Annotated in this window: 198 protein-coding genes, 3 tRNA genes, 2 pseudogenes and 1 riboswitch (2 of these 204 running past the window's edge); of the genes and pseudogenes, 85 read left to right on the top strand and 118 right to left on the bottom strand. The window is 63.7% G+C overall.

Going from position 1 to position 230686, the window contains the following annotated elements; translation table 11 throughout:
• The 3 genes in view from BLW71_RS02045 to BLW71_RS02035 are tightly spaced (at most 59 nt apart) and all read right to left on the bottom strand, a layout consistent with a single transcriptional unit that may run on beyond the window.
• On the bottom strand, positions 1-144 hold the beginning of the coding sequence (locus BLW71_RS02045) for a DUF1028 domain-containing protein (protein WP_091792820.1). It extends 534 nt beyond the left edge of the window; only the first 144 of its 678 coding nucleotides appear in the window; its start codon is at positions 142-144; its stop codon lies beyond the left edge, outside the window.
• A 10-nt stretch (positions 145-154) separates the two neighbouring features.
• Entirely contained in the window at positions 155-592 is a 438-nt protein-coding gene (locus tag BLW71_RS02040; protein WP_091792819.1) for a RidA family protein, read from the bottom strand.
• Positions 593-651: 59 nt separating this feature from the next.
• Positions 652-1995, bottom strand: a complete 1344-nt coding sequence (locus BLW71_RS02035; RefSeq protein WP_091792818.1) for a flavin-containing monooxygenase — start codon at positions 1993-1995, stop codon at positions 652-654.
• Between the two features lie 262 nt (positions 1996-2257).
• On the opposite strand from BLW71_RS02035, the gene BLW71_RS02030 reads away from it, so the two are divergent.
• From BLW71_RS02030 to BLW71_RS02005, 6 genes are all read left to right on the top strand, one after another.
• Positions 2258-3184 (top strand): LysR family transcriptional regulator, encoded by a 927-nt coding sequence (locus tag BLW71_RS02030; RefSeq protein ID WP_091792817.1) that lies wholly within the window; start codon positions 2258-2260, stop codon positions 3182-3184.
• Between the two features lie 182 nt (positions 3185-3366).
• Entirely contained in the window at positions 3367-4530 is a 1164-nt protein-coding gene (locus BLW71_RS02025; RefSeq protein WP_091792816.1) for an SRPBCC family protein, read from the top strand.
• Positions 4531-4559: 29 nt separating this feature from the next.
• Positions 4560-5741 (top strand): ABC transporter ATP-binding protein, encoded by a 1182-nt coding sequence (locus BLW71_RS02020; RefSeq protein WP_091792815.1) that lies wholly within the window; start codon positions 4560-4562, stop codon positions 5739-5741.
• 1 nt (position 5742) lies between these two features.
• Positions 5743-6789 carry an ABC transporter substrate-binding protein gene (locus BLW71_RS02015; RefSeq protein WP_091792814.1) on the top strand — a complete coding sequence of 349 codons (1047 nt, stop codon included), beginning with the start codon at positions 5743-5745 and terminating at the stop codon, positions 6787-6789.
• Between the two features lie 37 nt (positions 6790-6826).
• Complete coding sequence (locus BLW71_RS02010) at positions 6827-8080, top strand: ABC transporter permease (RefSeq protein WP_091792813.1); 1254 nt, start codon at positions 6827-6829, stop codon at positions 8078-8080.
• A gap of 36 nt (positions 8081-8116) precedes the next feature.
• Positions 8117-8944 (top strand): ABC transporter permease, encoded by an 828-nt coding sequence (locus BLW71_RS02005; protein WP_091792812.1) that lies wholly within the window; start codon positions 8117-8119, stop codon positions 8942-8944.
• A gap of 7 nt (positions 8945-8951) precedes the next feature.
• On the opposite strand, the gene BLW71_RS02000 is transcribed toward BLW71_RS02005, so the two are convergent.
• The 6 genes from BLW71_RS02000 to BLW71_RS01975 form a co-directional block, all read right to left on the bottom strand.
• Positions 8952-9527: a TMEM175 family protein gene (locus BLW71_RS02000; protein WP_091792811.1), complete on the bottom strand. Its 576-nt coding sequence runs from the start codon at positions 9525-9527 to the stop codon at positions 8952-8954.
• Positions 9528-9668: 141 nt separating this feature from the next.
• Positions 9669-10025 carry a cupin domain-containing protein gene (locus BLW71_RS01995; protein WP_091792810.1) on the bottom strand — a complete coding sequence of 119 codons (357 nt, stop codon included), beginning with the start codon at positions 10023-10025 and terminating at the stop codon, positions 9669-9671.
• Between the two features lie 27 nt (positions 10026-10052).
• Positions 10053-11453, bottom strand: coding sequence for an FAD-containing oxidoreductase (locus BLW71_RS01990; protein WP_091792809.1), 1401 nt, complete (start codon positions 11451-11453; stop codon positions 10053-10055).
• A 167-nt stretch (positions 11454-11620) separates the two neighbouring features.
• Positions 11621-11809 carry a hypothetical protein gene (locus BLW71_RS01985; protein ID WP_091792808.1) on the bottom strand — a complete coding sequence of 63 codons (189 nt, stop codon included), beginning with the start codon at positions 11807-11809 and terminating at the stop codon, positions 11621-11623.
• A gap of 221 nt (positions 11810-12030) precedes the next feature.
• Complete coding sequence (locus tag BLW71_RS01980; RefSeq protein WP_091792807.1) at positions 12031-14340, bottom strand: putative bifunctional diguanylate cyclase/phosphodiesterase; 2310 nt, start codon at positions 14338-14340, stop codon at positions 12031-12033.
• A gap of 291 nt (positions 14341-14631) precedes the next feature.
• Positions 14632-15453: an SH3 domain-containing protein gene (locus tag BLW71_RS01975; protein WP_091792806.1), complete on the bottom strand. Its 822-nt coding sequence runs from the start codon at positions 15451-15453 to the stop codon at positions 14632-14634.
• Positions 15454-15752: 299 nt separating this feature from the next.
• Here BLW71_RS01975 and BLW71_RS01970 point away from each other — a divergent pair, with 299 nt between their 5' ends.
• A complete protein-coding gene (locus BLW71_RS01970; protein WP_091792805.1) occupies positions 15753-16331 on the top strand; it encodes a lysozyme inhibitor LprI family protein in 579 nt (192 codons plus the stop codon).
• A 209-nt stretch (positions 16332-16540) separates the two neighbouring features.
• Here the strand turns inward: BLW71_RS01970 and BLW71_RS01965 are convergent, their stop codons facing one another.
• The 4 genes from BLW71_RS01965 to BLW71_RS01950 form a co-directional block, all read right to left on the bottom strand.
• Complete coding sequence (locus BLW71_RS01965; RefSeq protein ID WP_177204951.1) at positions 16541-17083, bottom strand: nucleoside deaminase; 543 nt, start codon at positions 17081-17083, stop codon at positions 16541-16543.
• 43 nt (positions 17084-17126) lie between these two features.
• Positions 17127-18257 (bottom strand): BMP family ABC transporter substrate-binding protein, encoded by a 1131-nt coding sequence (locus tag BLW71_RS01960; protein ID WP_091792804.1) that lies wholly within the window; start codon positions 18255-18257, stop codon positions 17127-17129.
• Between the two features lie 162 nt (positions 18258-18419).
• Positions 18420-18728, bottom strand: a complete 309-nt coding sequence (locus tag BLW71_RS01955; RefSeq protein ID WP_091792803.1) for a helix-turn-helix domain-containing protein — start codon at positions 18726-18728, stop codon at positions 18420-18422.
• 17 nt (positions 18729-18745) lie between these two features.
• Positions 18746-20188 carry an aminotransferase-like domain-containing protein gene (locus BLW71_RS01950; protein ID WP_091792802.1) on the bottom strand — a complete coding sequence of 481 codons (1443 nt, stop codon included), beginning with the start codon at positions 20186-20188 and terminating at the stop codon, positions 18746-18748.
• A 171-nt stretch (positions 20189-20359) separates the two neighbouring features.
• Between BLW71_RS01950 and BLW71_RS01945 the strand changes: the two genes are divergently transcribed.
• Positions 20360-22675: an FdhF/YdeP family oxidoreductase gene (locus BLW71_RS01945; RefSeq protein WP_091792801.1), complete on the top strand. Its 2316-nt coding sequence runs from the start codon at positions 20360-20362 to the stop codon at positions 22673-22675.
• Between the two features lie 24 nt (positions 22676-22699).
• Here BLW71_RS01945 and BLW71_RS01940 read toward each other — a convergent pair whose 3' ends face one another.
• The 3 genes from BLW71_RS01940 to BLW71_RS01930 form a co-directional block, all read right to left on the bottom strand.
• Entirely contained in the window at positions 22700-23203 is a 504-nt protein-coding gene (locus BLW71_RS01940) for a M48 metallopeptidase family protein (protein WP_091792800.1), read from the bottom strand.
• A 19-nt stretch (positions 23204-23222) separates the two neighbouring features.
• On the bottom strand, positions 23223-23855 hold the full coding sequence (locus tag BLW71_RS01935) for a hypothetical protein (RefSeq protein ID WP_091792799.1): 633 nt from the start codon (positions 23853-23855) through the stop codon (positions 23223-23225).
• 192 nt (positions 23856-24047) lie between these two features.
• Positions 24048-24132, bottom strand: a tRNA-Leu gene (locus tag BLW71_RS01930).
• Positions 24133-24327: 195 nt separating this feature from the next.
• On the opposite strand from BLW71_RS01930, the gene BLW71_RS01925 reads away from it, so the two are divergent.
• On the top strand, positions 24328-25398 hold the full coding sequence (locus BLW71_RS01925; protein ID WP_091792798.1) for a LacI family DNA-binding transcriptional regulator: 1071 nt from the start codon (positions 24328-24330) through the stop codon (positions 25396-25398).
• A gap of 111 nt (positions 25399-25509) precedes the next feature.
• Here BLW71_RS01925 and BLW71_RS01920 read toward each other — a convergent pair whose 3' ends face one another.
• A complete protein-coding gene (locus BLW71_RS01920; RefSeq protein WP_091792797.1) occupies positions 25510-26163 on the bottom strand; it encodes a hypothetical protein in 654 nt (217 codons plus the stop codon).
• Between the two features lie 489 nt (positions 26164-26652).
• Between BLW71_RS01920 and BLW71_RS01915 the strand changes: the two genes are divergently transcribed.
• From BLW71_RS01915 to BLW71_RS01895, 5 genes are read left to right on the top strand one after another with little or no spacing between them, the layout of a single operon-like run.
• Entirely contained in the window at positions 26653-27702 is a 1050-nt protein-coding gene (locus BLW71_RS01915) for an ABC transporter substrate-binding protein (RefSeq protein WP_091792796.1), read from the top strand.
• Entirely contained in the window at positions 27699-28523 is an 825-nt protein-coding gene (locus tag BLW71_RS01910; protein WP_091792795.1) for an ABC transporter permease, read from the top strand. The genes BLW71_RS01915 and BLW71_RS01910 overlap by 4 nt, the downstream gene beginning before the upstream one ends.
• Positions 28524-28570: 47 nt before the next feature.
• Positions 28571-29473 carry an ABC transporter permease gene (locus BLW71_RS01905; RefSeq protein WP_091792794.1) on the top strand — a complete coding sequence of 301 codons (903 nt, stop codon included), beginning with the start codon at positions 28571-28573 and terminating at the stop codon, positions 29471-29473.
• On the top strand, positions 29470-30516 hold the full coding sequence (locus BLW71_RS01900; RefSeq protein ID WP_091792793.1) for an ABC transporter ATP-binding protein: 1047 nt from the start codon (positions 29470-29472) through the stop codon (positions 30514-30516). The genes BLW71_RS01905 and BLW71_RS01900 overlap by 4 nt, the downstream gene beginning before the upstream one ends.
• A gap of 44 nt (positions 30517-30560) precedes the next feature.
• The gene (locus BLW71_RS01895; protein ID WP_091792792.1) at positions 30561-31388 is read left to right on the top strand and encodes a phosphodiesterase; all 828 of its coding nucleotides are present in this window, start codon (positions 30561-30563) and stop codon (positions 31386-31388) included.
• 22 nt (positions 31389-31410) lie between these two features.
• Here the strand turns inward: BLW71_RS01895 and BLW71_RS01890 are convergent, their stop codons facing one another.
• Positions 31411-31896 (bottom strand): DUF2569 domain-containing protein, encoded by a 486-nt coding sequence (locus tag BLW71_RS01890; protein ID WP_091792791.1) that lies wholly within the window; start codon positions 31894-31896, stop codon positions 31411-31413.
• A gap of 227 nt (positions 31897-32123) precedes the next feature.
• Between BLW71_RS01890 and BLW71_RS01885 the strand changes: the two genes are divergently transcribed.
• Positions 32124-33332 carry an MFS transporter gene (locus BLW71_RS01885; protein ID WP_091792790.1) on the top strand — a complete coding sequence of 403 codons (1209 nt, stop codon included), beginning with the start codon at positions 32124-32126 and terminating at the stop codon, positions 33330-33332.
• A gap of 25 nt (positions 33333-33357) precedes the next feature.
• Here the strand turns inward: BLW71_RS01885 and BLW71_RS01880 are convergent, their stop codons facing one another.
• The 5 genes and pseudogenes from BLW71_RS01880 to BLW71_RS01860 form a co-directional block, all read right to left on the bottom strand.
• Positions 33358-33786, bottom strand: coding sequence for a response regulator (locus BLW71_RS01880; protein WP_091792789.1), 429 nt, complete (start codon positions 33784-33786; stop codon positions 33358-33360).
• A 20-nt stretch (positions 33787-33806) separates the two neighbouring features.
• A pseudogene (locus BLW71_RS01875) lies at positions 33807-34439 on the bottom strand (response regulator).
• A gap of 150 nt (positions 34440-34589) precedes the next feature.
• Entirely contained in the window at positions 34590-35162 is a 573-nt protein-coding gene (locus tag BLW71_RS01870; protein ID WP_091792788.1) for a ferritin-like domain-containing protein, read from the bottom strand.
• Between the two features lie 101 nt (positions 35163-35263).
• Positions 35264-35425 carry a DUF1328 domain-containing protein gene (locus BLW71_RS01865; RefSeq protein WP_006052455.1) on the bottom strand — a complete coding sequence of 54 codons (162 nt, stop codon included), beginning with the start codon at positions 35423-35425 and terminating at the stop codon, positions 35264-35266.
• A 108-nt stretch (positions 35426-35533) separates the two neighbouring features.
• Positions 35534-35710 carry a DUF1328 domain-containing protein gene (locus BLW71_RS01860; RefSeq protein ID WP_091800263.1) on the bottom strand — a complete coding sequence of 59 codons (177 nt, stop codon included), beginning with the start codon at positions 35708-35710 and terminating at the stop codon, positions 35534-35536.
• A gap of 252 nt (positions 35711-35962) precedes the next feature.
• Here BLW71_RS01860 and BLW71_RS01855 point away from each other — a divergent pair, with 252 nt between their 5' ends.
• Positions 35963-37432 (top strand): sensor histidine kinase, encoded by a 1470-nt coding sequence (locus tag BLW71_RS01855; RefSeq protein ID WP_091792787.1) that lies wholly within the window; start codon positions 35963-35965, stop codon positions 37430-37432.
• A gap of 235 nt (positions 37433-37667) precedes the next feature.
• On the top strand, positions 37668-37802 hold the full coding sequence (locus BLW71_RS01850; RefSeq protein ID WP_091792786.1) for an entericidin A/B family lipoprotein: 135 nt from the start codon (positions 37668-37670) through the stop codon (positions 37800-37802).
• Between the two features lie 328 nt (positions 37803-38130).
• Here the strand turns inward: BLW71_RS01850 and BLW71_RS01845 are convergent, their stop codons facing one another.
• Positions 38131-38925: a DUF4397 domain-containing protein gene (locus tag BLW71_RS01845; RefSeq protein ID WP_091792785.1), complete on the bottom strand. Its 795-nt coding sequence runs from the start codon at positions 38923-38925 to the stop codon at positions 38131-38133.
• A gap of 362 nt (positions 38926-39287) precedes the next feature.
• Here BLW71_RS01845 and BLW71_RS01840 point away from each other — a divergent pair, with 362 nt between their 5' ends.
• Positions 39288-41330, top strand: a complete 2043-nt coding sequence (locus tag BLW71_RS01840) for an NADPH-dependent 2,4-dienoyl-CoA reductase (protein WP_091800259.1) — start codon at positions 39288-39290, stop codon at positions 41328-41330.
• A 67-nt stretch (positions 41331-41397) separates the two neighbouring features.
• Here the strand turns inward: BLW71_RS01840 and BLW71_RS01835 are convergent, their stop codons facing one another.
• The gene (locus BLW71_RS01835; RefSeq protein WP_091792784.1) at positions 41398-42321 is read right to left on the bottom strand and encodes an EamA family transporter; all 924 of its coding nucleotides are present in this window, start codon (positions 42319-42321) and stop codon (positions 41398-41400) included.
• A 946-nt stretch (positions 42322-43267) separates the two neighbouring features.
• On the opposite strand from BLW71_RS01835, the gene BLW71_RS01830 reads away from it, so the two are divergent.
• The 6 genes from BLW71_RS01830 (at position 43268) to BLW71_RS01805 (ending at position 50661) form a co-directional block, all read left to right on the top strand.
• Positions 43268-43678 carry a GreA/GreB family elongation factor gene (locus BLW71_RS01830; protein WP_177204949.1) on the top strand — a complete coding sequence of 137 codons (411 nt, stop codon included), beginning with the start codon at positions 43268-43270 and terminating at the stop codon, positions 43676-43678.
• A 150-nt stretch (positions 43679-43828) separates the two neighbouring features.
• A riboswitch (TPP riboswitch) is annotated at positions 43829-43947 on the top strand.
• A 94-nt stretch (positions 43948-44041) separates the two neighbouring features.
• Positions 44042-45973, top strand: coding sequence for a phosphomethylpyrimidine synthase ThiC (gene thiC, locus BLW71_RS01825; protein ID WP_091792783.1), 1932 nt, complete (start codon positions 44042-44044; stop codon positions 45971-45973).
• A 264-nt stretch (positions 45974-46237) separates the two neighbouring features.
• Positions 46238-46450 carry a YMGG-like glycine zipper-containing protein gene (locus BLW71_RS01820; RefSeq protein ID WP_091792782.1) on the top strand — a complete coding sequence of 71 codons (213 nt, stop codon included), beginning with the start codon at positions 46238-46240 and terminating at the stop codon, positions 46448-46450.
• 261 nt (positions 46451-46711) lie between these two features.
• The gene (locus tag BLW71_RS01815) at positions 46712-47203 is read left to right on the top strand and encodes a hypothetical protein (RefSeq protein WP_091792781.1); all 492 of its coding nucleotides are present in this window, start codon (positions 46712-46714) and stop codon (positions 47201-47203) included.
• 324 nt (positions 47204-47527) lie between these two features.
• Positions 47528-49126, top strand: coding sequence for an L-lactate permease (locus BLW71_RS01810; RefSeq protein ID WP_091792780.1), 1599 nt, complete (start codon positions 47528-47530; stop codon positions 49124-49126).
• A gap of 608 nt (positions 49127-49734) precedes the next feature.
• On the top strand, positions 49735-50661 hold the full coding sequence (locus BLW71_RS01805; protein ID WP_091800251.1) for a DMT family transporter: 927 nt from the start codon (positions 49735-49737) through the stop codon (positions 50659-50661).
• A gap of 874 nt (positions 50662-51535) precedes the next feature.
• On the opposite strand, the gene bamC is transcribed toward BLW71_RS01805, so the two are convergent.
• Positions 51536-52771 (bottom strand): NlpB/DapX family lipoprotein, encoded by a 1236-nt coding sequence (gene bamC / locus BLW71_RS01800; RefSeq protein WP_091792779.1) that lies wholly within the window; start codon positions 52769-52771, stop codon positions 51536-51538.
• A 514-nt stretch (positions 52772-53285) separates the two neighbouring features.
• Here bamC and BLW71_RS01795 point away from each other — a divergent pair.
• Positions 53286-53696 carry a DUF2844 domain-containing protein gene (locus BLW71_RS01795; protein WP_286162032.1) on the top strand — a complete coding sequence of 137 codons (411 nt, stop codon included), beginning with the start codon at positions 53286-53288 and terminating at the stop codon, positions 53694-53696.
• A 9-nt stretch (positions 53697-53705) separates the two neighbouring features.
• Here BLW71_RS01795 and BLW71_RS42070 read toward each other — a convergent pair whose 3' ends face one another.
• Positions 53706-54005 carry a hypothetical protein gene (locus tag BLW71_RS42070; RefSeq protein WP_286162063.1) on the bottom strand — a complete coding sequence of 100 codons (300 nt, stop codon included), beginning with the start codon at positions 54003-54005 and terminating at the stop codon, positions 53706-53708.
• On the opposite strand from BLW71_RS42070, the gene BLW71_RS01790 reads away from it, so the two are divergent.
• Together BLW71_RS01790 and BLW71_RS01785 are read left to right on the top strand one after the other, a co-directional pair.
• Positions 53971-55041 (top strand): DUF3443 domain-containing protein, encoded by a 1071-nt coding sequence (locus tag BLW71_RS01790; protein WP_286161913.1) that lies wholly within the window; start codon positions 53971-53973, stop codon positions 55039-55041. The genes BLW71_RS42070 and BLW71_RS01790 overlap by 35 nt on opposite strands.
• A 147-nt stretch (positions 55042-55188) precedes the next feature.
• Positions 55189-57063, top strand: a complete 1875-nt coding sequence (locus BLW71_RS01785; protein ID WP_091792776.1) for a glycosyl transferase family 1 — start codon at positions 55189-55191, stop codon at positions 57061-57063.
• Positions 57064-57295: 232 nt separating this feature from the next.
• Here the strand turns inward: BLW71_RS01785 and BLW71_RS01780 are convergent, their stop codons facing one another.
• Positions 57296-57763: a hypothetical protein gene (locus tag BLW71_RS01780; RefSeq protein WP_091792775.1), complete on the bottom strand. Its 468-nt coding sequence runs from the start codon at positions 57761-57763 to the stop codon at positions 57296-57298.
• 334 nt (positions 57764-58097) lie between these two features.
• Between BLW71_RS01780 and BLW71_RS01775 the strand changes: the two genes are divergently transcribed.
• The gene (locus tag BLW71_RS01775) at positions 58098-58727 is read left to right on the top strand and encodes a cadmium resistance transporter (RefSeq protein WP_091792774.1); all 630 of its coding nucleotides are present in this window, start codon (positions 58098-58100) and stop codon (positions 58725-58727) included.
• A gap of 125 nt (positions 58728-58852) precedes the next feature.
• On the opposite strand, the gene BLW71_RS01770 is transcribed toward BLW71_RS01775, so the two are convergent.
• Entirely contained in the window at positions 58853-59182 is a 330-nt protein-coding gene (locus tag BLW71_RS01770) for a hypothetical protein (protein ID WP_091792773.1), read from the bottom strand.
• A 336-nt stretch (positions 59183-59518) separates the two neighbouring features.
• Here BLW71_RS01770 and BLW71_RS01765 point away from each other — a divergent pair, with 336 nt between their 5' ends.
• Together BLW71_RS01765 and leuA are read left to right on the top strand one after the other, a co-directional pair.
• Positions 59519-60403 (top strand): class I SAM-dependent methyltransferase, encoded by an 885-nt coding sequence (locus tag BLW71_RS01765; RefSeq protein ID WP_091792772.1) that lies wholly within the window; start codon positions 59519-59521, stop codon positions 60401-60403.
• A 267-nt stretch (positions 60404-60670) separates the two neighbouring features.
• A complete protein-coding gene (gene leuA, locus BLW71_RS01760; protein ID WP_091792771.1) occupies positions 60671-62389 on the top strand; it encodes a 2-isopropylmalate synthase in 1719 nt (572 codons plus the stop codon).
• A 171-nt stretch (positions 62390-62560) separates the two neighbouring features.
• Here the strand turns inward: leuA and BLW71_RS01755 are convergent, their stop codons facing one another.
• The 8 genes from BLW71_RS01755 to BLW71_RS01720 all read right to left on the bottom strand — a co-directional run bounded on the left by BLW71_RS01755 (position 62561) and on the right by BLW71_RS01720 (position 72511).
• Positions 62561-63343, bottom strand: a complete 783-nt coding sequence (locus tag BLW71_RS01755; protein ID WP_091792770.1) for an amino acid ABC transporter ATP-binding protein — start codon at positions 63341-63343, stop codon at positions 62561-62563.
• Positions 63343-64020 (bottom strand): amino acid ABC transporter permease, encoded by a 678-nt coding sequence (locus BLW71_RS01750; protein WP_091792769.1) that lies wholly within the window; start codon positions 64018-64020, stop codon positions 63343-63345. Before BLW71_RS01750 ends, BLW71_RS01755 begins: the two co-directional genes overlap by 1 nt.
• A gap of 22 nt (positions 64021-64042) precedes the next feature.
• Complete coding sequence (locus tag BLW71_RS01745; protein ID WP_091792768.1) at positions 64043-64825, bottom strand: amino acid ABC transporter substrate-binding protein; 783 nt, start codon at positions 64823-64825, stop codon at positions 64043-64045.
• A gap of 358 nt (positions 64826-65183) precedes the next feature.
• Positions 65184-66635, bottom strand: coding sequence for a dihydropyrimidinase (hydA, locus tag BLW71_RS01740; protein WP_091792767.1), 1452 nt, complete (start codon positions 66633-66635; stop codon positions 65184-65186).
• A gap of 71 nt (positions 66636-66706) precedes the next feature.
• Positions 66707-68218 (bottom strand): NCS1 family nucleobase:cation symporter-1, encoded by a 1512-nt coding sequence (locus BLW71_RS01735; RefSeq protein WP_091792766.1) that lies wholly within the window; start codon positions 68216-68218, stop codon positions 66707-66709.
• A gap of 111 nt (positions 68219-68329) precedes the next feature.
• Positions 68330-69667, bottom strand: a complete 1338-nt coding sequence (preA, locus tag BLW71_RS01730) for an NAD-dependent dihydropyrimidine dehydrogenase subunit PreA (RefSeq protein ID WP_091792765.1) — start codon at positions 69665-69667, stop codon at positions 68330-68332.
• 67 nt (positions 69668-69734) lie between these two features.
• On the bottom strand, positions 69735-71084 hold the full coding sequence (locus BLW71_RS01725; RefSeq protein WP_091792764.1) for an NAD(P)-dependent oxidoreductase: 1350 nt from the start codon (positions 71082-71084) through the stop codon (positions 69735-69737).
• Positions 71085-71230: 146 nt separating this feature from the next.
• A complete protein-coding gene (locus BLW71_RS01720; protein ID WP_091792763.1) occupies positions 71231-72511 on the bottom strand; it encodes a Zn-dependent hydrolase in 1281 nt (426 codons plus the stop codon).
• A gap of 302 nt (positions 72512-72813) precedes the next feature.
• On the opposite strand from BLW71_RS01720, the gene BLW71_RS01715 reads away from it, so the two are divergent.
• The 3 genes from BLW71_RS01715 to BLW71_RS01705 all read left to right on the top strand — a co-directional run bounded on the left by BLW71_RS01715 (position 72814) and on the right by BLW71_RS01705 (position 74275).
• On the top strand, positions 72814-73563 hold the full coding sequence (locus tag BLW71_RS01715; protein WP_177204947.1) for a TetR/AcrR family transcriptional regulator: 750 nt from the start codon (positions 72814-72816) through the stop codon (positions 73561-73563).
• Between the two features lie 83 nt (positions 73564-73646).
• The gene (locus BLW71_RS01710; RefSeq protein WP_091792762.1) at positions 73647-73883 is read left to right on the top strand and encodes a type II toxin-antitoxin system Phd/YefM family antitoxin; all 237 of its coding nucleotides are present in this window, start codon (positions 73647-73649) and stop codon (positions 73881-73883) included.
• Entirely contained in the window at positions 73880-74275 is a 396-nt protein-coding gene (locus BLW71_RS01705) for a type II toxin-antitoxin system VapC family toxin (RefSeq protein ID WP_091792761.1), read from the top strand. The genes BLW71_RS01710 and BLW71_RS01705 overlap by 4 nt, the downstream gene beginning before the upstream one ends.
• Positions 74276-74327: 52 nt before the next feature.
• On the opposite strand, the gene boxA is transcribed toward BLW71_RS01705, so the two are convergent.
• From boxA to BLW71_RS01685, 4 genes are all read right to left on the bottom strand, one after another.
• On the bottom strand, positions 74328-75569 hold the full coding sequence (gene boxA / locus BLW71_RS01700) for a benzoyl-CoA 2,3-epoxidase subunit BoxA (protein ID WP_091792760.1): 1242 nt from the start codon (positions 75567-75569) through the stop codon (positions 74328-74330).
• Between the two features lie 53 nt (positions 75570-75622).
• On the bottom strand, positions 75623-77050 hold the full coding sequence (gene boxB, locus BLW71_RS01695; protein ID WP_091792759.1) for a benzoyl-CoA 2,3-epoxidase subunit BoxB: 1428 nt from the start codon (positions 77048-77050) through the stop codon (positions 75623-75625).
• A gap of 165 nt (positions 77051-77215) precedes the next feature.
• On the bottom strand, positions 77216-78886 hold the full coding sequence (boxC, locus tag BLW71_RS01690; protein WP_091792758.1) for a 2,3-epoxybenzoyl-CoA dihydrolase: 1671 nt from the start codon (positions 78884-78886) through the stop codon (positions 77216-77218).
• Between the two features lie 116 nt (positions 78887-79002).
• The gene (locus BLW71_RS01685; protein WP_091792757.1) at positions 79003-79986 is read right to left on the bottom strand and encodes a helix-turn-helix transcriptional regulator; all 984 of its coding nucleotides are present in this window, start codon (positions 79984-79986) and stop codon (positions 79003-79005) included.
• A 193-nt stretch (positions 79987-80179) separates the two neighbouring features.
• Here BLW71_RS01685 and BLW71_RS01680 point away from each other — a divergent pair, with 193 nt between their 5' ends.
• The 6 genes from BLW71_RS01680 to BLW71_RS01655 all read left to right on the top strand — a co-directional run bounded on the left by BLW71_RS01680 (position 80180) and on the right by BLW71_RS01655 (position 87531).
• Positions 80180-80647 (top strand): DUF4863 family protein, encoded by a 468-nt coding sequence (locus BLW71_RS01680; protein ID WP_091800245.1) that lies wholly within the window; start codon positions 80180-80182, stop codon positions 80645-80647.
• Positions 80648-80655: 8 nt separating this feature from the next.
• Positions 80656-82251, top strand: coding sequence for a 3,4-dehydroadipyl-CoA semialdehyde dehydrogenase (locus BLW71_RS01675; RefSeq protein WP_091792756.1), 1596 nt, complete (start codon positions 80656-80658; stop codon positions 82249-82251).
• A gap of 120 nt (positions 82252-82371) precedes the next feature.
• The gene (locus tag BLW71_RS01670; protein ID WP_091792755.1) at positions 82372-83964 is read left to right on the top strand and encodes a benzoate-CoA ligase family protein; all 1593 of its coding nucleotides are present in this window, start codon (positions 82372-82374) and stop codon (positions 83962-83964) included.
• Between the two features lie 8 nt (positions 83965-83972).
• On the top strand, positions 83973-84824 hold the full coding sequence (locus BLW71_RS01665; RefSeq protein WP_091792754.1) for an alpha/beta fold hydrolase: 852 nt from the start codon (positions 83973-83975) through the stop codon (positions 84822-84824).
• 187 nt (positions 84825-85011) lie between these two features.
• Positions 85012-85338, top strand: a complete 327-nt coding sequence (locus BLW71_RS01660; RefSeq protein ID WP_091792753.1) for a hypothetical protein — start codon at positions 85012-85014, stop codon at positions 85336-85338.
• 81 nt (positions 85339-85419) lie between these two features.
• The gene (locus BLW71_RS01655; RefSeq protein ID WP_091792752.1) at positions 85420-87531 is read left to right on the top strand and encodes a phosphocholine-specific phospholipase C; all 2112 of its coding nucleotides are present in this window, start codon (positions 85420-85422) and stop codon (positions 87529-87531) included.
• 111 nt (positions 87532-87642) lie between these two features.
• On the opposite strand, the gene BLW71_RS01650 is transcribed toward BLW71_RS01655, so the two are convergent.
• Genes BLW71_RS01650 through BLW71_RS01615 form a run of 8 tightly spaced genes read right to left on the bottom strand, consistent with a single transcriptional unit; the run spans position 87643 to position 94635 of the window.
• Complete coding sequence (locus BLW71_RS01650) at positions 87643-88932, bottom strand: MSMEG_0569 family flavin-dependent oxidoreductase (protein ID WP_091792751.1); 1290 nt, start codon at positions 88930-88932, stop codon at positions 87643-87645.
• Positions 88933-88958: 26 nt separating this feature from the next.
• Entirely contained in the window at positions 88959-89243 is a 285-nt protein-coding gene (locus BLW71_RS01645; RefSeq protein WP_091792750.1) for an MSMEG_0570 family nitrogen starvation response protein, read from the bottom strand.
• Positions 89244-89257: 14 nt separating this feature from the next.
• Positions 89258-90427, bottom strand: coding sequence for an MSMEG_0565 family glycosyltransferase (locus BLW71_RS01640; RefSeq protein WP_091792749.1), 1170 nt, complete (start codon positions 90425-90427; stop codon positions 89258-89260).
• Complete coding sequence (locus BLW71_RS01635) at positions 90424-91407, bottom strand: sll0787 family AIR synthase-like protein (protein WP_091792748.1); 984 nt, start codon at positions 91405-91407, stop codon at positions 90424-90426. Before BLW71_RS01635 ends, BLW71_RS01640 begins: the two co-directional genes overlap by 4 nt.
• Positions 91404-92021, bottom strand: coding sequence for an MSMEG_0567/Sll0786 family nitrogen starvation N-acetyltransferase (locus BLW71_RS01630; RefSeq protein WP_091792747.1), 618 nt, complete (start codon positions 92019-92021; stop codon positions 91404-91406). Before BLW71_RS01630 ends, BLW71_RS01635 begins: the two co-directional genes overlap by 4 nt.
• A gap of 2 nt (positions 92022-92023) precedes the next feature.
• Positions 92024-93094, bottom strand: coding sequence for an MSMEG_0568 family radical SAM protein (locus BLW71_RS01625; protein WP_091800241.1), 1071 nt, complete (start codon positions 93092-93094; stop codon positions 92024-92026).
• On the bottom strand, positions 93087-94133 hold the full coding sequence (locus BLW71_RS01620; RefSeq protein ID WP_091792746.1) for a Nit6803 family nitrilase: 1047 nt from the start codon (positions 94131-94133) through the stop codon (positions 93087-93089). The genes BLW71_RS01625 and BLW71_RS01620 overlap by 8 nt, the downstream gene beginning before the upstream one ends.
• A gap of 19 nt (positions 94134-94152) precedes the next feature.
• Complete coding sequence (locus BLW71_RS01615) at positions 94153-94635, bottom strand: MSMEG_0572/Sll0783 family nitrogen starvation response protein (RefSeq protein WP_054040483.1); 483 nt, start codon at positions 94633-94635, stop codon at positions 94153-94155.
• A gap of 351 nt (positions 94636-94986) precedes the next feature.
• Here BLW71_RS01615 and BLW71_RS01610 point away from each other — a divergent pair, with 351 nt between their 5' ends.
• The 3 genes from BLW71_RS01610 (at position 94987) to BLW71_RS01600 (ending at position 100000) form a co-directional block, all read left to right on the top strand.
• On the top strand, positions 94987-96378 hold the full coding sequence (locus tag BLW71_RS01610; RefSeq protein ID WP_091792745.1) for an aminotransferase-like domain-containing protein: 1392 nt from the start codon (positions 94987-94989) through the stop codon (positions 96376-96378).
• Positions 96379-96597: 219 nt separating this feature from the next.
• A complete protein-coding gene (locus tag BLW71_RS01605; protein ID WP_091792744.1) occupies positions 96598-98397 on the top strand; it encodes a methyl-accepting chemotaxis protein in 1800 nt (599 codons plus the stop codon).
• Positions 98398-98419: 22 nt separating this feature from the next.
• Entirely contained in the window at positions 98420-100000 is a 1581-nt protein-coding gene (locus tag BLW71_RS01600; protein WP_091792743.1) for a methyl-accepting chemotaxis protein, read from the top strand.
• 86 nt (positions 100001-100086) lie between these two features.
• Here the strand turns inward: BLW71_RS01600 and BLW71_RS01595 are convergent, their stop codons facing one another.
• From BLW71_RS01595 to BLW71_RS01575, 5 genes are all read right to left on the bottom strand, one after another.
• Complete coding sequence (locus BLW71_RS01595) at positions 100087-100467, bottom strand: DUF5594 family protein (protein ID WP_091792742.1); 381 nt, start codon at positions 100465-100467, stop codon at positions 100087-100089.
• 99 nt (positions 100468-100566) lie between these two features.
• Positions 100567-100932 carry a ribbon-helix-helix domain-containing protein gene (locus BLW71_RS01590; protein WP_091792741.1) on the bottom strand — a complete coding sequence of 122 codons (366 nt, stop codon included), beginning with the start codon at positions 100930-100932 and terminating at the stop codon, positions 100567-100569.
• A 145-nt stretch (positions 100933-101077) separates the two neighbouring features.
• Positions 101078-102664 carry a GMC family oxidoreductase gene (locus BLW71_RS01585; protein ID WP_091792740.1) on the bottom strand — a complete coding sequence of 529 codons (1587 nt, stop codon included), beginning with the start codon at positions 102662-102664 and terminating at the stop codon, positions 101078-101080.
• Positions 102665-102782: 118 nt separating this feature from the next.
• Complete coding sequence (locus BLW71_RS01580; protein WP_091792739.1) at positions 102783-103469, bottom strand: twin-arginine translocation signal domain-containing protein; 687 nt, start codon at positions 103467-103469, stop codon at positions 102783-102785.
• A 112-nt stretch (positions 103470-103581) separates the two neighbouring features.
• The gene (locus BLW71_RS01575) at positions 103582-103980 is read right to left on the bottom strand and encodes a VOC family protein (RefSeq protein WP_091792738.1); all 399 of its coding nucleotides are present in this window, start codon (positions 103978-103980) and stop codon (positions 103582-103584) included.
• Positions 103981-104383: 403 nt separating this feature from the next.
• On the opposite strand from BLW71_RS01575, the gene BLW71_RS01570 reads away from it, so the two are divergent.
• Positions 104384-104794, top strand: coding sequence for a DUF2000 domain-containing protein (locus tag BLW71_RS01570; RefSeq protein ID WP_091792737.1), 411 nt, complete (start codon positions 104384-104386; stop codon positions 104792-104794).
• Positions 104795-104818: 24 nt separating this feature from the next.
• On the opposite strand, the gene BLW71_RS01565 is transcribed toward BLW71_RS01570, so the two are convergent.
• Genes BLW71_RS01565 through BLW71_RS01555 form a run of 3 tightly spaced genes read right to left on the bottom strand, consistent with a single transcriptional unit; the run spans position 104819 to position 107924 of the window.
• A complete protein-coding gene (locus BLW71_RS01565) occupies positions 104819-105343 on the bottom strand; it encodes an Lrp/AsnC family transcriptional regulator (RefSeq protein ID WP_091792736.1) in 525 nt (174 codons plus the stop codon).
• Positions 105340-107010: an acyl-CoA synthetase gene (locus BLW71_RS01560; protein WP_091792735.1), complete on the bottom strand. Its 1671-nt coding sequence runs from the start codon at positions 107008-107010 to the stop codon at positions 105340-105342. Before BLW71_RS01560 ends, BLW71_RS01565 begins: the two co-directional genes overlap by 4 nt.
• Positions 107007-107924, bottom strand: a complete 918-nt coding sequence (locus BLW71_RS01555; protein WP_091792734.1) for an SDR family oxidoreductase — start codon at positions 107922-107924, stop codon at positions 107007-107009. Before BLW71_RS01555 ends, BLW71_RS01560 begins: the two co-directional genes overlap by 4 nt.
• 171 nt (positions 107925-108095) lie before the next feature.
• Here BLW71_RS01555 and BLW71_RS01550 point away from each other — a divergent pair, with 171 nt between their 5' ends.
• A complete protein-coding gene (locus BLW71_RS01550) occupies positions 108096-108800 on the top strand; it encodes a TetR/AcrR family transcriptional regulator (RefSeq protein ID WP_091792733.1) in 705 nt (234 codons plus the stop codon).
• 80 nt (positions 108801-108880) lie between these two features.
• Here BLW71_RS01550 and BLW71_RS01545 read toward each other — a convergent pair whose 3' ends face one another.
• The 4 genes from BLW71_RS01545 to BLW71_RS01530 form a co-directional block, all read right to left on the bottom strand.
• The gene (locus BLW71_RS01545) at positions 108881-110230 is read right to left on the bottom strand and encodes a dicarboxylate/amino acid:cation symporter (protein ID WP_091792732.1); all 1350 of its coding nucleotides are present in this window, start codon (positions 110228-110230) and stop codon (positions 108881-108883) included.
• A gap of 100 nt (positions 110231-110330) precedes the next feature.
• Positions 110331-110945 carry a 3-isopropylmalate dehydratase small subunit gene (gene leuD / locus BLW71_RS01540; RefSeq protein WP_091800238.1) on the bottom strand — a complete coding sequence of 205 codons (615 nt, stop codon included), beginning with the start codon at positions 110943-110945 and terminating at the stop codon, positions 110331-110333.
• Positions 110945-112360: a 3-isopropylmalate dehydratase large subunit gene (gene leuC / locus BLW71_RS01535; protein ID WP_091792731.1), complete on the bottom strand. Its 1416-nt coding sequence runs from the start codon at positions 112358-112360 to the stop codon at positions 110945-110947. Before leuC ends, leuD begins: the two co-directional genes overlap by 1 nt.
• A 17-nt stretch (positions 112361-112377) precedes the next feature.
• Complete coding sequence (locus tag BLW71_RS01530) at positions 112378-113256, bottom strand: alpha/beta fold hydrolase (protein WP_091792730.1); 879 nt, start codon at positions 113254-113256, stop codon at positions 112378-112380.
• Between the two features lie 94 nt (positions 113257-113350).
• Between BLW71_RS01530 and BLW71_RS01525 the strand changes: the two genes are divergently transcribed.
• Positions 113351-114253, top strand: a complete 903-nt coding sequence (locus BLW71_RS01525; protein WP_091792729.1) for a LysR family transcriptional regulator — start codon at positions 113351-113353, stop codon at positions 114251-114253.
• A 40-nt stretch (positions 114254-114293) separates the two neighbouring features.
• Here the strand turns inward: BLW71_RS01525 and BLW71_RS01520 are convergent, their stop codons facing one another.
• Positions 114294-114485 (bottom strand): hypothetical protein, encoded by a 192-nt coding sequence (locus BLW71_RS01520; RefSeq protein WP_091792728.1) that lies wholly within the window; start codon positions 114483-114485, stop codon positions 114294-114296.
• A 116-nt stretch (positions 114486-114601) separates the two neighbouring features.
• A complete protein-coding gene (locus BLW71_RS01515) occupies positions 114602-115540 on the bottom strand; it encodes a LysR family transcriptional regulator (RefSeq protein WP_091792727.1) in 939 nt (312 codons plus the stop codon).
• A gap of 146 nt (positions 115541-115686) precedes the next feature.
• Between BLW71_RS01515 and BLW71_RS01510 the strand changes: the two genes are divergently transcribed.
• The 3 genes from BLW71_RS01510 to BLW71_RS01500 all read left to right on the top strand — a co-directional run bounded on the left by BLW71_RS01510 (position 115687) and on the right by BLW71_RS01500 (position 120238).
• Positions 115687-117807: a 3-hydroxyacyl-CoA dehydrogenase NAD-binding domain-containing protein gene (locus BLW71_RS01510; RefSeq protein ID WP_091792726.1), complete on the top strand. Its 2121-nt coding sequence runs from the start codon at positions 115687-115689 to the stop codon at positions 117805-117807.
• Positions 117808-117886: 79 nt separating this feature from the next.
• Positions 117887-119095, top strand: a complete 1209-nt coding sequence (locus BLW71_RS01505) for an acyl-CoA dehydrogenase family protein (protein WP_091792725.1) — start codon at positions 117887-117889, stop codon at positions 119093-119095.
• A gap of 12 nt (positions 119096-119107) precedes the next feature.
• A complete protein-coding gene (locus BLW71_RS01500) occupies positions 119108-120238 on the top strand; it encodes an acyl-CoA dehydrogenase family protein (protein ID WP_091792724.1) in 1131 nt (376 codons plus the stop codon).
• 167 nt (positions 120239-120405) lie between these two features.
• On the opposite strand, the gene BLW71_RS01495 is transcribed toward BLW71_RS01500, so the two are convergent.
• From BLW71_RS01495 to BLW71_RS01480, 4 genes are all read right to left on the bottom strand, one after another.
• Positions 120406-120870, bottom strand: coding sequence for a RidA family protein (locus tag BLW71_RS01495; protein WP_091792723.1), 465 nt, complete (start codon positions 120868-120870; stop codon positions 120406-120408).
• Positions 120871-120947: 77 nt separating this feature from the next.
• Positions 120948-122471, bottom strand: a complete 1524-nt coding sequence (locus BLW71_RS01490; protein ID WP_091792722.1) for a M81 family metallopeptidase — start codon at positions 122469-122471, stop codon at positions 120948-120950.
• A gap of 12 nt (positions 122472-122483) precedes the next feature.
• On the bottom strand, positions 122484-123233 hold the full coding sequence (locus tag BLW71_RS01485; protein WP_091792721.1) for a creatininase family protein: 750 nt from the start codon (positions 123231-123233) through the stop codon (positions 122484-122486).
• A gap of 128 nt (positions 123234-123361) precedes the next feature.
• Positions 123362-124648, bottom strand: coding sequence for an MFS transporter (locus tag BLW71_RS01480; protein ID WP_091800235.1), 1287 nt, complete (start codon positions 124646-124648; stop codon positions 123362-123364).
• A 136-nt stretch (positions 124649-124784) separates the two neighbouring features.
• Between BLW71_RS01480 and BLW71_RS01475 the strand changes: the two genes are divergently transcribed.
• Positions 124785-125759, top strand: coding sequence for a LysR family transcriptional regulator (locus BLW71_RS01475; protein WP_091792720.1), 975 nt, complete (start codon positions 124785-124787; stop codon positions 125757-125759).
• A 241-nt stretch (positions 125760-126000) separates the two neighbouring features.
• Here the strand turns inward: BLW71_RS01475 and BLW71_RS01470 are convergent.
• From BLW71_RS01470 to BLW71_RS01455, 4 genes and pseudogenes are all read right to left on the bottom strand, one after another.
• Positions 126001-126639 (bottom strand): annotated as a pseudogene (locus tag BLW71_RS01470) (hypothetical protein); the annotation flags it as partial.
• 338 nt (positions 126640-126977) lie between these two features.
• Complete coding sequence (locus BLW71_RS01465; RefSeq protein WP_091792718.1) at positions 126978-127385, bottom strand: hypothetical protein; 408 nt, start codon at positions 127383-127385, stop codon at positions 126978-126980.
• Positions 127382-128548, bottom strand: a complete 1167-nt coding sequence (locus BLW71_RS01460) for a cupin-like domain-containing protein (RefSeq protein ID WP_091792717.1) — start codon at positions 128546-128548, stop codon at positions 127382-127384. Before BLW71_RS01460 ends, BLW71_RS01465 begins: the two co-directional genes overlap by 4 nt.
• The gene (locus tag BLW71_RS01455; RefSeq protein WP_218157108.1) at positions 128542-129492 is read right to left on the bottom strand and encodes a TylF/MycF/NovP-related O-methyltransferase; all 951 of its coding nucleotides are present in this window, start codon (positions 129490-129492) and stop codon (positions 128542-128544) included. Before BLW71_RS01455 ends, BLW71_RS01460 begins: the two co-directional genes overlap by 7 nt.
• A 559-nt stretch (positions 129493-130051) precedes the next feature.
• On the opposite strand from BLW71_RS01455, the gene BLW71_RS01440 reads away from it, so the two are divergent.
• The 3 genes from BLW71_RS01440 to BLW71_RS01430 all read left to right on the top strand — a co-directional run bounded on the left by BLW71_RS01440 (position 130052) and on the right by BLW71_RS01430 (position 135309).
• Positions 130052-130732: a DUF3455 domain-containing protein gene (locus BLW71_RS01440; protein ID WP_091800229.1), complete on the top strand. Its 681-nt coding sequence runs from the start codon at positions 130052-130054 to the stop codon at positions 130730-130732.
• 73 nt (positions 130733-130805) lie between these two features.
• Complete coding sequence (locus BLW71_RS01435; protein ID WP_091792716.1) at positions 130806-131897, top strand: LLM class flavin-dependent oxidoreductase; 1092 nt, start codon at positions 130806-130808, stop codon at positions 131895-131897.
• A gap of 193 nt (positions 131898-132090) precedes the next feature.
• Positions 132091-135309 (top strand): hypothetical protein, encoded by a 3219-nt coding sequence (locus BLW71_RS01430; protein WP_091792715.1) that lies wholly within the window; start codon positions 132091-132093, stop codon positions 135307-135309.
• On the opposite strand, the gene BLW71_RS01425 is transcribed toward BLW71_RS01430, so the two are convergent.
• Genes BLW71_RS01425 through BLW71_RS01415 form a run of 3 tightly spaced genes read right to left on the bottom strand, consistent with a single transcriptional unit; the run spans position 135300 to position 139821 of the window.
• A complete protein-coding gene (locus BLW71_RS01425) occupies positions 135300-136721 on the bottom strand; it encodes a polysaccharide pyruvyl transferase family protein (RefSeq protein WP_091792714.1) in 1422 nt (473 codons plus the stop codon). The two genes, BLW71_RS01430 and BLW71_RS01425, sit on opposite strands and share 10 nt — an antisense overlap.
• Positions 136718-138724 (bottom strand): thiamine pyrophosphate-binding protein, encoded by a 2007-nt coding sequence (locus BLW71_RS01420; RefSeq protein WP_091792713.1) that lies wholly within the window; start codon positions 138722-138724, stop codon positions 136718-136720. The genes BLW71_RS01425 and BLW71_RS01420 overlap by 4 nt, the downstream gene beginning before the upstream one ends.
• Positions 138724-139821 (bottom strand): aromatic ring-hydroxylating dioxygenase subunit alpha, encoded by a 1098-nt coding sequence (locus BLW71_RS01415; protein ID WP_091792712.1) that lies wholly within the window; start codon positions 139819-139821, stop codon positions 138724-138726. The genes BLW71_RS01420 and BLW71_RS01415 overlap by 1 nt, the downstream gene beginning before the upstream one ends.
• Positions 139822-140295: 474 nt before the next feature.
• Between BLW71_RS01415 and BLW71_RS01410 the strand changes: the two genes are divergently transcribed.
• Complete coding sequence (locus tag BLW71_RS01410; protein WP_286161912.1) at positions 140296-141375, top strand: response regulator transcription factor; 1080 nt, start codon at positions 140296-140298, stop codon at positions 141373-141375.
• A gap of 122 nt (positions 141376-141497) precedes the next feature.
• Here BLW71_RS01410 and sctC read toward each other — a convergent pair whose 3' ends face one another.
• From sctC to BLW71_RS01360, 10 genes are all read right to left on the bottom strand, one after another.
• Positions 141498-143279 carry a type III secretion system outer membrane ring subunit SctC gene (gene sctC / locus BLW71_RS01405; protein ID WP_091792711.1) on the bottom strand — a complete coding sequence of 594 codons (1782 nt, stop codon included), beginning with the start codon at positions 143277-143279 and terminating at the stop codon, positions 141498-141500.
• A gap of 86 nt (positions 143280-143365) precedes the next feature.
• Positions 143366-144841 carry a helix-turn-helix transcriptional regulator gene (locus BLW71_RS01400; protein ID WP_091792710.1) on the bottom strand — a complete coding sequence of 492 codons (1476 nt, stop codon included), beginning with the start codon at positions 144839-144841 and terminating at the stop codon, positions 143366-143368.
• Between the two features lie 188 nt (positions 144842-145029).
• Positions 145030-145911, bottom strand: a complete 882-nt coding sequence (gene sctT, locus BLW71_RS01395; RefSeq protein WP_091792709.1) for a type III secretion system export apparatus subunit SctT — start codon at positions 145909-145911, stop codon at positions 145030-145032.
• Positions 145908-146435: a hypothetical protein gene (locus tag BLW71_RS01390; RefSeq protein WP_091792708.1), complete on the bottom strand. Its 528-nt coding sequence runs from the start codon at positions 146433-146435 to the stop codon at positions 145908-145910. The genes sctT and BLW71_RS01390 overlap by 4 nt, the downstream gene beginning before the upstream one ends.
• The gene (sctN, locus tag BLW71_RS01385) at positions 146435-147784 is read right to left on the bottom strand and encodes a type III secretion system ATPase SctN (protein ID WP_091792707.1); all 1350 of its coding nucleotides are present in this window, start codon (positions 147782-147784) and stop codon (positions 146435-146437) included. The genes BLW71_RS01390 and sctN overlap by 1 nt, the downstream gene beginning before the upstream one ends.
• Positions 147781-148602 carry a type III secretion system stator protein SctL gene (sctL, locus tag BLW71_RS01380; RefSeq protein ID WP_091792706.1) on the bottom strand — a complete coding sequence of 274 codons (822 nt, stop codon included), beginning with the start codon at positions 148600-148602 and terminating at the stop codon, positions 147781-147783. The genes sctN and sctL overlap by 4 nt, the downstream gene beginning before the upstream one ends.
• Positions 148587-149372, bottom strand: coding sequence for a type III secretion protein HrpB4 (locus tag BLW71_RS01375; protein WP_091792705.1), 786 nt, complete (start codon positions 149370-149372; stop codon positions 148587-148589). Before BLW71_RS01375 ends, sctL begins: the two co-directional genes overlap by 16 nt.
• Positions 149373-149390: 18 nt before the next feature.
• On the bottom strand, positions 149391-150257 hold the full coding sequence (sctJ, locus tag BLW71_RS01370; RefSeq protein WP_091800223.1) for a type III secretion system inner membrane ring lipoprotein SctJ: 867 nt from the start codon (positions 150255-150257) through the stop codon (positions 149391-149393).
• 77 nt (positions 150258-150334) lie between these two features.
• Positions 150335-150733: a type III secretion protein HrpB2 gene (locus tag BLW71_RS01365; protein ID WP_091792704.1), complete on the bottom strand. Its 399-nt coding sequence runs from the start codon at positions 150731-150733 to the stop codon at positions 150335-150337.
• Between the two features lie 51 nt (positions 150734-150784).
• Positions 150785-151402, bottom strand: coding sequence for an HrpB1 family type III secretion system apparatus protein (locus tag BLW71_RS01360; RefSeq protein ID WP_091792703.1), 618 nt, complete (start codon positions 151400-151402; stop codon positions 150785-150787).
• 303 nt (positions 151403-151705) lie between these two features.
• Between BLW71_RS01360 and sctU the strand changes: the two genes are divergently transcribed.
• From sctU to BLW71_RS01310, 11 genes are all read left to right on the top strand, one after another.
• Positions 151706-152836, top strand: a complete 1131-nt coding sequence (gene sctU, locus BLW71_RS01355) for a type III secretion system export apparatus subunit SctU (protein WP_091792702.1) — start codon at positions 151706-151708, stop codon at positions 152834-152836.
• A gap of 11 nt (positions 152837-152847) precedes the next feature.
• Positions 152848-154953 carry a type III secretion system export apparatus subunit SctV gene (sctV, locus tag BLW71_RS01350; protein WP_091792701.1) on the top strand — a complete coding sequence of 702 codons (2106 nt, stop codon included), beginning with the start codon at positions 152848-152850 and terminating at the stop codon, positions 154951-154953.
• Between the two features lie 10 nt (positions 154954-154963).
• Complete coding sequence (gene sctP / locus BLW71_RS01345; protein ID WP_091792700.1) at positions 154964-155692, top strand: type III secretion system protein SctP; 729 nt, start codon at positions 154964-154966, stop codon at positions 155690-155692.
• A complete protein-coding gene (gene sctQ / locus BLW71_RS01340) occupies positions 155689-157167 on the top strand; it encodes a type III secretion system cytoplasmic ring protein SctQ (protein ID WP_177204946.1) in 1479 nt (492 codons plus the stop codon). The genes sctP and sctQ overlap by 4 nt, the downstream gene beginning before the upstream one ends.
• The gene (sctR, locus tag BLW71_RS01335) at positions 157151-157801 is read left to right on the top strand and encodes a type III secretion system export apparatus subunit SctR (RefSeq protein ID WP_091792698.1); all 651 of its coding nucleotides are present in this window, start codon (positions 157151-157153) and stop codon (positions 157799-157801) included. The genes sctQ and sctR overlap by 17 nt, the downstream gene beginning before the upstream one ends.
• Before the next feature lie 59 nt (positions 157802-157860).
• Positions 157861-158124, top strand: coding sequence for a type III secretion system export apparatus subunit SctS (gene sctS, locus BLW71_RS01330; RefSeq protein WP_091792697.1), 264 nt, complete (start codon positions 157861-157863; stop codon positions 158122-158124).
• Between the two features lie 38 nt (positions 158125-158162).
• Positions 158163-159248, top strand: a complete 1086-nt coding sequence (locus tag BLW71_RS01325) for a hypothetical protein (RefSeq protein ID WP_091792696.1) — start codon at positions 158163-158165, stop codon at positions 159246-159248.
• A 153-nt stretch (positions 159249-159401) separates the two neighbouring features.
• Complete coding sequence (locus BLW71_RS01320) at positions 159402-160670, top strand: hypothetical protein (protein WP_091792695.1); 1269 nt, start codon at positions 159402-159404, stop codon at positions 160668-160670.
• A gap of 41 nt (positions 160671-160711) precedes the next feature.
• A complete protein-coding gene (locus BLW71_RS01315) occupies positions 160712-160960 on the top strand; it encodes a type III secretion protein (protein WP_091792694.1) in 249 nt (82 codons plus the stop codon).
• 160 nt (positions 160961-161120) lie between these two features.
• Positions 161121-161288 (top strand): hypothetical protein, encoded by a 168-nt coding sequence (locus BLW71_RS41505; RefSeq protein ID WP_177204927.1) that lies wholly within the window; start codon positions 161121-161123, stop codon positions 161286-161288.
• Positions 161289-161462: 174 nt separating this feature from the next.
• Positions 161463-161918: a CesT family type III secretion system chaperone gene (locus tag BLW71_RS01310; protein ID WP_091792693.1), complete on the top strand. Its 456-nt coding sequence runs from the start codon at positions 161463-161465 to the stop codon at positions 161916-161918.
• 7 nt (positions 161919-161925) lie between these two features.
• Here the strand turns inward: BLW71_RS01310 and BLW71_RS01305 are convergent, their stop codons facing one another.
• Entirely contained in the window at positions 161926-162408 is a 483-nt protein-coding gene (locus BLW71_RS01305; protein ID WP_091792692.1) for a hypothetical protein, read from the bottom strand.
• Positions 162409-162652: 244 nt separating this feature from the next.
• Here BLW71_RS01305 and BLW71_RS01300 point away from each other — a divergent pair, with 244 nt between their 5' ends.
• The 3 genes from BLW71_RS01300 (at position 162653) to BLW71_RS01290 (ending at position 169961) form a co-directional block, all read left to right on the top strand.
• On the top strand, positions 162653-163276 hold the full coding sequence (locus tag BLW71_RS01300; RefSeq protein WP_091792691.1) for a GNAT family N-acetyltransferase: 624 nt from the start codon (positions 162653-162655) through the stop codon (positions 163274-163276).
• 187 nt (positions 163277-163463) lie between these two features.
• Complete coding sequence (locus BLW71_RS01295; protein ID WP_143048273.1) at positions 163464-166595, top strand: ATP-binding protein; 3132 nt, start codon at positions 163464-163466, stop codon at positions 166593-166595.
• Positions 166596-166676: 81 nt separating this feature from the next.
• Positions 166677-169961, top strand: a complete 3285-nt coding sequence (locus tag BLW71_RS01290) for a hypothetical protein (RefSeq protein WP_091792689.1) — start codon at positions 166677-166679, stop codon at positions 169959-169961.
• A 140-nt stretch (positions 169962-170101) separates the two neighbouring features.
• Here the strand turns inward: BLW71_RS01290 and BLW71_RS01285 are convergent.
• The 15 genes from BLW71_RS01285 to BLW71_RS01210 all read right to left on the bottom strand — a co-directional run bounded on the left by BLW71_RS01285 (position 170102) and on the right by BLW71_RS01210 (position 184013).
• Positions 170102-170178: transfer RNA gene (locus BLW71_RS01285), tRNA-Pro, on the bottom strand.
• Between the two features lie 63 nt (positions 170179-170241).
• Positions 170242-170661, bottom strand: a complete 420-nt coding sequence (locus BLW71_RS01280) for a MerR family transcriptional regulator (RefSeq protein ID WP_091792688.1) — start codon at positions 170659-170661, stop codon at positions 170242-170244.
• A 46-nt stretch (positions 170662-170707) separates the two neighbouring features.
• Complete coding sequence (locus BLW71_RS01275; protein ID WP_091792687.1) at positions 170708-171118, bottom strand: integration host factor subunit alpha; 411 nt, start codon at positions 171116-171118, stop codon at positions 170708-170710.
• Positions 171119-171187: 69 nt separating this feature from the next.
• Positions 171188-173623: a phenylalanine--tRNA ligase subunit beta gene (pheT, locus tag BLW71_RS01270; RefSeq protein WP_091792686.1), complete on the bottom strand. Its 2436-nt coding sequence runs from the start codon at positions 173621-173623 to the stop codon at positions 171188-171190.
• A 155-nt stretch (positions 173624-173778) separates the two neighbouring features.
• Positions 173779-174792 carry a phenylalanine--tRNA ligase subunit alpha gene (gene pheS, locus BLW71_RS01265; protein WP_007181117.1) on the bottom strand — a complete coding sequence of 338 codons (1014 nt, stop codon included), beginning with the start codon at positions 174790-174792 and terminating at the stop codon, positions 173779-173781.
• 157 nt (positions 174793-174949) lie between these two features.
• The gene (rplT, locus tag BLW71_RS01260; protein ID WP_006052502.1) at positions 174950-175309 is read right to left on the bottom strand and encodes a 50S ribosomal protein L20; all 360 of its coding nucleotides are present in this window, start codon (positions 175307-175309) and stop codon (positions 174950-174952) included.
• 29 nt (positions 175310-175338) lie between these two features.
• Positions 175339-175536, bottom strand: a complete 198-nt coding sequence (rpmI, locus tag BLW71_RS01255) for a 50S ribosomal protein L35 (protein ID WP_006052501.1) — start codon at positions 175534-175536, stop codon at positions 175339-175341.
• A 252-nt stretch (positions 175537-175788) separates the two neighbouring features.
• Positions 175789-176313: a translation initiation factor IF-3 gene (gene infC, locus BLW71_RS01250; protein ID WP_074263967.1), complete on the bottom strand. Its 525-nt coding sequence runs from the start codon at positions 176311-176313 to the stop codon at positions 175789-175791.
• 49 nt (positions 176314-176362) lie between these two features.
• Positions 176363-178270, bottom strand: a complete 1908-nt coding sequence (gene thrS, locus BLW71_RS01245; RefSeq protein WP_091792685.1) for a threonine--tRNA ligase — start codon at positions 178268-178270, stop codon at positions 176363-176365.
• Between the two features lie 253 nt (positions 178271-178523).
• Positions 178524-178600: transfer RNA gene (locus BLW71_RS01235), tRNA-Val, on the bottom strand.
• A gap of 131 nt (positions 178601-178731) precedes the next feature.
• Positions 178732-180975 carry a RelA/SpoT family protein gene (locus BLW71_RS01230; protein WP_091792684.1) on the bottom strand — a complete coding sequence of 748 codons (2244 nt, stop codon included), beginning with the start codon at positions 180973-180975 and terminating at the stop codon, positions 178732-178734.
• A gap of 57 nt (positions 180976-181032) precedes the next feature.
• Positions 181033-181386, bottom strand: coding sequence for a RidA family protein (locus BLW71_RS01225; RefSeq protein WP_091792683.1), 354 nt, complete (start codon positions 181384-181386; stop codon positions 181033-181035).
• An 84-nt stretch (positions 181387-181470) separates the two neighbouring features.
• A complete protein-coding gene (locus BLW71_RS01220; protein ID WP_091792682.1) occupies positions 181471-182385 on the bottom strand; it encodes an alpha/beta fold hydrolase in 915 nt (304 codons plus the stop codon).
• Between the two features lie 279 nt (positions 182386-182664).
• Entirely contained in the window at positions 182665-183306 is a 642-nt protein-coding gene (locus BLW71_RS01215) for a CoA transferase subunit B (RefSeq protein WP_007181111.1), read from the bottom strand.
• A gap of 2 nt (positions 183307-183308) precedes the next feature.
• Entirely contained in the window at positions 183309-184013 is a 705-nt protein-coding gene (locus tag BLW71_RS01210) for a CoA transferase subunit A (protein ID WP_091792681.1), read from the bottom strand.
• Between the two features lie 244 nt (positions 184014-184257).
• Between BLW71_RS01210 and BLW71_RS01205 the strand changes: the two genes are divergently transcribed.
• A complete protein-coding gene (locus tag BLW71_RS01205; protein WP_091792680.1) occupies positions 184258-184803 on the top strand; it encodes a LuxR C-terminal-related transcriptional regulator in 546 nt (181 codons plus the stop codon).
• Positions 184804-184848: 45 nt separating this feature from the next.
• Here BLW71_RS01205 and BLW71_RS01200 read toward each other — a convergent pair whose 3' ends face one another.
• Both BLW71_RS01200 and BLW71_RS01195 read right to left on the bottom strand, forming a co-directional pair.
• Entirely contained in the window at positions 184849-185280 is a 432-nt protein-coding gene (locus BLW71_RS01200) for an acyl-CoA thioesterase (protein WP_091792679.1), read from the bottom strand.
• A 184-nt stretch (positions 185281-185464) separates the two neighbouring features.
• A complete protein-coding gene (locus tag BLW71_RS01195) occupies positions 185465-186241 on the bottom strand; it encodes an SDR family oxidoreductase (protein WP_091792678.1) in 777 nt (258 codons plus the stop codon).
• A 189-nt stretch (positions 186242-186430) separates the two neighbouring features.
• On the opposite strand from BLW71_RS01195, the gene BLW71_RS01190 reads away from it, so the two are divergent.
• A complete protein-coding gene (locus BLW71_RS01190) occupies positions 186431-188104 on the top strand; it encodes an electron transfer flavoprotein-ubiquinone oxidoreductase (protein ID WP_091792677.1) in 1674 nt (557 codons plus the stop codon).
• 64 nt (positions 188105-188168) lie between these two features.
• On the opposite strand, the gene BLW71_RS01185 is transcribed toward BLW71_RS01190, so the two are convergent.
• The 5 genes from BLW71_RS01185 to BLW71_RS41500 all read right to left on the bottom strand — a co-directional run bounded on the left by BLW71_RS01185 (position 188169) and on the right by BLW71_RS41500 (position 194024).
• A complete protein-coding gene (locus tag BLW71_RS01185) occupies positions 188169-189647 on the bottom strand; it encodes a tetratricopeptide repeat protein (RefSeq protein WP_091792676.1) in 1479 nt (492 codons plus the stop codon).
• A 54-nt stretch (positions 189648-189701) separates the two neighbouring features.
• Positions 189702-190802 carry a chorismate synthase gene (gene aroC / locus BLW71_RS01180; protein ID WP_091792675.1) on the bottom strand — a complete coding sequence of 367 codons (1101 nt, stop codon included), beginning with the start codon at positions 190800-190802 and terminating at the stop codon, positions 189702-189704.
• Between the two features lie 279 nt (positions 190803-191081).
• Complete coding sequence (locus BLW71_RS01175; RefSeq protein ID WP_091792674.1) at positions 191082-193019, bottom strand: MFS transporter; 1938 nt, start codon at positions 193017-193019, stop codon at positions 191082-191084.
• Positions 193020-193299: 280 nt separating this feature from the next.
• Positions 193300-193761 carry a CBS domain-containing protein gene (locus BLW71_RS01170; protein ID WP_091792673.1) on the bottom strand — a complete coding sequence of 154 codons (462 nt, stop codon included), beginning with the start codon at positions 193759-193761 and terminating at the stop codon, positions 193300-193302.
• Between the two features lie 110 nt (positions 193762-193871).
• Positions 193872-194024, bottom strand: a complete 153-nt coding sequence (locus BLW71_RS41500) for a hypothetical protein (protein WP_177204945.1) — start codon at positions 194022-194024, stop codon at positions 193872-193874.
• Here BLW71_RS41500 and BLW71_RS01165 point away from each other — a divergent pair.
• The 3 genes from BLW71_RS01165 (at position 194002) to BLW71_RS01155 (ending at position 196683) form a co-directional block, all read left to right on the top strand.
• Entirely contained in the window at positions 194002-195354 is a 1353-nt protein-coding gene (locus BLW71_RS01165) for an O-acetylhomoserine aminocarboxypropyltransferase (protein WP_091792672.1), read from the top strand. The genes BLW71_RS41500 and BLW71_RS01165 overlap by 23 nt on opposite strands.
• Positions 195351-196184 carry an alpha/beta fold hydrolase gene (locus tag BLW71_RS01160; protein WP_091792671.1) on the top strand — a complete coding sequence of 278 codons (834 nt, stop codon included), beginning with the start codon at positions 195351-195353 and terminating at the stop codon, positions 196182-196184. The genes BLW71_RS01165 and BLW71_RS01160 overlap by 4 nt, the downstream gene beginning before the upstream one ends.
• 178 nt (positions 196185-196362) lie before the next feature.
• Positions 196363-196683 (top strand): Mpo1-like protein, encoded by a 321-nt coding sequence (locus tag BLW71_RS01155; RefSeq protein WP_012433756.1) that lies wholly within the window; start codon positions 196363-196365, stop codon positions 196681-196683.
• 97 nt (positions 196684-196780) lie between these two features.
• Here BLW71_RS01155 and BLW71_RS01150 read toward each other — a convergent pair whose 3' ends face one another.
• Positions 196781-198094 (bottom strand): YihY family inner membrane protein, encoded by a 1314-nt coding sequence (locus BLW71_RS01150; RefSeq protein WP_177205075.1) that lies wholly within the window; start codon positions 198092-198094, stop codon positions 196781-196783.
• 121 nt (positions 198095-198215) lie between these two features.
• Here BLW71_RS01150 and wrbA point away from each other — a divergent pair, with 121 nt between their 5' ends.
• From wrbA to BLW71_RS01125, 5 genes are all read left to right on the top strand, one after another.
• A complete protein-coding gene (gene wrbA, locus BLW71_RS01145) occupies positions 198216-198818 on the top strand; it encodes an NAD(P)H:quinone oxidoreductase (RefSeq protein ID WP_091792670.1) in 603 nt (200 codons plus the stop codon).
• Positions 198815-199288 carry a DUF2069 domain-containing protein gene (locus tag BLW71_RS01140; RefSeq protein WP_091792669.1) on the top strand — a complete coding sequence of 158 codons (474 nt, stop codon included), beginning with the start codon at positions 198815-198817 and terminating at the stop codon, positions 199286-199288. Before wrbA ends, BLW71_RS01140 begins: the two co-directional genes overlap by 4 nt.
• 106 nt (positions 199289-199394) lie before the next feature.
• Positions 199395-200813 (top strand): FAD-binding oxidoreductase, encoded by a 1419-nt coding sequence (locus BLW71_RS01135; RefSeq protein ID WP_091792668.1) that lies wholly within the window; start codon positions 199395-199397, stop codon positions 200811-200813.
• Between the two features lie 50 nt (positions 200814-200863).
• A complete protein-coding gene (locus BLW71_RS01130; protein WP_091800217.1) occupies positions 200864-201670 on the top strand; it encodes a metallophosphoesterase in 807 nt (268 codons plus the stop codon).
• Between the two features lie 214 nt (positions 201671-201884).
• Complete coding sequence (locus BLW71_RS01125; protein WP_091792667.1) at positions 201885-202607, top strand: SOS response-associated peptidase; 723 nt, start codon at positions 201885-201887, stop codon at positions 202605-202607.
• Between the two features lie 214 nt (positions 202608-202821).
• On the opposite strand, the gene BLW71_RS41495 is transcribed toward BLW71_RS01125, so the two are convergent.
• A complete protein-coding gene (locus BLW71_RS41495) occupies positions 202822-202980 on the bottom strand; it encodes a hypothetical protein (protein ID WP_177204944.1) in 159 nt (52 codons plus the stop codon).
• Positions 202981-203196: 216 nt separating this feature from the next.
• Complete coding sequence (locus tag BLW71_RS01120; protein WP_091792666.1) at positions 203197-204135, bottom strand: LysR family transcriptional regulator; 939 nt, start codon at positions 204133-204135, stop codon at positions 203197-203199.
• A gap of 155 nt (positions 204136-204290) precedes the next feature.
• Between BLW71_RS01120 and BLW71_RS01115 the strand changes: the two genes are divergently transcribed.
• Genes BLW71_RS01115 through BLW71_RS01100 form a run of 4 tightly spaced genes read left to right on the top strand, consistent with a single transcriptional unit; the run spans position 204291 to position 209136 of the window.
• On the top strand, positions 204291-205844 hold the full coding sequence (locus tag BLW71_RS01115) for an efflux transporter outer membrane subunit (protein ID WP_091792665.1): 1554 nt from the start codon (positions 204291-204293) through the stop codon (positions 205842-205844).
• A 2-nt stretch (positions 205845-205846) separates the two neighbouring features.
• The gene (locus tag BLW71_RS01110; protein ID WP_091792664.1) at positions 205847-208057 is read left to right on the top strand and encodes an FUSC family protein; all 2211 of its coding nucleotides are present in this window, start codon (positions 205847-205849) and stop codon (positions 208055-208057) included.
• A complete protein-coding gene (locus BLW71_RS01105; protein ID WP_011489172.1) occupies positions 208047-208247 on the top strand; it encodes a DUF1656 domain-containing protein in 201 nt (66 codons plus the stop codon). Before BLW71_RS01110 ends, BLW71_RS01105 begins: the two co-directional genes overlap by 11 nt.
• 13 nt (positions 208248-208260) lie before the next feature.
• Positions 208261-209136: an efflux RND transporter periplasmic adaptor subunit gene (locus tag BLW71_RS01100; protein WP_091792663.1), complete on the top strand. Its 876-nt coding sequence runs from the start codon at positions 208261-208263 to the stop codon at positions 209134-209136.
• Between the two features lie 157 nt (positions 209137-209293).
• On the opposite strand, the gene BLW71_RS01095 is transcribed toward BLW71_RS01100, so the two are convergent.
• Positions 209294-210970: a methyl-accepting chemotaxis protein gene (locus tag BLW71_RS01095; protein ID WP_091792662.1), complete on the bottom strand. Its 1677-nt coding sequence runs from the start codon at positions 210968-210970 to the stop codon at positions 209294-209296.
• Positions 210971-211458: 488 nt separating this feature from the next.
• Between BLW71_RS01095 and BLW71_RS01090 the strand changes: the two genes are divergently transcribed.
• Both BLW71_RS01090 and BLW71_RS01085 read left to right on the top strand, forming a co-directional pair.
• Entirely contained in the window at positions 211459-212721 is a 1263-nt protein-coding gene (locus BLW71_RS01090; protein WP_091792661.1) for an MFS transporter, read from the top strand.
• Positions 212722-212828: 107 nt separating this feature from the next.
• Positions 212829-214901, top strand: a complete 2073-nt coding sequence (locus BLW71_RS01085) for a propionate--CoA ligase (RefSeq protein ID WP_091792660.1) — start codon at positions 212829-212831, stop codon at positions 214899-214901.
• Positions 214902-214982: 81 nt separating this feature from the next.
• Here the strand turns inward: BLW71_RS01085 and BLW71_RS01080 are convergent, their stop codons facing one another.
• The 3 genes from BLW71_RS01080 to BLW71_RS01070 all read right to left on the bottom strand — a co-directional run bounded on the left by BLW71_RS01080 (position 214983) and on the right by BLW71_RS01070 (position 222302).
• A complete protein-coding gene (locus BLW71_RS01080) occupies positions 214983-215798 on the bottom strand; it encodes a 5'-methylthioadenosine/adenosylhomocysteine nucleosidase (protein ID WP_091800213.1) in 816 nt (271 codons plus the stop codon).
• A gap of 110 nt (positions 215799-215908) precedes the next feature.
• Positions 215909-218260 carry a UvrD-helicase domain-containing protein gene (locus BLW71_RS01075; protein WP_091792659.1) on the bottom strand — a complete coding sequence of 784 codons (2352 nt, stop codon included), beginning with the start codon at positions 218258-218260 and terminating at the stop codon, positions 215909-215911.
• Between the two features lie 169 nt (positions 218261-218429).
• A complete protein-coding gene (locus BLW71_RS01070; RefSeq protein ID WP_091792658.1) occupies positions 218430-222302 on the bottom strand; it encodes a DNA-binding protein in 3873 nt (1290 codons plus the stop codon).
• 340 nt (positions 222303-222642) lie between these two features.
• Here BLW71_RS01070 and BLW71_RS01065 point away from each other — a divergent pair, with 340 nt between their 5' ends.
• Complete coding sequence (locus BLW71_RS01065; RefSeq protein ID WP_091792657.1) at positions 222643-225522, top strand: valine--tRNA ligase; 2880 nt, start codon at positions 222643-222645, stop codon at positions 225520-225522.
• A 73-nt stretch (positions 225523-225595) separates the two neighbouring features.
• Positions 225596-226477, top strand: coding sequence for a UTP--glucose-1-phosphate uridylyltransferase GalU (galU, locus tag BLW71_RS01060; RefSeq protein ID WP_091792656.1), 882 nt, complete (start codon positions 225596-225598; stop codon positions 226475-226477).
• 136 nt (positions 226478-226613) lie between these two features.
• On the opposite strand, the gene BLW71_RS01055 is transcribed toward galU, so the two are convergent.
• From BLW71_RS01055 to iolG, 4 genes are all read right to left on the bottom strand, one after another.
• Positions 226614-226841 carry a sulfurtransferase TusA family protein gene (locus BLW71_RS01055; RefSeq protein ID WP_041746333.1) on the bottom strand — a complete coding sequence of 76 codons (228 nt, stop codon included), beginning with the start codon at positions 226839-226841 and terminating at the stop codon, positions 226614-226616.
• Between the two features lie 616 nt (positions 226842-227457).
• Positions 227458-228723 (bottom strand): IS256 family transposase, encoded by a 1266-nt coding sequence (locus BLW71_RS01050; protein ID WP_177205074.1) that lies wholly within the window; start codon positions 228721-228723, stop codon positions 227458-227460.
• Positions 228724-229106: 383 nt separating this feature from the next.
• On the bottom strand, positions 229107-230150 hold the full coding sequence (locus tag BLW71_RS01045) for a Gfo/Idh/MocA family oxidoreductase (RefSeq protein ID WP_091792655.1): 1044 nt from the start codon (positions 230148-230150) through the stop codon (positions 229107-229109).
• Positions 230150-230686, bottom strand: partial view of an inositol 2-dehydrogenase gene (iolG, locus tag BLW71_RS01040; protein WP_091792654.1) — the 3' portion only. The gene runs 480 nt beyond the window's last position; the window shows 537 of its 1017 coding nt (coding positions 481-1017); its start codon lies off the right edge, out of view — the gene reads right to left on this strand; its stop codon occupies positions 230150-230152. Before iolG ends, BLW71_RS01045 begins: the two co-directional genes overlap by 1 nt.

Genomic DNA, 230686 nt, shown 5'->3' with positions numbered 1-230686 from the left:
AGGCAGTGTGACGTTCTGCGTCGCCACCGCGCCCACGCCTGCGCGCACCCACGGGCATCGCGCGCCCACCGCGATGCTGGACGAACTGATCGCGATGCCAAGCTGCCCGGACTCAGCACACCGCCCGACGATAGAGAATGTCATGTCCCGCTCCTTAAGCCGCCGGCGGCGCCCATCCATCCGGAATGACGGCGACGACATCGATTTCCATCAACCACTGTGGCTGTCCCAGTGCGACCACCACCAGGCCCGTGGAAATCGGAAACACGCCCTTCAGCCACTTGCCGACTTCCTGATAGACCGGCTCGCGATAACGGATGTCTGTCAGGAACGTCGTCGTCTTGACGACGTGCGACAAATCGCTGCCCGCCTCCGCGAGCAATTGCTTGACGTTCTTCATGGCCTGCTCGGCCTGAGCGCGCGGATCGCCGAGGCCGACCAGACGGCCGTCGAAATCCGTGCCCACCTGACCGCGCACATACACGGTATTGCCGGCGCGCACGGCCTGACAAAGATCGTTGTCGAGTGTCTGGTTCGGATATGTATCCTTCGTGTTGAACATGCGGATACGGGTGTGCGTAGGTTGGCTCATCAATGCACCTCAATGCTAGGAAGAAATGGATCGCGGATTAAAGACGCATGCACATCAGTTCAGCCCATCGCGCTGACTTTATGAACGGGTGAATGGCCGGAAGTATTGTCACCGCTTTCGTCGCGGCGATGCTGAGCATCTCGCTGCGCACCGTCGTAATACGCGAGATATTTGCGCTGCGTGATGATGTGATCCGCGATGTGCTTCGCGTCGTGCCACACGCCCCAGATAAACGCGGAGCCACGACGCGACAACCACGGCAGACCGAGGAAGTAGACGCCGGGTTCCTTCGACACGCCGCGCTGATGTTTCGGCTTGCCCTTTTCATCGAAAGCGTCGACGTTCAGCCAGTTGAAATCGAGCGCATAGCCGGTTGCCCAGACAATCGACGTCACGCCGGCTTTAGCCAGATCGAGATCGTGCAACGGATGCGTCACGCAATCCGGATCCGCGGGAATGATGCGGGCTTCGGGCTCCTCCGGAAGATCGAGGCCATTGCGGGCCGCATAAGCGTCGGCCGCGTCCAGCAGCGACAGATAGTTCTCGTCGCCGCGCGCGATGTTCTCCGCCAGATCCGTTTCGAAAGTCGCCACGCCATGCTCGAACGATTTCGTCAGTCCGACGAGCGTGATGCCCTGCTGCGCGAGACGCCGGAAGTCCACCGTATGGCCGCCGCGCGCGCCGCTCACCGCAATGGTGACGTGTTCCCTGCCGGGCTTCATGACTTCCGCGTCCCATTCGCCGAGCACGCCCAGCCACCAGCAGAAATCGCGGCCGCGATAGGCGCGCGGCGGGCGATCATGCGCGCCAACCGACAGATAGACGCGCTTGCCCGCGCGTTGCAACTCGTCGGCGATCTGCACGCCTGATGATCCCGCGCCCACCACCAACACGCCGCCCTCGGGCAATTGTGCGGGATTGCGGTAGTCGGCGGAATGAATCTGCGTGAGACTCGAATCCTGCGGCGCGATCGGCGGAATCACCGGGCGTTGAAAAGGGCCGGTGGCGACCACCACGCGATTGGCCTCGATCGTGCCCTCCGATGTTTCGATCGTGAAGCCCTGCCGTCCCGCATTGCGCACGACCTTCCTGACTTCCACGCCGGTGCGGATCGGTGCATCGAACTTCTTTGCATAGGCGACGAAATAGTCCGCGACCTGCTCTTTCGGCGCGAATCCGTCAGGGTCGACCTCCGCAAACTCGAGATTGGGAAACCGATCGTGCCATGCGGGGCCGTTGGCGACCAGCGAATCCCAACGTCCCGTGCGCCAGCGCTCGGCGATTCGATCGCGCTCCAGGACGAGGTGTGGCACGCCGAGCCTGCTCAGGTGTTCGCTCATGGCGATGCCGGCCTGGCCGGCACCGACCACGAGCGTATCGATTGACGTTGTTTCCACTGTCATGGCTGTGTCCTTCTGAATGGCGGAATGTTTCGATTCGGCTGCGGCCTCGCGGCCTTCAAGCGCTCGCAACCGTGGCGGACCCCAGTCGTGTTTTCCGATGGCGCGTACCGCCTTGGGCCGTTCGTGTCGGTGAAAATCTACGCGCCCGTCCCGAATCTGAAAAATATATTTAAAAAATGCATAGCATCGGATTTTCCTATGCATGTCTTTTTGGCCGCCGCACAATCCCATCCATTGAAGGCCCTGAGATGGAGCGTTGTCGATGGAGAGCCACCCCCTGCGCTACTCGTTGCGCCAGTTGCGTTATTTCGTGGTCACGGCGGAGGCGCTGTCCTTCACCGCCGCCGCGAAGCGTCTGCACATTTCGCAGCCGTCCATCTCGACGGCGCTCGCGGACCTCGAAGTGTCGTTCGGTGTGCAACTGTTCATACGGCATCACGCAAGCGGCCTCTCGCTCACGCAAGCGGGACGCGATTTGCTTGGGCAAGCGCGCAATCTGCTGAAGATTGCGGAAGAATTGCAGATGGCCGCAAAGGAAATGGACGGCGGCATGACGGGCGCCATCGCGCTCGGCTGCCTCGTTTCGCTCGCGCCGCCGCTCATGCCGAGGCTCATCAGCCGCTTCACGGCCGAGCACTCGGGCATTTCGTTCCGCACTGTCGAAGCGCATCAGGACGGCCTCCTGCGTGGCCTGCACGACGGTTCGCTCGACATCGCCCTCACCTATAGCCTCGACCTGACCGAGGACATCGCCTTCACGCCGCTGCTGTCGCTGCCGCCTTATGCGATTCTGCCGCGCACGCATCGCCTCGCGCGCGCCCGCAAGGTATCGCTCGCGGATCTCCTGCCCGAGCCATATGTGATGCTCGATCTGCCACACAGCCGCGAGTATTTCGCCGCGCTCTTCGATGCGGTGGGCAACCGCCCTGTGCCCGCGTACCGCTCGTCACAGCCTGAGGTCGTACGCGGCATGGTGGCCAACGGTCTCGGCTATAGCCTGCTCAATTTTCCGCTCAAATCGAATCGCACCGTGGACGGTGAAGAGTTCGTCATTAAACGTTTCAAAGACAACGTCAACGCCACGATGCTCGGCATTGCGCAGTCACGTACGATGAAACCGCGCCAGGTCGTGCATCGCTTCGCGTCGTTCTGCGAGACGTACATTCGGCGACTGCATCTCGACGATTGATCGGCAAAGCGCGCTTGCACGCGTCGAGCGGACCGTCGCTGTATAGGTAAAAACTTTGCTTTGTATCTAAAAACAATATTTTGGCTTGCAATTTGGCTTGATAGATTTGTGTCCATGTTGAGCGCCACGCCACAAAGCCTTGTGCTAGTGCGCTCTTACCGTGATGAACCCAGGAGGACACCATGGCCCACCCGTCAGAGACGTTTGCAGTGCAAGCGCTTGTCGACGAACTGCAGACGGGTTGCGAGCGGTCATTCGGCGATGCGCATGCAATGCCGCCCGGTGTCTATACGTCGCCTGAATTCCTCGCGCTGGAAGAGCGCACGATCTTCCAGCGCGAATGGCAATGCGTGGGCCGCGCCAGTGCGCTCAAAGCGCCCGGCGATTACCTGACCACGAGTATCGGCGCACAACCGATCGTGATCTTGCGCGACGAACAGATGCAGCTCAAGGCGATGTCGAACGTGTGCCTGCATCGCATGTCAGTGCTACTCGAAGGGCGCGGCAATGTGCGTCGTATCGTCTGCCCGTATCACGCGTGGAACTATTCCCTCGACGGCGCGCTGCAAGGCGCACCGCTCATGGACCGGCAAGCGGGCTTCTGCAAGGAAGCCTACAGGCTGCCCGCCGTGCATTGCGAAGAATGGCAAGGCTGGCTCTACGTGACACTCGACCAGAACGCGCCGCCCGTCCACCTGCAGCTCGCCAAACTGGGCGAACTGGTTGGCGCGTACGGCATGTCCGACTACATTGAAACCTTCTATGAAGAGCACGTGTGGGACACGAACTGGAAGATCCTCGCGGAAAATTTCATGGAGAGCTATCACCTGCCGATGCTGCATCGCGCGACGGTAGGCCCGCATTCGCGGCTCGACGAAATGGAATGCCCGCCGGGCTATCCCGCCTTCAACTATCACTGGATCACGAAGGAAGCGAGCTTGCCTATCGGCAATGCGCATCCGGATAACACACGTCTCACGGGACACTGGCGCAAGACCACGGCATTGCTCGCCATCTACCCGACGCATCTCGTCACGCTCACGCCGGGTTACTTCTGGTATCTCGTGCTGCAGCCTCAAGGCGTGGGGCGCGTGCATATCCGCTTTGGCGGCGGCCTTGCGCCCGAATTCATCGCCGATCCCGCGGCCAACGCGCACATGACGACGTTGAAGAAGCTGCTCGACGAAGTGAACGCCGAAGACAAACGCGGCGTGGAAGCCGTCTTTCGCGGCGTGCATGCGCCGCTCGCGAAACCCGGCCATCTGAGTCATCTCGAACGCCCGAACTACGATTTCGCGCGCTATCTTGCGAGCAAAGTCGCCACGGCGACGCTCGGCGCGCACTGAACCCGCTTCACCGACAGGACGCAATCACGATGTCAAACCCTTCCTTCATTTCGTTCTCGGGCGTGAGCAAAACGTATGACGGCACGCAAAATGTCGTCGACGATTTGAACCTCGACGTGCGCAAGGGAGAATTCCTGTCGCTGCTCGGCCCGTCCGGCTCGGGCAAGACGACCACGCTCATGATGCTCGCGGGATTCGAATCGCCCACGCACGGCGAGATCCGCCTGGATGGCCGCCGGCTCGACGACAAGCCGCCGCATCAACGTGACATCGGCATGGTGTTTCAGAACTACGCGCTCTTTCCGCATCTGACGATTGCGGAGAACGTCGCGTTTCCGCTCTCCGTGCGGCACGTGAGCCGCGCTGAACAGAAAATACGCGTGAAGCGCGCACTCGAAATGATCGAGCTGCCGCATCTGGCGAACCGTCGCCCCGTGCAACTTTCGGGCGGACAGCAGCAGCGCGTGGCGCTCGCGCGCGCGCTCGTGTTCGAGCCGAGCGTCGTGCTGATGGACGAACCACTCGGCGCGCTCGACAAACGCCTGCGCGAAACCATGCAATACGAAATCATGCGCCTGCATCGCGAGCTGTCGCTCACGATCGTCTATGTGACGCACGATCAGGCCGAAGCGCTGACCATGTCCGATCGCGTCGCCGTTTTCTCCGACGGCCGCATCCAGCAAGCCGCCACGCCGAGCGAACTCTACGAGAACGCGCAGAACGCGTTCGTCGCCAACTTCGTGGGCGAGAACAACGGGTTGAGCGGACGTGTCGTCAATGTGGGCGACGACTGGGCGACGCTCACGCTGTCCGACGGCAGCGTGATTCGCGGCCGTTGCGAACCCGGCCTGCGCGCGGGCGACGAAGCAATGCTCGCGTTGCGCCCCGAACGCGCGCATATCCCGAGCGCGGAAGGCCTGCATGTCGACGAAAACAGCAACGTGGTGCGTGCGCGCGTCGAGGAACTGGTGTATTGCGGCGATCACCATCGCGTCCACCTGAAGCTCGGTTCGCGCGATTCCCTCGTCGTGAAAGTGCCCAACACGCAGCGCCACGCGCTGCCTTCGCCCGGCAACGAGATCGACATCGCCTGGCGCCACGACGACTGCAAGATTCTCGCGGCGGCCGCGCCACGCAGCGCGCCCACGCTCCACGTATCCACACCGCCGTCACCTTCCATCATCACTACAGCAGCCGCAGGAGCCAACTGAAATGCGCACTCTTCACAAAGCACAAAGCGCCGCACTCGCCGCACTCGCATTCGCCACCGTGACCGTCCAGGCCGCGGAGACGCTCTCCGTCGTGACCTTCGGCGGCGCATATGAAGCGGCCGCGAAAAAGGCCTATTTCGAACCGTTCACGCAGGCCACCGGCATCGGCTTTTCGACCGAATCGTACGACGGCGGTCTCGCCAAGCTCTCCGCCATGGAGCAGGCGAAGAACACCACGTGGGACCTGATCGACCTCGAAACGAACGACGCGATCACCGCCTGCGACGAAGGCCTCCTGCAGAAGTTCGACAAGAAGTCGCTCGGCAAAACGAGCGACTTCATTCCCGGCTCGATCAGCGATTGCGCGGTCGCCAGCATGGTCTGGTCCACGGTCTATGCGTACGATGCCAGCAAGCTGAAGACCGCGCCGACCACCGTCAACGACTTCTTCGATCTGCAGAAATTCCCCGGCAAGCGCGGCCTGCGCAAATCGCCGAAGGTAACGATGGAATGGGCGCTGATCGCTGACGGCGTCGATCCGAAGGACGTCTATAAAGTGCTCGGCACGCCCGCCGGCGTGGATCGCGCGTTCAAGAAACTCGACACGATCAAGAAGAGCATCGTGTGGTGGGAGTCGGGTGCGCAGGCGCCGCAGCTGCTCGCGGACGGCGCGGTCGTGATGACGCAGGCCTACAACGGCCGTATCGACGACGCCGCGAAGAAGGACAACAAACCGTTCAAGGCCGTCTGGGACGCACAGGTTTACGACTTCGACTGGTGGGGCGTTCCGACAGGCGCGAAGCATGCCGACGCCGCTGCGAAATTCATCGTCTCCGCATCCCAGCCGAAGGCGTATGCGGACCTGTCGAAGTACATCGCCTATGCGCCGCCGCGCAAGGACGCGATCGCGCTGGTCGACAAGCAGCGCCTCGCCGATCTGCCGACCTCACCGCAGAACTTCAAGCGCGCGCTGCAGATCAACGCAGGCTTCTGGGCCGACAACGCGGACCAGATCAACAAGCGCTTCCAGGTCTGGCTGACGCAATAAACCCATCGTCTAACGAGAGCCCAACTTGACTACCAGCATGCCCGCCCCGGCCCGCGCCTCATCCCTGGGCTCTCCGACGAGAGCCGACGGCGGCGCTTCATTTCAGAAAGCGCGTCGCCGCGCATCGGTGCGGGCATTGCTGCTCGCGCTGCCGCTCATCGTGTTCCTCGTGTCGACGTTCATCGCGCCGATCGCGCTGCTGCTCGCGCGCAGCGTGCAGAACCATGAAATGTCCAGCAGCATGCCCGCCCTCACACGCGCGCTTGATGCATGGGACGGCCGCGGCGTGCCGGACGAACATACCTTCGCCCTGCTCGCTTCGGGCCTCAAAGAAGCGCAGCAGAGCGGCCAACTCGGCACCGTGGCGCGCCGGCTGAACTTCGAGCAGGCCGAGTTCCGCAGCCTGCTGATGCGCACCGCGCGCCAGCTTCCCGCCGATGCGCCGCCCGCGTGGAAACCGGCGCTCGTCGAACTCGACGAACGCTGGAATTCGCCGGAGACCTGGCGCCTGCTCAAGCGCGCCGCCGCGTCGCCGACGCCCGACTATCTGCTCGCCGCCGTCGACGCGCAAGTCACGCCGCAAGGTTCGGTCGCGTTCGTGCCGGACAACGCCTCGATTTATCGGCAGGCCTTCTTGCGCACGATCTCGATCAGCGCCACGGTCACGCTGCTGTGCCTCGTGCTCGGCTATCCGGTGGCATGGCTGCTCGCGAACCTGCCCGCGAAAAGCAGCAACCGCCTGATGCTCTTCGTGATCGTGCCGTTCTGGACCTCGCTGCTCGTACGCACGACCGCGTGGTACGTTTTGCTGCAACCGGGCGGCGTCATCAACAGCCTGCTGATGGGTCTGGGCCTCGCCACGCATCCGCTGCCGCTCATCTTCAACCGCACCGGCGTGCTCATCGGCATGACGCACGTGCTGCTGCCCTACATGATTCTCGCGATCTATTCGGTGATGAAAAGCGTGTCGCCCGTCTACCTGCGCGCGGCGCAATCGCTCGGCGCGCATCCGTTCACCGCGTTCGTGCGGGTCTACATACCGCAGACGCTGCCAGGCGTGGGCGCCGGCTGCTTCCTCGTGTTCGTGCTCGCGCTCGGTTACTACATCACGCCCGCGCTGCTCGGCGGCGCAGGCGACGAGATGATCAGCCAGCTCATTGCGATCCAGACCAACACGCAGCTCAACTGGGGACTCGCCGGCGCACTCTCGGCCTATCTGGTGATTTTCACGGCGATCTTCTATTTCCTGTTCAACCGCATCGTCGGTATCGACCGCTTGCGCTTTGGTTAAGCCAGGTCGAACACGCGCACACGACGAAGGAACGACATGCAAGACAAACGCAACAAGGTGCTGACGGAACGCATCGCCACACGCTGGGTGCGGGTACATACGGCGCTCGTGCTTTTCTTTCTGATTGCGCCGATTCTCGCCATCATCCCGCTCTCATTCAATTCGGGTTCGTACTTCTCGTACCCGATGCAGGGCTTCTCGTTCCGCTGGTATGAGCAGGCGCTCACGAGCGCGGACTGGCAACGCTCGCTCCTGAACAGTATCGGCATCGGCGCGGCGTCCACGTTGATCGCCACGTGTCTCGGCACGCTCGCCGCGCTGGGTCTTTCGCGCGCTCAGTTTCCGCTGCGCTCGCTGATCATGCCGATCATCATTTCGCCGATGATCGTGCCGATCGTCGTGGTCGCGGCGGGCTTCTATCTGATCTTCGCGCCGCTCGGCCTCGTGAACTCGTATCCCGGCGTGGTGCTGGCGCACGCGGCGCTCGGCACGCCGTTTGTCGTGATCACCGTGACCGCGTCGCTGCTGTCGTTCGATCAGAGTTTGTTGCGCGCCGCTTCCGGGCTCGGCGCGGCGCCCTGGGTCACGTTCCGGCGCGTCACGCTGCCGCTCATCATGCCGGCGGTCGCAACCGGCAGCGTGTTCGCCTTCGCGACCTCGTTCGATGAAGTGATCGTGATTCTGTTCATTGGCGGCCCGGATCAAACCACCGTGCCGCGGCAGATGTGGAGCGGCATTCGCGACTCGATCGACCCCTCGATTCTCGCCGTGGCGACGATGCTGATCGTATTCGCCGTGCTGCTCTTCGCGAACATCAACTGGCTGCGCGGCCGCGCGGCCGCGGCCAGCAGCGCGCTCACCTGATGCGCGCTCACGCTTCCATCACGTGTTCGATACGGCGATCCGGCACCAGCCACCACGCGGCGGCGAGCGTATAAAGCGCCGCCGAACCCCACGGCACGACGAACGCCAGCGCGATACCCGTGAGATAGATCACGACCGAAACCCTGCCTTTGAAGTCGTTGCCGACCGCTTTCGCGAGAGTCGAATCCTTGCCGTGCTCGCGAATCAGCACGCGCATGAGGATGAAATAGGCGATCGCCGACATGAACAGCACCACGCCGTACATCGCGGTCGGCCAGGAGGCCAGATGGTTTTCGCCGACCCAGTGCGTGACGGCGGGCAGCAGCGACAGCCAGAACAGCAGATGGAGGTTCGCCCACAGCACCGCGCCGTTGACCTTCTGCACGGCATGGAACATGTGATGATGATTGTTCCAGTAGATGCCGACGTAGATGAAACTCAGCACATACGCGCAGAACACGGGGAGCACCGGGCGCAGCGCCGCGAGATCGAAGCCTTCCGGCACCTTCAACTCGAGCACCATGATCGTGATGATGATGGCGATCACGCCATCGCTGAAGGCTTCGACACGTCCTTTGCCCATGGATTGGATTCCTGATGATGGTGTTGAATGCGGTTGCGCGCCAAGGCGGCCCGCACTCCGCGGGCGACCCGCGCCGCTGCCGATTATCCGCGAAGCCGTAACGATTTGTCGATCCGGCCGGGTTCGACCCGCGTGCCGTGTTCAGCGCGAAGCGTCGTCCGGGTAGTAGACGGCGAGCCACACGCTGGGCTCCCGGTCGCTTGTCCATGCTACCCGATGCCGGCAATGCGCTTCGATCAGCACGTGATCGCCTGGCTTCATCGAAAGCGGCTCGGCCTCGCCTTCGAATTCGAGCGTGGCCGCGCCGCTCAGCAGCACGACGAACTCGGCGCGAAGACTGTCGTACCAGAAGCCCGGCGGGCTGGCGTGCCCCATCGAGACGATCCGCTCGATGCTCACGCCACCCTGCTCCACCAGGGCGTCGACCTGCTCGCCCTCGCTCCCGCCCGCCGACGCGCCGGGGTCGAACAGATTGCCGCTCCGCATCACACGCTTCATCGTGGCTGCTCCGCTTGTGCGTACCGCTCACTTCATAGGCTTGAGCCCGTCGAGCAAGGTCGGCACCAGTTCGCTGATGGTCGGATGAATATGCATGGCGTACTGCAAAGTCGGATACGGCGCGCCCGCCGTCATGATGTCGATGAAGGTATGAATCGCCTCGTCGCCTTCAATGCCGTGAATGGCCGCCCCGAGAATCTGCTTGCTTTGCGCGTCGACCATCACCTTCATGAAGCCATCGGTTTCGCCGCGTTCGCGCGCGCGGCCCACGCGCGACATCGGCATGGTGGCGATCAGCGCATCGCGGCCCGCTTTGCGCACCTCGGCCTCCGAAGCGCCGACACGCGCAAGCGGCGGATCGACGAACACCGCATACGCCATGATGCGTGTGTCCACGGTGCGCGCGCCGCCGTCGAGCAGATTGGCCGCGACGATCTGAAAGTCGTCGTAGGAAGTGTGGGTAAAAGCGCCACGCCCGTTGACGTCGCCGATCGCCCACACGCCCGGCACGTTGGTGCGCAACTGGCCGTCCACGGGAATCGTGCCGTGCTTGTCCGTCGTGATGCCGGCGGCCGCGAGGCCGAGGTCGTCGGTATTCGGTTCACGGCCAGTGGCGAACAGCAGATGCGACGCTTCGAGCGCTGGAATGTTCTGCTCGAAGCCGATACACAGCTCGTTCGGGTGATGCGGATGCGGCTCGACTCGCGAAGGCTGCACGCCGAAGTGAAACTCGACACCCTCGCGGGCGAGCACCTTCTGCACGGATTCGGCGAAGTCGGCGTCCTCGCGGGTGAGCACGCGTTCGCCGCGCACCAGCACGGTCACGCGGCTGCCGAAGCGGCGAAAGATCTGCGCGAATTCGAGCGCGATATAGCTCGCGCCGACAATCACCAGATGACCCGGCAATTCCGTCAGTTCGAGCAGATTGGAGTTCGTGTAGTACGGAATCCGCTCGAGACCGTGGAGCGGCGGCACGACGGCGCGCGTGCCTGTGTTGATGAAGATTTCGTCGGCGCTGAGCTCGTCGAGCAGCTTGCCGTCCGGTCCGCTAACCGAAAGCGCATGAGGTCCGGTAAAGCGCGCATGACCTTTGAACACGCTCACGTTCTTCGCACCGCGCAGCCATTTCTCGACGCCCTCGCGCGACTGCCCGATGATCCTGTCCTTGCGTGCCTTGACGGCCGCCAGATCAACGCTGACCGCGCCGCTCAGTTGCACGCCGAGTTCCGCGCAATGGCGCGCGACATGCGCCGCGCGAGCACTGGCGACGTAGGATTTGGTCGGCGTGCAGCCGACGTTCACGCACGTGCCGCCAAAGGCCGCGCGCTCGATGACCGCGGTTTTACGGCCGCTTTGACCGAGACGCACGGCAAGCGGCGCGCCGCCTTGTCCCGTACCGATCACGACTGCATCGAAGTGCTGTGACATGGCAACTCTCCGGAAGCTGGGATGCATGTCGTAGCATCTTACCCTCAGCCTCTCGAATCGCCATGCTGCGTTGCCGGTTGCCGGTGTTTGCTGATCACCGACTAATTGTCATTCGAATGCCAACTGTTCCGCACTATTGCTTCTCACCATCCGCAAAGCCGCGAGGCTTAGTCGTGGCAATGCACGGCGCAGATCAATTCACGCGAGCGTTGCAGCGCGGCCTGCGCGCCACGTGACGCCACGACCCAGCCGACCTGGCCCAGGTTGAAATCCTGCGACACCATCACCTGCATGAGGGCGACCATCGGTAATAGCACTGACGGCCGGTAAAGCTGGTTCCTGATCAAAGCTGGCATGACAACTCCCGTCGAGCGGCGCCGCTTCGGCTTCGCTCTATTCACGTTTCGATGGGAGGATTGTAAGGAGGTGGCCCTCGCGGATAAATACCGCTAACGCGAAGGCACTTGTTTGTCAAACCGAACAATCGAGTCCGGCCCCACCCGCCCGCGCACGACGAAATCCCGCGCAGCCAAGCCTGGCAAGGCGCACAGGCTTGCGCGCGTAAGCGCCGGCGCGCTCACGAAGCGTCGACCAGACCGATCTGCGCGTCCCACAAACTACGCGCATACGCACTGGCCCCGACCGGGCGGCTGTAAAAATAGCCCTGCTGCTTGTCGCAATGGATCGCGCGCAGGAACGCCGCCTGTTCGGCGGTTTCCACCCCTTCGGCGGTAACGTTCATGCCGAGCGAGTGCGCCATCGCCACCACGGCCTGCGTAATCGCAATCGAATCGCGATGATCCGGCAAGCCGGCGACGAACGAGCGGTCGATCTTCAGGTTATGCAGCGGAAAGCGCTTCAGATAAGACAGCGACGAATAACCGGTGCCGAAATCGTCGACGGAAATGCGCACGCCCATGTCGTTCAGCGTGCTCAGCATGGGCAACACGGTTTCGCTGTCGCTCATCAGCAGCCGCTCGGTGATTTCCAGTTCCAGCGCCGACGGCTCGAGCCCGGATTGCATCAGGCAGCGCTGGATGCGCTCCACCAGGCCGTCGTTGAACTGCCGGGGCGACAGGTTCACCGCGACGTTCAGTTCCGGCGCCAGCGTGCGCCGCCATTGCGCCACCTGCTCGCAGGCCCGCGCCAGCACGAAGTTGCCGATCTCGCCGATCAGGCCCGCATCTTCGGCGACGGGGATGAATTCCCCCGGCGACACGTTGCCCAGTTCGCTGTTGTACCAGCGCAGCAGCGCTTCCGCGCCGATCGTGCGGCCGTCGCGGCTGTCGACGATCGGCTGGTACACGAGGCTCAGTTCGTTGGAAGCGAGCGCGCGCCGCAGCGATTGCTCGATCGTGAAGCGCCGTTGCAACTGCTGATTCAGCTCGGCGGTGAAGAACTGGAAGTTGTTGCGGCCGCGCTGTTTGGCGTGATACATCGCCGAATCGGCGTTGCGCATCAGCGTGGCCACGTCCTGGCCGTCCTCGGGAAAGCGGCTGATGCCGATCGACGCGCCCAGGTAGTACTCGTTGTCCGCCACCGCGAACGGCTCCGCGATCATGTCGAGGATGCGCCGCGCGAGGCCGATCAGCTGCCCGGTGTTCTCATACGCGCTGACCACGATCACGAATTCGTCGCCGCCCACCCGCGCGAGCGTGTCCTCCGGCGAGATACACGCCGAGAGCCGTTGCGCCACGCTGCAAAGCAGGGAGTCGCCGGCCTCGTGACCCGCGGTGTCGTTGACCTTCTTGAAGCCGTCCAGGTCGACGAACAGCACGGCGACGCTCGCCAGTTCGCCGACGCCGGACGCGGTATCGAGCGAGAACAGATCGCGCAGCCGCTCGGTGAGGTACGCGCGGTTGTAGAGGCCGGTGAGCGAATCGCGGGTGGCGAGGAATTTGAGTTGCCGTTGCGCCTCGCGCACGGGTCCGATGTCGGTAAACGAGATCAGCACCGAGCTGGGCTCGGTATCGCCCGGCTTGATGATCGGCACCACGTTCTCGGTGATCCAGACGACGTCGCCGCCAATCAGCTCCACGCCGATGGTGACACCCAGCACGGGTTTGCCGGTGGCGAGCACCTGAGCGGTCGGGCGCGCGGCCTCGGTGACGAGCGAGCCGTCCTCGTGATACGCGCGCACCATCACCGACTGGATACTGCGGCCGACGAGCTCCGGCGTTGCGCGCAAAATCCGCTGCGCGCTCGGGTTGCAGGCCAACACCACGCCCGCGCGCGACTGCACGACGATCCCTTCGATCAGGTGATGGACCACCAGACGGTGATGCTCCTCGCTGTGCGCGAGCCGCTGCGCCATGGCGTCCTGATGCACGGCCAGACCAACGCTGCGGCCGATGTCGCGCAGCATCGCTTCTTCTTCGGCACTGGGACGGCGCGACGTGCGGTAATACACCGCGAATGCGCCGAGCACGACGCCGGAATCGTTTTCAAAGTGCACCGACCAGCAGGACCGCAGGCCGATCGGCAACGCGAGGTGCCGGTAGTCGGCCCACAGCGGATCGGTTTCGATATCGTCGACGGCGACGAGACGCCGCTCGAACATCGCAGTCCCGCATGAGCCCACCTGTGGCCCGATCATCACGCCGTCAATGGCCGCGCTGTAGTGCCTGGGCAGCGAAGGCGCGCCGCCGACCCTGGCGTGCACGCCGTCGGCGTCGAGCAACAGGATCGAACAGGACGCACCTTCCCCCAGCAGCGCTTCCGCGCGGCGGCATACTTCGTCGAGCAATTCCGGCAGCGGTGTGTTCTGCGTAATCAATCGCAACACCGTGCGCTCGGACGCGAGCACGCCTTCGGCCAGATTCGCACAGTAGCGAATGCCTTCAGGCGCGGCTCCCGTCTTGTTTTCTGATGTCGCTTCGCAAGTCATTTGTGCGCCCCCTAACCCGACATCGGCAGTTTAGTGTACGCGGCACACCGGGGTTTACGCGAGGGTCGCGAATTTTATTCTTCGCGCATCGCGTAATGCCCGCTTGTTCTCGACGGTCAATCACCGGATCAAACGGTTCAGTTGCCGGGACGAGATGACGGCATTCTGTTCGGGTTCCGCAGGCGGGGTTCCGACACCGCCTGGCGGAACCCTGGAACCCGAATCAAGCAATAGCCTGTCGCGACGGCTTTTTTGGTGACTTTTTGATATTTGTCGGCCGCGTGGTTGCGATCAGCCGTGCCGGTCCGGTGGGCGGCCCCCGCCGCCGCCCTTTTCTCCGCCGCCGTTTCCGCCGCCATGCCCACCGTTTCCGCCGTTTCCGCCGCCCGGCGGCCGACCGCCACCACCTCCGCCACCCTGAGGCGGATGGCCGCCCGCGTTCCCCGGCGGCGGACCGCCCTGCGGCCTTCCCCCGTCATGCCCGGACGGCGGTCCACCCTGCGGCCTTCCCCCGTCGTGTCCCGGCGGCGGTCCACCCTGCGGCCTTCCCCCGTCATGTCCCGACGGCGGGCCGCCCTGCGGCCTTCCTCCGTCGTGTCCCGGCGGCGGTCCACCCTGCGGCCTGCCACCTCCATGTCCCGGCGGCGGTCCGCCCGGTGGGCGACCTCCGGGTGGCCGTCCGGCGTCAGGACGCGGCGGAGGCGGCGGCGGATGATGCGCCCAGCGCGATTGCTGGCCGTACCAAGGTCGGCCGCGATAGTAATCGCCCCAATACGTGCCAATCGAGAACGTCACGATGGGCAGGCCGATCACCGTACCGTAGTTCATCACAGGCACATTGGCGCCCTGATACGGATAGCTGAGCCGCCCCGCATAGACCCAGCCGCGCAGATTGGGCGCGGCGATATCACACCATTCATAGTTACTGATACACCCCATCACGCTCACCGGCACACCGCCCGGCAGTTGCGTCACGACCGGGTAGTCGGAGGCCGGGCCCGCGCGCACGTTGACCGTGCCATTCGTGTACGCCTGCGACTGTGCGCACGCCACGGCGGGCAACGCCAGCACGCCGGCCGCCGCATAAAGACATCGAACGAGGTGTTGTTTCATTCTTTCTCCCGATTCAGCGTCCGCGGTCCGCCGCCGGCACGCCTCTGCTGATGCGTTATGAATATTGTTTCTTCTTGCACAACTCATCGCGTTGCCGCGCGATGCCAGCTACCTGTAAGGACGCTGCACGGCGCGTGCCTGAAAGCGTTCAGTCGATCCTCAATCGATTCTTGCGGCGTCTTCGCCGGGCAAGATTTGGTAACCACCCGGTCGAAGTCACGCGTTTTTCGGGCGTCCATGTTTCGGCAATCCGACCGATCATCGCTTCCATGAAAAAGCCATGCACTGCCGGGACTGCGATGAAACTCCTCCGTCCGCTTCTGATCGCCGCGCTCATGCTCACGCATCCGCTCGCCCATGCCGCGAGCTTCGACTGCAATAAGGGGCGCTCGCTGACCGAGAAGATGATTTGCCACGACCCCGCGCTCTCGAAGCTCGATGACACCCTCGGGCAACTGTACTGGAAAGCCCGGCGGCGAGTCGCCAACCGGCGCGCCTTTCTCACCGACAGCGATAGCAAGTGGGCATGGCGGGAAGCAAATTGCCGTGACTCGGCGTGTCTGGGGACGTGGTACGCAACGCGCATCGAAGAACTGCAGCAGCTGATAGAAAGCCTGCAAGCGGGGACGCCGCAGCCGTTTGCCTCACCGGCCGAACCGGACTCGCGCAGCAGGCCGGTCGTGGCTCCTGAGCAGTCCACCGGCATGGCGACGCTTCAGTGCACAGCGGCGAATCCGGGGATCGTAGTGAACGAGCAGTGCTCAGCCGTGCTCACGGAGAGCGGCAGTCAATGGAAACACAAGCCGCATGACGGCGGCTGGTTTTGCGGCGTGGCCACACTGGCGCCGGCGGAATTGCAGGCGGACGCCGCGAACTAGGAAGGCTGTTGCGCATGCCTGCCGCGCCAACGCGGCGATACAGGCGCGCGGCTTACGCGAGCAGGCGAGATGGCGAGCAAGAAGGCGAGCACCGAGGTGCTCGCTATGCCTGGACACGCCGCCAGCGACAAGGCAAGACGCCCTTCTCCCGGAACCGCGAAAAGCGCCGCTCGGGAGAAGGGAAAAAACCAGGAAGTAAGAAACCGCCGCTACCGACCGCTCCAGAATCTGCGCTGAACTTCCATCACCTCGGCTTCCACCTCGGGGACCGGCCCGATCACCTCCACCGGTTTCTGGCAATGATCGAAGACATACCGGCAATCCACGCTCATGGTGGGATTCTCGGCGTGATCGCCGGTCGCTTCGAGCAAGCGCTTTTCGGTCATGCCGAACACGACCCGGCCGATGTTGGCCCAATACATCGTCCCGGCGCACATGCAGCACGGTTCGACCGATGTGTACAGCGTGCAACTCCACAAATACTCCGGCGTGAAGTTCAACGCGGCCACGCGCGCCAGCACCGACTCCGCGTGATTCACCGTATCGACGTTGCCCTGCTCCATCAGCACCGTCTCCTGGTCCGGGCCGACCAGCACCGCGCCGAACGGATGGTGCCCTAGCAGCGTCGCCCGTTCGGCCACCCGGCTCGAATGCTGCAGATGCCGCACGATCTGCTCGTGCGTGGGCGTCAAACCCTGCGGCGGATAGTTCGAGGCCGCAGCGGCGGCCCCGCTCGAGACGGTCAGACTCACGGGCGATCTCCTTGAATAATAGTTAGATTTGCGAAGCAAATTATTACTTCGGCAGCGTACCGTCCACGCCCTCTACGAACCAGTTCAAACGCAGCAGTTCCGGATCGCTCAGCGACTTGCCGGCGGCCACCTTCACCGCGCCGGACTGATCCATGATCGGTCCGGCAAACGGATTGAACTTGCCGGAGATGATGTCGTCGCGCTTCTGGCTCAAGGCTTTCTGCGCGGTCGGCGACACGGCTTCAGTGTTGATGTCGGCGAGGTCGATCGCCTTCTCTTTCAGCCCCCACCACACCGGCGAGTTGTTCCATGTGCCCGACATCACCTGCTCCACCAGATGCGTGTAGTACACGCCCCAGTTGCTCACGCACGCACCCAGTTGCGCATTCGGCCCGAACTTCTTCATATTCGAGTCCCAGCCGAACGCATGCACCTTCTTCTGCTCGGCGGTCTGCATCGTCGCCGTCGAATCGGTGTTCTGGATCAGCACGTCGGCGCCCTGGCCGATCAGCGTTTCGGCAGCCTGCTTTTCGCGGCCCGGATCGAACCAGCTATTGATCCACACCACCTTCACGCGCGCCTTTGGATTGACCGAACGCGCGCCCATCGTGAATGCATTGATGTTGCGCACCACTTCAGGCACCGGCACCGAGCCGACAAAACCGAGCGTGTTCGACTTGGTCGTATAGCCCGCGACGAGGCCGGCCAGGTATGCGCTTTGATAGGTGCGCACGTCGTAGGTGGCGAAGTTGGCCGCCTTCTTGTAGCCGGTCGCATGCTCGAACACGGTGTCCGGGAAGTCCTTGGCCACTTTCAGTTCGAAATCCTGGAAGCCGAAGCTCGAGCCCACCACGATCTTGTTGCCCTTGGACGCCAGGTCGCGGAACACGCGCTCCGAATCCGCCGACTCCGGCACGTTTTCCACGCGCGTCACTTTGACCTTGTCGCCGAACTTCGCCTCGACTTCCTTCACGCCCTGCTCGTGAGCGTAGGTCCAGCCGGCGTCGCCCGGATTGCCGAGATAGACGAAGGCGATGCCGATCGGCTGCGTGGTGGCGGCGGCCGCCCCGGCGGCGCTGAATGCCAGCGTCGCGCCAAGCGTTGCCGCGAGTACGGTTCGGACGGTTTTGATGCGCAGTGAATGATGCAGCGCTCGCGCCAGCGTTGTTTTCATGAATTCTCCGAAGATGGTTGAAGGTGCCTGCCCCAGCGCTCGGGATAACCCGGGCAAGGCTCCAGCATAGGGGGCCATATTCGAAGGTCAATTTCAGCGGCAAAATTATTATTCGTTATCCCGCCCATAACGAAACCCGTATTTTGGTGACCGGACGACGCCTCAGTGAAGTTTCGGCGGCGGGTCTGGCTGATCTTCATCGGGTGCCTCACCGTCGCCGAACAACTCGCCGCACAGCGTTTCGCCGAGTTCGCTCAGGCGCGCCGTGCCGGTGCCTTCCTCGCTGAAGGTGGTGAGCACCAGACCACCGTCGACGAGCGCCGTCAAATGCCGCCGCAGGCCGCTCATCGGCACGCCGGCCTGCTTCGACAGTTTGGCGAGCGACCACACGCCGCCCGGCGTTTCCCGATGCGCTCGCCAGAGTTGCATCAGCACGGCGGCGAGCACCGGATCGAGTTCGTCGTCTTCCATGGTGAGTCTCCTTGTCCTTACGCCATCTGCGTGACCAGTTCGCCGAGCGTCTTCAACGCCGCTTCGGTCTGCGCCGTCCACGGATAGCTGTAGTTGAGCCGGATAAAGTGGCGAAAATCGTTGCGCGTCGAAAACATCGTGCCAGGCCCAACGGTGATGCCGCGCGCGAGCGCCGCCTGGTAAAGCCGCATCGAATCGACGCTGTCCGGCAACTCGACCCACAGCACATAGCCGCCTTGCGGCGTCGACATGCGCGTGCCCGCCGGAAAAAACCGCTGCACCATCGCCATCATGATGCTCGCCTGCTGCCGGTAGACCTTGCGCACGTGCCGCAAGTGGCGGTCGTAGCCGTCCTGCCGCAAATAGTCGGCCACCGCGACTTGCGGCACCGACGGCGTGGTCAGCGTGTTGAGAAACTTCAGCTTCTCGACCTGCGCGCGATAGCGTCCCGGCAGCGCCCAGCCGATCCGGTACGACGCGGTCAGACTCTTCGAAAACGACGCGCAATGCAACACCAGCCCTTTCGTGTCGAAGTTCTTCAAGGTCGACGGCCGCGTCTCGCCGAAGTACAACTCCTGATAGACGTCGTTCTCGATCACGGGAATCTCGTGCGCGGCGAGCAGTTCCACCAGTTGCCGCTTGCGCGTATCGGGCATGCGGAAGCCGAGCGGATTCTGGAAGTTCGGCATCACCATGCACGCTGCGATTTTCTGCTCGGCGATCACCTGCGCGAGCGCCTCGATGTCGATGCCATGAACCGGATGCGTCGTCACCTCGATCGCGCGCATGCCCAGCCGCTCGATGGCGTGCAGCATCGCGTAATAGGTGGGCGACTCGACCGCGACGGTGTCGCCCGGTTTCGCGACCGCCTGCAGGCTCAGGTTGATCGCTTCGGTCGCGCCGAGCGTGATGATGATCTCGCCGGGATCGACGGGCACGCCGTTTTCGGCGTAGCGCCGGGCGATCTGCCGGATCAGTTCCGGATTGCCGGGCGGCAGGTCGTCGATCAGATTCCAGCTCGCCTGGCGACGCGCGATCGCGTTCGCATACTGGTTGATGCGCCGCCACGGGAACAGCGACGGATCCGGATACGGCGAGCCGAACGGCACGGCGTCGTGCGCGCGGATGCTGCGCAAGGTCGACAGCACGAGGCGGCTCACGTCCACGGTCGCTGCGACGGGCGGTGTCTGTGGCGCTTGCGGCGGCCGCGGGCGGCCGGGCGGCGGCTCGTCGAGCGCCGCCGACAGCGCCGCGGCGTCGCGCACGAAATAGCCCGACTGCGGGCGCGTCTCGACAATCCCCCGGTTTTCCAGCAACGCGTAAGCGTGCAACACCGTCTTGATGCTGACGCCGTGTTGCTGGCTCGCCTGCCGCACGGAGAGAATCCGCTCGCCGGCCGCGAATACGCCGCGGCGCACGGCTTCCGTGATTTCGTCGGCGAGTTTTTCGTACAGGTTCAAGGGCCTGGATCGAGCAAAGACATGGGTTGGAGCGTCAGTCTATGACAAAAACGCGCCAACTGTATCCCTCACCTTTCCAAATTTCTGTATGCTGCGCACTTTTTGGAACACAGTAGGCTTGCACCTATCAGCCTCTCCAGGCGCGTTCAAGCCCGACACCGCGGCACCCTCATGAAGAAAACCGAAGCTCGCATCGAACCGTACACGCACCCCGCCGCCGGCTGGGGCGCCCTCAAGTACGTCGCCATCAATCTCATCAAGGAAAAGGTGACGGGCGGCGACTACCGCATGCTGCTCAAGCAGAATCAGCCGAACGGCTTCGACTGCCCGGGCTGCGCGTGGCCGGATCGCGAGCACGCGTCCACCTTCGAGTTCTGCGAGAACGGCGTGAAAGCCGTGGCCGCGGAAGCGACCAGCAAGCGCGTGACGCCCGCATTCTTCGAGCAGCACACGGTCACCGAACTGATGGCGCAATCGGACTTCGAACTCGAACAGCACGGCCGCCTGACCGACCCGCTCGTCTACGACGCGCTGCGCGACCGTTATGTGCCGATCGGCTGGGACGAGGCGTTCGAGCTGATCGCCGCGCACCTGAAGCGGCTCGACGATCCGGACCGCGCCGCCTTCTACACCTCGGGACGCGCGAGCAACGAAGCCGCGTTCCTCTACCAGTTGTTCGTGCGCATGTACGGCACCAACAACTTCCCCGACTGCTCGAACATGTGCCACGAGGCGACCAGCCGCGGCTTGCCGCATACGGTCGGCATCGGTAAAGGCACGGTCACGCTCGACGACTTCGAACACGCCGATACGCTGCTGATCTTCGGTCAGAATCCGGCCACCAACCATCCGCGGATGCTCGGAGAGTTGCGCGAGTGCGCCAAACGCGGCGCGACCATCGTGTCGATCAATCCGCTCAAGGAGCGCGGCCTCGAACGCTTTGCGAGCCCGCAGCATCCGGTCGAAATGCTGACGATGGGCAGCACGAAGATCAGCTCCGTGTTCATTCGCCCGAAAGTCGGCGGCGACTTCGCGCTGATCAAGGGCGTCGCCAAGCGCGTGATCGAACTCGACGACGAAGCATTGATCTCGGGTCTCGACCGCGTGCTCGACATCGCCTTTATCGCCGGGCATACCGTGGGTTTCGACGCGTTCGCCGACGACCTGCGCGCCGAAAGCTGGGACACGATCGTCGCCGAAGCAGGCGTGCCGTTCGAGGACGTGCTGAAGCTCGCCGACATCTACGTGAAGGGACGCGCCGTGATTTCGACGTGGGGCATGGGCCTCACGCAGCACAAGAACTCGGTGCCGACGGTGCAGATCCTGTCGAACCTGATGATGATGCGCGGCAATATCGGCCGGCGCGGCGCGGGCCTCTGCCCGGTGCGTGGGCACTCGAACGTGCAAGGCGACCGCACGGTCGGCATCGAGGAACGGCCGACGCAGGCGTTCCTCGACCGGCTCGGCGAAGTCTACGATTTCGAGCCGCCGCGCGAGCACGGACTCGACGTCGTCAACACCATTCAGGCGATGCTCGACGGCAAGGTGAAAGTATTTATCGGCCTCGGCGGCAATTTCTCTATTGCGACGCCGGACACGCCGCGCACGTGGGACGCCATGCGTTCGTGCGATCTCACCGTGCACATCACCACCAAGCTGAACCGCAGCCACCTCGTGCATGGCCGCGACGCGCTGATTCTGCCGACGCTCGGGCGCACCGAGATCGACTTGCAGAACGGTGTCGCGCAAGGCGTGAGCGTCGAGGACTCGATGAGCATGGTGCATATCTCGTACGGCATGAACAAACCGGCTTCGGAGAATCTGTTGTCGGAGATCGCGATCGTCGCGCGCATGGCGCATGCGACGCTCGGCAGCGCGAAAGTGGATTGGCTCGCGCAGGCAGCGGACTATTCGCTGATTCGCGACGGCATCGCCAAAGTGATCGAGGGATTCACGGACTACAACGAGCGGCTGAAGAATCCGGGCGGCTTTCATCTCGGCGTGGCCTCGCGCGAGCGGATCTGGAAAACGCCGAGCGGCAAGGCGCAGTTCCTCGTGCATGCGATCGACACGGCGACGCCGATTCATCAGGCGCGCAAGCAACATGGCGAGCGGCTGATGACGTTGATGACGACACGCTCGCACGATCAGTACAACACGACGATTTACGGCCTCGACGACCGTTATCGCGGTGTGTATGGTCAGCGTCGCGTGCTGTTCGCGAACAGGCACGATCTCGCGATGCTGGGGTTCGAGGCGGGGCAACGCGTGGATATCACGAGCGTGTGGGCCGATGGGATCGAGCGTCACGCGGACGGTTTTCTGCTCGTGGAGTACGACATTCCGCGCGGCTGTCTCGGTGCCTATTATCCGGAGACGAATCCGCTGGTGCCGCTCTCGTCGGTCGCCGACGGCGCGGGAACGCCGACGTCGAAATCGATTCCGGTTTTGTTGACGGCTTCCGCGGCTGGCGCGATTGCGACTTGATGCATGAGACCTGACGTTGGATCGTCAGGTCTGCTTTTTCGCCAGTTCGCGATGCGTCAGGTAGAGACGCAAGTCGAATTCGATCTGGTGGTAACCCGGCTGCATGAACTCGCACAGGCGGTAAAACGCCTTGTTGTGATCGCTTTCCTTCAGATGAGCGAGTTCGTGCACCACGATCATTTTCAGAAATTCCGGCGCGGCTGATTTGAACAGCGACGCGATGCGGATTTCCTTCTTCGCCTTCAGCTTGCCGCCTTGCACGCGGGAAATGCTCGTATGCAGACCTAGCGCATGGCGCACCACGTCGAGTTTGCTGTCGTACGTGACCTTGTCGATCTGCTCCGCGCTGCGCAGGTGCTCGCGTTTCAGGTCCGCGCAATACGCGTAAAGCGCCCGGTCCGTTTGGACCTCGTGCGTGTTGGGGTAGCGCGCGACGAGGTACGCGCCGAGTTGGTCTTCGGCTATCAGCTGTTTGACCTTCTCCTGGAGCGCGGCTGGGTAGCCGGTGAGGTATTTCAGGTGGGACATGCTTCGGCTCTGCGCTCGGTCAACCGGCGCGGCGATTGTCTTCGCAATCGTCCCAATAGCGCAGCGGGTCGCGATGATCGGGATATTGCGTGTCCAGCCAGTCGGAGAGAATCTTCCACTGCGGATGGTTCGGACCGCTTCTCGTGTCCCAGAACGATTCCTTCAACACAGCGTTGTTTCGGCCGCGGTCCCGCACGACGATCCGGCAGTGATCGTTCGACTCATGGAATTCCGCCTTCAGGTAATAGCGCGGGAGTATCTGCAGCATCGCGCCTTCCACGATCCGGCCCTGCGCACGAACCACGCCCGCGCATTCGATTCGCAGAACACCGTCCACTGATTTGTCCGCGCGCCAGCCGACCGGCAGGCGCACCACGCATTCGTCCTTGCCGACCTTGATCCAGTCCATCCGCCAGATGCGGGCGAGCGCATCGCGCATGGCTGCCGCATCTTCGTAACCGGGCGGCAGTTCGAACTGGGCCGGCAGCACGACTAGGGCGTCGCCAGTCGGCGTTGTGCCGGCCGGCTTTTGAAATGGATCGTCGTCGAAGGGATTCGAGGGGCGGCTGGCCCGGGTGTTGCTGGCGCTCGGCAAATCCCCGAAAAGGCTTTCGGCTGCGCGGCGTGCGCGCTTCGATTTTTCGTTGCCCATCGATTTCTCCGTTGGAGTTGGGTTGCCTTGGTGTGACACGCAGGTTGACTACGTCATAGCATCGCACGTCGTCGAACACGTGGGCGAGCGGCTGCGCATTTCAGATACGGCGGGAAGGAAAGGCGTCTGATCCGGTTGCGCGCAGGTTGAACCGGGTTCGGCTGAAAGCGCGCAAGTCCTTGGCGGGACGATTGGTGCCGGGGACCGGACTTGAACCGGCAAGCTGTGAAGCGGCGGATTTTAAGTCCGCTATGTTTACCAATTTCATCACCCCGGCAGGGGTCAGAACGCATGTGGACGCGAATTCTACCATTTCGCGGCAGGCGTACCAAACCGCCGCGGCGCCCGCCCCGTACCGCGATTTTCAGGCGCGGCACAACCCAAAAACCGAATTCATCCGGGGGTCACAAACGTTGCCGATAATCCGCTCACGGAAACTCACGAAAACGTTTACGACCCGAGCAGAAACCCCATGACTCCGACGATCAAAGATGTCGCTGCCCACGCCGGTTTCTCCATCGCCACGGTATCACGCGCGATCAACGCGCCGCATACCGTCAACCCGGTCACGCTCGACAAAGTGCGCCAGTCCATCGACGCCCTGAACTTCCGCCCCAGCCCGCTTGGCCGCCAATTGCGCGGCGAACGCACGCGCCTGATCGGCGTGATCCTGCCGACGCTCGCCAATCCCGTATTCGCAGAGTGCCTGCAAGGTATCGACGAACTCGCCTCGGCGCAAGGCTACCGGCTCATGCTGATGACCACGCAGTACGACGCCGACCGTGAGCGCCACGCTATCGAGACGCTCCGCGAACACCGCGTGGAAGGACTGATCCTGACCGTCGCCGATGCCGACACGCACCCGCTGCTCGACGAACTCGACCGCGCGGGCCTGCTCTACGTGCTGATGCATAACGACACGGTACGCCGTCCGTCGGTCGCCGTCGACAACCGTCTCGCGGCCTACGACGGCGTGCGCATGCTGATCGCTCACGGCCATCGCCGTATTCTCATGCTGGCGGGCACGCTGGCTGCCTCAGACCGCGCCCGCCAGCGGCATCTCGGCTATTCGCAGGCCATGCAACAAGCCGGCTTGACGCCGGCGCCCGCGCTCGAGGTCGATTTCAACGCGGAGGAGTTGTCGCCCGCGGTGCTCGCCCATCTGACGAGCGGCGCGAACCGTCCCAGTGCCCTCTTCTGCAGCAACGATCTGCTGGCGATGGTGGTCATGCGTGGCCTGCGCCGCGCGCGCCTGCAAATTCCTCACGACATGTCGATTCTCGGCTTCGACGGACTCGCGATGGGCGAACTGCTGTCGCCGCCGCTTGCCAGCATCTGCGCGCCGAATCGGGAAATCGGCTGTGCGGCCTGGGAGCGTTTGCTGGCGCGCGTCACCGGCAGTTACGAAGCCTTGAGTGAAACATCGCTCACGCTGACCTTGCCGCACAGCTTGCGCGAGGGCGCCACCATCGCGGCGATTTCGAACCGCAACGAGCCCTCGCGTGTGCGTGCGTCGGAAAATGCCGAGCGGCCGTTTGTATGAGACGCCCGCGCATTGCTCGCTGGTGACTGCTGAAGCCCGACTGCTGAAGCCCGAGGCGCCGCACCTCATCCGGACACCGAGATGGGCACGGGCTCGGGCAGAAAGAAAAAACTATTTCAACGTGGCATTGAATATCACCGACCTTACGGCCACTTCGTCGACCGCTCCAGAGATATTAAAGCTGCCATGTATCGTCTCGTTGGACCTGAACGTGCCTTTCGCACCTTTATACTCCGGACTCACATAAAAATTAACCCCAAATGTAAAATGCTTAGCCCCGTTCAAGCACTTCTTTTCCTTTGAATCCCCTACGTCATATAGTTTAACGTACGAGTTATCAGGGGGAATAAATCCGGAATTATCGGTGCATGCGTCGTTGGTAATTTTAACAGTGTAGTATATTCCCTGTGCCGTTGTCCTATACAAAACAGCATGATGGGAATTGCCGCTGGCATCCGTAACGGACACATATTTATAGTCCGTCGAAGCCGGCCGGTTATTCTTGGCCCTCAATGCCTGGCCGCCCTGCCCGAGATCGCAGTTCGAGGTGATGTTGTCGTCGGTGGGCGTGATGGACATGCCTCCGGCCGGGCTGATCGCGGCGTACCCGGACTTGGGCGCAACCACGTTCTGAAACACCAGATTGTCGATATTCAAATCCACAGCGTCGTGGGTTTTCTCGAAATAACATTCCGTGGCTGCGTGAGCAGGCGCGCAAACAGATAAAAGCACGGCAGTCATGGCCAACAATAGATTGGTTTTCATACAAGCCTCTAATATCAAAATTGAGATTACCTTCGAACAAACCGGGACAAAAACACAACAGCTTCGCAACGCCTCCGTTTTCTGAAATTAAATCCGCTTTACCGTCATGCCGCGTAACAAGCGGCAATTTCATAGTGAATTTCGCCCTGCTCACCGCCCATCGGAGAACTCCTAAAATCACGGAAAACCGGAATTGGGATTTCCCTGCGAATTAGCCGGCGCAAGAAAATGCGGCGCAGATATAAGGTCAAGAATCAACTGATCCAGTCAAACAGGAACCCGGAGAACGGCCGCCCGAACGGCAAGCCACACGTCATAGCGTCGTCACATACGTTCCCGATAATCCGCTCGACGAAAACGTTTACATCGCCAGACAGCACGGCACACAAGCGATGTCCGGCAGCCCGCATCGCGCCACCTGTATTGCGTCAGTTCACCCGTACTCGACACCACCGCTTAAGCCACCTTGTCCATCTCTGGGAGATTGCTGTGACCCGCCGTTCCTCCACCGCTTTTGTTCGAGTGCGTCAATTGGCGCGCGCCGCGTTCGCCGCCTCGGCACTTGTCATGACTCTGGCCGCACCCTCGCTCGCGCATGCCGACGAAACCGCGATCTGCTACAACTGCCCGCCCGAATGGGCCGACTGGGCGAGCCAGATCAAGGCGATCCAGCAGAAGACCGGCATTCGCGTGCCGTTCGACAACAAGAATTCCGGCCAGTCGATCGCCCAGCTCATGGCCGAACAGAAGAGCCCGGTCGCCGACGTGGTGTACCTCGGCGTCTCATCGGCTTTCCAGGCGAAGGACAAGGGCGTGATCCAGCCGTACAAGCCCGCGCATTGGGATGACATTCCCGCCAACATGAAGGACCCGCAAGGCTACTGGTTCACGATTCATTCGGGCACGCTGGGCTTTTTCGTCAACAAGGACGCGCTCGAAGGCAAGCCCGTGCCGCGCTCGTGGGCCGACCTGCTCAAGCCCGAGTACAAAGGCATGATCGGCTACCTCGACCCGTCGAGCGCGTTCGTCGGCTATGCGGGCGCGGTGGCGGTGAATCAGGCGCTCGGCGGCACGCTCGATAACTTCGAGCCGGGCCTCGACTGGTTTCGCAAGCTGAAGGCCAATGCGCCGATCGTGCCCAAGCAGACCGCCTACGCGCGCGTGATGTCCGGCGAAATTCCCATCCTGCTCGACTACGATTTCGACGCCTACCGCGCAAAGTACAAGGATCACGCGAACGTCGAGTTCGTGATTCCGAAGGAAGGCACGATTTCGGTCCCGTACGTGATGAGTCTGGTGAAGGGCGCGCCGCACGAGGCCAACGGCAAGAAGGTGCTCGATTTCGTGCTCTCCGACGAAGGCCAGAAGCTGTGGGCCGACGCCTATCTGCGCCCGGTCCGCGCAAACGCGATGACGGCCGACACCGCCGCGAAATTCCTGCCGGCTAGCGACTATGCGCGCGCCAAACCGGTGGACTTCGGCAAGATGGCCGAGAAGCAGTCGAGCTTCGGCGAGCGTTATCTGCAGGTGATGCATTGAACGACATCACGTTCCCGCTGCGCTGGCGCATCGCGTTGATCGCGCCGGCGCTGGCGGTATTCATCGCCTTCTGGCTGTTGCCGATGGGCGCGCTCGCGCAGTTGAGCGGCGACGGCCACGCGTTCGCCACCTATCGCGCGATGCTGACGAATCCGCGCTACATGTCGAGTCTCGGCGCGACCGTGCTGTTGTCCGCGGCGGTCACGGCGGCGACGCTGGTGCTCTCGGTGATCGCGGGATTGCTGCTGGCGCGCCGCGAGTTTCCTTTGAAGCGCACGCTGCTCGCCCTGCTCACCTTTCCGCTGGCGTTTCCGGGTGTGGTGGTCGGCTTCATGGTCATCATGCTCGCCGGGCGCCAGGGGCTGGTCGGCGCGCTCTCGCTGAAACTCACGGGCGACCGCTGGGTATTCGCTTATTCGATGAGCGGCCTCTTTCTCGGCTACCTGTACTTCTCGATTCCGCGCGTGATCGTCACCGTGATGGCCTCGGCGACCAAGCTCGATGCATCGCTGGAAGAAGCCGCGCGCTCGCTCGGCGCGTCGCCGTGGCGCATCACGCGCGACATCGTGTTGCCCGCGCTCTCGCCTGGTCTGATCGCGGCGGGCGCGGTGTGCTTCGCCACCGCGATGGGCGCATTCGGCACCGCCTTCACACTCGCCACCGACATCGACGTGCTGCCGATGACCATTTACACCGAGTTCACCCTCAACGCGAACATGGTGACCGCCGCGGGCCTCTCGATCGTGCTCGGCATGGTGACGTGGGCCGTGCTGGCGTTGGCGCGCAGCGTGAGCGGTTCGGCCGTGGCGGCAAGCGCATGAACGGCATGTTCAAACCTGGCGCTGCCAGACCGGAAGACAGGACCTCAATGAATTCCATCACCGCTTCTCTACAGCCGGCAACGAAGCCGCGCTCGCGTGCGCGCCTGCCGGCCGCCAGAACGTGGCTCGCAGCCGGCCAATGGCTCGTGACGCTGCTGCTATGCGCGTTCCTGATCGTGCCAGTCGTCATGTCGATCATGGCGGGGCTGACGGTCAACTACTTCAAGGGCGTATCGAGCGGACTCACGCTGCGCTGGCTCGAAGAAGTGTGGACGCAATATCACGGCTCGGTATTTCTCTCGCTCGAAGTGGCGGCGGCGACCCTGCTCATCACGCTGCTCACCGGCGTGCCGGCGGGTTACGTGCTCGCGCGCAGCAAGACGCGCCTGTCGCGCATCATCGAAGAGTTTCTGGTGCTGCCGATCGCGCTGCCGGGCCTTGCGTCGGCGCTCGCGCTGCTGGTGGTCTACGGCGGCTTCACGATGTTCCGCATGAGCGTGGCGTTTATCGTCGTCGGCCATGTGGTGTTCACGCTGCCCTTCATGGTGCGCGCGGTCGCCGCCGTGTGCGCGAGCAGCGATCTGCGCACGCTCGAAGAAGGCGCGGCGAGTCTCGGCGCGAGCTTTCTGCAGCGCTTCGTGACGATCGTGCTGCCCAACGCGCGCCCCGGCATCGTGGCCGGCGCGCTGGCGGTGCTGACGCTCTCCATCGGCGAATTCAATCTCACGTGGATGCTGCACACGCCCGATACCAAAACGCTGCCGGTGGGTCTCGCGGACACGTATGCGTCGTTGCGCATCGAGATCGGCAGCGCCTACACGATTCTGTTTTTCATCATGACGATGCCCCTGCTCGTCGCGATGCAATGGCTCGGTGTCGATGCGACCGGCCAGCGCAGCGCGGCGAAACAACGTGCCGCCGTCTCTCCTTCTAAGTCGCTCAAACCATGAAACTTGCCTCCGTACCCATCGCGCTGACGCAATGCGCGAAAACGTTTCGCGGCACGCGCGTGCTCGAGCCGCTCGATCTGCATATCGACGCCGGTGAAACGCTGGTATTGCTCGGGCCGTCCGGCTGCGGCAAGACCACGACGCTGCGCATGATCGCGGGGCTCGAAACGCCGGACGCCGGCGGCCGCATCGCGTTCGGCGACGACGACGTCACCGCCTTGCCGATCGAAAAGCGCCAGGTCGGCATGGTGTTCCAGAGCTATGCGCTGTTTCCGAACCTGACAGTGCGCGGCAACATCGGCTATGGCCTGAAGATCAAACGCGTGCCGGCCGAGACTGCCCATCAACGCGTCGACGAATTGCTCGGCATGATGCGTCTCACCGCTCACGCCGACAAGCCGATCGATCAGCTTTCCGGCGGGCAGCGCCAGCGTGTGGCGCTCGCACGCGCGCTCGCCGTGCAGCCGCGCGTGCTGCTGCTCGACGAACCGCTCACCGCCCTCGACGCCCGCTTGCGCGACACCTTGCGCAGCGAGATGAACACGTTGCTGCGTGAGTTGGGCATCACGACCGTGTACGTCACGCACGATCAGGCCGAAGCAATGGAACTGGGCGACCGCATCGTCGTGATGAGCGCGGGGCGCATCGAGCAGATCGGCTCGCCGCGCGAGATCTATTACCGCCCCGCCAACCGGACGGTCGCGCAGTTTGTCGGCACGATCAACCGACTCGCGGGCGAGCGGCGCGACGGCCTGCTGACGACCACCGGCGGCGCCGTGCCGCTGCCCGCGGGCGACGCGCACGTGAATTCGGCGCACGAAATTTTCTTCCGCCCTGAAGACGCTTATCTTGCCGATCCGGCTCATGCGCAATTGCGTGGCCATATCGAAAGCACCGCGTTTCTCGGCGAGCGAACACGGCTGACGGTGGGCGGCGCCGCTCCCGACGCGTTGCTGATCGACGTGGCGGGCCGCGTGGAATTGGCGCGTGGCACACCGGTCGGCATTTCAATCGCGCACGACGCGCTGATTGCGCTATCGTAATGAAGTGACGCCGTTGTTTGGCGCGCTATAAAAAAGGACACCCCATGCTGCTGGCTCAAATTAGCGACCTGCATATCAAACGGCCCGGCGCGCTCGCTTACCGCCGCGTCGACACCGGCGCCTATCTCGCACGCTGCGTGGCCGCCCTCAATGCGCTCGAACCGCGTCCCGACGCGGTGATCATGACGGGCGACCTCGTCGACCAAGGCGACCCGGAACAGTACGCGCATCTCAAGACCCTGCTCGCGCCGCTCGAGATTCCCTACTTCCTGCTGGTCGGCAATCACGACGAACGCGCCGCGTTGCGTGCCGCATTTCCCGATCGCGCGGAATTGCAAAGCGGCGGCGAATTCGTGCAATACGCGGTCGATCTCGGCGCGCTGCGACTCATCGCGCTCGATTCGATGGTGCCGGGCCAAAGCGCGGGCGATCTGTGCGACGCGCGGCTCGCGTGGCTCGCCACGCAACTCGACGCGGCCCAAGGCAAACCGACGGTGGTCGCGCTGCATCATCCGCCGTTTGTGTGCGGCATCGGGCATATGGATGAATTGCGGCTCGATCCCACCGCATCCGACAAACTCGCGGCGTTGATCGCGCGTTACCCGAACGTGGAACGCGTGATCTGCGGGCATGTGCACCGGCCCATGTTCGTGCGCTTTGGCGGCACGATCGCCTCCGCGGTGCCGGCGCCCGCGCATCAGGTCGCGCTCGATCTGCGCGACGATGCGCCGTCCGCGTTCATGATGGAGCCGCCGGCGTATGCGCTGCATCACTATGACCCGGCAACCGGCATCGTCACGCATCACGCGTATGTGGACGCGGCGGATGGGCCGTATCCCTTTTACGAGCCCGAAGGCGATCTGATCGATTGATCTGTTCGATTGACACGCGCGCTCACGCGCGGATGAAGGTCTCATGCACGCGCCGGGACGACCTGAAATACGGAATCCCGAGCGCGGCTGCGACGACGGCCTGAATAAGATCGCCGTAGGGAACGGCGATGTCGATGCCGATGGCGTGTGTCATGTAATCGCCGAGCAGATACGCGCCGGCTCGCATCGCGACAATGGCGACGAGCCAGGCCTGCACCTGCGGCGCGAAGCGCGCAGACCTGCGCAGCGCGAGCAGCGCCAGCCAGCCCGCGCCGGCCACGATGAATACGCCCGTGACGACATCACAGCCGACCATCGCGAGCACGGCGCGATACCAGCCATGCGTTTCGCGCCGGATAAACACCGCCAGCAGTTCCCATTCGAGCATCAGTTTGAGCGGATCGCGCATGGCGATCGCCGTATGGAGCACCCACGTGGCAACGCAGGTCAACGCGACGAGCAGCCAGCCGCCGATGTGTCGAGGTTCATGTTTCGTGGTCGAGGCCATGGAGTCGTTCTTCGTTTGCTTCGTTCTGTCGTAATCGGTCGGATGAGGCGCGCCGATTCTACGAACTAACCACGAACGACCATCTCATTTTGTCGACGCGTCCCTTTCAGGTGGCTTGGAACCGGCGTGTTTGCGCGCTCGCGGCCGTCAGCACGATCCGCCATGCTCCGGTATGATCGGCACGCTTGAGGACCGTGCATGGGCCGGTCCGTCAATCGCCCTCTCTCATGTCCACTTCCAACGCGTCCACTCCCGCTTCCGCCGACCGGTCGCTGCGCGGCCTGCTGCTTCTGCTCGCCACCATCGCGGGCGTCGCGGTCGCGAACATCTATTACAACCAGCCGCTGCTCGACGACTTCCGGCTGTCGTTTCCGCACAGCGCGTCGTGGGTCGGCGCGGTGCCGGCCGTCACCCAACTCGGCTACGCGGCCGGCATGCTGTTGCTGGCGCCGCTCGGCGACCGCTTCGATCGCCGCCTTCTGATCCTGCTGCAGATCGCCGGCATCTGTGTCGCGCTGGTAGTGGCCGCCGCCGCGCCAACGCTGTCCGTGCTGATCTTCGCAAGTCTGGCGATCGGCGTGCTCGCCACCATCGCGCAGCAAGCGGTGCCGTTCGCGGCGGAACTCGCGCCGCCGGCCGAACGCGGCCACGCGGTCGGCACGGTGATGAGCGGTTTGCTGCTGGGGATCCTGCTGGCGCGAACGGCGTCGGGCGTGATCGCCGAATATTTCGGCTGGCGCGCGGTATTCGGCGCGTCCGTGGTCGCGTTGCTGGTGCTCGCGGTCGTCATCATTCTGCGTCTGCCCAGGAGTCAGCCGACGTCCACGCTGCCCTACGGCAAGCTATTGGTGTCGATGTGGCATCTGGTAGTCGAGCACCGCGCGCTGCGTGAAGCGTCGCTGACCGGCGCGGCCCTGTTCGCTGCGTTCAGCATTTTCTGGTCGGTGCTGGCGTTGCTGCTGGCCGGTGCGCCGTTTCATCTCGGGCCGCAAGCGGCGGGGCTATTCGGTATTGTCGGCGCGGCAGGCGCGATGGCCGCGCCGCTCGCCGGCAAGTTCTCCGACCGGCGCGGACCGCGCGCGATCATCACCGTGTCGATCGTGCTGGTGGCGATTTCGTTCGTGGTGTTCGGCGCATCGGCGAGAAGCATTGCGGGGCTCGTGATCGGCGTGATCGTTCTCGATATCGGCGTGCAGGCCGCGCAAATCTCTAATCAGTCACGCATCTACGCACTCAAGCCGGACGCGCGCAGCCGCGTGAATACGGTGTACATGGTGGCGTATTTCATTGGCGGAGCGATCGGCTCCGGCGTTGGCGCGGCAGTGTGGCCGACGTTTGGATGGCTTGGTGTGAGTGCGGCCGGCCTCGTGTTCGCCGGGCTGGCGGCGTGGAATCATCTGGCGCTGCCCGCAGGCGTGAAGGATGTGAAGGGTTAATCGGCGCCTTGTTCGCGCGGAGCGCTCATTGGCCGCTGCGCGCCGACGCATAGTCGTGCAGCGCGTCGATCACCCGGTCGAACTCGAACGACTTGTCGTAAAAGTGGCGCACGCCGTATTGCTCGCAGCGCTCCCGATAGGCGGGCAACGCATGATTGGTCAGCACCGCGGCGAATACCCGGTCGATCAATCCCTCTCGCTGCAAGTACGCCAATACCGGCACGCCCGAGCCCTGCTTCAACTGCAGGTCGACGATCACCGCGTCGAAGGCCTCGTCGCTCAATAGCGCAATCGCCTGATCCGCGGAATCCGCGTAGGCGGCTACCTTGAGCAGGCCGGAGGCGTCGATCGCTTCCACGAGGCTTCGGCGGATCAGCGGCGAATCCTCGATCAGCAGCACGCGCAAGGGTGCGCGGCTGGCTTGATCGGCAACAGGGTTCGATTCGCTGTTCATTGGAATATCTCGATCATCCATTATTCGATCAAACCATTCTTGATCGCGTAATAAGTCAGATCGGCGTTGTTCGCCAGTTGCATTTTCTCCAGTACGCGGGCCCGGTAGGTACTCACCGTTTTCACGGACAAATGCAATTCCTCCGCAATCTCAGTGGGAATCTGCCCGGCCGCGAGCTTGCAGAAAATCTGGAACTCACGCTCGGACAGCGCTTCGTGCGGCCGCCCGGCGGACGGCTTGTCGAGATTGTCGGCGAGCGCGTCGGCCACCGCCTCGGAGAGGTAGCGATGCCCGCGCGCCACCGAGCGAATCGCCCGCACGATCTCGTCGGGCTCGCAATCCTTGTTCAGATAACCGTTCGCGCCCGCGCGCAGCAGGTTGATCGCGTATTGGCTTTCCGGGTAGCCCGACAGAATCAGTACGCCCTGCTCGGGACGCACCTGCTTGATCACACGCAAGGTGTCGATACCGTTCTTGTCCGGCATCGCGATGTCGAGGAGCACCACGTCGAACGCCTACTCGCGCACGAGGCTGATGGTTTCGTCGCCGGTGGCCGCTTCGGCCGCGACGCACATATCCGGCTCGTCAGCGACGAACTGCCTGAAGCCACCTCGGACGATCGCATGGTCGTCGGCTATCAACACTCGAATCATCGGTTTGGGTGTCCGTGTATTGGAATCGCTCCAAAGCAGACATTGTAATGATCTCCGGCACGGCGTCTGCCGGAATCGGAGAAGAACATGGCGGCGCATGCCGGCGCGGGAAACCTGCCAGACCCGCCCGTGCCCGCAGCGCCCTCCCGCTTACTCGCGGCCTTCGAGCAGATCCGCCATATCGTCCGCGTGCTCTTCTTCCACAGCGAGAATCTCTTCGAACATACGACGCGTCGTCACGTCCTTATCGCCGAGATAGCGAATGATCTCGCGGTAGGTATCGATCGCAATCCGCTCGGCGATCAGATTCTCCTTGATCATCTCCGTGAGGCTGTCGCCCTCCTTGTATTCCGAGTGCGAGCGCGTCTTCAAACCGTCCGGTGCGAAATCAGGCTCGCCGCCCAATTGCACGATCCGCTCGGCGATGCGGTCGGCGTGTTCCTGTTCCTCCGCGGCATGTTCGGCGAATTCCGCGGCCACCGCCTCGGAGTTGATGCCCTTTGCCATGAAGTGATGCCGCTTGTAACGCAGCACGCAGACGATTTCAGTGGCCAGTGCGTCATTGCATAGCTTCAGCACCGTTTCGCGATCCGCGCCATAGCTTTGCGTGACCGGTCCGTCCGACATGTGCTTGCGTGCGTCTTCGCGGATCTTCTTGAGATCCATCACGAACGGATCCTTGGATTGAGTGGCCGCGCCCTGGGCGCCAGGTGACTTCGACATTGAATTTCTCCTTTATCCGGTATTGGGGGTAACTGCGCATCACGCACGAATCGCGCCTGATGCGCCGGCACAAGGAATGCGGGCTGCCAATAAGCGCCCGTCTACGTTCGGAATACGCCGAGCAGCAGCGTGACCACGAACACGACGAGGAAAATGTAGAACAGGATCTTCGCAATTTCAGCCGCCCCTGCTGCGATTCCGGTAAAACCGAACACGGCGGCGATGATCGCGATCACGAAAAAAACAATGGCATAGTGAAGCATGGCGACTCTCCTTCTTGTTGGTATCTGCGTGGCCTGGCTCGGCGCATTGCATGGCGAACCGTCTGCCAGTTTCGAAGACACGGCTTGCGAACTCCTCGTCGAACCGCGCTAATCGACGATCTTTTTCGTCACCACGAAGCCGAGCACGAGGAACACGACACACAGAATCACGAACACGATAAACAGGAACTTCGCGATTGCCGCCGCGCCTGCCGCTACGCCGGTAAAGCCAAGAAGGCCGGCGATCACCGCCACGACGGCGAAGAACAACGCCCATTTCAGCATGATGGCTTTCTCCCGAAACATTGATTGAACGATCAGGTCAATCCTAGCCATCAGCGACGGCGGGCGCATTCCGACGCACGCCGGTTTTCGTGTGAGAATCCGCTGACATTGGATTACGGCAGCGTTACGGCGAGTGCATAAGCCACGCGAGACCGGTGTGTTGCGCCGCGAAGGCGGCCGCGTCGGCGCGATACTCGCACCGTCGCCGGACGCGGCGGACGTTACACTGAAGCCCCAATAGAGGAGCCGAAATTGCCAAATGAGCAGAATGCGCCGAACGCGGCCGCCCTTGGGCCCGCCACCCGCCTGAGCGACTGGATGCGCAATCGCAGTTGGGCGATTGCCATGACCGTGGCGATCGTCATTACCGTGGGTGGTCTCGTGATTCTCGAGACCGCGCGCCAACGCATTGCCGCCGAATACGAGACCGCACTCGAAGCACGCGACGTCACCGTGCAACTGAGCATTCTTGCGAGCCAGCTCTCGCGCCTGAGTGCGCAGCAAAGCGATTTTCTTCTGACGAAGCAGGACGCTTCCGCGCGCGATTTCTGCGCGACCGCCGCGCGCATCCGTCAGAGCGAACAGCAGTTGAACCGCTTCTACCGCAGCGGCAAAGCCGACAGCGCGGAAGTCGCCAGCTTCACGCAGATCCAGGCGCTGATCGAGGCGCGTATTGGCGCGGGCGCGTCCGCGCTGCAGCGCGCGGCGCCGCATCCGCTAGATCTCGCCGCCTGCGGCAGCGCGAGCGAAGCCAGTCCGGCCGATGCGTCGCTCGTGGACAGCACGCTCTCGCTGCTTCGCGACAACGAGGAGCGCCGCGCGCAACACGCGCTTGCCGCGAGCCGCGGCGATCAGCGCATCTCCACGCTGTGCGCAGCGGGCTTGTCGGCGCTGAATATCGTGCTGTTCATCCTGCTGTTTCGTAACCTCGGCATTCAGATCGATCGTCAGGCGCGCGTGCAGCGTCAATTGATCACACAACAGGAGGGGCTCGACCAGCTCGTGAATGAACGCACCCGTCAGCTCGAAGCGCTCGGCTGGCACTTGCAGGCAGTCAGCGAAAACGAAAAAACCCAGCTCGCGCGCGAGCTGCACGACGAGCTCGGCGCGATTCTGACCGCGAGCAAAATGGACGTGGCGTGGGCCAACCGCAAACTGAAGGACAGCGCGCCGGATATCTCCGAGAAACTCAAGCGGGCGCTCGCGAATCTCGACCAGGGCATTGCGCTCAAGCGGCGCATCATTGAAGACATGCGGCCTACGGTGCTGGCGAACTTCGGGCTCGTTACCGCGTTGCGTACGCTCGCCGACGAAGCCGCGCAGCGCAACAACTGGACGCTCGAACTGCACCTGCCCGCCGACGACATCAAGCTCGACGAGCAGACGGAGATCGCGCTGTTTCGCGTCGCGCAGGAGTCGCTCACCAACGCCGCCAAGTACGCGCGGGCTTCGAAGGTGTCGATCGCATTGCAGGTCGGCGATGGCCAGGTGGCGCTGCATATCGCCGATAACGGCGTCGGCATCATGCCGGCCGATCTGAAGCGCACCCACACGCATGGGCTCCTAGGCATGCGCCAGCGCGTCGCCGCGCACGGCGGGCGCTTCGATATCCGGCGCGGCGTGCCCAACGGCACCGACATCCATGTGGAGATGCCGAGCGTGAGCACCGCGACGCCTTCGATCGACCTGCCGCCGGCCACGCCGTCGCGAACGTCCGTCTAGCAAAGGCTCGCGCAACGTCACCGTGAGGCTTGTAGGAGTGCGCCGACGCAAACAGCGGAGCACGCCTACAAGAAAATCGCAGCCCGGCCGACAGCGCCTTCCGCGCCCTTTTTTTACCATGCAATCAGACCGGATCGACTGGCGTAAGCCCCGGTCGGACGACAGCTAGCTTAGCTGGCGCGTGCCGTAGAACACGGGCACGTCAACCGATGCATTCTCGACAAGGAGAACTCTCATGAATCGACTGATCGCTTTGCTTCTCATTGCAGGGACGGCTGCGCTCGCCGGTTGCAACACCATGGCGGGGGCTGGGCAGGACATTTCGAAGGGTGGCGACGCCATCACGAATTCGGCTGAAAAGGCCAAGTAAGCAGGTCATATGAAGCAGACGCCCGGCGCTTTGAGGCGCTTGGCAACGGGGGTTCGTGAAAGCCCGCCGCGGGAAACCTCGGCGGGCTTTTTTTCGCCTGATGGTCGGGCTTCGTTGTTTGCGCAGCCTTCGCGCACGCATCGGCGTGATGCTCGCAACAGTCACGGCTTCGTTACCGACGCTCAGCGACGCCACAAACAAAACGGCGATCCACTCGCGTGGATCGCCGCTCCGTCCTCCCCAGGACGTGTCGCTTATTGCATGCGTCTGATTCAAGCGCCGCTTGCGGGCATTCCTGTCAGCGCACTTCTTCGCGTACTTTGCGTACTTATTGGCCCGTCAGCGTATTCGTCAGTTCGACGCTCGGCGTCTGCGTATTGCCGTTCTGCGCGACCAGCAGATGGATCTGGCCCGGCACGAGTTGGCTCAGCGCCCCCGCGATCGGCACCGACGTCACCAGCCAGTCGGCATTGTTCGACAACGTGAATGCCGGCGACTGGAAGATCGGCGTCTTGCTGCCCGCCGCTGTCGCGATCAGCACGTACGTGCCGCCGGACACGTAGATCGAGTCCTGACCGCTCGCCGGCACCGCGTTCTTGAATGCCACGCCGGCCATGGTCGGCGAGACGTTGGCGATGTTGGTGGCGGTGGATTGGACCAGATACAGGTCGAGATTGGTCGCGTTCGCCGAAGCGTTGAAGCCGCGCACACGCGCGCTATTCGAGAGCAGCCCCTTGTCGAACGGATCGTCGATCAGGCCGATGTCCGGTGCGGCGAGACCCGGCAAAGCGAGCACGGTGTACTCGTGGCCCTTGGCGACATCCGGAAAGCTGCCGCTTGCAAGTGCCGTCGTCGAGCCGGTCGCCGAGTAAGCGACAGTAGTCGCGCCCGTGTTGATATTAGTGAGGTTCGTCACGCCTTTATAGTTGATGTTCGTCTGGCCGGACGGCGCGGTGCCGTTCACGAGAAAGTCGACTGCCGGACCACTGGGAATGGCATGGATGAAATGGATCTCCGGATTGGTCAGCCCGAGTTCCTTGCCTACGTCGTCGGAACCGCCGCCACACGCGCTCAGAATGGATGCAACCGCAGCCATCGCCACCATGGTTCGGATCAGTTTCATTATGTTCACCTATCGATGTTATCGGGCTCTCGGCCCATTGATTTGTGGACGTCCCGCTTCGGACAACACGCCGTCTGAAACCTTGTTCGCTGGTCGTTTGAACGGTTTCAGGCCGGCTCTCCGAAACGGAGCACCCCCTCCTATCCCTGCCGCACATCGCGCCTTTTTGCCGAACGGCGCGGTCCGTGTCGATGGACGCTCGCTTTGAGCAATGCGTGTGCCGCGGGGTTTGGCATGGCCGGTGGCGGCTGAAGAATGTCTTACGGAGCAACGACTTGCGAGGTTTAGAATTTTTCCTCGGCGGGTTGGCACGCGACGCGGTGTATTGTTCGTGCGCATCCAATACTTACACGGTCCTCCGCATGTCTTACCAACACTTACTCGCCGAACTCGATCTGGGCTTCACTCGTTTGCGCAACCGCGTGGTGATGGGTTCGATGCACACGGGCATGGAAGACCGCTTCTGGAATTACCCGAAGCTGGCCGCGTATTTCCGCGAGCGCGCGAAAGGCGGCGTCGGTTTGATCGTCACGGGCGGGATCTCGCCGAATCGCGAAGGTTGGCTATTGCCGTTCGGCGGCACGTTGAATTCCGTATTCGATCTGCGCAATCACCGGAAATTGACCGAGGCCGTGCATGCCGAAGGCGGCAAGATCGCGCTGCAGATCCTGCACGCGGGCCGCTATGGCTATCAACCGTTCGTCGTCTCCGCATCGGCGATCAAGTCGCCGATCTCGAAGTTCAAGCCGCGAGCGCTCACTATCGCCGGCATTGCGAAGACCGTGCGCGACTACGCGCGCTGCGCACGCCTCGCTCAACGCGCGGGCTACGACGGCGTCGAGATCATGGGCAGCGAAGGCTATCTGCTCAATCAGTTCCTATGCCCGCGCACCAATCAGCGCACGGACGCGTACGGCGGCAGCATCGAAAACCGCATGCGGCTCGCGCGCGAGATCGTCGAGGCGGTGCGCGCGGTATGCGGCGAACGCTTTATTGTCGTGTACCGGATCTCGCTGATCGATCTGGTGGAAGGCGGCAACACGTGGGACGAAACCGTGCAGGTCGCGCAGGCGCTCGAAGCCGCCGGCGTCACCATGTTCAACACCGGCATCGGCTGGCACGAGGCGCGTGTGCCGACCATCGTGACCTCGGTGCCTCGCGCCGCGTTCGCCGCGCTGAGCGCGCGATTGAAGGCCGCCGTCAAGGTGCCGGTGATCGTGTCCAACCGCATCAATACGCCCGAGGTCGCCGAAGAACTGCTCGCGCAGGGAGCGGGCGATCTGGTTTCCATGGCCCGGCCGCTATTGGCCGATCCCGAGTTCGTGGTGAAGACCGCCGAGGGACGCGCGCACGAAATCAACACCTGTATCGCCTGCAATCAGGCCTGCCTCGATCACACGTTCAAGAACCAGCGCGCCACGTGCCTCGTCAATCCGCGCGCGGGACGCGAGACCGAATTGATCTACCGGCCCGTCGCCGGGGCGCAGGCCGCGCGCTCGGTGGCCGTGGTCGGCGCGGGTCCGGCGGGGTTGTCGGCGGCGACCGTCGCCGCGGCGCGCGGGCATCGTGTGACGCTGTTCGATGCGAGCGCAACGATCGGCGGCCAGTTCAATCTGGCGATGCGCGTGCCCGGCAAGGAGGAGTTCAGCGAAACGATCCGCTATTTTCAGAGCCAGTTGCAGCGCCACCGCGTCGACGTGCGGCTCGACACGCGCGTCGACCCCGCCCTGCTGGCCTTGGGTGCTTACGACGACGTGATCGTCGCCACCGGCATCGTGCCGCGCCGGCCGGCGATTGCCGGCATCGACGCGGCGAACGTGCTGTCGTATGTGGACGTGCTGCGTGGTGCGCCGGTCGGCCAGCGTGTCGCGGTGATCGGTGCGGGCGGCATTGGCTTCGACGTCAGCGAGTTTTTGCTGCATCGCGCGGGCGACCCTCTGCCAATGCCGCGCGACGCATGGCTCGACGAATGGGGCGTCGATCTGGCCGTGCGGGAACGCGGCGGGCTGAAACCGCCCGCGCCGGCGCGGCCGCCGCGGCAAATCTGGCTGCTCCAGCGCAAGGCCGGCAAGCTCGGCATGGGGCTTGGCAAGACTTCCGGCTGGGTGCATCGCGCGACGCTGGCGAGGAACGGCGTGACAATGCTCGGTGGCGTCTCGTATCTGCAAATCGCGGCGCGCGGGCTGAAGATCGCGCATCAAGGCGTCGAAGAATGGCTCGACGTGGATACGATCGTGGTGTGCGCGGGGCAGGAATCGCTGCGCGATCTGCACCCGCAGGCAGCGGGTGAAGCGAATCAGGCCGGCGGCCCGCGTTATCACGTGATCGGCGGGGCGAAAGTCGCCACTGAACTGGACGCGAAACGCGCGATTCGCGAAGGCGCGGAAGTGGCCGCGGCGCTTTAATAGCGGGCCGCCGCCCCGGCACAATGAGACTCACAAGGGGCAACCCCAACGCAAGCCCGCTCCAGGCTCAGGCGAGCCCCTTCTTCCGGTAGTCGAACCAGAACGACAGTCCCACGCTCGCCAGAATCACGACCGTCGCGATCACCGTGGAGCGGGTGACCGGCTCGCCGAGCAGCAGCGCACCCAGCGCCACGGCCACCACCGGATTCACGTACATGCAACTGCTGGCGATGATCGGGCTGGTATGCCGGATCAGAAAACCATACGCGACGTAGGCGGCCATCGTGCCGATAAGCATCAGGTAGATGAACGCCAGCACCGGCATGACATGCACCTCGAGCATCCGCTCGCCGGAGACCCACGCGACCAGGGTGGACATCGCGCCGCCCAGACCGATTTGCAGCGACGTCGAGAGAAACAGGTCCGAGGGCAGTTTCAGACGCCCGGCCAGATGCGCGCCGCCCGCCCAGAATAGCGCACCGCACAGAATCGCCAGGCTGCCGCCCGCAGAGCCCGGCGCACTATCGCCATGACTGAGAATCGCAATGCCGACCAGACCGAGGCCGACCGCGAACCACTCGCCCCGGCCGATCTTGCGCCCCGCCACGGCCGCGATCACCGTCGCGAACAGCGGCACGGTGGCGACCATCACCGCCGCGGTGCCGGTGCCGACGGTGCGCATCCCGTAGGCGAGCATGCCGCTCGACAAACCGACCAGCATGGTGCCCACGAGGCCGGCATTACGGATTTCGGCTGCGCCCGGCCAGACCGGATTGCGGCGCGCCGCAAAAATGAAGAGGCCTACGCCGGCGAACAGATTGCGCAGCCCCGAGAGCAGCAATGGAGGAAACGAACCCAGCGCGACGTGCACGGCAAGATAGGTCGAGCCCCACACGACATAGACGACGGCGAGCGCGAGCTGGCCATTGCGGGACTGCGGCAAACGGAGCGAAAAACCACGCGGAAAACGGCTTGGGAGTTGCAGCGACATGCGTTCAACCCGCCCATGCCGCTCGAGGTGCGGCGCCCCCGCTGGAGACCCTGAGGCGGGATGGCGGACACCGCATCGGCGATACGGTCTGACGGGCGAGGCTGGCGGACATGTTGGTGGAGCGGAAGGACGATAGATGGCCAATGAGCCACAACGCCGCGGCGGCCGAAGAAATCGGGCTACGGCGAACACGCGCCAAATAGTGGGCGCGCACGGCATTATGCAGTAAGCGCCCACCGCGTCGCTTGAAAGAATCGTAACTTTTTGGCGTACTTGCAACAAAAACGCCGCGGACGTTCCCCCCCGTATTTGCCACGTCGACTCCACAGAACGCGTTGAATGCACAAGGCATAGCGATCTGTGTTTCGGCATGAGCCGCCGTGCGTTGCTGCGGATCACTGAGTGGTCGAGCCTCACGCCGCCTGGTTGAGCGGACGCTCAAGCAAGGTCGGCGATGATTCGGCCTCCGTAACTTTCGGACAGGCGACGGACTGGCTTGAATACGGCCCGCGCGCTTTGCCAACGGCTGTCGGCCGATAGCGCATGGTGAACGACAGTCCTTGGCGGCGAGTCGGGAGACACGCCCCGGCCTTGTGCTACAGTCGATAGAGATTAGCCCCGTGCTAACATTCAGCTTTCGATCGCGCCGCCTGCAACTGTATCGTGGCGCCCGCTTCCCCCTCTTTCGCTACCCACCGGCCACCTCGATGCGCTTTCCGACTTCCCGTGCCCACTTCCGCTTGCGCCCTCGCCGCGCAACCGGCTGCGCGCGCGCGGAATTCATGCCGCGTCGCGCCGGCGGGCCGTCCCGAACGCTCCCGCTCCACGCCGCCCGGCGCCCGATTTAACGCTGCTCGCTCCATTGCCTGAGCCGCGTTGTCGGGCTCCGGGCCGATCTCATCCGCACGCTGTTCCCCTACATGCAGATCGAATTGGAGTACCCATCGTGAAAAAGACGAAAACCTGTTACCTCACCGAACTCGACGTCACCCGTCTCGAGAAGCACGCAGCCGCGCCCGGTGCCGACGCGCGTTTGCAAGACATGCTCGACGACGTCCTGGAGCGCGCCGTGATCGTCGACTCGCACGAGATTCCGGCCAATATCGTTACGATGAATTCGCAAGCCACGCTGGTCGATGAAACCAGCGGCGAGCACATGACCTGGACCGTAGTCTATCCGCCGAACGCGGACTTCGCGCATGGCCGCCTGAACGTGTTCTCCCCCGCCGGCCTCGCCTTGCTCGGCGCCAAACGCGGCGAGCGCATCCGCTTCACGCCGCCGAGCGGCACGGAGAAAGTGCTGAAGCTCGAAAAGATCCTCTTTCAACCCGAAGCCGCCGACAATTTCACGCTGTAAGCACAGCGCAATGGCGTAGCAACCCGTGTTGCGCCGCTTCATGACAGCCCCCTGAATACGGCAATGCCGCATGGCTTGCCGCTGTGATATCCGCCATCCGATGTTCGAAGACGGGTTGCCAAGCAGCGTGTGGCCGGTGTATCGTGTGCGCTGCTAACGCGGGGGTCCTGCGTCGCACGGAGGTTGGAGGTCCGTGCTGCGCGGGTGAGAAATACCCTTTGAACCTGATCTGGATAATGCCAGCGCAGGGAAGCGTGCGGAATTCGCACTCCAGCTCCATGGCCTCATCTCTCGCGATTTCCGACAACTTCCGTCTCGTCTCCTGCTTAGCCGCCCCACATAGCTTTGCTCAGGAGATACTGCATGAACGCCAACCCGAAGTTCCTTTCCGCCGACGCTCACGTCGATGAAGCCGCCGTCGCGCCGCTGCCGAATTCCCGCAAGGTCTACGTGACCGGCTCGCGTGCCGATATCCGCGTGCCGATGCGCGAAATCTCGCAGGCGGACACGCCTGACAGTTTCGGCGGCGAAAAGAATCCGCCGGTCTATGTCTACGACACGTCGGGCCCGTACTCGGACCCGGAAGCCAAAATCGATATCCGCGCCGGTCTGCCGGCACTGCGTCAGGCGTGGATCGAAGAGCGCGGCGACACCGAAGCGCTGACGGGTCTGTCGAGCGACTTCAGCCGCGAGCGCGCCGCCGACACGGCGACCGCCGAGTTGCGCTTCCAGGGCCTGCACCGCACGCCGCGCCGCGCGATCGCCGGCAAGAATGTGTCGCAGATGCACTATGCAAAAAAAGGCATCATCACGCCGGAAATGGAGTACATCGCGATTCGTGAGAACCAGCGCCGCGCCGAGTATCTGGAAAGCCTCAAGACGAGCGGCCCGAACGGCGAAAAGCTCGCCGCGATGATGGGCCGCCAGCATCCTGGGCAGGCGTTCGGCGCGAGCGCGTTCGGTCCGAATGGCCTCACCGAAATCACGCCGGAATTCGTGCGCGAAGAAGTGGCGCGCGGCCGCGCGATCATCCCGAACAACATCAATCACCCGGAAAGCGAGCCGATGATCATCGGCCGCAACTTCCTCGTGAAGGTGAATGCCAACATCGGCAACTCGGCGGTGACGTCCTCGATCGGCGAGGAAGTCGACAAGATGACGTGGGCGATCCGCTGGGGCGGCGACACGGTGATGGATCTGTCCACCGGCAAGCACATTCACGAAACGCGCGAGTGGATCATCCGCAATTCGCCGGTGCCGATCGGCACGGTGCCGATCTACCAGGCGCTGGAAAAGGTCAACGGCAAGGCCGAAGACCTGACGTGGGAAATCTTCCGCGACACGCTCATCGAGCAGGCTGAGCAGGGCGTCGACTACTTCACGATTCACGCGGGCGTGCGTCTGCAATACGTGCCGCTCACGGCCAAGCGCATGACCGGCATCGTCTCGCGCGGCGGCTCGATCATGGCCAAGTGGTGTCTCGCTCACCACAAGGAAAGCTTCCTGTACGAGCATTTCGAAGACATCTGCGAAATCATGAAGGCGTATGACGTGGCCTTCTCGCTCGGCGACGGCCTGCGTCCCGGCTCGATCTACGACGCCAACGACGAAGCGCAGCTCGGCGAATTGAAGACGCTCGGCGAACTCACGCAGATCGCGTGGAAGCACGACGTACAGACCATGATCGAAGGCCCCGGCCATGTGCCGATGCAACTCATCAAGGAAAACATGGACCTGCAACTGGAATGGTGCGACGAAGCGCCGTTCTACACGCTCGGACCGCTGACCACCGACATCGCGCCGGGTTACGACCATATCACCTCGGGCATTGGCGCTGCGATGATCGGCTGGTTCGGCACGGCCATGCTCTGCTACGTGACGCCGAAGGAACACCTGGGCTTGCCGAACAAGGACGACGTCAAGACCGGCATCATCACCTACAAGCTCGCCGCGCATGCCGCCGATCTGGCGAAGGGCCACCCGGGCGCGCAGGTGCGTGACAACGCGCTCTCCAAGGCGCGCTTCGAATTCCGTTGGGAGGACCAGTTCAACCTCGGCCTCGATCCGGACAAGGCGCGCGAATTCCACGACGAAACGCTGCCGAAGGATTCGGCCAAGGTCGCGCATTTCTGCTCGATGTGCGGCCCGCACTTCTGCTCGATGAAAATCACGCAGGACGTCCGCGAGTTCGCCGCGCAACAGGGCGTCACCGACGACGAAGCGTTGAAGAAAGGCATGGAGGTGAAGTCGATCGAGTTCATGAAGAAAGGCGCTGAGATTTATCAGCGGCAGTAAGGTTCGCACGCGGGTCGCGTGTTTTCGCGGTGCAGTCCAAGCCGCCACTCGATCCGCCAATCTCTGCATTGCAGCACCGAATCCCGCCACTGGCGGGCTTTTCCGTTTACGGCTTCCGGGCACGCCACGTGCTGCAGGGAGGGAAACATTTGATTACGAAACCGACAGTTCGTTGACAAGCGCAAACATCTGGATACGGGCTGCGGCGATAACATCAAATGCAAGGAAGGTGACGTTCCAACTACAACTACCGGAGTCAGCATCATGAAATCGATTCGTCAAATCGGCACGCTCGCGGCCATCGTGGCAGTCGTGGTGAGTCTTTCCGCGTGTGAAGGCATGAGCCGGCAAGGCCGCGATACGGCTATCGGCGCGGGCTTGGGCGGCGCCGCGGGCGCGGCGATCGGCGGCAATGCGCTGTCTACGATCGGTGGCGCAGCGGCGGGTGGCATTATCGGCAATCAGGTCGGGAAGTAAGCGGACGGCAGGTCGTAGCGCGATCCATCACATGACACGCACGAGGGGCGAGCGAAGCTCGACCCTCGGCGAGTTGGACACATCGCTCATAAGCGCAACGCGCGACATGCGTTTTATGCTCGGGTTCATGCGGGTCGTGAATGGCGCTGCAATGGGGTGAAATAAGCCGTTACTGTTTTGCAATCCGGTCGGCGTCGCAGCAGCGTAAGCTGGTACCGTGACGCCCCCAATGGCGGCGTTCGATTCAACCAGGAGCGCGTCATGAAGTCCCGCCTCATCAATACGGTGTGTGCGATCGGCCAGCGGTTGCCGCTGCGCTTTTCCCGTTCCTCCTTTCCTCGACTCTCATACACCGGCATGGCGCTTGGCGGCATGGCCTGCGCCCTCACCCTGTCCGGTTGCTACTACCCATACGGTTATTATCCGGCCGGCTATTACCCGTATTACGGCGCCGTGCCCGCGGCGGGTACGCAGCAGGCCGTGCCGATGGGCCAGGACGCTTCATACCCCGCGCAGCAGCAACAGGCTCAGGGTGGTCAGCAGAGCCCGCCTCCCACTTACGCGGTTGCTGCCCCGCCCGTGTATGTGGCGCCCGCGCCTGCCTATCCGGTCTACTATCCGCCGCCGGTCTATCCGGCTTATTACGGCTATCCAGGCTGGTATGGTCCCTCGGTTTCGATCGGCTTCGGCTTCGGTGGCTACTGGGGTGGCCACGGTGGAGGCGGCGGACACGGCCATGGCCACGGGCACTGACGCGTGCCGGCGCGTTTCGACTCATTGATGGTCTTGCCGTGAACTGCACGGCAGACCCTGCAGCACGCCGCCCCGCCGCGCTTCGCGCGTGCTGCCTCACGCAAGCGCAACGCGGGTTCCCAGTCCTCGTCCGCTTCGCCCGCAGTTTCTTCTTGACGCCGCCCGACTGGGTTCTATGCTTGGGAAAGCCCCACACAGTACCTGTTTAAAAAAGCGATCCGGCCCGGCCCGCACGTGCCGCCGACGCCCATCCGTCCTGCCAGAGCGACGCGTCCGATAAAAATAAGTGCCGCGTCGATTTCGAACAACAACGAAGGAGACGCGATGTTCCATCAACTACTCACCCCTGTCGGCAATTCGCTATTGCCATCGTTTCTGGTCGCGGCCTTACCGATCATCGTCGTGCTGCTCCTGCTCGGCTGGGCGCGGCGGCCGGCGTGGCAGGCGTCGCTCGCGGGCCTGATTGTCGGCTTGATCGTGGCGATCCTTGTCTGGCAGTTTCCGGTGGGACTCGCGGTCGATTCGGTCGTGGCCGGCGCCGTATTCGCATGCTGGCCGGTCATGTGGATCGTGTTCGCGGCGATCCTGCTGTACAACATCTCGCAGCGCTCAGGGCGCTTCGCGGCCTTTCGCATGTGGATGATCGACAATCTGCCGAACGACCGGCGCGTGGTGCTGGTGGTGATCGGGTTTTCGTTCGGCGCGCTGCTCGAAGGGATCTCCGGCTTCGGCACGCCGGTCGCCATCACCAGTTCGTTGCTGATTCTGCTCGGCTTTCCCACGCTGGAAGCGCTCACCTTCACGCTGATCTTCAATACCGCACCGGTCGCCTTCGGCGCGCTCGGCGTGCCGATCACCGTGCTCGGCGCGGTCACGCACCTGCCGGCCGATTCGCTCGCCAAGATGGTCGGCCGCCAGTTGCCGTTCTTCGCCTTTCTGCTGCCCTTCTATGTGATCAGCGTCTATGCGGGCTTTCGCAATATGCTGAAAGTGTGGCCGGTGCTGCTGGTATCGGGCGCGAGCTTCGCGCTGACGCAGTTCGTCGCCTCGAACTACGTGAACTACAGCCTGACCGACGTGTTGTCGTCGATGGTTTCGCTCATTCTGACGATCGCCTTCCTGCGCGTCTGGCGGCCCGCGGTTGACCCGAAATTCGCGGTCAACATCGACCGTGTCGGCGAGGTGCGCGGCAAGATCGGCGGCGGCCAGGGCTGGTATCCGTGGATCATCGTGTCGGTCGTGGTGATCGTCTGGACGGTGGCGAAAATCTTCCTGATCGGCGACGTCAAGGTGCCGTGGCCGGGGCTCGACAAGGCCGTCTTCATCACGCTGTACAACACGCCGTACGGCGCGGTATGGGACTTCCAGCCGCTCGCGACCGGCACCGCGATTCTCGTTGCCGCGCTCATCACCACTTTCGTGGTCGGCCTGAGCGCGCGCGAGTTTGGCGCGGCCATCGCCGACACGTGGGGGCAGACGCGCATCGCCATCCTGACAGTAGCGACCATCGTCGGTCTCGCGTATCTGATGAACTACTCGGGGCTCACTTACACGCTCGGGCTGGGCGTCGCCTCGGTCGGACCGTTCTTTCCGCTGGTGTCGGCGTTCCTTGGCTGGGTCGCCGTGTTCCTGTCCGGCAGCGATACGTCGGGCAACGCCCTGTTCGGTAATCTGCAGGTGGTGGCGGCCAACCAGTTGAATCTCAACCCGATCCTGATGGCAGCGACGAATTCGTCGGGCGGCGTGATGGGCAAGATGATCTCGCCGCAAAACATCTCGACCGGCGTGGCCACCACCGAGCTTAAAGGCAAGGAAGGCGTGGTGTTCGCCAAGACGTTCAAGCATTCGATTCTGTTGACGGTGCTGCTCGGCGTGCTGGTCTGGCTGCAGCAGAATTTCCTGCAGTGGATGATTCCGCACTGAGGGGGTGGCGCTCGTTCCGGCGGGATTGCGTACCGAGGGCGTGGCGCTCTCGTACCGGCGAAATTCCGTACCGAGAGCCTGGCGCTCGTACCGGCGGGATTCCGTACCGAGAGCGTGGCGCTCGTACCGGCGGGATTCCGTACCGAGAGCGTGGCGCTCGTACCGAGGGAATTCTGTACTGAGGGCGTTGCTTACGGTGGGCACGACGCGCTCGGAAGACTACGCACTGAGACGGGTTTCGCCAAGTCGCGCCGGGTCGCGTCTGGTCGGGTCAAGCAGCTGGCCCGGCACAACCGATCCGCGCTTGCGCCTCATTCACACCGTCCCGCCAGCGAGCCATCGACCGCAAAATAATTCACGACGCTCAAGCAGACACCATATCCTGCCTCAGCCCCACCCCTCCATCACACCGTCGTGATCGCAATTTTTCTCACATCAGCGTGAGAATTGCTCGTTTTGCGCACACCGCCGCTACACTTACGATCACGACTATCAGACGCCTTTTATCTCCCGGATCTTGCCGTTTCATTCCAGCCTGAAACGTTTCGCACGATTGCGCTGCTACGATGCGCGGGCGTCTCGACTCAACCGCGCGAGGCGCCATCCCGATGAATGCCAAAAACCTGCTGCAACTACTGATCCTCGCCGCCCTGTGGGGCGCGTCGTTCCTGTTTATCCGCGTCGGCGTCACCGACTTCGGCGTCGCACCGTTGATGGCGCTGCGCGTCGGCATCGGCGCGGCGTTTCTCGCCGTCGTGCTGATCGCGCGACGCCCGCTACGCCAATCCGCGACCATCCTGCGCACGCGCGCCTTCCCGCTGCTGGTGGTCGGCATCCTGAATTCGGCGGCGCCCTTCTGCCTGTTCGCCTACGCCGAGTTGACGCTGTCGGCGGGAGTCACCTCCGTGATCAATGCGAGCACGCCGCTCTGGGGCGCGCTGGTCGGCTTTCTCTGGCTGCGTGACCGGCTGAGCGCGCTGCGCACGCTCGGGTTGGTGATCGGCTTTCTCGGCGTATTGATGCTGGTATGGGATCAGATCGCCGCGCCGAACGGTACGGCCGCGACCCCGCTCAGCACCGCGCTCGCGGCCGCCGCGGCACTCGGCGCCACGCTGCTGTATGGCGTCGCCGCCAACTACACGAAGCGCCACCTGACCGGCGTCGACGCGCTCACCGTCGCGACCGGCACCATGACCGGCGCCACGATCGTGCTGCTGCCGCTCGCCGTGATCTACTGGCCGGCGGCGCCGGTCTCGCTCCACGCGTGGGGTGCGGTGATCGCGCTCGGCGTCGCGTGTACGGGCGTGGCGTATATGTTGTTCTTCCATCTGATCGCGGTGGTCGGACCGGCGCGCGCGATTACGGTGACCTTCGTGATTCCGATCTTCGGCATTCTGTGGGGCGCGCTGTTTCTCGGCGAAAGCGTGTCGCCCGGCATGCTCGAAGGTTGCGGCGTGATCCTGGTCGGCACCGCGCTGGCCACGGGCGTTATCAAGCGTCTGCCGTGGATCGGAACGCGCCGCGCCGACACCTGACATCCGCTTCGTTGCGCGCGACGCTCTCCGGCGTCGCCGACCCGCGCATTCTTCCCGCAGCCCCGCCATCCCGCCGCCGCGACGACTCCCAAGCGCAAAAAAATAGCCCGCACTCCACGGGAGTGCGGGCGAAACCGTCGCCCTACGAGGATAGGCGACGGGGCCACCGAGGCCGCGCGTCATCGCGCAGGCCATCATCGGGCTAGGCATCGGTTCGTCGGCCGATGCTGGAATGGTCAGAATTCCTTGATTGATTCGTTCGCTGGACGACTCGCCGCAAACCCATGTGGGGCAAGCCAATCCGGTTTCACGCCCTGTTAAAAGCAGCTTGTGTGCCAGCTTGCCAAGCGACTGCAGCCAGTCACCGCAAACGGTTGATTCTTATCGAATTTATTCGCGGCGGAGAGTTGACAGGGCGCGACGGAAAGAAGGTTTGGAAAGTTACGTCACCGGCGTAACGTCACGTTACATGCGGCCGCACGAGGTGCCGCCGCATGATCCCCGCCGTGGACAGCGGGACGCGCTTCAGAGCGGTTCAAAGGATCCGCCACTTTGAACGCCGCGCCGCCGTCTGGCGGACCCGCAGGCCGGTTGGCCGCTGCGACTCCCTCGGGCCCAAGGCTGCGCCGCACACGAGCGCCAGGACGAGCAAGCTCGCCGCCCACATCCAGTAAGGCATCACGTCGAACATGGCCAACTCCCATTGAGTTCCGGTTCGTACCGGTATCCTGGAAGCAAAGCAAAACACATGCGCGCGTTGGGCGATCGCTGTCGAGCCGCGGGTTGCGCGCGGGATGCCTAATATCCGGCCGTAAAAAAACCCGCCCGGGTCGACCCCGGGCGGGTTTCATACAGCATTCCAACTTGCTGAGTCTTAGTGCAACTGGTCGACCATCAGACTCATGATCTGTTTGGCTTGCGGGCTTTCATCGATCGAGCCCTTGTCGTCGACGACGGCCACGCGCGTCTGGTTAGGCGTCACCGCGCGCACGTTCACCAGATACTGCTTGGCGACTTTTTCCTTCTTGCCGTGGAACACCTGGCTCCAGAAGCCCTGCTCGGCCGACGTCATATCCTTCGGATCGACGTAGCGCACGAAGTACAGGCCACGAGTCAGATCGCGGTCGTCGACCGTGAAGTTGCTGCGGTCGAGCGCGAGGCCCACGCGCAACCAGGCACGGTCATACGGCTCGCCGAGCGTGAGTTCCGTGGAGGACAACTGCGCCGAGGTATTGTTCGCCGAATCCGCATCCGGCAAAGGCTGCTGCGCGGACAGCGCGACGTTTTGCGCCGCCGTGGCCGCAGCCGCCGACTTCGCACCCGCCGTGGCCGCGTTAGGCGCGGTTTGCGCACCGGCCGGCGACAGGTCGGCGCTTTGCGTGCCGCCCGACTTCGTGCGCGAATCGGCCAGCGCGAGCGCTGCCTGAAGGCGCTTCAGGTACTCCTGTTCGAGGCCCGGATCGTTCGGCTTCGGCACCCAGGTGCTCGAATCGTTATTCGTGCCGGTGAGCGCCTCACGCATGCCCTTCTGGCTGATGAACACGTAAGTGCCGCCGTTGGGCGCCGCTTCGAGACGCGTGCGGTACTTGTTGCGCTCCGAAGTCACATAGCTGTTGCCCATGGCCTTGGACAGCGTGTTGCGAATCAGGCCGTCGTTGATCTGCGCGTGGGTTTCGTTCCAGTCGGTTTCCATCACGCCCTTGTCGCGCTGGTCGACCACCAGCAGGAAACCCTGCTCCTGCCAGAAGCGGCGGATTTGCGCCCATGCCTGCTCGGGCGCCTTGTTGTCGATGACGAGCCAGCTTTCCGTGCCGTCGCGCTGGATATGCATGCCGGCGACGGGCGGCACCACCACGACGGAATTGGCCGACGGCGCCTGGGCCTGGACCTGCTTGAGCGTGGACAACGAGGTTTCGCCGCCCTGCGGGGGCAACGAACGCTGATCGGCCGTCTCATCAATCATGTTCGGCGGTACGGCAAGTGACACCTGCTTCGATTTCGAGTCGCTCTTGTAGTCGATTTTGGTCGGCGACGAAGTACTGCAGCCGGCGACCAGACCGCCTGCCATCAGCATTACTGCAAACCGCTTGGTAAGACGAAGATCAGTCATGTTCGGGGAATCCTTCCGCTACGCCACGGCAAGTTTCCGTGGATCAACCCGACATTTTACCGATCCCGGCGGACTGTGTGCAAAAAGCCGGGTTTGCCTGTGAATTGAGCAGCGCGCGCCGCGCGTGAAACCGCCCTGGATCGACGCGCGTAGAGAATACGCCACCTGCTCGCCTGGTGAGTTTTCACTGCTTGCGAGAGCGTGGTTTTCGCACAGGAAAGCGGCTCGCAACGCGGCGGATTTAACAATCGCCCACATTTCCCAAGCGCCTGTCAGATACACCCTACTTACTCGTCAGAACATTGATTCGACGGCCTTTTCCGAGACCGTCGCACGATCAATTTTGAGACCTCAAAAATCGTCGAGTAGCGCTTCTGGTAACGGTCACAAAACCCCGGTGATATCTTGAAATGGACATCTCAAAAAGCCTTCGAGAGCGCCGACCAGGAGACCGATCGTCATGCCATTGCCCACTTTCACACCCAGCCTCGCCGTTTGCGCACTGGCGGCTGTCATGTCGTACCTCAGCGCCGACGCACGCGCCCAATTGGGCGGCGCCATGCCGGCTCAAGCGGATTCGAACGCGAGCGCGCCGCGCCCCTTGTTGAATGGCGCACTGCGCATGCGCACGCTGACCGACGCGGGCAACACGACCATCAACGAATACGCCACGAACACCGGCCAGATCATCGCCTACGCGTGGCAGGGCCCAACCATGCCCGACCTGCGCGCACTGCTCGGAAAGTACGCCGACTCGTATCGCGCGGGCGCGCAAGCGGCGCCCGCAGACGCCAATCTGCACGTCTCGCGCGTGGCACGGCCGGACGTGGTCGTGGAATCCGGCGGACCGATGCGCGGCTACGTGGGACGGGCATGGCTGCCCGCCGCGCTGCCGCCAGGCGTCACCGCCGACGATTTCCAGTGACGCAACGCATCAGGACTCCGCTTCCACCCATGCTCCCGACGCCATGCAACCCGCCCTTCGCCTATACGCCCTGCTCCTCGTCTGCGCCGCCTTCTCGGGGTGCGGCGGCGGTGGCGGCAGCACGCCGGCCACGACTTCCCCGACCGGCGCCGCCGCTCCGGCCAGCGGCCCGAGTGCCGCCAGCGCGCCGTCGGCCGCCGCGCCGCCCGCCACGTCGAGTTCCGGCACGAGCGGCTCCGTGCCACAGTCGAATACGCCGAACGTCCAGCCGATCATGGTCACGAGCGCGCCAGGTCTGACCCGCAACATGCTGACGACGAGCGTCACCGTCTGCCAGCCGGGCACCAGCAACTGCGCGACGATCGACGATGTTCAGGTCGACACCGGTTCGCACGGCTTGCGGATTCTCGCGTCGGCGCTGCCGGCGAGCCTGCCGCTCGCGGCAATCGCATCGGGCGCCGGGATCGCAGGCGAGTGCGCGGTGTTCGGCGGCGGTTACACGTGGGGCGCGGTGCGCAGCGCGGACGTGCGCATGGCCGGCCAGCTGGCCGCGTCGATCCCGATCCAAACGATCGCCGACCCGGCGCTGCCCGCCGTCCCCGCCGACTGCGCCGGCTCCGGCCGGGCCATGCAGACGGTGGCGGGCCTGCGCTCGAACGGCATTCTCGGCGTGGGCCTGTTCGCGGCCGACTGCGGCAGCGGCTGTGTGAATGCAGCGCTGCCGCGCTGGTACTACAGCTGCAATACTGGCGGTACGGGCAATGCGGGCGAAGCGTGCCAGCCGAGTACTCAGGCGCTCGCGCAGCAGGTGACCAATCCGGTCAGCCGCTTCGCGCTCGACAACAACGGCGTGGTGATCGACCTGCCGGCTATCGCCGACGCCGGCGCGGCCAGCGTATCGGGTTCGATGATCTTCGGCATCGGCACGCAGGCGAATAACGCGCTCGGCGGCGCCAGCGTCCTCAAGGCGAACAGCGTGACGGGCTACGTCGTCACCACGAGCGGCGGGCAGACTTTTTCGCAAAGCTATCTCGATAGCGGCTCGAATGGGCTCTTCTTCCGCAATACGCAGTTGCCGCAGTGCGGTTTCTGGTACTGCCCGTCTTCGGTACAGGCCGCGAGCGCCGCGATCACGGGTACGGATGGCGCGTCGAGCACGGTGTCGTTTGCGATCGGCAATGCGAGCGCGCTGTTCGCGTCGGCGAATAACGCGTTCAATAACCTCGCCGGCGTGGCCAGCAGCGGCTTCGGCTGGGGCCTGCCGTTCTTCTTCGGGCGACGCGTCTTTACGGCGATCGCCTCGCGCGAGACGTCAGCGGGCCCGGGTCCTTATTATGCGTTCTGAGCTTCCGAACAGGCGGCTTCTTTCGGCGCAGAAAATTCCCAAATTCGTCGACCGGACAGATTTGATATCCATTGGCTGCGATAATTCTCGCATCCGGCTAACTCGCTTCCAATTAGTTAGTCATGCAAATTCTTGAATTGTCGGCAGATGGAAGAACCCACTTTTTCGCTCGATCACTTCGAGCAGCTTGTTTATACGCAACAGCACGTCAAGGCTGCGATCCAGTTCATTGCCGCGCTAGCGCTACTTCAGCAGAAGCGCGGCAAGCTGGACGGCAGCTTTCTTGCCTCGGGCATCGCCGATCTGCCGCCTGACGAGCAACGCCAGCGCTTCTGCACACGCCTCGCGAGCGCGGCTTCAACCCTGTTCGCCGACCCGGCGCTCAAGCTTCCGCACGAGTGCTTCAGGCTGCTGCTGACATTGCACGAATGGGTCGGACTGGTCTTCTCCTCCACCCCATTCGGCAACGCGGACCACGTGGCCCGCAACCTGAATCCGCGTGGTCCGGATAACGCCCAGTTTCTGCCCGGCGACAGCTTCGCCGAGAAACTTTGCGTGCTCTATTCAACGGAATCCGAATTCGAACTCGACTTCGCCGCGCTGTGGGCGTACAACAAATCCCTCGCCGCCTGTCTCGCCCTCGTGTTGCTTGCGCCGGTCTTCAAGGGCTCGGCGAGCGCGCATATCAAACGCGAGGCGCTGATGGAATGGCTGCCCGGCAAACTGCAGCAGATCGACGACCTCGACGACCTGCCCACCGCCCTGCTGCATAACGCGTATATGTTCTGCAGCTACGCGGACACGCCACGGCGCCATGAGATCAAACGCGACATCAACGCACTGGTGCGCCGCAAGTTGGCTCAATTGGGACTGACCGACCTTCCCGCGTCGCAGCTGGCCCGAGCGAAAAACCGCAAACAACGCGGCAAAAAGCCGCTCATGGTCGTCGTACTCGAGTGGTTCGGCGGCGCCCATTCGATCTATCGCACGCACTCGCGCACGCTCGAAGCCGCGCGCGAGCATTTCGAGGTGGTGGCCTTCAGCTTCGGCTATGCCATCGACGACATTGGGCGCGCGGTGTTCGACCGTTTCATCGAACTGGAAGAGCCCGAATATCTTGGCGAATGTCTGAAAACGATTCGCGACTTTGCCGAGGCGCAACAGCCCGACGTGCTCTATATGCCGAGTGTCGGCATGTTCGCGCTGACCGTGTTCATGTCGAACCTGCGCATCGCGCCGCTGCAGATCGCCGGGCTCGGCCACCCGGCCACGACTCACTCCGACAAGATCGACTATGTCAGCGTCGAGGAAGATTATGTCGGCGATCCCGCCTGCTTCAGTGAGCGTCTGCTGAAACTGCCGAAAGACGGGCAGCCGTACCGGCCGTCGGTAGCGCTGCCGGACATCGTCGCCGAGATGCCGCCCTCGCGCGAAACGCTGGAGGTCGTCATTACGGCCAGCGCCATGAAGCTCAATCCCGGCTTTCTCGAAGCGTGCCGCGAGATCGGCGCGCGCGCCGCGACGCCAGTCGAGTTTCACTTCATGAGCGGCGTGCCCGCCGGTTTGCCGCTCGAGCGTATGCGCGAAGTGATCCGCGAGGCGCTGCCGCGCGCGGTCGTCCACGGCTTTCACGATTACGCGGACTACCTGGCCCGCGTCAATCGCTCCGACCTTTTTCTCAGCCCGTTTCCGTTCGGCAATACCAACGGTATTGTCGACGCGCTCACGCTGGGTTTGCCCGGCGTCTGCAAACGCGGGCCGGAAGTGTTCGAGCGGATCGACGGCGCGCTGTTCGAACGCGTGGGTATGCCGTCGTGGACTACGGCAGAGAGCGTGGAGGATTACATTGCCGCCGCCGTGCGGCTGATCGACGCGCATGGCGAGCGCGCCGCCTTGCGGCAGCGGCTGATCGACACACGGGCGGTAGATCGATGCTTTGACGGGCGGCCGCAGGCGTTCGCTGAAAGCGTGCTGCGGCTGGTGCGGGATAAGCAGCGCCACCGCGAGGAGGCGATGGCTTGAGGTTTGTCGTGACTTGCGGCGCGTTGTAGTTTGAGGGTTGCCTTCGGCTTGAGGCCTGCCTTTGGTTTGATGCCTGCTTTTGGCTTGAGACCTGCCTTTGGCTTGAGACCTGCCTTTGGCTTGAGACCTGCCTTTGGCTTGAGACCTGCCTTTGGCTTGAAGCTCGCCGGAGCTTGAGGCTCGCCGTAGCTAGATGTTTGTCGAAACTCGCGGAGCGTTGCAGCTTGACGCGCTATTCGGTCGCGTTTGCGGGCGGGGTCACGAGATTGGCCGGTGCGAGCCAGTTGAATGCGTTCAGCGTTGGCCCGTGGAACGTGCATTCGGCGGCGGCTGGCGTGACGATCTTCTGCGGTTTGGCAGGTTTGAGCGAGACTGCTTCGGTCGCCGAAGCAGTTGATGCACCTGATGCACCAACAGACACCGCCGACGCCGCGTGCGCGCCCGACGCGCTCAACGGCGCCGTTGCTGTTGCCGCCGAAGCCGAAGCCACCACATGCTCGATCGATCCCTCGACCACCACCCGCGAGCCGTAAATGCCTGCGCCCGCATGGCCGATTTTCAGCGTATCCGTCGAGGTGTCCGCCAGCTTGCTTCGCATCAACTGCTCGCATGCGTCCGTGTTCTTGTAGACGGTCGTACAGGCCGCCAGCAGCGCAGCAGCGGTCGTGACGCAGGCGATAGAGAGAATCCGAATCTTCATTGATGTTCCGTTTTTCAAGCCGTCGGCAATTGTAGCTTACGACTCACTTGACCTGCACCCGCTCTACGCGCCGTATGCGATCTCATTGAACGCTCGTTGCGTGCCGGCCGCTTCTGACGATGGACCCTTTCACCGCCTACCCGGCACGGGTATGCCGCAGTGACCGCTCGACCGCATGACCACTTGACCGCAACAGTTCGCACCGGCATCGTGTCAACCGGCCGCAACTCATCGACGCGCCGCCAACTTCCCGACCGGGCCTCGCGACGAACCTCGCTTCGCCTTACAGCCTTTATTACAGCCTTTATCACTGAGTACCGACCCGCTTTCCTGCATGTTCAGCCTTGCCCTGCTCGCCGTCGCGGGTTACACCGCCACCAACATCGACAACCTATTCGTGCTGCTCGCGTTCCTGGCGGAAGCCGGCAGCGAGCGGCGGCGCGTGATCGCCGGGCAGTATGCCGGTTCGCTGGTCTTGATCGTGGGGTCGATACTGCTCGCCGGATTGCTAAAGCACTTGCCGGCTGGATATGTCGGTTTGCTCGGCATTCTGCCGATTGGCGTGGGGTTCGCCAAAGCGTGGGAGCGCTTTGGCCCCGGTAACGCGCAGGAGGATGAGGCGGTACGTGCCGACGGCCAGTCGACCGCATCGCGCGGCTCATCCTGGTGGGTGGTAGCCTGCGTAGCCATCGCCAACGGTTCCGACAACCTCGCCGTCTATGTGCCGTTGTATGCCAGTCACTCACACAACGAGGGCGCGTTCATCTCGCTGGTCTTTATCGTGATGATCGGACTCTGGTGCGCCGGCGCGGTGTGGCTCGTGAAACATCCATTGCTCGGTGCGCCAATCCGTCGCTACGGCACCGCGCTCTTACCGCTGATCCTGGTGATCATCGGCGGCTCGGTGATCGCGCAAAACGATACGCTGCGGATCATGTTCGGAGTCTGGGCAAAGCTTCATTGACTAATGGCAATCTGCCCGCAGGCAAGCAGGAAAGCAAATCGCCGAATAAAACGGCATGGTCCGTGCAGGGATGCGCGCGTTCTATCCAGCGCACGATACGGCACGGCCTTCGTTCTCGCGACCGCTCAATTCGACGGCGCTTGCGGTTGCACATACGTGCGCACGCCGGCCAGCGGTGAACCATAGCCGCCGGAATTCGTGTGATTCGGTAAGCCGTTGACCAGTTGCGCGCGCGGGTCGGTCGGATTCAGGTTCATTTCCCCAGCCTGCTGATTGCCGTGCGTTGGATATTCGCTGCCTCGCGCGGCATTCGGCATCAAACGCGTGCTGTTTTGCGGTGCGTTCATGTCGTCCTGCGGGCTCAGTCCCTGCGCCCCCGCCTGCGCGGCGATCGCGCAGGCGGCTGTGCACAGTAAAGCCCGACCTACCCGCAACATCGTCGATGCTTGTTTCATACCTGCCTCCGGCCAATGAAAATGAAGTGAATCAAGTCGCGCTCGATATACACCAGGCCTGCGCGCGACGGCAAACGCTGATTACCCGTTCATCACGCTATTTATACGCGCCACCCCGCGCTTCGGATTCGGCAATCGTGGCGCGAGCGACGGCAAACAGGGAAACCGGCGGCCACGGTCTTTTATTCCGCTCCGCGGCGGCGGCCACCGTCTCTTTTTCCCGCCGCCGCGGCCCCTGTCTTTTTTCTCCCGCCGCAGCGCCGGCCACGCAAATCCAGCAAGCGCCTATCCTTATGACGATTGCCGATTTCCCTCGAAGGCCGATCGAACCCGATAATGGATGCCATGAACCCTCGCCCCGATCTCCCAGCCCGCGCGTTGCGCACCACGCTCGCGGCGTTCAGTGCGGCGCTTCTCGTTGCCGCCTGCGCCAATCCGTCAGCCTCGACTTCCCCCTCCGCGTCGGCCAGTCCCGCGCTGCTCGACGCGGCCATTGCCGGACCACAGCGCGGCGACAAGGCCCGTGCGCGCGATATTTACCGCCATCCGAAAGAGACGCTGCAATTCTTCGAACTCGCGCCGTCGCAAAGCGTGCTGGAGATCGAGCCGGGCGGCGGCTGGTACACGGATATCCTCGCGCCCTACCTGCACGACCACGGCAAGCTCTACGAAGCGCAGTACGACGGCCCGCTGAACACGCCGTCGGCGGAGGCACAGGCGAGCCGGGCTGCGTTCGCGCGCAAGCTGGCGGCCACGCCCAACGTCTACGGGAAGGTCGTGGTCGGCACGTTGCACGCCGGCCAGTTCAACGGTTTTCCGGCCGATGCCAGCGTCGACGAGGTGCTGACCTTCCGCAATATCCACAACTGGATCAAGGACGGCCAGATCGACGCGAACCTGCGCGCCTTTTATGCCGCGCTCAAGCCGGGCGGCGTGCTCGGCGTCGAGGAACACCGCGCGGCGCCGGGCACTTCGCTGCAGCAGACCATCGAAACCGGCTACGTGACCGAAGACTACGTGATCGAACACGCGCGCGCGGCCGGCTTCGAGCTGGCCGGCAAGAGCGAGGTGAACAGCAACCCGCGCGACACCAGGAATTACCCCAACGGCGTCTGGTCGCTGCCGCCGACCTTCGAAGGCGGCGACGTCGACCGGGCGAAATACGCGGCCATCGGCGAATCGGATCGCATGACCTTGCGCTTCGTGAAACCGGCCCACTAACCTCGCGCCGCCCGGGACGGCGCTTGACGCCGTCCCAATAATATGTTCCTATTGCGCCCTATGTACCGCGCCCAGACCATCCTATCGCTACTACTAGCCCCCTCTACCGGGCTAGGTCTGCTGCTGCGCGCTTCCATCTGATATACCCGAAGCACCGCTCAATTCCCCAGTAACTGACCCAGCCCCGGTTTCCGACCGGCGCCCAGTTATGTCTTTTCGTCGTCCGGTCGACTCCCAGCTATCTGGTCTCACCCACGGACGATGAAAATGTTGAAGAACCCTGCTACCAAATACCGCGCGTTCAAGCCCATCAACTTGACGGATCGCCAGTGGCCGTCGCGCACGATCACGCATCCGCCGATCTGGATGAGCACCGACCTGCGCGACGGCAACCAGTCGCTGTTCGAGCCGATGGATGCACAGCGCAAGATGCGCATGTTCAAGACGCTGGTGCAGATCGGCTTCAAGGAAATCGAAGTCGCGTTTCCGTCCGCGTCGCAGACCGACTTCAATTTCGTGCGCGAGTTGATCGAAGGCGGCCATATCCCCGACGACGTCACGATCGAAGTGTTGACCCAAGCCCGCGACGACCTGATCGAACGCACTTTCGAGTCCTTGCGTGGCGTGCCGCGCGCCATCGTCCACCTGTACAACGCGACCGCGCCGGAATTCCGCAAGATCGTCTTCAATCTGGAAAAGAGCGGCGTGAAAGAACTGGCGCAAAACGCGGCCCGCACGATGAAGCGCATTGCCGCCACCATGCCGGAAACACAGTTCACGTTCCAGTACAGCCCGGAAGTGTTCAGCGGCACCGAGATCGAATTCGCCAAGGAAGTCTGCGACGCCGTGTTCGACATCTGGGAACCGACGCCGGAACACAAGGCGATCGTCAACTTGCCGGCCACCGTTGAAATGTCCACGCCGAACATCTACGCGGACCAGATCGAGTGGATGCACCGCAATCTCAAGCGCCGCGATTCGCTCTTCATCTCCGTGCATCCGCATAACGATCGCGGCACTGCCGTGGCCGCAGCCGAACTCGCTGTGATGGCCGGCGCGGATCGTATTGAAGGCTGTTTGTTCGGCAATGGCGAGCGCACCGGCAACGTCGATCTCGTCACGCTCGCGTTGAATCTGTACACGCAGGGCGTCGATCCCGGCCTCGACTTCTCGAACATCAACGAAGTCGCGCGTACCGCGGAAGAATGCACGCAATTGCCAATCCATCCGCGTCACCCGTATGTCGGCGATCTGGTGTTTACGGCCTTCTCGGGTTCGCATCAGGATGCGATCAAGAAGGGCTTCGCGGTGCAGAAACCGGACGCGGTCTGGGAAGTGCCCTATATGCCAATCGATCCGGCCGACCTCGGCCGCACGTACGATTCGGTGATTCGCGTGAACAGCCAGTCGGGCAAAGGCGGCATTGCCTATCTGCTCGAACAGGGCTATGGCGTGGTGTTGCCGCGCCGTCTGCAAGTGGACTTCAGCTCGGCCGTGCAGCGCTTCACCGACGACAGCGGCCAGGAAGTCACGTCCGCGCAGATCTGGGAATTGTTCCAGCAGGAGTACGTGCAGAACACCGCGCCGATTCATTACGTCGGCCATAGCCTGTCCGAGCGCGAGGGACGTGAGCACATCAAACTCACGGTCGACATCAACGGTACGCGACGGGTGCTGACCGGCGCAGGCAATGGCCCGCTCGACGCCTTGATGCACGCGATCGGCGTGCCGGTGCGCATTCAACATTACGAAGAGCGCGCGTTGACTCAAGGCGCCGATGCACGCGCGGTGGCGGTGGCCGAAATGGCCGGCGCCGATGTGACCGGCAGCGCGTTCGGCGTCGGCATCGATGCGAATCTGGTGACGGCGTCCATTCGCGCGGTGATCAGCGGCGTGAATCGCGCTTATGCCCGTGTCAATGCGCAGGCGAAGGAACGTTTCTTCGACGCCGCGATGAGCGATGCCACGGAAAGCGTGGGCGTTTAAGGTTTGATGTGCGTGGCTAAGCGGTTGTAGCCGTGATGTTAAAAGGGGGCGTTTCGACGCCCCCTTTTCTTTTGGGTTGTTGGAATGACGCGTTGGTGCGTTGGCGCGTGAGGCATGGCGCTGCGCCGCTGAACAACACCGCTCACCTGCTACTGACGCCTTCCACTACCCTCAGGTGGACCCGCTCGATGCAGTCCACTCGTCCGGCAGACTATGGGTCAGCGTCGACACGAAACGCTCGGTCTCCGGCGCACGCGGTTGCATGAAGATTTCACGCGACGGACCGGCCTCCACCACCACGCCGTTGTTCAGAAACACCACGTCGCGCGCGATCGTTGCGGCGAGCCGCAAGTCGTGCGTGGCCATCAGCATCGTCATGCCTTCGGTGGCGAGTTGCTTGAGCACCTCCACGACTTCCGCGGCAAGACCGGGGTCGAGCGCCGAGGTCGGCTCGTCGCACAGCAATACTTCCGGCGAAGGCGCCAATGCCCGCGCAATCGCCACACGCTGCTGCTGACCGCCCGAAAGCGTCGAAGGCCACGCATCCGCCTTGTGCGCGATGCCGACCTTCTCCAGCAATTCGTCGGCGCGAATCCGGGCCCTTTCTTTATCCCACTTCTGCACGGTGAGCAAACCTTCCATCACGTTCTGACGCACCGTCAGATGCGGAAACAACTGGAAGTTCTGAAAGACCATGCCGGTGCGGCGGCGAATCGTCAGCACCGCTTCACGCGAGGGTTTGTGGTCGCGACTGAATTCCAGCCGCTGGTCGCCGAGTTCGAGCGAACCGGACTCGGGAATCTCGAGCAGATTCACGCAACGCAGCAGCGTGCTTTTGCCGCTGCCTGAAGGACCGATCAATGCGGTGACATTACCCGAAGCGAGTTGCAGATCGACCGAGTTCAGCACTCGTTGCCCGCCGAAGTACTTGTCGATTTTTTCCAGTCGGATCATCAGTTGCCTGCATGGAAAAGTGCGTGGCGGCCGAATTTGCGCTCGAGCCTGACTTGCGCCGACGACAACACCGAACTGAAGACCAGATAAACCAATGCCGCCTCGGTATAAAGAATCAGCGGCTCGTAAGTGACCGACGCGATCCGCTGTGCCGCCTGAAACACCTCGGGCACGGTCAGCACCGCGGCGAGCGACGTGTCCTTCACCAACGCGATGAACGAATTGGACAGCGGCGGCAGCGCAACGCGCGCCGCCTGCGGCAGGATCGCGCGACGCAAGGCCTGTTCGCGCGTCATACCCATCGAATACGCCGCTTCCCACTGCCCTTTCGGAATCGACTCGATCACGCCGCGTATCACTTCGGAGTTATACGCGCCGACATTCAGCGAAAACCCGATGATCGCCGCCGTCAAGGGATCGAGCACGATGCCTACGTTCGGCAATCCATAGAAGATCACGAAAAGTTGCACGAGCAACGGTGAGCCGCGAAACAGCCACACGTAGAAACGCACGATCGCCACGGCCCACTTCGGTCCGAACAGGCGGACCAGCGCGACGATGAACGCGAGCGCCAGCCCGATGGCGAACGAGACCAGCGTGAGCGGCACGGTAAACACGAGCCCCGCATACAGCAGGGGCCACAGCGACTGCGCCATCAGATGCAACCATGCCGGCATGATTCAGACTCGCGGAAGGCGTTTACTGGGAGACGTCTTTGCCGAAATACTTCTGCGAGATTTTCGCGTAGGTGCCGTCTTTCTTGATGTCGGCGAGCGCCTTGTTGATCGCGGCCTGCAATTCGGGGCTGCCCTTGCGGATCAATACAGCGGACTTGTCGCTGCTGTCGCTCGACGTATCGAGCGCGGCGATCTTCACCTTCGCGTCCGGCTTGTGCTTCTTGAAGTCGAGGAACGACAGCGAGTCGTTGACAGTGGCATCCACACGGCCCGAGGTCAGCAGATCGATCGACTCATTGAAGCCTTGCACGGGAATCACTTCCGCGCCGTGCGCGGCCGCGATCTTGCCGAAGTTGCTGGTCAGCGTGTTCGCCGACTTCTTGCCTTTCAGGTCGTCGAAATTCTTGATCGTGGTGTTGTTCGACTGCACGATCAAGGCTGCGTGCGATGTGATGTACGGGTCGGAGAAATCGTATTTGACCTTGCGCGCGTCGGTGACGGCCACTTCATTGATCACCGCATCGTAGCGGTTCACGTCGAGACCCGCGATCAGACCGTCCCATTTGCCTTCCACGAATTGCGGCTTGACGCCGAGACGCTGCGCGATCGCGGTGCCGATTTCAACGTCGAAGCCGGTCAGCTTGCCCGACTCGTCGTGATAGGTGAACGGCGCATAGGTGCCTTCAGTGCCGATCCGGAACACGCCGGCCGATTTGATCTGCGCGAGTTCATCGGCGGCGAATGCGGAGCTCACGGCCACAGCCTGGAACAACGCGATCAGCAGAATGGAACGAATCGATTTCATCAGGCGGCTCCGTCAAATATGCCACGTCGGTGGCTTGGTCTTGTGTTGGACAATCCTCACCGGCGCTTGCGCCCGGCTGAGTGGGCGGACTGTAGCAAATGGCCTGGGTTTTTACAAAGGATCAGGTTTTCGATCCATATGCGCTTGCGTGCTAAGCGAGCAGCCATGACCTCCACTAAGACGTGGATTCCCACTCTACAGCAGATAGAACAGACGCGGCATGCATCGCAACATGGAACCCATGTCGCGCGCCATCGGGGAAAACGCGAGAGGGGGCACGGCCGCGGCGAACGCGCGGCATGAAAAAACGGGCGGCGCCGCATTCGATGCCGGCGCCGCCCGTGGGACTGCGAACCGCTTACCGCTCGACCGGATGCGGCTCCTTGCGCTTGTTGGCGACCCGGATCGCGTCGAAGTAAGCCCCGTTAGGCGGGCGCTTCAGATAACGGCCCGCACCGCGCACCGCGCGCAATTCGCCGTCGGTCCAGGCGAGCGCGCCTCGCGTGAGCGTGTGCATCGCCACGCCTTGCACCGTCATGCCTTCGAACACGTTGAAGTCGACTTTCTGATGATGCGTCTTCACCGAAATCGTTTTGCTCGCGTTCGGGTCCCACACCACCAGATCGGCATCCGCGCCGACCCGCACCGCGCCTTTGCGCGGATAGAGGTTGAAAATCTGCGCGGCGTTCGTCGACGTAATGCGCACGAACTCGTTCGGCGTGAGACGCCCGGAGTTCACGCCGTGATGCCAAAGCACCGCCATCCGGTCTTCCACGCCGCCGCAGCCGTTCGGGATCCTGGTGAAGTCCTCGCGCCCCATGGCCTTCTGCGACGCGCAGAACACGCAGTGATCGGTTGCCGTGGTGTGCAACTGGCCGGCTTGCAAACCGCGCCACAGCGCCTCGCGATGTTCGGCCGAGCGGAACGGCGGGCTCATCACATGGGCCGCCGCGCGGGTCCAGTCGGGATCGCGGTACACGGCCTCGTCGATCACCAGGTGGCCTGGCAACACTTCGCCGAATACGCGCAGACCTTCGCTGCGCGCGCGCGCGATTGCATCGACGGCGTCTTTCGCGGACACGTGCACGATATACACCGGCACGCCCAGCACCTGCGCGATCCGGATCGCGCGATTGGCCGCTTCGCCCTCCACTTCCGGCGGCCGCGATAGCGGATGCGCCTCCGGACCGGTAAAGCCTTTAGCGAGCAACTGACGCTGCAACTGGAACACCAGCTCACCGTTTTCCGCATGCACGGTGGGCAGCGCGCCGAGTTCGAGCGAACGTGAGAAGCTGTTCACCAGCACTTCGTCGTCGGCCATGATCGCGTTCTTGTAGGCCATGAAGTGCTTGAAGCTCGACACGCCGTGCTCCTCCACCAACGTGCCCATGTCGCGATAGACCGAATCGTCCCACCACGTCACCGCGACGTGAAAACCATAATCCGCCGACGCCTTCTCCGCCCAGCCGCGCCACTCCCTGAAGGCGTCCATTAACGGCTGCTTCGGGCTCGGAATCACGAAGTCGATGATGCTCGTCGTGCCACCCGACAAACCCGCCGCCGTGCCCGTGTAGAAATCGTCGCTCGCCGTGGTGCCCATGAACGGCAATTCCATATGCGTGTGCGGATCGATGCCGCCGGGCATCACATACTGCCCGCCCGCGTCGACGATCGTGGCGCCCGCCGGCGCCTCCAGGTCCGCGCCGATCTGCAGGATCGTGCCGCCGTCCTGCGGGTCCGCACACAACACGTCCGCACGATACGTGTTCTCCGCGTCGATAATCGTGCCGCCGCGAATCAGGGTCGTCATGTTGCCGCCTCCTTATGAACTGCTGGTTTCGGTGCTACGTACTTCGTTTCATCGATACCGGTGCGCGCGTCTCAGGCACTCGCCACACGCGCACTCGGTCCTTTGCTCAGCTTCATCCACGCGCTATATACGATCGACGCCAACGCCAGTCCGACAAACCACGCATACGTATAGAGCGTGTTGAAGATCGCCGGCACGTTCGGGAACGACGCCGGAAACGCGGTGTGCAAAAAGCCCGGCAGATTCGGCAGCACGCCGATCACGAGTGCGACCACCGCGCCGATATTCCAGCCGCCGGTATAGCTGTACTCGCCGTGTTCGTCGAACAGTTCACGCGTGTCGAGCCGCGTGCCGCGAATCAGGAAATAGTCGACCATCAGAATACCCGCCACCGGACCGAGCAGCGCCGAGTAGCCGACTAGCCACGTAAAGATATAACCCTGCGTGGTGGCGAGAATCTTCCACGGCATCATCACGATCGCGATGGTCGCGGTAATCATGCCGCCCACGCGATACGAAATGCCCTTGGGCCACAGGCTCGAAAAATCATAGGCCGGGCCGACCAGATTCGCCGCGAGATTGCAACACATGGTGTCGAGCGTGAGGATGATCAGGGCGACACCCACGCCGATGCCGGTCATGCGGCTCGTCAGGTCGATCGGATCCCAGATCGCCTTGCCGTAGATCACCACGGTGGCCGACGTGACCACTACCGAGATCACGGAGAGCAACGCCATCGGCACCGGCAAGCCGACTGACTGACCGATGATCTGATCACGCTGCGTTCTGGCAAAGCGCGTGAAGTCGGGGATATTCAGTGCGAGCGTGGCCCAGAACCCCACCATTGCCGTAAGGCCTGGCCAGAAGGTGGCCCAGAACATGCCTTCCTTCTTGCCGCCCGGCACGAATTGCGACGGCGCCGACAGCATCGAGCCGAGACCGCCGGCCTTCGAGGTCGCCCACCACACGAGCGCAATGCACATGACGATCTTGATCGGTGCGGACCAGCTTTCGAGCCAGCGGATCGAGTCGGTGCCATGCACGATGAAGTAGATCTGCAGCGCCCAGAACACGAGGAAACACGCGAGTTGCGCGAGCGAGATGTCGAGAAACGGCAAAGCCGCGCCGTGCAGCGCGTTGCCCGTGAGAATATTGAGCAGCGTGTAGATCGCGCTGCCGCCGAGCCAGGTCTGAATGCCGTACCAGCCGCACGCGACGATCGCGCGCAGCATTGCCGGCAATTTGGCGCCCTGGGTTCCGAACGAGGAGCGCACCAGCACCGCATACGGAATGCCGTGCTTCGCGCCCGCGTGGCCGATCAGCAGCATCGGCACCAGCACGATCAGGTTGCCGAGCAACACGGTCACCACGGCCTGCCACGGCGACATGCCTTCTTCCGTCAGGCCGGCCGCGAGCATGTAGGACGCGATGTTCATCACCATCCCCACCCACAGCGCGGCGAAGTGATACCACTTCCATGTGCGCTGTGCGACGCCGGTCGGCGCCAGATCGTCGTTGTATAGACTGCTGCCCTGCACGCCGGCCGCGAACTGCGGGTCGGCGGGTTGCGCTGTCTGCTTCATCTAAAGATCTCCACTCGATCGTTGAGGCCCGCGCGGCTTCTTGCGGCGCGTCGGGCCATGGGAATGACAGGTTCAGTACTAGCGCTGCGTTTTTTTCAACCCCATGCTGTTTCAGGCGGCTTTTGCCGCTGCGTGGGCATGGGCGTGCCCGGCGGTTTCGGCCGCGTCCGCTGTTGCCGCCTCTTGTGCGCCCACGCGCGCCGGGTTATTCGGATGCGTGGTCCAGTTCGCGTACTCGCCGTTGTCCACGCGCTCCATCGTGATGCACTGTTCGACCGGACACACATGCATGCACAGATTGCAGCCGACACATTCGGAGTCCATCACTTCAAAATGCCGGACGCCATCTTTTTCTTTCATGATCGCCTGGTGAGCCGTGTCTTCGCAGGCGATATGGCACAGGCCGCACTGAATGCACTTGTCCTGATCGATGCGCGCCTTGATGTCGTATCTGAGGTTCAGGTATTTCCAGTCGGTCACGTTCGGCACGGCGCGGCCGCGAATGTCGTCGAGCGTCGCGTAGCCTTTTTCGTCCATCCAGTTGGAGAGGCCGTCGGCGAGATCGGAAACGATACGGAATCCGTAGTGCATCGCCGCCGTGCAGACCTGCACGCTGCCCGCGCCGAGCACCATGAATTCGGCAGCGTCGCGCCATGAGGAGATTCCGCCAATGCCGGAAATCGGCAGGTTCGGCGTTTCCACGTCGCGTGCGATTTCCGCGACCATGTTCAGCGCGATCGGTTTCACTGCCGGGCCGCAGTAGCCGCCGTGGGTGCCCTTGCCGTCGACCATCGGCAGCGGCGACATCGCGTCGAGATCGACGGCGACAATCGAGTTGATCGTGTTGATCAGCGACACGCCGTCCGCGCCGCCTTTATAAGCCGCGCGCGAACCCAGACGAATGTCGCTGATATTCGGCGTGAGCTTGACGAGGCACGGCAGCTTCGTGCCCTCCTTGACCCAACGCGTGACCATCTCGACATATTCGGGCACCTGGCCGACCGCCGCGCCCATGCCGCGCTCGCTCATGCCATGCGGGCAGCCGAAATTCAATTCGACCGCATCGGCGCCGGTGTCCTCGACGAGCGGCAGGATCCACTTCCAGTCGCGCTCGTTGCACGGCACCATCAGCGAGACGATCATCGCGCGATCGGGCCAGTCGCGTTTGACTTGCGCGATTTCCTTCAGATTGACCTCGAGCGGACGGTCGGTAATCAGTTCGATATTGTTCAAACCCGCAATACGCTGGCCGTTCCATTGCACCGCGCCGTAACGCGAGCTCACGTTCACCACGTGCGGGTCGAGGCCGAGCGTTTTCCACACCACGCCGCCCCAGCCCGCCTCGAAGGCGCGGTTCACGTTGTAGGCTTTGTCGGTCGGCGGCGCGGAGGCGAGCCAGAAGGGATTCGGCGAGGTGATGCCGGCAATCGTACAGCGCAGATCGGCCATGTTCGGCTCCTTGGGGACTGCTGTTTTTTGTCTGGTATGACGCTTCGTTCAATTTGGCATGGTTCGTTCAGGCGGCCTTAACCGCTGTACGAGCGAACTGTGCGTCGATCGCGGCAGCGGCGATTTTGCCGTCCTGCACCGCCTGCACCGTGAGGTCGATGCCGCCGGTAGCCGCGCAATCGCCGCCGGCCCACACGCCCACGAGCGAGGTCTGGCCATTCGCATCGACCGCGATGCGGCTGCCGTCCAACGTCAGCAATTCCCGTTCGATGCCGACCGGCACCAGCGTTTGACCGATCGCCTTGAGCACCATGTCCGCTTCGACGACAAAGCGCTCCTCGCCACCATCATTCAACGTGCGTGCGAATTCGACACCCGTGACCACGCCGCCTTCGCCGATCAAACGCAACGGCGTGGCGTGCGTGACGAGCGTGACGCCGCTGGTCCGCGCGAAATCGCGCTCGGCCCACGTCGCGCTCATCGATTCGACGCCGCGCCGGTACACCATCGTCACCGAGGTTGCGCCGAGCTTGCGGCTTTGCACGGCCGCATCCACCGCCGTATTGCCGCCGCCGATCACGACGACCCGGCGGCCCACCGGCACCGTGCCAAGGTCGCTCGCGCTGCGCACCTGTTCGATGAAGTCCACCGCATTCATCACGCCACCAAGGTCCTCGCCTTCCATCGCAAGTGCCCGCACGCCGGTGAGACCGATCGCGAGGAACACAGCATCATGCTGCTTGCGCAGTGTGTCGAGGTCGACATCGCGCCCAAGCGCGACGCCGTGTCTGATCTCGATGCCGCCAACCGAGCACAGCCACTCCACCTCACGCTGCGCAAAATCGTCGACGGTCTTGTAGGCGGCAATGCCGTACTCGTTCAGACCACCGGCTTTCTCGTGAGCGTCGAAGATCGTCACGTTATGGCCGGCCAGTGCAAGACGGTGCGCACAGGCGAGTCCCGCCGGACCCGCGCCGACCACCGCAATGTGTCGGCCGGTTTCGGCTGCGCGCTTGAAGAGCGCTTCACCGCGCGCCATTGCCCAATCGGTGGCATGACGTTGCAGTGCGCCGATCGCCACCGGCTTCGCATCCTGATGGTTCCGCACGCAGGCGCCTTCGCAAAGAATCTCTGTCGGGCAGACACGTGAGCACATGCCGCCCAGCGGGTTGGCGGACAGAATGTCCACGGCCGCGCCCTTCAGATTGCCGTTGCTGATCTTGCGGATGAAACTGGGAATGTCGATCTGCGTCGGGCAGGCGTTCACGCACGGCGCGTCGTAACAGTAGTGGCAGCGGCTCGCCGCCGCGGCCGCGGCGCTCGCGTCGAGCAACGGTGCGATGTCGGAGAACTCGCACGAGAGCTGCTCGGGCGACAGGCGCTGAGCGGCAATGTCGCCGGTTTGCTTGATGGCCATACGCGTTCCTTCTTCGATGTGAGGACGTAGCCGGTCCCGCCGGCCGCGCGTCAGGCGCAACCGGGACGGCATGTTTTAATGGGCACTACGGTGAAGCGGGTCGAACGGGTGGTAAGGACCGCAACCGTTAAAGCGTTATGACATCGTCATGAAACCGGCTCGCATGCGCGCTCCAGCATGGCGTGCAGCAACACGTTGGCGCCGGCTTCGATCCATTCGAAGGTGGCGTCCTCGATCTCGTTGTGACTGATCCCGTCCACGCACGGCACGAACACCATCGAGGTCGGCGCGACTTGCGACAGATAACAGGCATCGTGTCCCGCACCGGACACCATATTGCGATGCGGATAACCGAAACGTTCCGCCGCGGCGCGCACGGACTTCACGCAGGCTTCGTCGAAAGCGACGGGCGCGTAATAAAAGATCTGCTCGAGTTCGGTTTCGAGCCCGATGCCGTTCGCGATGTCCGCCACGCCCTTGCGCAACGCGGCGTCCATTTTCGCGAGCACTGCATCGTCCGGATGACGGAAATCGACGGTGAAGAACACGCGGCCTGGAATCACGTTGCGCGAGTTCGGATAGACCTGCAGCATGCCGACCGTCGCGCAACCGAACGGCGCGTTGTCCAGACCGATGCGATTGACCAGATCGACCACGCGAGCGGCGCCGAGCAAGGCGTCGCGACGGCGCGGCATGGGCGTCGGACCCGCGTGCGCCTCCTGCCCCGTCAGCGTGATTTCGTACCAGCGCTGACCTTGCGCATCGGTCACCACGCCGATGGTTTTCTGTTCAGCTTCGAGAATCGGCCCTTGTTCGATATGCAGCTCAAAGGCGGCGTGCAGTGGCCGCCCACCGCACGGTACATCGCCCGCATAGCCGATGCGTTCGAGTTCCTCGCCAATGGTTTTGCCATCCACGTCCTTGCGCGACAGACCGTAGTCGAGCGTGAACACGCCGGCGAACACGCCCGATGCCACCATGGCCGGCGCGAAGCGCGAGCCTTCCTCGTTGGTCCAGATCACCACTTCGACCGGATGCTCCGTCTCGATACCATGATCGTTCAGACTCCGAATCACTTCGAGACCGCCCAGCACGCCATAGATGCCGTCGAAGCGCCCGCCCGTCGGCTGCGAGTCGGCGTGCGAGCCGGTCATGACCGGCAGCGCGGCGGGATTGCGCCCGGCTCGACGCATGAACACATTGCCCATCTGATCGACACTGACTGTGCAGCCGGCTTGCTTCGCCCAACTCACTATCAGGTCACGCCCTTCCTTGTCGAGGTCGGTGAGCGCGAGGCGACAGACGCCGCCTTTGGGTGTCGCGCCGATCTTCGCCATCGTCATCAGACTGTCCCACAACCGCTTGCCATCGACCTTGATCGAGGTGGTGGGCTCTGCGCCCTTCAGCGCTTCGGATACCGCGTTCATTCGTCTCGCTCCTTTCGGTGAACCGACGTAAAACTGGTGCATCGGCGGCGGATTTTGGGGCGCTGCCGCACGCGGGCGGTGCATACGCGATGGGTTCGATCGCCTCTTATAGAGAGGGCAAACCCTGGGGTATCGCCCGCTCTTCCAATCCTGTCCAGTTGGACAGGTTGTAGACGATTAAACTCGCCAAATCAACACCTTTCGTGCGGTGAGAAACATAGCGAGAAGCGTGCCATTGCATTGCAGCATGGGTTTGGGGCGGGTAGCGAATGCGCGTGTGAGCGCCGCGCCAAACGACTAGAATGAAGCGCGACGCGGCAAAGATGCCGCCGAAGGCGAACATGAGAGACGACGACGTGGCGGCCGACATCACGGAAAATGAAGAAACACGCGCGCCTTTGCGGCGGCGCAAGGCACACATTCGCGAATCGAATGAAGCGCATCTTCTCGCGTGCGCAGAGGCGGTTTTTGCGGAGCGCGGACTCGACGGCACGAGCACTGCGATGATCGCTGAACGTGCCGGCTTACCGAAAGCCAACTTGCACTACTACTTCCCGACCAAGCTCGCGCTCTACCGGCGCGTGCTGGAAGATCTGTTCGAAGACTGGTATCGCGCGGCCGACACGTTCGAATGCAGCGACGACCCGGTCGAGGCGATTGGCGGCTATGTTCGCGCGAAAATGGAATTGTCGCGCCGCCGCCCGCTCGGTTCCAAGGTGTGGGCGAGCGAGATCATTCATGGCGCGGAACACATGGAGGACATTCTCACGGAGCGTGTGAAGCCGTGGCTCGACAGCCGTGTGAAGGTGATCGACAACTGGATCGCGCGCGGGTTGCTTGCGCCGGTCAATGCGCAGACGTTGATGTACATGATCTGGGCGACGACCCAGCACTACGCCGACTTCGATGCCCAGATTCGGGCGCTCAAAGGTAAACGCGCGTTGACGCAGAAAGCGTTCGAGGCGACGACGGAGGAAGTCGTGCAGTTGGTGATTCGGGCATGCGGGGCGGTGTCGCCGGAGACGTCGGACTCGTCCGAGGGGCGCGCATAAAGAAACTTCTATTTCCGTCGCTATAGCTATGTCGCTTTCCATCTTATAATTATGACTATAGACATGTGACTATAGGTACAATTATGGCGGGAAATCTGGTGTCGAAATCCGAGTTCAAGGCTAAAGCACTCGAATTTTTCAGGCAGGTGGAAACAACGGGAGAAAGCGTGATAGTGACGGACCATGGCAAACCCGCAGTCGAAGTTCGTCCCTACCGAGGGGTCGAACGCAGCCCCCTCGAGGTACTGCGCGGCACGGTTTTGCATTACGACAACCCCACGGCACCTATTGGAGAGGACGATTGGGAGGCCGCGCAGTGATCGTTCTGGACACCCATACTCTGATCTGGTGGGCCACCGGCGATTCGACTTTAAGCAAGAAGGCAAGAACGGCAATCACGCACGAACTGGCTGACGGAGAAATCGCAGTCTCGGCGATCTCCGCATGGGAGATTGCCATGCTGGTAGAGACGGATAGGCTCGTGCTCTCCATGGATGTAAGCAGTTGGCTCGCCACGGTTTCCGCGATCGAAGCGGTACGCTTTGTGCCGGTCGATGTTGAAATTGCAACGAAGTCGGTCGATCTCCCCGGCGAGTTTCACAAGGATCCCGCCGACCGGATGATTGTCGCCACGGCGCGCAAGTTTGCGGTCCCCCTTATCACGAAAGACGAGAAAATCCGCGCCTACCCTCATGTCAAGACTATCTGGTGACCTATCGCAAGACCAGAAAGTCAGTGCCGCTTAGCGACCGGACAAAGTCCGGTCAGTAAGTCTCCAGATGCAACCGTCCCTCACGCTTGAGCTTCCCCCACAGCGCCTCCCAATCCAGCTGATGCTGCTCGCCGATCTCCTTGAGCGCCTGCAACACACCATCTTCCATGCCCTTCAATCCGCACACGTAGATATGCGTGTTGTCGTCCTTGAGCATCTGCGCCACATCCACCGCGCGCTCGCGCATGGCGTCCTGAACGTACCGCTTCGGCTGGCCCGGCGTGCGCGAAAACGCCAGATTGGTATCGATGAAATCCTTCGGCAGATTCGTGAGCGGCCCGAAGTACGGCAACTCTTCTTTAGTCCGCGCGCCGAAGAACAGCATCAGCTTGCCGGTCGCGCCCTTCAAGCGGCGCCGGCGGCGATACTCGGTCATCGCGCGCATCGGCGCTGAACCCGTACCCGTGCAGATCATCAGCAGATGCGAGTTCGGATGGTTCGGCATCAGGAAGGTGCCGCCGAACGGGCCGATCACGCTGACCACGTCACCCTTCTTCAGATCGCACAGGTAGTTCGAACACACGCCGTCGGTCGAATCGCCGTGCTGCTGCGAAACGCGTTTGACCGTCAGCGAAATGTTGTTATAACCGGGCCGCTCGCCATCACGCGGGCTCGCAATCGAATACTGGCGCGCGTGATGCGTGCGGCCATCGGCGCTCGCGCCGGGCGGCAGAATGCCGATCGACTGGCCTTCCAGCACCGGAAACGGCATCGAGCCGAAATCGAGCACGATGTGATGAATGTCGCTGTCGGTCGAACCATCGGTGAGCCGGTAATTGCCGACCACCGTCGCGGTAGTCGGCGCTTTGTGCGTGTAGAGATTCACATACGGCTTCGCGGCCGACCACGGCGGCACGACCGAACCGCGCACGGTGTCCACTTCGATGCCGCTCGCGTCCGCAGGCGTATCGCCGTATGCGCCCGCGCCCGGCGATTCGTCCGCAGCGGGCACGGCCATTGTGTTCTGTTCCGGCAGGACGTCCCATGTGAACTGCTCGTCGATCGGATAGGCGTCGGCCTTGAGCACCGTGCGCCAGTTGTCGATTGCGCCGGTCGGACACGGCGGCACGCAGGCCATGCAGCCGTTGCAGATCTCCGCCTTGACCACGTAGTTGTTGTCGTCGTGCGTGATCGCATCGACCGGGCAAGTCTCTTCGCACGTATTGCAGCGAATGCAGATTTCCGGATCGATCAGATGCTGCCTGAGAACTTCGATCGATACTGGGCCGTTCATGACTTCCTCCACCAGGATGTGCGGCGCAAGCGTGCTACGCGCCGCTCGCGCGTTCAGTTAAAGCGCACGTATTCGAAATCGACCGGCTGACGGTTCACACCCATTGCAGGCGGCGCAATCCAGTTGGCGAACTTGCCGGCTTCCGTGACGCGCCCCATCAACGACGCGACGTAGGCGCGATCTTCCGGCGTGGCGAGCCATTTCGCCTCGTTGGCGGCCCATTCGGCTTCGCTGACCACGCGGCCATCGGGCGACACACGCGTGCCCGCGAACGTGCCGATCTGACGATTAAACGCTTTATGCGGCACTGTCATGCGGAAATCGATGCCGGCTTTCTCGAGCACCTTATTCCAGCGCGCCACGCCCGCCACTGAATCCTTGATGTAGTCGTCGCGCAGCACTTCGTTCATGGCGTTGAGCATCGGCACTTCACGCTCGACCAGTTTGCCGTCCTGCACGTCGAGCAGCTTGTAGCTCTGGCCGTTCAATTGATGATCGTCGTCGCGCTTGTTTTCTTCGTAGCGGCCTTTCAGGCCTGAGCTATAGAACGTGGCCGCGTTGGACGAGTGATCGGCGCCGAACAGATCGATCGTGACCGAGTAGTGGAAGTTCAGATAGCGCTGAATGGTCGGCAGATCGATCACACCGGCCGCGCGAATCTTCGCGACGTCGTCCGTGCCCAGTTCGTTCATGACCTTGGCGGTGCGCTGGATCACCCGCGAGACACCCGATTCGCCCACAAACATGTGATGCGCTTCTTCGGTCAGCATGAACTTCGTGGTGCGCGCGAGCGGATCGAAGCCCGACTCGGCGAGAGCCGACAACTGGAATTTGCCGTCGCGATCGGTGAAGTACGTGAACATGAAAAACGCGAGCCAGTCCGGCGTTTTCTCATTGAACGCGCCGAGAATGCGCGGGTTGTCTTCGTCGCCGGAGCGGCGGCCGAGCAATGCTTCGGCTTCCTCACGTCCGTCGCGGCCGAAGTAACGGTGCAGCAGGTACACCATCGCCCACAGGTGGCGCCCTTCTTCCACGTTGACCTGGAAGAGGTTGCGCAAGTCGTACATGGAAGGCGCGGTCAAGCCGAGGTGGCGCTGCTGCTCGACCGACGCGGGTTCCGTATCGCCTTGCGTCACGATAATGCGCCGCAGATTCGCGCGATGTTCGCCCGGCACGTCCTGCCACGCTGCTTCGCCCTTGTGTTCGCCGAAGTGAATCTTGCGGTCCTGCTCGCCGGGCGTCAGGAAAATGCCCCAGCGGTAGTCGGGCATCTTCACATGATCGAAATGCGCCCAGCCACCCGCATCCACGCTCACTGCGGTGCGCAGATAGACGTCGTAGCCGTGCGAGCCTTCCGGACCCATGTCGCCCCACCACGCCAGAAAATTCGGCTGCCATTGTTCGAGCGCGCGCTGCAGCGCCCGGTCGTCGGCGAGGTTGACGTTGTTCGGAATCTTTTCGCTGTAGTTGATCGTTGACATGGTCGGTTCCTGGTTCGGAAACTTCAGTGACGATGAGAGGCGCGTATGGGAAAGTTGCCGGCTTCGATTGCGCTCGCCGCGTTGATGGCGTTCGATCGCGCATCAAGCACCTGACAAGGGCGCATCAACGCGTATCAACGCGCACCAAGCTGAATCAAGCGTGCATCAAACACGCGAGACGTCGAATTGCGCTTTGCTGCCCTTGCCGTACACCTTGAGCGCGCCCTTCTCGCCCACCGCGTTCGGCCGGTTGAAAATCCAGTTCTGCCACGCGGTGAGACGGCCGAAGATGCGCGTCTCCATCGTTTCCGGACCGTTAAAGCGCAGATTCGCTTCGAGCCCGGTCAATGCATCTGGTGACATGGCCGCGCGTTCTTCGAGCGCGATGCGGATTTCGTCGGCCCAATCGATGTCGTCGGGCGACGCCGTCACGAGACCGAGCCGTTCGGCTTCGACCGGCTTGATCGGTTGACCGATCAAGGAGCGCACGGCGTCGAGCGGCGCGGCTTCTTCATAGAAACGCCGGGCGAGACGCGATTGATGCGTAACCATCGGATAGAGGCCAAAGTTGACTTCCGAAAGTGTGATGGCCGGCTCTTCGTCCTCATTGGCCGGCAACGCCGCCATATAAGTGCGGTCGGCGGCGAAGGCGAGTTCCGCGAAAGTGCCGGCAAAGCACGAACCCGGCTCGATCAGCGTGAACAGCGAACGCGACGAGACGTCGATGCGAGCCAACGTGCGGCGCAACAGGCCGATCGTCTCGCGAACGAACCAGTGGTCCTTGTGCTGCATGAGCGAAGCGTCCGCGGCGAGCAGATTGCGCGCGTCGCCTTCGGTCCTGAATACCCACGTGCCGACCGCAAGCTCGTTGGTGCGCATGGACAGGATCGCGTCGTCGAGTTCACGGGCGAATTGCAGCGGCCACCAGTTCGCGCCGGCTGCGACAATGGCGTCGATATCCGACGGCGGTTCGGTTTGCGGAGCCCTGGCCGTGAACGTTGCAATACGTTTCGCGCGATCGATCGTCACATCGAGCGTTTTATACGTAAGGCCGTCTTCGCGATCCGTGCGCTCTATACGCGTGAGCATCACGCCTTGTGCGTCCGCGGGACGATCGCTCTGCGCGGCAAGTTCGAGCGCACGCGCCTGGATCGCCTGATCGAACTGGTTCGGCTTCACGACTTCATCCACGAGTCGCCACGCTTTCGCGCGTTCGCCGCGCACACCTTCGACCACCGTGCAGAAAATGTCGGCGCGATCGTGGCGCACGCGGCGCTTGTCCGTCACCCGCGTGAGGCCGCCGGTGCCCGGCAAAACGCCGAGCAGCGGCACTTCCGGCAACGACACTGAAGACGAGCGGTCATCCACCAGATAGATCTCGTCGCAGGCAAGCGCGAGTTCGTAGCCGCCACCCGCGCAGGCGCCGTTCACCGCCGCGAGAAACTTGAGACCGGAATAGCGCGAGGAATCTTCCAGACCATTGCGCGTTTCGTTGGTGAACTTGCAGAAGTTCACCTTCCACGCATGAGTGGAAAGACCCAGCATGAAGATGTTGGCGCCCGAGCAGAACACGCGATCCTTCAGACTCGTCAGCACCACGGTTTTCACTTCCGGATGCTCGAAACGGATGCGCTGTATTGCGTCGTGCAGTTCGATGTCGACGCCGAGGTCGTATGAATTCAGCTTGAGCTTGTAGCCGTCACGGATACCGCCGTCCTCGGCGATGTCGATGCCGAGCGTCGCGACCGGACCATTGAAGCTCAGCTTCCAATGCTTGTACTGCGAGGGATCGGTGCGGTAATCGACCGGCGCAACGGCGGTTTCTGCTGTGGACATGGGGCGTCTCCTGACTGGACGATGCAAATTTGTTTTTTGAACAATAGTGCACCTACAAACCCATGTAAAGCACTTTAGTGCATGTTTGCTAGTAAACCCTGACGCCGGAGCGCAGATCAACCCACCCGCACGTCATCCGGCGATTCGGCGGCAAGCCTCGCGGCTAGGCGGTCGCGCAGTTGCAGATAGGCGTCGGCCAGGGTTTTTTCGCTGGTGTCGAAGGTCATATCGGCGCGGCCATACAGTTCGCTGCGCCCCGCCAGGATGCGCTTCAGGTCGTCCATCGCCTCCTTGTTACCCGACATCGGCCGCAGGTCGCCTTGCGCGACGACCCGGCGCATGTGTTCCTCCGGCGCGGCCTGCAGCCACACCGTGTAGCAGTGGGATAGCAAGGTATTGAAGGTGCCCGATTCCGACACCAGCCCGCCCGGCGACGCAATCACCGCATGCTCGTGCTCCTGAATCACGGCCTCGAGCGCACGGTGCTCATAGCGCCGGTAAGCGGCCGCTCCGTACAGCGAATGAATCTCCGAAGGCGGGCAGCCCGCCAGTTGCTCGATCACCCGCGTGAGCTCGATGAACGGCACCTTGCGCTCCTGCGCCAGCATCCGTCCGAGCGTCGATTTGCCCGCGCCACGCAGGCCGATCAGCGCAATCCGGTCCTTGCGATGCGGGTCGCGCGGCGCCTGCGCGAATATCTCGGCCAGCGCCACGCGGGCGCGCTGCAACGCCGCCTGATCGCGCCCGTGCAGCAATTCGCGGATCAGCAGCCACTCGGCGGAGGCGGTGGTTTCGTCGCCGATCACCTCGGCCAGCGAGCAGTTCAAGGTGGTCGCGATCTGCCGCAGCACGAGCACCGACGCATTGCCCACACCTGATTCCAGATTCGCCAGGTGCCGCTCCGACAGGCCCGTTTCCGTTGCCAGCGTCTTGCGTGTCATGCCGCGGCGCGCGCGCAGGAGGCGCACGCGCTCGCCCATTGCCGTGAGAAAGGGATCGCGCTCTTCGCGCTCGACGCCGCGCTCCGCCGGCGCGCCCGCGCGGCCCGCATCCTCGTCTGGGGAGTCGTCCAACGGCGCAGGAGAGTAATTTTGATTCATGTTTTGCTGCCCCTTAACTTCGACACATGTACTATAGTGCTTGACATGCAGGTGGTGAACGGTTAATTTTCGCCAAATATTGATTCAATAACAAACGCTGCCGAGAATTTCCGGCGGCGTCACGGAGAGTGCGCGACGATTCGCATGCATTAACGTGCGTGTGGCGGTCGAACGCGCCGACCTGGAGGCTCGCATGTCCCCACATGAATTCCAGCGCCTGATTGCGGGCGTCACGGAACAACTCGCCGGCCGGCCGCTCGACGGCAGTCTGGCGGCGTGGCTGAACGACACCTATCCCGCTGAAGGCGGCACGTTCCGCGAGCTTGCCGAAGCCTGCCGCAGCGGCGTCGCCGAAGGCTGGCTGTGCAACCGCGAAGGCGGCGGCATTCGCTACGGCCGCATCTTCAAGGCGCTGCCCGAAACTCACGGCTTTTCCGTCGACGTGGTCGATATGAAGGATATCGCCGGCCCGCACCATGTTCACCCCAATGGCGAGATCGATCTGATTATGCCGCTGACCGCAGGCGCCACGTTCGACGGCCACCCGGCCGGCTGGTGCGTGTACGGCCCCGGCTCCGCGCATCGACCGACGGTGGCGAACGGCGAGGCGCTGGTGCTGTATCTGTTGCCGCAAGGCGCAATCGAATTCACTCCCGCTTGAGCGCCGCCATGACCGAACTATTGAAGAACCACGTGGGCGGCCAGTGGATCGCGGGCAGCGGCACGGGCGTGACGCTCACCGATCCCGTGACGGGCGAAGCGCTCGTGCGCGTCTCGAGCGAGGGCCTCGATCTCGCCCACGCCTTCCGCTTTGCCCGCGATGAAGGCGGCGCGGCGTTGCGAGCGCTGACCTATGCGCAGCGCGCGGCCCGCCTCGCCGATATCGTCAAGCTGCTGCAAGCGAAACGCGACGACTATTACGCGATCGCCACCGCGAATTCGGGCACCACACGCAACGACTCCGCGGTCGATATCGACGGCGGTATTTTCACGCTGTCGTATTACGCGAAACTCGGCGCAACGCTTGGCGAGGCGCATGCACTACGGGACGGCAACGCCGACTCGCTGAGCAAGGATCGATCGTTCAGCGTGCAGCATGTGCTGACGCCGACACGCGGCGTCGCGCTCTTTATCAACGCCTTCAATTTTCCGTCGTGGGGCTTGTGGGAAAAAGCCGCGCCGGCCCTCCTCTCGGGCGTACCCGTCATCGTCAAGCCCGCCACGGCCACCGCCTGGCTCACCCAACGCATGGTCGCCGACGTGGTCGACTCGGGCATTCTGCCGCCCGGCGCGCTCTCCGTGATCTGCGGCGGCTCGGCGGGCCTGCTCGATCAGATCCAGCCTTTCGACGTGGTGTCGTTCACAGGCTCCGCGGACACGGCCGCCGCGTTGCGCGCACATCCGGCCTTCGTACAGGGCGGCGCACGCCTGAACGTCGAAGCCGACAGTCTGAACAGCGCGATTCTGTGCGCCGACGCCACACCCGAGACGCCCGCCTTCGATCTGTTCATCAAGGAAGTCGTGCGGGAAATGACGGTGAAATCCGGGCAAAAATGCACGGCCATCCGCCGCGCTTTCGTGCCGGAGGCTGTACTTGAAGCCGTGCTCGAGGCACTAAAGGCGAAGCTCGCGAAGATCACCGTCGGCAATCCGCGCAACGACGCCGTGCGTGTGGGTTCGCTCGTGAGCCGCGAGCAATACGAGAACGTACTGGCCGGTATCGCGGCGCTTCGGGAAGAAGCGGTGCTCGCTTTCGACGGCTCCGCAGTGCCGCTCATCGATGCGGACGCAACCATCGCGGCTTGCGTCGCGCCGCATCTGTTCGTCGTCAACGATCCTGATAACGCGACGCTCCTGCACGACCTCGAAGTATTCGGACCGGTAGCGAGCGTGGCGCCTTATCGCGTCGCCGCCGCTGGAAATGCGCTGCCGGAAGCGCACGCAGTCGCCCTCGCGCGACGCGGCCTGGGATCGCTCGTCGCATCGATCTATTCGAACGACGAAGCGCATCTCGGCCGCCTCGCGCTGGAACTCGCGGATTCGCACGGCCGCGTGCATGCCATTTCGCCCTCGGTGCAGCAGAGTCAAACCAGTCACGGCAACGTGATGCCGATGTCGCTGCACGGCGGCCCGGGCCGCGCGGGCGGCGGCGAAGAACTCGGCGGCTTGCGCGCACTCGCTTTCTATCACCGGCGCTCGGCCATCCAGGCCGCGAGCGCGGCAATCGAGGCGCTCACGCAGACGACGCATTTACCCTCGGCCTGACGGCGCACGACCGCAGCAAAAACGTAGCAATCAGGACCGGGCACGCGAATCAGCCCGCAAGCATCGAGCGGATCATGAGCACAGAACAGCCGGACCGCGCCCACCCGATGGAGGAGACACATGGAAGCCCTGCTGGAAAAGGCGGCTAACCAGCCCGCCGCGACGGTCGAAGCGCCGCCCGCGCTGTTCAATTTCGCGTCCTACCTGTTTCGACTGAACGAAACGCGCGCCGGCAAGACCGCCTATATCGACGACACCGGCAGCACGACCTACGGTGAACTCGAAGACCGCGCGCGGCGCTTCGCCAGCGCGCTGCGTACGCTCGGCGTACATCCTGAAGAGCGAATACTGCTGGTGATGCTCGACACCATCGCGCTACCGGTTGCCTTTCTCGGCGCGCTCTACGCGGGCGTCGTGCCGGTCGTGGCGAACACGCTGCTCACGCCCGCCGACTACGTGTACATGCTGACGCATAGCCACGCGCGCGCCGTGATCGCCTCGGGTGCGCTCGTGCAGAACGTGACGCAGGCGCTGGAGTCCGCCGAACATGACGGCTGTCAGTTGATCGTCTCGCAACCGCGTGAAGGCGAGCCGCTCCTCGCGCCTCTGTTCGACGACCTGATCGACGCCGCCACGCCTGCCGCCAAAGCCGCCGCGACCGGTTGCGACGACATCGCCTTCTGGCTGTATTCGTCGGGCTCGACCGGGAAACCGAAGGGCACCGTCCACACGCATGCGAACCTGTACTGGACCGCCGAGCTGTATGCCAAGCCAATTCTCGGCATTGCCGAAAGCGACGTGGTGTTTTCCGCGGCCAAACTGTTCTTTGCATACGGGCTCGGCAATGGACTGACATTCCCGCTCTCGGTCGGCGCGACCGCGATCCTGATGGCCGAGCGCCCCACCGCCGACGCGATCTTCGCGCGCCTCGTCAAACATCGCCCGACGGTGTTTTACGGCGTGCCCACGCTCTACGCGAACATGCTGGTGTCGCCGAACCTGCCCGCGCGCGCCGATGTCGCGATACGCATTTGCACGTCGGCGGGCGAAGCGTTGCCGCGCGAAATCGGCGAGCGCTTTACCGCACACTTCGGCTGCGAAATTCTCGACGGCATCGGCTCTACCGAAATGCTGCACATCTTTTTGTCCAATCGCGCGGGCGCAGTCGAATACGGCACCACGGGCCGACCGGTGCCCGGATACGAAGTCGAATTGCGCGACGATGCGGGCCACGCTGTACCCGACGGCGAAGTCGGCGATCTGTTTATCAAAGGGCCGAGCGCGGCGGTGATGTACTGGAACAACCGCGAGAAATCGCGCGCCACCTTTCTCGGCGAATGGATTCGCAGCGGCGACAAGTACTGCCGGCTGCCGAATGGCTGCTATGTCTATGCGGGCCGCAGCGACGACATGCTGAAAGTCAGCGGCCAGTATGTCTCGCCCGTCGAAGTGGAAATGGTGCTGGTGCAGCACGACGCGGTGCTCGAAGCCGCGGTGGTCGGCGTCGATCACGGCGGTCTCGTCAAGACGCGCGCGTTCGTCGTACTGAAGCGTGAATTCACGCCATCTGAGATACTCGCGGACGAGTTGAAAGCTTTCGTGAAGGACCGGCTCGCGCCGCACAAATATCCGCGCGATATCGTGTTCGCCGACGATCTGCCGAAAACCGCCACCGGAAAAATTCAACGTTTCAAACTGCGCGAGCAGTCATAAGGTGATTTATGCAGAACCCCGCCAGCGCCAACGTTACCGCCGCAACGACCGTTAGCGACTTCGCTGAACTGCCCGCTACCGCGTCGCATGGACCGCTGCGCATCGAGTATCGCTGGGTGAATGCGCGTGCGACCGGCGCGCCGATCGCCGTCTTCCTGCATGAAGGCCTCGGTTCGATCGCGATGTGGCGCGACTGGCCGCAAACACTGTGCGAACGGCTCGGCATGCGAGGGCTCGTCTATTCGCGGCCCGGCTACGGGCTTTCCACACCGCGTGCGCATGAGGTGAAGTGGCCCACCGATTTCATGACGGCGCAGGCGCGCGACATTCTGCCCGCATTGCTCGACGCACTCGGTATCGATTCACGCGAACGCCGCCGCATGTGGCTGATCGGTCATAGCGACGGCGGCTCGATCACCCTGCTGTACGCTGCGCTCCATGCCGAGGAATTGGCCGGTGCGGTGGCGATTGCGCCGCATGTGTTCGTCGAAGATATTTCGGTGGAAAGCATCGCGCAGACCAAACAGCTCTACGAAACCAGCGACCTGCGCAGCAAACTCAGCCGCTATCACGCGGACGTCGATTCGGCGTTTTATGGCTGGAACGACATCTGGCTGAATCCGGCGTTCCGGATGTGGACAATTGCCGGGGAACTGGCGTCCATTCGCAAGCCGCTGCTCGCGGTGCAAGGCCATGACGACAACTACGGCACGATGGCCCAGATCGATACGATCGCCGCACACGTTCCACATGCGCAACTGGTCAAGCTCGAGGCTTGCGGGCATTCGCCGCATCGCGACGCGCCCGAGGCTTTGAACGAAGCCATTGCGGCATTCGTTGCTGGAAGCGCGTCTTCCTGATCATCGAGCGAGGCCAAACCTTTCGGCATGCTAACGCAGTGTGCGATTGGTCGGCGCCCAACTCTCACCAAATACTCAAATTTCCACATCTTCACAAAAGTTACACAGGTCAGCGACTATTCTTGCGTATCGCTGACCTGGGCACGTCGATGCCCTCGCGCATCTTCCCCGTGCCGGAGACATTGCCATGTCCGTTGTGTCGAAGCCGTCTAAAGCCTTGCATTGCAAACGTCTGGCGGCCGCGCTGGCTGCCCTGTCGCTTTGTGCGCTGGTCGGTGCTTGTGGCAACGACGACGACAAAACAGCCGGCACGAGCACGGTTAGTCCTACCGAAATTCCCGCCAGCGAGAGCACTGCCGCCGCGCTTCTCCCGGCGAATCCGTCCTCCGCTTCACCGGCGCCCGCCGCGCTGACGATTCAAACCCCAGCACTACCCGCATCAAGCGCCGACCCGGCACTGTCTGCTGCCGCGCCGGCGCCGCTCGCCACGCCCGTCATCCACACCGTGGACTGAGTTTCGCGCCTCACGCGACGCGCGGGTGGGGCTCGCGCGCCTCGTGGATCGTTCCTCCACCGAAGATCGAAAGCCAATACCATGACCTCAAAAAATCGCCGTGATTTTCTGCGCTCCGCCGCGCATGCTGCCGGTTCCGCCACCGCATTGAGCATGCTGCCTCTGGGCATTCGCAACGCGCTCGCCATTCCTGCCAACAACAAGACCGGCACGATTCGCGACGTCGAGCACATTGTCGTGCTGATGCAGGAAAACCGCTCGTTCGACCACTACTTCGGCACGCTCAAAGGCGTGCGCGGTTTTGGCGACACGCGCGCGACCAATCTGCCGAACGGCAAGCCGGTGTGGTATCAGCCGCTCGCGGCGGATCTCGGCTACGTGCTGCCGTTCCGCCCCACCGCGCCCAATCTGGGCCTGCAATTCCTCCAGGATCTCGCGCACGACTGGACCAGCACGCACGCGGCGTGGAACGGCGGCCGCTACGATCAATGGGTGCCCGCGAAAGGCACCACGACGATGGCCTACCTCACCCGCGAGGACATTCCGTTTCACTATCAGCTCGCCGACGCCTTCACGATCTGCGACGCGTACCACTGCTCGCTGATGGGACCGACGGACCCGAACCGCTATTACATGTGGAGCGGCTGGGTGGGCAATGACGGCAGCGGTGGCGGTCCGGTGATCGACAATTCCGAACTCGGCTACGGCTGGTCCACCTACCCCGAAGTCCTGCAGAATGCGGGCATTTCGTGGAAGATCTATCAGGACATCGGCACCGGTCTCGACGCCAACGGCTCGTGGGGCTGGACGCAGAACCCGTATATCGGCAACTACGGCGACAACTCGCTGCTCTACTTCAACCAGTACCGCAACGCGCAGCCCGGCAACCCGCTCTACGATAACGCGCGCACCGGCACGAATGCGGCAAAGGGCGACGGCTACTTCGATATTCTCAAGCGCGACGTGCAGAACAACGCGTTGCCGCAAGTGTCGTGGATCGTCGCGCCCGAAGCCTATTCCGAACACCCGAACTGGCCGTCGAACTATGGCGCGTGGTACATCGACCAGGTGTTGCAGATTCTCACGTCCAATCCCGAGGTGTGGAGCAAGACGGTGCTGCTCATCAACTACGACGAGAACGACGGTTTCTTCGATCACATGGTGCCGCCCTTCGCACCTTCGTCGAGCGCGAACGGCTTGTCGACCGTGGACACCAGCAACGAAATCTATCCGGGCGACGCGAAGACTCCCGCCGCACCGTACGGCCTCGGACCGCGCGTGCCGATGCTGGTGGTTTCACCGTGGTCGAAAGGCGGCTACGTGTGCTCGGAACTGTTCGACCATACGTCGGTGATCCGCTTTATTGAAAAGCGCTTCGGCCACGATCACAATCTCGGCGAATCGAACATCACGCCGTGGCGCCGCGCGGTATGCGGCGATCTGATGTCCGCATTCAACTTCAGCAATCCGAACGACGCCTTCCCGACGCTGCCGAGCACGAGCGGCTACGTACCGCCGGACCAGAACCGCCATCCGGATTACGTACCGCTGCCGCCTGCCCTGCAGGCACTGCCGAAGCAGGAAGCCGGCGTGCGCCCGGCTCGCGCGCTGCCTTACGAGCTGTTCGTGCGCGTGCATGGCGAAGGCGCGGCCAATCAACTCACCATGCGCTTCGTCAACACGGGCCGCACCGGCGCGGTGTTTCTGGTCTACGCCGCCCACAGTCTCGATGCGCCGCGCACCTATACGGTGGAAGCCGGCAAGCGCTTGCAGGATCAGTTGCCGTGCAATGCCGACGGCAGCTACGACTTCACCGTGCACGGCCCGAACGGCTTTCTGCGCCGCTTCGCGGGCAAGCCGGTTGCGCGCAGCTGGTGGCATGGTTCCGATATCGCGCGGCCCGAAGTGGCGGAAGGCTACGACGTCTCGAACGGCAACCTGCAACTGCGGCTGGAGAACGTGGGCAGCGCACGTTGCCAGTTCACGATCGTCAACGCGTACGATCCGGGCAATGTCATCAAGCATTCAGTACGCGGCGGCGATACCGAGCAGCTCTACCTCGATCTGCGCAACGCGCATGGCTGGTACGACCTGGCCATTACGGTCGATACGGACCCGCTGTTCGCGCGGCGCTTTGCCGGACACGTGGAAACCGGCAAGAGCAGCATGAGCGATCCGGCGCTGGGCGCTTAAGCTTAAGCCTGAGCCCGAGCCGAACGTCTCGGTGAAATACAACGGCCGCTGCGATAGAAACCGCAGCGGCCGTTTTCCATGCTGCCTCCCGAGCGCATGGGCAACATCACGTCATGCGGCAACGGCAGCCGACAACGACGCACGCTCGCGTGCCTTCTCGCGAATCGCATGCACGATGAACTCCGCATCGCGCGCGACGCCGGAGAAACGCCCGGAACCCCATGTATGCAGCCACGGCAGGCCGACGAAATACAGACCGTCGATCGGCGTTACGCCACGCGTGTGCGCCGGATACCCGCGACCGTTGAACACGGGGGCATCCAGCCAACTGAAGTCCGGCGTAAAACCGATGCACCAGATGATCGCCGCAATACCGCTGCCCTCCAGATCGAGCGTAGCGCGCTCCTGCGCGGGACGCCAGACCGGTTCGTACGCGCCACCCGCCGGCGCATCAATGCCGTGCTTCGCGATGAAGCCGTCAATGCTCGCGTTGATCCGGTTATACGTATCGTCGGCGGCATCGAGATTGGCGGCCAGCGTAGGCGAAAAGTGGAGCTGCCCGTCGCGCAGATCGTCGAGCCGCCCATACAATTCCATGCCTTCAGCGGCGAACTTGCGCAGGTCGATATCGCGGCCACCATCGCGGCCCGTCACATAGTGATTGGTGTTGTCGCGCACCCCTTCACGTAACGGATGTTTTTCGACCGGCATATCGTAGTACTGCATGTCGGCGAGCCAATCGACCACGTCACGCCCCCGATAAAAGCGCGCGCAACGCGGCGCCTCGCCGACCGCGAGCACCACCTTGCGGCCGGCCAGATGCAGATCCTCCGCGATCTGCGCGCCGGATTGCCCCGTGCCGACCACCATCACCGCGCCCTCAGGCAAAGCCTGCGGGTTGCGATACGCTGACGACTGCAGTTGCATGATCCCTGCAGGCAAGCGCTCCGCGAGGCGCGGCACGATCGGCGTGTGATAGCCGCCCGAGGCCACCACCACCTGGTCCGCGGTGAAGTCGCCGTGCGTCGTCGTGATGGCGTAGACGCCGTCGTCGCGCTGCTTGACGCGTTTGACTTCAGTGCGCTCCAGCACCGGCGCGTCGACATGCGCGATGAAGCCGTCGAGGTAGGCAATGATTTCGTCTTTCTTCATGAAGCCGTGCGGGTCGTCGCCACGATACGGATAGCCGGGCAATGCGCATTGCCAGTTCGGCGTGACGAGGCAAAACGCGTCCCAACGCTGCTCGCGCCACGTATGCGTGAGCGCATTCTTTTCCACGACCAGATGGTCGATGCCGGCCTGTTTCAGGTAGTAGCTGACCGACAGCCCCGCCTGCCCGCCGCCTATGACAAGCACGCCGTAGTGGCCCTCGGCGCGCGCGTAATGGGTTGGATTCGACATGATGCGTCCTCTGAAAGAATAAGCGCCTAGCTGAATTCGATGACCTTGACGGTCGCGTCCGGCCGATCGCGAAAGCGCGCCGCGTCGCGCTCGATCTGTGCAAGCTGGTCCATTGCCGCCGAGCAGGCAAAGCCGTATTTCTCGCGCACGCGCTCGGACGCGATGCCCAACGCCTGCCGGGAACGTTCGACGAAATCCTCGAGCGCATAGGCCTCGCCCGGCGTAAAAAAATCGCCGATCACGAGCGAAGGCGAATAACAGTTCGCTTCGTCGCCATCGGGCCATTGAATGCGAAAGTGCATGACAGGCATCGTTTATCCTCGAATCAATGGGTAAGCAGAGCGCGCTTCGCGAGGAAACGGCGGTAGGCATCCACATGGCACCGTGCGCTCGCCGCCCAGCTAAAGCGCGCGAGTAACGCGGGCACGGCATTCTCGAAATCGATACCGTTTTCACCCAACGCACGCACAAGGGCCGCGGCGATCGATTCCACGTCGTCAGGATCGGCCCAGCAGCAGGTGGCGTCGTCGAGATACTCGGTGAATGGCGCAATCGAGGACACCACCACCGGTGTGCCGCTCGCCAGCGCTTCCAGCACGACAAGACCGAAACCTTCGCGCAGCGACACCATCGACAGAACATCGGCGCTTCGAAACAGAGCGGGCATGACGGCGTCTTCGAGTGGGCCGGTCAGCACGACGCTTTCATGAGGTCCGATCGACAGGCCCAACTCACTCGCCCGTTGCAGCAAGCGTCGGCTGTAGGCGTCGTGGTCGAGAAGGCTCGCGCCGCCTGCAATGACGAGTTGCGCTTGCGGCAAACCGCTGCGCACCGAGGCAAACGCTTCGAGCAGGCCCAGCGTGTTCTTGCGCGCTTCGATACCGCCCACCGCCAGCACGATCGGGCCGCCTTGCAGTCCGAAACGCTGCCGCAGTTGCGCGTCGTGCTGATCGCGTCGCGAAGAAAAATGCGCCACGTCTACACCGTTCGGCACAGTGCTTGCGCTGATGCCGTATACCGACTGCATCTCTCGCGCCCATGTATCGCTCACACACAACACGTGGTCGGCATCCTGAAACGCACGGCGCTGCCAGGCCGCCAGTCGCGGATCTTCGAAATGATCCAGGTGATGCACTGTGCGAATGAAGCCGTGAATAAGACCCTGCGCTTTCAACTCAGCCAGCGCGTTGCCGCTGATGCTGTCCTGCGCGTGCAGTACGTCGAACGCAACTGCGTCGTGCTCGATCAACGCGCGCCGGAATGCATCGATTCGGGCCTCGACCATCGCAACCGTATTGACCTGAACCAGAACGATAGGCGCATACACCACTCGGCAAGGCGGCAAACGAAACAGGCTCTCGCCGGGCGCGGCCGGCACGAACACCGTTACCTCGTGCCCAAGCGCCGTCAATGCGCTCGCCAGTTCGAGCGTGTGCACCACGCCACCGCGCGGATTGACCGAATGCGTGAGCAACGCGATACGCAGCGCGCTCATTTCGCCGCCCCCTTTCCGACGATGAACGGCTCACGCCGGAAGTCCCATAGCGTAGCGGCGTCATCCTGCCGATGCAGGACCACCTGGCTCGTTGCATCCACGGAACCGATCACTGAGCACGCAAGCGATCGGGCGCTGAACTTTGCTTGTACGGTCTCCACCTGTTCGGGCCGCACGGACAGCAGATATCCAAAACTCGGAAACGCGGTCACCCAGCGTTCCAGCGGCACACCCTCGGGTGCGGGGATGCGCGCGAGATCGACCCGCGCGCCGACCTCCGAACACTCGAGCAACATCAACGCCGTGCCTAGCGTGCCCGCCATGCTGATATCCTTCGCGGCGTCGCACAGGCCGCTCTCCGCCAGTTGCGGCAGCAGTTCGAGATCGCCCCTTAGACGCTCGGGCGGCGCATCCACCGAAGCATTCCAGAACGGATACGGCTCTTCGAAGCGGCCGCGCAGATCGACAGCCATCATCAGGCTGTCACCGGGTTTCGCGTTGAAACTCGACAGCAACGCCTTCGCGCGGCCGACAATCGACACCGCCAGTTGCGCTGCATCGCTGCGCGTATTCGTGTGGCCGCCGACAATCGGCACGCCATACGCGAGCGAAGCCGCCGCCATGCCCGCCAACACCTGCTCCGCCGCGCCGATGCCCTGACTCCACAGCGCATCCACCACCGCCAATGGCCGCCCGCCCATCGCATAGATATCGCTTACGTTGACCATCACGCTGCTATAGCCGGCGAACCACGGCATGGCGCTCACGAAATCGCTGACCATGCCTTCGATAGCGAAAAGCAGATAGCCGTCCCCGTCGGCGAGCGCGGCGCAGTCGTCGCCGAGCGCCACAGCCTGCGCGAGATCGCGCGCGCCGCGCGGCAAGCGCTTCGCCAGCGAGTCGACGACACCCACGATATCGGTCTTGTGCCGGAATCCGCGGCTCTCGCGCAGACTCGCGACAAGGTCGGCGACAGTCATGCGGCGCTCCGCTCAGGCTCACGGCCGCGTGAGGGCGGCAACGAATGCGCCCGCGTCTGGGTGACAAAGCCCCCATAAGGCTCCGCGCACGGCGGATACCGGTCCAGTTGCGCCTGCATCAGATGATGCGGTCTGCCCAGCAACGTCTCCTCCGCCAGCACGTCCCAGTACATCGCGCGAAACAGCGGCACATTCTGACTCTGCACATGCGCGAGAAACGTTTCGCAGCCGAGCGCGTGTGCGCTGCTCACCGCGAGACGAATCAGCGTCGCGCCGATCTTTCCGTGCCGGCGAAAGGCCGCATGCACGGCGAGCCGCGAACCAAACCACACATTGTCGTGGTCGCGATGAATACGCACGGTGCCGACCACCTGTTCCGGCATGCCGGCGAGACAACTGAGCGCCACCAGTTGCTGCGCGTGCTGGTCGATATCGTCGCGATCATCGCCGACAAAAATGCCCTGCTCGATGCAGAAGACCGCGCGCCGCAACCTGAATGCCTCTTCGGCTTCCCAATTCAACGTGGTCCACTTGATACGAAATTCGCTCGGCGCATACGGCGCAAAAACAATCTCGCCATCCAGCGCCTCGCCTGCAATCGCTTCGCCGAACATGATCACTCCTCGTACGATGACAGCGACGAACACGCGCCGCATTTGCCGCAACCCGCCTTGATATCGCTCGAACGCATGGCCGCGGCATTGAGCATGCCGCCAAGCGGCTGCAAAACCGACTTCATGAATTCGGGCGTAGGTGCCGGATGATCTTCGAGCGGCGTGCCGCTGATCGGCACGAACGGCACGACGAACGGATAGACGCCGATCTCGATCAGTTCGCGCGACATCGCGAGAATTGATTCGGCGCTATCGCCCAGGCCCGCGAGGATATATGTGCTGACCTGTCCGCGTCCGAACACGGCCACCGCGGCCTCGAACGCCTCCATGTAGCGCGACAGCGGCACGCTCGCCTTGCCGGGCATGATGCGTTCGCGCAGCGCGGGCGTCACGACTTCGAGGTGCATGCCGAGTGTGTCGATGCCGCTCGCTTTCATGCGCGCGAACCAGCGGTCGTCGTCCGGCGGCTCGCACTGCGCCTGGATCGGCAGATCGACCGCGGCCTTGATCGCGAACGCGCTCTCACACAGAATCTGCGCGCCGCGATCCGGCGTGGGCGGTGTGCCGGTGGTCAGCACCATATGCTTCACGCCGTCGAGCAACACGGCCGCGCGCGCCACTTCCGCCAGTTGCTCAGGCGTCTTGCGCGTAATGGTGCGACCCGCTGCGAGCGATTGCCCGATTGCGCAGAACTTGCAGCTCTTGCGCCGGCTCTCGTAGCGAATACAGGTTTGCAACACGGTGGTCGCGAGCACGTCGGCGCTATGCAACGTGGCGATATGCGAATAAGGCACGCCGTCGAGTGTCTGCATGCCGTAGAAACGCGGCGACTTCGGGAAGCTGATATTGGCGATCGGAATCGTGCCGCGCAGCAGCGCGCTCGACCCACTCGCATCCGGCGTCTGCGCGACGAACGGCGAGTGCCACGCGGTGCTCGTATGCACGGGCACCATGATCGTCACGCCATCCACCATTACTGCCTTGTGGTCGGACGGACCCGCGCCGCCGCGGCGGCTGGCCGCGCCCGCATCCGGCGACACGAGCCGCAAGCCGGCCGACTGCAATTCAGTCATCAATTGCCGGCTCTGCGCCGACAGTGATTCGCTGGCGCTCATCGCACCCTCCTCCGGTTGAATTGAAATCGGCGCTCGGGACGGACGGCCACGCCGGCATCGGCGCCACGGTTTCCGCGGGCCGCCGGTTGATCGCAAGACTCAGCAATTCGGGGCGCGCGTAATGGCCGACCGAATCCATCATGCGTTTGCGCTTGGTGATCAAGGCCATGTCGAGATCGGCGATCACCATGCCTTCGCCCTCGCGTAACGGCTCGGCGAGATGCTGCCCTTCCGGCGAGATGATCGCGGTGTTGCAGCCGCCGCGCAGCGCCTTCTGCAGATTCGTATCCGGGGTAACGGACGCAATCTGCGCTTCGCTGAGCCATCCCGTCGCATTGACGACGAAGCAACCCGATTCCAGCGCGTGATGCCGGATCGTCACCTCGATCTGATCGGCGAAGATCGGTCCCACCAGCGAGCCGGGAAACTGGCTGCAATGAATCTCTTCATGCTGCGTCATCAACGCATAACGCGCGAGCGGGTTGTAATGCTCCCAGCAGGCGAGCGCGCCCACGCGCGCCACCGCGGTGCGCGCCACCGTCAGACCGGCCGCGTCGCCTTGCCCCCAGATCATCCGCTCATGAAATGTGGGCGTGATCTTGCGGCGCTTGAGCACGATCTGACCATCCACGTCGAAAATCAACTGCGTGTTGTAGAGGCTGCCGTGATCGCGTTCGTTGACGCCGAGCACCACTACCATCCGATGCAAACGCGCCTGCTCGGCCACCGCCTGTGTCACGGGGCCCGGCACCACCACGGCCTCTTCATAGAATTTCATGTGATCGGCGCCGGAAGCGACGGGCGGCCGTACGAAAGAGAAGTACGGGTAATACGGCACGAAGGTTTCGGGAAATACGATCAGTTGCACGCCTTCGCGCGCCGCCTGTTCGATTGCCTCGCAGACCTTGTCGAGCGTTCCGCCGCTGCGCTCGAAGTCCGGTGCGATCTGGACCGCCGCGGCGCGCACGATGCGTTTGCCGGTCGTTTTATCGGACATAGTGGTCACTCGCCTCTCGTCAGACCGTCCACGTATGGATGATCAGTGCGTTGTCCTTGCGATGAAGCAACTGGATGTCGAGCACATCGAGCGGGCTGATTGGACGAATGCCTTCGATCAGCGAGGCCTCGCCGTGTCCATATAGCGCCTGCAGCGCGAAGCGGCACGCGTAGACCTTGCCGCCTTCTTCCATGAACTTCATCAGTTGCTTGTTGAAGTTCAGATGGCCGGGGAACGCTTCGTCGCCCAGTGTCGGAAAGCCGCGTTGCAGACCGAGCGTCACGCCCGGTCCGTACAGCAGCACCGATGTCTCGAAGCCCTTGCGTTGCAGGCGCGTGGCCTGCAATAGATTGACGAAGCCGATCGAGCCTTCGAACGCGACCGTGTGGAACGTGACGAGCGCCTTCTCGCCGGGTTCTGCTTTCACGTCTTCGAAGACTTTCTCCTCATAGTCGACAAGGTAATCGCCTTTCTGATGCAGCGGTTTGTTGACGGCTGGCATGGCACTCTCCGATCAGGTTTGCTAAGTAAAAGATGGCGCGCGTTCAGGTTGTGCGCGCCTCCTCCAATGCAACGGCCGTGCCATTGATCGACCCCGTGAATGCGATCAATCCGCGATCAATTCCGCCTCGATTCGAAGTGCGACTCGAAAATTTTTTGGGCGCGAAGGTTGCATGCAGTTCCGGCATCCCGTGCAAACGCTATTGGTGCGGCTTTACCGCACCAGCCAAGTGCGATTCGCGCAGTCCAACGTGTCGGCATGGTGCAGTCATTCACCACAGTCGATCAATCCAATCATTGATCGCATACGAATGCGATCATCTTTTCCAACGTGAATAGAGACTCGAAGGCAATGAGCAGCCCGACACATCACTGGATCAAACGTCTTGCCGACATTCGCAAGCCGGCCTACCTCGCGATTCCCGATCTGATCGAAGAAGATCTCGCCACCGGGCGGCTGCGTCCGCGCGACCGCTTGCCGGGACTGCGCGATCTCGCCGAAGAACTCGCGCTGAATTACACGACGGTGGCGCGCGCCTATGCCGAAGCGCGCAAGCGCGGCCTGCTCGATTCGCGCGCCGGCAGCGGCACGTTCGTGCGCGGCCGCACGGCCACCTTGCCGCTCGCGGGCGGCAGCAGCATCGAGATGTCGATGAACACGCCACCCGAGCCGCCCGATTACGCCATGCGTCTGCGCGACTCCGCCGCACGCCAGATGGCCGGCAGCGATCCTTATCAGTTGCTGCGTTACCAGGACTTCGGCGGCTCGGCGGCGGACAAGGATGCGGGCGCCGAATGGCTGAGGCGCCGGGTGCCGCATTGCGACGCGCAAAACGTGCTGGTGTGCCCCGGCATTCATAGCGCGCTGGTGGCGCTCGTCTCGCAGCTCGCGCGGCCCGGCGGCACCATCTGTCTCGATGCGCTCGCCTACCCCGGCATCAAGGCGATCGCCGCGCAACTCGGTGTGCGTCTGCAAGCGCTGCCGCGCGACGACGAAGGACCGCTCGCTCACGCGTTCGAAGCGCTCTGCAAAACCGACAAGCCGAGCGCGTTCTATTGCAATCCGACGCTGCAGAATCCGAGCACGCTCACGCTCACGCACAAACGGCGCGAGGCGCTCGCCGACGTAGCGTTGCGCTACAGCGTGCCGATCATCGAAGACGATGCGTATGCCATGCTGCCGCAGAGCGCGCCCGACGCGCTCGCGAGTTTCGCGCCCGAACTGACGTATTACGTGACCGGCCTGTCCAAGAGCTTCGGCGCTGGCTTGCGCGTCGCGCATCTGCATGCGCCGACGCCGCGCCAAACGCAGCGGCTAGCCGGCGCGTTACGCGCGACCACGGTGATGGCGAGTCCGTACACGGTCATGCTCGCGACGCAATGGATCGCGGACGGAACCGCGGCGGAGATGCTCGGCGCGATCCGCAACGAATCGCGCGCACGCCAGGCCATTGCCGCGCGCATGCTCGAAGCGTGGCCTTACGAAGCGCATCAGGATGGTTTTCATTTGTGGCTGCCGGTGCCGGTGGAAAGCGGCTGGAGCGCATCCGAACTTGCCTTGCAGTTGCGCAATCAGGGCATTGCCGCCGTGGCGGGCGCCGCGTTCTCCACCGACGGCAATCCGCCCAATGCCATGCGCGTGTGCCTCGGCGGATCGAAAACGCGTGACGAATGCGCACAAGCGCTGCACATCGTGGCGGAGACTCTCGACCATCCGCATCATCTGCATTCACCGGTGATGTGAAACGATCTTTCCAATCGCGCGTTATTGTCATACGAATACAACGGCGAGCACGCAGCCATTTACTTCTGCGTGCGACACTCCGCCGCATGCAGCTCTCGCTGCGTTTGGGGTAATTGAAAGAATTCGCTGCTCAAGTCGGGCCTCCTCAGGCCGTATACCGCAGGTGAGGCCCCCGCCTCGCCGACTCCGGTTTACCGCTCACCCCCAAAGACTCCCGACATGTTCACCTCCATTCGCGCGCGCATCGTCGCCCTATGCGTTGCTATCGTTGTGGTTGCGCTCGCTGCCAACGCGGTTCTCAACTACGTCGTCGCCAACTCGTATAACGCCGATGCCATCGACAGCAGCCTGACCTCGGTGGAAAGCGGTCACGCGGCCGGCATCAGCGACTGGGTTGCCGCCAACACCCAGATGATCAACTCGCTGCAGGACGTGGTACTGCAACCCGATCCGTCCGCTGCGTTAAAGCAGATCGCCGCGGCCGGCAAATTCTCGAACGTGTATGTCGGCTATGCGGACAAGACCTCGAAGTTCTCCGACCCGACCGGCATTCCGGCGGACTACGATCCGACCGGCCGCCCCTGGTACAAGCAGGCCGCCGCCGCTGGCAAGCCGGTTGTAACGCCGCCCTACGTGGACGTGGGCACGGGCAAACTGGTGGTGGCATTCGCGGCGCCGGTCGTGCGCGACGGCGCGGTAAAAGGCGTGGTGTCCGGTGACGTCGCGATGGACAGCGTGATCGCCAACGTCAAGGCGATCCATCCCACACCGGCGAGCTTCGGCATGCTGATCGACGCGAGCGGCCATATCGTTGCGCATCCGGATCCCAAGCTGACCTTGAAGCCGGTCTCCGATGTCGCGCCCGGTTTGACCGGCGACAAGCTCGCCGCCCTCTTCAGCGCCGACCGTCCGCTCGACATGGACGTGAATGGCAGCACGAAGCTGATGCGCGCGCAAGCGATTCCCGGCACTGACTGGTACGTGGTCGTCGCGCTCGACAAAGCCGAAGCGACCGCCGGCATGCGTTCGCTGCTGACGGCTTCGATCGTCGCGCTGATCGTGATCGCCGGCATCGCCGCCGCCATCGTGGCGGCGGTGACCGCGGTGTCGTTCCAGCGTCTGTCGAAAGTGCGCGATGCCATGGACGCCATCGGCTCCGGCGAAGGCGATCTGACGCAGCGCCTGCCGGCCGTCGGCAACGACGAAGTCGCGCAGATCGCGCGCTCGTTCAACACCTTCATCGACAAACTCAGCCACGTGATGCGCCAGATTCGCGACGCCAGCGAATCGGTGCGCGTGGCCGCCAATGAAATCGCCGCGGGCAACGTCGATCTGTCGGGCCGCACGGAATCCGCTGCCGCGAGCTTGCAGCAAACCGCAGCATCGATGGAAGAAATCACCTCGACGGTCACGCAATCGGCCAGCTCCGCGAAACAGGCCGACAGTACCGCCGTTTCCGCCTCGCAGGTCGCCTCGCGCGGCGGCGTGGTGATCTCCGAAGTGATTGCGACGATGGGCGAGATCCAGCATGCGTCGGTGAAAATCTCCGACATCATCGGCGTGATCGACGGCATTGCGTTCCAGACCAACATCCTCGCGCTGAATGCCGCGGTGGAGGCCGCGCGTGCAGGCGAACAGGGCCGCGGCTTCGCGGTGGTGGCCGGTGAAGTGCGCAGCCTCGCGCAACGCAGCGCGCAGGCCGCGAAGGAAATCAAGGCGCTGATCGAAGCAACCGTGGCCAGCGTCTCGTCGGGTTCGGGCCAGGTGCGCCAGGCCGGCGAGACGATGACCGAGATCGTCAGCAACGTCGCCAACGTGACGACCATCATTTCCGAAATCACGCAGGCGGCCAACGAGCAGACGCGCGGTATTCAGGAAGTCAACCGCGCGGTCAGCCAGCTCGACGAAATGGTGCAACAGAATGCCGCACTGGTCGAAGAATCCACGGCGGCGGCGGCCGCACTGCAGAGCCAGGCCGTGAGCCTCGCCAGTGCAGTGACGCAATTCAAACTCGATTAAAAGCCAAAGTTGGAATCCTGCAGTGACGTTCTATAGAAATCTGAAGATCGCCGTTAAATTGGCGTTGCTCGGCGCGGTATTGTTGGCCGCGACGATGGTCGTGGGTCTGGAAGGCTGGCATGCGTTGTCCAGAACGCATGCGCTGCAAATCCAGTCCGCCCAATCGCTCAGCCAGTACGCGCAAGCCGCCGATACGGCGCGCGTCGCGCAGGTCGAATTCAAGAAGCAGGTGCAGGAGTGGAAGGACCTGTTGTTGCGCGGCGCGGATCCGGCCGCCTTCGCCAAATACCGTGATGCCTTCAACAGGGAAAGCGGAACGACGCACGCTGCCCTGCTGCGCCTGAAGGATCAGTTGAGCGCATTGGGCGCGAACGTGGACGGTGTCGACAAGGCGCTCGCCACGCATGCATCGCTGCAGGACAGTTATCTCGACGCGCTGAAACACTACGACGCCGCCGATCCGAACACGGCGCACGTGGTCGACGCTCTCGTCAAAGGCATCGACCGCGCGCCGACCGCCGCTATCGACGATATCGTCGCCACCGTGATGCAACAGGCGCATGACTCCAGCGTGCGCACGAGCGAAGCGGCGGAACAGGCCTACACGATCGCGACCGTGCTGTTGCTGTCGGTCGTTATCGGTTCGCTCGGCGTCGGCGCTTTCGCGATCTGGTTCCTGAGCCGCAGCATCACGGTGCCGGTCAGACAGGCGGTGGGCGTCGCGCAGGCGGTGGCGGCAGGCGATCTGCGCGCCGACGTGCCCGTGGTGAGCCGCGACGAAACAGGCCAGTTGCTCACTGCCCTCAACGACATGAACCAGCGCTTGCGGCATATCGTCAGCGAGATCCGTGAAGGCGCGCATACGATTTCCACGGCCACGCAGGAAATCGCCACAGGCAACCTCGACCTGTCGGCGCGTACCGAGCAGCAGGCGGCCTCGCTTGAAGAAACCGCCGCGTCGATGCAGCATTTTACCGACTCGGTTCAGCGCAACGCCGCCAACGCCCGCGAAGCCACCACGCTCGCGCAAACCGCCGCGCATGCCGCGCGTGAAGGCGGCGTTGTCATGAGCGACGCGGTGCGCACGATGGGCCAGATCGATGCGGCGTCCAAGCGTATCGTCGATATCATCGCAGTGGTGGAAGCCATTGCGGCGCAAACCAATATCCTCGCGCTCAATGCAGCGGTCGAAGCGGCGCGCGCCGGCACGCAAGGGCGCGGCTTCGCGGTGGTCGCGAGCGAAGTGCGCAGCCTCGCGCAACGTTCCGCCGACGCCGCACGCGAGATTAGGACGCTGATTCGCGAGTCGGTGGCCACGATCGAAGCCGGCACGCAACTGATCAACCACGCGAGCACCACGATGGACGGCGTGGTGGAAAGCGCCGGCAGCGTGACGCGTATCGTCGAGTCGATCGCGACCGCGAGTGTCGATCAGGCAACCGGCATCGCGGAAGTCAACGACGCCGTCACACAGATGGACCAGGTGACGCAAAGCAACGCGGCTTTGGTCGAGCAGGCGGCGGCCGCGGCCGACGCGGTGCAAAGCAAAGCATCCGGACTCGTGCAAAGCGTGAGTTTCTTCAGGCTGGGCGCCGCGGCCTGACGGAGCGGCGCCGTGCTCGTCGCGCGGCGCCTGTTGCTCCAGTTGCAGCGTGAGTCGAGTGGATGAAGCGGCGCGCCACGCGCCGCTTACGACTCGAAGTCGAGTCCGCCGATCAGGGCGACCGGCTCGGCCTGCGTATGCGAGAGAAAGTCCAGTTCGCGCGCATGGTTCCAGGCCGCGAGCTTGCGCGGCAGCGCGGCCAGATAACCAGCAAAACGCGACGGCCCTTCGGCCCCCATCAGCCTCTCGATTTCGTCGCTGTCCCACGTCAGATACAGATTCAATGGATGGGGGTACAGTCCCATGTCTTCGATCGGCGTGGCATGAATCCGCACGCGGGTGGGATGCCCGTGGCCGCCGTATGGCAGCACTTCGGTATGCACGGTGGTGGCGAAACAGGCGGCAATGGCCTCGGCGATGCGAGGTGCGAACTGTTCATCGAAACGGGCGGCATTCTCCGGACGCATCCATGTCTCCAACGTTGTGCGGAATGTGCGAAACATCCTAGCACGCGGTCCGGTGCGCGCTTCCTGTCTATCCGCTGCGGCTTCGCGCCGCCTTACTCGTCAAACTGTCTTCAGAATTCGCGGCCTCGCTTCGCTCGCCGCAGCCGCAGCCGAAGCCGCCAGCCCGGGAACCGCTCCGGGTTCATCGACGTCCTTCTTCTCCGTGCGCATGGACAGATAGCGCAAACAGCACACGCGCAGGAACGACGCAAAGTTAGTCGGCAGCTCGCCCCGCAGCGCGATCAGTTCGTCGTACAGCTGCACGGCGAACTGACTGGTCGTCATGTTCTCGCGCGCGGCGATTTCGTGCAGCACGTCCCAGAACAGATTTTCCAGCCGGACCGTGGTGATCACGCCGTGAATGCGCAGCGAGCGCGTGCGCGACTCGTACAGGATCGGATCGGCGTTGATGTACACCCTACACATGGCGTTACTCCCTGATTTCAGGCAGGCGTGCCGTGGCGCCCTTCGTGCAGCCACGGCACGCCGCCCGCGTTCGTCAACATACGCCGGCATTCACCGCTCGACAATTGCCTCGAACCCGAACGCCGCCCTGCCCCGTCGGACCGTTTTATACCGCGCGTTTGTTCATCTGCGCCGCAATGTGATCGGCCTGCCGGATCGCCAGCGTCACGATCGTCATGGTCGGATTTTCCGCCGCGCCGGTGGTGAACTGGCTACCGTCCGAAATGAACAGGTTCGATACTTCATGCGTCTGCCCGAACCGGTTGCACACGCCGTCTTCGGCGCGCGCGCTCATGCGGGCCGTGCCGAGGTTATGCGTGGACGGATACGGCGGCACCCGATAGACCGTCTTCGCACCCGCCGCTTCGTACACCGCGGTGCCCTGCCTGTACGCGTGCTCGCGCATCGCTTCGTCGTTCGGATGATCGTCGAAATGCACGTTGGCGACCGGCTGGCCGTACTGGTCCTTCACGTCGGTATTCAAGGTCACGCGATTGCTCTCGCGCGGCATATCCTCGCCGACGATCCACATGCCCGCCGTGTACGCGTATTGATCCATTGCCTGGGTGAAGGTCGGACCCCACGCGCCAGGATTGAGAAAGGCCGCATAAAACGGCAGGCCGAGCGACACGGTCTCCATGTGATAGCCGCCTGCGAAGCCACGCTGCGGATTGAACGCCGCCTCGTCCTCGATGATGCCGGCCATCGTGGTGCCCTTGAACATTTCCACCTTGTCGTTGAACACCGCGTACACCGAGCCCGTGGTATGACGCATGTAGTTGCGGCCCACCTGCCCCGATCCGTTAGCGAGGCCCTGCGGGAACCTGCTCGAATGCGAATTCAGCAGCAGGCGCGGCGTTTCGATCGAATTGCCGGCGACCGCGACGATGCGCGCCTTTTGCCGCTGCAGCTTGCCATTGCCGTCGTAGTAGAGCACCTCCTTCGCCTTACCGCGCGCGTCGGTTTCAATGCGCACCACGTGGGCCTGCGTGCGCAATTCCATATGGCCGGTGGCCTGGGCGCGCGGCAATTCGGTGTAGAGCGTCGACCACTTCGCGCCAGTGCGACACCCCTGAAAACAGAAGCCGCGCTGGAAGCAATGCGCGCGGTCGTCACGCACCACGCTATTGATCGCCATGTGCCCGGTATTGCAGTCCTTGTAACCGACCTTCATCGCGCCGGCCGACATCACCTTGAAGTTGTTGTTGCCGGGCAGGCCCGGCAGACCGTTGGTGCGCGTAATGCCCATCTTCTGCTGCGCGCGGTCGTAGTACGGATCGAGTTCCTCGCGCGTGAGCGGCCAGTCGAGCAGATTGGCATCCTTGATAGCGCCGTAGGTCGTCTTCGCCTTGAACTCGTGCGGCCTGATCCGCAGACTCGCACCGGCCCAGTGCGTGGTCGTGCCGCCCACCGTCTTGCAGATCCAGGCGGGGAGGTTCGGAAAGTCTTTGGCGATGCGCCAGGTGCCCGACGTGGTGCGTTTGTCGAGCCATGACAGCATCTGGAACGAGCCCCACTCGTCGGTTGTGAAATCGCCTTGCGTGTGCAGCTTGCCCGCCTCCAGCACGACCACGTCGATACCCTTCTGCGCCAGTTCGTTGGCAAGCGTGCCGCCTCCGGCACCCGAGCCGATGATCACGACGACCTTGTCGTCGTTGTGTGAAAAACGCACCTTGTTGTTGTCCTGATCCATGTCCTGTCTCCTCTATTGACCAGAGTTGGGCTGCCGGCCAGAGTCGGCGCTTGAGCGCTTACTCGAGTCCCTTGGCGCGTAACTGCGGTCCTATGCATGATGGTGACTGTCGCAGCGGTTAGCTATCCGTCGGAATCGGGCCGCTGGCGGCGGCCGGCGGATTGGGCAGCCACGAGAGACTGTTGAAGCCCTTGTACAGGTAGCCGCCGTCGCCTTCCGAAGCGCCGTAGCCGAAGTGCGTATACGCCATGGTGTTGGCGTATAGCGAGACCACCGCGGTGCCGCGTATCGTGTTGAAGAACGGTGTGCCCGCGAGCGCCGCGACGTCTTGCGCCTGGTCCGACGGCGCGCGTTTGAGCCAGTCCGAACCCGCTTGCGCGTCGAGCTGTTTGACGCCATCGGCGAGTTGCTGGCGCACTGCCGGATCGGCTTTCGCTTTGGCGTCGAGGTCCTTGACGACCAGCGCGTAGACCGCGTTGTCGAGCGTGGGATGCGGATAGAGCTGCCGCGTGAAGGCCAGAATCACTTCGCCCTGGTGCGTGTCCAGTCCTTGCATTTCGAGCGCCCAGGCGCGGCTCGGCGCGAAGGCCGACAGCACCGAAGAAGCCGCGAGCGTGCCCATCAGCACGCCGGTGCCCTTCAATAGCTCGCGCCGTGTAAGCGGAATCCGCAATGCGGCGGTGGCGGCGGTGGCGGCCTTCGCCGCGCCATGTTCGCCGGGGTGCTCGTGAGTATGCTCGTGCCCGTGATGATGTGCGTGATGTGCGTGATCGGACGCGACGATCGGGATGATCGTTGTCTTCATGTCTGTCTCCTTTGTCGACCGGAGCGAGTGCAAAAGCACTTGCCCGGTCCCATGCAATCTGATTGCTGTGGGGTACTGCAACTACACGCGGCGGCCGCCTGGATTGCTTTTACTATTGATAGTGGCCGTAGCGTTCCAGCACTTCGATCTTGTAGCCGTCAGGGTCCTGAATGAAAAAGTAGCGCGCCAGCAACTCGCCGTTGTCGTTGTGAAACTCCCGCAGATCGTTGGGCGTCATGCCGAGGTCGAGCAGACGCTGCCGTTCGCTTTTTGCATCGTCGACGCAGAACGCGACGTGGCCGTAGCCGTCACCATGCGAATACGGCTCCTCGCGGCCTTTATTCCAGGTGAGTTCTATTTCGGCGTCGGCCTCCTCGTTGCGCAAGTAGACGAGCGTGAAGTCCGGAAAGTCGAGCCGGTGCGATATGTCCAGATTGAAAGCTCTTTGATAGAACTGCAGCGAGCGCGGCAGATCGTGCACACGGATCATCGTGTGAATGAGTTTGGCCATCGGTGTCCCCTCCTGTTTGAATCAAGTTTAGGAGGCCGCGAACGCGAGTGGTAATGCACGGCTAAATCGCGCCAGGGACTTGCCCTATGTTGCGGGCGCGTCGACGGCATGCGCCTGCGGCACGTAATAGCGGCGCAAATGGCGGCGCAAACGGGGATGAGCATGACGCCCCTTCAGGTTGCAATGCAGCACGCGACGCAATTCGAGCGATGGTTGCTGAATGGCATTAGGGCAAAACCCGACATGGACCGCGTGAAAAAGCGCGGCTGGTGAAGTCCATTCGTTTTTGCTCTGCGCTCGTGCACACGCGCTCGAGTTTCCATAAGATTCGAGTGTGAATACCTTCTTGACCGACGGGCGCTGTAGCAACCCTGCATCGCCCGGCTGTGGAGCGTCGTGCGTTATGGAATTCGATACGAAAGTCGCGATCATCGTGCTGGACGATCTCGCTGTGTGGCAAAAACTCAATGTGACCGCGTTTCTCGCAACAGGGATCGCGGGCGCGGCGCCAGAGGCAATGGGCGAGCCGTACGAGGACGCGGCTGGCCGTCGGCATGCGCGGCTGCTTGGCCAGCCGATGATGGTGTACCAGGCGGACAACGCAGGTTTGCAGCGCGCGCTTCGTCAGGGTATCGAACGTGAATTGACGCGTGCCGTGTATGTACGCGCGATGTTCTCGACCGGTCACGATCAGGCGAACCGGGAAGTGTTCCGCGCCGAACCCGCTGATGCGCCTGATCTCGTCGGGCTTGCGGTGCGCGGACCGAAGAAGGCGGTCGACAAAGCGGTGAAAGGTCTCTCGCTGCACGCCTGAGACGCAGCGATCGCTTATCGTGCTTCAGAGTGCCGGACTCGGGCCGCGCTCCAGATACGTAGTCAGCGCGATATAGCTGCGCGTGCCGGTAAAACCTTCGATCGCGTGAATGCGCGCAAGCAGCTGTTCGAGCGATTGCGTGTTACGTGTGCGGACTTTGAGCAGCATGGCGCTCTCGCCCGTCACAGTGTGAATCTCCTCGACTTCCGGCAGTTCTTCCAACGCCAGTAGTTGCCGCGTCACCGCCCAACTCGTCGTATCGACATGCACGAACGCGAGTAACGGACGATTCAGTTTGGCGGCATCGAGTGCGGCGACAGTGGCCTTGATCACGCCTTCTTTCTTCAAGCGCCTCGCGCGCTCGTGGACGGCGGGCGCCGACAGAAACAGCAGTTTGCCGAGTTCCGCATAAGTACGCGTCGCGTCTTCGGCGAGCAGCGCGAGGAGCCTCCGGTCGGTGTCGTCCAGTGGCGCCGCGCCGGGTTGCGCGCCCGAATCTCTCGGCGCCCTGCCGCCGCGCGTCGCCGGTTGACGCTGGCGCGTGCTCATCGCGGCTCGGGTTTTGACACGGGATTCTCCGCGCCTTGTCCGAGTCCTTCGCGCAGCGCCTTGCGGATCACCTTGCCGGTCGCCGTCAGCGGCAGGCTGTCGACAAAGCGAATCTCGCGCGGATATTCGTGCGCGGCGAGACGCGTTTTGACGTGCTGCTGTATCTCACGCACGAGCGCCGCGTCGCCGACAAAGCCGGGGTTCAGCACCACGAACGCCATGACGATCTCCGTGCGCTCGCGATCCGGCGCACCGATCACGGCCGCCATCGAAACAGCCGGATGACGGAGCAGCGAATCTTCGATCGAAGCCGGCCCGATCCGGTAACCCGCGCTCGTGATCACGTCGTCGCCACGGCCGACAAAACGGATAAAGCCGTCCGCGTCGCGCGTACCCAGGTCTCCGGTCACCAGAAACTTGCCGCGGAATTTCTCGCGCGTCGCCGCCTCGTTGCCCCAGTAGCCGAGAAACATGACCGGATCGGGCGCGGCTACGGCGATATCGCCGATCGCACCGGGCGGCAGTTCGTTGCCATCCAGATCGACGATCGCAACATGATGCCCCGGCACCGCGCGCCCGATCGCGCCGAAGCACGGCTCGAACAGCGCCGCGCACGACGACACCACGACGTTGCATTCCGTCTGCCCATAGAACTCGTTGATGGTGACGCCCAGCGCCTTGCGGCCCCAGCCGATCAATTCCTCGCCGAGCGATTCGCCGCCGCTCGCCACCGAACGCAACGCGAGATTCCAGCGCTCGGGACGTTCGACGCCGCGCATCATCTTCAGCGCGGTGGGCGGCAAAAACGTATGCGAGACCGCATGACGCGCCATCAGATCGAAAGCGGCCTGACCGTCGAATTTCGCAAAGCGGCGTGCCAATACCGGCACGCCGTGATGCCACGACGGCAGCAGCACGTCGAACAGGCCGCCGATCCACGCCCAGTCGGCGGGCGTCCACATCAGCGTGGCGTGCGCGGGAAAACCCTGCTGCGACATTTCCACGCCGGGCAGATGACCGAGCAACACGCGATGCCCGTGCAACGCGCCTTTCGGCTTGCCGGTCGTGCCGGAGGTGTAGATGATGACGGCGGGATCGTCGGCGCCGGTGTCGGCGGGCGTGAAGTCCGCGCTCGCGTGGTTCAGCGCGTGCCAGAACGAACGCACGGGCGATTGCGGATCACCATTGTCCTCAGCGATATCCACGCTGAAAACAGTGCGTAGCGCAGGCAATGCCGCGCGGATTTCGTCGACCTTGCACATGCCGCCTTGATCGGTAATCAACGCTACCGCGCCGCTATCGCCGAGCCGGTGTTCGATCGCGTCGACACCGAATAGCGCGAACAGCGGCACGGCTACCATGCCGGCCTTGTAGGCGGCGAGATGCGCGATCGCCGTTTCGACAGACTGCGACAGAAAGATGCCGATGCGGTCGCCGCGCTGCGCGCCCGCTGCGAGCAACGCATTGGCGAAGCGGTCGGACAGCACCTTCAACTGGTCGAACGTATAGCGGGTGGCGTTGCCCTCGGGATCTTCGTAGATCAGCGCGAGGCGGCCGGAGCCGTCGGCCCATTTATCGCAAACGTCGACGCCGATGTTGTAGCGCGCCGGGATCTGCCAGGCGAAGTTTGCCGTCAACGATTCATAGGTCTGGCCGTCGAGGTTCATGGTGTTAGCTCCTGCAGGCCGGCCGGCGGTTGATAGCGCGGGAAGCCGTTATATTCGATCGTACGCTCCGCTTGCGGAAGCGGCCATGAATGGCGAGCGTTCGGCACGCCGCCGTCGACGCGGATCACCGTGCCGTTGATGAACGCCGAGGCCTCCGACAACAGAAACACCGCCGCGCTGGCGAGTTCGGATTCGGTGCCGAAGCGCTGCAGCGGGACCTTGTGCTTGAGCGTGCGCAGCAGCGCCTGGTAGTCTTCGTTGTAGCTGTCCATGCCCGCCGACGCTATCCAGCCCGGTGCGACGGCGTTGACTCTTACCCCCGCGTGACCCCATTCGCATGCGGCGGTTTCGGTGAAATTCCATACACCCGCGCGGGCCGCGCCCGAGTGCCCCATGCCGGGCATGCCGCCCCAGATGTCCGCCAGCATGTTCACGATCGTGCCGCCGTGATGTTCCATCCATTGCGTATAGCACTCGCGGGACATCAGAAACGTGCCGTGCAGATTGTTGCGCACGACCGCGTCCCAGCCGTTCAACGAAATCTTTTCAAGCTTTGCTGGGAATTGGCCGCCCGCGCAGTTGAAGAGGCCGTCTATGCGGTGCAGGTCTGCCACGATCGAAGCGATCGTTTCACGTACCTGTTGCTCGTTGCGAATGTCGCAGGAATAAATCTTGTGGCCGGTGGTGTGACGGTGATCTTCGGCCAGTTCGGTTTGCACCGTTTTCAGCTTGCCTTCGCTGCGGCCGACCAGCGCCAGGGTCGCCCCTAACGACGCGAGTTCGTGCGCCGTGCATCGGCCTAAGCCACTGCCCGCACCGGTGACGATAATCACTTTGCCGGCGAAAAGGCCTTCGCGGAAAACTGAACGGTAGCCGCTCGCTGGCGGCAATGTACTCGACGAAGCTGCGGGCATTCGGCTGTCTCCTCATGTGCGGCGCTTTCGATGTTTGTTGAGTTTAGCTCAGGTCTTTATCCTGTGCTGTGTTAGATGGTTAATTTTATTTGCATCATGTTAGTCTTTGCACGGCCGCATTCCTTGAGCTAGACTCAACTCACCAAATCACAGCACCGCCTATCTCTCTCGATGACCACCTCGGCCCTTTCCCGCCGCGTGCCCGTGCAGGCGCGCTCCGAACAGCGACTCAAGGCGATTCTGGACGCGGCCCGGCTCGTCTTTTCCGAAGTCGGCTATGCGTCGGCCACCATGACGGAGATCGCCGGGCGTGTCGGCGTGTCCGAGGCGACGATCTTCACGTACTTCGCCAGCAAGCGCGATCTCTGCGTGCGCGTGCTCGGCAATTGGTACGACGAGATCATCAGCCAGGTCGAAAGCGAATTGCCGCTGATCGCAGGCACGCGCCACAAGTTCGCGTACCTCGTGCACACGCACCTCTACCGGCTCACCGTCGACGGCACCGGTTTGTGCGCGCTCATTCTTTCCGAAGGCCGCGAGAAGGACGACAAGTTCGGTGACGTGATCGTCGAACTGCAGCGCCGCTATACGGCGCCGATGATGAACGTGCTCGCCGAAGGCGTGGCGAGCGGCGATATTCGCGGGGATATGCCGCTCGGCCTGCTACGCTCGGCCGTATATGGCCCGATGGAACACGTGCTGTGGGACGCGGTGCGCAAACAGAAGGCCGTCGATATCGAAGCGACCGCCACCTCGCTGAGCGATCTGCTATGGCAAGGACTCGTACCGCCCGATGCGCAGCAGGCCGCGTTGCGGCAACTGCGCAGCGATGTTGTCGGTGCGGTGAAGCGGTTCGAGGCGGCGGCGTTGAAGTGACGGTGCCGCGGCTCAAGTGAGGCGTTGCCGTGGCTGCCGTGAATCGAACTCATGGTTTGTCACGGGCGGCAGCTGCATGATCATATCGAGCGGCGCGCGTCCCCTTCCCGCACGGCAGCGGCCATCGCACCTCCTTCCGTCGCACTCGCCTCACTCACCGAGCCCGCGCTCGCCGGCCGTGCCAACGCCGCCCTGAGCCTGTCGCGATCCAGTTCCTTTTCCCACGCCGCGATCACGATCGACGCCACGCCGTTACCCATCGTATTCGTCAGCGCCCGGCACTCGGACATGAAGCGGTCGATGCCGAGTATCAACACCATGGCCGTCACCGGCACGGTCGGCACCACCGAAAGACTCGCGGCCAGCGTGATGAAACCCGCCCCCGTGACGCCCGTCGACCCTTTGGAGGTCAGCATCGTCACGGCCAGCAGCGTGATTTCCTGAGTGATCGTCAAATGGGTGTTGGTGGCCTGCGCGAGAAACAGCACCGCAAGTGTCATATAGATATTGGTGCCGTCGAGATTGAACGAGTAGCCGGTCGGCACCACGAGTCCGACAATCCCGCGCGAGCAGCCGAGCCGTTCGAGCTTGTTCATCAGTTGCGGCAACGCCGCTTCGGACGTGGACGTGCCGAGCACGATCAGCAACTCGTCCTTGATGTACACGACAAAGCGCCACAAGCTGAACCCGCATGCGCGGGCAATCAGGCCGAGACCACACGAGACGAACAGAAACGCGGTCAGATAGAACGTGCCGATCAGTTTCAGCATCGGCAGCAAAGAGACGATGCCGTACTTGCCGATCGTGAACGCGATCGCGCCGAACGCCCCGATTGGAGCGAGGCTGGTAATCATGCGCACGATACGAAAGAACGTTTTCGACAGCAATTCGATCAGGCCGATCAGCGGTTTGGCGGGTTCGCCCATCACCGCGAGCGCGGTGCCGAACAGCATCGCGATCAGCAGCACGGGCAGGATGTCGCCCTGCGTGAAAGCGCCGGCAAACGTCTCGGGAATGATGTGCATGAAAAAGCCCGCGAGCCCATCACCATGCGCGGCTTGTGCGGCGTAACCCGCGATCGCGCCGGCATCGAGCGTGGCGGGATCGACATTGAAGCCGACGCCCGGTTTCAGCACATGCGCGGCGAGCAATCCGATCGCCAGCGCGAATGTCGACACCACTTCGAAATACAGCAGGGCTTTGCCGCCGACGCGCCCGACCTTGCGCATGTCGTGCATGCTGGCAATCCCGGTCACGACCGTGCAGAAAATCACCGGGCCGATGATCATCCGCACGAGTTTGATGAAGGCGTCGCCGAGCGGCTTCATCGCCACGGCGTCCGTGGGCAGAAAGTGCCCGAACGCCACGCCGATGACGATCGCCACGATCACCTGCACATACAGCACCTTGTAGAACGGCTTGCGTTTCATGTCTCCTCCGTTATTGCGGGCAAAGCGCGTCCCTTCCCTTCTGGCGGGGAATCCGTCACGCGCGGTTCGATTGATCGGCGGCGAAGATGCCGCCATGGCGTTACAACACGGCGGCCCAGCTATGCCGTGCGAAGTGATCCCGCTCGAATGCCTCGATGTCATGCAATGAAGCGAGCGTGAGATCGATGGTGTCCATGCCTTCCATCACCATCCGTTTATGACGGGCGCCGAGCGGGAACGCGAACACGCGCCCCGCGGCGGACGTCACCGTTTGTCGTGCGATATCGATATGTAATGCCGCTGCGGGTTGCGTGGCCGCGTCATGAAGCAGGAGGTCGATCGCGTCGCGTTCCAGTTGAACGAGCAGCAAGCGGTTGTTCATCGCGTTCGAATAGAAAATCTCCGCGAAGCTGGGCGCGATGACCGCTTCGAAACCGGCTTGCTGAAGCCCCCACACTGCGTGCTCGCGGCTCGATCCGCAGCCGAAGTTCGAGCCACCGATCAGAATCCGCGCGTGGCGATACTGAGGCCGGTTCAGCACGCAATCGGCACGCGGCTCGCCTTGCGCGTCGAAACGTAGATCGTAGAGCAGGCCGTCCTTGAGCCCGGCCTTGTCGATGATGCGCAGAAACTGCTTCGGCATGATCTGGTCGGTATCGAGGTTTTCGATCGGCAACGGCACGGCGCTCCCATGGATTTCAGCGAGTCGGGTCATCATGGCTGCGTCTCCAGTGTGCGAACGTCGGTGATGCGCCCGGTCAGGGCGGCCGCCGCGGCCATTGCCGGACTCATCAGGTGAGTGCGGCCGCCACGGCCCTGGCGACCTTCGAAGTTGCGGTTGGTGGTGGACGCACAGCGTTCGCCGGGCGCCAGAAAATCGTCGTTCATCGCAAGACACATCGAGCAGCCCGGCTCGCGCCACTCGAAACCGGCCTGGCGCAAGGTGGCCGCGATGCCTTCGGCTTCCGCCTGGCGGCGCACGCTGCCCGAACCGGGCACGACCATCGCTCGCACGCCCTGCGCGACGTGCCGCCCTGCTGCGATCGATGCGACGACGCGCAGGTCTTCGATGCGTCCATTGGTGCATGAACCGATGAACACGCGATCGATCGGCGTGCCCGCGATCGGCTGATCCGCATCGAGACCGACATAGTCGAGCGCGCGGCGCAACGCGGCGGCGGCTTCCGGTGTTGCCTGCGCGGACGCGGTGGGAATCCGTTCGTCGACGGCAATGGACTGGTCGGGACTCGTGCCCCATGTGACGAACGGCGCCACCTCGTGCGCGTCGAATCGATGTTCGATATCGAAGTGCGCGCCGGGATCCGTTTTCAGTTCGCGCCAGTCGTCCAATGCGGCACGCCATGCGGCCTCGTCGAGCGAGGTCGCATGGGTCCGCACATAGTCGAACGTGGTGGCGTCGGGTGCGATCAGCGCGGCACGCGCGCCTGCTTCGACTGTCATGTTGCACAACGTCATGCGCGCTTCCGCCGACAGTGACGCAGTCGTCGAGCCGGCGAACTCCACCGCATAGCCGCGCGCGCCCTGTGCGCCGATGCGGCTGATGATCCACAGAATCAGGTCTTTCGACGAAGTGCCGTACGGCAACACGCCGTCGATCGTGATACGCATGGTCTGCGCGATGCGATAGACCAGCGTCTGGGTGGCGAGCACATGCTCGACCTCCGACGTGCCGATGCCGAAACCCAACGCGCCGAGCGCGCCATACGTGGTGGTGTGGCTGTCGCCGCACAGCACGACCATGCCCGGCCTGACCAGCCCGCGCTCGGGCGCGACGATATGTTCGATACCTTGCAGCGGATCGTTCGCCGCGTGCAACGCGATGCCGGCCTCCGCGCAGTTGCGCGCCAGGTTGTTCGCCAGCAGCGACGACGCGGCATCGCGGATCACGCGGGGCGATTCAGCATGCGTCGGAATGATGTGGCTGACCACCGCAAGCTGCTGCTTCGGCCGGCGTACGCGCCGCGCTTTCTCGGCCAGCGCGCTGAAGGCCTGCGGGCTCGTGTACTCGTTCATCAGATGCAGATCGACGTAGAGCAGCACGTTCTGTTCGTCGACACGCGTCACGACATGCGAGTCGACCAGCTTCTGGTAAAGGGTTCGGTTTGACATGATGAATGCTCGAACGGCTAGGCTTGCAGGAACGGAAGAACGCGTTCGAGCAGCAACTCGGGCGCCTCCTCGGGAATGTAGTGACCGCAAGGCAGTGCTGCGCCGCTTACGTGAGCGGACCATTGCCGCCATTCGGCGAGCGGCTCGAAGCATTGTTCGATCACGCCATGGGCGCCCCACAACGCCAGCAGATCGCATTCGATCTTTTGCCCTTCAGCAAGCGATGCGCGGTCATGTTCGAGGTCGATTGTGATGCTCGCGCGGTAGTCCTCGCAGATACCGTGCGCGGTGGCGGGGTCGCTCAGGCAGCGCAGATACTCGGCGTAGGCCGCATCCGTAAACGGCGCAAGTCCGGCGCTGCGCGCGCCGATGGTCTGCTTCAGGTAGAGATCGGGGTCCGCGCGAATCAGCGTCTCGGGAAACGGCGCGGGCCGCACGAGAAAGAACCAGTGCCAGTAAGCGCGCGCGAAGTCGAACGAGGTTTGTTCGTACATCGCAAGGGTCGGCGCGACATCGAGTGTCACGAGTCGCGTCACCGTGCGCGGGTGATCGAGCGCCATGCGAGCCGCGACGCGCCCGCCACGGTCGTGGCCGATCACGGCGAAGCGGCTGAAACCCTGCTCGCGCATCAGCGCGACCTGATCGGCGGCCATCCTGCGCTTCGAATAATTCGCGTGGTCATGGCTGCCTTGCGGTTTGCCGCTGTCGCCATAACCGCGCAAATCGGCGGCGATCACCGTGAAGTGCCGCGCCAGCGTCGACGCGACCTTGTGCCAGATCGCGTGAGTCTGAGGATGCCCGTGCAACAGCAGCAAAGCCGGCCCCGTGCCGCCGCGGACCGCGTTGATGCGGATTCCGTCGATCTGCGCCGAAGCATCTGTGAAATCTTCAAACATCGTTGCCTCCCATGTTTGAATGAAGTCTAATTGATGCCTACAACGATAGGGTTTCTCTTAAGGCAATCCGGAATTAACTTTTAGGAACGAATCGATGGACGGCTTTTCCGACCTGAATCTGTTCGCGCTGGTCGCACGTCACCGCAATCTGGCTGCGGCCGCCCGCGAGCTTGGCGTCACGCCGCCGTCGATCAGCAAGCGCCTTGCGCAACTCGAGCAGCGCCTCGGCGTGCGGCTCGTGAACCGCACCACGCGGCGCGTCAGTCTGACGGCGGAGGGCGAGATCTATCTGGCGAACGGCTCGCGCATTCTCGACGACCTCGCCGAACTCGAACAACTGGTCACCCAGAGCCGCGCCGAACCGGCCGGGCTGTTGCGAGTGAACGCGTCGTTCGGGTTTGGTCGCGCGCACGTCGCCCCGGCGATCTCGCGTTTCAGCGAGCGTTTCCCGTCGATGAAGATTCAATTGCATCTGTCCGACAGACCGGTCAGCCTGCAGGAAGAAGGCTTCGACCTCGGCATCCGCTTCGGCGAAGTGCCGGATGCGCGCATCAATGCGCGTTTGCTGCTGGAAAACCAGCGTCTCGTGTGCGCGGCACCGGTTTATCTGAAGCGCCACGGTGTGCCGGCAATGCCGCACGATCTCACGCGCCATGCGTGCCTCGTCTTGCGCGAGAACGAATCGGCGTATGGCACGTGGCATTTCTCGCGCGGCAAGAAATCGGAGACGGTGAAGGTGGACGGGCCGTTGAGCAGCAACGACGGCAGCGCGGTCCTGAAGTGGGCGCTCGACGGCCGCGGCATCGCCGTGCGCTCGGCGTGGGAAGTCGCCGGTCATTTGCAGCGCGGCGAACTGGTGCCGCTCCTCGCCGAGTGGAAGCTGCCGAACGCGGACATTCACGCCATCTATCTGGAACGGCACCGCCTGTCGGCCAAGCTGAGAACGTTTATCGACTTTCTCGGCGACGAATTGCGCGAGAGCGTTCGGCGCATGTAGCGAGTCATCGGCCGAATCGGCCGAATCGACGAAGTGCGCGTTACCCGGTTCGCTTGTTCCGCTGTTGCGCCCGGTTGGCACGCCAGCGCAGCACAAACCCGACGAACGCGGCAAAAGCGGCGGTCGCCGCGTAGCCGGCGAGGCGAATCGCGTCTTCACTGGGCAAGCGTGAGATCATCAGCGAGGCCACGGCGAGTGCAAGCACGGCTACAAGTCCGATGATCCATTTCATGTCAGGTCTCCGTTGCCACGGTTTTTATCAGGTGAGCACCGCTATTGCCGCTCTTCCGTTAAGCATACCTGTGCGCCGCTGAAGATAAATCCGCAGTTTCTCTATGACCTCGCGCATTATTCAGCCACATCGCTCCCTGTAGCCGAAGACACGGGCAACCCTCTCCCCGCCCCATGCGCCTGCTGCAAGATGAAATCGATGAACGTCGCGGCCGCACGCGTGTGATGCCGGTTCGGCATATACAGCATGTACATGTGCGTGCCGAAGATGCTCAAGCGCCATTCGTCGAGCGCGGTCAATATCTCGCCACGGCGCAGGTCGTCCTGCACCACGTAATCCGGCACGAGGCCCACGCCCAGTCCGGCGAGCACCGCCTCGCGCAGGAACAGAAAGTTCTCGGAGATGAGGGTCGGCTCCAACAGCACTTCGTGCCGCTCGTCGCGCAAGTAAGCGGCCACGCGCAACTGCCTGCCGACCACGGCCGCGGTAATCAGCGGCGCCGTGCGCAGATCGTCGAGTTGCTTCGGCATACCATGCGTTTCAGCAAAGGCCGGCGACGCACACGCCACGTATCTGACCGGCCCCATGTCGCGCGCGACCAGGTTTTGCGGCGGCTCGGACATCACGCGCACGGCGATATCGACTTCGTCGCGCATCAGGTCTTCAACGCGGTTCTCGAACATCACGTCGAGCACGATGCCGGGATAAAGCCGCTTGAACGCAATCAGCCACTCCGACATGACGAGTTGCCCGTAACCACTCGGCACGCTCAGCCGCACGCGGCCCTGCAAACTTTGTCCGAGCGTGGCGACGGATTCGCGCGCGGCGAGCAGCGCATTCTGGATCGTGCGGCCATGTTCGTAGAGCTGCAAGCCGATCTCGGTCGGCTCGACCCGGCGCGTGGTGCGTCTCACCAGTTGCAGGCCGACCGAACGTTCCAGCTGGTTCAGGTGATAGCTCACGTTCGCGCGGCTCATTTTCAGCCGGCGCGCGGCTTCGCTGAGATTGCCGGCGTCCAGAATGTCTACCAGCAAGGTCAGGGAATTGACGTCCATAACGGCGCCTTTGTCAAAATAACCTTGACAGTCTGTCAACCGTCCATGTGATTGTCAATAAACCTTGACCACCCCACAATCGGAGAATTCGCCAGACCCGGCATGCTTTCCCGCGTGCAACCGATAACCAGTCAGGAGACGACATCATGACCCTCAACCCTTCGGCCGACGTTGTGACGCGCGAATTGCGCGGCAAGGTGCTGCTCGTGACGATCGACCACGCGCCGGTCAACGCGCTGTCAGCCGACGTGCGGCGTGGCCTGCTCGCCGCCGTCGAAGCCGCCGATGCCGATCAGGCCGTGGAAGCCGTGTTGATCGTCGGCGCGGGGCGCAATTTCATCGCCGGCGCGGACATTCGCGAGTTCGGCAAGCCGCCGGTGCCGCCCACGCTCCCGGACGTGTGCAACCGCATCGAGGCATGCACGAAGCCGGTGGTCGCGGCGATTCATGGCGCGGCGCTCGGCGGCGGTCTGGAAGTGGCGCTCGCGGCGCATTACCGGATTGCCGTCGAGGGCGCAAAGCTCGGCCTGCCTGAGGTGCAACTCGGCCTGCTGCCGGGCGCGGGCGGCACGCAGCGCACGCCGCGCCTGATCGGTGCCCAGGCCGCGCTCGATCTGATCCTGAGCGGCCGCCACGCCAGCGCGAAGGAAGCGCTGGCGCTCGGTCTGATCGACCGCCTCGGCAGCAGCGACGACATCCTCGCCGAAGGGCTCGCCTATGTGCACGAGCTGCTCGCCGCCCACGCGCCGGTGCGCCGCACGCGCGACGCCGCGGCGCTCGGCGACCGTGCCGCGAGCCTCGCCGCGGTTGCCGCGGCGCGCGCGGAAACCGCGAAGAAATCGCGCGGCCTGTTCTCACCGCTGAAAATCGTCGACGCCGTCGAAGCCGCCGTCGAACAGCCTTTCGACGAAGGACTGCGACTCGAACGCAAACTGTTCCTCGAATGCATCGACAGCCCGCAACGTGCCGGCCTGATCCACGCGTTCTTTGCCGAGCGCGAAGTGCTCAAGGCGCCCGAAACGCGCGAGGCCAAACCGCGCACGCTGAACACGATCGGCGTGGTGGGCGGCGGCACGATGGGCGCGGGCATCGCCGTCGCGGTGCTCGACGCTGGCTTGCCGGTGACGATGATCGAACGCGATGACGCGTCGCTTGCGCGTGGCCGAGCGCACATCGAAAAAGTCTATGACGGCCTGATCGGCAAAGGCCGCATGAGCGCGGAAAAGAAGGCTGCGGTCATGACGCGCTGGAGCGGCAGCACGTCGTACGATGCGCTCGCCGACGCGGATCTCGTGATCGAAGCCGTCTTCGAAGACCTCGCCGTCAAACAGGCCGTGTTCGCCGAACTCGATCGCGTGTGCAAAGCAGGCGCCGTGCTCGCGACCAACACGTCGTATCTCGACATCGACGCCCTGGCCGCGAGCATTTCGCGCCCCGCCGACGTGATCGGCCTGCACTTCTTCTCGCCCGCCAACATCATGAAGCTGCTGGAAGTGGTGGTGCCGAAACAGGTCAGCGCGGACGTGGTCGCCACCGCGTTCGAACTCGCCAGGAAGTTGCGCAAGACACCGGTGCGCGCCGGCGTATGCGATGGCTTTATCGGCAACCGGGTGCTGGCCGTGTATCGCAGCGCCGCGGACGCCATGATGGAAGACGGCGCCTCGCCCTATCAGATCGATACGGCCGTGCGCGCGTTCGGCTTTCCGATGGGACCGTTCCAGGTGGTGGATCTCGCGGGCGGCGACATCGGGTGGGCGGCACGCAAGCGGCGCGCGGCTACGCGCAATCCCGCAGCACGTTATGTGCAGATCGCCGATCGCCTGTGCGAGCGCGGCTGGTTCGGCCAGAAAACCGGACGCGGTTTTTATCTGTATTCCGAAGGTTCACGCAGCGGCACGCCTGATCCCGAAGTCGAAGCGATTATCGACGCCGAACGCGCACGCGCCGGCATCACGCCGCGCAGTTTTACCGACGACGAAATCATCCGCCGCTATATGGCCGCAATGATCAACGAAGGCGCCAACGTCGTGCATGAGCGGATCGCGCTGCGGCCTCTGGATGTCGATGTGACCTTCCTGTATGGCTACGGCTTTCCGCGCTATCGCGGCGGCCCGATGAAATACGCGGATACGGTCGGCCTGCCGAAGATCCTCGCCGACATCCGCGAGTTCGCCAAGGAGGACCCGCTGTTCTGGAAAGCCTCGCCGCTGCTGATCGAACTGGTGGAACGCGGCGCCGATTTCGCGAGCCTGAATCAGACCGCCTGAGCCGGCGCATCATCGATACGAATCGACCGGCGTTGCATTGTCCACGCCGGTCGGCCAACCCTCTTCGGAACAACCCGCCATGGATCTGAACTTCACTCCCGAGGAAGAAGCCTTCCGCGCCGACGTGCAAGCCTTCTTGCGCGACAAACTCCCGCAGCGTCTCGCCGCCAAGGTGCACGGCGGCCGCCGTCTCACGCGCGATGACATGGCGGCGTGGCACGCCATTCTCAACGCGCAAGGCTGGCTCGCGAATCACTGGCCCAAAGAGTACGGCGGCCCGGGTTGGAACCCGGTGCAAAAATTCATCTTCGAAAACGAATGCGCGCTGGCCGGCGCGCCGCGCGTGGTGCCGTTCGGCGTCAACATGCTCGGCCCGGTGCTGATCAAATACGGCAGCGAAGCGCAAAAACGCCATTGGCTGCCGCGCATTCTCGACGGCTCGGACTGGTGGTGCCAGGGCTACTCGGAACCGGGCGCCGGCTCCGATCTCGCCTCGGTCAAAACCAGCGCGGTGCGCGGCACGGATGCGCAAGGCGAGCACTACATCGTCAACGGCCAGAAAACGTGGACCACGCTCGGCCACTACGCGAACATGATCTTCTGCCTCGTGCGCAGCGCCACCGACGTGCGCAAACAGGAAGGCATCAGTTTTCTGCTGATCGACATGAACACGCCGGGTGTCGAAGTGCGCCCGATCATCACGCTTGACGGTGAGCACGAAGTCAACGAAGTGTTTTTCACCGACGTGCGCGTGCCGGTCGAAAACCTGGTCGGCGAAGAGAACAAAGGCTGGACTTACGCCAAGTACCTGCTCACATATGAACGCACCAATATCGCGGGCGTCGGCTTCTCGGTGGCCGCCTTCAACCGGCTGCGCAAGATCGCCGCGAAACAGCGGCGCAACGGCCGGCCGCTCGCGGAAGACCCCGCGTTCGCCGCGCGCATGGCGCGAGTCGAAATCGATCTGGAGAACATGAAGACCACCAACCTGCGCGTGATCGCGGCGGTGGCCGGCGGCGGCGTGCCCGGTGCCGAAAGCTCGATGCTGAAGATTCGCGGCACCGAAATTCGCCAGGAAATCTCCTCGCTCACGCGCCGCGCGATGGGTCCGTATGCGCAGCCGTTCGTCGAGGAAGCCTTGCAGGACGGTTTCGAAGGCACGCCGGTCGGCCCCGACGAAGCCGCGAGCGCCGCCTCGCTGTATTTCAACAATCGCAAGCTGTCGATCTTCGGCGGCTCGAACGAAATCCAGAAGAACATCATTTCCAAAATGATCCTGGGACTGTAAGGGGCGCACGTCATGAATTTCCAGCACACCGAAGACCGCCGCATGCTGGCGGACACGCTCAATCGTTTTGTCAGCGAGCAATACGGCTTTGAGGCGCGCGACCGGATCGCGCGTTCGGCGCAAGGCTATAGCCGCGACTTGTGGAGCCGTTTTGCCGAACTCGGCGTGATCGGCGCATTGTTCGATGAAGCGGACGGCGGTTTTGGCGGCGGCGGTTTCGATATCGCCGTGGTGTTCGAGAGCCTCGGCCGCGGCCTCGTGGTCGAACCGTTTCTGGATACGCTGATTGTCGGCCGCGCCGTTGCGCGCAGCGGCGACGAGGCGCAGAAGGCTGTGCTCGGTGACTTGATCGACGGCTCGCGAATCGTTGCGCTCGCGCACGGCGAGCCAGACAGCCACTACGAACTGGCCCGCGTGACGACGCGCGCGCAGCGCAGCGGCGACGCGTGGCGGCTGAACGGCGCGAAAGCGGTCGTGCAGCACGGCGAGCATGCTTCGCTCTTTCTGGTCTCGGCGCGCACGAGCGGTGATGATAACGACGAAGCCGGCGTGACGCTCTTTCTCGTACCGCGCGATGCGGCCGGCGTTAGCGTGCGTGGCTATCCCAGGATCGACGGTGGGCGCGCGGCCGAAGTGACCTTCGACAACGTCACGCTCAACGACGACGCATTGCTCGGCACCGCGGGCGCGGGCTTTGCAACGCTCGAGTACGCGGTTGGCTGCGGTGTGCTGGCCTTGTGTTCCGAAGCGATCGGCGCGATGGATGTCGCTAAAGACTACACGCTAGAGTATCTGCGCACGCGCAAGCAGTTCGGCGTGCCGATCGGCAGCTTTCAGGCACTGCAGCATCGCATGGCCGATCTCCTGCTCGAGATCGAACAGGCGCGCTCGGCGGTGATCAACGCGGCCGCGGCGCTCGGCGCCGAACGCCGGCAGCGGGAGCGCGCGGTGTCGGCGGCCAAGTACAGCATTGGGCGAATCGGCGCGCGCGTGGCGGAGGAATGCATTCAGTTGCACGGTGGAATCGGCATGACGTGGGAACTGCCGCTCGCTCATTATGCGAAGCGTCTCGTGATGATCGATCATCAACTCGGCGATGAAGATCACCATCTCGAACGGTTTGTCGCACTGGGGCGGGAATAGTCGCGACTTGTGGGGAATCGCGATCGGCGGTGCGCGCAGACTGACGGTGAATGCAGCGCCGCCTTCTTCTGACCGCATCGCGATCGCGTCTTCATGGGCCACGGAGATTATGACGACTACCGAGGTCTGCCGGGACTACGCAGGCGCGACTGTGACCAGCGACGTCGTTAACCTATCTCGACGTTCATCTCGAGTTCCACACACGCGCCCAACGGAATCTGCGCCACGCCGAAGGCCGAACGCGCATGCTTGCCACGCTCGCCAAATACCTCCGCCAGCAATTCCGACGCACCGTTCGTCACCAGATGTTGCTCGACAAAATCCGGCGTTGAATTGACAAGACTCATCAGCTTGACGATCCGCGTCACGCGATTAAGGTCGCCCACGTGCGCGTGCAGCGTCGCAAGCAGATCGATGGCGATCGACCGCGCGGCGACGCGCCCTTCTTCCGTTGTCAGGTTGCTGCCGAACTTACCTACCCACACTTTGCCGTCCTTCTTCGCGATATGGCCGGACAGAAAAATCATATTGCCGATTTGCGCACTCATCACGTAGGCGGCCGCGGGTGCGCCGGCAACCGGCAACTCGATGCCGAGTTCCTTGAGTCTGGCGTAAACGTCCTGTTGGACCATGACATGCTCCTTAAATAGTGGGGTGATCAATATGAAATGCTCTGGCTTCGGGCAATGAAACCACGCTGATGCGATGACTACAACGCGGTCGAATCGAACACCATCGCGCCGAGTTCGCCCAGCGACTTCCCGTTCGGACTCAAACGAATTCGCGGATCGAGTCGCCGCCACGGCAGATCGGAAGGATCGGCGGCCATGGGACCAGGTGCTTTGGCGACGAGGATCGTGTCGGCAATCGCCTGAAAGTCCGCGCGGAAGTGCACTGAACTCTTGTTGACGAGAATCTTCATCTGCGCCGGTTCAATGCCCGCGGCGCGATACAGGTTGCGCTCGAACATCTGCGTCTTGATCGAACTCACCGCTATCCTCACTCCGTCGATGCGAAGGCATGCCACAGGCCCAAGATCGCCCGGCATTCCGTTCATCATCGGTCCGTCAAAGCGGAAATGTCCGTCCGAAACATGTTCGACGTAAAAACTTGCTGCCAGCGGTTCGTCTCCGGGCACGCCCGACCGGCCTCCCAACGCGAGTTCGAGCGTCGCACCCACGCCTGCCCGATGGGCCGCAGCTGCCGCCGGTGCGTCCCAGATCATGCCGAGCGCGGCATCGGCCGCGCCGTGGCGCAACAGCGCGCGCGCCATGAACATCGTGTTCGAATCGCCCCCTGCTCCCGGGTTTTCCTGTGTATCGGCAATGATCACGGGCCGCCGTGCGCTGCGGCTGCGCTGCATGGCGTCGATCACCGCCTGGTCCGGCGTGAGGAAGCGAACCGCCCACAGCGCTTCGTGCGCGGCGATGCGTTCGAACAAGGTGTCGATAGCCTCCGTCAACGCTGCTTCGTCATATCCGTAGCCCCAGATCATCGGCCCGCACTCCGGAAAGTCGGCCGCCGGGAACCCCGGTGCGAAGGATAGCGAAGCGATCGTGTCGCGTTCGAGCGAGGTCATGAGTTCATACACGCCGCGTGCGGGTTCGACGAGCGTGCACATCGCGTTGATGGGAATCAGAAACGGAATGCGCCGCGCCGCCCGCTTGAGCGGTCGCCCATTGGTCAACAGATCGTCGAGAATGCGCGCCGCGCGCTCCCCTGTTTGTGCCATGTCGACATGCGGATAGGTCCGATAGGCGACAAGGGCGTCGGCGTAGTTCAGCATTCGCTGGGTCACGTTCGCGTGCAGATCCAGCGTGACGACGACCGGAACGCGAGCACCGACGGCTAACCGGATGCGCTCCAGCAGTTCGCCTTCGCCGTCGTCGGTGTGCTCGGCGACCATTGCGCCATGCAGGTCGAGATAAATGGCGTCGAACGACTCGGTCTCGATGGCCAGCAAAATGCTGCCCGCGATCCGTTCATAAGCGTCTCGCGTCACATGGGCCGACGCACTCGCGCCTGCCCAGATCACCGGGACCAACTCGTGTCCGGCGGCCTCGGCGTACCGGATGAAGCCGGCGACCGGAACGTTGACGCCACGCAGATCCAGTACGCCGGCACCGCGCGCGAGCGCGGGAAAGCCCTCGCCTTGCAGAAAATTTTCCCAGCCGGCGCGGGTGGGCGCGAACGTATTGGTTTCGTGCTGAAAACCGGCAATCAGGATCTTCATTAGCGCAAGCTGTCAGTCCGGTACGCTTTCGCGGCTGAACGCATCCATCTCGCGGATCAGGCTTTGTGCGGCGAGCTTGACCAGCGCGCCGCCCTTTTCCGGCGAGGCGAGCCCCGGATCGGAGCCCATCCGTCCATCGGAATAGCGCGCGCGGAAATCGAGCGCCTCGCGAATCGGTCCCGATGGTGCGATCTTTGGCGAGTAGCTGGCCGTCTTGATCGACCCGGGAAGCGCCCATTGCGTAATGGCGATTTCGGAGGGCGTGGCATGGATGCCATGCCCTTCGGGAAACTGCTCTCGCGCCAGTTCGCCGACGCCTTCCAGATCCCACCAGTTGCACAGCTTCAGCGCGAACCCCGCGCGGCGTTTAGCGAAACTGGCCTCAGCATAGATCTCGGAGAAAGCGGCTTCGATCGACGCGACGTTGCCGCCATGGCCGTTCAGAAACAGGATCTTCTCGAAGCCGTGACCCGCGAGCGAGCGCGTCCAGTCGCCGATCGCGGCCATGAAAGTCGAGGGCCGCAGCGAGATGGTCCCCGGAAAGCCCAGGTGATGCTGCGCCATACCGATGTTGAAGGTCGGCGCAATCAGGATGTCAGCGCTCTTCTCGGCTTCGTGCGCGATGATTTCCGGGCACAGCCAGTCCGTGCCCAAAAGACCCGTGGGACCGTGCTGCTCGTTCGAGCCGATCGGCACGACGATCGAACGGCTTCGTTCGAGGTACTGCCCGACTTCGACCCATGTTGACTGGTACAAAAGCATTTGAAGTTCTCGCTTTCGCCGCTACCCGCAGGAAACGCGGCGCAATAGGGTTGACTGCGGCTCATCGACGACACCTGCGGATAACCGTCAACGAGCATCCTTATCCGGAGCTGGACCTGCCCCGCCCGTTATTCTGAAGGCAACCTGTTCGCGACGAGCAGCACGGCGCCGCATAGCGCCAGACCGGCGACGATCAGGAGTCCAAGATGGAGGTTGCCGGTCGCCGTCTTGGCCCAGCCGATGATCGCGGGTCCCCAGAATCCACCAGACAGGCCGATCGTATTGATCAGGGCAATGCCACCCGCGGCCGCGTCGCCCTTGATAAATTCGGACGGGATCGCCCAGAACACCGTGTACGCCATCCACAGCATGGTTATGGCGCATGTCAGCAGAACGAGCGTGGCGACGAGATGGCCGTCGGTCAAGACGGACAACGAAAGCAAGATGGCGGCGAGCAACGCCGGCACGGAGCTGTGATAACGCCGTTCGCGACGCGCATCCGAACGGCGGCCGATCAGGTACATGCCGAACGCGGCCCCGACGTAGGGAATCGCCGCATACCAGCCGAGCCGGATCGTATCGTCGACACCTTGCGACTTCACGATGGTCGGCAACCAGAAACTCATGGCGTAGATCGACGCGATGATGCAAAAGTACGCGCAAGCCAGCAGATAAATCCTCGGGCTGCGCAGAACAGCCTTGAACGAATGGTCTCCAGCGGGCACGGCTACGAGTTCGGATTCGAGCAGGCGCTTCTCGTCATCGTTCAGCCAGTTGGCCTCGGCGGGCCGATCCGACAGCACGAACAGCGTGAGCACGCCCAGCACGATGCACGGCAGACCTTCCACGAGGAACATCCACTGCCAGCCGGCGAGACCCGCTTTGCCGGCGAGGCTCGTCATCAGCCACGCGGAGAGCGGGCCGCCCACAATGCCGCCGATCGGGCCGGCGAGAAACACGATCGCGATTGCGCGGGCCATACGTGAGGGACCGTACCAGCGCGAAAGATAAAAGATCATGCCCGGCGCAAACCCCGCCTCGAAGATGCCGAGCAGAAAGCGCATTCCGTAAAACATCTGCACGTTGCGCACAAACAGCATGCATGCCGAGGTAATGCCCCACAGCACGAGGATGCGGAAGAAGGTTTTCCGTGCGCCGATTTTCGGCAGCATCAGGTTGCTCGGCAGTTCGAACAGCACGTAGCCCAGAAAGAAGATGCCGGCGCCAACGCCGTAAGCGGCATCGGAAAAGCCCAGGTCGCTTTGCATCTGCAACTTGGCGAAACCCACGTTCACCCGATCCAGATAAGCGAACAGATAACAAAGCAGAAGAAACGGCAGCAGCCTGAAGTTGAGCCTGGCATAGAGCGCGGGAACGTCGTTCCAGCGGGTCGCCGCGGGTTGAATTGTTGCCATGCCAGCCTCCATGTCGAACGTCTTGTTCAGTTCATCCTGTATGCGCATGGTGGCAACTCCGAGCCGGACTAGCAACAGCAACTAAGTTCACGTATCGTTGCCTACAGAGCAACGACAGCGTCGACGGGAGACCGGCATGAGGGAAATCAATCAGCAGCGCCTGCGCTATTTTTATGAGGTGTTGACTCACGGCACGATTCGCGGGGCGGCGGATAGCCTGAACACGTCGCCCTCCGTCATTACGCGGCAGATCAAGCTGCTGGAGGACGAACTCGGCGCCACGCTATTCGAGCGCCAGGCGCGCGGCGTGACGCCCACCGAGGCGGCGGCGCATCTGCTCGAATTCTGGAGAGGGTATCGGTCGCAGCAGGAGAAACTGGAGGACCAGCTTCATGCCATGAAAGGTCTTCAGCAAGGCCATGTTCAACTGGCTATCAGCGAAGGGTATGTCGACGCGCTGATCGACGAGGTGATCGCCCCGTTCTGTGCGCACTATCCCAAGCTGGACATTGGCGTGGATATGCTGCCGGTCGACGACGTGTTGGCCGAAGTGGCCGAGAGCCGCGCCCATATCGGGCTGGCTTACAATCCGCCGCCCCATGCGCGGATTGAATATCGCGCCAGTTCCTCGCAGCCCATCGTCTTGCTGGTTCGATCGGAGCATCCGCTGGCACTGAGAGGCACGCCGGCAAGCGTCGAAGACCTGCTCGCTTATCCCCTCGCGTTGATGCCGGGCAACTTCGGAATTGGCCACGCGGCCAAGATGCTGGAGTTTGCCGAGAACATCGAGATTCGCCCTGCTCTCACCACGAATTCGCTGACCGCGCTCAAGCGCATCGTCGCTTCTGATAACTTCATCACGCTCGTGGGAGAATTCGCTGCGTATCGCGAGATCGCGGCGGGCGACCTGGCCGTCGTACCCATCGACCATCCATTGTTTCGCGGCATCAAGGCGCGACTACTCGTCAAATCCGGCCGCCCGCTCGTGGCGGCTGCCCATGAGTTGCTCAACTGGATCCTGCAGCGCATGACGATGTTTGCGGAGCCGGACGACGCCGGCCGTGGCCGGACGGCTAGCGGCCGGCCACGCCGACGTGGCGCGGCGCGTTAGCACGCACACGAGTGAGCGGCATGCCTGTTCGCACCAAACGGAACAGCGATGTCCGGGCAAGCTGGACAGGCATTTCGCGAGCAGTGCGCGCTGACGTTGCCCCTCTTGTCCGGATTGATTCGGCGAGTTGCAAGCGGAGAGCCGCCGCACCCTCGCGCGATCAGACGGACAGCGTCTGCTGAAAATTCAGATTGGGCGAGTTCAGCGCCAGGTCCGTGCTCAGGTTGGGCAGGTTGAACGAACTGCTGCCGGAAACCGTCTGGTCGAGACCGCCTTGCGCGGCCCACTGGAAGTTGCCCACGCCGGAAACACCGTCGGCGCCGGACACGTCGTGTGTCTCGATCTGCTTGTAGACATCCGGGTTCTGCAGCATGTAGGAAGCCGCGGCCGACACATCGGACGGCGTGCCGGCGGGCGGATTATTGGCCAGCTTATAAAGCTGGTTCGGATCGAGCGATGAGATGCCGTTCTGGCTCATGTAGCTCGCGAGCGCACCGGCCGCGCTTTGTGCGCCCATCATGGCGCCTTGGGTGGAGATCGAATTCATCGTATCGGTTGCGCCCGGCGCGGGCTCGCTGTCGAGCCCGCCCTGCGCCGCCCACTCGAAGTTGCCTACGCCGGAAATGCCGTCCGCACCGGACACGTCGTGCGTTTCGATCTGCTTGTAGACATCCGGGTTCTGCAACATGTAGGCCGCCGCAGACGACACTTCGGGCGGTGTGCCCGCAGGCGGATTGTTGGCCAGCTGATAAAGCTGGTTTGGATCGAGCGACTTGATGCCGTTCTGGTTCATGTAGCTCGCGAGCGTGCCCGACGCACTTTGTGCCATCGCGTTCTGTCCCACCGACGACGAACTCTGCTGCAACGCCTGATTGATCATCGCATCGACTTGCTGCTCCAACTGCTGGATGGACTGATCTTCTGTAGAAAACGAAGCGTCGAAGCTCGGCGTGGCAAGACTGGAGACGGTGTCGTTGGCGATAGCGGTCATGGGATCCTCGGCAAGGAGAAACAGACCGCCGCCGGTCAGGCGGAAATGAAGCGGAGCACAGCGGCGGTCCGGGGTCGTCTAATGCTAATTGGGCGGTCGGCTCCGGTTCCGGCCCACGCGAACAGCGGGCCGAAAATGCGAAGCCATGGCCTCGCGAAGAGGCGTGCGCGGCAGCAGATGACACACCGGCAAACACGCCCGGGTGCCGCGGCAACCCGCGCCACGCATCACTGAACCTGCGCGGCGCCTCGCGCGGCCTGCCCTTCGCAGTAGGCGAGGTACTTGTCGTAGGCCTGTTGCGGCGGCGTTTTGGCGTACTGCCCGTAAAGACGATCGATAAAGGTGGTCAATTCCGCCTGAGCGTACAACTGCCGTTCGATAGGCATCGCCGCCGCCACGCGCTGCGCCTTGCGCAACTCGTCTTCCTTGCTGACGCCGGCATCGCGGTCCTGCGCGATCAGCTTCGCGTTGTTCGCGCGCGTCGTGCAGACCTGCGTCATGGCCGCAGAAGCCTGCGCCTGCGCGGACACCGGGCCAAGCGCCGCCGCCGACGCGAGCAGCGCGCTCACGGCCATGCTGCGTACGAAGGGAAAAAAGCGCGCGCGGGGTGAGTCGCCTGGGGTTGTGCCGATCATCCGGTCCTCGTCGTATTCGATGCAATCGATGTTGAAGGGGTCCTGTCAAGCAGCGTTGCCGCGGTTACGTCGTCGGCAAACCGGCTGATCGACAGCACATGATCCAGCGCCCAGACGCAGTGAAACCAGCCGGTCGGAATCACCAGCAGGTCACCCGGTTCGAGCATGACATCCACGCCGAGCGCATCGGCAAAGCGCGGGAAGCGCGTCAGGTCCGGGGCTGCCACGTCGACGCGGCACGGACGATACGTGTTGAACGCATCGACCGCGTAGACGGCGCGTTCCTGAGCCGGCGCATAGAGCCGCACGCGCTTGCGGCCGTGGAGCTGCGCGAGAAACGAATTCGCCAGATCGCAATGCAACCGCGTGACCAGTGCGGCGGCGCTGGCCCGCCCGAACCAGAGTTGTCCGACGCCGAACAGGCGCGCCGGCAGCATCGGCAGGCAAAAGCGCGCTTCCCATGCGGGCGGTAGCAGGCAGCCTTCCGTGTAGGTCGCAGCGCCGGCGCCGGGAGCATGCTGCGCGACGAACCCGTCGATAAAGTCGGCGACAGTTTGCGCAAGGCCGCTCGACGGGTCCGCGCGCAGCACCGTCGCCCCCTCCTGGGTGCGCCAATCGTCCAGCGTCCACGCGACTTCGGGCCAGCTCACCATGCCGCGCAACACCAGCGGGATGGATGCCTCGAGCGTGTCCGCCAGTGCCGCATGCAGGCTCGTGCCGCTGCAGCCGCTCACCCGCAGCGACGGCACCGTCTCCAGCGCAGCGGGTGCGCGCCGTTGGGCTCGCTCGAGCGCCATGCGCCCCATCGCCGAGGGCCGCTTGAGCAGTTGCAGCCAGTAAGCGGCGAGCCGCTCGGCGCCATCGATCCGCACACCGCCGAGCGCCGTGGCCGCGGCACTGCGGGGATCGAAGCCGGTGGGGTCGTCGAGCATTGCGCTCAGCAAGGCCCGCTTCAGCGTGATGCGAGCTGCGGCGCCGTGCGTGTCGCCACGCGGGATTGGCGCCGACTCGATTCGCCAACCGAAGGTGAAGCGGCGGCTGGTCTCTGCACGATCGCTGACGATCAGATCCACCGTGGTCACTTGCGGCGGCGCCACGTAATGTTCGCCGAGCTGTGCTTCCAGAAGCGCGCTGAGTTCGTCATGCGCGATCATGTTCACCATGGCTTGCGCCAGTACACCGCCTGAGCATTGACACGCATCAGCGGCGCATCGATGCGATGGGCGCTACGGTATTCGTCGACGGCGCGCGCGCAGCCGGTCGGCAGACCATAGTCGTCGACGATCACGAAGCCGCCCGGTGAAAGACGCGGATACAAGGACTCGAGCGCGACACGGGTCGACTCGTACCAGTCGCCATCGAGCCGCATCAACGCAAGGCGCTCGATCGGCGCATCCGGCAAGGTGTCGGCGAACCAGCCGGGCAGAAAGCGCACCCGGCGATCGAGCAGACCCACGCGCGCGAAAGCCTCGCGCACGGTCGCCAGATCGCTGCGCAGGAGGCCGACCGCGCGCATCAGGTGATGCCAGATCGCATCGCGTAGGTCGGTGACCGGGTCCGGCGCGGGCAGGCCCGCGAACGAATCGGCCACCCACACGCCGCGGCCGACGCCGCCGAACGCGGTCAGCGCGGCACGCATCAGAATCGTCACGCCGCCGCGCCATACGCCGGTTTCGATGAAGTCGCCGGGCACGCGTTCGTCGATCACCACGCGCGCCAACTCGACGACGTTATCGAGCAGCACGTCATCGCACATCGTCAGACGGCGCGACTCCTGGTGCATGTGGTTGAGCGCGTGCGCCATGCGTGAGGGCTCGATGCCGGCAATATCGGCAGCCGAGCAGCGGCGCGGCGCAAGCCATTCAGCGAACACACGGTCCGCCTCGGCGAGCCGCTCGGCGCAATCGTCGGCGGTGATCGGCGCCGCTCGAGCCGCCGCGCGATGCGCGGGATCATCGAGGTCGGCCGAGCCGCCAATGTAGCGGCGGATCATGGCCAGGTAGACATAGGCGCGCTCGTTATCGACGGCCAGCATGGATAGCCGCGGATCGGGGCCAGACGAAGAAGCGGAAGCAGGACGCGGAGGATTCGGAAGATTCAATTCCATCGCCGGTTCGGGTGGGCTCTCGGGCCGTTGTGCGCAGAGGGCGTTGCGCAGAAGCTGTCCCGCCAGATGGCGGGCGCTGCGGCAAGCGAGGCCAGTATCCCGCCGGGCCCGGGCACGGTTCGACTGAGGCGCGAATGAATGCATGCTCATGCGAACCACCGGCGCCTTGCCGTTTGCCGTTTGCCGTTTGCCGTTTGCCGCTTGCCGCTTGCCGCTTGCCGCTTGCCGTTTGCCGCTTGCCGCTGCCGCTGCCGTCCTGCCGTCCTGCCGTCCTGCCGTCCCGCCGTCCTGCCGTCCTGCCGTCCTGCCGTCCTGCCGTCCTGCCGTCCTGCCGTCCTGCCGTCCTGCCGTCCTGCCGTCCTGCCGTCCTGCCGTCCTGCCGTCCTGCCGTCCTGCCGTCCTGCCGTCCTGCCGTCCTGCCGTCCTGCCGTCCTGCCCGGCAAGTATGTGTGCCCGTCGTACCTGCGTGCGGTTTTCGATCCAGTCTTTCGTATCGAGCGAGGCAGTAGCGCGCCGGATCAGGTGTGATGCCAATATTGCCCGCCCGCCCCTTGCTCCCATGACCGGTTTTTCGCCCCGCCCCGTGCAGCCGCCGCGCCCCTCGACGCTGTGCCTCATGGCCTGCTGCCTGCTCGCCCTCACCGGCTGCGCGACGGCGCCCAAACCGCCGCCGACCTCCGACGAATCCCTACCCACGGCATTGCGCGCCAGCCAGGACGAAGTACTCCAGGAAGTCATGACCACCCACGGCGACGAAACCTACGTGTGCCGGCGCATCAGGACGAGCCCGCCCGCCTTCGGCGTGACCGCGCGGCCGGACACGCTGCCCGGCGTCGCCCGCGACGGTACGCAACTGGCCTGGGATCCTCTGGGCTCCGAAGCAATTCTCGTCGACGCCGCAGGAAAGAGCGTCGGCACCGTCGCGCCGGGCCGTTACTTCCTCTCCTACGACGGCAGCTACGTGATCGGCAATATCGTCGCCGAAAGCCAGGTTGGTGCGAATGCGCTGACCTGGGTGCGCTACACGGCCCGCTTCGTCGCCGCCCCACGCCCCGGCGAAGGCCGTTTCGCCGACGTCAGTTCGATCCAGCGCATCGACACCTCGGGCGGTTTGCCGCCCCAACCGTTGTGCGAACTCGAAGGCGCGCATCTGCTCGTGCCGTACGGTGCGACGTATATGTTCTACCGCGCGAGGGGCCACGCGCCTGCTGCACTGCCTGCGAATCAGGCCTCGCGGTAACCCCCGCGTCGAATGGGACCGCGGTAGCGCTGCTCAAGCGCTGACGCCGGCCGACTGCTGTACATGGGAGTCGATGATGCAATTTGGTCTGTTCATGACGCTGCCCGCGCCCGAGCCAAAGCCCGCCGCCGAGTTGTACCAGCGCGCGATCGCCATGGCCGAAGCCGCCGATACGCTCGGTTTCAGCCACCTGTGGCTTGCCGAACATCACTTCACGAACTATTCGCACTCGTCGCGGCCGCTGATGCTGCTGTCCCATATCGCCGCGCGCACCCGCCATCTGCGTCTCGGCCCGGCGATCGTGCCGGTGCCGCTGCATCATCCGCTCGTGATCGCGGAAGAACTCGCCACGCTCGACGTGCTGAGCGGCGGACGCGTCGAGGCCGGCCTCGGCAGCGGCTATCAGCGCTACCAGTACGAGCGCTTCCAACTTGTCAAAGGCGCCACCTCGGCCCGCGACGACGAAGCGATCGACGTGCTATTGCAGGCCCTACGCGAACCTCTGTTCTCGCATCACGGCGAACACTTCAGCATTCCCCGCACCGGCCTCGTGCCGCAACCGCTGCAACGCGCGATGCCGGTGTGGCTGGTCGTCAATTCAAGCCGGCGCGAGTCGGTCGAACAGGCCGTGCGGCGACGCGCAAACCTCTTCACCGGCGTGCTCGAACCCATTTCGAAGCTGACCGCCGTACGGCGCCACTATCCGGACCTCGCCACCGGGCTCTCGACAGTACGCATCGGCACACAGCGGCCGGTGTTCGTCGCACAAAACGAAGCGCAGGCCCGCGAGGCCGTCGAGCATGCCCGCTGGAACGGACGCGCGACGCTGCGCCTGCGTCACGATATGGGTGACGTGGTGGACGGCATGGTGCCGGCGCAGCCCCTGCCCGACGAACCCTCCGATGACGTGCTGCGCAACGATTTCCTTGTGATCGGCACCGCCGACGAATGTATCCGCCAGTTGCGCCGCATTCGAGGCGGGCTCGGTTGCGACTACTTCAGCGCAAGTTTCTGGTTCGGTTCGATGCCGCACGACATGGCGATGGAATCGATGCGCCGCTTCGCACGCGACGTGATGCCCGCATTCGCCGGCGATGGGCCTGGAGCGGGCGCGCAACGAGCAGCGGCGTCGCGCCCGCAATGGGAAGCCACGCTCACGTGGTGAAGCGCGTGGTGAATAAAGCGCTGAACCCATTCAGCACGCATGACACGCTTGCCCGCGCGCCCCATTCGCCGCCGACACGTTCGCATCCTCGTTCCAAACTTCGGACTTGCAGCACCGCCGTGTGACGTGGCGATGAAAATTCGTCATCGTCGGCAATCAGCCGATGCGACCGTCCTCACCTGGGAGACCGCTCGTGCCATTCGGGATTCGCAACCCTTTCTCACGCGGCGCGCCGCCGGTTCAGCAACAGCAGCAACCCGCGGCCCCACAGCCGAATCAGCCGCAGGCCAATACGCCCCTGCCCGAAACGCGCGTGGTCGGCGGCCCGCTCGACAAGCTGCGCGCATTGCGCAACCATCTGCCCAGCGCGCCGGTGCAGACGCCGCTTGCAACGGGGCAGACGCGCAGTGACCCGATGCCGCAAGGCTCGCCCTTCAACGACCTGACCGGCAGCGGCGCGAGCCGCGCCTATACGCCGTTTCATACGCGCACGACGGTGCGCGCGTCGCGGCCCGCGCCGGAGATCGAGCCGAGCGCGCAGCAGATGCACACGCCGAAGCCCAACGCAAGCACTCCGCTTGGCGTCAAATCGCACAACAACACCAATGTGAAGAGCGCGGTCGGCAAGAACGAGCGCGCCGCGTCGCAAGCGAGCACCGAACTGCGCAACGAGGCCGCGGCCGACGCGCATCTTGCCGCGAGCTTTCCGGCCGAACCGGGCACCCAGTTCGAAACCGACCGCAACGCGCTGCTGCACGACATCCGCGAAGCGATTCCACAAGCGCGGCGCGGCGATCCGCCGCTCGCCAAGGCGCGCTTTCTCGGTCACGCGCTGGCGGAAGCGACGGGCGGCAACGTGCAGCGCGCGAACGACGTGCTCGGCGTGCTGCAAGGCACGATCGCGCATCCCAACGCGCAGCAGGCGCGCGATGCGTTTGCCACCCGCTGCGCGATGGCGCGCTCGCAAGCCGCTTTCCACGCGCTGCGCGACGTCGAGGCGGCGCCGCCGCTGGGCGGCAATCTCCAGGCGCCCACCGAGCGCGACCGCAAGGTCCACGCGCAAGCCGACTGGCAAACCTGGCGCGCCGCGGACACACTGTTGTCGGCATGGCCGAACGGCATGGAAAAACCCGGCTCACTGCGTGAACTCGGCGAAGCGGCCAACGCCATGCTGCCGGCCGCCGAACGCCACCCCAACACCCAGGTCGCGCAAAGCCAGCAGCAAGCCGCGATCAGCCTCGCGCTGGCGCCGCATACGCAGACTGCCAAGGCGATGCTGTGCGGCAACGCGCTGCTCGACAATCCGCGCGCGCAACCGGACACGCGTTTGCGCTCGGCTTACCTGGCGCATCGCAACGGGATCGCCGAAGCCGATGTCGGCCAGGTGCAGAACCGGATGTTCTCGGTGGTCAAGCACGCGCAGCGCAATGCCACCTCGGCACGCACCGGTTCGTGGATGAACCGCACCGCGCAGCGTTTTCGCAGCGGCGTCAAGCAAAGCTTCGGCCACGAGAAGGACCCGATCTCGGCGCTCGGCATGGGTACTGCCGGCGGTCTGATGGATCATCCGGACAAGGACTTCAGCACGCTCCAATCCATCGATACGGTGGTCGATGCGCTGAATACGCAGGTGGTGAGCGCACCGCAACGGCGGCGCGGCGAAGCGCCGAACAATGCGACGATGAACGCCGCGGTGCGCGCCGCCGCACTGCGCAACTGGAAGGCGAGCATCGGCACCAAGGGCTGGTTGCGCGACGATACGAAATTCGGCCGCCTGCAGCGCAACCAGATTGCGCGCGACGTTGCTGGCGCGCTGAACGTCGACAGGAACACGGTGCGCGACAGCCCGGCGTTCCGCGATCTGCCGAACATGAACGCCGAGACGCTGCGCGCCTGGGCCACCGAATCGGGCGCGGACATGAATGCGCCGATCGGCGCGACCGGCCGCACGCTCGGCGAAAATCTCGACCGTATGCAGGCGATCCGCCAGGATCCGGTGGCGACGCCGGCCACGCCGCAAGGCAATATCGATTCGTTGTGCCATCTGGTCGAAAACGTGCCGAAAACGTGGAGCGTGCAGATGTCGAGCGGCGGCGTGTATGGGCTGGACGCGAACATCTCCGAGAATATCGCGACCGCGCTCGGGCTCGTCGGCGCGCCGAGCGCGTCGGTGGCGCCGGACGTGCGCTATCTGAAAGGCCGTCACGCGCTGCTCGAAGTCGGCTCCACCTCGCATCACGGCGAGATGTTCATCGGCACCGACAACCGCAAGTCCGCGCACCTGGGCGTGGGCGGCTTCATTGGCTGGTCGCTCGCTGGCGGCAAGGCGATGGCAAGCGGCTACGGGTCCGTGATCGGCGGACGCGACACCAGCAATCCCCGCGGCGTGGTGATCCGCACGCCGTTCGACCAGACCGGCAGCAACGATCCCGAGGCATGGCGCGGCAAGATGACCGACGTGGTGCGCACGCTCGGCGGAGCCGGTCCCGGAGGACAACTGCCGCGCACCAAGGACGAATTGTGGAACGGCATGGCGGACAAGTTCTTTGCCGATCCGGACGTGTCGATCGGCTGGGTCGACAACAAGAGCCGTTCGAACTACGGCTCGGTTGCCGTGACGGGTGGCGCGCGTTACGTGAGCCCGGCCAACGTCAAGTTCGGGCCGCTCGTCACGGCCGAGGCCGTGCTCAGTTCGAGCAAGGCACATGCGACCGATCAGAGCGGCGCGCGCAACGTCGACAAATCGAGCAGCGGGCATCGCTTCGCGGTCAACGGCAGCGCCACGCTGGTGGCGAGCCCGCCGCCGGTGCCGATCGGCAACGTCGGGCCCTTCAACTCACTGTCGTTTTCGAGCGCGCCGCTGGTGGGCTTCGGCACGACCCTGATGCAGACCGGCACCGGTTCGACGCTGCGGCTCTATGAAGAAAGCGGCGACATCGTGCCCGAGCGCACCTATCGCGACACCGAGTTCACGAGCGTCGGCAACTACCTGCAATACATCGACAGTCGCAATGACGAATGGACTCATTCGATGAACGGCGACCAGGCGGCGTTGAACCTGTACCAGACCAAGGTCAAGCTCAACGCGACTCGCGGCAATCAGTACTACGGCGAGCGGCAGCGCATCGTGCCGCAGGCGGCCGCCGAGATCAACGCGTATCGCGGCACGCTGCGCATGTACGAGCAGGGCGGCCGCACGCCGAGCGCCGACGAGCAGAGGGAAATGCTGCGGATTCGCGGCGAGATCGCGCGTCTGCTCGAGTCGCCGGCAAGCTGGACGAATCACGTGCTGTACAGCTACGAGTCGAATTCGGCCTCGCGCACGTCGGGGCTTTCGTATGTCGGCACCGCGCAGGCGGTCAAGCAGGTTAGTGCGCAGCGGGAACTGAGCTATCTGTCGGCTCAGGTTTGATCGAGGCGCGCCGCGCCTTCGAGCACGGCACGCACCCGCTCACCCATCCCGTCGAAGCGGGCGCGTTGCAGGCGCGCATAGTCGCCGTATGCGCCCAGCAACGCGCCGCGCACACCTTCATCGCGCAGCGATGCAATGGCCGCGAGCGCGGCCTGCGCGCCGCCGACGTCATCGCAGGCCGCGCTCCATCGCGCGCAACCCGCCTCGCTCAGCAAGCGCTCGATGCGCGCGTCCATCGACAGCCCGAACACCGGCACGCCATGCGAGATCGCGAGCACTGCCGCGTGATAGCGTGTCGTCACCACACATGCGGCATGCGCGACCGTGGCGGCCACTTCGTCGAGCGTCTGCGGGCCGCGCGCGACGATCTCGATCGGGAACGGCACACGGGCCGCCAGATCGGCGCAGGCGCCGCGATCGAGTTGCTCCATGCCCACCAGCACCGGCGTGTACCCCTGCTCCCTCAAGCCGACAGCAATCCGCGCGAATCGATCCAGATAGGCGTGATAGGCCTCGGCGCGCGACGCGTCCCAGCAGTGGAAATGCAACGGCCCATAGCGCAGCGGCGATACTTCGCGACGCGCGTCGAGCTCACGCGCTCGCGCCGCGTCGGCGTGCACCGGCCACCAGAACGGATTGTTGGGACAGAGCACCGCGCGCCGTGGGCCGTGCGGCCCATCGTGAGCCCGATCGCGCACTGCGGAGTGTGCCCGATAGGTCCACGCGGTATCGGCGCCCGCTTGCGCGCTCACACCGAGCGACGCGAGCTGCGCGCGCGCCGCGTCGTTGCGGCAAATGACTTCTCCGGCCTGCGCGTGGCGTTCGACAAAGCGCGTGAGCGCTGCGCTCATCGTGCCGCTATCGACACCGTACGCAATCGCCGCCCGCCCGTGCGCATGCGCGAGCGCGATTCCGCCGATCAGCACGCCCGCCAACGAGTCGGAAAACTTCGACGTATAGGTCGAGCCCTCCACGTTCAGCACGAGATCGGCGTCGCGCACGGCGGCGTCGAGCGCATCGGGCAGATACGGCAGCGCGGGCATGAGACGCGGCGTGCCGGCAAGCAGCGGATGATCGAAGCAGTCGCCCAGCGCGAACAGCGTGATACGGGGCTCGCGCGGCGCGAGCAGACGACGCAACTGCGCGATCGTCTCGATCGTGCGCAGATCGGCACCGGTATTGCCCGCGCCGCTGTAGCCGAGCAACAGCACGCGCGGCGTGTCGCGCAATGTGTTGCGCGGCGCGTTTCGATTTTCTCCGGGATCGCTGCGCACGGGCGCACGCCGCGCCGCGTCGATGCGTCGCCGCATGTCGTCGAGAAATACCTCGTCTGGCGCGGGAGCGTCCGCATATCGGTTCAGCGCGGCGAGCGACCGCTGCAATGGGCTGTCGGCAAGGTCCCAATCCATCATGCCGCACCTAACGCTTGAGCAAGTTGCTGCATTTGCAGCGCACCGGAGTACGGATCGACCGCCACTTCGACGATCGTCACGCCGGCGTGATCACGCGCCTCTGCGAGCGCCTCGTCCAGCGTGTCTCGCGTCTCGACACGGCGATGCGCCAGCCCGAACGCCTGCGCCAGTGCGCCGATATTGAGCTGGTAAGGATTGCGGATCGTGCGCCGATAAGCCGGTGCTCGCGAGATCGGCAAGAAGTCGAAGATCGCGCCTCCGCCGTTGTCGAGCACGCATAGGCAGGCCGGCGTACTCACACGTTGCGCGCTCGCCAGCGAGGAGAGATCGTGAATCAACGCCTGATCGCCGAGCAGCAACAGACCCGCATCGCGGCGCGCGAGCGCTTCGCCGATGAACGTCGCCAGCGTGCCGTCGATGCCGCTCACACCGCGGTTCACATAGATAGTCTGGCGCGCGGCACGCACGTCGTAGCCGATATCGGCGTGACGCATCGACATGGAATTGCCGAGATGGACGAAGGCAAAGCCGGGCACAGCCAGCACGCGATGAACCGCCGACACTTCACCCCAGGGGAGCGCCGCAACGCACGCGCGCCGTTCGCGCGCACCGTAGGCGGCAACGCTCGCCCAGCGGTCACGCCAGGAAAAGGCGACGGGCGCGGCAGGCTTCGCCGCTGTGTTGGGACTGGCACTGGTACTGGCAGTCCGACGTAACGGCACGGGCACGGCCTCGCACAACGCCGCAGCCATCTCATCCAGCGTCGCTGGCGAAGCGGCGACCACCACATCGCGCGGATCCAGCGCCGGGTGCAGATAGTCATGCGCGACACGACAAGGCGCGATCTTGATGGTGGGCACGTCGGCATGCGTTTCGAGGTACGCATGCAGCACCGGCATGACCGGCGCGAGGCCGAAGCGCACGATCAGTTCCGCGCGCGCCGACGCGAGCCGCGCCGCGCCGCCGAACACATCGAATGCGTTGACGATCAATGCGCCCGCCGCGCCGTGCGCAGCCGCTTGCGGCGCCAATGCAAACGGCCCCGAGCGCAGCCCGCTGCCCGCATCGGCAAGCACGGGAAAGCCACTCGCCGCGGCCAGCGCGAAGATCGCCTCGGGTGGCACGCCCGGTTCCGGGCCGACCACGATCAACCCGTCGAGACCGTCACTGAGCGGTCGGCTGCCGCGCCTCGCGAGCACACGCGCCATGACGCGTTCGACGATCAGCGTGGCAGACCTGTCGGATAAGCGGGAGTCGGCGTATAGAGACGCGCTGCGATCTTGCGAAGCAGTGGGCGCACATGCGCCGCTGTCTGCCTCGGTCCGCGCGGCTCGTGCCGCGCGGACCGTCCCGAGCGACACCGGCTGCGTTTCGAGCGCGTCGTAGACACCGGCCAGCGGAACGTTCAGATGCACTGGACCACGCGTTGGCCGCATCGACGATGGATGCGCGTCGGCGCGTGACAGGCTGTCGCCGAGATCGGGCACGCCCTCGAACATGGCGGCCAGCACGGCCGCGATCTCGCCGCGCGCTCGCTCCACGGCTCGTGCGGAGTCCTCGGGATCGGCCAGGTCCGCCTGTGCGCGCACGAACGCGCGGGTCGCACCGAGATGGTCCGCCGTCTGTCCGAAGCCAGCGCCGCGCAGCCCACGCGGCCGGTCGCACGTCAGTACGACAAGCGCCACACCGCAGGCGTCCGCTTCGGTCAAGGCCGGCAAGACATTGGCAACCGCCGAGCCGGACGTCGTGACGATCGCGACCGGTGCGCCGCTCGCTTTCGCGATCCCGAGTGCGACGAACGCGCCGCTGCGCTCGTCCGTACTGATCATTTCGACGGCGATTCGTGGATGCGCGTCGAGGGCAAGACACATCGCGCTCGCGCGGCCACCGGGACACAACACCGCATGACGCACACCGGCCGCGCTCAACATCTCGACGATGAACTCCACCCATACCGTGTTGAGTGATTCACCGCGCGCCGCGGTGGCGGGAACGGCGCTCATCACGCCAACGCTTGCGAAGTGTCCGCCACCGGCGTAATCGCGATCGTGCGCGCCTGCGCAGCGTTCGCCCCTTGCTCCGCCGCAATCAGCCGCTCCATCACGCGTCGTGCGCGAATCGCGCCGGCGTCGATGGGCAGCAGCGCCGGCTGCATCGCCCAGAAGTCGTTGTCGCCGAGATTCTTCTGCTGCGCTTCGAGCATCGGCAAGTCTTCGCACTCGAACGGCTTCATCAGACCTTCGACGGCATAGCGCACCAGACCGCGCGCCGCGTCGCCCATCTCACTGGGCAGACCGAACGCGAAGAAATAGTGTGTCGTGCACTCGGTTTCCGGCGTCAGCCAATGCGCGGACGGCGCGATCAGCCCCGCTTCGCGCGGCATGCCCGCCGCCGTTACGCCGACCACGATGGAGAGCAATCCGGGAGGCGTCCAGCGCACATCCATCCAGCGATCCACCCGCGTGCCGGGTGGAATCCCGAAGCCTTGCGCGACGAACGGCTGCAGCGCTTCGTCGTAAGTGCTGCGGCGAACCCAGACTGTATCTCCGAGACTGCCCGACTGCACGTCGCCGCGTGCAATTGCCTCGCTGCCGAGCGTGTCGGGATGGAGGAACTGGAAGTGGCTCAGATCGAGCAGGTTATCGGCGCTCAGCTGATAGTGGGCGCGCGTATGCAGATAACCGTCGTGCGTGACGTTGGTCGCGGGATCGACGAAAGGAAACGACGGCACCAACGCCGCGTCGGCGTGGGCGGGGTCGCCCGGCCAGAACCAGATGGCGCCGTAACGTTCGATCGACGGGTACGCACGCACCTTCGCGCCCGCCGGCACGCGGCCGTCGCCGTGCGGATTGTGCACGCACTGCCCGCTCGCGTTAAAGCGCAGACCGTGATACGGACATTCGAGCACGCCGTCGACGATACGGCCTTTCGAGAGCGGCGCGAAGCGATGCGCGCAGCGATCGTCGAGCGCGACGGCACGCTGTCCGGCATCGCGATACAGCACTACCGGCCGCCCGAGCAGCGTGCGCGTGAGCGGCAGGTCGGCGCGAACCTCGTGCGCAAAAGCGGCGACATGCCAGGCGTTTAACAGAAAGGACATGAGACCACTCGCAATGGAATCGGCAGAGGAAAAACACGGCGCGGCGCCGCATTGGGCGGCCGCCTCATGCGAGTGTAATTAGCCCGGTCATCCCACAGATTCAACAAAGCTCAGGCAAATGCGAAGCCGCATTCACAAAATGCGCATTCGAGATGCTCAACAAAGATAAATACGGCTTGCGAACCTGAAAGGTGCTGCGAACCTTGCTTCGCATGCGATTCCCGGCGGCCCGGGTCTCTTTTACCCGTTAAGGCAAACGATAAGGTAATTGATGCCGAATTCGTATTTAGCCGTTCATCTCCCGGCTAATAGCCGCGATCTGTCCGGTTATTGACCGGATTGAAACGATGCGAAACAAATTCCGAATCTTTCATGCTGCTTCAGTGCATGTTAGGGCGAAACAATTCGTTACAGCCCTGATATTTTAAGGACCGTAATTTTCGGGACAAGCAACGCGGTTTGGGAAGCAAACTTATGCATCAATCCCCGGAGGGCATGTTGAAATTCGCCGTGATGACTACCAGCAGCAGCCTGTTCAATCTGATTTGCCAATGCTTTCGCGACGATACGATCGAATGCTGCCGCTTCCTCGATGACGTCGCGCTCTCACGGGCGATCTATCGGGAGGACTATCACGCCATTCTTGTGGACGCGGCAACGGGAATCGACGCGACGCGCGCGGTCTTCGCAAGGCGAGCCTGCTATGGCGACCGCCGCGCGCCGTTGATCGTGATCGGCGCGTTTGCCGATCGCGACAGCATCGAGCGCGCTTTCGAAGTCGGCGCCGACGACGTCGTGCTCTCACCGATCGACCAGGGAGAACTCGAAGTACGCACCTACCAGGCATTGCGCCGCTTTCAGTCGCCGCCGCCGTTGCAATCCGAAGATCGGGCCGAACTCGGCCCTTACCGGCTGGACCGGCGTACCGGCACGGTGCTGGTGGACGAACGCGAAATCCGCCTGACGGTTCGTGAGTTCGCCATCGCCTGGCTGCTGTTCTCGCGCGCGGGTGAATATGTGAGCCGCCGGCAGATTGCCGGTGCGATCTGGAGCAGTACGGAAGATATCGTCGGACGCACGCTCGAACAGCACATCTACAAACTGCGCAAGAAGCTGGGGCTGAACGGCGCGTCAGGCGTTCAGCTACGCACGATGTATGCACACGGATATCGCGTCGAGTTGTGCGACGGCAAGCAGGATGCCGATGCCATCATGCCGGAGATCAGCGAGGCCGAGCGGGCCGTCAATGCGATCGAGGCGATCACAGAAGTCGTCGATATCGCTCGCGACGAAGCGAACAGACAAGGCATCCGGCAAACCGCGCGCGTTTCCCGAACGCTCGATGTCCACGAAAAAGACAGTGAAGCCGCTCGCAGCGCGCAACCGTGGGCTCAGTATGCCGCCATGTGGCACAGCGGCACCGCGCATATCGTGAACCCGGTTGTGGGCATCGGCACGCGCGGTGCCGAATCGTCGGTAAGCGAGGCTTCGTCGGCCTTGTCGTCGTTCCCGATTCCCGCCGCGCTGCTGGGCAGCAACGGGCGGCGGGGCTAATGCACGGGCAAAGGGACGCACACCACCGCTGAGGAAAGCGGGTGTGCCAATCGCAAGTGGGGGCACTTACGACGTCGAACTTGACGCCCCACGTGCCCCCGCGTTCAGCAGCGGCCTTCCGATTACAGATCCAGCACTCGCGGCGACAACAGAAAGACGCGTTCCATATGCGAGCGCTCATCGTTGTTGTAGCGGAACAGTGCGCCGATCAGCGGAATTTTCGATAAGCCCGGCACGCCGGTCACGCCGTTCGAGTTGTTGTCCACGCTATAGCCGGCGATCAACAGGCTCTCGCCCTGGCCGACAAAGGCCTGCGTATTGATCTCGCTGCTGGTGATGACCGGAATGTTGTCGACCTGCTGGCCGGTGAGCTGACCGTCTTCGATATGCACTTCGAGCTTGATGCGCATCTGGCCGTCCTCCTGCACGACCATCGGCAGCACACGCAGCGAGACGCCGGTCGACACGCTGTACAGATCCGCCGATGTATAACCGGACACACGCACGAAGAACTTGGTCTTGTTGTCCATTACGGCTTCGACGTTGTCGAGCGTGGCGACCTTCGGCGACGCATCGATCTTTGCCTTCGAGGTGGTCTGCAACGCGTTGACGCGCGCCATCAGATAACGCCCCGCATCGCCGAGCACGGCGGTAATCGAGGCGCCGACCGGTGTCGCTGAGACCACCGTGGTGCCGTCGGCGAGTGTCGTGGTGCCGAAGTTCGGGTTGATCGAGCCGTTCGCGTAGCTGTTCTGCTGATAGGTTCCGGTACCGGTCTGGAAGTCGAGATGACTGTTATGCGCGCGCCAGTCCACGCCGATTTGCGCGAGCACGTCGTCGTCGATTTCAATGATGTGCGCTTCGATCTCGATCAGCTTGGGTCGCGTGTCGAGCTGATCGATCAGCGAAGCGTACTGGTCGATGCGCTGCGGCGTATCGCGGATCAGCACCGAGTTGGTGGTCGGATCGGGCTGCATGATCGGCAAGGTCAGATCGCCGCCGCTTGGCGGGCTCGTCTGCGAAGCGCCAGGCGCATTCGCGTAGCCGACGTTGCCGGTGCTGCCGTAGTTGGACGGCTGCGCATTGCCGACCAGCCCGCCGAGCGCCCCACCCTGGCCGTCGGCCATATTGGGCGGCAACGGCGGGTTCAGCTGGCCGCCGCCGCTATTGCCTCCGCCCACGTCGTTCATGGCCGGCACGCGCTGCATGTTCGGCGCTACCGAGGTCTGCGACTGACCGCCGCCCTTCTCCTGCCTGGCGTGATACATGTTCGACAGCACGGTGGCCACACCCGGCACGGTGATCGTGTTGCCGTCGATCTGCACCTTGTGATCGGCGGCCCATGCGTGCTTGAGCTTGAACACGCGAATCACCGAGCCGCTGCGGCGGCTCGCATTGTCGTCGAGGCGTTTTGCGATCTCGCTCACCATCTGCACATACTGCGGCGGACCGTTGACGATCGCCGTGCCCGCGCTCTCGTCGTATACGACCGGGAAGCGCGCGTCGTCGACACTCATGGTATGCAACGCTGCTCGCAGATCGGAAGCGGATGCGTGATCGAGCTTGATCACCTGGTGGGTGACGTCGTTGGCGCTGCTGATCGACAGCACGCTGCCGTCATAGAACCAGACGAAACCGAACGTCGACGCCAGCGTGTCGAGAAAGCGCTGCGGCGACATGTCGAAGCGGCCCGTCACCGCGCCCTGAACATTGCCCGCGATCGACGCGGCCACGCCCTGGCTCGCGGTGAAATCGCGCAGCACGTCTTTGAGATCCTTGCCTTCGACGGCGATATGCACCGTCGTACCGCGCCACCGCACGGGCGCCGCACTGGCGGGTTGCAGCGTGCTCAACGTGAGGGACGCCGCGAGCCACGCGGCGCAGAACAGCGTCTTCGATTTCATGGAGTCGACTGTGTGAGGGTGATGGAAAAAACCGCGAGCGCCGCAGCGCAACCGGAGCAGCAACCCGTGCCGCAAGCGCGGCGGCGCTATCGTTCGAGCGTCTCGGACGGCGCTTCATGAAACTGCTTGCGATAACCGTTGACGAGCGTCGAGCGGTTTTGCACGCCCCATTTACTCGCGGCGCCCAACACGCCGCGATCGCTCGAATACGACCGGTCGGTGAGTTCCGCGCGAATCCGCTCCATGCGTTGGCGCCGGATCAGTTCGGTCGGCGACAGGCCGAGGAAATTCTTGAACGCGCTTTGCAACGCGCGCTCGGTCACGCCGATCTCGGCCGCTACTTCGCGGACCGACAGATCACGCCGGTCGAGGTTGTCGAGCACGTAGCTGTACGCGCGGCGATACTTGGCAGGCAGACGCGCGCCGACATCGTCGAGCTGGGGCGAGGCCTTCGCGCCGCGCTGCAGGAACGGCGCGCGCGTTTGCGAATCTTCGCGCAGGCATTGCATGGCCACGAGCGCATAGCGGCTATAGAGTTGCAGCGACTCCTGCGCGCGGCCTTCGGCCTGGCGCGTTTTGGCGCTGCAGTAGAGATATTCGAGCTGACGGTGGCCGGTGGTGCCGTTGCGGCCGATCTGATGCAGCGGTTCGAGAATCGAGCAGGCCAGATGAGGCGCCGCGCCCGCCAGCGTCGCCAGCGCGATTTCAAGGCGCAGCGTGCGCTGATAGTCGCCGATTCCCTGCTCGCGCGACCAGTGCAGATGCTGCTGCAATGCGCCGATCGCGTCACGATCCGCGCAGGCGGCCAGACGCAGTTGCTGCAGGTAGTCGATGCGCGCGCGCAGCAGCGGCGAGCGTACGCCGAACACCGCGCGCGCGAGACTGTCCACGCTTGCATCGGCACCCCGGCCCGGCCGCGGCACGCGTTCGCTCGACAAGCCCGATTGCCAGTAGACATGATCGCGCAACGCCGTCGCGTTACGCACTTCCATCTGCACGGCGAGGTCGAAGCGCAGCGTGCCGAGCAACGCGTGCCAATGACCCGCTGCATCGTCGAGATCGCGCTCCACCCGTTCAACGAGATCGTCGATGGCGTCGACGGCTTCGCTCGTGCGGCCCAGTTCGTAGAGCACGCAGACAATGCCGAAGTGCGCTTCCACGGCGCGCGCCGGTTCGATGCCGGGCTCATCGGCCACACGTGAAAAGCACGCCAGCGCTGTGCCGAGGCGATGCCGGAAAAACGCCTGCCAGGCGGCGTTGCGGCACGACGCGGTACGAATGGCATGCTTGGACGAGCGACTCAGCTTTTGCGAACGACGGTAGTTCTCCTCGGCCTCGACTTCGATGCCGAGCATCAGTTGCATGTCGGCGTGCAGTTGCAGCGCATGCGGGGCGAATTCGGCGTGACCCGCTTCGTCGGCCCAGCGACTCGCGAGCTGGCTCGCGGCGTTCAGCTTGCCGTCGAGCAACGTCTCGAGAAAACGGCTGGACAATGCCGGGTGAGCAGACGGTGCGGGCGTCGCGAGCGCGGATACCACGGGGAAGTAAAGCATCGAGAACATGGACGACTCCTCTGAGTGCGGGAACGCGTCGCAGGCGACATGCGCGATGCGTCGAGTGGAGTCAATGTAGCGAGCCGCCTGAAGCGAAGTTTCAATTAATCTGATATTTGCGGCGCATTTGAGAAGGTTTGAGTTTTGCATCGATGCGGCCGCGCAGCCGCGTTTCGCCACGCATTCTCAACGCAAGCTCAAGGCTTGCCTGACGGCGTCGCAAGGTTCGGCGTGCTCGATGCGTTCGGTGTCGCCGAAGGGGCCGGCGTTTTCGTCTTTTCGTTCAGTACGCGAAACTGCGCTTCGAGACCGCGCAAGGTCACCTGATCGCGCACCTGGTCGACAAAGATGCCGACGAATAGCGCCAGCATCAACACCGTCACCGCGCCCTTGACCGGCTGACTGAGTGTCATCAGATCGAGCTTCGAGGCGGACTTCGCGGCAAAGCCGAAGGCGAAATCGACCAGCAGCAGAATGAACATCATCGGCGCGGCGAGCTTGGCAATGGTTTGCATCAGCGTGTCGGTCTGCGTGAGCACGAACGATTCGAGTATGTTCGATACGTTCGGCCCCGCCGACACGATCGGCCACCAGTGATACGACTCGTACAGCGTGCCGAGCAGAAAGGTCATGCCGCCGAGCGCCCAGAACGCGACGGCGGCGATCTGTCCGAGCAGCGTGGCGGTCGGCGTCGATTGCTCCTGACGGGTGGGATTGGTGATCTGCACGTTGTTATAGCCGGTCAGGTCGTCGATATAGGTGCCCGCGCCCTCCGCGACCCAGAACACGACCGAGGCCGCAAAGCCGATCACGAGTCCGATCAGCGCTTCACGCAACCCCACTTCCAGCAGCATGACGCCGTGCAGCGATTGCATGAACGCGACGGGCTGACCGTAAGCGACATAGGCGCTGAACAGCACGACCACGGCATTGCGCACCACGCCTTGCAGCAAACCGTCCGCGGTCGGCGGGAAGATGAACATCACGATGAACAGGCGCAGCGAGCACACGCCGATCAACGTGATGTAGCCGACGAGCAGCGTGCCGAGTTGCGGCAGCGCGGAAAAGATGTCGTTCATGGGTGCGCTCCGCGCGCCTGAAAACGTCGCGCCAGCGCGGTTTCTTCAGCCTCCTCGTCGCTCGCGTCGCTGGCGGCATTGTCCTGAACGCGGCGAATGTCGCGAATCCGCTCGCCGCATAAATCGATGCGGCCTTGATTCAGCGCGATGTCGCGTTGCGTCTGCGCGATCGCGGCGCTATTGCTCTTTACCGCGGCTTCGGCCTGCGCGAGTTCCGTTTCGAGTAGGCGCAACCGGTCGCTCACCACGCCGATATACAAACGGCAGTTGTTCAGATCGTCGAGCGAGAACGGCTCGCTGCCCGTCATCATGCCGTCCATGCGATGCTGGTAGAACTGCAGCACGCCAGCCTCGTGCGCGTGTCGCTCGGCCTTGGCATCACGCGCGGCTTCGAGTTGAAGTTGCACATTGCGCTGCGCCGCGAGCGTTGCGCGCAAGGTTTCGTCCAGACGCCGGCGCCGCGTGCACGATCGCTCGAGCGCGACGATGCGCCGCTGCTGCATGCCCATCGATCCTGCGGCCATCAGCCGAGCCCGCTCAATTCGTACAGCAGCGCTTCGGTATCGCCCGGCGTGGCGTAGTCGCCGGTGCGCTGCGACAGAAACGCCCTGATCGCATCGGCCTTGCCGATGGCTTCGTCGGCGAGCGGATTGGAGCCGGGCTGATACTCGCCGATCTGCAACAGCATCTCCACCTCGCGATGCTTCGCCATCAGTTCGCGAATCCGTGCCGCAGCCTGCACGTAGGCGTCCGGCACGACCTGCGGCATGACGCGCGACAAACTACCGAGCACGTCGATCGCGGGGTACTGGTTCTTCGCCGCGATCTCGCGCGAGAGAATCATGTGGCCGTCGAGAATGCCGCGCACTTCTTCGGCGATCGGGTCGCTGCCGCTGTCGTCTTCGGCGAGCACCGTGTAGAGCGCGGTGATCGAGCCGGTCTCACCCATCCCCGCGCGTTCCAGCAAGCGCGGCAATTCGGCGAAGATGGACGGCGGGAAGCCGCGTCTTGCGGGCGGCTCGCCGGCCGCAAGACCGATCTCGCGGCCGGCGCGCGCGAAGCGCGTCAGCGAATCCATCATCAGCAGCACGCGCTGACCGCGGTCACGAAAGTACTCGGCAATCGCGGTCGCGACGTAGGCCGCCTTGGCGCGCTCCATCGACGAACGATCCGAGGTCGCGCATACCACGACCGAGCGCGCCATGCCCTCGGGTCCGAGAATCAGCTCGACGAACTCGCGCACTTCGCGACCGCGCTCGCCGATCAGCGCGATCACGTTGACGTCGCACGAAGCGCCGCGCGCGAACATGCCGAGCAAGGTGCTCTTGCCGACGCCGGCCGGCGCGAAAATGCCCATACGCTGGCCCTCGGCGAGCGTCATCATCGCGTCGACGGCGCGCACGCCGGTCGGCAACGGCGCCTCGATCATGCGGCGGCTCATCGGATCGGGGGGCGCCGCGAAAATCGGCCGCAGCGTGTCGGAACGAATCGGGGGGCCGCCATCCACGGGTTCGCCGAGACTGTCGATCACGCGGCCGAGCAACATGTCGCCGACTTTCACCGCGAGCGAGCGGCCGAGACCGATTACCTGAGTCGAGCGCGAAATGTTTTCGAGGCGCGAGAACGGCGAGAGCAGCGCGACCTCGCGTGTGAAGCCGATCACCTCGGCATGCTGAAGCAACGTTCCGTTCGGCGCGCGCAATTCGCACAACTCGCCGAGCGACAGATCGAGACCGGCTACCTTGATCAGCGTGCCGATCGCCTCCAGTACTTTGCCGGTGCGCGTCACGCCCGGAACAGCAAGAATCTCGCGTTCGATCTCGTCGGTAAGCCGGTCGAAATCGATCGTCCGGGTGAACCACGGCGTGCTCATGCCGCTTCCCCGTCAGCGCGACTCTCGTAGTCGTCGGCGTCGTTATCCGCATCGACGCGCGCCCGCTCTTCACCCTGGGCATCGGCTTCTTCCACCGAGCGTTTCAGCGCGCGCGACACGGCGCTGCGCATCGCGCGCAATTGCGTATCGAGGCTCGCGTCGACGGTGCCGAAGTCGGACTCGCACACGCAACTGCCGGGCTCGAGCCGCTTGTCCGCCATCACCGAAAGCGGTATGGGCTGACCGAGATCGCGCCAGCGCGAGGCAAGCCGGTCGAAGGTGGCCTTGGCCTCGGCATAGTCGTCGGGGTGGACCGCGACACGCAGGTAGGTCGCGCCTTCCACGATGCGGTCGACGGTGGCGAGCGCCCGCTCGAACAATGCCTCGTGCCGCTCCACGCGCACGATCTGCTCGACCGCCGACGCGACGATCTGCGCGAGCCGCTCGCGCATGCGGATCTGCAACTGGCTCTGCGCGTCCGCGACGTCGGCGAGACGCTGCATCCAGTCGGCGAGCGCGCGGTCGCAGCCGTCGCGATAGCCCTGCTCGCTGGCGGTGTCGTATTCGCGCTGCGCCTGTTCGGCGATGGCCGCGGCCCGCGCATGCCCCGCGTCGACGATGCTCGCCGCCTCCTCGCGCGCGCTCGCAAGCAGCGCATCGCGATCGGCGGCGAGCGCCGCATACGCCGCATCGATCGAGACCAGTTCGCCGAAGGTCGCACGGGGAATCACATCGGCGGCCGCGCCGACCCGGGCTGACGAACCACAGACGTCGATATCGCCCAGGGCGGAGCGCGCGTGCTTCAACCAAATAGCCATGCAAACTCCGGTAGCAGATCGGATAGACGCGCGAATAGCCTGGCGGAACCGGGCGCGTCGAGCTCGTCGGGCACGCACGCGAGCCATGCCGGCGTGAGCAGCGCGCGCGGCAACGCGAGCCTCAGCAAGGGAAACGCCACACGCATGCTGTCGTTCGCACTGCCTGCACCGTTTGCTGCGTTGACCCGGCCCAGGTCACGCAGGAGCAACGCACAGCCTTCCGCCGCCAGCGTGCCGGCATCCAGTGCCGTCAACGGCGGCATCGCCGCCCGCGCGGCCAATCGTGCGATATCGGGCGCATCGGCGAGATGGGCGTCCTGAGTGAGGCGGTCGATGCCCACACCCGTCCATTCCGAGAGTTGCGATCGCGTGCGCTTGTCGATCAAGCGGCGCACCTCGGCGCGCCGGAACGACAATGCGCGCATGCGCAGAACCTGGAGCGAGCGACCGGCCGGCAGCACGTCGAGCAGCACCGCATTGGGCTGAGCCGTGCCCGCGGGCGAGGGCTTCAGCGCGGCATGAGTCAGCGAGGCGAACGCAGGCGGCCTGACGCCGGCGGCATCGGCGAGGGCATGGGAACAGGCTTCGACGGCTGCTGCGCCGGCACGCTCGAGCGCGCCCTGCCAGTGTTGCAACTGCACCGCATTGGCGCCGAGCAAGGCGGCGCTCCAGGACGGATCGGCCCAGCGCGCCACGCTCGCAAGGTTGCGGCGATAGCAGTCGAGCGCCGCGGCCACCCGCATGAAAGGCAAATCGGTCGGGGCGTTCATCGCAGCCGCTTCGCCGGATCAGTTCGCGGGGCGCAGACGGCGCAAGCGCGCGAGCAATCCAGCCATGCGGCCGCTCGCGGGTTCGCCCGCTGCATGGCCCCCCGTCGCAGCACTGCCCGTTTTGCCGCCCGTTTCGCCGCCCGTCTTACCGCCCGGCCGCCCCGCCAGTACGCCACGGCGCGCGAGCACCAGCAGCGCGGTCGCGACGAGCACGACCACGCCGGCCAACACACCCATCAGCCACGCCGGCATGCCATTGCTCTGCGGCAGTTGCGAGTATTCGACCGGGTCCGCCGCGACCGCCGTCACGCTGACCTGATCGTAGGTGAGCCCTTCCACGCTATGCATGACGAGCGTCTTGATCTGCGGCACCAGCGCGCCAATGTCCGAGTCGCGCCGATATTTGATGAACACCGCCGCCGACGAAGGCTTGATGGTCTGCGCCAGCGGGTCGTTGTTCGGCAACACGATCTGCACGCGTGCGACCAGCACGCCGTCGATCTTCGACAAGGTCGACGACAACTCCTGCGAGGTGCCGTAGATAAAGCGCACGCGCTCCTCGGTCGGCGTCGAGACCAGACCGTCTTTCTTGAACAGCGCGCCGAGGTCGTCGAACTTGTTGTGCGGCAGACCGCGCGCGCGCAGCACTTCCATCGCACGCACCATCTGCGCGTCGTCGACGTCGAGCGACCAGGTCTTGCCCGCATCCGACGTATCTTTCGACGCATCCACGCCGCGCTCCAGCAGCGCGACCACCATCTCGTTGACGTCCTGCTCGGACAGGTTGCCGTACAGCTCTTTCTTGCAGCCGCTCAGCAGCACGCACAACGCGAGCACGCAGACGAACGGTGTGGCGCGGCGGCGAATCGGCAGGCGGTCGAACATGGTGGCGGCGTCTCGCATCGAGTGCTCAGGGTTCGCGCAGGCGCTGCGCCACCGGCGGGGTGGCGTGCGCAGGTGAGCTACTGGTTCTTCATCAGCGTTTCGATCGCCGACTTCGACGAATCCACCACGCCCATCTTCGCTTCCAGGTCGAGTTGCGTGCTGGCGAGTTCGAGCGTCATGCGGATCGTGCCCGCGCTCATCTCGTTCATGGTCATGGTCGGCGCCTGCTGGGCGAGTTGCAGCGCATCGTTGACGGTGTGCTGCAACTCGGCGTCCTGCGACGCCACCAGCTTCGAGGCGACCGCGGTGCCGTCCTGCTGCGGCGTGGCGGGCGCGCTCATCGGCGCCTTCTGCATCAGCGACTGGAACCTGTCGGCCAGCTCGGGCGTGGTCTGCGCGGCCGGCGCGGCGCCCGCGCCTTGCGACATCTGCTCGAGCGAGGCCTGCAAGGCGGTCGTGGTGGCATTGACAGTCATGTGCGGCTCCGGAAACAGGTGGAAAAACCAGTCGCGGCCTGGCGGCGAAAATCAGGCGCGCAGGAAGGACTGGTGCGCGTAATCGGCAGTGACCGGCGCGGGCGAGACCGGCGCAGATGAAACCGGCGCGGACTGAGCGCCCGGCTGGATTTCGGACTCGACATGCCCGGCCGTTTGCGCGTCGAACTCCGCCAGCGCCTCCACGGATTTCGGCGTGACGAACTGGCCGCCGGCGCGCTTCACCTTCATTGCGTTAAGCAGGTCTTCGCGCGCTTCGAGCGCGCGAACCAGCGATTGCGTGTCGCGTGTCGGATTGTTTTCCATGGCTTCGGTCGCGCATTGCTTCCAGTCGGGGTCGCCCTTCGCGGAGAGACAGAACGCGAGCAGCGCCTTGGCGTAGCCGAAGCGCGGCGCGTTCTCGCCGACCTGGCGCAGCACGTGGATAGCGTCGTCCCAGTGGCCGCGCACCATATGCAAAATGCCGTCGAGCGTGTCGATCTCGGCAACCCGCGGACGCAGCACACGCAGCGCATCGAGCACGAGTTCGATGTCGTACGGGTCGGCCGACACCTTCGGGAAATTGCTGAGCAACGCGGTCGACACGGTTTCGATCAGGCCGCCGACGACATCGGGGCTGCAGTTCAGATATTCCGGCGTGCTGACGGTCATGGCGAGGGGCTCCTGACAGAAGCGTTGAGGTCGACCGGGCCGTTTGCAGCCGGTCGGAAGGGATGACGCAAACATAGCAACCGGCACGCGGCGGCAAGCCGCCGGATGCGAAGTGAGCGCATGCGATGCGAAGCCGGACGCCCGCTTCGTAATGCGCGCGCCCGCTTCGCTTCGACGGGCTCGCGCGAAGACAGCGGGCGCTATCGTCAGGCGGAATAAGCGGCGCCTGCCTCGCGCTCGATGCGTGAACCCGCCGCCTGCCCCGCCCGCCCACGCCCTTCTTCCCATTGCGCCCGAGCCGACATGAGCGACGAAAAGACCGAAGAGCCAACCCAGAAAAAGCTGCGGGACGCGCGTAAGGACGGTCAGGTGTCCCGCAGCAGCGACTTGACCGATTCGATCTCGATGTCGGCGGTCGTGTTGTTGCTGATGGCCGGCGCGAGCCACTTCAGCGATGCGATGCGCGAAGCGGTGCTGATCGCCACGGGCTTCGTGAACGGCGATCATTCTCTGACCAATCTGCAGACGCAGTTCTACAGGATCGGCGGCCTCGCGCTGTCGGCGATCGTGCCGTGCATCTGCATTGCAGCGCTCGCCGCGATCGCCGGTTCGATCGGCCAGGTCGGCATGCAGATCGCCACCAAACCGATCACGCCCGATCCGAAGGCCGTCAGCCCGATGGCGGGCCTCAAGCGGATTTTCTCGGTTCGCACGCTGATCGAGTGCGCGAAGATGATCGTCAAGGCGGTGATCGTGTTCTGCGTGATGTGGCAAACCATCAAGTGGCTTTTTCCACTGATCGTCGGCTCGCTGTATCAGCCCCTGCCGGAACTCGCGCGCATGTTCTGGGACCTGCTGATCAAGCTCTTCATGGTTGCCGCGGCCGTATTCGTGCTGGTCGGCGCCGCCGACGTCAAGCTGCAAAGCTTCATGTTCCTCAAGAAGATGAAGATGTCGAAAGACGAGGTCAAACGCGAGCACAAGAATCAGGAAGGCGATCCGCGCATCAAGGGCGAACGGCGGCGCCTCGCGCGCGAAATGCTGAATGCGCCGCCGCAATCGAAAGTCGGCATGGCCAACATGATGGTGGTCAATCCCACTCACTATTCGGTGGCCGTGCGCTACGCGCCCGACGAACATCCGCTGCCGCGCGTGATCGCCAAAGGCATGGACGAGCACGCCGCCGAGCTGCGCCGTGCGGCTCGCGACGCGGGCGTGCCGATCATCGGCAATCCGCCTGTTGCGCGGGCGCTGTACAAGGTCGGCGTCGATCAGCCGATTCCCGAAGAATTGTTCGAGACGGTCGCGGCGATTCTGCGCTGGGTCGATGCGATCGGCGCGCGCCGCGCGTCGGGCGAGCCGGCCGTTGACGCCGCGGCGCCTGCCGATCCCTCCGCCACGCACCTGCCCGGTCCGCCACCCGCCCTCCACTGACGAGACCCACCATGCTGAAGACGCTGAAACTTCCTGCCGGCGGTGAAATCGGCATCGTGGCGCTGATCGTCGCGATCATTTCGCTGATGATCCTGCCCCTGCCGCCGACGCTGATCGACATTCTGCTCGGCGTGAACATCACGATCAGCGTGACCTTGCTGATGGTGACCATGTATGTGCCGGACGTGGTGTCGCTCTCGGCATTTCCTTCGCTGCTGCTGTTCACCACGCTGTACCGGCTGTCGCTGAACATCGCGTCGACCAAGTCGATTCTGTTGCATGCGGAGGCCGGCCATATCATCGAGAGCTTCGGCGAACTGGTGGTGGGCGGCAATCTGGTGGTCGGGCTGGTGGTGTTCGTCATCATCACCACGGTGCAATTCATCGTGATCGCGAAGGGTTCGGAGCGGGTCGCCGAAGTCGGCGCGCGCTTCACGCTCGACGCGCTGCCGGGCAAGCAGATGAGTATCGACGCCGACCTGCGCGCCAATCTGCTGACCGCGGAAGAAGCGCGCCGCAAACGCGCGACGCTCGCCGTCGAAAGCCAGTTGCACGGCGGCATGGACGGGGCGATGAAGTTCGTCAAAGGCGATGCGATCGCCGGATTGATCATCACGATGATCAATATCGTCGCGGGGATCGCAGTAGGTGTGGCCTATCACAACATGAGCGCGGGCGAAGCGGCGGATCGCTTTTCGATTCTCTCGGTCGGCGATGCGATGGTGTCGCAGATTCCGTCACTGTTGTTGTCGGTGGCGGCCGGCGTGATGATCACGCGCGTCGCGGATGAACGGCAGCTCAAGCCCGGTTCGCTCGGCGACGAGATCGGCCGCCAGCTCGGTTCCAGTTCGCGCGCGCTGTATTTCGCCGCCGTACTGCTGCTGGGCTTTGCCGCGGTGCCCGGCTTTCCCGCCGCGCTCTTCCTGCTGCTCGCGGGCACACTCGCCTTTACCGCATGGCGTCTGAACGCAAAGAAGCCGCAGCAGCAGAACCACGAACGCGAATCGCTGCACGCCATGCAACGCTCGGGTTCGAAGATCGACGTGCCCGCGATTCTCGCGCGCGCACCGCAGTTCACCTGCCCGCTCGGCGTTCGCATCGCGCCGGACCTGGTCGCCCGGCTGACCATGCCGGCACTCGACAAGTCGTTCGAAACCGAACGCGCGCGCTTGCAGGAAGAACTCGGCCTGCCGTTTCCAGGCATCACCATGTGGACCTATGCCGCGCTGCCGCCCTCCACCTGCCAGATCCTCGTGCACGATGTGCCGCAACTCACGCTCGAGCTCCCCGCCGGCAAAGTGATGTTGCCCGAAGCCAGCCTGCTCGCGCATTCGGCCGCACCCGTCACGCTCACGAGCGAAGAAAGCCGGGCCATGGACGCGCTCATCGCTCAAAGCGAACCGGGACCGCCGCTCGACACGAGCGGCACGCCGACGCGCTGGCTCGAAGAGCGCGCGGTGCCGCCCAAAACACCGGTATGGCGTGCGGAACAGGCCCTCGCGCATGCGTCGGTGGCGCTGATGCGGCGCCACGCGCCGCTCTTTCTCGGCATTCAGGAAGTGCAGTGGATTCTCGATCAGCTGGCGGGCGACTATCCGGGCCTCGTTGCCGAAGTGCAGAAGGTGCTGCCGCCGCAACGGATCGCCGACGTGCTGCGCCGCCTGCTCGAAGAGCAGATCTCGATCCGCAATGTCCGCACGATCATGGAGAGTCTGATCGCGTGGGGACCGAAAGAGAAGGACATGCTGATGCTCACAGAATACGTGCGCGGCGATCTCTCGCGCTTTCTCGCGCATCGTGCCGCGAGCGGCGCGCGAACCTTGTCGGCGGTGCTGTTCGACATGCCGGTGGAGCAGCATATCCGTCAGTCGATCAAGCAGACGCCGACCGGCAATTTCCTCGCCTTGCCGCCCGACGAAGCCACCTTGCTGATCGACAAGATCCAGTCCTTCGTCGGCGCCGCGCCGCGCGACGGCGTGGCGCTGGTGACGTCGATGGATATCCGCCGTTACGTGCGGCGCATGATCGAGGCGCGGCTCGGCTGGCTCGCGGTGTATTCGTATCAGGAACTCGGCGAGCACGTCGAATTGCAGCCGCTCGGCCGCGTGTCGATCTGAGGCCGTCGCCATGACGCATATCGTTTCGCGCCACGTGCGCGTGATTCCCGGCGAGGTGGACAGTGAAACGCCCGATGAAACCGACGCATCCATGGGCTCGCGTCGACCGGGTGGACGGGGTTTCGACTATGCGTCGCTGCTCGGACGGCGGCGTGCATTGCAGCGGCTCACCGGCAAGGCGAATACCGATGCGCATGCAGGCTCGCAAGGCGGTGACGACGACGCCCTCGAAGTCGGCGCGCAGGCGACTGCTCCGCCCGCACCGCGCCCGTTCGCGCACAGCGGCGGCGATGCGGCCGCGGACGCTTCCGCGAACGTCGCCTGCGGCGCTCACGCGGATTCTTCAGGCGCGGCTGGCATGCCCTCGCCCGAGCGTCTGGCGATCGGCGCGCGCGTCACCGATGCCGCGGCGCCGGTCGTGACCGCCGTCTACCGGCAGCAGCAGCGCTTCGTGCAACTGCTCGGCTCGCTTGCGCGGGAGATCGGCGCGTTCTGCGGCGATCCTTCGATTGCCGAAGCCGGCAACTGGGAAGTGCAGTTGCCGCTCGATCAGACACTGCTGCCGCAGACCACGCTGTATCTGACGCTTTCGCGTTTCAGTCTGCAGCTTCGGTTCGACACGCCGGATACGGCGACGAGGCAACTACTCTTGGAACACAGCGCACTGCTCGAACGAGAACTCGACACGTTGCTGCGCGCGTGGGGTGAAGCCCGCGAAATCGAACTCACGGTCTGGTGACAGATTCCCTACGCATGGCCTATCCGCTCGACGAGCCGACAACCGAAGACGAAACCGCGACCGATCCGCATGCCGCGCGTGCGCGGCGAGCGGACATGGCACGTATTGCGGGCGACGTGGGGGTTGCCGGAGCGCCGGTTGCATCGGTTGCATCGGTCGCTTTTGTGGCGCCGGTCGCTTCGATCGCACCCATCGCATCTGTCGCGCCAGTCGCGCCAATCGCGCCGCTGCGTTTGCCTGCGGTCACGCCCGCCGCCGCTCGCGTGACACGCACGCTTTGCGATGCGCGCGTCACAGGATATCTGCATGCGGCGCTCGGCGTCACCGAATGGCAAGCGGCCTTGGTCGATACACACAGCGTCGATGCGGCTTATGCGGACCCCGGCGTCATCGAACTGACGTTCGCGCCTCAGAACGCCATATCCGCCGTCGCCGTGCGCGTGGCCCTCGACCTGCACGCCTATCCGGCGCTCGCCATCGCCGCGTGGCCGGACAGCGACGCACATGCAGAGAAGCCGCCCACCGATGTCGCGTTGCGCCACGCGGTCGCCGGCGTCGTGCTGGAACCGCTGTTCGAGCGATTGATCCGCGTGGGCTTCAAGGGTCCACGCGTCATAGCGGTTCGCCGTGGCCACCTGAGCGACGCGATTTCGACGCGCAGGCCAACGGGCGAGGCTTCGGACGTTTCGCCTGTCGTGGCGCTTTCGTTCGCACTCGATGAACGCCGCCATCGGATCGCGCTCAGCGCCGATCCCGCGTGCTACGACCTGCTCGACCGGCTATTGCGTACCGAACCCACTGCTTTGGCGCCATCAGCCGTGGCGCCCGCCGCGGATGTTTCGGGCGCGTCATGCACATCGGTCGAAACCTCCGCATCCTTCGCTCAGGCAACCCGAACCGCCTTCGACCTCGCCGTCCCCGGTTGCCTGATTCTCGGGCTCAAGCGCTTGCCCGTCGACACGCTGAACGCGCTGGAACCGGGCGACGTGCTGCTGCGCGCCACCTTCCCTTCGCTCGATGCAACGCTGCTCGATGCCTCGAACGACTTATCTGCTTCCCATGCGCGGCCGCGTGCCGTCGCCGCGTGGGGAACCCCTGGGCTCACCCGTTTGTGTGCCGCTGTGGAAATCGACGGGCCGTCGCTCGTCATCGTCAAGGAGCCGAACATGTCAGAAGAGCTGGACCCGGCGAGCGCCGACGCCGGGCTCGCCATCGACGACCCCGCCGATCCCATCCGGATCGGCGAACTCGAGCTGCCGGTGCAGTTCGAGATCGACACGGTGGCGCTACCGCTCGCCCAATTGTCGACGCTCGGCCCCGGCTATGTGCTCGAGCTGCCCGTGCCCGTGGCGGACGCCCAGTTGCGGCTCGTCGCGCACGGACAGACCATCGGCTATGGCGAGCTGGTGACGGTCGGCGAGCATCTCGGTATCCGCATCATTCGCATGGCGCACAGGCATGGTCCAATTCAGTGATATCACCGGGCTGCTGCTGGTCGTCGTCGCGATCAGCCTGCTGCCCTTCGTTGCCATGGTCGTCACGTCTTACGCGAAGATCGTCGTGGTGCTGGGGCTGTTGCGCAATGCGCTCGGCGTGCAGCAAGTGCCGCCGAACATGGTGCTCAACGGCATTGCGATCCTGGTCTCCATCTACGTGATGGCGCCGATCGGCATGCTCGCCGAAAAATCGCTCGAAGGCCAGCAGCTCGCGGCGCAACCTTCGCAGGCGCTGATCCAGGCGTTCGGCGCGGCACGCGAGCCGTTCCGCGCGTTCCTCGTCAAGCACACGAACGAGCGCGAAAAACGCTTCTTCCTGCGCTCCGCTTCCGTAGTGTGGCCGAAGGACGAAGCCGCGCAGATCAAGGAAGACGATCTGATCGTGCTGGCGCCCGCCTTCACGCTGACGGAAATGACCGACGCGTTCAAGATCGGCTTTCTGTTGTACATCGCGTTTATCGTCATCGATCTGATCATTGCCAACGTGCTGCTCGCGATGGGCCTCAATCAGGTCACGCCAACCAACGTCGCGATTCCATTCAAGCTGCTGCTGTTCGTCGTGATGGACGGCTGGTCGACGTTGATCCACGGTCTCGTGATGTCCTACAGGTAGCGCAGTTTCCGAAGTCACGCATCAGGACAATCAGCCGGAAAACCCGCAGGAAAACTCACATGGAAATCGATTCGCTGATCCGGTTCACCACCGAGGGCATGCTGCTGTGCCTGACCGTTTCGCTGCCGGCGGTGATCGTCGCGGCGGTGGTCGGGCTAGGCGTGTCGTTCCTGCAGGCGATCACGTCGATGCAGGACCAGACGCTGTCGCACGCGGTCAAGCTAATCGCGGTGACGGTGGCGATCGTGGTCGCCGCACCGCTGTCGTGCGCGGCGATTCTGCATTTCGCCAACGAAATGATGCAGGCGGCCGTGCCGCTGTAAAGCGGCGCACTGCCTGACCCACCCGCGAGGCGATCGACATGAGCCGCATCTCTCATCAAGGCAGCGAGACGGCCGCGGCCCAGGCGCAGCACGTCGCCCAGGCGCAGCAGAAAGCCGCCAACGCGCAAGGTGCGCGCAACGGTGCGCAGTTCGCGGCGCTGTATCGCGGCACCACCAATTTCACTTATGGCAGCGACGCCCAGCGTGGTCCGTCGGTGAGCTCGGTCCGCGCAAAGAGAATGGCGGATCAGCTGGCGCGCAAGCGGCGCGCCGCGAAGAAGCAGCGCGGCAACAGCGCCGCGCTCGACGACGACGGCCCGGACGACGCCGAAGCGCATCATGCCGAGGGCCAGAAGGTCAACCGCGACGGCGGCGGACGTGGCGGCGGCGGAAATCACTCACAAGGCGATCACGGCGACGAGCATGATGCCGGCGCGGCGCCGGCGATCAAGGCGCGCGGCGATCGCGGCGCAGTGCCGCCTCCGCCGCCCGGCCGGCTCGACGCGATCGCTGCGCAGTACGCGCAGCCGGGCCAGGAAATCGCGCGCGCCGCGGCGGTGCGCGACGCATGGCGCACCGATATGTTGAACCTGCGCGAGCAGTTGGCCGGCAATCCACAGATACCGCTAGACGCGCGCGTGCTGGAACAGGCGATCGACCTGCTTGGCGTGCAGCAGAAAATCGGCAGCATTGCGGCGTCACAGCCGGGGACCGGGTGCGGTGTGGCCGCGTTGCGTGAGCGCGCCGGCGGCCCGGTATCCGAGGGTGCTCGCCAGAGTGTTACCCGACTGCCGGCGCCGGAACGGGTGCAGCGTTTCAACCTGCTGTTTCCGTTGTTATGGCTGCATGCCGACAAACCGTCCAACGCGCCGCAACTCGCCCGCTCGATCGACACGTTATGCGCGCTGCGGGTTGGCGCGCTCGGTCGGTCGGCGGGGCCGGGGGCGGCGCAGACGCCTGGAACCTCCCCGGGGGCGCTCGATTCCCGCACGGCGCAGTCGGCCGCGGCAACAGGCGCCCATGCGGCGGCACCCGGCGCGGCGCAGCCGTATTCGACCTCGACCTCGACCTCGCCATCGTCACCACCGGGCGCGCGCCGCGCCTTTCCCGGCGGCAGCCGCTAGGCGTTTTGCCGTGCGGCTTCGCATCCCATGCGGCGCCTTCGCATCCGCTGCGGGACATGCCATGACGGGCAGCTACATTAAGGTCGATCGGGCCGCTTGCGCCGTGCGCCGCGCGCGCCCCGGCGGTCCACCCACCCACCTTGTGCGAGCACGATGAAACTGCTGCGGATACTGACGGGCGTTCACGCGGGAGCGCATTTGCAGCTCACGCCGGGCACGCACCGTGTCGGCGCCGACGACGACGCCGACATCCGCCTCACCGACTGGCGGGGCGCGGATGCGCTGCTGCACGTCGACGCGAGCGGCGTGGTCAGCGCGCAACGCGTGGCATTGGCGCAGGCGCCGGGCACGGCGGACGCGCAGCCGGCCGGCGCCGAAGAAGTGGTGCTGCTGGTGGACTTCGTGCCGATGCAATTCGACGACATGATCCTGTGCGTCGGGGCGGACGATGCCGTGTGGCCGTCCGATCTCGATCTGCTGTCGATGCTGCTGACCCGCCCCGCCGAAGCGCGCTTCGCGGCCGAGCGCAAAAAACGCCGCCGTTATGTGGGCGCCGTGGTGGCGTGCTTCGTGCTCGGCATCGTGATCATCGCCGGTTCGCTGCTGACCACCACGCAGATGAGCCGCGCCGCCCTGCCGCGCAATGCCGACGACCGCGCGCAGCGCGTCAGCGAGGCATTGGCCGCGGCCCATGTGAGCGGTTTGCAGGCGCACGCGGTCGGCAGCACCGTCGTGGTGACCGGCATGGTGACGAGCCCCGCGGACGACGACGCCGTACGCAACCTGCTCGCGCGCATTTCGACGACGGGCATCTCACGCAATTACGACGTCGCGCAGAACGACGCACGCAGCATCGAGGATTCGCTCGGCGTTGCCGGCGCTCACGTTCGCTATCTCGGCGACGGCAACTTCGCGGTGACCGGCGCCGTCAGCAGCCGCGCCGATCTCGACGCCGCGCTGGCGCGCGTGCGCGCGGATCTCGACGCAAACGTGAAGAACGTGGTGGTCGAGGCCGCCGAGAACGCTAACGTCGCCGCGGGCAATACGACCCCAGCGTCGTACTCCGAAATGATTTCCTCCGACGACGTCCGGTACGCGCAGACGCCGGACGGCGTCAAGCATATCTACGCGGTCGATCCGCCGGCATCGGAAAGCGATGCGGCGAACGCGGCTTCGGCTACGGGGGGCGCAAGCGGCGCGGCGCTTACCAATGGCAATGGCAACGGCAACGGCAATACAGACGCGAACGGCAACCCGCAAGCCGCGCACGCGGCAGCCGCGGCGACCCCATCGCATCGGATCAGCCCGGCCAACCCCTCGGTCGTCGACAACGACACCGTCACCCGCAGCGCGGCCGGCGTCGTGCCGCTACCCGACCCCGCCACGCTGCCACCTGCGCAGCCGCGCGGTCCGTCCAGCTGATTCAACATCCGCACACCGCCCCGTTCAATCTGGAGATCGACATGTACGAGCAACTCGAAGCCCACGCCAGCGAATTCAACGACTTGCAGAAGACGCTCGCCGATCCGGACGGCGCGCCGAAGGTGGAAGCGATCCGTCAGGCGCTCGACGCAACCGCGCAGCGCATCAGCGAAATCCAGGGCGCAACCGACCTCGATCGCAACAATCTGGCGAAGCTCTACCGCGGCTTTCTCGCTGCGTCGCGGGTGATCGCGCGGCTGCAGGAAAAACAGGCCGGCGCGCACGCCTGATCAGGCGACGCGACCGCTCACCGCGAGTCTCGTGCGCATCACGCACCAGGCCCCGCGGGCAACGCGCTTGCCGCGGCGGCCTGCTCTCACGAGCAACCGGCGCGGCGGCAGGTCTCGATACAGGCCACTCACTCTCTACCCATAGTCACTGGAGGTTTTTATGTCAGTAGGAAGCGCAGGCGGAATGATGGCTGGTCTCACGCAGGAAATGGACCAGATGACGATGATGTCCGCCCAGATGCAAGTCGAGCAAAGCATGTATGCATCGGTGGCGAACGTCGCAAAGAGCGGCGCAAACAACGTCAAGGATGCTTCGCGCGGCAGCTAGGCATCGCAGCTACGGGCCGCTCGCCGTTGGCGGCGGTCCGCACACGGCCGATCCCGCTTCGCGCGGGGTACGGCCGTCCTATTTGCAACGTTCCCGGCATTCGCCGCAGGTGGCACGCGGCTCGCGTCCGCGGCGCGCCGAACCCCGCGCGCATCGCCCAGTCAAGGTACGAGGATGAGCAGCGAGCGTTACACCAGTCTGATCATGGACCTGTGCGCGACCGTCGGTCTCGGCGACGCGGAGCATGTGCTGCGCACACGGTCGATCGAGGTCGAAGGCTTCGACGTGCGGCTCGACTATTTCGAGCGCGACCTCGACGCGATGTATGCGAATTTTCATTTCGGCACGGTGACGGCCGGGCGCACGCTCGTCATCTTCCGGCTCATGCTCGAAGCCAACCTGCTGATCTATGCGCAGGACCAGGCGCAATTGGGACTGGATACGGACACGGGCGGCGTGGTGCTGGTCCTGCGCTTGCCGTTCGCCGACGGTCTGAACGGCGAAGGGCTCGCCGATCTGCTCGCCCACTACGCGGAGCATGGCCGCTACTGGCGGCAGAACATCGTCGAATCGAGCGACGAGATGTTTGAAGGCATCGCTTCCGGGGAGTTTTTCTGGCTGCGGGCCTAAGCCCGCCTTAGCCCTTCGACGCTTCTTCGATATTGCGCGCGCCCTGCTTCAACAGCTCCGCGATCTGGTTGACCGCCGCCTGCTCCAGTTGCATCACGCCGCCCAGCACGTTCAACCCTGCCGAGGCCAGACCGGTGGTGTTGGTCGCCACATTCGCCGCGCCCTGCGCCAGCCCGCCTTGCGCCAACGCGCCGAAGCGGCCGGGGCTGGCTGGCCCGACGCCCGGCATTGCGCCGACACCTTGCTGAGGCACCGCAGGCCGGGCCGCCGCTGCAGAGCTGTTCGCCGCGAAAGAAGCGCCCTTGCGCTTGCCGCTTGCCTCGCCGCTGCCGTTGGCGGCCAGCTGGCTGAGACTTGCATTCGCCTGCTGACTGGCATGCGCCTGCCCATCGACAGGTGGGCGGCCGCCGCTGTCAGGCGACGACTGGGTGCCGACGTTGGAGAGCGGCAGCGTGCTGCTCGAGCGTGAAATCGACGGGGAATCCGGCATGGTGCGAGGCTCCTGATGGCAATGCGCGCTGCGGTGACGAAGCGCGGGACGGGACGTCGAACAGGCATTCTGTTCGACCTTACAGCCGGCGTACGACACTCGCGGCCACAGTGCGAACCGGTGTGCACCGAAGCGAAGCCGGAGACAGCTTCGCCCCCCCTTACGCCGGTTCGCGGCCCGTCGTGCGCAAGTCACACGCGGGCCGCACACTGCGCGGGTTCGCCGCTCATTCGGAGTCCGACTCATGCGCTTCATCCCGCTCGACAGCATGGAAACGCCTTATCTGCGGCTGCGCCCGCTCACCCTCGCCGATGCCCCCGCCCTGTTCGATCAGATGCTCGGCGACGCCGGCACGATGCGCGACCTGCCGGTGCCGCGCCATACCGGCGTGGCGCAGACCGTCGAATTCGTCGACGAGGCGCTACGCGGCTGGAAGGACGGCAGCCTGATCCGCTACGCGCTCGAATGCAAGGAAACCGGTCGGCTGACCGCGCTGATCGAATTGAAGCCGACGCTGCCGCGCGTGGAGATCGGTGTGATCATCAGCCGGCATGGCGGCGCCCGACGCCGCCGGGCAGGCATACTCGCGTTGCAGGAACTGATCGACTGGCTGATCGAACAACCCGGCGTGTACCGCGTCTTCGCCTGCTGCGCCGTGGATGGCGCCGCGCATAGCTCGATGGAGCGCCTCGGTTTCGTTCAGGAAGCGATATTGACCAATCACGAGCCGCGGCCGAACCGCGGCCTCGCCGCCGCTCATAGCTATCTTTACGCCTTGACGCGCCCCGCAGCGGTGCCGCCGGAGCCACCCAGCGAAGGCGTCGCGTGGCTGCGCAACACGATGCAGTGGGATCTCGCGGACGCCTGACGGAGTCGATCCGCGCCGACGTGCAGCCCGAGCCGGAATGAAGAAGTGTCCGCTACCCAAGCAATTGTTCACTTCCCGAGCGATAATACAAAGGTCTGACGAATACCGCACCGCGGTCTTTCGTTATGCGTGCCTCGCGAGTACCCCTCGCCGGTGGACCGAAACACAACTACGCCGGAGACCCCTCATGTCGCTACCGCGACTCACCGGTCAGGTGATCGCCTTTTCGCGATTCTGGCTCGCGCGCGAAGTGGGCCTGCTGATTTCGGACGGCGCCGTCATCGAACTCGGCGCGCGCCCGTTCGCGATGCTCGCTGCCCTGCTCGAGGCGCGCGGCCGCGTGGTGTCGACCGCCGAGTTGCGCGAAATCGTCTGGCCGGGCAGTAATGTCGACGCGAACACGGTGCAGGCGCAAATCTCCGCGATCCGCCGCGCGCTCGACGACGACCGCGATCTGATCGTGACCGTGGCCGGCCGCGGTTACCGCTTTGCGGGTGAAATCCGCGTACTCGAAACGCCCGACGCCGGACTCGATCTTCCGGTGGCGAATGCCGGCAGCATTGCCGCGTCGCTCGCCACCGCGTTCGCGGCGACCGCCGCGGCCAGCCCACCGATCTCGGCGGAACTCACGTTCGGTTCGCAGCACGTGGCGTCCTATAGCGCGACGTGGCGTGGCGTCGGTTCGGGCTCCGCGCGTCCCGGCTATGCCAAAACCGCTACCTCCGCGCGGCTCACGCCGGTCACCGCCGCATCGAGCCTGGCCGCCGCAGCCGCACCGCCGGCTTCCGCATTTCCGGCGTTGCTGCCGACCAGCGCCGTCACGTCGCTGCGCTCGCAGATCATCGACCCGTCGCCGTTTATCGGCCGTCATGCCGAGTTGTCCGAATTGCTCGCACTGGTGCCCACGCGCCGCATCGTCACGCTGACCGGGGCGTCCGGTGTCGGCAAAACGCGCCTCGCGATCGAAGCGGCGAGCCGCCTCGCGCCACATTTTCCGGACGGTGATTTTTGTGCGGCGCTTGCCTCGCTCGCACAGCCCGACCGCATTGCAAATGCGATCGGTGCGGCCGTCGGCCTGGAGCCGGATAGCGAGTTGTCGATGCCGGCCAACCTGGCCGCACAGATCGGTGAACGCCGCATGCTCCTGATCGTCGATCACTGCGACCATCTGAGCGAAGCGGCGGCCGAGCTCATCGATACTCTGGTGGCAAACACAGGCGGCTTGCATGTGATCGCCACCTGCGAGTCGCCGCTTTTCATCGGCGGCGAAACGGCCGTGCCGGTGGCCGCGTTGCGCGCGCCGCCCGAGCAGATCGACGGCACGCCCGCCACGCTCGACTACGACGCGCTGCGTTTGCTCTTCACGCGGCTCGCGCACTGTCTGAAGCCGGCCGCTTTGCATGCACCGCTGCCCGAAGCGGACAGCATCGCGCCGGCCACCTTGGCGGCGGCCGCGCTGATTTGCCGGCGGGTCGATGGCGTGCCGTTCGCGCTCGAACTCGCTGCGGCGACGATCGCCGGACAAGTGCGCGCGGGCGTGCCGCCGGAAGACGCGATCGTGGCGTTCGCGCGCGAACTCGATACGGTGATGACGCATCGCGGCGGCGGCCGCCGCATCGTGCTGCCGCGCGCGGCGATCGTTCACGTCATGCTCGACCTGTCGTATGCCGCGCTCGACGCCCCGACCCGCACCATGCTGCGCCGGCTCGGTATTTTCGCCACCGCGTTCTCGCACGACGCCGCCTGCGAAATGCTCGGCGCGTTCGGCAGCGACTACGGCTTCGGGCCTCCCGAGCCGCGCCTGCTGGAACGCCAGCTTCACACACTGATGGATGCGGGTCTCGTGAATACGGTCGACTGCGACGGTGCCTTGCGGCTGCGCCTGCCGCCCGCCGTGCGCCGCTTTGCGCTCGACGCTCTCGAGCGGAACCGCGAAAGCGCCGAGGCCGATCTGCACCACGCGCAGTTCGTCGCCCGTGACATGGCGCGCCGCTTCGGCGCGGGTGTCGCGATGGCCCGCGCGCATAGCCGCCACGATATCGACGCGCTGCGCGCGGCGCTCGAATGGGCCGTCTCGGTCGACAAGGTGGAACTGTGCATCGAGTTGCTCGACAACACGGCGCCGATGTGGGGCGCGCTCGCGCTCGTCGACGAATATATCGGCTGGGTGCGCGCGGTGCTGGCGCGCGTGGACAGTGTGTCGATGCGCCGTATCCGCGATGAGATGCGCCTGCGCGCCGTGCTCGCGCGCGCGCTGATGCTCAAGCGCAGCGCGTCGAACGAGATCGTCGAGAGTTGGCAGCGCACCTACGAGCTCGCCAATATCTGCGCCGACACGCCGTACCGCCTGCGTGCGCTGTTCTGCCTCGTGATGTGCGCGCTCGACGCCGGCGAAGTCGAACATTGCCGGCGCCTCTCCGGCGAATTCAGCGAAATTGCGCCGGTGACGCACAGCCAGGCGGTGAGCATCAACGCGCAGCGCATCGAAGGCATCGTCAAGGCGTATGCGGGTGAGTTCGATACCGCGATCCGCCTGCTCGCGCCGGTTGTCGGGCTCAACGACGAAGCCGCCGCCGAGATCGACGAAGACGTCAGCCGCGAGGCCAATGCGGTGGCCACCAGTTATGGGCTGTCGCTGCATCTCGTGGCGCGGGCGATTCACGCCGTCGCGCTGTGGCTGGTCGGTCAACCGCATATGGCCGCGCCCCTGCGCGTCACGATCCGCGATCCCGCCGACGAGAGCGAACCGCTCGCGGGCTGCATCGCGCTCGCGCTCGCCTGCGCGCTTGCCGCACTCGACGACGACATTGCGCTCACCGAGTCCTGCGCGGCGGCGCTGGTGACGCGAGCGCGAGCAGCCGGCGTCAAACGCTGGCTGCGTCTCGGCCTCGACTTTCAACTTTGGCTCGACGCCCGGCGCGGCGATCAGGACGCCTCGCGGCGGCTGATTACCGGCGCGATGAAGCGGATTGCGCGCGAACGCATCTATGTGCCCGACATCGCCTTTATCGCCACACTGCTGCCGCGCATCGCGCTGCAAGACGAACCTGAATTGGCGGCATCCCTCGGCGCGACGCTCGGTGAAGCGGTCAGCCGCAGCGAGCGCACCGGCGAGCTCTGGTACGTGCCGGAACTGCTGCGTCTGATTGCGATGGTGCGTCTGCGCGGCGGCGAAGATCCACGGGTGGTCAGGCCGCTGCTCGAAGACGCGCTGCTGCGCGCCCGGCACCACCGCGCGCGAAGGCTCGAACTGCGCATCACCGTCGATCTCGAAGCGCTCGATGCATCCGCGCCCGAGGGGCTGCTTCGCGCAAGATGACTTCGCTTCGCACCCTGCCTGGGGGTGTCACATGCGCTTCGTACCGTGAATTCAACTGCCGCTCGTTGAACCTCACGCGCCATGTCCGACATCCACGCAGTACCGCCGCACTCGATCCCCTCGCCCGATGCCGAAGCGACTGAAGCGCCCGTTCATCAGCATGGCGGCGCATCCGCTTTGCCAGACATGGGTGCGCCTCAGGGGCGGCCGCTAGTCGACGAAACGCTGCTGGGCAGGTTCAGCAACAAGCTCTCGCGTGCCGGCGCGCGGCTGCGCGCGAGCAAGTTCGATATCAGCACGGCGCTCTCGCAATCGAGCCAGCACGGCAAGCCATTTGCGCCGGCCGATTTCACCGCGAATGGCGCGCGCTATTCGGCCAAACCGGTAGTGGCGTCGAACGCGGCCGGGACTCCGCTGGCCAGGAGCGAACGGGCAATGCGCCAGGCGCTTGGCAAGACCGCGCGGTCTTCGTCCTCCCCGGCGGCGAGCCTCGCTGCGGAGCATGCCAACGCAAACGCCGTAGCCACGATCCCGCTCGACGCGATGGGCGGCGCGGCCGCGCTGAGCGACTACGTGGGCCGTCAATTGCCGGGCCCTGACCACGACCTGCTCGCGCAGGGCGAGCTTGCGCATCGGCTGGCCGCGTTGAGCGGCCCGCATGCCGCCACACAGACGCAACGCGGCGCATTGCTCGCGCAAGCGTTACACGGCGCGCAGATCGGTGATGCGCACAGCGCCAACGCGGTGCTCGATGCACTCGAACAGCTCGACTTCGCGCAGATGCACTCGGCCCGCTCGACGACGCCGGCCGAAGCCGGCGCATGGCGAGTCGCGCGCACGCTGGCGCGCACCGACGCCGGTTTCGACGCGCTGAACCAGTTGCGCCATCACGGACAGGCGCAGCCCGGCGATGGGTCGACACAACTCGCCCAGCGGATGATGCTGCAAGCCGCCGACGCGCTCGATCCGCCTCTATACGGCGCAGGCCCGGCGCAGGACCCCGCGCCCGCCGCGGTCGCCGCGCGCTCGGCGCCCGTGGCCGGCACGCTGACGCATGACAGCCCGCTCGCGTGGCAGGCTTACGACGCAGCGTCCACGCTGGCCACGCAAGGCCGCGGCGCGCTGAGCGCGGATCAGAAAGGCGCGTTCTTCGCATGGCGCCAGAATTTTCGGGAAGACGGACGCGGCAGCGAGCTGTCACAGGCGCGCGAACGTCTGAACAAATTCTCAGCGAAGACGATCGACCGCGTCGGCGACAACCGTTGGAAGACGTTCTTGCCGCGGCTCGCCGGCAAACGCAGCTCGCCATTGTCGGCACTGCGCTTCGGCACGCAAGGCGTGCCGCGCAAGACCATCGGCACCGAGCAGGGCAAGTTCGAAGAGGCCTTGCGTGAGTCGTTGCCGCCGCTGTGCGAGCGGCCCGAGATGCGCGCCGCGGCCGCGCTTTCGCACGCGCGCCCGGAACAGTCGATTGCCGAACTCGCGGCGCTGCATGTCTGGCTCGAAGCGGGCGGCTTTCCGAATGGAAAGCTCGACGCCGATCAGTTGCACGAGGTCACCGAACGCGCGCAACAGCTGTGCGCCGAATTGCAACCGCGCGACGTCGGCTCGCCCGCCACGCTCGCGCGCCTGCAAAGCGAGACGACGCGCTGGGCCAACGCCGATCCGCATACGCTGGCGCGCAGCAAGCCGTTCCGGTCGATCGCGAAACAACCGTTCACTCTGGAGCGGCTCGCCGCGTGGGGCAAGGTCGCGAAGGTGCCTGCCGATTCGCCGTTCTGGGCCCACGTATCGAAGCTGAAGGACCAGGCGCGGCCGCCTGCGCCGGCTGCCGATGCGGACAGCGTCGCCGCGGTCCGGCAAACGCTGAAGGACGTGGCGCACGATCTGCAATCGAGCTCGCGTCTGCGTCTTACCGACGGCCGCCGTATCGGTGTGAGCACGCGCGGGTTGTCGGCGAATCTCAGCAAGGTGCTGCACACCGGCGGCGTGCCGATCGCACCACGTGTCGATCTGCGCGCGTCGAAGAGCCGTGAAGCGGTGGTCGAGTTGAGCCGTGGCACGCACGGCGTCGAGATGTTCGTCGGCACCGCGAAAACGCAGCTGCGGCATGCCGGGGTCGGCGTGCTGGTGGGCTACGACATGGACGTCGGCTTGACCCAGTTGCGCGCCGGACTGACCACCCAGGCCGTGCTGCACTCGCAGGAATTGTCCGAGCCGAGCGGCGTGTCGCTGCGTGTCGCACGTCGCGTCAATCCGAACGGCACCGGCTACGATGACAATGCAATGCGCGAAAAACTCGAAGGCATCATCGATCATGTCTTCGACGAAGCGACCCAGGCGCACGGCGCTAACTCGGGTGGCTCGCGCGGCACCTGGGCCCGGCTCGCCGAACGCTATTTCGATGATCCCGATGTGTCGATCAGTTGGACCGACACGGTGGCGCGCACCGTCAAACGCGGCGCGTCCGCCGATCTCGGCCTCTCCGTCAGCGTGCCGAAGACCGGTTCGCCGTTTCGCACCGGCGCCAACGTCGGTATCGGTTACGAGAAAACCGCACGACAGACGCTCGATTCGAACGAGCGAAGCGGGCGCGTGCAGGTCGAGCAACATCGCGTCGGTGCCGGCTCGCGTCTGATCGGACGGCTGAGCGGGACCGTCAGTGCGACGCAGCCCGTCGGTGCGAAAGAGTCGAGCGTGGGCGTCGGCATCGTCTCGCTCGACGCGCCGTCCGCGACCATGACGTTCAACGACGACAGCCGGCTCGCCAAAGTGCAACTGGTTCGCGAAGACGGTTCGCTGATGCATCGCGCGTGCTTACTGGACACCGAATATTCGAGCGCCGAAACCTATACGCGTGCGCTCGATGCGAGCCGTGACCAGTGGGTCGATCTGTTCACCGAGCAGGTGAACGCCGAACAGGAAGGCGAACGACAGGAGGCGCGATTGAATGGCAGACCCGAGCCGCAGCAACCGCCGGCGCGCATGCTGGCGGAACAACGGCTCGACCGGCATCTTGGCGATGTGAAGGCGAACCGGCGACCGAACCAGACTTACTTTCACCGCTACCGATTGCGGCGTAGCGCGGCGAAACAACTCGACATGCTGGCGGCGATGTCGAAGCAATTGCCGCCGGGCGAGGCGGTTGCAGGACGTGCGGAGATCGATGAAAAGGTGAACGGCATTCTGAACGAGCCAGCTTCGTGGATGCCCATTGAGCTTAAGGTCAAGGAGCGCACCACCAGCACGCGAAGTCCCGGTTTGAATTTCGCGCTGCAGTTGAATACGCAAACGAGCGCGACGGGAGACCGTGAGTTGTTTGCTGAGAGTATTCCGTTTGCACTGGTGGATCGGCTGGATAGTTGAGGTGCCGATGGCTTGCTTTACGTTGCGCGCGCTCATGCGGCGCGGAGTCGCCTGGGGATCGTTTGACTGGTCGTTTGACTTTTTTAGGCGCCGGCCAATGAAAAAGCCGCAGTGCCTGACGGCACTGCGGCTTTGATCTTTGGTCGGGGCGAGAGGATTTGAACCTCCGACCACCTGCACCCCATGCAGGTACGCTACCAGGCTGCGCTACGCCCCGAACAGCAAGAAATTATAACAGACACTTCATTCGATTAGAACCGCCTTCTGCTAACAAAGGCGATTAGTGGCTCAGCAAATCGATCACGTGCAGCAATTCTTTACGCAACTGCTCGACATCCACCGAGGCCGTGGCAGCACCCGTGGTTGCCGCGGGCAACGTTGCGCCCTCGCCTTCCTCGAATACACTGGCCGGCGCAGCGTGCGCGCCACCGCCATGTGACTCGAGCCGGTTGCGCGCCCCGTTGATCGTAAAGCCCTGCTCGTACAACAACTCACGAATCCGCCGGATCAACAGCACCTCATGATGCTGATAGTACCGGCGATTGCCGCGCCGCTTGACCGGCCTCAACTGCGTGAACTCCTGTTCCCAGTAGCGCAACACATGCGGTTTTACACCGCATAGTTCGCTGACCTCACCAATCGTGAAGTAGCGCTTCGCCGGAATCGGAGGCAAGACGACTTTTTCGATCGTCGCTGTCATCGTCAGTTAGCCGTCGTGGTGGGTTGCGCGGGAACGCGCTAATCGATCAGCGCGTGAAGCTCGCTTCAGCGCCGTTCTCGACCAGCGCTTTCAGCTTTTGACTTGCATGGAACGTCACAACGCGGCGCGCGGCGATCGGAATCGCCTCGCCGGTCTTCGGGTTTCTGCCGGGACGCTGAGGTTTGTCACGCAACTGAAAGTTGCCGAACCCCGACAGCTTCACGCTGTCGCCGCTCTCCAACGCATCACGGATCACCTCGAAAAACGCTTCGACCATGTCTTTCGCTTCCCGCTTGTTGAGCCCGACATTGTCGAACAGCAACTCCGCGAGTTCCGCCTTGGTGAGTGTCGGCGTTTCAGCAGAAGCGACGGCGGGTGATGTCGGAATATCGCGAATCATGGCGCTGCGTTGCGCCGTAAGAAGGGCTTCGAAATCACTCGAGTTCATTTCATTCATATCTATCAAATGGCGCGCCAAGCAGAAAACAATGGATGCGGAAACAGCCGTGCAATTGTTAAATGCGGGTTATCCGCGCAACCGTGCGCCATATACTCGAGCAAGACGTTCCACCAGAGTTTGAATAGCCAGATCGACCGTTTCATCCTGAAGGGTTCCGCCAGTATCTTGCAAGGTCACACGGAACGCAAGGCTTTTCTCGTGAGCAGCCAAGCCACCGGAAGTGTTTGATTTTGGACGGAATTCGTCGAAAAGCGCAACCTTCTGAACTGTCTTGCAGGCCGGCTCGGACTGAGCATTCTGAAGCTCGTCCAGCAGTGCCTGAACCTCGATTTTCTGATCGACAACCACGGCAATATCACGACGCACCGGCGGGAATTTAGACACTTCCGACGGAGTGGGCAATACGCGCTGCATTAACGCCTCTGCTTCGATTTCAAACAGAATCGGTGCATGCGGCAAATCATATTTCTGCATCCAGCGCGGATGCAATTCGCCAATCCAGCCGACTGCGCGGCCATTCAATTCAATACGCGCGCTGCGTCCCGGATGCAATGCCGGATGTTCCGCTTTGACGAAACGCGCGACCGCCGGCGCCAGCACGGCTTCCAGATCGCCCTTCACGTCGAAGTAATCGACCGTGCGCGTCGGCGCGCCCCATTGCTCGTCTAGCGCAGGACCGTACGCGAGGCCGCCGATCATCTTGGGCTGCGCAAAGCCTTCAACCGTCAACTCACCGGCCTTGATCGACGGATCATGCAGGAACACGCGGCCCGCTTCGAACACGCGGACGCGATCCGCCGCGCGACGGTTCAGGTTCGTGCGCAGCACGTGGATCAAGCTGCCGAAGAGCGTGGTGCGCATCACCGACAACTGGCTTGCAATCGGATTCAGCAGACGTACCGGCTTGTCATTGCCGGCGAAGTCCTGCTCCCACTCGGCGTCGACGAAACTGAAGTTTACCGTCTCCGCGTAATCGCGGGCGGCGAGCGCGTGACGGATCACGTGGATCGACCGCTGCGTTTCGTTGGTCGCGCGCATTTCGCTGGTCGCGACCGGCGGACGCGCCGGAATTTTCTCGAAGCCATAAATACGCGCGACTTCTTCGATCAGGTCTTCTTCGATCTCGATATCGAAACGGTACGACGGCGGCATCACCGAGAACGTATCTTCACCTTGCTCGAACGACAGGCCGAGGCGCGTGAAAATCTGCGCGATTTCGTCCGCGCCGATTTTGATGCCGATGATGCGATTCGCGCGCGAGACGCGCATTGTGACGGGCTCGCGCTTCGGCACGTTGACGATCTGATCGTCGACCGGGCCGGCTTCGCCGCCGCAGATGTCGAGAATCAGTTGCGTGATGCGTTCGATATGATCGACGGTAGTCGCGTAGTCCACGCCGCGCTCGAAGCGATGGCCGGCGTCGGTCGAGAAATTGTATTTGCGCGAGCGACCGCGAATGCTGTCGGGCCACCAGAACGCGGCTTCGAGATAGATGTTGGTGGTGTCGAGCGTGACGGCGGTGCTGTCGCCGCCCATGATGCCCGCGAGACTTTCGATGTGCTGCTCGTCCGCGATCACGCCGACGGTTTCATCGAGCTCCACCGTGTTGCCGTTCAGCAGCTTGAGCGTTTCGCCCTTGCGGCCCCAACGTACATCCATGCCGCCGTGGATCTTGTCGAGGTCGAACACATGCGACGGACGGCCCAACTCGAGCATCACGTAGTTCGAGATATCCACGAGTGCGGAAATGCTGCGCTGACCCGAACGCTCGAGTCGCTCCACCATCCATTGCGGCGACTTGGCTCGGGCATTCACGCCCCGAATGACTCGCCCCGAGAAACGGCCGCACAGATCGGGCGCCGAGATTTTGACGGGGAGCGTCTCGTTGAGCTTGACTTCAACCGGCTTGATGTCGAGCGGGCGCAGCGGCGCGCCGGTAATCGCCGAGGTCTCGCGCGCCACGCCGAATACCGAGAGGCAATCCGCCTTGTTCGGTGTCAGCTTGATCTCAAAAACGGTGTCGTCGAGATTGAGGGTTTCACGGATGTCCTGGCCGATCGGCGTATCTTCCGGCAGGATCATCAGGCCGCTATGATCTTCCGAGAGCTTGAGTTCGCGTGCCGAGCACAGCATGCCCTGGCTTTCCACGCCGCGCAGCTTCGAGAGCTTGATCGCGAACGGCGCGCCGCCCTCTTCAGCGGGCGGCAGTTGTGCGCCGACCAGCGCGACCGGCACCTTGATGCCCGGCGCCACATTCGGCGCACCGCACACGATGTTCAGCGTCGCGCCCGTGCCGGCGTCGACCTGACACACGTTGAGCTTGTCCGCGTCCGGGTGTTTGACGACTTCCAGCACCCGGCCGACGACGATCTTCGAGGTCGGCGGCGCTGCCGGCCGCAGGTCTTCGACTTCGAGACCCGCCATCGTCAACGCGTGCGACAGTTCGTCGGTCGTCAGTTGCGGATCGACAAAGGTTCTCAGCCAGGATTCCGGGAATTGCATGGTTCTGTGTACGTTCTGATCAGGTTAGGTCCACGTCCGGCAGCAGCTGGCGTGACTCGGTGTTCTGAGATTCATCGGGCCCTGCCGGGGACGCTGTGGCGGCTTGCACTGCGTGCGTTGCCGCGCTCTATGCTTGTCGCGTTCGACCGGGCGGTTCAGGCGAATTGCCGCAGGAAACGCAGGTCGTTTTCGAAGAACAGACGCAGGTCTTGCACGCCGTAACGCAACATGGTGAGCCGCTCGAGGCCGCTTCCGAAAGCAAAGCCGATGTAACGCTCCGGGTCGAGGCCCATGTTGCGGATCACCGTGGGGTGAACCTGGCCCGAGCCCGAAATTTCGAGCCACTTGCCGGCGTTCTTGCCCGTTTCGAACAACATGTCGATCTCGGCCGACGGTTCGGTGAACGGGAAATACGACGGACGGAAGCGCACGAGAATATCGTCGCGCTCGAAGAATTTTTTGAGAAAGTCGGTGTAGACACCCTTCAGATCCGCGAAGCTGATGTTCTCGTCGATCCACAGGCCTTCGACCTGGTTGAACATGGGCGAATGCGTTGCGTCGCTGTCCACACGGTACGTGCGGCCCGGCACGATCACTTTGATAGGCGGCGTGTTGGTGCGCGCGTAGCGAACCTGCATCGGGCTGGTGTGCGTGCGCAACAGCAGTTGGCGGCCGTCGGCATCTTTGCCGTCGACGTAGAAGGTGTCCTGCATGGAACGCGCCGGATGATTTTCCGGGCTGTTCAGCGAGGTGAAGTTGTACCAGTCGGTTTCGATTTCGGGGCCGTCGGCCACGTCGAAGCCAATAGTACGGAAAATCTGTTCGACGCGCTCCCACGTGCGCATCACCGGGTGCAGACTGCCTGCGCCGGTGCCGCGGCCCGGCAGCGTGACGTCGATGGCTTCAGCGGCAAGGCGCTGATTCAGCAGCGCGTCGGCCAGCGCCTGACGGCGGGCCGTCAACGCGGCTTCCACTTGTTGCTTGACGAGGTTGATCCGTGCGCCTTCGGTCTTGCGCGTTTCGGGATCGAGTTTGCCAAGGCCCTTCAATAGCTCGGTCAGCGCACCCGATTTGCCGAGAAAGCGGGCTTTCTCGTTCTCGAGGGTGGTGACGTCGGAGGCTTCTGCGAAGGCTTTTTGCGCGTCGGCGACAATCTGGTCCAGATCCATTGATCCCATCATTTCAACGTCAGTGTTCTATCGAAGCAAATCCGGTTCTACCAACAAAAACGGGGCTCGGTGAGGAGCCCCGTTTTTGCTGCAGCGTCACCGAGACTACCGGATGTTCGCTGCAACGAACCACGCAGTTTAATTGCCCAAAGCGCAATCAGGCTGCAACGGCGGCTTTCACCTGCTGAACGATCGCAGCAAAAGCAGCCTTGTCGAACACAGCCATGTCGGCCAGCACCTTGCGGTCGAGTTCGATCGAAGCCTTCTTCAGGCCGTTGATGAACACGCTGTACGTCATGTCGTGCTGACGCACCGCCGCGTTGATACGCGTGATCCACAATGCACGGAACACACGCTTCTTGTTGCGGCGATCGCGGTAGGCGTATTGGCCTGCGCGCATGACCGCCTGCTTGGCGATGCGATAGACGTTATTGCGACGGCCGCGGTAACCCTTGGCCAGCTTGATGATCTTCTTGTGACGGGCCCGTGCGGTAACCCCACGTTTTACTCGAGGCATGTTTCGCTCCTATGAGTTTCGGTTAAGGGTTAAGCGAACGGCAGCATTGCGCGCACGGAGTTCAGATCGGAATCATGAACTGCCGTCGAACCGCGCAGATGGCGTTTGTTCTTGGTGGTCTTCTTGGTAAGAATGTGGCGCTTGAAGGCTTGACCGCGCTTGACGGTACCACCCGGACGCACCACGAAGCGCTTTGCAGCACTCTTCTTGGTCTTCATCTTCGGCATGACAACTCCATTATTAGATGGATATGGGTGTGCGGTCGGCCAGTTGGCCATTACCCGCCCTTCGAAACCCACTCCACTTGGTATGCAGACCGCCTGAACAGCCGGCAGCCGCTTTTCAGGAAGCGGCGCGCGTTGATTTGCACACGCGCCGTTCCGAAACCTGCCGATACCGCACCGGACACCCGGTGCCGCACCGTTTAAATCTTTCACAACCGAAGCGCACGCCACATGGCGTGCCGCTGCTTCAGCCGGTTACTTCTTTTTCTTCGGAGCGAGCACCATGATCATCTGGCGCCCTTCCATTTTCGGCATCTGCTCGACCTGACCGACTTCGTCGAGGTCCGTGCGCAGGCGCTCGAGCATGCGCATACCGATTTCCTGGTGAGCCATTTCGCGGCCACGGAAACGCAACGTGATTTTCGTCTTGTCGCCGTCGTCGAGGAAGCGGATGAGGTTGCGCAGCTTGACGTTGTAATCGCCGTCGTCCGTGCCCGGGCGGAATTTTACTTCCTTGACCTGGACGATCTTCTGCTTCAGCTTGGCCTCGTGTTGCTTCTTCGCTTCCGAGTACTTGAACTTGCCGTAGTCCATCAAGCGGCAAACCGGCGGGACCGCTTGCGGAGCGATTTCGACCAGATCCACGTCTTGCTGTTCCGACATGCGGAACGCATCGGCGAGTTTCACGATGCCGAGCGGTTCGTTCTCGACGCCGACCAGACGCACCTCGGGTGCCGTAATTTCACCGTTGATGCGGTGCGCAGACTTATCAGTAGCGATGTTACGTTTCCTCTAAAAATTAAAAAAACGAGCCGGGCTGCCAAGTGGCTCAGTTGAACGACTGCACGTCCTGGCGCAGACGCTCAATGAAAGTGTCGAGGGGCATCACGCCCATATCGACACCACCACGGGCACGCACGGCTACCGTTTGGGCTTCACGCTCTTTGTCGCCGACCACAAGCAGGTACGGCACCTTTTCCAGCGTGTGCTCGCGTATTTTATAGCTAATCTTCTCGTTGCGCAAATCGGCCTCCACTCTAACCCCTTGTTTTTGCAACGATTGGGCTAGAGCTTGCGCATATTCGGTCTGACTTTCGGCGATATTCATCACCACGACCTGCATTGGCGCAAGCCAGGCAGGCATTGCCCCGGCATGGTGCTCGATCAGAATGCCGAGGAAACGCTCCATTGATCCGACGATTGCCCGGTGCAGCATGATCGGACGGCGGCGGCTGTTGTCTTCGGCAACGTATTCCGCACCCAGACGCTCCGGCAGAACCATATCGAGCTGCAGCGTGCCGCATTGCCACGAACGGCCGAGCGCGTCCTTGATGTGGTATTCGACCTTCGGGCCGTAGAACGCGCCCTCGCCGGGCAACTCTTCCCACGTTACACCGCAGGCCGTCAACGCTTCGCGCAAACCCTGCTCCGCGCGATCCCACGTTTCGTCCGTGCCGGCGCGCGCGTCCGGGCGCAGCGACAACTTGATCTCGACATTGTCGAAGCCAAAGTCTTTGTAGACGCTCATCGCCAGCGTATTGAACGCGATCGATTCGCTGATGAACTGGTCTTCGGTACAGAAAATGTGTGCGTCGTCCTGCACGAAACCGCGCACGCGCATCAGACCATGCAGCGCACCCGACGATTCATTGCGATGGCACGAGCCGAATTCCGCGTAACGCAGCGGCAGATCGCGATACGAACGCAGACCGTGGTTGAACACCTGCACGTGACCCGGGCAGTTCATCGGCTTGATTGCGTAGTCACGCTTCTCAGATTCCGTCGTGAACATGTTTTCACGATAGTTCTGCCAGTGGCCCGACGCCTCCCAGAGCGAGCGGTCCATGATCATCGGTGTCTTGATTTCGAGGTAGCCCGCGTCGTTCACGCGACGGCGCATGTACTGCTCGACCTGCTGCCACAACGTCCAGCCGCGCGGATGCCAGAACACCATGCCCGGCGACTCGTCCTGCATGTGGAACAGATCGAGTTGTTTGCCGAGCTTGCGGTGGTCGCGCTTTTCCGCCTCTTCGAGCATGTGCAGATACGCTTCCTGGTCTTCCTTCTTCGTCCAGGCCGTACCGTAGATCCGCTGCAACTGTTCGTTCTTCGAATCGCCGCGCCAGTAGGCGCCCGCCACCTTCATCAGCTTGAAAACTTTCAACTTGCCGGTGGACGGCACGTGCGGGCCGCGGCACAGATCCGTGAAGCCGCCATGCGAGTACAGCTTGATTTCGTCGGTAGCGGGAATCGATTCGATGATCTCAGCCTTGTACTTTTCGCCGATGCTCTTGAAGTAGTCCACCGCTTCGTCGCGCGACACCACGCGGCGCGAAACCGGCTCGTCTTTCTTCGCGAGTTCCTGCATGCGCTTTTCGATCTTCTCGAGATCTTCCGGCGTGAAGGGGCGGTTGTACGCGAAGTCGTAGTAAAAGCCGTTGTCGATCACCGGACCGATCGTGACCTGCGCTTCCGGGTACAGATCCTTCACCGCGTACGCGAGCAAATGCGCCGCGGAGTGACGGATGATATCGAGTCCGTCTGCGTCTTTCTCGGTGACGATGGCGAGCGCCACGTCGTGATCGATCAGCGCGGACGTATCGACCAACTCACCGTCGATCTTGCCGCCGAGCGCGGCCTTCGCGAGGCCGGGGCCGATCGAGGCGGCCACTTCGGCGACGGTCACCGGATGCTCGTACTGTCGAACAGAACCGTCAGGCAGACGTATCGAAACCATTGCGTTCTCCGTGGTGCCGACCGGCGGCGGCACATACAACCAGGTGAAAAAGCCCAAAAAAAATGCGGCCCCGCTTTCGAGGGGCCGCATTCACATTTCCTGCAAACTACATTGGCGAAAGTGGTCCTCGACTAGCGTCGCTCCGAAGTGGTTTCGGTCAACGTTCGCGGTGTCATAACCGTATTCGCCTTTTGCGCCAAAGGCGCTTACTGCAGCTTGCGAAACCCCGGCAAAACCGGAATTTCTCTTTCGTTGGTAGGCTCGATTGGACTCGAACCAACGACCCCCACCATGTCAAGGTGGTGCTCTAACCAGCTGAGCTACGAGCCTGAAGAAACGAGATTATATGGAGCCCCACACCGCTTGGCAAGTACTTTTATGCGCCGACTTTAAATATTGACTCACGAACTCGAACGCGTCCACGGTATGCCTCCACCAAGATGCACCGTCTCGCACATGTATCAACTCTTGCGCGATGCGCGCACCACACCCGTCACTTCACCGAGCAGCGTACAGGCGCGCTGAATCTGCGCGGCGCTCGACACCTCGACGGTGAATTGCATGAACGCAGCGTTACGGCGCGTCTGCGTCTTCACGCCGATCACGTTCATCTTTTCGCGCGCGAACACTTCGGAAATATCGCGCAGCAAGCCCTGCCGATCCGTCGCGTCGATCGAAAGATCGACCGGATAGACCGACTGGCCGCGCCCACTCATCACCTCGGCCGACCACGCCGTTTGCAACACCCGCTCGGGCGCGCGCTCGGCCATGCGCAGGAACGTCGCGCAATCGCTGCGGTGAATCGACATGCCCTTGCCGCGCGTGACGAAGCCGCAGATATCGTCGGGCGGAGCCGGCCGGCAACAGCGCGCGAGTTGCGTGAGCAACGCGTCGACACCGACCACCAGCACGCCGGTGGACGCGCCGCGCGCCACGCTCGCGCCACTACTGCGCTTTTCGAATTGCTCGGGCGCCTCGACCACGGGTTCCGGCGGAGGCGCATCGTGCAGCGCCTGCTCGACGAGCCGCAAACTGAATTCTTCTTTGCCCACCACCGAGAACAGGTCGTCGGTGGTCTTGAAACCAAGCTTGGCCGCGAGCTGATCGAGATTGACCGACGTTTTGCCCTCGCGCTGCAAGGTCTTTTCGACCATCGCCCGACCGCTCGCGATGTGCTCCTGTACATCCACCGCGTTGAACCACGCACGCACTTTTTGCCGCGCGCGCGGACTTTGCAGATAGCCGAGTTGCGGGTTCAGCCAGTCGCGCGACGGACCGCCCTCCTTGACCGCAACGATCTCGACCGTCTGACCGTTCTGCAGAGGCGTGTTGAGCGGCACCATGGCGCCGTCCACGCGTGCGCCACGGCAGCGATGCCCCAGTTCGCTATGCAGGTGATACGCGAAGTCGACGGGCGTTGCGCCGTGCGGCAATGGAATCACCCGCGCCTGGGGCGTCAGCACGTAGATGTGGTCGTCGTCGAGCGTGGCCTGACGCAGTTGCTCCCACGGCTGCGCCGCGCGCTTCTCGCCGTGCTCGCCCTCGGAGACTTCGTCTTTCCACGCGAGCAATTGGCGCAGCCATGCAATCTTCTCGTCGTACTTCTCGTTGGCGGCGAACTGGCCGGCGTATCCGCGCGTGCCCGCTTCCTTGTAACGCCAGTGCGCGGCCACGCCGTATTCGGCGAACTGATGCATTTCCTGCGTACGTATCTGCACTTCGAACGCGCGACCGTCGTCGCCGATCACGACCGTGTGCAGCGACTTGTAGCCGTTCGGCTTCGGCCGCGAGATATAGTCGTCGAACTCTTTGGGCACCGGCTGCCACAGGTTGTGCACGATGCCGAGCACCGTGTAGCAATCCTTGATGTCCGGCACGATCACGCGAAATGCGCGCACGTCGTACAGCTCGGCGAAATCCAGTTCCTTGCCGCGCATCTTGCGCCAGATGCTGTAGATGTGTTTCGGCCTGCCGCTCACCTCTGCGCGAATATGCGCGGCGGCCAATTCCCTTTGCAGGCGTTCGATAGCCTGCGCGACATAGCTTTCGCGTTCGACGCGTTTTTCGTCGAGCAGCTTGGCGATGCGCTTATAGGTAACCGGCTCTTCGAAGCGCAGCGCGAGGTCCTCGAGCTCCCACTTCAGTTGCCAGATGCCCAGACGGTTGGCGAGCGGCGCATAGATATCGAGCGTCTCGCGCGCCACGTCCGGCGAGGGGGTGATCTTCGCCGCCGCGTAGTAACGCAACGATTGCAGGCGCGACGCAAGCCGGATCAGCACCACCCGAATATCCTGCGCGAACGCGAGCAGCATCTTGCGCAGCGCCTCGACCTGCGCGCGCCGTGCGGCCTGGGCGTCGCGCCCGGCTTCGGGCATGGCATTCTGAGCGGCGCGCAAGCTCACCGTGCCAAGGCGCAGCAGCTTGCGCACGTCGCCGACCAGTTGCGCGACTTCTTCGCCGAAGTTGTCGGCGATCACGCGCTCCGGGTCTTGCAGATGCGGCGTCAGCGCAAACAGAGCCGCCGCCAGCACCGCCGGCGGATCGACATTGAGCTTGCGCATGATCGACGCCGTACCCGCCGCGTGATCCGCCAGCATTTCGCCCGATGAGAGCCGCACCTCGCCCGCATGTTCACGCACGAACGCCATCGCCTCGTCGAAAGAAGGGAGAGGGTTCGGTGTGCTCGTAACGATTTCGGTATTCATGGTGCGATGGCCCACCGGGCCAAACGAATCAACGGAATTTCAACAACACATAGCGGATTAGCTACGCTGCGCAGCAACCGCGACGACTTCGACGAGGCACTTCGGATTGGCGAGCTTCGCTTCGACCGTAGCGCGCGGCGGCGTGGCGCCTTGTGCGACCCACTCGTCCCACACGGCGTTCATGCCGGCAAAATGCGCCATGTCCGAGATGAAGATCTGCACCGACAGCAAATGCGACTTGTCGCTGTTCACTTCGCCCAGCAAACGGTCGATGTGGCCAAGCACTTCGCGCGTCTGGCCCGTGATGTCCTGATCCGCGTCTTCGGCGATCTGACCCGCGAGGTACACCGTACCGTTGTGAACGGCGATTTCCGAGAGGCGCTTGCCGACGTGGTGACGAATGACTGCCATGTAGGATCCTGAAGTTGGTTGAAAGTTGATCGGAGATGCGTTCCGCATCGCGCCCCGTCTGGGGACGCCGGGCGGAACTGCATATTATGACGCGTCAGCGGCCGGTCCGATAAAGAACTGCCTCGCAATGTCGATCTGATCGGCCGACAGGAACGCCGGCGCATGCCCGACGCCCGCAATCTCCGCGCTCGATACGGCGCGTCCGGTCTCGACCATCTTCGCGACGGTTTCACGCGAGAGCAAATCAGATTGCTCGCCGCGCACCACCAGCACCGGCCCCTGGAAAGCGGCCAGCGAATGCCAGAGCGCGGCCTCGCCGAGTTTGGCGGCTTCCTCGGTGGTCGCGGTGAAGGGCTGCGCGATACGCGGGTCGTAACGGAACAGCCACTTGCCGTCCTGTTCGTGCAGAAGCGGCGTGTTGATCTCGCGCCATTCTTCCGGCGTGAGCGGGCCGAAAGTCTGCGCGAGCAACGCGGCGTAGTCGATGCCTTGCTGCAGCGTTTCAAACAGCACGGGCTTGCCGAGATAGTCGCCGATGCGCTTCACCGCAGCCGGCTCCAGATGCGGACCGACGTCGTTCAACAGCATCTTGCGAATCGGCGTTTCCGGCAGGCCGGCCAGCGCGAGTCCGATCAGGCCGCCCATCGAGGTGCCGAACCAATCGACCGTTTCGACATTCAGGCGCGCGATCAACGTGACCATGTCGGCGACGTATTGCGGCACGACATAGAAGTTGGGGTTGGCGAGCCACGACGACAAGCCCCGCCCGGCGACATCCGGACAAACCACGCGGTAAGTGCCGGCAAATTCCTCCGCGAGGCGGTCGAAATCGCGCCCTGAACGGGTCAGGCCGTGTACGCACAGCAGCACTCGCGGATTGGCCGGGTCGCCCCACTCCGCATAGGCGATGCGGTGCAAGCCACCGGCGCTCGCGCACTGCACATAGCGTTGACGCGGCGCGGGCCGCCCGGCGGTGGAAACGGACGTGGTTGCGGTCATCTGGGTTCCTTGCAAAAGCGCTGCGGGTTCGGCCTGGGCGTAGCAGGATCGATAAGCATCCAATCTTCAAACGATTGTAAACCGCTTTGCCGCGCGGCAAGAGTCGGCCGGACGGCATAGGACAACTCAGAGCGGCTACGGGCCAGACAAACAAAAGCGGGCGAGACTCACGCCTCGCCCGCCTGGGAACCACTGTGCCGCCTCCTGCCGCGAGGGCAAGCCCAACGGCCTATCCAACAGCTGCAGACCGCTTCAGACGGCCTGACAACAGCAAGCCCTTCAGCTCACCGCGCTTACATCGAGCGGCGCACCCGTCTTCGCCTTGATTTCCTCGACGCTCACGCCCGGCGCCAGTTCCGTCACCTTCAGACCGTCTTCCGTGATTTCGATCACGCCGAGGTCGGTGATGATCTGATCGACCACACCCACGCCCGTGAGCGGCAGCGTGCATTCTTCGAGAATCTTGTGCTGGTCGCCCTTCGCGACGTGCTCCATCAGCACGACCACGCGCTTGACGCCCGCAACCAGATCCATCGCGCCGCCCATGCCCTTGATCATCTTGCCAGGGATCATCCAGTTGGCCAGATCGCCCTTCTTGCTGATCTGCATCGCGCCCAGAATCGCCAGGTTGATGTGGCCGCCGCGAATCATCGCGAACGAATCCGCCGACGAGAAAATCGACGAGCCCGGCAGCGTGGTCACCGTCTGCTTGCCGGCGTTGATGAGGTCGGCGTCCACTTCCTCTTCGGTCGGCGACGGGCCGATGCCGAGCAGGCCGTTTTCCGACTGCAGCCACACTTCGACGCCCGCCGGCACGTGATTGGCCACCAACGTCGGCAAGCCGATGCCGAGGTTCACATAAAAGCCGTCCTGCAATTCCTTCGCCGCGCGCGCGGCCATTTCGTCACGAGTCCATGCCATGATCAGTCTCCTTTCGCGCGGACGACGCGTTGTTCGATGCGTTTTTCCGGATGCGCATTGAGCACGATGCGCTGCACGAAGATGCCTGGCGTATGGATCGCGTCCGGATCGAGTTCGCCCACTTCGACGATTTCTTCCACTTCCGCGACGGTGATCTTGCCGGCCATCGCGCACATCGGGTTGAAGTTGCGCGCGGTGCGGCGGTAGATCAGGTTGCCCGACTTGTCGGCCTTCCACGCCTTGACCAGCGCGACGTCGGCCGTCAGCGAGTGTTCGAGCACGTAGTGGTTTTCGCCGAACTGGCGAGTTTCCTTGCCTTCGGCAATCAGCGTGCCGTAGCCGGTATTGGTGAAGAACGCCGGAATGCCCGAACCGCCCGTGCGCAATTTCTCGGCGAGCGTGCCTTGCGGCGTGAATTCGAGCTCGAGTTCGCCGGCCAGATACTGGCGTTCGAACTCCTTGTTCTCGCCGACATACGACGAGATCATCTTCTTGACCTGACGCGTTTCGAGCAGCAGACCGAGGCCGAAACCGTCGACGCCCGCGTTGTTGCTGATGCAGGTGATGCCCTGCACCTTCGAATCGCGCAGCGCGCCGATCAGCGCCTCAGGAATGCCGCACAGCCCAAAGCCGCCGACGGCAAACGTCTGCCCGTCCTTGACGATGTCTTTCAGCGCCTCGGCGGCGCCTGGATAGACTTTGTTCATCAGTTTGTCCCTTCCTTTATGGAAACCCGAATCCGGATCTTTACAGCCCGTATGACGTTCCGCGGGCTCGAGCCCGACACGTCATTCTAGTCATCCCCGGCGGCCTGTGCGGTCAGGTTTCCCTGCACGCCGCGCAAACGCCCGCCGCGGACGGCTTGGCCGCGTTATCGTATGGTCGAAAGAGTACGCTGCGCGCGCCATGCGGCACAATACGCAAAAATACATAAGTACTTGCCGCCAGCCCATGCCCGCACTGGATTACCAAACCGCGTTCCACCTCGCTCCGATCGGACTCGTGCTGTCGCGCGAACGGACTATCGAAGACTGCAATGACGAACTCGCGTCGATTTTCGGCTGCACGCGCGAGTCGCTGATCGGCCAGTCGTTCCAGGTGCTGTATCCGTCCACAGATGAGTTCGAGCGGATCGGCGCGCGGATTCCGCCGATCATGACTGCACAAGGCAGTTACGCGGACGACCGCATCATGAAGCGGGCCAACGGCGAACTGTTCTGGTGCCACGTGACGGGCCGCGCGCAGGAACGCGCCGACGCGCACGCCGCGGGTGTCTGGACCTTCGAGGACTTGAGCGCGACGCGGCGCGTGGCGGTCGAACTGACACCGCGCGAGCGCGAAATCGCCGCGCAGCTGGTGACGGGGAAAACCAGCAAGCAGATCGGCCGCGTGCTGGATATCAGCCCGCGCACGGTGGATGTCTACCGGGCGCGGCTGATGCGTAAATACGATACGGGTAACGCGACGGAGCTATTGCAGCGCCTGCTCGGGCATTGAAAAGAGGTGCTGACGGATGCGCGCCGGGATTCGCGCTATCGCCGCTCAGGCCGCCTTGACCAAAACAGCGCGCTCGATGGTCGCACGCAGCAGATCAGGCACGGGCACCGACTTGCCGGCCGCGTAATCGATCCATACACAGCGCGCGGCGCCGCGGGCATACACGGTGTTTGGGTCATCCGCTCGCACGAGTTCAAACCCCGTGTCGAAACTGCTGCGGCCGGGCGTGGCCACCGTCATCCGGCCGATCACGTCGCCCGGATAATGCAGTTGCTTGAGAAACTCCATCGATGCATTGACGATCACCGGCCCCTGTCCGTCGGCATTGCTGCCGGCCAGACCCAACTGCTCGAACCAGGAAATCCGCACCTGCTCCATGTAGCGGAAATAGACCGTGTTGTTCACATGGCCGAAGGCGTCCATGTCGCCCCAGCGGATCGGCATCGACATCTCAAAAACAGCGTGAAAATCGCTCATCGTACTTCTTTATCGGGTTGAAACGAGGTTGACGCCGGTACGCAGGCCGGCACAGAGAGAAACAGCAACATAGCGTGCGCGCTTATGAGGCGCCAAGGCCAGAGCGCGTAAAACAGTTTCTTCGAACGGGCGCTAATCCGGCCCGCGCGACTCGCACTGCGTGGCCGGCAGCGCCGGTTTGCGCTCAGGAGAGCCCGAATCCGTCATCGGCCGCAATCACCGAGCCATTGATGAACTGCGATTCGTCGGCCGCCAGCAGCAGCAGGAGCCCGTCCAGGTCGTCCGGCTTGCCGACACGATGGCGCGGCAGCATCGACACGAGCTTTTGCCCTTGCTCCGTCGACCAGTGATGGTGGTTGATCTCGGTGTCGATATAGCCGGGACAGATCGCGTTCACGTTGATGCCGTGCTTGCCCCACTCCAGCGCCATGGCTTTGGTCATATGCACGACGGCCGCCTTGCTGATCGCGTACAGGCCGATCTGCGGCAATACGCGCAAGCCCGCCATAGACGCGATATTGATGATCCGGTACGACGGCTTCTGTGCGCTGTTGCCGCGCATGATCATGCGCTTGGCGACTTCCTGCGCGACGAAAAACGCGCCGCGTGTGTTGGTATCGAACACGTACTCGAAGTCGGCGGGCGTGACCTCGGAGAGCTTTTGCGTGGTGGACACGCCCGAATTGTTCACCAGGATGTCGATCGTGCCAGCCTCGGTTTCCGCATGCGCGACGGCCGACTTGATGCTCTGATAATCGGTCACGTCGAGCGACACGACGTGGGCCGCGCCGCCGGACGCCTCGATCTCGGCGCGCAATTCCTTCAGACGCTCGGTTCGCCGGCTCGCCAGCACGACCTTGGCGCCCGCTTGCGACAACACTTGAGCAAAGCGCTTTCCCAACCCGCTCGAGGCGCCGGTGATCAGCGCAACCTTGCCTTCCAGATTAATCGAACGGCCCATTGTCGTTCCTTGTTCGGTTGTTATTACAGATGCGGTTGACAGGTGCGGTAAGACCGTCAAAAGCAGGCCGATACCGTATCACGTAAATAGAACGATCGTGCTAATGTCTGCTCATCTGGTTGCAGTGCGGGAGTGCATCGCCCACAATACGAACCCGAAAAAAGCATTCTAACGGTAAGAGGAGCATCAATGACCCCCGCAAGTCTCATTGAGCAGTACGGCCCGCGCGAGTCGATGGAATACGACGTCGTGATCGTCGGCGGCGGCCCAGCTGGGCTGTCCGCCGCGATTCGCCTGAAGCAGCTGGCGGCGGAAAAAGGCGTCGAGATTGGCGTGTGCGTACTGGAAAAAGGCTCGGAGATCGGGGCGCATATCCTCTCGGGCGCGGTCATGGATCCGCGCGCCATGACCGAGCTGATTCCGGACTGGAAAGAAAAAGGCGCTCCGCTGACCGTGGATGTGACTGAGGACAAGTTCCTGTTCCTGACCGAAACCGGTTCGAAGAGCGTGCCGGTCTGGGCGCTGCCGGATAACTTCAAGAATCACGGCAATTACGTGATCAGTCTCGCGAATGTGACGCGCTGGCTGGGTCAGCAGGCTGAGGCGCTGGGTGTGGAGATTTTCCCGGGCTTTCCTGCGGCCGAAATCCTCTATAACGACGACGGTTCGGTCAAAGGCGTCGCGACTGGCAACCTGGGCATCGGCAAGGACGGTGAACCGACCGAGAACTTCCAGCTCGGCATGGAACTGCACGCGAAGTACACGCTGTTCTGTGAGGGCGCGCGTGGGCATCTCGGGCGGCAACTGAACGACCGGTTCAAACTGCGCGAAGGCGTCGATCCGCAGGTCTACGGCATCGGCATCAAGGAACTGTGGGAGATCGATCCGTCGAAGCACAAGCCGGGTCTCGTGATGCACACCGCCGGCTGGCCGCTGGAGAACGACACGTACGGCGGCTCGTTCCTCTATCACATGGATAACAACCAGGTGGTGGTGGGTTTTGTGGTCGGACTTGGCTACACGAATCCGTACCTGTCGCCGTTCGAGGAATTCCAGCGCTACAAGACGCATCCGGCGATCCGTGCTGTGCTCGAAGGTGGCAAGCGGGTGTCGTACGGCGCACGGGCGATCACGGCCGGTGGTCTGATGTCGCTGCCGAAGCTGGTGTTCCCGGGCGGCGCACTGGTCGGCGACGATGCGGGTTTCCTGAACGCATCGCGGATCAAGGGTTCGCATGCGGCGATCAAGACCGGCATGCTGGCCGCCGACGCCGCTTTTGAAGCCGTGCAGGCTGGACGCACCAGCGATGAGTTGACCGCCTATCCGGAGAGCTTCAAGACCTCGTGGCTGCACACCGAACTGCATCGTGCGCGCAACTTCAAGCAGTGGATGAGCAAGGGTCTGTATCTCGGCACGCTGATGGTGGGCATCGAGCAGAAGCTGCTGGGCGGTAATGTGCCGTGGACGCTGCATCACCAGCATTCGGATCACGAGATGCTGAAGCCGGCTTCGCAGTGCAAGCCCATCGTCTATCCGAAGCCCGATGGCAAGCTGACGTTTGACCGGCTCTCTTCGGTGTTCATCTCCAACACGAACCACGAAGAGAACCAGCCCGCTCACCTGACGCTGAAAGATCCTTCGGTGCCAGTGAATGTGAACTGGCAGACCTACGCCGGCCCGGAGTCACGTTACTGCCCGGCAGCGGTGTACGAGTTCGTTAAGAACGACGACAACACCGAACGCCTGGTGATCAACGCGCAGAACTGCGTGCACTGCAAAACCTGCGATATCAAGGACCCGACCCAGAACATCGTGTGGGTCACGCCTGAAGGCGGCGGCGGTCCGAACTACCCGAACATGTAATTCATGCTTCACCTGCCTTCGCAACGCCGGATTCTTACTGACGGCGCTGTGAAGGCAAAACCAGTCAGCTCCGCCCCACCGCTTCAATCCGCTCCCGCACTTTCGCCACGACCGGCGCCCAGTCGCCAACGCGCGGTTGTCGAACGAGTTCAATCGAATCGTACCAGGCCGTCAGCGACGACTCATCGCCCCAGAACCACGCGGAAACGTGATCGATCATCAGGCAGGTCGGCACACCGAGCGCCCCCGCCAGATGCGCGGGCCCGCTATCGATCGTAACGACCAGATCCAGATTCGCCAGCAACGCAGCGACATCGTCAAAGCCGGACTGAAAATGATGCGTCAGATCGACGACGTCGAGACCTTTGGCGCGCCACTGTGCAACCGTCTCTCCGCGCCCCGGCGACAAAGCAAAATAGCTCACGTCCGGCACGTTCAACAGAGGTTCGATTTGCTCGACGGGCACTGAACGCCGCGTGTCGCGGATATGGTCCGGATTGCCGTTCCACACCAGCCCAACCTTGCGACTGCCGCGCCGCGCCGCCGTGTGCGCTTCGACTCGTTCGCGCCACGCCTGCTCACGCGCAGGGTCTGCGCTCAGACACGGTGCGCCCCATCCCGCTGCGTCGACAATGCCGAGCCGCAGCGGCAGGCTCATCAGTCCGCAGTGAAAATCGGGCTGCGTCTCCAGACTCGTTTCGAGCGGCAAATCCACTGGCAACATGCGTTCGAACAAATGCCGCAACGGACCGTCGTGACCGAAGATCACCCGGCCGCCCTCGCGTCGCGCCCGTTCGGCCAGCATTGGCAGAAAGCGCACTGCCCAGAGACAGTCGCCATTGCCCTGCTCGCCATAAACCACCAACGTCTTGCCGGCAAGCGATTCACCCTGCCAGGGCGCGCTGATCGCGGCGAGCGCCTGCTGGGCGTTGTTCAGTTCGCCGCCAGCAAACACGACGCGCGATTCGTAATGCGTCCAACCCTCCGCAAAACGCCCGCTGCGGATCTCGAGTTCCGATAGATCGAACAACGCATGGGCGTTCTGCGGCGAGAGCATCAGGACTTGCCGGAGCAACGCCTCGGCCTCGGCGAAGCGTGCCTGCTCCTTGATACACAACGCCAGCTTATGCAGCGCGACTGGATTGCCGGGCACGACGCGCACGGCTTCGCGCAACAGCGCCTCGGCGGTGGCGAAGTCGTCGCGCTGCTGCACGGCCGCCGCGCGCCAGATCAGCGCGTTGGCGTCTTCGGCATGGTGCGAGAGGAGCAGCCCGGTGGCGGAGTCGACCAGCGCCCAATCGCGCAGCACGAAGGCGGTCTGCGCAATCGTATGCAGCAGCGTGGGTTCGCAGGAAGAATCGAGTTGGTATGCGTGCACCAGCGCAGCAAGTGCATCACGCTGACTCGCCTTGTCACCCCCGGCGTGTTGCAGCAGCGCCTGGCCGAACGTGAAGCAGTCGCCGGCCACGGCGTTGGGCGCGGCGGCACGCGCGCGTAGATCCGCGAGACGGCTTGCTGCCGGCTCGGCGCTGAAATCAGTCATGAGAGACGACACTGCCCGCGTAGAACCAATACAGATACGCTCGACGCAGACGCGTTACGGCGCGCTGGCCGCGATCTTCGGCGTGCTGACGGACACGTCGCCGCATTGCGCGCGATGGCGCAGCGCATGATCGATCAGCACCAGCGCGAGCATCGATTCGGCGATCGGCGTGGCGCGAATCCCGACGCACGGGTCATGCCGCCCGAACGTTTCGACGACAACCGGTTGCCCCGCCTTGTCGATCGAGCGGCGCGGCGTGCGAATGCTCGAAGTCGGCTTGATCGCAATCGACACCGTGATGTCCTGCCCGGTCGAAATGCCGCCGAGCACGCCGCCCGCGTGATTGCCGACGAAGCCCTCCGGCGTCAATTCGTCGCCATGCACCGAGCCGCGCTGCGCGACGCTCGCAAAGCCCGCGCCGATCTCGACGCCCTTCACCGCGTTGATGCCCATCATGGCGTGCGCAATGTCGGCGTCGAGACGGTCGAACAGCGGCTCGCCGAGACCGACCGGCACGCCGGACGCCACGACGTTGATGCGCGCGCCGATTGAGTCGCCATCTTTGCGGAGCGCGTCCATATACGCCTCAAGTTGCGGCACGATCTCCGCGTTGGGCACGAAGAACGGGTTCTCACGCACCTGCGCCCAGTCGACGAACGGCACGTCGATCTCACCGAGCGCGGCCATATAGCCGCGAATCTCGGTGCCGAACTTCTCGCGCAGCCACTTCTTGGCGACCGCGCCCGCGGCCACCGTGGGCGCCGTGAGGCGAGCCGACGAACGGCCACCGCCGCGATAGTCGCGGATGCCGTATTTCTGCCAGTAGGTGTAGTCGGCGTGGCCCGGCCGGAAGGTGTCGGCAATGTTGCCGTAGTCTTTGCTGCGCTGGTCCGTGTTGCGGATCAGGAGCGCGATCGGCGCGCCGGTGGTCTGGCCTTCGAACACGCCCGACAGGATCTCGACCTTGTCTTCTTCCTGACGCTGCGTGACGTGCCGCGACGTGCCGGGCTTGCGACGGTCGAGCTCCAGTTGAATGTCGGCTTCGTTGAGCGCCATGCCCGGCGGGCAGCCGTCGATCACGCAGCCGATAGCGGGACCGTGCGATTCGCCGAAGGTCGTGACAGTGAAAAGCGTACCGAGCGTGTTGCCGGACATGGGCGTCGTCCAAAGAAATGCGGGGAAAGCGCTATTATGCCAGCCCCGTGGCAAGCGAACCGCGTCGTGCAACCGTTCTGGCCGATCGGCCAGGGTACGCCTCGCCCGCTGCGTCGCTCGCCTTGTCGGCACACACCTTGGGCGCGACTGGGGATTCATCCGCGATACCGCGCGCCGATTAGCCGTTCACCCAACCCGGCGGCGCGCAAAACGCCGCCATGCGGAAATGTCTGCTTCGGGAGCGCCCACCGCCTGGCCGGCAAGCAGTGCCTGTTCCTACTACTTCCGCGCCCCGCGCAATTCGGTGACGATCTGCTGCAGGTTCTCCGGCGTCGCCTGCGCCGGATCGAGCGGCTCACCCACTGCCAGCGTCAGGCGGCTCATGACGCCCTTCTGGATCGGCCGCGGCCAGCGCGCGTCGTCCGCGCGCGAAAACACGCTGCCCCACAATCCGCGCAGCGCCATGGGGATGACCGGCGCCGGCGTGCGCCGGATGATCTCGGTCACGCCATGCCGGAACGGATTCATCTCGCCGGTTTTGGTGAGCTTGCCTTCCGGAAAGATGCAAACCAGATCACCCTCGGCCAGCGCCTGCGCGCAGCGCTCGTAGGCTCGCGTCAATAACTGCGCGTCCTGATGCGCCGGCGCGATCGGAATCGCTTTCGCGTGACGGAACACCCAGCCGGCGAACGGCGTCCTGAAGATCTGATGGTCCATCACGAAACGGATCGGGCGCGGACTCTCGGCCATGATGACGATCGCGTCCACGAAGCTCACGTGGTTGCACACGAGTACGGCCGCGCCTTCTTCCGGAATCCGCTCGGCATGCACGAGGCGAATCCGGTAGAACGTGTGCACCAGCACCCACGCGATAAAGCGCAGCAGGAACTCGGGCACGAGCGAATAGATGTAGGTCGCCACCACGATGTTCAGCAGCGCGGTAACGAGAAAAATCGCCGGAATGCCGAAGCCTGCCGCGGTCAACGCCATGGCCATCAGCGACGAAACGATCATGAACAGCGAATTCAGAATGTTGTTCGCGGCAATGATTCGCGCCCGGTGGCTCGGCTGGCTGCGGCTCTGGATCAGCGCATACAGCGGTACGCTGTAGAGGCCGCCGAACATGGCGAGCAGGAAGAGATCAGCCAGGACGCGCCAGTGGGCGGGCCGCACGATGAACTCGCCGACGCTCAACAGATGGCCCGCGGGCGGCAGCGCATGGCTCGCGAAAAACAGATCGATCGCGAACACGCTCATGCCGATCGAGCCGAGCGGCACGAGGCCGATTTCGATACGCCGCTTCGAGAGTTTTTCGCACATCAGCGAGCCGAGGCCAATGCCGATCGAAAACGTGCCGAGCAGCACGGTCACCACATCCGGATCGGCGGACAGCACGTTTTTCGCAAAACTGAAAAACGACGACAGGAAGATCGCGCCCACGAACCACAGCCAGGAGATCCCCAGCAGGCTCAAAAACACGGTACGGTTTTCGCGCGCCAGCTTCAGGTTGCGCCACGTCTCGCTGACCGGATTCCAGTTGATGCGCAGATCGGCTTGCGGCGCCGGCGTGAGCGGCACGAAGCTCGACACCACGCGCCCCACCAGCGCGATCGTGACGCAGGCGCCGGCCAGCACCACCGCGCCGTGCTCGACGAAACCCGCGCCCACCCCGCCGACAATCGTACCGATCAGGATCGCCACGAAGGTGCCCATTTCGACCATGCCGTTGCCGCCGACCAGCTCCGAACTCGACAGATGCTGCGGCAGGTATGAGTATTTGACCGGGCCGAACACGGTCGAATGGACGCCCATCAGAAATGTGCACAGGTACAGAAGCGGCGCGCTATGCAGCCAGAAACCCGCGCCGCCGATCAGCATCACCACGATTTCGAAACTCTTGACGAAACGCGTGAGCATTGCCTTGTCGTACTTGTCGGCAATCTGCCCGGAGGTGGCCGATAGCAGCACGAACGGCAGGATGAAGATGGCCGAAATCAGGAATGCCGCCGTTTTCGGATCGACGCCCGAAAAGCGCGCCGCCTGGTAGGTGACGAGCGACGTGAAGCCGATCTTGAAGACGTTGTCGTTCATCGCGCCGAGGAACTGGGTCCAGAAAAACGGCGCGAAACGGCGCTCGCCGAGCAGCCGGAACTGGGAGTCGTGACCCTCGGGTCGACGGGCGGCGCGGCGGGCAGCAGGTAACGGACGATCGCTCATGAAGTTCGGCAAGCAGGCTGGAGAGCAACAAAGATGAAAGCACCATGCGCGCAACCCGGCGCGGGTGGATTGCCGGGCAGCAGGTGGCGCCGGACTGGCGGCCGAATAGGCGCACTCGCGCCCGCCTCGGCGGCGAGCCAGCTGGAGAGCCGGATAGACAAGGCTGAACATGCAGACAAGCCCTGCGCCGGACACAAAAAAAGCGCACGCTTTCGCGCGCGCCTTGACCGCCACTTCGCGCTCACGGCAACGACAGAACGTCGCAGTGAGTCGCCGCGCATTAACGCGCCGGCTGCTGTTCCGGCTGTTCTTCCGGCCAGTCGCGGATATAGGCCTTGAGCATGCGGTTTTCGAAGCCCTGCTCTTCCACCACCGCCTTGGCGACGTCGTAGAACGAGATCACGCCCATCAGCGTGCGGCTCTCCAGCACGGGCAGATAACGCACGTGATGCTCGAGCATCATGCGGCGAACTTCGTTGACGTCCGTTTCAGGCGTGCAGGTGAGCGGATGGTCGTCCATGACCTTGCGGATCGTGGAGGTGCCGACGCTGCCGCCGTTCTTGCTCAGCGTCGAAATAATTTCGCGGAAAGTCAGCATGCCGACGAGATCGCCATATTCCATCACAACCAGCGAGCCGATGTCGTGCTCCGCCATGGTATTGACTGCGTCGTGCAGCGTGGTATCCGGCGTAACCGTGAAAAGGGTGTTGCCTTTGACTTTGAGGATGTCGCTGACTCGCATGATCTGTCTCCCGTAATGCCCGCTAAGCTCGTAATACATCAATGATTTTCGATCCTAGCGGAAAGACCCATAAAAGGAAAGCGGCCCGCCCACCAAGGCGCACCGGCCATTCACCGGTTCGAGCCCGGCTCGCCGCGGCTGTGCGCATCGGGAAAACCGCGCTTGAAGCGCGGCGCGCCGGTGATAGGATGGCCGCCACTTTCACCTTTCGCGAGGCCGTTCGTGGCCTCGCCGCCCACGATGTCCGCCAACCGTTTCGACACGCTTGCGCTGCACGCCGGCGCCGCTCCCGACCCGACCACTGGCGCGCGCGCCACGCCGATCTACCAGACTACCTCGTTTTCGTTCCGCGATTCGGACCACGCCGCGGCGCTCTTCAATATGGAGCGCGCGGGTCACGTCTATTCGCGCATCTCGAATCCGACCGTTGCCGTGTTCGAGGAACGCGTGGCCGCGCTGGAAAACGGCGCGGGCGCGATCGGCACGGCGAGCGGCCAGGCGGCCTTGCATCTGGCCATCGCCACGCTGATGGGCGCAGGCTCGCATATCGTTGCCTCCAGCGCGCTGTACGGCGGCTCGCACAATCTGCTGCACTACACGTTGCGGCGCTTCGGCATCGAGACGACCTTCGTCAAACCGGGCGACCTCGATGCGTGGCGAGCCGCGCTGCGCCCGAGTACGCGACTGCTGTTCGGCGAGACGCTCGGCAATCCGGGGCTCCACGTGCTCGATATCGCGGCCGTGGCGCAGATCGCGCATGAGCATCGCGTGCCGTTGCTGGTCGACTCGACCTTTACCACGCCGTACCTGCTCAAGCCCTTCGAGCACGGCGCGGACTTCGTTTATCACTCGGCCACCAAGTTCCTCGGTGGCCATGGCACGACGATCGGCGGCGTGCTGGTGGACGGCGGCACGTTCGACTTCGAAGCCTCCGGGCGTTTCCCCGAATTCACCGAGCCTTACGACGGCTTTCACGGCATGGTGTTCACCGAGGAAAGCACCGTCGCTCCGTTCCTCTTGCGTGCGCGCCGCGAGGGTCTGCGCGACTTCGGCGCATGCCTGCATCCGCAGGCTGCGTGGCAACTGCTGCAAGGCATCGAAACACTGCCCTTGCGGATGGAGCGGCACGTTGCCAACACGCGCCGGGTGGTCGAATTCCTCGCCGGTCACGCCGCGGTCGAAACCGTCGCCTATCCGGAATTGCCGACGCACCCCGACCACGCGCTCGCGAGGCGCTTGCTGCCACGCGGTGCCGGCGCCGTGTTCAGCTTCAATCTGCGCGGCGACCGCGCTGCGGGACGCAGCTTCATCGAAGCGCTCTCGCTGTTCTCGCATCTCGCGAACGTGGGCGACGCGCGCTCACTGGTCATCCATCCCGCATCGACCACGCACTTTCGCATGGACGCCGCCGCGCTCGCCGCAGCCGGCATCGCCGAAGGCACGATCCGCCTCTCGATCGGACTCGAAGATCCCGACGATCTGATCGACGACCTCAAGCGCGCGCTGAAGGCGTCGCAAAAAGCGAGCAGTTCGAGCGCGCCGCACAGCGGCGCATCCGGCACTCCCCCCCAACGCCGCCCGGAGTCCGCATGATCCTCACCGTTCAAGGCAAGCCCGTCTATGCGTACACGGGCGGCAAAGCGTTCGACGCGCGCCTGCCAACCGCCGTATTCATCCACGGCGCCGAGCATGATCACAGTGTATGGGCGCTGCAAACCCGCTACTTCGCGCATCACGGTTTCGGCGTGCTGGCCGTGGATTTGCCCGGCCACTGCCGCAGCAGCGGCCCGGCCCTGACCACCGTGCCAGCCATGGCTGACTGGCTGGCCGCGCTGCTCGACGCCGCGGGTGTGCAACGCGCCTTCGTAGCCGGCCACAGCATGGGCTCGCTGATCGCGCTCGACTTCGCCGGCCGCTATCCCGAGCGGGCAACGCACCTCGCCCTGCTCGCCACGGCGGTGCCGATGACCGTCTCCGATGCGCTGCTCGACGCCGCTCTGAACCGTGAACCCGAAGCGATCGGCATGGTCAACGCGTGGTCGCATTCGACCATTGCGGCCAAGCCTTCCTGCCCGGGCCCCGGCTTCTGGTTGCACGGCATGAACCAGCGACTCATGGAGCGCGTCTCGGCGCGCGGTGAACCGCACCTGTTCCATACCGATTTCACCGCCTGCAATAGTTACGCGGACGGCCTCACCCGTGCCGGGCAAGTGCGCTGCGCCACGCGCCTGATCGTGGGGCGGCGTGACGCGATGACGCCGCCGCGCGCAGCCAGGGCGCTCGCGGGCGCGCTGGAGCAAACAGGCGTACCGGTCGACACGGTCATGTTCGAAGCCGGCCACGCGTTGATGACCGAGCAACCCGACGCCACGCTAGACGCCCTCTTCAGCTTCGCGACCAGAACTCCTCACACGGTTCGATGAACGTTGCGAGCCATCACGATAACTGCGCCGGGAGCGCTGCGCCATCGGCCAAATGGCCAGGTTGCGCGCATGGCCCGATAGCCGCACAATGGATCAAGCCTGTCCTGTTTCGAGCGCGTGTGTCCGGCATGCCGGCGCACGCCGGAGCATCGAGAAGCGTAGCAATCCGGAGGCCGTGATGGCTCAAACCGCGCACACCGATCACTTCGCGAGTTTCGCGGAGTTCTATCCGTACTATCTGAGCGAGCATCGCAATACGGTCTCGCGGCGGCTGCACTTCGTGGGATCGCTCGGCGTGATCGGCTGTCTTGCCATGGCGCTCGCCACCGGCGACTGGCTCTGGCTGCCCGCTGCCGTGATCTGCGGATACGGCTTCGCCTGGGTCGGGCATTTCTTCTTCGAGAAAAATCGGCCGGCTACCTTCCGGCATCCGCTTTACAGCCTGATGGGTGATTGGGTGATGTTCAAGGACATTTGCGTCGGCAAGATTTCGTTGTAGCGAAGCGCTAGCTTTTCCACTGCTTCGAAGTTTCCGCTGCGGCCGCCTTTCGCGGTATCAAGCGCTCGCACGCTGCCTCAACCCGCCTCGTCCGGCATCACGCCGCATGCTGCGGCATGGAAGGCGCGCCAGACTCGTCCTCCGCAGCGCGCGCGGCACGGTCGGCTGCTCGCGCGGCAAGCAAAGCGGCGAGCGTCACTTTCAGCTTGTCGTTTTCGAGGGCCGCCAGCAGCATTTCTCCGTCCACACGCGTGGACGCCAGCTCGAGCTGATATCCGAGCTCCGCGCGGTCGATCACGAACAGTCCGAACAGGCGCTCGACAGTGATTTGCGCCGGATTCGCCAGCAGCAGGAAATGCGGACGCGAGTCGTCCTCCTGCAAGCGCGCGATCCACTCGATCTCTTCGAGCTTTTCCAGCAGGTTGAGCGTGGTGTCCATATCGCGGCGAAGCATGCGTGAAAGTTCGGGCACCGTATAGCCGCGCTTGCCGGCGTCGCGTGCTTCCGAGAGGCGCGCGAGCAGTTCGAGCGAGTCGAACAGATTGCTGCCTTCGAAGGTGGGCCGGTGAAACTGCCCAATGCGAATGGCCGGCAACGCGGACGCGATCATCGCGCCCGCCAGCGTGATGAACCAGCACAGGTACATCCACAGCAGAAACAGCGGCACGGCCGCAAATGCGCCATACACCGCGGTGTAGGTTGGAATGCGCCGCACGTAATAACCGAAGCCGCGCTTCGCAAGCTCGAAGGCGATCGCGGCAGTCACACCGCCGATCACCGCGTCGCGCCATTCCACGCGGCAATTCGGCAGGTACACGTAGAGAATCGTGAATGCGACCGCGGTGAGCGGGAGCGCGGCGCCCGCGAGCGCCCACTCGATGACCGGTGTCATGCGCTGGGCCGCCGTGAAGGTCATGGATTGCGTGAACAGGTACGATGAAATCGACAGGCTCACGCCGATCAGGATCGGGCCGAGCGTGATGATCGCCCAGTACACCAGAATGCGCTGCGCGATTGGCCGCGCCTTGCGCACGCGCCAGATCACGTTGAACGCGGACTCGACCGTCATCATCGTCATCACGGCGGTGACGAACAGAAAAATCATACCGATGGTGGTGAGACCCTTCGCCTTCGAAGCAAACTGATTCAGATAATTGAAGATCTGACTGTTGAGCTGCGCGGGCATCAGATGATCGGCAAGAAAAATCTGCAGCGACATCTGGAAGGAAGCAAAGATCGGAAACGCAGTGAACAACGCGAACGCGACGGTCGCGAGCGGCACGAGCGAAAGCATGGTGGTGAACGTGAGACTGCCGGCCACCTGCGGAATGCGGTCTTCGCTGCTGCGCTGCGCGGCAAACTGCGCGAGGCGTTTGAGCGTGTCGAGATCGAAACGCACCCTGGACAACAAACCCACCTCCCTCGTTTCCTTTGCTGGTGTTTCAGGACCGCGCGCGAGACCTGGCCGAACGGCTATGTGTGGCCTGTGGAGCGGACCCAACCCCTATAATACCTGTTCACCGATGAGGCCTATGAAAGACATTCTCGTGCTCTATTACAGCCGTCACGGCGCCACGCGCGAACTCGCGCTGGCGATCGCGCACGGCGTCGACAGCGTTCCCGGCATGCAGGCGCGCGTGCGTACCGTGCCGGCGGTGTCCACCGTCTGTGAAGCGACCCAGCCCGACATTCCCGCCGAAGGGCCGCCCTTCGTCGAACTGCGTGACCTCGAAGAATGCGCCGGCCTCGCGCTCGGCTCGCCCACCCGCTTCGGCAACATGGCCGCGTCGCTCAAATACTTTCTCGACGGCACCACGCCGCAGTGGCTATCCGGCGCCCTCTCAGGCAAGCCCGCCTGCGTGTTCACGTCCACCGGCAGTCTGCACGGCGGTCAGGAATCCACGCTGCTCTCCATGATGCTGCCGCTTCTGCATCACGGCATGCTGATCGTCGGCATTCCGTACACCGAGAGCGCGCTGAGCACCACGCAAACCGGCGGCACGCCTTACGGCGCGTCGCATTTCGCGCGTGCGGGCAGCGCCGAACACGGCATCTCCGCGGACGAAAAGACGCTCGCCATCGCGCTCGGCGCCCGCGTCGCGCGCACGGCGGCATCCATGAGCGAAAGGCCGTGAACGAGCCGAACGCCCAACCGGCCGCCGACCCGGCAACGCGCGCGCCGAGCGCCACACACGCAGCGTCCGTGCAGCGAAATCGCGCCGCCGCGCTCGGCGCCACCACTGCACTGGCTGTGCTGATCGCGCTGTGCGTCGTGTGGGAATGGTGGCTCGCGCCGCTGCGGCCCGGCGGTTCGGCGCTCGTGCTCAAGGCCGTGCCGTTGCTGGTCGCTCTGCCGGGCGTCTGGCGGCAGCGGCTTTACACGCTGCAATGGGCGTCGATGTTGATCCTGCTGTATTTTGCCGAAGGCGTGGTGCGCGGCTGGAGCGACCGCGAGCTGAGCGCCGGTCTCGGCTGGCTGGAGGCCGTGCTCTCCATGGTCTTTTTCGTTTGCGCGCTGGCCTATGTCGCGCCATTCAAACGCGCGGCAAAACGGGCTGCGAAAGAGGCCGCAAAAGAGGCCGCAAAAGAGGCCGCAACAGGCTAAAAAACAGGCGGCGAAACAAGCGCCACGCCTGGCTGCGAAACAAGCCAACACGACCATCTGACCAGAACGTCGCGACATTCCTCCCGAACACGCTGACTGACCCAACATGACCCAAACCGCTTTTCTCGCCGCCTGCCGCGACGCCATCGGCGCCGCGCAGGTGCTGACCGATCCGCACGACACCGCCCCGTACCTGACCGACTGGCGGCGCCGCTACACCGGCGCGGCATGCGCGGTGCTCTGCCCGGCCACGCCTGACGAAGTCGCGGCACTCGTGAAGCTCGCCGTCGAGCATCGCATCGCGCTAGTCCCGCAAGGTGGCAACACGGGCCTTGCCGGCGGCGCCACGCCGGACGCAAGCGGCGCGCAAGCGGTCATCAGCTTGCGGCGTCTGAACCGGGTGCGCGACATCGATCCGCACAACAACACGATCACGGTCGAAGCCGGCGTCATCCTCGCGGAAGTGCAGAAGCACGCCGAAGAAGCCGGCCGGCTGTTTCCGTTGAGCCTCGCCGCCGAAGGCAGTTGCACGATCGGCGGCAATCTCGCCACCAATGCGGGCGGCACCGGCGTGCTCCGCTATGGCAACACGCGCGAACTTTGCCTCGGCCTCGAAGTCGTCACCCCGCAGGGCGAACTGTGGGACGGCCTGCGCGGACTGCGCAAGGACAACACCGGCTACGATCTGCGCGACCTGTTCATCGGCGCGGAAGGCACACTCGGCATCATCACCGCTGCCGTGCTGAAGTTGCATCCACAACCAGCCGCGCGCGTCACGGCGCTCGCCGCGCTCGCGTCGCCGCACGCCGCGCTCGATTTTCTCTCACTCACGCAGCGCGTCGCCGGGCCGCTCCTGACCGGTTTCGAATTGATGTCGGATTTCTGCCTGCGTCTGGTCGGCCGGCATTTCGAGCAGATGCGCTATCCGTTCGCCGAGCCGCACGCGCAGGTCGTGCTGCTCGAACTGTCGGACAGCGAGAGCGAGGAGCACGCACGCGAACTGTTCGAGCGTTTAATGGAAACGGCGCTGGAAGAAGGCCTGGTGCAGGACGCGGTGGTCGCGGAAAACCTCAGCCAGTCGCGGGCGTTCTGGAACCTGCGTGAACACATTCCGCTCGCCCAGGCCGAAGAAGGGCTGAACATCAAGCACGATATCGCGGTGCCGATCTCGCGCATCGGCCACTTCATCGAAGAAACCGACGCCGCGATCGCGCAAGCCGTGCCCGGTGCGCGCATGGTGACATTCGGCCATCTCGGCGACGGCAATCTGCACTACAACGTGCAGGCGCCCGAAGGCGTCGACGCCAAGGCGTTCCTCAAACAGTACCAAGGCCCGATCAACCAGATCGTCTACGACAGCGTGCATCGGCATCGCGGCAGCATCAGCGCGGAACACGGGCTCGGCCAGTTGAAGATCGACGAGGCGATGCATTACAAGCAGGACGTCGAGGTGCAGTTGATGCGTGCCGTCAAGCGCGCGCTCGATCCGCTGAATCTGATGAATCCGGGCAAGGTGCTACGCTAGCGTCTGAAGCTGCGCGTTCCCTTGCGGAGCCCCTTGCAGGAGTCGTGGTCGTGAAGATTCGAGTGCTGTCCGATCTGCATCTGGAAAATGACGAGCCCGAGCTGATCCCGCATGCGCAGGCGGATCTGATCGTGCTGGCGGGCGACATCCACAACCACGCGGCCGGACCGCGCTGGGCCGCGCAGACTTTCGACGGCGCCGTGCCAGTGGTCTACGTGCCGGGCAATCACGAGTACTACGACGGCGAGTTCGGCGCGCTCGAAGCCGCGCTCCACGACGCGGCCGCGCAGGTCGACAATGTGCACGTGCTGAACAATGCGGCGCTGGTCGACCCGCAAGGCCGGTGGCGCGTGCTCGGCACGACCTTGTGGACCGACTTCGCCTTATACGGAAACGACGCCGATACGCTCGCGGAGTCGATCGCTGCGTCGCGGCGGGTCATGCTCGATTTTCGCGGGCTGATCCAGATGAACTGGCCGCACGACACCCACGATGCAACGCGCGACTTCACACCCGACGATTCGCTCGCGCTGCACCGGCAGGCGCGGGCCTGGCTCGAAGGCGAACTCGCCAAACCCTTCGGCGGCAAGACGATCGTCGTCACGCATCATGCGCCGCATCGGCTGAGTCTGGCCGAACGTTACGCGGAAGACCGCGTGTCGGCGGGCTTCGTCAATCACTTGCCGGATCTCGTGGGGCCGCCGGTCGCGTTATGGATTCATGGGCACACGCATACGCCGTTCGACTACAGCGTGAACGGCACGCGCGTGGTGTGCAATCCGCGCGGATATCTCGACCGGCGCACCGGGCTGCTGGAGAATCCGCTGTTTGCGTGGGATAAGGTCGTTGAGATTTAGCGGCATCTGAAGGTGCCGCGGGTTGGCTTGAGTAGGTCGGGTAGCTCGGCTAGCTCAGGTAGCCCGGACCAGCCTAACCCCGCTCCTGTCGCCCCAGCAGGCAGACCACCTTCGGGCCGATCTGAATAGCGAGCCCGCCCGGCAGGCGCTACGCTAGTGAAGTTATCGAACCGCAGCGGTCGCAACCCAGGCTGGTCGTCTCCGGAGGTCGCTCATGTGTGGTCGAATCAGCCAGTACCGCGATCCGCATTTCTACGCCGAGCACCTCGGTCTCGCCGATCCACTCATGCTTTTCGATGCCGCCGACCGGCGTCCCGGCTACAACCTCGCTCCCGGCACGCACCCGCTCACGGTGTACCCGGATCAGACGGTGCGCGCAATCCACTGGGGATATCGTCCCGACTGGGCACGCGAACAGCATTTGCCGCAGACCATCAACGCGCGCGCGGACGCCGCGCCGAACGGGCGCTACTTCAAGGAACTGTGGAAGACCGGGCGCGTATTGGTGCCTGCGGACGGCTGGTTCGAATGGCGCGTGGAAACCACGCCTGTGACAGCCATCGCGCAGAGCAAGGACAGAGCGGACGAACCGCCGATCCGTCAGCCCTACTTCGTGCATCTGAAAAGCGATGCTCCCATGTATCTCGCGGCGCTATCGAGCGTGCGCGGCACGGAACCACAAACGGAAGGCATGGGAATGGTGATAGTGACGGCCATCGCCGATACGGGTCTCGTCGATGTGCACGATCGCCGTCCGCTGGCATTCGCATCGGAAGCGGCCCGCCGCTGGCTGGATCCCGCTTTACCGCTCGACGAACTCGAGCAATTGACACGCAGCGCGGGCCTGGCCGCCGGACGCTTCCGCTGGCACCGGGTGAGCCACGAGGTGGACCGCACGCTCAATGACGAACCGGGTCTGATCGCGGCAATAAACTGAAAACCGGCCTGACGTAAGCCCAAACATAAGCCCGAACCGCAAAGCAGCATGAGCCAACGGCGCGATCGCCGCACTTAACCCGATATAGGCCAGGAAAGGAGCAAGAAGCAAGCAAGAAGCGAGCAACAAGCGCGGACAATCCACGCACGCCGAACCAAACTGCGCGCCGCCGCCCGAATAAACGGCGCCTGCTAGACAGGCGCCTCGGCGAGACTCAACGGTCGCGCCGCTGTGCCTTCAGATCCGGGCGCTCGACCTTGATCGGCACCAGTTGCGGCTGCTGCTCGCGCAACCGGCGCAGCAGATCGCGCGAAGCGGCAATCCCGATCAAGCCAATCATGACGGCCACGCCGATCATCAGATGCGTATCCATGAATCCCTCGTGCTTCTGTTGTTGCAATATTGCCGAACCGCGGCGAAATGAGCGCCCCCGGTCTACTACCGCAGCGCATGAACGACACGTTAGCAAATCGATCGGGCGGCGAAAGTAAGGAAATGTTGCGGCGCGGCACTTATGTAACAGGCGGTCACTGCACCGCCCGCCGCCCGGTCAACCGTTCAAGGATTGCCAAAAGACGCGCGCCTTATCTCAGGCGCGCGCGAATTCGCGCAATTCCGCCTGATCCGCAGCCAGCGTGGCAGGCAGTTCATCTCGCAGGAACTCGACCCACGTGCGGATCTTGGCGTCCAGATACTGCCGGGACGGGTACAACGCGTACAGATTCATCTCCTGCGACGTGTATTCCGGCAGCAACCACACCAGTTCGCCACTTCGCAAACCGCTGATCGCCGAGTAGATCGGAATCAGCCCGACGCCCATGCCATTCGACACGGCCACCGCCATGGCTTCGGCCACGTTCACCTGGAAGGTGGTCGGGCCGAGGGCGATGGTTTCCTCGCCGTTCGGGCCGTCGAAGGTCCATTTGTCGGTCGGAAAAACCGGCGTGACCATTTGCAGACACGTGTGACGCACCAGGTCCGCGGGCGTTTGCGGCACACCGCGCCGCTCCAGATAGGCAGGCGACGCGCACGCGATGCTGAACGCGCTGCCAATGCGCTGCGACACCAGCCCCGAATCCGGCAGACCGGTGGCGAGCGTGAGCGACACGTCGAAACCTTCGTCGAGCAGATCGGGCATGCGCTGCGCGAGCGTCAGTTCGATCTGCACCTCCGGATAGCGCTCCTGGTAGCGGCCTACGGCCGGCACCACGTAGTGCTGGCCGAAACTCGTCATTGCGTGGACCTTGAGTTTGCCGGACGGGCGGGCGTGAGCGTCGCTCGCCTCGGCTTCCGCCTGATCCACGTACGCGAGGATCTGCTCGCAGCGCTGCAGGTAGCGCTCGCCGGCCTCGGTCAGCGCGATGCGGCGCGTGGTGCGGTTCAACAGGCGCGTGCGCAGATGCGCTTCCAGATCGGACACCGCGCGCGACGCATATGCGGTGGTCGTGTTCAGATGCTGCGCGGCGCCCGTAAAGCTGCCCGCTTCGACGACGCGGACAAATACGCGCATGTTTTGAAGCGTATCCATAACTTTCCCTTGTGATCGGAAGCGATTGTTACACGATTCGCAAAGGCGATTGTCTCATATCGCGTAAAAATGCCTTGCATCTTTACCGGTTATTCCGCAATTGATCAAAAAATATAATGACGCACATGCTTCTATAGTCATTTCTGGAGGAAATCGTGCAGTCTCCGGTACCGAAAGGGATCGCCGCAGCCGCGGTTCTTACGATCCTATTAACAATCGCTGGCTGTGCCAGTACCGGAGGCGTCGCGCCGCAAGCGAGCGGAGTCCAGCCCGCTTCGCTCGACGCGGGCAACGCGATCCGCGCCGCCAATGCGGACGCCCAATGGCCGGCCGTCGACTGGTGGCGCGCCTACAACGATCCGCAACTCAACGAGTGGATCGACGCCGCGCAAGCGGGCAACCCGAGCCTCGCGGCCGCCCAGGCACGCGTGCGCGAAGCCATGTCGATGGCGGGTGTCGCCCGTGCGGCGTTGTCGCCGCAAGTCAACGGCAGCCTGTCGATCCAGCGCCAGAAGTGGGCCGACAACCTGTACTACGGTCCCGGCCCGCTCGCGGGCGAGCAATCGTGGAACAACACCGGCACGCTCGGCCTGTCGTATCACCTCGATATCTGGGGCAAGGACAAGAACGCCGCCGAGCGCGCGCTCGACGCCGCCCACGCGAGCTCAGCCGATGCCCGCGCCGCCCAGCTCGAGCTGGAAAACAACGTGGTGCGCACGTACATCGAGATGTCGCTGAACTACGCGCTCCTCGACATCGCCAAATCCACCTTGCAGCAACAGCAGCAGATCGTGGACCTGGCTAGCCGGCGCCTGAAAGGCGGCATCGGTACGCAGCTGGAAGTGAGCCAGGCCGAAACGCCGTTGCCCGAATACGAACGCCAGATCGACGAAATCGAAGAAAAGATCGCGCTCGGCCGCAATCAGCTGGCCGCGCTGGCCGGTAAAGGTCCGGGCGCGGGTGATTCGATCCAGCGTCCGACGCTTTCGCTGAACGCGCCGGCCGGCCTGCCGAGCGCCCTGCCCGCCGACCTGATCGGCCACCGGCCGGACGTGGTCGCGGCGCGCTGGACGGTCGCGGCGCAGGCACGCGGCATCGACGTGGCCAAGGCCGACTTCTATCCGGACATCAACCTGCTCGCGTCGATCGGCGGATATGCGGCAATGGGGCCGCTGTTCCAGTTTCTAAAGAACCCGTCGCATAGCTGGAGCGCGGGGCCCGCGCTGTCGCTGCCGATCCTCGACGGCGGCCGCCTGCGTTCGCAACTCGGCGCAGCCTCGGCGAGCTATGACGAAGCCGTCGACCGTTACAACCAGTCGATTGTCGGCGCGCTCAAGGACATTTCCGATCAGGTGATCCGGATCCGCTCGCTCGCGACCCAGGCCGACGACGCCGACCGTTCAGTCGCGACCGCCCGCAAGAACTACGATCTGTCGCGCGAAGGTTATCGGCGCGGCCTGACCGACTACCTGAACGTGTTGATCGCCCAAAACCAGTTGCTGCACGCACAGGAAGGCGTGGCCAGGATCCAGGCCGAACGGCTCGGCGCGCATGCGTCGCTGGTCACGGCATTGGGCGGTGGACTCGACGACCCGGCCAACGGTCCGCTGGCGAAAGAAACGCTGCCGGCGCATGGCAAGGGTAAGACGGTCGCGCCCGGTTCGACCGCCAGCGCCGAGCCGGCCAAACCCGCCAGGTCGGGAAGCTGATCATGTCCGCTTCTCCTTTTTCCGCGCCGCGTCCGGCGTCGTTCGCAGCGTATTACGCGGCCGCCGCCGACTGGGCGCGTAACGACGGTCTGACGTGGATCTATCTGTTCAAAGCGCTCGCCGCCTGCTTCCTCGCGCTCGGCGTCGCGATGAAGCTCGACCTGCCGCAGCCGCGCACGGCAATGACCACCGTGTTCATCGTGATGCAGCCGCAAAGCGGCATGGTGTTCGCAAAGAGCTTCTACCGGATCTGCGGCACGCTCGTCGGTCTCGTCGTGATGCTCGCGCTGATCGGTCTGTTCGCGCAGCAGCCGGAACTGTTCATTGTCACGACCGCGATCTGGGTTGGCATCTGCACGGCGGGCGCCGCGCGCAACCGCAACTTCAGGTCGTACGGTTTCGTGCTGGCGGGCTACACCGCCGCGCTGATCGGCATTCCCGCTTCGCAGCACCCGGACGGCGCATTTCTGAGCGCGCTCACGCGAGTGGCCGAAGTGGTGGTCGGCATTATCTGCGCGGGCGCCGTGAGTGGCCTCGTGTTTCCGCAGTTTGCCGGCTTGCAGATGCGCGGCACCGTGCGCGCACGTTTCTCGGCCTTCGTCGAGTATGTGTCGGCGTCGCTCGCCGGCCACAATGACCGCGCGCAGATCGAAGCGACCAATGCACGCTTTGTCGCCGACATCGTCGGCTTCGAAGCGGCGCGCAGCGTGGCCGTGTTCGAGGGTCCCGACTCGCGCATGCGTGGCGGCCGCCTCGCCCGTCTGAACAGTGAGTTCATGACCGCCTCGACGCGCTTTCACGCGCTGCATCAGCTGATGAACCGCTTGCGCGACGCGAACACCAGCGGCGCGGCGATCGCTGTCGATGCGCTCGAGCCGTACTTCCGGGAAATCGCCCCGCTGCTCGCGAAATCCGGTGAACCCGTGCTGAGCGCCGCCGACGCCGTTCACGCCGCCGCGCAACTCGAGGCCTTCAAAGCCGAGTTGCCCAAGCGCGTGCGCGCGACGCGAGCGGAACTGGAAGCGCATCCCGACGCCCCGCTGCTCGACTTCGACACCGGCGCCGAACTGCTGTATCGCTTTATCGATGACCTGCACGCCTATGCGGCCACGTACGCATCGCTCTCCGTCGATACGCACGAGCGCGAGCGCTGGGTCGAACGTTACGAACCGAAAACGAACGCGATTGCGGCAAGCGTCTCGGGCGTGCGCGCCGCCATCGTGATGATGGTGCTCGGCGCGTTCTGGATCGCGACCGCGTGGCCGAGCGGTTCGACCCTGACGCTGAACGCCGCGGCGGTGTGCGCGCTGGCGTCGTCGTCGCCGAATCCGAAACGCACCGCGTTCCAGATGGCCGCCGGCACGCTGGTCGCCACGGTGATGGGAATGATCGCGGTGTTCGGCGTGTTTCCGCACATCGACGGCTTCCCGCTGCTGTGCGCCGCGCTCGCGCCTTTCCTGCTGCTCGGCGTGTTCATGACCACACGGCCCGCGCTGGCCGGCTATGGCGTCGGCTACTGCATCTTCTTCTGTTTCCTCGCCGGCCCGGACAACGTGATTCACTACGACCCGAGCAGTTTCATGAACGACGCGATGGCGCTCGTGCTGTCGATGCTGGTGGCCTCGATCGCGTTCGCGGTGTTGCTGCCGCCCTCCACTCCGTGGCTGCGCAACCGCCTGCTGATGGATTTGCGCCGCCAGGTGGTGCTGGCGAGCCGCGCGGGCATGCGCCGGGTGCGCTCGCGCTTCGAGAGCGGCGCGCGCGATCTGATGTTCCAGATCAACGCGCTCGCGCAACACGAGCCCGAGCTTAAACGCGATACGTTGCGCTGGCTCTTCTCGGTGCTCGAAGTGGGCAACGCGGTGATCGACTTGCGCCGCGAACTGGCCACGCTGCCTGCCGACGCGCGTTATGCGCCGTCGATGCCGTGGCGCGCCTCGCTGCGCACCATGCGCGACGCGCTGGCCGCGCTATTCGAGCGGCCGCGTGAAGACCGCTTCGACCGCGCGCTCGCCGCGACCACCGACGCTATCACCGCGCTTCAGCAGATGCTGGTCGCTTTCGCGCCGCCGCGTGAAGAGCGGCACCAGCTGCAACGCATTTTGAGTCAACTGCATTTCATTCGTACCGCGCTGCTCGATCCGCAATCGCCGCTTGAATCGTTGATGAGCGGACGTGCCGGCGCGTCAGAAGGAGTTCGTCATGCCACGTGATATCGCCGTTCTGGACGCGTACATCCCTGCCATCGTGTTGCTGTTCATCGCAGGCGCCGCGCTTACGTGGGTACTGGACCGCGTGATCGCCCATACGGGCCTGTATCGCGTGGTGTGGCATCCGTCCTTGTTCCGGGCCAGCTTGCTCGTGTGTGTTTGCGGCGTGCTGGGTCTCGCCGTTTATCGTTGATCAGAGTCGAAACATGACCATCCGAAATATTGTGGGCTTCGTCGCGACAGCCGTTATTTTTATCGTCGCGATTTTGATTGGACGCGTGCTGTGGGTTCATTACATGGATGAACCGTGGACACGCGACGGTCGCGTGCGCGCCGAGATCGTGAATATCGCACCGGATGTTTCCGGGGCGATCGTCGATCTGCCGGTGAAGGACAATCAGCTCGTGAAGAAAGGCGACCTGTTGATGCAGATCGACCCGTCGCACTATGCGCTCGCGGTTGAACAGGCGCAGGCCGCGGTTGCCGCGCGAAAGGCCGAGTTGCAGATGAGGCGCGATGACGCGCAACGGCGTGCCGATATGGATGCGCTGGTCGTGTCGAAAGAGAACCGCGAGAACGCGACTCACACTGCTTCGGCTGCCGAGGCGTCTTATCAGCAGGCTTTGGCCACGCTCGACGCGGCCAAGCTGAATCTCGAACGCACGCGGGTCGTGTCACCGGTCGACGGGTATGTCACGAATCTGAGCGTGTTTCGCGGCGATTATGCGACGGTGGGTTCCGCGAAGCTGGCGATTGTCGATAGCCATTCGTTCTGGGTGTACGGGTACTTCGAGGAAACCAAGCTTCCGCATGTGCGCGTTGGCGACAAGGCTGAAGTCCGGTTGATGAGCGGTGGCACGCTGCAGGGGCACGTCGAGAGTATTTCTCGCGGCATTTATGATCGGGACAATCCTGAGAGCCGTGAACTGCTTGCCGATGTGAATCCGACTTTTAACTGGGTACGGTTGGCGCAGCGCGTGCCCGTGCGGGTGAAGATCGATTCGGTGCCCGACAATGTCGTGCTGGCGGCGGGGATTACCTGTACGGTTGTGGTTACGCCCGGGAGTGGTAAGGCAAGCTAATTTTTGCTTGCGTGCTTTTGGGTATGTTTCGGGAATGTCGTGGTTGGTTAGCGAGCGCTTCACCAACCCACGCGGGTAAATCCACCAGCCGCCTCGCACGCAAAAATGCGGATGGGTTCCAGGTCGCGATCCTCTACGAGGATCGCTTCACCCGCGCTCACAACCTGAACTTACCCACCATCACCTTCAGCCCGCGTGCCTGATCATCCAGCGACCTGGCAGCCGCGGTAGCCTGCTCCACCAACGCCGCATTCTGCTGCGTCCCGGCATCCATCTGCGTGACCGCGAGGTTGATCTCCTCGATCCCTGCGCTCTGCTCGGACGAAGCCGCCGAGATTTCACCCATGATGTCGGTCACACGCTTCACCGCCTTGACGACCTCGTCCATGGTCTGCCCGGCGTCCTGGGCAAGCGTCGAGCCATTGCTCACCCGCTCGACCGACGTACTGATCAAACCTTTGATCTCCTTGGCGGCCGCCGCACTACGTTGAGCCAGATTACGCACTTCCGCGGCGACCACGGAAAATCCGCGCCCTTCCTCACCGGCACGCGCTGCCTCGACGGCCGCGTTCAACGCAAGAATATTGGTCTGAAAGGCGATCCCCTCGATCACGCCGATGATGTCGCCGATACTGCGCGCGCTATCGTTGATCTCGTTCATCGTCGCAACCACGCGGCTCACCACCTCGCCGCCCTTCTCCGCGATCTCCGACGCGTTGTTGGCGAGCGTGCTCGCCTGCTTCGCATTGTCGGCATTCTGGCGCACCGTCGAAGTCAATTGCTCCATGCTGGTCGCCGTGCGTTCGAGCGCCATCGCCTGTTGCTCGGTGCGCTGCGACAGATCCAGGTTGCCCATCGAAATCTCGCCCGATGCCGTCGCGATCGCGTCCGCGCTCGAGGCAATGTCGGCGACCGTTGTCGCGAGGCCGCTTTGCATGTCGTTGAGCGCGAAGAGCATGCTCGACTTGTCCTTGCGGCCCAGCGCGATATCGACGGACAGATCGCCCGCCGCGATCCGGCTGGCGATTTCCTTCGCGTACGCCGGCTCGCCGCCGAGCTGACCGGCAAGGCGTCGCACCACCCACTCGCTGATACCGAACGCGAGCACGATCAGGCCGAGCGTCGCCAACGCGATCATCACGAACGACGAATGGTAGATAAACCCCGATGCCTCGATGGTCGCCTTCGCTGCGGTACCGCGCTGCGCGACGAGTTCATCGACGAGTTTTTCGAGCTTGCCGGTTTCGACCAGCAGCGACACGTCCTGCGTGCCGACCTGCCAGTTCATTTGCGACAGGTCGAGCGGCTGCGCTTTCACGAGCGTCACGAAGTCGCGCAGATGGCCGCTCCACGCCGTCACGGCGGCGGCAAATTTCTTCTGCTGGTCGACCGCCTTCGCGTCGGAGGTATCGACGTACTGTTGCAGCGTGCCGAGTTGCGAAGCGAGACCGCTCAGGCCCGTTTCGATATCGGCGCCGAGATCGTCGCGCTCTTTCGCGGTGGTCGCGGTGAGCAGCATTTTCTGCGCGCGGCTCGCGCGCAGCATGTAGCCGCGTGCCTCTTCGGCCGCACGGCTGGCAACGTGCCCCTGATCGTAGATGGATTGTGCCGATGCATTCAGGCGGCTGATCTGGGTCAGCGAAAACACGCCGATCAGCAGCGTACCGATCAGCAGCACGGCAAACGCGAGGCGCAGCATCGCCTTCACCGACAAACCCTTGAGCCTGACCGCCCGCGAGCGGCTGCGCTCGCTCTGTGGCGGCGTTTTGCCAGCCGCTTCTCCCTCCGGTACGAATCCCGCGCCCGTCTGGCTACCCAGCGAAACTGCTTTCATATTCCCCGTCCCCACGTGTAGAACTGCCGGAAAGGTCGGTTCCGGCATTGCTGCTCATCTCTCCGGGTCAACGGCATAAACGTCTGCGATCTTTAGCGTCGCTCGCGAAATGCCGATCGTATGTCGCCCGGTCCTCGACGCGCCGCCTCGTAAGCCGCGCGCCCGCGATCGGTTTTATACATGGCCAAAAATCGCCGGGGCGGCATTTATCAGACGAGAGGCCGTGCGCGCGTGGTCAGGCAGACACAATTGTTTTTGCACCGCCGGGGTGCGCGCGGCGCGCGATTCCGACGCCCTCACGCTGGCCCTCATCAACATCGCATGTCCGATTCGCGACAAAACTTGTCCTTACAATTCGCTCAGGCCACATTAAACTGCGACAAATAGCTGACTTCGCAAAAACCGCGTCGAAATGCCGCAGCGCTGAAAACGATGTTTGCACCACATAGGCGGCGTCAGATCATTCTTTCTCCTCTCTCATCTAGCGTATGGAAACGAGCCTCGATAAAAGCGCCCTCGCCGGCGCACCAGCCGGCGCCGGAACCGCCACCACCACCGCTGCGCAGCCGGCCGTCAAGGTCCAACGCACGGTCTACTCCGTGCTCGGCGCAATCAGCTTTTCGCATCTGCTCAACGACATGATCCAGTCGTTGATCCTCGCGATCTACCCGATGCTGAAAGACAACTTCTCGTTGTCGTTCGGACAGATCGGCCTGATCACGCTGACTTACCAGATCACCGCGTCGCTGCTGCAACCGCTCGTCGGCATTTATACGGACAAGCATCCGAAGCCGTATTCGCTGCCCGTCGGCATGGGCTTCACGCTCGCCGGGCTACTGTTGATGTCGGTCGCGCCCAATTTCGGCGTGCTGCTGGTCGCGGCGGCGCTGGTCGGCTGCGGCTCGTCGGTGTTCCATCCGGAATCGTCGCGGGTGGCGCGCATGGCGTCGGGTGGCCGTCACGGACTTGCGCAGTCGCTGTTCCAGGTGGGCGGCAACGCGGGTTCGTCGCTCGGGCCGCTACTCGCCGCGTTGATCGTGATTCCGCACGGCCAGCGCAGCATTGCGTGGTTTTCGGTGGCGGCGCTCGTCGCGATCGTCGTGCTGACACAGATCGGTCGCTGGTACAAGCAGCATCCGTCGGTGAAGAAAGCGCGCGGCGCGGCCGGTCATGCCACGCTCTCGCGCAACAAGGTCATGTTCGCAATGGGCGTGCTGATTCTGCTGGTGTTCTCGAAGTACTTCTATCTCGCCAGCATCAACAGCTACTTCACCTTCTATCTGATCGACAAATTCCATCTGCCTGTGCAGGCCGCGCAGGTCCACCTGTTCGTGTTCCTTGCGGCAGTGGCGGCGGGCACGGTGATCGGTGGACCGGTCGGCGACCGGATCGGCCGCAAGTATGTGATCTGGGTCTCGATTCTCGGCGTGGCGCCGTTCACGCTGCTGCTGCCCTACGCCAATCTGTTCTGGACCGGCGTGCTGACGGTAATCATCGGCGTGGTGCTGGCTTCAGCGTTCTCGGCGATCCTCGTGTATGCGCAGGAGTTGATCCCCGGCAAGGTGGGCATGGTGGCGGGCCTGTTTTTCGGCTTCGCGTTCGGCATGGGCGGGATCGGCGCGGCCGTCCTCGGGCAACTGGCCGATGCCACCAGCATCACGTATGTCTACAAGGTCTGCTCGTTCCTGCCGTTGATCGGCGTGCTGACGGTGTTTCTGCCGGATGTGGAAGGCAAGCGCGCGAAGGCATGAAGACAGTCCGACCTCGGGTCTGATGAGAAAAGGCGCTTCGGCGCCTTTTTCTTTGTCTTTATCCTGGCGTGAACTCAGGTGCTGCGACGTATTAGTGACGCGGCCCCTTGCCACGCCCGACAGCGCACCGCATCGCTCATGGTGAACCCGCGTTGTCCGCCGAGCCACCCCTGCTCTATGCTTGTGCGGATACCCGCCTTGTCCTCGCGCAGCGCAGCGCCGCACGGCGACGCGCGCCGAATGCATTCACTCACGCAGCAGAAGGATCGCCGCAGATGACCAGCTACCGCGACTTCCACCGCCGTTCGATCGAGCATCCCGAAGCATTCTGGCGCGAAGAAGCGCGGCGCATCCATTGGCAGACGCCGTTCGACACGGTGCTCGACCGGTCGAATCCGCCGTTCGCGCGCTGGTTCGTCGGCGGTCGTACGAATCTGTGTCATAACGCGGTGGACCGGCATCTGGTCGAGCGCGCGCAGCAGAACGCGCTGGTCTATGTCTCGACGGAAACCGGCATCGAGCGACGCTACACCTACGCCGAGTTGTACGCCGAGATTAACCGGATGGCCGCCGTCATGCGCTCGCTCGGCGTCAAGCGCGGCGACGTGGTCCTGCTCTATCTGCCGATGATCCCCGAGGCGCTGTTCGCGATGCTCGCCTGCGCGCGGCTGGGCGCGATTCATTCGGTGGTGTTCGGCGGCTTCGCGGCGCCCAACCTCGCGGCCCGCATCGACGACGCGAAGCCCGTGCTGATCGTCACCGCCGACGCGGGCGCGCGCGGCGGCAAGGTGATCGACTACACGCCGCTGATGGACGAAGCGCTCGCACGCGCGAACCACAAGACGCCGCGCGTCTTGCTGATCGACCGGCAGCTAGCGCCCGAGCGCCTGAACGCCAGCTACCTGGTCGCCTACGAGCCTCTGCGCGAAAAGTTCTTCGATGCCCACGTGCCGTGCGAGTGGCTCGAATCGAATGAGCCTTCCTATGTGCTGTACACGTCGGGCACGACCGGCAAGCCGAAGGGCGTGCAACGCGACGTCGGCGGCTATGCGGTCGCGCTAGCGGCGTCGATGGAGCATATCTTCCAGGGCAAGCCGGGCGACACGATGTTCACCGCGTCGGACGTGGGCTGGGTGGTCGGCCATAGCTATATCGTCTACGCGCCGCTGATCGCGGGCCTCACCACGGTGATGTACGAAGGCACGCCGATTCGTCCGGATGGCGGCATCTGGTGGCGGCTCGTCGAGCATCACAAGATCAATCTGATGTTCACCGCGCCGACCGCCTTGCGGGTGCTGAAAAAGCAGGACCCGGCGTTCCTGAAGAAGGCCGATCTGTCGAGCCTGTGCACGTTGTTCCTCGCCGGCGAACCGCTCGACGAACCGACCGCCGCATGGATCTCGGACGCGCTCGGCAAGCCGGTGATCGATAACTACTGGCAGACCGAGACCGGCTGGCCGATGCTCGCCATTCCGCGAGGTGTCGAAGCGCTGCCCACCAAGCTCGGCTCGCCGGGCGTGCCGTCGGCGGGTTTCAATCTGACCTTGCGCAACGAGTTGACCGGCGAGCCTTGCCCGCCCGGCGAAAAGGGCGTGCTCACGCTGGCCTATCCGCTGCCGCCGGGCTGCATGTCGACGGTGTGGGGCGACGACCGGCGCTTCGTCAGCACGTATTGGTCGAGTGTTCCGAACCAGCAGGTTTATTCAACGTTCGACTGGGGCGTGCAGGACGAAGACGGTTACGTGACGATCCTCGGCCGCACCGACGACGTGATCAACGTCGCCGGCCATCGGCTCGGCACGCGTGAGATCGAGGAGGCGTTGTCGAGCCACGCGGCCGTCGCGGAAGTCGCGGTGGTCGGCGTGACGGACGCGTTAAAAGGCCAGGCGGCGATGGCCTTCGTGGTGCTGCGCGACGCGCAGGCTTACGCGGACGCCAGGAAGCGCAGCAAGCTGGAAACCGAGCTGATGGCGACGGTGGACCGCCAGCTCGGCGCAATTGCGCGGCCGACGCGGGTCGTGGTGGTGTCGATGCTGCCGAAGACGCGTTCCGGCAAGCTGCTGCGCCGCGCGATTGCGGCACTCGCCGAAGGCCGCGAGCCAGGCGACTTGCCGACCATTGAAGATCCGTCCGCATTGCAGCAGGTGCGCGAAGCACTGGACGACACCGGGGTTAAATAGCCGGGAACGTGCGCGGTGGGCGCGGTGGGTCGATGCCCGCCGTCGCGGTCGGCAGCGCCAATACGCGTTCGACGCCGATCATCAGCCCTCTGAAATCCGCGCCTGTAGAAACCGCGTCAGAATCGCGTTCGAATATGTCCCGGCGATCTCCGTGAGAAACGACACGAAAGACGCCGGCGCATGATCGTCGGCGGTATCCGAGATCGTGCGGACCACCGCGCACGGCACGCCGTATTCGTGACAGACCTGCGCGATTGCCGCGCCTTCCATCTCCACGGCGAGCGCGTTCGGCAGCGCCTCGCGCAAAGCCCGAACGCCCGCTGCGCTCGCCACGAACTGATCGCCGCTGATGATCAAACCGCGATGCACGCGCGGCTCACGCGTACCGAACCGCGCCGCCGAGGCCGCGCCCTCTTCCGCGACGAAGCATTCGCAGGCCGCGGCGAGTTGCGCGGCGAGCGCCGCGTCGGCGCTGAAATGCGAGACGCCCAGCAACGGCACTTCGAAACGCGGAAACAACGGCGACGCGTCGAGATCGTGCTGAAGCAGCGTGTCGGCGACGACGATATCGCCCACCCGCACCTCGGCCCCGACGCCGCCGGCCACGCCGGTGAACACGATGGCTTCGACGTCGAACGCATGGATCAGGGCGCTGACCGTGGCCGCCGCCGCAACCTTGCCGACGCGCGCCAGCGTGACCACGCATGGCGCACCGTGCACGGTGCCTAAGTGATAGTCGCGCTGACCGTGCGTGATGGTGCGCACGCCGGCCTCGGCGCGCATTGCTTCGAGCAGATCGCCGAGTTCTTGCGGCAAAGCCGCCAGAATCCCGAGCGGCCGATGCGAAACCGAAGCGCCACCGAGGCTCGGGTCGATCGCGGACGTGCGCGCGGCCATCGTGCCCGCGTCAGCCGCTCCCGCGCCGGTCACTCTTGTGCCGGTCGCGCCTGCGTCAGTCGCTGCTGCGCCGGCCCCGCTCATCTCCGGCGTGCCCATGCCCGCCCCGCTCATTCCACCGCCTGCAATTTGGCGACGGCGAGTGCCAGCCACTTCTCGCCGTGCCGTTTGAATTTGACCTGCGCCTTCGCGTCGGTGCCGCCGCCTTCGAGCGCGGTAATCGTGCCTTCGCCGAACTTGGTGTGGAACACCTGCTGGCCGACCCGGAAACCCGTTTCCGCCGCACGCTGTTCATTAGCGAACGCAGGCAACTGCGCGGGTGTCGACGATGCCGGTCCCGTATAACCCGGCCGCGCGAACCAGTCACGCCCATAGCCCGCGTTGTCCGAACGGCCGCCCCAGCGCGCGCCCGCCTCGACCTTCGGCGTGAGCCACTTGAGCGTTTCCTGCGGCAGTTCGTCGAAGAAGCGCGAGCGGATGTTGTAACGGGTCTGGCCGTGCAGCATGCGGCTTTGCGCGAACGACAGATACAAGCGCTCCTTCGCCCGCGTAATCGCGACGTACATCAGGCGGCGCTCTTCTTCCAGACCGTCCGATTCCATCGCGCTGTTCTCGTGCGGGAACAGCCCTTCTTCGAGACCGGTGATGAATACCGCCGTGAACTCGAGGCCCTTGGCCGCGTGCACTGTCATGAGTTGCACGGCTTCCTGGCCGGCTTGCGCCTGGTTGTCGCCCGCTTCGAGCGACGCGTGCGACAGAAAACCGGCGAGCGGCGTCATGGTGTCCGGGTTTTGCGCCGGATCGGCGATGCCGGGTGCGTCCAGCACGACGGTATTCGGGTCGTCCGTGGCAACCACCAGTTCGGGTGCGGCGGTCGCGCCGGGGCGCAGCGGAATGGAGCGCGCCGGCGTGTCCATGCCGTAGCCCTCTTCGCTGACGAACGCCGCGGCCGCGTTGACCAGTTCCTGCAAGTTTTCCAGCCGGTCCTGGCCTTCGCGTTCGTTCTGATAGAACTCCGATAGACCACTTGTGCGAACCACGTACTCGACGGTTTCCGGCAGGCTCATCTGCTGCGTTTCCGCGCGCATCTTGCCGACCAGATTGGCGAAGCCCGCGAGACTCGAACCCGCCTTGCCCGCCACATACGGAATCGCCGCGGCCATCGAGCAGTTGTACAGACGCGCCGCGTCCGCGAGCTGTTCGATCGAACGCGCGCCGATGCCGCGTGTCGGGAAATTGACGACGCGCGCGAACGCGGTGTCGTCGTTCGGATTGTCGATCAGGCGCAGATAGGCGAGCGCGTGCTTGACTTCCTGACGCTCGAAAAAGCGCAAGCCGCCGTACACGCGGTAGGCGATACCCGCGTTGACCAGCGTGTGCTCGATCGTGCGCGACTGGGCGTTGCTGCGGTACAGGATCGCGATCTCGCTGCGCGACGTGCCGGTGCTGATCAGCGCCTTGATTTCCTCGACGATCCAGCCGGCTTCCTGCGTATCGGTCGCGGATTCATACACGCGCACCGGTTCGCCGTGACCCGCGTCAGTACGCAGATTCTTGCCCAACCGCCGCGAGTTGTTGGCGATGAGCTGATTGGCGGCGTCGAGAATATGGCCGTGCGAGCGGTAGTTCTGTTCGAGCTTGATCAGGTGGCGCACGTTGAACTCGTGTTCGAAGTCGCGCATGTTGCCGACGTTCGCGCCGCGGAAGGCGTAGATCGACTGGTCGTCGTCGCCGACAGCGAAGATCGAATTGGTCTGGCCCGCCAGCAGCTTGAGCCACGCGTATTGCAGCTTGTTGGTGTCCTGGAACTCGTCGACCAGAATGTGTCGGAAGCGCGCCTGGTAGTGGGCGCGCAGCGGCGGATTGTGCGCGAGCAGTTCATGGCAGCGCAGCAGCAGTTCAGGAAAGTCGACGACGCCTTCGCGCTGGCACTGCTGGTCGTAGGCTTCGTAGAGTTCGACGAATTTGCGGTTGAAGTTGTCGGTGGCGTCGACGTCTTTCGGCCGCAGCCCTTGTTCCTTCGCGTTGTTGATGAAGTACTGGAGATTTTTCGCCGGATACTTTTCATCGTCGATATTGAGGCCCTTCATCAAACGCTTGATCGCGGAGAGCTGGTCCGCGGTATCGAGAATCTGAAAAGTGGCCGGCAGGCCCGCGTCGCGATGATGCGCGCGCAGCATGCGGTTGCACAGACCGTGGAAGGTGCCGATCCACATGCCGCGCGTGTCGATCGGCAGGAGCGCCGACAGACGCGACATCATTTCGCGGGCCGCCTTGTTGGTGAAGGTCACCGCCAGAATCGTGGCGGGCGACGCCAGCCCGTGCTGGATCAGCCACGCAATACGCGTGATGAGCACGCGGGTCTTGCCGCTGCCCGCGCCGGCGAGAATGAGCGCCGGCTCGTTAGGGAGCGTGACGGCGGCGTGTTGTTCGGGGTTTAGATTGGCTAGCAGGTCGGGCATTTTTCTGGAGGGGCGGCAGATCGTTCGACATTATATGCCCCCGGGAGGAATGGCTTTTTTGTCGTCGCGGCGCGTTTGTCCATGCCTGTTCAGGCGCGCCGCTGCGCGGCCCCGCCATGAGAAAGCGCCCGACACCTGGCAAGCGCTTTCTCATTTGATGTCGGAGTGCTCAGGGAGTCGAGTCCAATATTGTCTGAACGTCTTCCACGGGTGCGCCAATCAGATTGGCAATGAATGACGCGCTCACGCCGCTCCTTTGCGCCAGAATTCGAATCTCGGTTCGATCCGCTTCGCTGAACGCAGTCGTGGCCGGATGAGGCAGTGCTGCCGGGGAGGCGTCAATGGCTTCGTCCTGCGGCGCGAGAAGGGGCAGATCCCCCTCGTGCAAACGCTCAATCGCCGCGTAAGGTTGCTTGAGTTGCGCAGCCACGTCCTCGAGACTATCGCCTTCATTCATTGCACGAACTGCCTCGATTTCCTGCTCCGGCGAGAGTGGAGGAATCCATTCGTAATGGTAGATGGCACCCGGCGACATGGCAGAGGACGTGCCCGGTTGAGGCGACCGCGAGGGCGCTATGAAGCCACCCGCATATTCCTGCTCGACGAGCGCGATCGTGCTCTCGGGCAAGGCGGTTGCCTGGGCGAAATCGCCGGTCGTCAGGCTGTAGTTCACGTTGCTGAGTATTCGCGCGATATCGTCGAGTTGCTCGGACGTGACAGAGTGCATGCTTTGCGTCTGGAATTCCTTCACAAGACTGCGTGCCTTCCATGGGGAGATGCCGAGTTTTCTGGCAACCTCCTCTTTGTCATAACCCTTTTCGAACATGTCCATTGCCGCATCCCGGTCTTTCGACGTGAAATGTAGGTCGTGTGTACTCTCGGGTCCGCCGTGCGTCAGGCGCCTCACATATTCCGGATGCATGTCCAGGGAGTCAGCCACCTCTTCAGGAGATTTGCCTTTGGCTAGAAGTTCGCTCGCCAGCGAATCCCTTGCCATCCGGTGCTCATTGGCCACCCCCCGTACCGTTTCAAGTGGAAGATTCAGGTCCCGGGCAACTACTCTGGACGTTTTGCCCTCGTCCAGTTGCTGGATCGCCGCTGTGCGGTTTTCCGGCGTCGTATCCCACCACGACCTTTTGTAGGTATTGGCGTTGTAATTCGCAAGAACGTCTCTGACCTTACCCTTCGACAATTTGACTGCACCGGCGATTTCTCCGGTGTTTTTCCCTTGGTCGTTCAGTGCGAATATCTGGTCGATCTGCTCGGGCGTAACGCCCTTCGGCAGCGGAGGAGCCAGGCCCGCCTGCCTGGCAATCAACGACACGTTCGATTGAGATGCACCGGTCTGCGCGACTATTTCCCGGCTCGTCATTCCCTCCTTGAGTCGCTCGATGATCTTCTCACGGTCTCCCGGTGACGTTTTCAGATTGCGCAGGGAGGCCGCGGCGGTAAGCGGGATATTCTGCTTCTTCGCAATATTGTTCACTGTAAAAAGGGAGATCCCCAATTCGCGTGCTATTTGTCTATGGGACAGCTCGCCCTTCTCTAATAGTTGAATGGCTTTCAGTCGAAGTTCCGGCGTGATTGCCCGTTGAGGAAACGCGCGTCTGGCTATTGACCTGACGCCGGCAACCGCAGCAATCCTGCTGACCGTCATTTCCGAAATTCCCAGTTGATTGGCTATCTGGACCTGTAACAACTGGCCTTCTCTCAGCAGCTTGATAACCTCTCGTCGCATTTCATCTGTGACAGGTACTTTAGGCTTGTAGACGGCCCGAACTCCGGTGATTTTCTCGCTATCCGCAAGTCTTCTCACTGTTGAATCAGATATTCCGAATCTCTTTGCTATCTGGCCGATCGATAACTCTTTTTCCTTCAACAGTCTGATGAGTTCCTGCCGGACTTCAGGGCTCATTTTTTTCCCCGGGGCTCCGCCCCTCAGTCCTACCTCACCATCAAGCTCCCATTGGTGCGATGTCTCATTCAGGCGAACGGGGTATTGCGGTTTCAAATCCGCTCCTTTGCTAAACACCCGCCAGCTTTCGGTGTCCCGGTCAAAGCGGACGTGATAGGCCGCTCCGCCCAGTTCGATATACCGGTCACCTTTGGCATCCACGAGGATCCCCCGGGTCGAGCCCGGACGGAGATCTTTCAACGAGACGCCAGGATCGGCATAGCTCGCCATTGATCCATAAGGGCTGTCCCCCACGCTCTGACGCGCAAGCAGGCTGATCGGATCCACCGCAGGACCGGCCTCGGCAACGGTCTGCTCCCGCAACGCTTTTTCCGCTGCCTGCGCGTCGCGACTCAAGGACTGTTCTGCCTGTCGACCTTCGACAATGCCTTCGCCCGCTGCCTGAATCAGACCTCTGCCTGCCGAGTCGCCTGCTTCTCCCGCCATATTGACCGCCTCGGCATCCCGCGCCGCTGCGGAAAGCGCTTTACCTGAAAGGCCGATTTCTCGGGCGATCCCCCAGCCTTCTCCTCCCAGCAAGCCCAGCAACGCCGAACCGTAATCAAGCCCCATGCGGACATTGTCCGGCAGGGTGGAAGGCTGGAGATCCGCCAGCGGCGCTAAAGGCGTCAGTCCGAGAAGCACACGCTCGACGCCTTCCAGAACTTGCCCGGCCGTCTTTTCCGCGCGCGCCGCAGGTGTGATCGAATAGTCTTTATAAGTGACGTCCTTGAGGACGGCGTTGTACCGGTCGCTGAGATCGCGCACGTAGTCGGCGCTCACCGGCGGCAGGTCGCCGAGAATATCCGTATATCGTTTGGCCGCGCCGACTGAATGCGCATTGAGTGGACCGCTGACCTGATCGTGCCAGATATCCAGCGTGCCCCGCCATTGCGGCGAGTCGTGCATGCGCTGGGTAAAGGCCAGAACGACTTTATCCTTCAACTCGTCCTGGCCGGGGTTGATCTGAAAAAGTTGACGGCCAATCAGTTCGTAGCGCCTGGCGGGATCGGTCTGCGCCTGTGCTTCCTGCAGAATGCGGTCTACTTCGCCGTTGGCCTCTTTCCAACGGGCGTTTTCCACGCGCTGGCGTTTGCCGATTTCGACCGAGATTCGCCCCTGCAGTTTGCTTTTGAGGTCGCTGGCTTCGGCGAACAGGTCCTCCCGTTCGCCGGCGTCCGCAGCCCCGAGGAATGCTTCGCGCAATGTCGCAAGGTGGCCGACACGCTCCCTGTCTTCCTTGTTCAGATAAGCCTCGCCCATGGGCGGGTTGAATTGGCCCAGAACCCGCTCGACAGGATCGTTGCGAACCCGGCTGACTCCCTCACGAACGGCGTTCTCGAGGCCAGTCAATTTCTCATTGATCGCGTAGCGTTTGTCCTGATCGGTTTCAAGCTGATAGGCCACGCCCAATGTCGCGAGAACGCCACTATAGAATTGACGTTCGCTATCCGGCAGCTCGGCCAGCATCCCTTGCAGGTGCGTTTGTCTTTCCTGGAGCTGGATCACCTGAGGCGGATAACCGGTCATTTCCTGCTGGATGCGGGCTTCGATTTTCTGCGCAATTCGGGAGTTCGCCTCGCTGCTGCGGTGAGCTTCGCCATCTAGCGTGTCGAAGTTCGTGTTGAGTGCCTTGAACTCCTCCAGACTCGCATTGGGCAGCGCGCGAGCGGTTGGCGTGGCCTGCTGCGGGTCGGCGGCCGCAGCGGGAAGCGTGCCGTGCAGGCCGTGGGGAACCCGTCCTGCCAAGGCACCGGCGTGAGCGGATACAGCCCGCGGGGACCGGCGTTGACCTAATGGCACCTCCAGCGTGTCGCCTCTTGCCTTCGCGTGGGCCGTCCGGGCGACATGCGCCAGGAGCGCCTCGCCGGATGTCTGGCGCGACAATAAAGCGGCTGACGTGGAAAACCACGGCCGAGGGGCACGGGCTTCGCTCTGCTTCGCGGCCGCCAGCGCAGCTATCGGTCGCGCGAGAGTCGGATCCGGCGGCGCATGGTCTGCCGGCTTGGGCTTTTCAGTCTCTCTGTTCTGCCTGGAAAAATCGTCCCGGACGGGAGAAGTCCAACCGCTTGCTGGGGATATCGTCATTTTTCCAGACTCCGTATGAAGGAAAGAATGACAGCAAACATGGGAGAGGCGCCGTGCTGTCGGGCCCATTGCAGCATGGCCGAAGTCCGGAGATGTCGTACCTGGGTGTATCGACCCCGATGTCGGTCTTCGCGGACGGCTCCGGCTTGCGCGGCGGCAGCTGCCATGCCGCGAATGCCCGTCCGCGACAGCCCCGAGAGGCCAGCGGCCCGAGCACGACCCGAAAAAGGCCGAAGCCGCCGACGCACACGCGAGCGGCGTCTCAAAACAGCAAAAATCCCTGGCCGCGGAGCGCCGCTTATAATCGAGCATTCTTTGCATTCACCAGCTGACCGACACAATGAGCGAGACCCCGAGCGACACCACCTCCACGCTTGCCAAGAGCTTCGAGCCCCATACCATTGAAGCCCACTGGGGCCCTGAATGGGAAAAGCGCGCCTACGCGGCGCCCTCCTTCGAGCCGAACAAAAAGGATTTCTCGATCCAGCTGCCGCCGCCGAACGTCACGGGCACCCTCCACATGGGCCACGCGTTCAACCAGACGATCATGGACGGCCTCACCCGCTACCACCGCATGCTCGGCGAAAACACCCTGTGGGTGCCGGGCACGGACCACGCGGGTATCGCCACGCAGATCGTCGTCGAACGGCAACTGGACGCGCAAGGCGTCTCGCGCCACGACCTCGGCCGCGAAAAGTTCGTCGAACGCGTGTGGGAATGGAAGCAGCAATCCGGCTCGACCATCACGAATCAGGTGCGGCGTCTGGGCGCCTCGATCGACTGGTCGCGCGAATATTTCACGATGGACGACAAAATGTCGGCCGCCGTGCGCGACGTCTTCGTCCGCCTGTATGAACAGGGCCTGATCTATCGCGGCAAGCGCCTCGTGAACTGGGACCCGGTGCTGCTCACCGCCGTCTCCGACCTCGAAGTGGTCAGCGAGGAAGAAAACGGCTCGCTCTGGCACATCCAGTACCCGCTCACGGACGGCTCGGGCCATCTGACGGTCGCCACCACGCGCCCCGAAACCATGCTCGGCGACACCGCCGTGATGGTCCACCCAGAAGACGAGCGCTACGCGCAGCTGATCGGCAAGACGGTCACGCTGCCGCTGTCGGGCCGCGAAGTGCCGATCATCGCGGATGATTATGTCGACCGCGAATTCGGCACCGGCGTCGTCAAAGTCACGCCCGCGCACGATTTCAACGACTACCAGGTCGGCCTGCGCCACAAGCTCCCGCAAATCGAAATCCTCACGCTCGACGCGAAGATCAACGACAATGCGCCGGAAAAATACCGCGGCCTCGATCGCTTCGAAGCCCGCAAGCAGGTCGTGGCCGACCTCGAAGCGCTCGGCGCGCTCGAATCGGTCAAGCCGCACAAGCTGATGGTGCCGCGCGGCGACCGCACGGGCGTCGTGATCGAGCCGATGCTGACGGACCAATGGTTCGTCGCCATGAGCAAGCCGGCGCCGGAAGGCACCTTCAATCCCGGCAAATCGATCGCGGAAACGGCGCTCGACGTGGTGCGCAGCGGCGAAATCAAATTCGTGCCGGAAAACTGGACCACCACTTACTACCAGTGGCTCGAAAACATTCAGGACTGGTGCATCTCGCGCCAGCTCTGGTGGGGCCACCAGATCCCGGCGTGGTACGGCGAAAACGGCGAAATCTTCGTGGCGAAGACCGAAGAAGACGCGCGCGCCAAGGCTGTGGCAGCCGGCTACACGGGCGCCCTCAAACGCGACGAAGACGTGCTCGACACGTGGTTCTCGTCTGCTCTGGTGCCGTTCTCGTCGCTCGGTTGGCCGAATGAAACGCAGGAACTCAAGCACTTCCTGCCGTCGTCGGTGCTGGTCACCGGCTTCGACATCATCTTTTTCTGGGTGGCGCGCATGGTCATGATGACCACGCACTTCACCGGCAAGGTGCCGTTCGACACGGTGTACGTGCACGGTCTCGTGCGCGACGCCGAAGGCCAGAAAATGTCGAAGAGCAAGGGCAATACGCTCGACCCGATCGATATCGTCGACGGTATCGACCTCGACGCGCTGGTCGCCAAGCGCACCACCGGCCTGATGAACCCGAAGCAGGCCGCATCGATCGAAAAGAAGACCCGTAAGGAATTCCCCGACGGCATCCCGGCGTTCGGCACCGACGCGCTGCGCTTCACGATGGCCTCCATGGCCACCCTCGGGCGCAACGTCAACTTCGATCTCGCGCGCTGCGAAGGCTATCGCAACTTCTGCAACAAGCTGTGGAATGCCACGCGTTTCGTGCTGATGAACTGCGAAGGCCACGATTGCGGCTTCGGCAAGCCGGAACAATGCGGTGAATGCGGCCCGGACGGGCACCTGAATTTCTCGTCGGCCGACCGCTGGATCGTCTCGCGCCTGCAACGGGTGGAAGCGGAAATCGCCAAGGGTTTCGCCGACTATCGTTTTGACAATGTGGCCAACGCCCTATACAAGTTCGTATGGGACGAATACTGTGACTGGTATCTCGAACTCGCCAAGGTTCAGATCCAGACGGGTCAACCGAACCAGCAGCGCGCAACACGCCGCACGCTGCTGCGCGTGCTCGAGACGGTGCTGCGCCTCGCGCATCCGGTGATTCCGTTTATCACCGAGGCGCTGTGGCAAAAAGTGGCGCCGTTGGCCGGACGTTACCCCGAGGGCAAAGCCGAGGGCGAAGCGTCCATCATGGTGCAGCCTTACCCCGTTGCCGAACCGTCGAAGATCGATGAAGACGCCGAGCAGTGGGCGGCCGACCTGAAAGCAGTGATCGATGCGTGCCGGAATCTGCGCGGCGAAATGAATCTGTCGCCGGCGGTGAAGGTGCCGTTGCTCGCTACCGGCAACGCGGAGCGCTTGCGCACCTTTGCTCCGTACGCACAGGCACTGGCCCGTTTGTCGGAGGTGCAAATCATTGCCGACGAGGCAACGCTGGATGCGCAGGCAGATGGCGCGCCAATTGCTATCGTAGGGAATGACAAGCTCGTGCTGAAGGTGGAAATCGATGTGGCAGTCGAGCGCGAGCGGTTGTCGAAGGAGATTGCGCGGTTGAGCACGGAAATCGTCAAGTGCAACGGCAAATTGCAGAATGAGAGTTTCGTTGCAAAGGCGCCGCCGGCAGTCGTTGAGCAGGAGCAGAAAAGACTGGCAGAATTCGAAGCCACAGTGGGCAAGCTGAAAGCCCAATTGGCGCGCTTGCCGGTCTGATCGACGCTCCATGCCCGCCCCCTAAGAGGCGGGCAAGGACCGATAGCTAATCCAGAGGATTCAGGGTAATCACATGCTAAAAGTTACAAAGGCGGTTTTTCCGGTAGCAGGTCTTGGCACCCGGTTCCTCCCTGCCACGAAGGCGAGCCCGAAAGAGATGCTGCCGATCGTCGACAAGCCACTGATCCAGTACGCGGTCGAAGAGGCGATGGCGGCCGGCATCACCGAAATGATCTTCGTCACCGGCCGCAGCAAGCGCGCGATCGAGGACCATTTCGACAAGTCGTATGAGATCGAGGCCGAACTCGAGGCTCGCGGCAAGGACAAGCTGCTGGAGCTCGTGCGCAGCATCAAGCCGAGCCACGTGGATTGCTTCTACGTGCGTCAGCCGGAGGCGCTCGGCCTCGGCCACGCGGTGCTGTGCGCCGAGAAGCTGGTGGGCGACAACCCGTTTGCCGTGATTCTCGCGGACGACTTGCTGTACGGAACGCCGCCTGTCATGGCGCAGATGATCGAGGTGTTCGACCACTATCACAGCTCGGTGATCGGCGTGGAAGAGATCCCGGCGCAGGAAACCAAGTCGTACGGCATTGTCGACGGCAAGGAATGGGAAGATTCGATCATCAAGATGTCGGGCATCGTCGAGAAGCCGGAGCCGAACGTGGCGCCGTCGAATCTCGGCGTGGTGGGCCGCTACGTGCTCAAGCCGCGCATCTTCGAACATCTGCGTGCGTTGAAGCCGGGTGCAGGCGGCGAATTGCAGCTGACGGACGCAATTCAGTCGCTCCTCGCCGACGAACAGGTGCTGGCGTACAAGTATCACGGCACGCGTTTCGACTGCGGCAGCAAGCTGGGTTATCTGAAGGCGACGGTCGAATTCGCCTTGCGTCACCCGGAAGTGGCTGCGGATTTCGAAGAATATCTGCGCACGCGTTCGCCGGTGCTGGAAGGTTGAACGGCTTTCTTCCGGCAGGCGTTCGTTAGGCGTCGAAGCTAAGTAAAAAGGCGCTGTGCCCCGCTTTCGCGGGCACAGCGCCTTTTTTGTTTTCTGGGCGGCAGACTGGGCCGGCATGAACGCCGGTGCGCCGGTTTCAGCGGCGTTTCATCAGGAAAGTGAAAACCTTGTCCTGCGCCGAGCTTTCGACGATTTCATTGCCGGTTTGCTTCGCGAACGCGGCGAAATCGCGCTGCGAACCGGGATCGGTGGCCAGCACCTTGAGAATCTGGCCGCTTTCCATGTCGGCGAGCGCCTTCTTGGCGCGCAAAATGGGCAGCGGGCACATCAGCCCGCGCGCATCGACTTCCTTGTGAATCTGAATTTGCATCGACGATGACCTTCGGGGAGAGGGGCGTCGTGGGTGACGCCGGACGGAGGGTTGAATTCTACCGCAGGGGCAGTGGGGGTGCCGGAGGGGCGCGGTTTTGGTTGTTGTTCTTTTAGGGTTTTGGCCTTTTTCTTGAGTTCGCGGTGCTCTATGCGTTGCCCCTGTGCGGGGCGGCATCTACTTGTTCTCGACGGGGTGTTGGCCTTTCCTTGATTTGTTGGTGGTGTATTAGCGTTGCCCCTGTGCGGGGCGGCACCTCCTTTCTTTGCCGCGGCAAAGAAAGGAGGCAAAGAAAGCCGCTTTGAACCGCCAGCCCATAAGCGGGTCCCCCGCACAGTTGCAGTAGTGGTGCATCTGGAATCGGTGTCCTTGCACATTCAGCTTCAGTGACAAGGGCGTCATCCCTCCCACCTCGCGCTCCGCGCTCGTCGGAACGGTCCGCCTTTGAACCAGCGGTTGTGTCTGCGCTACGGAGGCCATCGGCTACGCCTCGGCGATGCTTTGAAGGGGCGGTGGTTCTGGAGGCCTGGCGTGGGCGACGCGGCATCGCAAGCTGCTGCCGCTCGCGTCGAACCTGTCCGTATTTTTGTGGGCGAGGCGGTTAGCGGAATTAACCGCGTGCCTGAGTAAAACGCTCACCAAACAGAATAGCGAACTGATTCATGGCGCTCGACCAGTCGAATGCCGTTCGCACGGACTTGTTAAGCACATTGCGCAGCGCCAGCCAGAGCAACTTGATGGCGGCCTCGTCGTTGGGGAAGTGGCCGCGGGTCTTGATGATCTTGCGTAGTTGCATGTTCAGACTCTCAATGGCGTTCGTGGTGTACACCACCCGGCGTATGTCGGGCGGAAACACGAAGAACGGCGTGACGTTCTCCCACGCCCGTCGCCACGACTGCACGATGGTCGGGTACTTCGCGCCCCATGGCCCTTCGGCAAAGGCCTCCAGGGCCTGCTGCGCGGCCTGTTCGTTCGCGGCGGCGTAGACCGGACGCAGCGCTGCGGCGACGCTTTTGCGATCCTTGTAGCTGGCGTATTCCAGGCTGTTGCGGATCAGGTGCACGATGCAGGTCTGCACGGCCGTGCGCGGGTACGCCGTGCCGATCGCCTCGGCCAGCCCCTTCAGGCCGTCGACCACCGCGATCAGGATGTCCTGGCAGCCCCGGGTCTTCAGTTCGTTGAACACCTTCAGCCAGAACTTCGCACCTTCGGTCTGCTCGATCCACAGGCCGAGCACGTCGCGCTGACCGTCGGCCTGGATGCCCAGCGCCAGATACACTGCCTTGTTGCTCACCACGCCGTCGCCACGGATCTTCACGCGCAGCGCGTCGAAGAACACCACCGGATACATCGGCTCGAGCGGACGGCTCTGCCAGGCGAGCGTTTCGGCCATGACTTCGTCGGTGACCGAGCTGATGAAGTCGGGGGAGACCTCGGTGCTGTAGCTTTCGGCCAGAAACGCCTGAATCTCGCGCACGCTCATGCCCCGGGCGTACATCGCGATAATGCGCTCGTCGAAGCCCGTGAATCGGCGCTCGTGTTTGGGAATCAGGATCGGCTCGAAGCTGCCATCGCGGTCGCGCGGCAGATCGACCCTGACCGGGCCGCGCTCGGTGATCACCGTCTTGCCGCTGGCGCCGTTGCGCTCGTTGGTCTGCTCAGAGGGCCTGGGCTGGCCGGGCCGGTAGCCCAGATGCATGCTCATCTCGGCGCCCATCGCCCGCTCGATCAGTGCCTTGTTGAACGCCAGCATCAGGTCCTGAACCTCGGCGGGCGTCATCGGGCCCTTCACCAGTTCATCGAGCAGCGCTTCTGGCAGTGCAGGCAGCGGCCCGCGGGCCGCTGCCTGCGAGGCGACAGTGCGTCTCTTCTTCATGATTGGCACATCCATGATCTTCATCCTTCATGATATGCCTCGCCCACGAAATTACGGATAGGCCCCTCGCGTCAGAGCCCAACTCGGCAACCCAGTCCCGCTGCCAAGCCCAAACACACTTGGTTAGTTGAACGACCACAACGGCGCGCGCAGCGCCGCCGGAAGAATGACTGCTTTGTCACGAAGGCCGAATGTGCAAGGACACCGATTCCAGATGCACCACTACTGCAACTGTGCGGGGGACCCGCTTATGGGCTGGCGGTTCAAAGCGGCTTTCTTTGCCTACTTTCTTTGCCGCGGCAAAGAAAGGAGGTGCCGCCCCGCACAGGGGCAACGCTAATACACCACCAACAAATCAAGGAAAGGCCAAAACCCCAAAAACCCTACAACCCAACCGCCTCCCCGCTCAACAACGACTCCCTCAACGCCACCCCAATCCGCGTAGCCTCCAAAGCATCGGCAAGCGAAGCCCCGGCCTGCGCAGCCGCAGAACCAGCCCCACCCCGCACGGCAGCGACAAACGCCCGCGCCTCCAACAAAAATGCATCCTCGAACCGATCAAAAAAATTCGCCGTACATTCGTTCCGGATCCCTGTGGCGTCATAAATCTCGACGCGATTCGCACGCGGATTATGGCCAATAGCCAGCGCCCCACCAGTACCAATCACTTCGCTATGCGTATCATTTCCATGCGCCTGCGTCCGTGACGCATAAAACATGGCCAGCTTGCCGTTTTCGAACTCGCAGATCGCCACACCATTATCGACATCGCCGAATTCCTGCAGCCCTTCATGCATCGCGGCAACACCCGCCGCAAACACGCGTTTGGCCCGCGGCCTGCCCAATAACCACCGGGCCACATCGATATCGTGCACCGTGCAATCTAAAAAGATGCCACCAGACGTCGCCGCAAAGCGCACAAAAAAACCGTCGCTATCGTTCTGATCGGCAGTCTGCGAGCGCACCAGAAACGGCCTGCCAATCTTGCCCGCTTCGATCTTGTCGAACGCATCCTTATAGCTCGGATCGAAGCGCCGCATGAAGCCGATCGTCGCCTGCAAATGCGGATAGCGCGCCGACTCGGCCAGCACCCTCTCGCACTCCGCCAGATCCAACGACAAAGGCTTCTCGCAAAACACATGCTTGCCGGCGCGCAACGCATCGACAATCTGTTGCGCGTGCAACGAAGACGGCGTCACCAGCCAAACGGCATCCACCTCCCGATCGGCGAGCAACTCCGCGTAATCGTCGTACAGCCGCGGCGCGGGCAACGCTTCACGCGCCCACGCCCGCTCCTCTTCCACAGGACTGCAAGCCGCCACGACCGACGCGCCCGGCACGCGATACGCCAGATTTTCCGCATGCCGCTTGCCGAGACGCCCGAGTCCGACCACGCCCACCCGAAGCCGTGCCGCGGCCGCCGTCATCACAACGCCTCGCCCAGTTTGACCACGCGGCCCTCGCGCCACGAACGGCTCGCGGCCTCGGCGAGTTCGAGCGCTTTCAGGCCGTCCGCCACCGTGGTGCGCACCGGCTTGCCGTGCGTCACGGCATCGAAGAAATGCGCGATTTCATGCGCGTAAGCGGCACGATAACGTTCGAGGAAAAACGCTTCGGGCACATCGCTCGACACCTCGGTTTTCGAGTACGCCGTGACTTCCGTGGGCCGCACGTTGCCCGCCTGCAGCATGCCGGCGCTGCCCAGCACCTCGAAGCGCTGGTCATAGCCGTACGCGGCGCGGCGCGCGGTGTTGATCTGGCACAGGCGGCCGCGCTTCGTGCGGATCGTCACAGCGGTCGAATCGATATCGCCCGCATCGGCGATCGCCGGGTCGCTCAGACAACTGCCGGTGGCATGCAGCGTGTCGGCCTCGTCGTCGAGAATCCAGCGAAAAATGTCGAAGTCGTGAATCAGCATGTCCTTGAAGATGCCGCCCGAATGCCGGATGTAGTCGACGGGCGG

The sequence above is a fragment of the Burkholderia sp. WP9 genome (genome assembly GCF_900104795.1).
In the GTDB taxonomy this organism is placed as follows: domain Bacteria; phylum Pseudomonadota; class Gammaproteobacteria; order Burkholderiales; family Burkholderiaceae; genus Paraburkholderia.
Note: the sequence above shows the minus strand (reverse complement) of the source record. Positions and strands in the feature narration are given on the sequence as shown.

What these genes read in the sequence shown, in the direction of transcription:
- BLW71_RS01475 (WP_091792720.1), top strand. Translation starts at nt 124,785, where the DNA reads ATGAGGGAAATCAATCAGCAGCGCCTGCGCTATTTTTATGAGGTGTTG.
- BLW71_RS01770 (WP_091792773.1), bottom strand. Translation starts at nt 59,182, where the DNA reads ATGAAACAAGCATCGACGATGTTGCGGGTAGGTCGGGCTTTACTGTGC.
- BLW71_RS01295 (WP_143048273.1), top strand. Translation starts at nt 163,464, where the DNA reads ATGTCGCTACCGCGACTCACCGGTCAGGTGATCGCCTTTTCGCGATTC.
- BLW71_RS01595 (WP_091792742.1), bottom strand. Translation starts at nt 100,467, where the DNA reads ATGCGTCCGGAGAATGCCGCCCGTTTCGATGAACAGTTCGCACCTCGC.
- BLW71_RS01425 (WP_091792714.1), bottom strand. Translation starts at nt 136,721, where the DNA reads ATGATGGATTGGGACCTTGCCGACAGCCCATTGCAGCGGTCGCTCGCC.
- BLW71_RS01710 (WP_091792762.1), top strand. Translation starts at nt 73,647, where the DNA reads ATGGCGGGAAATCTGGTGTCGAAATCCGAGTTCAAGGCTAAAGCACTC.
- BLW71_RS01170 (WP_091792673.1), bottom strand. Translation starts at nt 193,761, where the DNA reads ATGCGAGTCAGCGACATCCTCAAAGTCAAAGGCAACACCCTTTTCACG.
- boxB (WP_091792759.1), bottom strand. Translation starts at nt 77,050, where the DNA reads ATGTCAACGATCAACTACAGCGAAAAGATTCCGAACAACGTCAACCTC.
- BLW71_RS01995 (WP_091792810.1), bottom strand. Translation starts at nt 10,025, where the DNA reads ATGAAGCGTGTGATGCGGAGCGGCAATCTGTTCGACCCCGGCGCGTCG.
- BLW71_RS01545 (WP_091792732.1), bottom strand. Translation starts at nt 110,230, where the DNA reads ATGAAACGCAAGCCGTTCTACAAGGTGCTGTATGTGCAGGTGATCGTG.
- BLW71_RS01125 (WP_091792667.1), top strand. Translation starts at nt 201,885, where the DNA reads ATGTGTGGTCGAATCAGCCAGTACCGCGATCCGCATTTCTACGCCGAG.
- BLW71_RS01935 (WP_091792799.1), bottom strand. Translation starts at nt 23,855, where the DNA reads ATGGGCAACGAAAAATCGAAGCGCGCACGCCGCGCAGCCGAAAGCCTT.
- BLW71_RS02020 (WP_091792815.1), top strand. Translation starts at nt 4,560, where the DNA reads ATGTCAAACCCTTCCTTCATTTCGTTCTCGGGCGTGAGCAAAACGTAT.
- BLW71_RS01135 (WP_091792668.1), top strand. Translation starts at nt 199,395, where the DNA reads ATGACCCAAACCGCTTTTCTCGCCGCCTGCCGCGACGCCATCGGCGCC.
- BLW71_RS01985 (WP_091792808.1), bottom strand. Translation starts at nt 11,809, where the DNA reads ATGCCAGCTTTGATCAGGAACCAGCTTTACCGGCCGTCAGTGCTATTA.
- BLW71_RS01870 (WP_091792788.1), bottom strand. Translation starts at nt 35,162, where the DNA reads ATGTCGAAGTCACCTGGCGCCCAGGGCGCGGCCACTCAATCCAAGGAT.
- BLW71_RS01810 (WP_091792780.1), top strand. Translation starts at nt 47,528, where the DNA reads ATGTTCCATCAACTACTCACCCCTGTCGGCAATTCGCTATTGCCATCG.
- BLW71_RS01065 (WP_091792657.1), top strand. Translation starts at nt 222,643, where the DNA reads ATGAGCGAGACCCCGAGCGACACCACCTCCACGCTTGCCAAGAGCTTC.
- BLW71_RS01635 (WP_091792748.1), bottom strand. Translation starts at nt 91,407, where the DNA reads ATGACTGTCGCCGACCTTGTCGCGAGTCTGCGCGAGAGCCGCGGATTC.
- BLW71_RS01815 (WP_091792781.1), top strand. Translation starts at nt 46,712, where the DNA reads ATGAAGTCCCGCCTCATCAATACGGTGTGTGCGATCGGCCAGCGGTTG.
- BLW71_RS02000 (WP_091792811.1), bottom strand. Translation starts at nt 9,527, where the DNA reads ATGGGCAAAGGACGTGTCGAAGCCTTCAGCGATGGCGTGATCGCCATC.
- BLW71_RS01680 (WP_091800245.1), top strand. Translation starts at nt 80,180, where the DNA reads ATGTCCCCACATGAATTCCAGCGCCTGATTGCGGGCGTCACGGAACAA.
- BLW71_RS01400 (WP_091792710.1), bottom strand. Translation starts at nt 144,841, where the DNA reads ATGTTCTCGATGCTTTACTTCCCCGTGGTATCCGCGCTCGCGACGCCC.
- BLW71_RS01955 (WP_091792803.1), bottom strand. Translation starts at nt 18,728, where the DNA reads ATGGAAGACGACGAACTCGATCCGGTGCTCGCCGCCGTGCTGATGCAA.
- BLW71_RS01190 (WP_091792677.1), top strand. Translation starts at nt 186,431, where the DNA reads ATGACCCCCGCAAGTCTCATTGAGCAGTACGGCCCGCGCGAGTCGATG.
- BLW71_RS01525 (WP_091792729.1), top strand. Translation starts at nt 113,351, where the DNA reads ATGGACGGCTTTTCCGACCTGAATCTGTTCGCGCTGGTCGCACGTCAC.
- BLW71_RS01305 (WP_091792692.1), bottom strand. Translation starts at nt 162,408, where the DNA reads ATGCCGGATTCCCCGTCGATTTCACGCTCGAGCAGCACGCTGCCGCTC.
- BLW71_RS01465 (WP_091792718.1), bottom strand. Translation starts at nt 127,385, where the DNA reads ATGATCGGCACAACCCCAGGCGACTCACCCCGCGCGCGCTTTTTTCCC.
- BLW71_RS01835 (WP_091792784.1), bottom strand. Translation starts at nt 42,321, where the DNA reads ATGTCGCTGCAACTCCCAAGCCGTTTTCCGCGTGGTTTTTCGCTCCGT.
- sctC (WP_091792711.1), bottom strand. Translation starts at nt 143,279, where the DNA reads ATGAAATCGAAGACGCTGTTCTGCGCCGCGTGGCTCGCGGCGTCCCTC.
- wrbA (WP_091792670.1), top strand. Translation starts at nt 198,216, where the DNA reads ATGAAAGACATTCTCGTGCTCTATTACAGCCGTCACGGCGCCACGCGC.
- sctV (WP_091792701.1), top strand. Translation starts at nt 152,848, where the DNA reads ATGCTGAAGACGCTGAAACTTCCTGCCGGCGGTGAAATCGGCATCGTG.
- BLW71_RS01590 (WP_091792741.1), bottom strand. Translation starts at nt 100,932, where the DNA reads ATGTGTAGGGTGTACATCAACGCCGATCCGATCCTGTACGAGTCGCGC.
- BLW71_RS01990 (WP_091792809.1), bottom strand. Translation starts at nt 11,453, where the DNA reads ATGTCACAGCACTTCGATGCAGTCGTGATCGGTACGGGACAAGGCGGC.
- BLW71_RS01605 (WP_091792744.1), top strand. Translation starts at nt 96,598, where the DNA reads ATGTTCACCTCCATTCGCGCGCGCATCGTCGCCCTATGCGTTGCTATC.
- BLW71_RS01480 (WP_091800235.1), bottom strand. Translation starts at nt 124,648, where the DNA reads ATGGCAACAATTCAACCCGCGGCGACCCGCTGGAACGACGTTCCCGCG.
- BLW71_RS01720 (WP_091792763.1), bottom strand. Translation starts at nt 72,511, where the DNA reads ATGAACGCGGTATCCGAAGCGCTGAAGGGCGCAGAGCCCACCACCTCG.
- sctP (WP_091792700.1), top strand. Translation starts at nt 154,964, where the DNA reads ATGACGCATATCGTTTCGCGCCACGTGCGCGTGATTCCCGGCGAGGTG.
- boxA (WP_091792760.1), bottom strand. Translation starts at nt 75,569, where the DNA reads ATGAACGGCCCAGTATCGATCGAAGTTCTCAGGCAGCATCTGATCGAT.
- BLW71_RS01100 (WP_091792663.1), top strand. Translation starts at nt 208,261, where the DNA reads ATGACCATCCGAAATATTGTGGGCTTCGTCGCGACAGCCGTTATTTTT.
- BLW71_RS01660 (WP_091792753.1), top strand. Translation starts at nt 85,012, where the DNA reads ATGTCCGTTGTGTCGAAGCCGTCTAAAGCCTTGCATTGCAAACGTCTG.
- BLW71_RS01805 (WP_091800251.1), top strand. Translation starts at nt 49,735, where the DNA reads ATGAATGCCAAAAACCTGCTGCAACTACTGATCCTCGCCGCCCTGTGG.
- BLW71_RS01820 (WP_091792782.1), top strand. Translation starts at nt 46,238, where the DNA reads ATGAAATCGATTCGTCAAATCGGCACGCTCGCGGCCATCGTGGCAGTC.
- BLW71_RS01550 (WP_091792733.1), top strand. Translation starts at nt 108,096, where the DNA reads ATGACCACCTCGGCCCTTTCCCGCCGCGTGCCCGTGCAGGCGCGCTCC.
- BLW71_RS01715 (WP_177204947.1), top strand. Translation starts at nt 72,814, where the DNA reads ATGAAGCGCGACGCGGCAAAGATGCCGCCGAAGGCGAACATGAGAGAC.
- sctN (WP_091792707.1), bottom strand. Translation starts at nt 147,784, where the DNA reads ATGAGCACGCCGTGGTTCACCCGGACGATCGATTTCGACCGGCTTACC.
- BLW71_RS01725 (WP_091792764.1), bottom strand. Translation starts at nt 71,084, where the DNA reads ATGGCCATCAAGCAAACCGGCGACATTGCCGCTCAGCGCCTGTCGCCC.
- BLW71_RS01195 (WP_091792678.1), bottom strand. Translation starts at nt 186,241, where the DNA reads ATGGGCCGTTCGATTAATCTGGAAGGCAAGGTTGCGCTGATCACCGGC.
- BLW71_RS01785 (WP_091792776.1), top strand. Translation starts at nt 55,189, where the DNA reads ATGGAAGAACCCACTTTTTCGCTCGATCACTTCGAGCAGCTTGTTTAT.
- boxC (WP_091792758.1), bottom strand. Translation starts at nt 78,886, where the DNA reads ATGTCCACAGCAGAAACCGCCGTTGCGCCGGTCGATTACCGCACCGAT.
- BLW71_RS01310 (WP_091792693.1), top strand. Translation starts at nt 161,463, where the DNA reads ATGAGCAGCGAGCGTTACACCAGTCTGATCATGGACCTGTGCGCGACC.
- BLW71_RS01880 (WP_091792789.1), bottom strand. Translation starts at nt 33,786, where the DNA reads ATGAACAGCGAATCGAACCCTGTTGCCGATCAAGCCAGCCGCGCACCC.
- BLW71_RS02030 (WP_091792817.1), top strand. Translation starts at nt 2,258, where the DNA reads ATGGAGAGCCACCCCCTGCGCTACTCGTTGCGCCAGTTGCGTTATTTC.
- BLW71_RS01230 (WP_091792684.1), bottom strand. Translation starts at nt 180,975, where the DNA reads ATGAATACCGAAATCGTTACGAGCACACCGAACCCTCTCCCTTCTTTC.
- pheT (WP_091792686.1), bottom strand. Translation starts at nt 173,623, where the DNA reads ATGCAATTCCCGGAATCCTGGCTGAGAACCTTTGTCGATCCGCAACTG.
- BLW71_RS01500 (WP_091792724.1), top strand. Translation starts at nt 119,108, where the DNA reads ATGAATTTCCAGCACACCGAAGACCGCCGCATGCTGGCGGACACGCTC.
- BLW71_RS01495 (WP_091792723.1), bottom strand. Translation starts at nt 120,870, where the DNA reads ATGGTCCAACAGGACGTTTACGCCAGACTCAAGGAACTCGGCATCGAG.
- BLW71_RS01415 (WP_091792712.1), bottom strand. Translation starts at nt 139,821, where the DNA reads ATGTCCTTTCTGTTAAACGCCTGGCATGTCGCCGCTTTTGCGCACGAG.
- pheS (WP_007181117.1), bottom strand. Translation starts at nt 174,792, where the DNA reads ATGGATCTGGACCAGATTGTCGCCGACGCGCAAAAAGCCTTCGCAGAA.
- sctR (WP_091792698.1), top strand. Translation starts at nt 157,151, where the DNA reads ATGGTCCAATTCAGTGATATCACCGGGCTGCTGCTGGTCGTCGTCGCG.
- BLW71_RS01795 (WP_286162032.1), top strand. Translation starts at nt 53,286, where the DNA reads ATGTCGTACCTCAGCGCCGACGCACGCGCCCAATTGGGCGGCGCCATG.
- BLW71_RS01075 (WP_091792659.1), bottom strand. Translation starts at nt 218,260, where the DNA reads ATGCCCGACCTGCTAGCCAATCTAAACCCCGAACAACACGCCGCCGTC.
- BLW71_RS01175 (WP_091792674.1), bottom strand. Translation starts at nt 193,019, where the DNA reads ATGAGCGATCGTCCGTTACCTGCTGCCCGCCGCGCCGCCCGTCGACCC.
- leuD (WP_091800238.1), bottom strand. Translation starts at nt 110,945, where the DNA reads ATGACCCGACTCGCTGAAATCCATGGGAGCGCCGTGCCGTTGCCGATC.
- preA (WP_091792765.1), bottom strand. Translation starts at nt 69,667, where the DNA reads ATGGCCGATCTGCGCTGTACGATTGCCGGCATCACCTCGCCGAATCCC.
- BLW71_RS01745 (WP_091792768.1), bottom strand. Translation starts at nt 64,825, where the DNA reads ATGAAATCGATTCGTTCCATTCTGCTGATCGCGTTGTTCCAGGCTGTG.
- BLW71_RS01185 (WP_091792676.1), bottom strand. Translation starts at nt 189,647, where the DNA reads ATGACTGATTTCAGCGCCGAGCCGGCAGCAAGCCGTCTCGCGGATCTA.
- BLW71_RS01625 (WP_091800241.1), bottom strand. Translation starts at nt 93,094, where the DNA reads ATGACTGAATTGCAGTCGGCCGGCTTGCGGCTCGTGTCGCCGGATGCG.
- BLW71_RS01675 (WP_091792756.1), top strand. Translation starts at nt 80,656, where the DNA reads ATGACCGAACTATTGAAGAACCACGTGGGCGGCCAGTGGATCGCGGGC.
- rpmI (WP_006052501.1), bottom strand. Translation starts at nt 175,536, where the DNA reads ATGCCGAAGATGAAGACCAAGAAGAGTGCTGCAAAGCGCTTCGTGGTG.
- BLW71_RS01560 (WP_091792735.1), bottom strand. Translation starts at nt 107,010, where the DNA reads ATGAACCTCGACGGCCAGACCTATGAATCGTTGACGGCAAACTTCGCC.
- BLW71_RS01360 (WP_091792703.1), bottom strand. Translation starts at nt 151,402, where the DNA reads ATGACCGTCAGCACGCCGGAATATCTGAACTGCAGCCCCGATGTCGTC.
- BLW71_RS01755 (WP_091792770.1), bottom strand. Translation starts at nt 63,343, where the DNA reads ATGATCCGACTGGAAAAAATCGACAAGTACTTCGGCGGGCAACGAGTG.
- sctS (WP_091792697.1), top strand. Translation starts at nt 157,861, where the DNA reads ATGGAAATCGATTCGCTGATCCGGTTCACCACCGAGGGCATGCTGCTG.
- BLW71_RS01435 (WP_091792716.1), top strand. Translation starts at nt 130,806, where the DNA reads ATGATGCAATTTGGTCTGTTCATGACGCTGCCCGCGCCCGAGCCAAAG.
- BLW71_RS01775 (WP_091792774.1), top strand. Translation starts at nt 58,098, where the DNA reads ATGTTCAGCCTTGCCCTGCTCGCCGTCGCGGGTTACACCGCCACCAAC.
- BLW71_RS01110 (WP_091792664.1), top strand. Translation starts at nt 205,847, where the DNA reads ATGTCCGCTTCTCCTTTTTCCGCGCCGCGTCCGGCGTCGTTCGCAGCG.
- BLW71_RS01505 (WP_091792725.1), top strand. Translation starts at nt 117,887, where the DNA reads ATGGATCTGAACTTCACTCCCGAGGAAGAAGCCTTCCGCGCCGACGTG.
- BLW71_RS01655 (WP_091792752.1), top strand. Translation starts at nt 85,420, where the DNA reads ATGACCTCAAAAAATCGCCGTGATTTTCTGCGCTCCGCCGCGCATGCT.
- BLW71_RS01885 (WP_091792790.1), top strand. Translation starts at nt 32,124, where the DNA reads ATGTCCACTTCCAACGCGTCCACTCCCGCTTCCGCCGACCGGTCGCTG.
- hydA (WP_091792767.1), bottom strand. Translation starts at nt 66,635, where the DNA reads ATGACGACCCTGATTCGCGGCGGCACGATTATCGACGCGGAGAACACG.
- sctJ (WP_091800223.1), bottom strand. Translation starts at nt 150,257, where the DNA reads ATGTTCGACCGCCTGCCGATTCGCCGCCGCGCCACACCGTTCGTCTGC.
- BLW71_RS01460 (WP_091792717.1), bottom strand. Translation starts at nt 128,548, where the DNA reads ATGGTGAACATGATCGCGCATGACGAACTCAGCGCGCTTCTGGAAGCA.
- BLW71_RS01200 (WP_091792679.1), bottom strand. Translation starts at nt 185,280, where the DNA reads ATGAGCGATTTTCACGCTGTTTTTGAGATGTCGATGCCGATCCGCTGG.
- BLW71_RS01650 (WP_091792751.1), bottom strand. Translation starts at nt 88,932, where the DNA reads ATGTCGAATCCAACCCATTACGCGCGCGCCGAGGGCCACTACGGCGTG.
- BLW71_RS01440 (WP_091800229.1), top strand. Translation starts at nt 130,052, where the DNA reads ATGACCGGTTTTTCGCCCCGCCCCGTGCAGCCGCCGCGCCCCTCGACG.
- BLW71_RS01165 (WP_091792672.1), top strand. Translation starts at nt 194,002, where the DNA reads ATGTCCGCCAACCGTTTCGACACGCTTGCGCTGCACGCCGGCGCCGCT.
- BLW71_RS01790 (WP_286161913.1), top strand. Translation starts at nt 53,971, where the DNA reads ATGGTCACGAGCGCGCCAGGTCTGACCCGCAACATGCTGACGACGAGC.
- BLW71_RS01925 (WP_091792798.1), top strand. Translation starts at nt 24,328, where the DNA reads ATGACTCCGACGATCAAAGATGTCGCTGCCCACGCCGGTTTCTCCATC.
- BLW71_RS01220 (WP_091792682.1), bottom strand. Translation starts at nt 182,385, where the DNA reads ATGACCGCAACCACGTCCGTTTCCACCGCCGGGCGGCCCGCGCCGCGT.
- BLW71_RS01215 (WP_007181111.1), bottom strand. Translation starts at nt 183,306, where the DNA reads ATGGCATGGACTCGTGACGAAATGGCCGCGCGCGCGGCGAAGGAATTG.
- BLW71_RS01865 (WP_006052455.1), bottom strand. Translation starts at nt 35,425, where the DNA reads ATGCTTCACTATGCCATTGTTTTTTTCGTGATCGCGATCATCGCCGCC.
- BLW71_RS01920 (WP_091792797.1), bottom strand. Translation starts at nt 26,163, where the DNA reads ATGAAAACCAATCTATTGTTGGCCATGACTGCCGTGCTTTTATCTGTT.
- BLW71_RS01750 (WP_091792769.1), bottom strand. Translation starts at nt 64,020, where the DNA reads ATGCCGGCATGGTTGCATCTGATGGCGCAGTCGCTGTGGCCCCTGCTG.
- BLW71_RS01160 (WP_091792671.1), top strand. Translation starts at nt 195,351, where the DNA reads ATGATCCTCACCGTTCAAGGCAAGCCCGTCTATGCGTACACGGGCGGC.
- BLW71_RS02010 (WP_091792813.1), top strand. Translation starts at nt 6,827, where the DNA reads ATGCCCGCCCCGGCCCGCGCCTCATCCCTGGGCTCTCCGACGAGAGCC.
- BLW71_RS01615 (WP_054040483.1), bottom strand. Translation starts at nt 94,635, where the DNA reads ATGCCAGCCGTCAACAAACCGCTGCATCAGAAAGGCGATTACCTTGTC.
- BLW71_RS01685 (WP_091792757.1), bottom strand. Translation starts at nt 79,986, where the DNA reads ATGAATCAAAATTACTCTCCTGCGCCGTTGGACGACTCCCCAGACGAG.
- sctU (WP_091792702.1), top strand. Translation starts at nt 151,706, where the DNA reads ATGAGCGACGAAAAGACCGAAGAGCCAACCCAGAAAAAGCTGCGGGAC.
- BLW71_RS01205 (WP_091792680.1), top strand. Translation starts at nt 184,258, where the DNA reads ATGCCCGCACTGGATTACCAAACCGCGTTCCACCTCGCTCCGATCGGA.
- BLW71_RS01050 (WP_177205074.1), bottom strand. Translation starts at nt 228,723, where the DNA reads ATGAAGAAGAGACGCACTGTCGCCTCGCAGGCAGCGGCCCGCGGGCCG.
- BLW71_RS01980 (WP_091792807.1), bottom strand. Translation starts at nt 14,340, where the DNA reads ATGACTTGCGAAGCGACATCAGAAAACAAGACGGGAGCCGCGCCTGAA.
- BLW71_RS02040 (WP_091792819.1), bottom strand. Translation starts at nt 592, where the DNA reads ATGAGCCAACCTACGCACACCCGTATCCGCATGTTCAACACGAAGGAT.
- BLW71_RS01120 (WP_091792666.1), bottom strand. Translation starts at nt 204,135, where the DNA reads ATGGATACGCTTCAAAACATGCGCGTATTTGTCCGCGTCGTCGAAGCG.
- BLW71_RS01845 (WP_091792785.1), bottom strand. Translation starts at nt 38,925, where the DNA reads ATGAAACTGATCCGAACCATGGTGGCGATGGCTGCGGTTGCATCCATT.
- thrS (WP_091792685.1), bottom strand. Translation starts at nt 178,270, where the DNA reads ATGGTTTCGATACGTCTGCCTGACGGTTCTGTTCGACAGTACGAGCAT.
- BLW71_RS01530 (WP_091792730.1), bottom strand. Translation starts at nt 113,256, where the DNA reads ATGTTTGAAGATTTCACAGATGCTTCGGCGCAGATCGACGGAATCCGC.
- BLW71_RS01960 (WP_091792804.1), bottom strand. Translation starts at nt 18,257, where the DNA reads ATGAAAACAACGCTGGCGCGAGCGCTGCATCATTCACTGCGCATCAAA.
- BLW71_RS01510 (WP_091792726.1), top strand. Translation starts at nt 115,687, where the DNA reads ATGACCCTCAACCCTTCGGCCGACGTTGTGACGCGCGAATTGCGCGGC.
- BLW71_RS01575 (WP_091792738.1), bottom strand. Translation starts at nt 103,980, where the DNA reads ATGGCCAAACTCATTCACACGATGATCCGTGTGCACGATCTGCCGCGC.
- BLW71_RS41505 (WP_177204927.1), top strand. Translation starts at nt 161,121, where the DNA reads ATGTCAGTAGGAAGCGCAGGCGGAATGATGGCTGGTCTCACGCAGGAA.
- BLW71_RS01155 (WP_012433756.1), top strand. Translation starts at nt 196,363, where the DNA reads ATGGCTCAAACCGCGCACACCGATCACTTCGCGAGTTTCGCGGAGTTC.
- BLW71_RS01320 (WP_091792695.1), top strand. Translation starts at nt 159,402, where the DNA reads ATGAAACTGCTGCGGATACTGACGGGCGTTCACGCGGGAGCGCATTTG.
- BLW71_RS01645 (WP_091792750.1), bottom strand. Translation starts at nt 89,243, where the DNA reads ATGCCTGTCATGCACTTTCGCATTCAATGGCCCGATGGCGACGAAGCG.
- BLW71_RS01555 (WP_091792734.1), bottom strand. Translation starts at nt 107,924, where the DNA reads ATGCCCGCAGCTTCGTCGAGTACATTGCCGCCAGCGAGCGGCTACCGT.
- BLW71_RS01940 (WP_091792800.1), bottom strand. Translation starts at nt 23,203, where the DNA reads ATGTCCCACCTGAAATACCTCACCGGCTACCCAGCCGCGCTCCAGGAG.
- BLW71_RS01905 (WP_091792794.1), top strand. Translation starts at nt 28,571, where the DNA reads ATGAATTCCATCACCGCTTCTCTACAGCCGGCAACGAAGCCGCGCTCG.
- BLW71_RS01895 (WP_091792792.1), top strand. Translation starts at nt 30,561, where the DNA reads ATGCTGCTGGCTCAAATTAGCGACCTGCATATCAAACGGCCCGGCGCG.
- BLW71_RS01105 (WP_011489172.1), top strand. Translation starts at nt 208,047, where the DNA reads ATGCCACGTGATATCGCCGTTCTGGACGCGTACATCCCTGCCATCGTG.
- BLW71_RS01080 (WP_091800213.1), bottom strand. Translation starts at nt 215,798, where the DNA reads ATGGCCGCGCGCACGTCCGCGATCGACCCGAGCCTCGGTGGCGCTTCG.
- BLW71_RS01975 (WP_091792806.1), bottom strand. Translation starts at nt 15,453, where the DNA reads ATGAAACAACACCTCGTTCGATGTCTTTATGCGGCGGCCGGCGTGCTG.
- BLW71_RS01455 (WP_218157108.1), bottom strand. Translation starts at nt 129,492, where the DNA reads ATGGAATTGAATCTTCCGAATCCTCCGCGTCCTGCTTCCGCTTCTTCG.
- BLW71_RS01490 (WP_091792722.1), bottom strand. Translation starts at nt 122,471, where the DNA reads ATGAAGATCCTGATTGCCGGTTTTCAGCACGAAACCAATACGTTCGCG.
- BLW71_RS01610 (WP_091792745.1), top strand. Translation starts at nt 94,987, where the DNA reads ATGAGCAGCCCGACACATCACTGGATCAAACGTCTTGCCGACATTCGC.
- BLW71_RS01390 (WP_091792708.1), bottom strand. Translation starts at nt 146,435, where the DNA reads ATGGCCGCAGGATCGATGGGCATGCAGCAGCGGCGCATCGTCGCGCTC.
- BLW71_RS41495 (WP_177204944.1), bottom strand. Translation starts at nt 202,980, where the DNA reads ATGGATACGCATCTGATGATCGGCGTGGCCGTCATGATTGGCTTGATC.
- BLW71_RS01325 (WP_091792696.1), top strand. Translation starts at nt 158,163, where the DNA reads ATGAGCCGCATCTCTCATCAAGGCAGCGAGACGGCCGCGGCCCAGGCG.
- BLW71_RS01520 (WP_091792728.1), bottom strand. Translation starts at nt 114,485, where the DNA reads ATGAAATGGATCATCGGACTTGTAGCCGTGCTTGCACTCGCCGTGGCC.
- BLW71_RS01620 (WP_091792746.1), bottom strand. Translation starts at nt 94,133, where the DNA reads ATGTCCGATAAAACGACCGGCAAACGCATCGTGCGCGCCGCGGCGGTC.
- BLW71_RS01225 (WP_091792683.1), bottom strand. Translation starts at nt 181,386, where the DNA reads ATGGCAGTCATTCGTCACCACGTCGGCAAGCGCCTCTCGGAAATCGCC.
- aroC (WP_091792675.1), bottom strand. Translation starts at nt 190,802, where the DNA reads ATGTCCGGCAACACGCTCGGTACGCTTTTCACTGTCACGACCTTCGGC.
- BLW71_RS01275 (WP_091792687.1), bottom strand. Translation starts at nt 171,118, where the DNA reads ATGAATGAAATGAACTCGAGTGATTTCGAAGCCCTTCTTACGGCGCAA.
- BLW71_RS02015 (WP_091792814.1), top strand. Translation starts at nt 5,743, where the DNA reads ATGCGCACTCTTCACAAAGCACAAAGCGCCGCACTCGCCGCACTCGCA.
- leuC (WP_091792731.1), bottom strand. Translation starts at nt 112,360, where the DNA reads ATGTCAAACCGAACCCTTTACCAGAAGCTGGTCGACTCGCATGTCGTG.
- BLW71_RS01515 (WP_091792727.1), bottom strand. Translation starts at nt 115,540, where the DNA reads ATGGACGTCAATTCCCTGACCTTGCTGGTAGACATTCTGGACGCCGGC.
- BLW71_RS01665 (WP_091792754.1), top strand. Translation starts at nt 83,973, where the DNA reads ATGCAGAACCCCGCCAGCGCCAACGTTACCGCCGCAACGACCGTTAGC.
- BLW71_RS01780 (WP_091792775.1), bottom strand. Translation starts at nt 57,763, where the DNA reads ATGAAGATTCGGATTCTCTCTATCGCCTGCGTCACGACCGCTGCTGCG.
- BLW71_RS01890 (WP_091792791.1), bottom strand. Translation starts at nt 31,896, where the DNA reads ATGGCCTCGACCACGAAACATGAACCTCGACACATCGGCGGCTGGCTG.
- BLW71_RS01840 (WP_091800259.1), top strand. Translation starts at nt 39,288, where the DNA reads ATGTCTTACCAACACTTACTCGCCGAACTCGATCTGGGCTTCACTCGT.
- BLW71_RS02035 (WP_091792818.1), bottom strand. Translation starts at nt 1,995, where the DNA reads ATGACAGTGGAAACAACGTCAATCGATACGCTCGTGGTCGGTGCCGGC.
- BLW71_RS01580 (WP_091792739.1), bottom strand. Translation starts at nt 103,469, where the DNA reads ATGAAGACAACGATCATCCCGATCGTCGCGTCCGATCACGCACATCAC.
- BLW71_RS01375 (WP_091792705.1), bottom strand. Translation starts at nt 149,372, where the DNA reads ATGAACGCCCCGACCGATTTGCCTTTCATGCGGGTGGCCGCGGCGCTC.
- BLW71_RS01210 (WP_091792681.1), bottom strand. Translation starts at nt 184,013, where the DNA reads ATGAACAAAGTCTATCCAGGCGCCGCCGAGGCGCTGAAAGACATCGTC.
- BLW71_RS01280 (WP_091792688.1), bottom strand. Translation starts at nt 170,661, where the DNA reads ATGACAGCGACGATCGAAAAAGTCGTCTTGCCTCCGATTCCGGCGAAG.
- BLW71_RS01970 (WP_091792805.1), top strand. Translation starts at nt 15,753, where the DNA reads ATGAAACTCCTCCGTCCGCTTCTGATCGCCGCGCTCATGCTCACGCAT.
- sctT (WP_091792709.1), bottom strand. Translation starts at nt 145,911, where the DNA reads ATGAACGACATCTTTTCCGCGCTGCCGCAACTCGGCACGCTGCTCGTC.
- BLW71_RS01565 (WP_091792736.1), bottom strand. Translation starts at nt 105,343, where the DNA reads ATGAGCACGCGCCAGCGTCAACCGGCGACGCGCGGCGGCAGGGCGCCG.
- BLW71_RS01860 (WP_091800263.1), bottom strand. Translation starts at nt 35,710, where the DNA reads ATGCTGAAATGGGCGTTGTTCTTCGCCGTCGTGGCGGTGATCGCCGGC.
- BLW71_RS42070 (WP_286162063.1), bottom strand. Translation starts at nt 54,005, where the DNA reads ATGTTGCGGGTCAGACCTGGCGCGCTCGTGACCATGATCGGCTGGACG.
- rplT (WP_006052502.1), bottom strand. Translation starts at nt 175,309, where the DNA reads ATGCCTCGAGTAAAACGTGGGGTTACCGCACGGGCCCGTCACAAGAAG.
- bamC (WP_091792779.1), bottom strand. Translation starts at nt 52,771, where the DNA reads ATGACTGATCTTCGTCTTACCAAGCGGTTTGCAGTAATGCTGATGGCA.
- BLW71_RS01485 (WP_091792721.1), bottom strand. Translation starts at nt 123,233, where the DNA reads ATGCTTTTGTACCAGTCAACATGGGTCGAAGTCGGGCAGTACCTCGAA.
- BLW71_RS02025 (WP_091792816.1), top strand. Translation starts at nt 3,367, where the DNA reads ATGGCCCACCCGTCAGAGACGTTTGCAGTGCAAGCGCTTGTCGACGAA.
- BLW71_RS01315 (WP_091792694.1), top strand. Translation starts at nt 160,712, where the DNA reads ATGTACGAGCAACTCGAAGCCCACGCCAGCGAATTCAACGACTTGCAG.
- BLW71_RS01290 (WP_091792689.1), top strand. Translation starts at nt 166,677, where the DNA reads ATGTCCGACATCCACGCAGTACCGCCGCACTCGATCCCCTCGCCCGAT.
- BLW71_RS01045 (WP_091792655.1), bottom strand. Translation starts at nt 230,150, where the DNA reads ATGACGGCGGCCGCGGCACGGCTTCGGGTGGGCGTGGTCGGACTCGGG.
- BLW71_RS01365 (WP_091792704.1), bottom strand. Translation starts at nt 150,733, where the DNA reads ATGACTGTCAATGCCACCACGACCGCCTTGCAGGCCTCGCTCGAGCAG.
- BLW71_RS01670 (WP_091792755.1), top strand. Translation starts at nt 82,372, where the DNA reads ATGGAAGCCCTGCTGGAAAAGGCGGCTAACCAGCCCGCCGCGACGGTC.
- BLW71_RS01420 (WP_091792713.1), bottom strand. Translation starts at nt 138,724, where the DNA reads ATGAGCGCCGTTCCCGCCACCGCGGCGCGCGGTGAATCACTCAACACG.
- sctL (WP_091792706.1), bottom strand. Translation starts at nt 148,602, where the DNA reads ATGGCTATTTGGTTGAAGCACGCGCGCTCCGCCCTGGGCGATATCGAC.
- BLW71_RS01945 (WP_091792801.1), top strand. Translation starts at nt 20,360, where the DNA reads ATGAAGAAAACCGAAGCTCGCATCGAACCGTACACGCACCCCGCCGCC.
- BLW71_RS01300 (WP_091792691.1), top strand. Translation starts at nt 162,653, where the DNA reads ATGCGCTTCATCCCGCTCGACAGCATGGAAACGCCTTATCTGCGGCTG.
- BLW71_RS01630 (WP_091792747.1), bottom strand. Translation starts at nt 92,021, where the DNA reads ATGTTCGGCGAAGCGATTGCAGGCGAGGCGCTGGATGGCGAGATTGTT.
- BLW71_RS01585 (WP_091792740.1), bottom strand. Translation starts at nt 102,664, where the DNA reads ATGGATCAGGACAACAACAAGGTGCGTTTTTCACACAACGACGACAAG.
- thiC (WP_091792783.1), top strand. Translation starts at nt 44,042, where the DNA reads ATGAACGCCAACCCGAAGTTCCTTTCCGCCGACGCTCACGTCGATGAA.
- BLW71_RS01090 (WP_091792661.1), top strand. Translation starts at nt 211,459, where the DNA reads ATGGAAACGAGCCTCGATAAAAGCGCCCTCGCCGGCGCACCAGCCGGC.
- BLW71_RS01735 (WP_091792766.1), bottom strand. Translation starts at nt 68,218, where the DNA reads ATGAAGCAGACAGCGCAACCCGCCGACCCGCAGTTCGCGGCCGGCGTG.
- BLW71_RS01765 (WP_091792772.1), top strand. Translation starts at nt 59,519, where the DNA reads ATGGATGCCATGAACCCTCGCCCCGATCTCCCAGCCCGCGCGTTGCGC.
- BLW71_RS02005 (WP_091792812.1), top strand. Translation starts at nt 8,117, where the DNA reads ATGCAAGACAAACGCAACAAGGTGCTGACGGAACGCATCGCCACACGC.
- BLW71_RS01570 (WP_091792737.1), top strand. Translation starts at nt 104,384, where the DNA reads ATGGAATTCGATACGAAAGTCGCGATCATCGTGCTGGACGATCTCGCT.
- galU (WP_091792656.1), top strand. Translation starts at nt 225,596, where the DNA reads ATGCTAAAAGTTACAAAGGCGGTTTTTCCGGTAGCAGGTCTTGGCACC.
- leuA (WP_091792771.1), top strand. Translation starts at nt 60,671, where the DNA reads ATGTTGAAGAACCCTGCTACCAAATACCGCGCGTTCAAGCCCATCAAC.
- BLW71_RS01410 (WP_286161912.1), top strand. Translation starts at nt 140,296, where the DNA reads ATGCATCAATCCCCGGAGGGCATGTTGAAATTCGCCGTGATGACTACC.
- BLW71_RS01900 (WP_091792793.1), top strand. Translation starts at nt 29,470, where the DNA reads ATGAAACTTGCCTCCGTACCCATCGCGCTGACGCAATGCGCGAAAACG.
- BLW71_RS01070 (WP_091792658.1), bottom strand. Translation starts at nt 222,302, where the DNA reads ATGACGATATCCCCAGCAAGCGGTTGGACTTCTCCCGTCCGGGACGAT.
- BLW71_RS01850 (WP_091792786.1), top strand. Translation starts at nt 37,668, where the DNA reads ATGAATCGACTGATCGCTTTGCTTCTCATTGCAGGGACGGCTGCGCTC.
- BLW71_RS01095 (WP_091792662.1), bottom strand. Translation starts at nt 210,970, where the DNA reads ATGAAAGCAGTTTCGCTGGGTAGCCAGACGGGCGCGGGATTCGTACCG.
- BLW71_RS01640 (WP_091792749.1), bottom strand. Translation starts at nt 90,427, where the DNA reads ATGAGCGCGCTGCGTATCGCGTTGCTCACGCATTCGGTCAATCCGCGC.